Here is a 230686-nt window from a genome sequence, read left to right as displayed (position 1 = left end):
GTTAATTTACGTTACCTTGGGAAAACAGCGAATGATCTCGCAACGATCGATTCCGTCTTTAAAGACAAACGTATCGTCCTGACCGGGAAATTAAGTCATTTCACACGTGAAGAAGCCAAAGCGAAGATCGAAAACTTGGGTGGCACGATTGTCGGAAGTGTCTCGAAAAAAACGGATTTCGTCATTGCAGGCGAAGAAGCCGGCAGCAAACTAACAAAAGCCACTACCTTAGGAATTACGGTTTGGACAGAAGGCGAAATGGTCGCGGCTTTAGAAACGGAGGGGCAAGGATGAGGATAAATCTCCAGAAGTGTCTGTTCGCGATGGGTGTTTGCTTGTTGGCAGGTTGCGGTAATATTGAAAAAGAAATCAAACCTGTTCGCGAGGAACAACTCGCGAATCAAACGATGACCACTGGGCGAATTGATTATTCCGTCTACCAAAGTGTCTTGCAAGATGGAACGTATCAAACGAGTCCCATCCGTGGCTTAACAGCGAGCGGCTTACAAAATGGCTACAATCAAAAAAACTTTGAGCGAGGCTTATTACGATTATCCCATCAAGCTTTTTCAGCGGAAGATTATTATTTTAAAGAAGGACAGGCACTTGATGAAGCAACGGTAAAAGCTTGGTTAGGTCGAGAGTCCGAAGACAATCCGTTAGGGTTAAACGCCGCTGATTCGAATACGCCGTTAGTCTTCCAACAACTTTTAGCGTATGACTTCATAAAAGCCGATGGCAACACACTTGGTGGCGTGAGTTTAGGATTTGCGTTTAATCGTTCGTTTACGCAAGACGGCACGACAATCGACATTTCGCGTGAAGCAATGATGAAACAAGTCCATCGCTCCGTCAGTGCTGTGCTAACCAGAATGCGTAAAATCGCAGGGTATGAAAACATTCCGATTCAAGTCAATATCTTTGAACAAGCACCTGCTAGCCAATTGACGGGCGGACAATTTATTTATACGGCAATCAGTGAAGCCGGCGGACAATCAATCGATGAGTACGAAGAAGTCACAGAAAGTGTGCTCTTGCTTCCAGTATTCGATAGCGTGCAAAATCTTGCGACGGATAAAGGCATTAATCAAAGCTTCTTAACGTTTAAAAAAGCGGTGCAAAAGGCGTTTCCAGATTTAGTCGGTGTGACAGGTTTTGTTTATTTTGTAGAGGAAGAAGTCGTCGATCTCACGATTAAAATTGATTCGAAATATTTTGGTCAATCAGAAATAGCGAGTTTTACGCAATTTATTGGGAAACAAGTCGAAGTCATGTTTGCAGAAATTCCAGGTAATGTGAGTGTCGAAGTCAGTGCCGTTCATGTACCGCAAGCAGTGATTACGCGCCCAGCAGGCAGTGAACAAGTGACTTCCCACATCTTTGAATAGTATCTTTGAATCCGTTAAGCGGTGAAAGACGCCCAATTAGGAGTCAAACAATACTGGTGTGATTGATCAAAGCACTCACCAGTATTGTTTTTCCCGCGTATAGACATGTGATATCGATGGATGAAAAGGCGTTTTTAAAAGGCGAGGTTCTCGACGAAAAAGACGTAATCTTGAAAAGTTCTGTAAAGTAAATGAAAAAATACGGATAATCATTTCAAGATGAAGGATAAAATGATACAATATAGCGAAAAGAAAATGCAAATGTGCATGGAATGATAAGAGGGGGATAATATTGGCAATTAGTGCAGAAGAAGTAAAACATGTCGCTAACCTATCAAAATTGTCTTTTAACGAAGACGAGTTACAAGATTTTACGGTCCAATTAGGAAAAATCATTGATATGGTAGAAACGTTAGCTGAAGTAGATACAACAGATGTGGCATTCACCTCAAACGTGACGGATTTAATCAACGTCATGCGTGAAGATGTAGTCGCACCAGGCTGGGATCGAGATGAATTAATGAAAAACGTCCCTGAATCAGAAGATGGTTTCATTAAAGTACCGGCAATTATGGATGATGGGGAGGCCGGAGCCTAATGACAAAATTGTATGATAAAAGTTTAGTGGAGTTGCATGATTTACTTGTCTCAAAAGAAATCACAGCAACTGATTTAACGCGGGCAACATTTGACCGCATTAAAGAAACAGAACCAACTGTCGATGCGTTTATTACGTTAAATGAAGCAAAAGCGCTCGATTTAGCAAAAGCACTTGACCTAAAAGGCATTTCTGAAAGCAATGTTTTAGCAGGTATCCCAATTGGGATTAAAGATAATATTGTCACCAAAGATTTATTGACAACCGCTGCTTCAAAAATGTTGTATAATTTTACACCAATCTATGATGCAACGGTTATGGACAAAGTCTATCAAGCAGACATGATTCCTGTTGGGAAACTAAACATGGATGAATTTGCGATGGGTGGAAGTTCTGAAACATCTTATTTCAAATTAACGAAAAATGCATGGGATCAAACGAAAGTACCAGGTGGTTCTTCAGGTGGTTCGGCCGCAGCTGTTGCCGCAGGTCAAATTCCGCTTTCACTTGGAACGGATACGGGTGGTTCGATTCGTCAACCGGCAGCCTTTAATGGTATCGTCGGCATGAAACCGACATACGGCCGTGTGTCACGTTATGGATTAATTGCCTTTTCATCTTCTTTAGATCAAATTGGACCGTTAACACGTAGCGTACAAGATAACGCATTTGCGTTAAATGCAATCAGTGGTTATGACGAAAAAGACGGAACTTCTGCGGGACGTTCCGTACCAGATTTCACGGCGAAATTAACCGGCGAAATGAAAGGCATGCGCATTGCGTTACCTAAAGAGTACTTAGGCGAAGGGATTCAACCTGAAATTAAAGAAGCGATCTTAAAAGCAGCGGAAACATTCCGTCAACTAGGGGCAACGGTTGAAGAAGTTAGCTTGCCACATTCAAAATATGGCGTAGCCGTTTACTATATTATTGCTTCATCTGAAGCAAGTACGAATTTACAACGATTTGATGGCATTCGTTTTGGCTATCGTTCAGAAGATGTGCAAACACTCGAAGATGTTTATATCAAATCACGAAGCGAAGGCTTTGGAACAGAAGTAAAACGTCGCATCATGCTTGGTAGCTTCTCATTAAGTTCAGGATTTTACGATGCGTACTTTAAAAAAGCCGGTCAAGTTCGGACGTTGATTAAACAAGATTTCGATCAAGTCTTCCAAGATTTTGATTTAATTATTGGTCCGTCAGCACCTAACGTCGCTTACGGAATTGGCGAAAACATTAATGATCCACTCGCGATGTACTTAAGTGATTTATTAACGATTCCAGTCAACTTAGCAGGCTTACCAGGAATGTCGATTCCTGCTGGTTTTTCAGAAGGCTTACCGATTGGCTTACAAATTATCGGAAAACATTTTGATGAACAAACGATGTATCAAGCGGCTTATGCCTTTGAGCAAGCGACTGATTTTCATACGAAAAAACCAGTGATTTTAGGAGGAGGTAAATAATGAACTTCGAAACAGTCATTGGGCTAGAAGTCCACGTGGAATTAAAAACAAATTCGAAAATTTTCTCACCAGCTCCGGCACATTTCGGCGCAGAACCAAATAGCAACACCCACGTAATCGATTGGGGTCACCCAGGAGTGTTACCGGTTGTGAATAAACAAGCGGTCGAATATGGGATGAAAGCAGCGTTAGCTTTAAATTGTGAGATCACCAAAGACATGTACTTTGATCGTAAAAACTACTTTTACCCAGATAATCCAAAAGCATACCAAATTTCACAAGATGAAAAACCAATTGGTAAAAATGGTTGGGTTGAAATCGAAGTCAACGGGAAAAAGAAAATCATCCGGATTGAACGCGTCCACTTAGAAGAAGATGCTGGGAAAAACTTACACGGCAAAGATGGCTATTCGCATGTTGACCTGAACCGTCAAGGCACGCCATTAATTGAAATCGTCTCAGAAGCCGATATGCGTTCACCAGAAGAAGCGTATGCTTTCTTAGAAACTTTACGCGCGATTATCCAATTTACCGGTGTTTCGGATGTCAAAATGGAAGAAGGATCGATGCGCTGTGATGCGAACATTTCCTTACGTCCTTATGGCCAAGAAGAATTTGGGACAAAAGCCGAGATTAAAAACTTAAACTCTTTAAACTTTGTGCGTCGCGGTTTAATTTTTGAAGAAAAACGCCAAGCGAAGATTTTATTATCAGGTGGCCAAATTCAACAAGAAACGCGCCGTTTTGAAGAAGCAACCAATAGCACGAGCTTAATGCGTGTCAAAGAAGGCTCTGCCGATTATCGTTTCTTCCCAGAACCAGATATTCCGCGTTTTGATATTAGTGACGAATGGATCGAAACGGTCCGTCAAAGCTTACCAGAAATGCCACAAGCCCGTCGCACTCGTTACATTGAAGAATTAGGACTGCCTGAATATGACGCAATGGTCTTAACGTTAACACGTGAGATGTCTGATTTCTTCGAAGCAACTATCAAAGCGGGCAGTGACGTCAAACAAGCGTCGAACTGGTTAATGGGTGAAGTTTCTGCTTATTTAAACAGTGAAAAATTAGAATTACATGAAACAAAATTGACACCTGAAAATTTATCAGGCATGATTAGTTTAATTGAAGATGGCACCATCAGTTCAAAAATCGCGAAAAAAGTCTTCCGTGAGTTAATTATGAACGGTGGCGATGCGAAGACTGTTGTGAAAGAAAAAGGACTCATTCAACTTTCTGATCCAAGTCAATTACTACCAATCATTAATGACATTTTAAATCAAAATCAACAATCGATTGATGATTTCAAAAATGGAAAAGACCGTGCTGTTGGGTTCTTAGTTGGTCAAATTATGAAAGCGACGAAAGGGCAAGCAAACCCAGGAGTGGTCAATAAATTATTACAAGAAGAATTAGCAAAACGCTAAGAGGTGTAACATGAAAAAAGCGCGTGTCATTTATAATCCGGTAGCAGGCAAAGAATTGATGAAGAAAAATTTGGCGGATATTCTTGATGTGTTAGAACAAGCAGGTTTTGAAGCCAGTGCCTTTGCCACCACCCCAGAAGAAAATTCGGCGAAAAACGAAGCACGACGCGTCGCAGAAGCCGGCTATGACTTAGTCGTCGCAGCCGGTGGCGATGGGACGATTAACGAGGTGGTCAACGGCATCGCTCCTTTAGAGAAACGACCGAAAATGGCGATTATCCCGGGAGGCACGACCAATGACTACGCTCGCGCCTTAAAAATCCCCCGTGATAATGTCCGCGAGGCAGCCAAAGTCGTTTTGAAAAATCAAACCATTAAAATGGACATCGGAAAAGCAGCCGATTCTTACTTTATTAATATCGCTGCGGGTGGCCATTTAACGGAACTGACCTATGAAGTACCGACTGAACTAAAAAGTATTTTTGGTTATCTTGCGTATTTAGCAAAAGGTGCGGAACTGTTGCCGCGGATTAAACCGATTCCGATGCATCTGAAATATGATGACGGGGTCTATGACGGAAATGCGTCCATGTTTTTCTTAGGATTAACCAATTCAGTCGGCGGCTTTGAGCAAATTGTTCCCGACGCCAAGTTAGACGATGGTAAGTTTTCCTTAATTATTGTCAAAACCGCCAATGTTTTTGAAATCTTGCATTTGGTTGGATTGCTCATTAATGGCGGCAAACATGTCAACGATCGACGAATTATTTATACGAAGACATCCAAATTAGAAGTGAACTTACCGGATCCAAACAAACGACTCATGATCAATTTAGATGGTGAGTATGGTGGCGATGCTCCGATGACGTTCGAAAATTTCCATAATCATATTGAGTTTTATGGCGATCTTGATGCCATTCCGAATCAAGCGGTTATCGGTAACGCTTATGAAGAAGTCAGTAAAGAGTTTCTTGAAGAAGTGGAACGACTCCAAGAATCTGAATTTGAGTCACCTATAGAAGAATAACAAGAAAGGAAATATGAAAGAGATACTTTTGTTTTCTCTCGTATTTCCTTTCTTGTTGCCATTTAACGAAAAGTTTTCTAAAATAGAAGTAGTAACGCGCGAAAAGCGAATAAGGAGAAAAAAATGAATCCCATTAATTTAAAGAAAAACCAAGAACTAGAGGTCGAAATTATCGACTTGTCCCACGAAGGATTAGGCGTGGCTAAAGTTGAGAACTATCCGTTGTTCATTGAAAATGCCTTGCCAGGTGAACGAGTAAAAATCAAAGTCATCAAAGTCGGTAACCGTTTTGGCTACGCTCGTGTTATTGAAATGCTTGAAACGAGCCCTGATCGTCAAGCCGTTGCGAATGAAGATTTACTTCGCACGGGTATCGCTCCACTTAGTCACTTAGCGTATGATAAACAATTAGCCTTTAAACAAGAACAAGTCGAAAAAGTCATGGCAAAAATTGCCAAAATGCCAAATGTCGAAGTTCGTCCAACTGTTGGCATGGAAAATCCAATTGCCTACCGCAACAAAGCCCAAATTCCTGTTCGCAAACTTCAAGGAACATTGGTTACCGGTTTTTATCGTAAAAATAGCCATGAAATTCTACCGATTGAAGACTTTTATATTCAAGACCCAGCCATCGACGAAGCAATTATTAAAGTCCGTGGCATTTTAGAACGTTTTAATATCACCGCCTACAATGAAGAATTCAATGAAGGTTTCTTGCGCCACATTATCATTCGTCGCGGTCATTATACGCATCAAATGATGGTGGTCCTTGTGACTCGTCGCGCTAAATTCTTTAAAGGACAAGAAATTGCCGCAATCATTAAAGAAGAAATCCCAGAAGTCGTTTCTGTGATGCAAAACATTAATGAAGAAAAAACCAATGTCATTTTAGGTGAAAAAGAAAAAGTCTTATTTGGACAAGACTACATTGAAGATCAATTATTAGGCAATACGTACCGCATTTCTTCAAAATCTTTCTACCAAGTTAACACTGTTCAAGCCGAAGAACTATACAAAAAAGCCTTTGAATTAGCCGAATTAAAACCAACGGATGTTGTAATCGATGCCTATGCAGGAATCGGTACGATTGGCTTAAGCATTGCAAAAGACGTCCGTCACGTTTACGGGATGGAAGTTGTCGAAGAAGCCGTAGCCGATGCGAACAAAAATGCCGAAATCAACGGCATCGAAAATGCTACTTATTTAGTAGGAAAAGCCGAAAAAACAATGAAACAATGGGAAAAAGCCGAAATCGCCGCTGATGTTGTCTTCGTCGATCCGCCACGTAAAGGCTTGGAAGCATCCTTCATTGAAGCAACATGCGAGATGAAACCTAAGAAAGTCATCTACATCTCATGTAACCCAGCAACAATGGCCCGTGACCTCGTGTTATTCAACGAAAAAGGCTACAAAGCGAAAGTTGTCCAACCCGTTGACCTATTCCCACAAACGCACCATGTGGAAGCAGTATGTCTGTTAACAAGAAAATAAATGTAGTTGCCCTTGGAAATGGCGTATTTACGGTGTTTTCAGGGGTTTCTTTATTTTTGATGGCGGGTAAAGTTATAGATTTTGGGTGTGCTTTAAGGGAATATGGTTTAGATTCTGAATTGAGCTCACCCATGGTAATGCAGTTTTGCTTTAAGGGTTCAACCGTTTAGCAAAACTATGAGATGTTTTGGTACCGCAAAGGTTGGTCAAAGGAGCTGAATTTAATCAGCTGGCATGACAGGGAACCTAAATATGACATCAGAGATTGGGACCTGAACATGAGAAGATGGGCAAAGGTGTAACCTTAAGCGTAGAAGAACTTAAAAAGCTTAGGGAGATACTGAATGAAATGGAACTTTAGAGTTGGAGGAATGGGAAAAAACTCTTTTAGGGATGTCGTAAAAGCTCTATTTTATTATGAAATATACAAGGACCTATCATTTTATATAGAAGAGAACCCTTACAAGCTAGACTGTAGATGCTCTGAGTCTAATGATTAAGCATAGCAGATGAGATTGATGAACTGCGAAATAAGCGACAGCTCCTTTTAGTAGAAGATGCCTCCCTCAGTGGCGAGAACGAGCGAATCAATGAGCTGATTGAATTTATCCGCAAGAACAAATTCCGTACCTTAGAGTACGATGATAAGCTTGTAAGGAAGATAATCCAGAGCGTTACAGTCTATGAAGAACACTTCGTCATATCCTTTAAATCTGGCATCGAATTGGAAGTATGAGACTCATTCCATAATTTTTATATTGAACATATCATCTTGTTGTGTTATTCTATAAATTGGTATAAACAAAGATGTAGGAGGAACCGAAACTATGACAGCCTCAATGCGTTTAAGATAAGCTGGCAATAAAAAAAGCAGAATCTATCCCCGATGATAGGCTTTTTTGTTGTGCTTATTTATACGATATTGAGCATTCATTAGTTACGGTGAGGATATTGGTTATTTAACTATACCTTTATTTAACTATGTCTTTAATATGAATGTTTCCAAATTGTATGTATGCAGACCAAAAGCCACATTGTGGGGTTTGGCCTGCATTTTTTATTGCCTAGAATGCTATTCAAAATAGAAATTCAAGCAAAATAATATGCAGGAGATAATATAAATGGAAAAATACAACAATTGGAAACGAAAATTTTATGCAATATGGGCAGGGCAAGCAGTATCATTAATCACTAGTGCCATCCTGCAAATGGCGATTATTTTTTACCTTACAGAAAAAACAGGATCTGCGATGGTCTTGTCTATGGCTTCATTAGTAGGTTTTTTACCCTATGCGATTTTGGGGCCTGCCATTGGTGTGCTAGTGGATCGTCATGATAGGAAGAAGATAATGATTGGTGCCGATTTAATTATCGCAGCAGCTGGTGCAGTGCTTGCTATTGTTGCATTCTATATGGAGCTACCTGTCTGGATGGTTATGATAGTATTGTTTATCCGTAGCATTGGAACAGCTTTTCATACCCCAGCGCTCAATGCGGTTACACCACTTTTAGTACCAGAAGAACAGCTAACGAAATGCGCAGGCTATAGTCAGTCTTTGCAGTCTATAAGCTATATTGTTAGTCCGGCAGTTGCAGCACTCTTATACTCCGTTTGGGATTTAAATGCTATTATTGCCATCGACGTATTGGGTGCTGTGATTGCATCTATTACGGTAGCAATTGTACGTATACCTAAGCTGGGTAATCAAGTGCAAAGTTTGGAACCAAATTTCATAAGAGAAATGAAAGAAGGAATTGTCGTTCTGAGACAAAACAAAGGATTGTTTGCCTTATTACTCTTAGGAACACTATATACTTTTGTTTATATGCCAATTAATGCACTATTTCCTTTAATAAGCATGGAATACTTTAATGGAACACCTGTGCATATTTCTATTACGGAAATTTCCTTTGCATTTGGAATGCTAGCAGGAGGCTTATTGTTAGGAAGATTAGGGAGCTTCGAAAAGCGTGTATTACTAATAACTAGTTCATTTTTTATAATGGGGGCCAGTTTAGCCGTTTCGGGAATACTTCCTCCAAATGGATTTGTAATATTTGTAGTTTGCTGTGCAATAATGGGGCTTTCGGTGCCATTTTATAGCGGTGTGCAAACAGCTCTTTTTCAGGAGAAAATTAAGCCTGAATATTTAGGACGTGTATTTTCTTTGACCGGAAGTATCATGTCACTTGCTATGCCAATTGGGTTAATTCTTTCTGGATTCTTTGCTGATAAAATCGGTGTAAATCATTGGTTTTTACTATCAGGTATTTTAATTATTGGCATTGCTATAGTTTGCCCAATGATAACTGAGGTTAGAAAATTAGATTTAAAATAAACAATATTGGAGGGATATTTATGTATCTTATTTTCATGTAATTCTTCCTGCTAAAATCGCAGGGTTTTCCCTGCGTACAAGCAAATGAAAGCATGCGATTATAGACAGGAGGAAATGTTATGGAATTAATATTAAAAGCAAAAGACATTCGTGTGGAATTCAAAGGACGCGATGTTTTAGATATAAATGAATTAGAAGTATATGATTATGACCGTATTGGTTTAGTAGGAGCAAATGGTGCAGGAAAAAGCACTTTACTCAAGGTACTTTTAGGAGAATTAATTCCCCCAGGATGTAAAATGAATCGTCTGGGTGAACTTGCCTATATTCCCCAGTTGGACGAAGTAACTCTGCAGGAGGAAAAAGATTTTGCACTTGTAGGCAAGCTAGGTGTTGAGCAATTAAATATACAGACCATGAGCGGTGGTGAAGAAACAAGGCTTAAAATAGCACAGGCCTTATCGGCACAGGTTCATGGTATTTTAGCGGATGAACCTACGAGCCATTTAGACCGTGAAGGAATTGATTTTCTAATAGGACAGCTAAAATATTTTACAGGTGCACTGTTAGTTATTAGCCATGACCGCTATTTTCTTGATGAAATAGTAGATAAAATATGGGAACTGAAAGATGGCAAAATCACTGAGTATTGGGGAAACTATTCTGATTATCTTCGTCAGAAAGAGGAAGAACGTAAGAGCCAAGCTGCAGAATACGAACAATTTATTGCGGAACGTGCCCGATTGGAAAGGGCTGCGGAGGAAAAGCGAAAACAGGCTCGTAAAATAGAACAGAAGGCAAAAGGTGCTTCAAAGAAAAAAAGTACTGAAGGCGGAGGGCGTTTAGCTCATCAAAAATCAATAGGAAGTAAGGAAAAAAAGATGCATAATGCCGCTAAATCCCTAGAGCACAGGATTGCGGCCTTAGGAAAAGTAGAAGCTCCGGAAGACATTCGCAGAATTCGTTTCAGGCAAAGTAAAGCATTGGAGCTCCATAATCCATACCCTATAGTCGGTGCGGAAATTAATAAAATATTTGGGGATAAGGCACTGTTTGAAAATGCATCTTTTCAAATTCCGCTAGGAGCAAAAGTAGCGATAACTGGAGGTAATGGAACAGGAAAAACAACCTTAATCCAAATGATCTTAAATCATGAAGATGGAATTACTATTTCACCTAAGGCCAAAATAGGATACTTTGCACAAAATGGTTACAAGTACAACAGTAATCAAAAAGTCTTGGAATTTATGCAGGAGGATTGTGATTACAATGTTTCAGAAATTCGTTCTGTGTTAGCATCAATGGGAATTAAACAAAACGACATAGGAAAAAGCTTGGCTGTTTTAAGCGGTGGTGAAATTATGAAATTATTGTTAGCTAAAATGCTTATGGGTAGATATAACATCCTACTAATGGATGAACCCAGCAACTTCCTTGACATACCAAGCTTAGAGGCTTTGGAAATATTAATGAAGGAGTATTCTGGAACTATAGTGTTTATCACCCATGACAAACGGCTACTCGATAATGTGGCTGATGTGGTTTATGAAATTAGTGATAAGAAAATAAATCTGAAACATTAAATTTAAGGTAGTCGCTGGTCAATATAGTCTATTCTGGCTGGCGACTCCATTGTTAAAGAGTATAAAGACTTTTTCTAATAATGTCGTAACGTTATTTGTTGAGAAAGAGATTGGAGGGTTATTATTGTTTATACGAGTTGTTCCGTACGACCCCTTTTGGGAAGTAGAGTATGAAAATGAATCACAGAAGATAAGTAACATATTGAAGGATATATTGGTGGAGATTTACCATATTGGCAGTACAGCAGTTAAGGGGTTACATGCTAAACCAATCATAGATATAATGCCCGTAGTGACAAATATTAGTTTGGTTGATAAGCATAACGAAGAATTTGTAGCCAGTGGGTATGAGTGTATGGGTGAGTTTGGTATTAAAGGGCGGAGATATTTCCGTAAAGGTGGCGATAACAGGACACACCAAATTCATATATTTGAGCAAAACAGTCACAAAAATATTACTAGGCACATAGCAGTAAGGAACTTTCTGCGTACACATCCTGACATCGCTTTAGAGTATGGTAAATTAAAGATGAAACTGGCTAATCGGTTCCCGGAGGATATTGAAGGCTACTGCGCTGGTAAGGATGCATTTGTAAAGCAACTAGAAAAGGATGCTTTGCTGTGGTATCAAAATAATAAATCATATAAAACACAATAAAATATATAAAAATATGAGAGTGAGTTATATCCTATGTTAGGATCAGATAAGAAAAAATTATACCCAAATAAAAATATCAAAACGGTTTTTTCTATAAGTAACCTATCGAAAAACCCAATGTAGAGATTGGTGAATACACTTACTATAGTGATGATGAAAAAGTCTCCTGAGGAATTTTACAATAATATAGAGCACCACTATGAATTTCTTGGAGATAAGCTAATCATCGGTAAATTTTGCGCTATTGCAGAGGGTGTTAGGTTTATCATGAATGGAGCAACTCATAGGATGTATGAAATTACAACCTATCCCCTTTAATATCTCTACCGGTGGATGGGAAAAAGTAACCCCTGCAATAGAACAACTTCCTTTTCAGGGTGACACAGTGATTGGCAATGATGTGTGGATAGGTCAAAATGTAATCATAATGCCGGGTGTTAAAAATGGAGAAGGTGCAATTATTACTGCTAACTCAACAGTAGTCCTTGTTAGAATCTTTTTTCTTTAACAGCAATAGAGAATTTCGATATCTTCCCACATACGCAAGCCCGCAGTGGATATGTTCCCTCAAAGAGAATTCAGTAAAAAAGGAAAATGGAAATTGTCCTTTGACAGCTATCCACTCATCTCAAAACATGTTGAGACGGTAGTCTTGATGTCAAGGAAGAAGTAGGGAAGGGTTATAAAAGGCTTGATATATAAGGCATCAATGTTCTTACTGTTATTTGTGGGATAAAATCATAAAATGCTTATAAGTGAAAACAGAATATAAAAAAATTAAAAGGAGGATAATTAAATGGCTTCAGTTACACAGAGGATTAAGCAAATTAAGCAACCTAGAGGTGGGTACATCAATCCTAATATGTTTACAATTGTTAAGATGGATTCCCTTAATAATTTGAATGATACAGAAAATATACATGCTAGTCTAATTGGTCTTGCTGTTGATTATTTAACAAGATTTATGAATGGAACAAAAGTTGAAGATTCTTTCAGAATATCTTTAATGGGTGCAAATATCATAAATCAACTATCAAACGCAAATAATCTTTTAAACACGATTAAAGGTTTAGATGATAATTCAATTATTAGTGCATGTAAATTAGTTGGTTATGATGTTTGTTATAGAGCAGGCGTTATGGGTTATAGACCAGTAGAAGAAATACTTCCAGATAAGTCAACAATTGAGAATATTAAAATTATGGTGGAAAGAAGTTTAAGTTTTATAGAACTATTTGGTCCAATAATTTTGGATGGTTTTACATTTGAAGATGGATACACAAACACGATTAATACTGGAGATGGTGATTTCTTAACAACCGAGACATTGTGGGATTTTAAAGTTTCAAAAAGTAAACCGACTAAAGATCATACCTTGCAACTTTTAATTTACAGTATTATGGGCAAAAAATCGATTCATAAAGAATTTGAAAATATTAAAAAACTAGGAATTTATAATCCAAGACTTAATATAGTATATACTTTAGATATGAAACTGATTAATAAGGATTTAATTGAGACTATATCTTCTGAAGTTATTGGCTATTAGTGTTGATATGTTCCCGCATACGAAAACCCTCAGTGGATATCTTCCCTCATAGAGAATTCAGTAAAAAAGGAAAATGGAAATTCCCCTTTGACAGCTATCCCCTCATCTCAAAACATGTGGAAGCAGTATGTCTGTTAACAAGAAAATAATCATTGTTCGTCCTGACGAGTTGTTAGACTCGACAAGGATAAACATCATTTTTAGAACCGGTAGCCGATTTTTGGCTAGCGGTTTTTTGGGCTCTTTGGCAAATAGTGGTGATTGAATCTCGCGCTATCCTATGGAAAACCGCCTTGTGTGAGGGGCTGCGAGACCGCTTCGATCCTAGAATTGCTGAAGCACGAATCTAGCGTCACTCACATTTCATCTTTTGACGTAGCTGAGACAAGGTGTTTTTCTTCGATCCGCTAGTGGTTAATCTCTTTTTGGTGCAAATATGGTTTAGAATTTCTTTGCATGGCTTAAGGGAGTGGAGAATCGGATATTAGTAGGATTTACATCCACAGATAAAAATAGGCTTGATTTTAACAGCGAAACTAAAATACCCTACTTAAATGAAGTGATAGATTAGATGTTGGGTTGTTAGGAGATGCTTAAAAATCCTATGCAATCAATAGTTTTTAGTGTTTGTTGACTTGATCCCTAAATCGCCTGAGTACTAAACGTTGAGTGTGTCTGCTTACTGTCACTAGCCAGTAAGTGAGACTGTAGTTAATCTCATTTTCCCCAGTATTATGTTGAAAATAGCCATGAAGCGATTATTTCTAAAGAGTTATTTTTGCAGGCTCAAGAAGAAATTTATCGGAGAAGCAATATCTACACAGGAGAAGGCAAGAACAAAAGAATTTATAGTAGCAAGTACGCTTTAAGTGCCATCACCTTCTGTGGATATTGTGGCGATATTTATAGGAGAACCTATTGGAATATTCATGGCAGAAAAGAATTTGTCTGGCGATGCGTGACTAGAATCGAGCAGGGTCCTGAAGTTTGTAAGAACCGAACCGTAAAAGAAGATGAACTCTATGGTGCGGTAATGACCGCAATTAATAAGCTACTTGCTGGTGGCAACAATATGATAAAGACACTGGAAGAAAATATTCATGCTGTGATTGGAGAAACCACAGAATACCAAATTTCAGAGATTAATACCTTACTAGATGAAAAACAAAAAGAACTTATCAAGCTGGCTAATAAGGGTCAAGATTATGAACATCTAGCAGATGAGATTGATGAGCTGAGAGACAAGCGACAGACCCTTTTAGTAGAAGATGCCTCCCTCAGTGGCGAGAACGAGCGCATCAATGAGTTGATTGAATTTATCCGCAAGAACAAATTCCGCACCTTAGAATATGATGATAAGCTTGTAAGGAAGATAATCCAGAACGTTAAGGTCTATGAAGACCACTTCGTCATAGCCTTCAAACCAGGTATCGAAATGGAAATATGAAAACCAGAAGTAAATAGCCCATGACTCTGAAGTAGAGTTGTGGGTTTTCTTTTAATTGCTGATTATAAAAATATTTTAATGACTATTGCATTTATCAACCAAATGGTTTATGTTATTCTTAGCATAAACTTGGAGGTGCTGTATGACTACGGCAGAAATGATTAAAGAACTGTGTGAGCAAATGAATATAAGTGTTTCCGAACTTGCTAGACGTATTGGCCAGACTCCACAGAATTTCAATAAAAAATTACAACGAGAAACAGTAACCTTGGATGAGTTGAAGGCCATTGCTGATGTGATAGGTGTCAAGTTTGTGCAGGCATTTATTTTACCAGATGGAGATGAAATAAAAATATCTAACGAATAAAGGAGGCACTCTAATATGATGATTAGTCCGGAAAGTTACTATGAAGAGTATCTCAAAGGAAAAACAAAAGAAGAAATAATGACCGCCATCCGAGGACTTAAGCAAGAAATAGGTCAGCTCAAAAATTCTATGGAAAAACCGTATGATGGAATGAAAACTGTTATGCATCCAAGTGAAGATACCCGCCTTCATTGGAGCCGTAAATATTTGGATAAAGCCAAGCAAACCTATGTTGAGGCTGGCGGAACTTATACTTTATCAAAGTCTGAAGAAAAGGCAGCCGATTTTGATGCGAACATAAATGCTATCTGCAAGATCACCTTTAACATTGGTGGTTACTTTGGCGGTTATAGCACCTAAATTGTGAAGTTATCCGAAGAAATGAAAGCATATACAAAGTTATGGGAAGATGAAGAACCACTTGTATTGTTGGATGATAATAAAGAGCCCTTTATAAAGGATACTTTCATTGGGGCACTTAAGGAACTTCATATCGGTGAGTGGCGAAGACATTATACAACTAAACGCTTCGGATACATGGTAATTGATGGAACACAGTGGGAGTTGGAATTTGAATATAGTAATGGCCATAAGCCAGTAAGATTTGATGGCGATAACTCTTACCCTTATAACTTTGATAAGTTCCAGAGACTATTTGGCATTGATGTTACTGAGGAGGATTAGGATGAGTAAATTCGATATTTTGACAAAATACATACCTATGATTCAGACAGACAGTTTTGGAGAATGGGTTATTGATAAAGAAAACGATGGAACACCAGAACATCCAATACAGATGCCTTGTGTGCGGTATTCCGAAATGGTGAGCAACTTTATTGACGATGTTTATACCTTTGAAGAAAGCAATAAAGATATGGAGCTTACCCGCTATGGGGATATTCTCAAAGAAAATGGTCTTGAATGGGGAACCGACTCTATGAAAGATGCTGACGTTTCAAGCTTAAATGCACAGTGTGTGCTTGCGCTTCTTATGGGTGCAGTAAGAGCTGAGCGTTTCTGTGATGGTGCATTACTAGATTTCTTTAAAAGTGGCTACATATTGAAGTGGCTTGAAAGATTACAAAACATAGAGTAAGGAGGCATCTGAATATGAATGAGTTACAATCTCTTTCTCAGATATTCCAAAATAAATTATTTAGAATTCCGGATTATCAGAGAGGTTACGCTTGGCAGGATTCACAGCTGCGTGATTTTTGGGAAGATTTGATTAACCTTCAATCTGATAGAAATCATTACACTGGCTTGTTATCGATGAAGGTTCTGAGCAAGGATGAAGCAAAAAAACTTGATACAGATGATAAGTGGCTTTTGGATAGTGGTTTCAGACCATATCATATTGTCGACGGACAGCAGCGTCTTACAACATTTGTTATCCTGCTGAATGAAATAGTGGAGTTTATTGCTTCTCTTCCTGAGAACGAAAGCAAACCGGATGAAAATATATATCTTGGATATGAGAATCTGAAAGATATAAAGGCAAAGTATATCTGCAGAAAAAGACCGCCAGAGGGATTTATTATTACATATCTCTTCGGATATGAGAATGACAATCCTAGCGCTGAATATCTCAAGCATAAAATATTCGGCGAGAAGTTTGGTGGAACGTTAAAAGAAACCTATTATACAAAGAACCTGCTTTATGCAAAGCGATTCTTCAATAAAGAAATTACCGCTTTTTATGAAAAAGGTGGTATGGACGGTATTGCTGAACTGTATAGAAAACTTACACTTCGATTCATGTTCAACATTCATGAAATTGAAGACGACTACGATGTCTTTGTTGCCTTCGAAACAATGAATAATAGAGGTAAGCGTTTAACAAATCTGGAGTTACTAAAGAACAGATTGATTTACCTTACTACATTGTATGACCGTTCTATTTTGGACGAAATTAATGAAGCAGCACTGCGTGAGAAAATAAATAAAGCCTGGAAAGAGGTTTATTATCAGCTTGGTAGAAATGAAAATACTCCGCTGTCTGATGATGAGTTTTTGAGAGCGCATTGGATTATGTACTTCTCATATTCTCGTAAAAAAGGCGATGATTACATTAAGTTCCTGCTGCGCAAATTCTCCCATAAATCCATTTTTATGAATTTTGCTGAGAACGAAACGCCTGTGGAGGATGACACAATCCCTGTTGTAGTTGATGATGAGGATACAGATGATCCATCTGACGTTCAGGAAAATGAAGCAGTAGAAATGGCGCCAGGTTTCCTTGCACCAAAGGAAATCGCAGACTACGTAAATAGCCTTAATGAAACGGCAGAATACTGGTATTACACGTATTATCCAGAAGAGTGCAATACAATCTCAAAAGAAGAAAAAGTATGGATTGGTAGACTTAACCGTATAGGTATTGGCTATTTTAGACCGCTAGTAGCAGTGTCATTGATTCCTAGTGTCGGCGCTACAGCGGAAGAACGAATCAATTTTTATAAAGCTGTGGAAAGATTTATTTTTATTGATTTTCGTATGGCTATGTACCAGTCCAGTTATCAGAGCAGTGAATTTTACCGTAATGCGCGTAAGGTTTATAACAACGAAATGAAACTAACAGAAGTGGCAGCACTTCTGAATGAAAATGCAGATGCCGATGCGCCAAGTGCTATTCAGGTGTTTGTAACAAAAATGAATAAGCGCTTTATTTCAAACGATGGCTTCTATAGCTGGAGAGATTTGAAATACTTCTTATATGAATATGAGTATTCACTCGTATCTCAATATAAAATCGAAAAACTGCAATGGGCTGACTTAACGAAGGTTGTAAAGGACCAGGTTACAGTGGAACACATCCTTCCTCAGACGCCAACAAAGGCTTATTGGAAAAATCAGTTCAGACAGTTTACTGCAGAAGAAATAAAAACACTTTCTGCGACACTTGGTAATATGCTGCCTCTTTCCCAGAGCATCAATTCCAGATTACAAAATGATAGCTTTGAAGAAAAGAAAAATCGTGGGTATTATAACGGTTCTCATTCCGAAATTGAGGTCAGCAAAGAGTCTGATTGGGATGCAAACAAAATATATGAGCGTTCTTCATTTTATGGAAGAACGCTGGAATTTCAAGTTTGCAAGCCAGGAACAGATGGAAGAGCTACTGCATATTTCTTTTGTGAATGATGGCAGAGATATTCCGCCAGAGCTGATCGAAGAAGAATCAAGTGCTGAAGAAATTGTAGTTCCATCTGATATTTCGGATGATGATTTGAAGCTGCAGTTCTGGACAAAGGCGCTTCCTGTTATTGTTGATGCATTCGGTGGTAACAGTACATATTCGAATGTATCTCCATCAACGAGAAGTACATTAGATGGCTTCGTTGGCATTGGTGGCATCAATCTGTATTGTACAATGAGATTAAGAAAGCATACCTTAAGTGCAAATATATGGATTGATGTTAAGAATAGAGAAAAGAACAAGAAAATCTTTGATGTTATGTTTGCAAGAAAAGATAACATCGAAAAAATAGTTCCTTACGCCATTGGGTGGAATCGTGGTGTCAAACGTTCTTCTACAGTAAATGTAGAGATAGAGAATGTTGACTTTAACGATACAGGTAGATGGCCGGAGCTGATTGATTTCTTGGCAACAACATGTGTCGCATTAAAATCGGAATTGATAACTGCGTGTGCAGATGAACTGCATGCAGTCATTGATGGGGATTAAGCGGAATAGTTAGTTCGCGAAAATTACAAGGTATGTAATGAAATCTAATACATATCTAGGAAGGAGAATGATTATGGCAGATATTATAAAAATGCCTAATTCAGAAATGGCACCGTCAGATGAAATAAAAGAAACAGCATTAATTGAAATTGCAGATGGTTTATTATTTGACGCTCGTGCAAATATAGCAGAACAAAAATCACTGAGTGTTCCTATTGCGGAGTTGGCTACGCTTGGTGCCGGTGTATCATCATTAATGCCAGCGCTTAGGACAGTAACACAGACAACAACTATTAATACAACGGGTCTTTATCAATTGGCTAATGCCGCAGTTGGAGATACGTTGAAGGTTGCTAGTAACGGTAATTTCTGGGGTGCATTCAAAACAGCAGATGGTGCATCGAAGTTTGCACAGCTCCAGTCGGCTGGCCCATTGACCGCAACAACTCAGTCTGTAGCAGCGATAAATCCGGCTACAATGATGATGGCGGTTGCGTTGTTCTCTGTTGAACAGAAGCTTGGTGAAATTGAGAAAATGCAGAAGCAGATAATTTCATTCTTGGAAATTGAAAAAGAATCTGAGATAGAAGCTGACGTTGAAACGCTATCTAACATTATCGCTAAGTATAAGCTAAATTGGGATAATGAGCATTTTGTGGCTAGTAATCATAAACTGGTATTGGATATTCAAAGAACTGCGCGTAAAAATATGAATGGGTACCAGAAAAAAGTTGATGAAGTGCTTAATTCGAAAAAGCCTGTTGTTGTACAAAATCAGGTGAATTCTACACTTAGGGACTTACAGAAAAAATTCAAATACTACAGACTTTCCTTATACACATTCTCAATGGCATCCATGATGGAGATTATGTTGAGTGGTAATTTTAAGGAAGAATATATCACTGGTATTAAAGAAGAAATAGAAAAGCTTTCGTCAGTGTATAGAGATTTATTTGGCCAGTGCTCGCTTTATCTTGAAAAGATAAGCGGAGTATCGGTAGAAGCAAATGTGCTGAAGGGAATCGGAACTGCAAGCAAGGCTGTAGGAAAGTTCATTGGTAGCATTCCACTTGTTAAGAAAGGCCAGGTTGATGAATTCTTACAGGATAGTGGTAAGCATATCAAATCAAATGCAAAAGAAATAGAGATGAGTGCAATTACTGCTTTTGCGGAAATCAGCAATCCTGAAACACGTGTATTTATAGACAGAATGGAAGATATGATACAGATTTATAATCACACAGAAAGAATCTGCTTTGATGATAAGAAGATTTATCTAATTGCAGGCTAGATACACATTAACGATTTTAAAAGCTAACGTTGAAATGTGCTCGATATGTTTTCGTAAACGGACAGGTGGTACAGACGTACTTCCTGTCGTATCGAGCCATACGGAGTGCGTGGTGTTGCTGACAAGGAGTATTTAGATTTTTAGCATAATAATATGAAACAGAAGCAATAAAATGCCAAAGCAGTACATTATCATGGAGGACCAATGAAAAAAGAACTATTTAATGAATTTAAAATAATTTGTGTACATTTAAACAATGTTGGAATTGTGCCAACTTTAATGGGGTCCTTGGGTTTAGAGTTTATTTCAAAAACTTCTTGGGGGCCATCAGATATAGACATTCATGTTCCAGGTGATCCAAGAGGATGGGAGGCTCCTGACCAGCTTAGAATTTATAATTGGGGTACAATATCCAAAGTCATGGAAGACCTAGGCTATGAATTAATAGACCTTCATGAACATGAATTTCAAAAAAATGGCCTTAGTGTAGAGTATGGCAGCATTGATTCCCTATACGACTTTTCTGGAATAAGAGTATCAGACCTAGACCTTATTCAAGTAGAGGGTATAACATTTCGTCTCCCCAACCTAAGGCAGTTTTTAAAAATCTATCAAGTATCTTCAAAGGATTCTTATAGAAATGACAATAATAACAACAAAGATTTTAAGAAAATTGAATTTTTGAAAAAGCATATGTAGTTAAGAGTTAATGTTAGACAAGTATTTTTCCTAACCTTAAGTGGAACTTTTACTTTTAAGTTAACATATATAGCAAGTCATAAGGGATTTAAATAGAAATAAAAAGATAGTAGTGGTAGATAAAAATCATCTTTGGGTAGCAATGGAAAGAAGTCCAATAAAAGATGTTGAAATTAAGGTTCCTTTGAAAGCAGCTTTAACAAATAAAATCAATGATCGAGATGTTTATTTGAATGGAATCGACGCAAGTTACCATTATGAAGGGTATTATGTTTATAAGACCGAAGAGCTATAGGATGAGACTTAAGAATTAAAACTAGTCAATCCACCCTCTCACTCATTAAATTCGGAATATTTTGAACTGTATGAGTGACAGGGATGCTTTATAATATAATTAGTAGTACCAGATACAGAACACAATTCGAAATTGTTTGCATACCTGGTACTGTCTTTAAAACAGAATCGACTATATTGTGCACAGATTGTCGGACAGAAAAACGCACCCTTTGATAATATTGATGATGTAAGGAGGTTGTTCAATGGATTCTTTAAGAAGTATGAATAATGCATTGACATATATTGAAGAGCACTTAACAGAGGAAATTGACTATAGTGAAGTATCTAAAATTGCTTACTGTTCAGAGTATCATTTTAAGCGGATGTTTTCATTTTTAGCAGGCATAAGTTTATCAGAATATATTCGGAGAAGAAGACTGTCGTTGGCTGCAATTGATTTAAAAGATAAGGATTTGAGAATAATTGATGTAGCCGTCAAATATGGCTATAATTCGGCTGATTCGTTTTCCCGTGCTTTTCATTCCCTGCATGGTATTCTCCCTTCAGAAGCAAGAAGTGAGAAAACGCAGTTAAAAGCCTATCCACGAATGACCTTTCAATTATCAATTAAAGGAGGATGCGAAATGAACTATCGTATTGTTGAGAAAGGACCTTTTAAGTTAGTAGGATTTAAGAAGAGAGTTCCAATTATTTTTGAAGGTGTCAATCCAGAGATTGCAAAAATGACTGAACTTTTAACCATGGATGTTATTAATCAATTAAAAGCAATTTCAAATGTAGAACCTACAGGTATTATTAGTGCTTCCACTAATTTTTCAGAAGGTAGAATGGAAGAGAAAGGAGAATTAGATCATTACATCGGGGTAGCAACATCAAGTAATGAAACTGCAGATTTTGATGTATTAAAAATTGATGCTTGTACCTGGGCAGTATTTGAATCGATTGGACCATTCCCAGAGACACTTCAAAATGTATGGGGTAGAATATATTCAGAGTGGTTTCCGTCTTCAAGTTATGAGTTAGTTGAAGGCCCAGAAATTTTGTGGAACGAGAGTCCAGACACTGGAAATCCAAAGTATCGAAGCGAAATCTGGATTCCGGTAAAGAAAAAAGACTATTAATTACATTATTTTTTTCGTAAATGCTACGATTGGTGGATATTTTTCCAAGAACGGGCATGTTCAAATGACATTCATTTTATCAACTCATCACATATAGAAATTCTCAATTTTAAACACTTTCACCAGCATTTCGTGTTTGCAGGAGAAAGAGAAAACTTGAGAAATAAAGTACTGAAAAACCACATTACCGTTTCGATGATAATTGAATTGGGTGTGGGGAGACAATCGAACAAAAAGGCGTTCAAACAAAGTGAACGTCTTTTTGTTTACCCAGCATTGGTACACTCTAAAGAGTGAAAATCCCAAACGTGACTTAATAGTGGCAGGGACAACGTTTAAATCCATTTCATATTAAATGACGCATATAGAAGACAAATACATGTTAAAATAAGGAATAATATCATAAGGAGACAACAAATAAATGACATACGCATTAGAAATAAAAGATTTGAAAAAAGTATATGCGACTGGTGTTGAAGCACTTCGAGGGATTGATTTGGCTGTAGAAGAAGGCGACTTCTACGCTTTACTGGGGCCTAACGGTGCTGGCAAATCAACCACCATTGGCATCATTACATCACTTGTCAACAAGACATCAGGGCAAGTAAAAGTTTTTGATTATGACCTGGATACTGATTTAGAGCGGGCAAAGCAGCAAATCGGTTTGGTACCTCAGGAGTTTAACTTCAACCCCTTTGAGACGGTTCAACAAATTGTAGTTAATCAGGCAGGTTATTACGGTGTTTCACGTAAGGAGGCACTTAAGCGGAGTGAGAAGTATCTCAAGCAATCGAGTTTATGGGAGAAGCGACACGTTCGTGCCCGTATGCTATCAGGTGGAATGAAGCGTCGTTTAATGATCGCTCGAGCGCTGATGCATGAACCGCGATTACTGATCTTAGATGAGCCGACTGCGGGTGTGGACATCGAATTAAGACGTGAAATGTGGGTATTTTTAAAAGAATTGAATAAAAGTGGGACAACGATTATTTTAACCACTCACTACTTAGAAGAAGCTGAAATGCTTTGTCGAAATATTGGGATTATTCAATCGGGTGCATTGATTGAAAATACAAGTATGAAATCACTTCTTTCTAAGTTACAGTATGAAACGTTTATTTTCGACTTGGATGCCTATAACTATAAACCTGAAATCAAGGGCTATAGCTATGAATTTGAGGATGACCTGACGCTGACAGTAGAGGTTGAACGCAATCAAGGAGTCAATGACATCTTTAATCAACTAAGTAATCAAGGGATTAAAGTCTTATCGATGCGGAATAAATCAAACCGCTTAGAAGAACTATTTTTGAAAATCACAGAAGAAAAGCACCAATTGGAGGAAAGAAATGTTTAGTCTTTATTTTACAGCTCTAAAAAGTTTAGCGATCAAGGAAACAAACCGTTACCTGCGTATCTGGGTACAGACCTTGGTACCACCTGTTATCACCACATCATTGTATTTCGTTATTTTTGGAAAAATGATTGGTGGACGCATTGGCGATATGGGTGGATTCTCTTATATGGAGTTTATTGTACCAGGGTTAATCATGATGTCAGCTATCACGAGTTCTTACTCAAATGTTTCTTCATCATTTTTCTCACAAAAATTCCAAAAAAATATTGAGGAATTATTAGTAGCCCCAGTGCCGACGCATGTGATTATTTGGGGATTTGTCCTAGGAGGATTGGGAAGAAGTCTGCTGGTGGGTACACTGGTAACCATTATTTCGTTACTATTTGTTCCATTGAATGTTTTCTCTTGGTTAATTGTTATTCTGACATTATTAATGACGGCTATTCTTTTCTCTCTAGCTGGGCTAATAAATGGCGTTTTTGCACAGTCATATGATGATGTGTCGATTGTACCGACCTTTGTATTACAACCATTAACTTATCTAGGTGGTGTATTTTATGCCATTTCGATGTTACCGCCATTCTGGCAAACCGTATCAAAAGTAAACCCGATTGTTTATATGATTTCTGCTTTCCGTTATGGGTTCTTGGGGACGACTGATGTGCCGATTATGGTTTCGCTTATGATTCTGGTTCTGTTTATTATTATTGTCTATTCGGTGTGTTACTATCTGATTAATACAGGAAAAGGGATAAGAAGTTAGAGAGGTGGGAGAGCCAATGGCACTATTATTCTTCAGAGATATTGATGCAAACAATGAGGCCGCTGTTAATCCATAAGTTTAAAAAACGGCTAAGAAGGATTTATTGAAACGGTGGCTGAATGTTTAGAGGAAGCTGCACGCTATCCAGAATGGCACCCAGTAGCTATCTATCACGAAGAAGAATTAATTGGATTTGCTATGTATGGGTCTTTTGTCGTCAATAAGGATACTTGGATTGACCGCATTATGATCGATAAAAACGATCAAGGAAAAGGTTTTGGAAAACAAGCGATGAAGCAGCTCATTGAGATTGTCTCAAAAGAATACGACGTTAAAACCATCTATTTAAGTATTATTGAAGAGAATAAAGTGGCTCATCAGTTATACAAGAGTATCGGCTTTGAGTTTATCAATGAACGAGATCCGAATGGCGAGTTGATTTTTCAATATCAGTTTGATGAGAAGGGGGTATAACAATGAATGCAAAAGAAAAAATGAAGGCACTAATAAAAGATAAAAAATCTGGCAACAAAGTGAAACATCATACTGTCGCAAAGAATGACGGAAAATTCATGCGCAAAGCACCGATACTACATAAGTAAATCAGATTATTCACACCCTGAAACGAGTATTTAATACTGTTTTCAGGGTTTTATTGACTCTAAAGAAAGTGAGTGATACATTAAAAGTGTAAAAAAATTTAAAATGACTGACTAAATTTGCGGTTTGAGTCATTTTGTACAAGTGACCTATAATCGAGAGGAGAAATGCTTGATGTTAAGAAAGGTAAAAGTAGAAAATGGTTTTATTCAAGGATTGCCAGCAGCTGATCCCCGTATAACAGCTTTTAAAGGGATTCCGTTTGCAGCACCGCCTGTAGGCGAGAATCGTTGGCGGGCACCACAAGCTGCAGCCGATTGGGAAGGTACGCTGAAAGCATTTGAGTTTGCACCGATATCTATGCAAGCAAGGCCGGGCGTCAACCCGGATGATTTTTATTCGCGTGAATGGCACGTAGATCCAAACGTGCCGATGGATGAAGACAATCTATACTTGAACGTGTGGACACCTGCTAGTCATACCGATGAAAAGCTACCGGTTTATGTGTGGATTTTCGGTGGTGGGTTCCAGTATGGTTATACATCAGAAATGGAATTTGATGGCGAGCGCTTAGCACGTCGCGGCGCGATTGTGGTTACGGTCAACTATCGCTTGAACGTGTTTGGTTTCTTAGGCCATCCGGAAATCACGGCAGAAGCACCGGATGCACCAACCAACTTTGGTCTACTGGACCAACAAGCAGGAATTGAATGGGTTAAACGTAACATCGCTGCATTTGGTGGAGATCCCGATAACATTACGGTCGGCGGTCAATCGGCTGGTGGCGCGAGCGTGATGCACCAATTAACCGCACCGCAAAATGAAGGACTATTCCATAAGGCTGTTGTTTTGAGTGGTGTTTTTGCAAACGTATACAAAAGTGGCGGAATACCAGGAAGTGGTCGAACATTAGCCGAAGTCGAAGAGGCGGGCGTGCAGTTCTTTGAGTTCATGGGGGTGTCTTCATTGGAAGAGGCACGGGCGCTAGACGGAGAATTCGTCCGCGAAAAACTATTGGAATATCAAGCTTTCTGGGGGCCTGTCGTAGACAAAAAATTTGTCATGGGAAATGCCTTCGAACTGTTTATGGAAAACAAACGTTTGATGGTTCCTGTTCTGTTGGGGCAGACGTCATCTGAGTTCTTCGGAGTTCCGGAAGTTTCTAGTTTGGATGCATTCAAGGAATTGGCCGACAAACTCTTTGGGGCGGATGCGGATGAGTTTCTGAAGCTATGTAACTTTGAATCAGGAGACTTTGATACAATTAAACAAAATGCATCGATTCCAATGATTGAGTATGCAATCCGTGTTCTGGGTAAGGCAAACGCAGACACCGGCGCTGATATGCCACTCTACTATTACAATTTTGATCCAGAGATACCGGGCTGGGATGATCCCGGTACCTTCCACTCTGCCGATCTGTGGTTCTTCTTTGAGACCTTGGCAAAATGCTGGCGTCCGTTTGTAGGCAAACACTACGATTTGGCGCGGGAGATGAGTAATTATTTAGCCAACTTTATCGCTAGCGGTGACCCGAATGGCAAAGATGTGACAGGTGAAAAAATGCCACAGTGGAATCCCTATACCTTGGATGCACCTTATGGCATGGTGTTTGGCGACAAGTCAGAATTTGTTAAAGAGCAACCGAACGAATTGATGACCTTCTTGGTGAATCAAACCTTCAAGAATAAATAGAAAAACGCGATGGGGCCGGGAAAAAACTCCCGGCCCCTTTCCTATACCCGAATAATGTAGCGTAAATGTGCTCAAAAAGGCAGCCCCGACGTCCACTTCACGAATCATTTTTTCCATTTGAGCGCTTCATTTCCTAAAACTCAAATACCACAGCTTCCGTTACTTCAAACGGTCCTGGTGTCTTCACAGTTCTTTCGTTTTCGAAGAAATCCGTATCAAAGTGATAAGGAGTCCCGTTTGGCTGTTCGAAGTTCATGTCAGCGTGATAAGTTTTGCCTAATACATTTGTCGAGACAGGGACTGTATCGGATCCGTTAACCGACGCAGCATCTGTGACAGCAACCGTCACAGCACCTGTAGATGGATTTGTTGTGATTTCAAATCCACTCTTTTCAAAGACAGTTGCTTGTGGTTCGTGGCTACTACTTGGGAGCGCATCGTTCAGATAGAGATTGCCATCTACTGCTACAGGCAGTACAGCATTTCCAACAAAGAAATCTTTAGCAGCATCTCCGAGGGCTATCAGTTCCTCTTTCGTATATTCCCACAGTTGTTTATCGTTTGCGTTAGGATGTTTGTTATAACCACCTAAGCCGACTGGGTACAGATAACAAATGGAATCATCTGGAACGCCGTCCATGACAGTCTTGCCATTATCTTCTGGGAGTTCGCGCGGTTTAAGCGGCAGGTGTTCAAAGAACGTAATTGGAACAGGTTCTTTATTAGAGTCGTTATCACCTAAGAAAATATTGTTATAATAGCGGTCATCCCCGCTCGAAATATTAGAATAGCCTGCCATCGCTGTTTCATGAGGGAAGTGGTAAGGCGTAATTCGACTAAGTTCGGACTGTACAACGAATCGACCAGCAAACAAGTTATGAACAAAAGCGCCACCTTGTGCCATATTTCTAAAATTCATCGGTGATAAAAAGAGATTATGGTCTACCAGATAAGGTCCGTGACAAACTTCCATGAATAAATCTTCAGACAAATGATCAAACAACACATTGCGGTTGATGCGAGTTCCTTGTGCTTGCCAATCCAACCAAATACCACGATAACAAGTATGGATTTTATTATCACTAATTTGTGTATCTAGGGCAGCGTGCAGCTTAATCCCAGCAACTTCCGCGCCGTGTCTCAAGCGTTTGTGATGGACATTGTAAATATGGTTTTGGTAAATCTCACTGAAGGCACATCCCATATGGCCAACAATGGCGGCTTGTTCGCAATCATGAATGACATTGCCACGAACAATATGACTGCCGACAGAGTCCTTGTGCCAACCAGCATGCAACGCCCGTAAAATAACCTCTTGCTCACGTTGCGTACCACCCTTTTTGTGCTTACCTGCATATTTCACATGCCCCGTGCCGATTTTAGTTCCCAGACTGATGCCGACACTTTTAGATTCAGAGATAATGTTATTTTCAATAATCCAGCCTTTGCTCCAATGTGGCCCAATCAAGCCTTCTTGGTAATCTGTCGGAGGTGCCCATTGGGGGGAAGCTTGGCGTAAAGTGAATCCGCTTACGGTAATGTAGTCAAGACCTGACTTTTCCGGCCAGAAACAATGTGGACGGACGTTAATTTCAACATTTTCCTTGCGAGGGTCTTTACCACCAAAATTTGCCCAAATCTTTGTTGTAGAAGGCCCTGCTTCACAATACCATTTCAACAGTGAGTCTTCTGAATATTTCGCTTCTGGCCACACTTCGGGATTTTCAACTTCTGCCATACTTCCGCATTCATAAAGTGATTTATGATCTAAATAAACATCACCTAAATGAGCTTTCAAGGCGCCATCAAACAACCAGTCACCACTCAACTCCACTTCATAAGGATTACGAACCGTAAAGAGGGCGTTTGGTACTTCTGTACGCCAAACATTTTCTCCCTCAGCTTCCCAGTCGGTGATACGGTCTGCACCAGTAATAATCACTTCACCGTCATCAGCAGACTTATAAGTAATGCGTTGGTCGATAGTTCCACCGTTAGCTGGCTTTACCCATTCACGGTAAATTCCGGCGTGGACAACGACTGTATCCCCGGGCATTGCCACTTCGGCAGCGCGTGAAATCGTTAGAAACGGTTGTTCCACCGTTCCACTTGCTTGATCGTTTCCTTGCATTGACACATGATAGTTCACACAATCACTCCTTATATCAATCTAAACAATTATAAAAGCCCTCACATTTAGGACAATATCTATATTATACAGAAGATAAGTGCTTAAATCACTCCTTTGAACAGCTAAATTTAAACGAAATCTTGTAAGAAAAACTGAATCAAAAAGCCCAGGCAATTAATTTTTGGTAATAGAGTAACGATTGACTTTAATAATGTTAAAAAGTACGCTTAACTTTATTAAAGGAGGCTATGATATGGCAATAAAGGTTGTAGCCGAATGGATGATAAACCTTGAAGATGAAGATATATCATTTATTAAGAAGTTTCTCTTGGCTTCTGGTTCATTAAAAGAAGTTGCAAATCGATATGAAGTTACTTATCCAACTGTAAGACTTAGGCTTGATAAATTAATACAAAAAATCCAAGTAAGCGAAGATACAGCAAACGAGCCCTATGTTGCTTTGATTAAACGCTTAGCTTTAGATGACAAGTTGGACTTTGAAACTGCTAAATTACTGATTTCAGAATATAAAAAAACTAAAGGGGTTAAGTAATATGAGGATAACCGTAGTAATGTTGTTCATTGTGATGGCCTTGTTAATTGGAGCGATTTTTCTTCAAATATTCCTATCTAAAAAGAAGAGTAAGTGGTTTGGACTTATACTGCCAACAATATCATTTATATATTCTTTATTGATGATTTCAAGCATTGTAGTTTTTGATACAATGAGGGGTGGGAAATATTTATGTTAATTGCCTCTACTTCTCTAATTAGTAATATTCCAACTATCTTTTTACTTGGGATTTATTTTGCTTGTCGTGAGAAAATGAAATTTCTTTCTCAGCTTAATAAAATGAATATTCAAGATTTGGAATAATATCTTATTTGGAGAATAAAAACTTGATTATGAGAAAGAATAGGAAAAAATGTACTTACATTTGGTTAAAATTCGTAAAAACGTCAATTCTATCAGCTTGTACCCTATTGAGTGTGTGGTGTAGCTACAAAAAGAAGCTATATAGAAATTCTCAATTTCAAAGATTATCACGAATATTTCGTGTTTAACGGAACTATTAAATTCTTTAAAAAGGTGGTGTTTAGTTTGACTTTACAACAATTAAAGTATGCATTAGAAATAGCAAGTAAAGGCTCTATGAATGAAGCGGCAAAAAGTTTATTCATCTCTCAGCCGAGTTTGTCGAATGCAATTAAGGAATTAGAGCAGGAAATTAAAATCACTATATTCGTTAGAACGAATAGGGGCGTTACTGTTTCTAATGAAGGATCAGAATTTTTGGGTTATGCTAGACAAGTATTGCAGCAGTTTAACATGCTTGAAGAAAAATATATAAGTGAAAAAACAGCTAAGCAACATTTTTCGGTATCAAGTCAACATTATACTTTTGCAGCCAATGCTTTTGTAGAACTTGTAAAAGAATTTGGAGCTTCCGAATATGAATTTACATTTCGTGAATCGAAAACGCATGAAATAATTGAAGATGTAAAGAATTTACGAAGTGAATTAGGGATTATTTATAGACTAGGGGATTATAAGTTCAGCCATCAATGTCTAGCTCCCAAGTCCTGACCTAATGAAAAAAAGATAAATTTGCCCCATTGCGCGCTTCGCTGCTCGCTAACGCATATCATTCGACTAACCCGCTGAAGCGTGAAGTCTCCTGACAATTCAGGGACAAATTTCCTATTTTTTCATAGGCCAAGGCGGACTTGTCCGCTTTTCTTATAATTTGGCAAGTTTTTCTTTAGCAGGATTTTTTGGTTTTTGACGTTTTTCTTGCATTTCCATGGTATCGTTGTAACCCCACATATAAGTCAGTACGAACGATAGAGAGAGAGTTACGACTGTGACGAGAACGGCATACCAAAAGTTGGAAGTGATGCCATTGACCGGATCAATAAATGAAGGAAGACCAATGATTGATCCAATGATACTCCACATATTGATTCGGAATATCCCTGTCATAAATCCACCGACTGCACTGGCAATACTTGCACAGATAAATGGTTTACGAAAGCGTAAATTGATCCCGTAAATAGCGGGTTCGGTAATGCCACAAAATGCTGAGATTGCACCAGCATATCCTAGTTCTTTTAGTTTTGCTTTCTTTGATTTTACTGCTACAGCTAGAGCTGCGCCACCTTGGGCGACAATGGGGACACTTACCATGGCAGAGAGGTAGCTATATCCTAATGTGGCAAAATCATTAACATAAATTGGTATGATTCCCCAATGCAATCCGAAAATTACTAGAATTTGATAAAAGCCATCAATAATCGCACCAAAGATAGGAGCATTCAAGCTTAGTAAGGATTGGAGCCCCACAGCTAAAGCTTGTGAAAGCCAGGTAATGACAGGGCCAGTGAACAAGAAGGTTATTGTGGATACGACCCCGATGACTACAATCGGGATAAATATTGCTTGAATATAAAGAGGTACCCATTTTTTTAACCAAAGCTCTATTTTTTTCACTAGCCAGGCAGCAAGAATCATAGGAAAAATAGAATACGTATAAGCTACAAAGGGAAAATTAAAATCCCCCAGATTTAAAATATCCAAGCCATTGTCTATTTCTGGAGCGATTTTCACCAGGTTTTTGACATTTTTTGTGGTTCCTCCCATTTTTCTAATTCATCGATATGAAAGACAACTTTCATAATAACACCTTCTTTTTAATTCTATCCTACCTTTTTCGAAAGGCTGCTTCAACAAATCCAAGAATGTAAGCTTCTAAATTTTTTGAACCTTCTTTTCTTTTTTTCAATATGTATATATGAGAATCGAACAATAATCTTACTAACAAAAATTAGGTATGGTGAGACTCCTGTGGAAAGATCCTTTTTTATTTCTGCCATGAGTTCATTAAAGGGGTTGCTTCGTAAGCGCCGAATAACAGAGTACCTGTACGCCAAATAGCCCAAATGTTATTCTACATTTGAGCCTTGGCGTATTTTTATGCTTTGCAGTGTTCTTGAACTTTGGGAGACCAAGGCAGATAGTCATCGACGTGTTTTGAAGTAAGTACCGGTAAGTTTGGTAGTGCTTCAAATAAGTACGTGAAATATTTGCTTGGATTGAGGCCGTTTAACTCTGACGTTTTTAAAAGACTGAGAATATTCCCAAGAGCCTCTGCACCTGCGTAGCTTGTCGAGAAAAGATAATTCTTTCTCCCCATGACTAAATCTTTAATCAAGCGCTCGCTTTGATTATTGGTCAGCTCTAATCGTCCATCTTCAAATACGCGCTCCAAATCTTTTCGATATTTCATAAAATATTGGATGGCTTTGTCGAGTTTCGATTTGGGCACGGCAGAAATCTCGCCCACGTAGCGATAAAGCGCGTCCATTCGTGGTTTCAATTCTGCCTTGCGCTGAACGAGTCGCTCCTTTGGAGAAAGAGGCTTCCAGTCTTGTTCGAGTTTAAAACATTTTTTCAACTGATTCAAGACGTATTCTGCAGGATGGATAGTTTCGCAAGCCGTCGTTTGGGGCAAGGCCTCATAAAACTTCCTTCTGACGTGGGCATAACAACGCACCGGAAGAATGTTTTCAAGCGAGTCGTAAGAAAAATAACCATCACAATGAAGATACCCTTTAAAATCGGCTAAGAACGCACGAGAAATCTCGCGACTTCTCGTTTGGGCGTAGTGAAAAATCACAAAGGGCTTTTCGGAGTGTTCAAAATTACTAAATGCCCAGAAATAGTTGGTGGCTTTTTCACTTTCTAACACACGATACGGCGTTTCATCGGCATAACCCACGTCTTGATGAAGAAATTCTTGTTTTAACCGTTCAATTAGTGGGGTTAAATAGTCTTCACTGACACGAATATGCAAGTTGACGATGTTATCCCGAGAAATATCGAGCTGCAGCTGTTGCCAATATTTCTCTTGGCGATAAGCAGGGACTTTTTGTTCAAATTTCAAACGAATCGTTTCGGCAACGAGGCTAGGAGAAGCCAAACTGTTTTGAATCACCGGTTTAGGGACAGGCCCTTTTTTAAAGAAACTTTCGCCCTTTTGTTCGCAGGCTTTACAACAATAACTGTGTTGGATGTGCTGTAAAGTATCAATGCGCGCTTGATGAAATTGGATTTCTTCACGTACTTTTTTTGTCCCAATATCAACCATTTTTGAGCCACATTTCTCTCAATCGAGTGCCTCTTTTGACAACTCATGATGGACTTCTTTCGTCGGGAAGTGCGCGATTTTATTGGCCTTCGTCCCTTTTTTTCTTGGATGCGAACGAACGGTCAAGGTTTCTTCGGTTTCTAGCTCCTCAAAAATTTCAGGTTCCTCAAAAAGCCCCAGGCTTAATTGACCTGACACTTGTTCAGGTAAAGATTCCTTGGATCTCCCATACATTTTATTCGTCAAATAAGCGATTTGTTCACGCAGTAATTTGATTTCTTGTGTTAAGCCGTCGATGATGAGGGATTGTTTTTGATTGGTTTGTATTTGTTCTTGAAGCATTTGAATGAGGGAATCAGTCGTGGATGGCTTTGTTTTAGTCGTCACTGTTTTCTCCTCGCTCTCTTTTTTAATGATTGGATTCATTTTACCAAAAATCAAAAGGAAAAGCAGGAGAAAAGAGTGATAAATCAATGATTAACAAGAAAGTTTTTCGCTTGAAACCTTTAAAAAATTCCCTTTTTACCAGAACGAATGGCTTTCGGTTGATCGATACTGATCCCTTCAAGCAACCAGCGAAGTTGTTGGTGACTGAGTTGACGAATTTCTTCTTTAGTTCGGGGCCAATGAAATTTTCCTTGGTCCAATCGTTTATAAAGGAGCAGATAGCCGTCGTTTTCATAGTACAACATTTTAAAACGATCCAAGCGGCCACCGCAAAAAAGAAAGAGCGCATTCTCATAAGGATCGAATTGATATTGATGTTGGATGATTGCGGCAAGCCCATCAATTCCTTTACGCAAATCGGTTTTCCCACAGACAAGGTAGATCTTAGAAACTTTCGTATAGTCAAGCATCATGAGCGCAGACTTCTTTCAAAAGTGCTTGAACCAGATAGAGACTGGCCCCATTATAAATTTGAATGTTCTGATTTTTAGTTTCGAATTGAATAGCCAGTTTCACAGAGTTATCTGTCTGTTTCGAACTTTCTTTGTCTAATTGAATTTGAACTACTTCTTGAGTATGCATTAAAAAACGCCTCCATTTATACTTGATGTTCTCAGTATAGATGACGGCGTTTTTGATTGGTAGGTACCCTATTATTCGGCGCTTACATTGAATCTCGCGCTATCCTATGGAAAACCGCCTTGTGTGAGGGGCTGCGAGACCGCTTCGATCCTAGAATTGCTGAAGCACGAATCTAGCGTCACTCACATTTCATCTTTTGACGTAGCTGAGACAAGGTGTTTTTCTTCGATCCGCTAGTGGTTAATCTCTTTTTGGTGCAAATATGGTTTAGAATTTCTTTGCATGGCTTAAGGGAGTGGAGAATCGGATATTAGTAGGATTTACATCCACAGATAAAAATAGGCTTGATTTTAACAGCGAAACTAAAATACCCTACTTAAATGAAGTGATAGATTAGATGTTGGGTTGTTAGGAGATGCTTAAAAATCCTATGCAATCAATAGTTTTTAGTGTTTGTTGACTTGATCCCTAAATCGCCTGAGTACTAAACGGTGAGTGTGTCTGCTTACTGTCACTAGCCAGTAAGTGAGACTGTAGTTAATCTCATTTTCCCCAGTATTATGTTGAAAATAGCCATGAAGCAATTATTTCTAAAGAGTTATTTTTGCAGGCTCAAGAAGAAATTTATCGGAGAAGCAATATCTACACAGGAGAAGGCAAGAACAAAAGAATTTATAGTAGCAAGTACGCTTTAAGTGCCATCACCTTCTGTGGAGATTGTGGCGATATTTATAGGAGAACCTATTGGAATATTCATGGCAGAAAAGAATTTGCCTGGCGATGTGTGACTAGAATCGAGCAAGGTCCTGAAGTTTGTAAGAACCGAACCGTAAAAGAAGATGAACTCTATGGTGCTGTAATGACCGCAATTAATAAGCTACTTGCAGGTGGCAACAACATGATAAAGACCCTGGAAGAGAATATTCATGCGGTGATTGGTGAAACGACAGAATACCAAATTTCAGAGATTAATACCCTACTAGATGAAAAACAAAAAGAACTAATCAAGCTGGCCAATAAAGGTCAAGATTATGAATACCTGGCAGATGAGATCGACGAGATGCGAGATAAGCGTCAGACTCTTTTAGTAGAAGATGCCTCCCTCAGTGGCGAGAACGAGCGCATCAATGAGCTGATTGAATTTATCCGCAAGAACAAATTCCGCACTCTAGAATATGATGATAAGCTTGTGAGGAAGATAATTCAGAATGTTACAGTCTATGAAGACCGCTTCATCATATCCTTTAAATCTGGCATTGAAATGGAAATATGATTTAAAAACAGAGCATGGGTTATGTCCATAGGTAACTAAAACCTTTAGGAACTAAACTAATGCTCTGCTTTTAATTAACAATGAATTAAGTTCACATATTTCTCGTTGATAGACAGTTGATATAAAAGTTTATGATGTATTATATACATTTTATTAGTGTGTGAAGTGAAAAAATAATTGACAAATCATTTTTTCGAGATACTATTACGTTAGACGTTATAACGTTACGCGTATTAGTTGAAAAAAGATTATTATCAATTAGACCTTGTATTAATAACAGGAGGTATTATGAGAACATATAAAGATAAAGAAGAGCTAAAATTTGAGATAAATAAAAGTTTTGAAAAGTATATTTCTGAATTTAATAATATCCCAGAATCACTGAAAGACAAAAGCGTTGACGAAGTTGACAGAACACCATCTGAAAACCTTGCTTATCAAGTTGGCTGGACAACATTGCTCCTGCAATGGGAAGCCGATGAGAAAAATGGCTTAACAGTAAAGACACCATCAGATATGTTTAGGTGGAATCAGCTTGGTGAATTATATCAGTGGTTTTCAGATACCTATGCAAATTTATCCTTAGAGGAGTTAAAGGATAGGTTAAACAGAAATGTTATTTCAATCAATAAAATGATTGATGTACTAAGTGATGAAGAATTATTTTTACCTCATATGAGAAAGTGGGCTGATGAAGCTACAAAAACAGCAGTATGGGAAGTATATAAATTTATTCACGTTAATACTGTTGCTCCTTTTGGGACTTTTAGAACCAAGATAAGAAAATGGAAAAAGATAGCACTATGAAACTAAGTTCAGTTACTTGGCAAACTATTCTCATAAGTACAATCTCATAATTAAAGGGAGGTTTATTTCATTAAGAAGAAAAACAAGAATATATGGATTGTGATTATAACAATAAGCATTGCGATATTATTTTCATTAAACTATTTTAAAAAAGACATTTGGGATGAAAATGCTGAACAATTGAGACACTCATTTGATATTATAAGTGGTACAGCTGTCATTGATGACTTATCCCAATGGACATCTTTTGATTGGGATGTGATGTATAGCTTTAGGCCATATGTATCAAAGGAGAGAGTGTATGAGGTTGTTGGATATAAATGGGACAATATAAGTGAAACTGTAAACGAGAATATGAATCAGATAGTATTTCTTAAAGATAATGAGGTTGTATGTTACTTATACGGATACCCTAATAATACTGGATTAGAATTTGACTTTGGTGAATATGAAGGTGATTATATAAAATTTAATTCAAATGATTTGATACCTTTTAATAGCATATTTGATGATAAAAATCAGATTAGACATTTTAATTATATTAAAGAGTAACCACTTGGTATCATTAATAAAGTACGTCATATCAGTAATAAAATTAAAAACCTCAATTTGTTCTTTAAATAAGCCCTTCTTTCGGCAATATTCCGCAAGTTCTACTTGGTTCATTGAGAATGATTCCATCACAATTAAAAATTTATCTTCACTTGACCATTTTTCGACATTTTTTTTCGTTCCGGGTGTAGCATTCCCTTGAATTCTAGCTTTTTTACGCCAAGAATAAAGAGTCGCTTCTGGAATGCCCAAAGTTTGACTTAATTGGCGAATCCCCCTATTTTCGGGTGGCATCATTTTCTTGATGGCTGTCGCTTTCAGTTCGGTAGAGTAACGTTCATTGTTTTTATTTGTCATGGTAATCATCCTCCGTATAGTCTTTATTATAACTTATTATCCTATACGACAACTAGCCTAACATAGGTGTCTTTGCTCCTTTTATGGAAGAGCTTGTTTTCAGAGGTTTGTTTAGCAGTTATTTCTTCAAAGAAAATCAAGAATGGCTAAAATTGATAATCAGTTCAGCTGTCTTTGCTCTTCTTCATGCGATTCATCCAATTGAGTTGCCACTTTACTTCTTGCTGGGCGCAGTCTTCTATTTGGCTTATGCTCGCCGTGGCAATATTGTGGATGCGATTCTTGTTCATATCTTGAACAATAGCTTGATGGTTATCTTCTCAATTATTGGCTACTTATTGATACTGTTTGGTTAGTGATGTTAAAGGAGTTCAGTTATGACAATGATGGAAAAATTAGATAAAAAATACCAATAATTTGAAACAGCTTAGGAGTCTTCTACGTTTGCAATGAAATTCTTGGTCTGGGTAGGAGTAGCTCTGACCTTGATGACACTTGGATCAGTTCTTGTACCAGCGATTTATTCTACAGGGCAAGATTTCGGGGAATTTCTATATTCTGTTTTTGGATGAGGGAGTGGGAAAGACGGGCATTAATAATCGGAAATAATAGAGATGGACCCAAGGAATATGGAGGTTGCAGATGGATTTCAGGTGATTATGTCAGAAATTACAAAGATCACAATCACATCATTAGACGATTTATCTAGGTTAAGTGAATGGTGGCTATATGACGGTGAACCTAGCCATCGAGAATCCTGATTACTATGCAGCAATCTTCCCAATCTGTCAAGCTTATCAATCAGAATGGATTGACGATGACGACTTAGAGAAATTACTGACATCCCAATCTGGTTCGTTCACGCATTGAATGATGTGGTTGTTCAATTCCAACCAACAGCAGGCGACTTATACGATCGATTAGTGGAAGCCGGTCATGAGAATGTTGAATTGACGATCTTTGATAATGTGATAGATACGAGTGGTCAATTCGTTGATGCAGACGGCAATCCCTATGAATATCTAGGCCACTGGTCATGGATCTACCTATATAACGACGAAGTTGCCAATGAAGAAGGCGTGAACTTCTATGAATGGTTGAACGCCCAAGCAAAGAATTAGTACTCTTTCTAGGGAATGGGCCGAGACCATTTCCAATTATGGTGTCAAGCGAAAGGTAAAATGTCCTAAACCTTAGGCTCACATTAATGCAAGCTTTTCCTTCGTAAAAACTTGCATTAATGTGACCGTATTTGGTAAAATGAGTGTTAAGCTGCTCGTTCAGCTTCGTATTCTTCGAGTGTTTTTCCGATGCTGCGAAGATATCTTTTGAAAGACTCTAGTTTCCACGGGTGAGATTGTGGGGGAATATACTGGCGTCTTTCTTTTTTTTGCTCTGGAATCGGGTCAAACTCTGTTGAATAGGCGTCATGTTCTTTCAGTCTCCTTGTTGTGTATATTTTTTCAGCGATATTTACATAGATTTCGCCGTTAAACGCTTCGATAACGAGGGCTTTTGATCCGCGTGTAAAGTACTGATCTTCGCTACCCTCCGTCGGTAAATAGTAGTTATTTTGATACCGAATGTGATGTCCACTATCGATTTTTCTATTTGCGACTCGTGCTAATAATAAATTCATCTCTGATTTCGTAGGTGCCTTCTCATAGATTGATTCCTTCGTCTTATTACCAAACTTCCTATTAAATGATTGAATCCATTTTGTTAAAAAATGATTGGCTTCCTCAATAGATTGGATCCCTGCTAATTCTAAATCTACAGGAAGTCGTGATTGAACCGTGCCGTTTAATCGTTCTACACGGCCTTTCGCTTGTGGAATAGAGGAGGTACGAATGTCAATACCGAGTTGATGGCAGGCAAAACCAAATTGCGTGAAGGTATCTTCCTCAACGACTTTCTTGGTTTTGGATTGATAGTCAAAAACGGTTCGTTTATCGGTTAAAAAAGCTAAAGGAATCCCTCGGTTACGGAGGATCTGATGGAGCACATGATAATAGCCATTGAGCGTTTCTTGCGTGTCGAAATACCCACCAACAATATCCCCAGAAGCGTCATCAATCGCTAAGTGAAGATGGGTGACGTCGTTCCCGAACCAATTGTATGAACTGGCATCCATTTGAATCAGCTCTCCTTGGTATTTTTTCCTAGAGCGGCTAGGATGGATTTTTTCGGGTGAAGCCAGTTGATCTTCGGCTCTTGGAAGCAGTGGATTATCAAGCTTTGTCTTTGCTTTCATTGATTGCGCTTTGATTCGAGCTTTTATTTTTTTTCGTGTCTTTCTTTGTGTTTTAGGTGAGATAATATTCGCTAGGTATAAAATATTTCGAATCGTTGTATCGGTGTAACAGATCGCATAATCCTCCTTTAATATTTCAGTAAAGTGCTTCACATTCGGTTTTATATTAAACTGTTGATAAAGCCCAATGATTTGTTTTTTTACATTCTCTGGTACGGCGTGTATCTGTTTTTTTCCTCTATTGCCGTGTGAAAAAACAGCCTTTCCTCCTTCTTGATATTTTCGAATTAATCGATTGACTTGCCTGATCGAGAGATCTAGTTCAACACAAGCTCTCTTCTTATCTTTTCTTTTTTCTGCGACCGCTTTTATTACGTTATATTTTTTATCTTCATTCATTGTTAGTATTATCCTTTTCATGGTTTGATTTTATCACGAAGGGACATTTTATGCTTCGACTACATTAAGACATTATCATGTTCGAACGATATGGGCCGAGACCATTTCCAATTATGGTTGACTTTTCACTGAGCTTCCAATAAAATATTAATTAATAATAAGAAAAATTAAAAAACGATGAAGAGAAGAGTAGCCAAGATAGCTGATTCAGAGAGCCCGGCTGGTGGAAAAGGGTACAGTGACGGTTGGTGAAGATGAACTCAGAGTATTAGTGAGGTGAAAGCTTCACTAACGGTCGCAACCGATAGCTTGCCAACATTGATCGATGTTTTTGAGGCGCCATAATTATTGGCGTAAAGATGGGTGGTAACACGGTGAATAATCGTCCCTAATTAGTTATGTGTAACTAATTGGGGACGATTTTTTTGTTTTTATTTTTCAATAATGGAAGGAGAAAGAAAGCATGCCAATAAAGCTTGCGCCAGGCTTACCGATCCGTAAGCAATTGAAAGAAGAAGGAATTGTCGCGATAGATGAACACCGGGCACGGAGTCAAGATATCCGGCCATTGAAGATATTGATATTGAACTTAATGCCTAAGAAAGAAAGTACGGAATTACAATTGCTCCGCTTGTTAGGTAACACCCCTCTACAAATCGAGGTGGACTTTGTCTATACCCAAACTTACGAAGCGTCACATACACCGCGGAGTTATTTGAAAGAGTTCTACAAGTCTTATGAACAAATCAAAGACCAGCAATATGATGGCTTAATCATAACTGGGGCGCCGGTTGAACACCTTGCTTATAGAGAAGTGAGTTATATTCAGGAGCTAGACCATATATTAGCATGGTCCAAGCGCAATGTATTTGCCCGGGTCTATATTTGTTGGGGTGCTCAATACGGTCTCTACCACGATTACGGCATTAACAATGTGAAGTTAGACCAGAAATTGTTCGGCATCTTTGATTACCAAGTCCAAGCCCCTAGCCATCCTTTACTAAGAGGCTTCAATGATAGTTACCAAGTTCCTCAATCGCGGCATACGACCATTGATGGCCACAAGATCAAGGCGACTGAAGACTTGGCAATCCTATCCAGTCACCCTATCTATGGGCCGGATATGATTGCCAGTCGGTCGGGACGGGACGTCTACTTGCTAGGCCACTTAGAGTACGACCGGACGACCTTAGAGGATGAATACCAACGTGACTTGGCAGCCAATAAAATAATTCAAGCCCCTGAGAATTATTATCCAGCAGGCGAGCAAGGCGGCAAGCCGGTCTTCAGTTGGCGCAGTTATGCTCATTTATTTTATAACAATTGGTTGAATGAAGTTTACCAAAATACTTACTACGACTTAACAGACTTATTAAGGGAGGAAAATTAAGATGACACACAGTATATTCACACAGTTAGCTCAATTAGGTAACCGCAAGGACCCGGTGACAGGGTCTGTCTCATCACCTATTCACTTATCAACGACCTTTGCCCATCCGGGTCTGGGACAAAGTACTGGTTATGACTACAGCCGGACGAAGAATCCGACGCGGGATATATTAGAAGAAGGCTTGGCTATTTTGGAAGGGGGAGTCCAAGCGATAGTGACCAGCTCAGGTATGAGTGCCTTACAACTTGTCTTTCAGCTGTTCAAGCCAGGGGCAGTGATTTTCGTCTCAAGAGATTTATATGGAGGAAGTTTCCGCTTCTTTGACCATTTGGAAGAATTAGGCTTAGCGTCTTTTGCCTATTTTGATACGGAAGAAGAATTAGCGGACTTAGTGGTAGCTTATGATAAGGTGGATGGAATCTTTATTGAGACGCCGACGAATCCATTGATGCGTGAAGTGGATATTGTGGCTATTGCGAAAGTATCTAAAGAGGCCCAAGCCTTACTAATTGTAGACAATACTTTGCTAACTCCCCTACGCCAGAAGCCTTTGGACCTAGGGGCAGACTTGGTAATTCATTCAGGAACGAAATTCTTAACAGGTCATAATGACATCTTAGCGGGTGTGGTCGTTGCTAAGACAGCCGAATTAGGCGAGAAGTTACTTTGGCTATCGAACACAACGGGTCCGACATTATCACCCTTTGATTGTTGGCTCTTCATAAGAAGTCTGAAGACATTAGCCGTTCGCTTCGACCGCCAAGAAGCAACCGCCCGTGAACTCGTTAATTGGTTAGAAGAAGAAGACCGAATCCAATCGACCTTATACGCCGGTCAAGGGGCCATGATCAGTATTCGCCTAGCCAGTGAAGAGTTTGTGGGGCCTTTCTTAGAAGCGCTCAAGGTCTTTACTTATGCTGAGAGTCTAGGTGGGGTGGAAAGTCTCATTACTTACCCAACGACCCAGACTCATGCGGATATTCCGGAAGACCTTCGCGAATCTTATGGTCTAACACCGGACTTATTACGTCTGTCTATTGGACTAGAAGATCCAAAAGATTTAATTCAAGATATTAAAGCTGCTCTGGACGCTGTGGAAGGGTGATGGATGATGACAATTGAAGAATTTGTAAGGGATTATTATGTAGAGCGGCAAGATAGCCAATCTTTGAAATGGGATTTGCTGGAAGAACGCTTCGGTAACCCAGACCTCTTGCCCTTGTGGGTAGCCGATATGGACTTCAAAGTCAGCCCAGCCATTACCCAAGTTCTAGCTGATCGGGTCCAACATGGTGTCTATGGTTATAGTTACGCGACATCGACGTATTACGAGGCTTTGAGCCAGTGGTTAAGCCGTCATTATAACTTTGAGATTGAGAAAGACTGGCTGCGCTTTTCGACGGGGGTTGTTCAAGCCATCTACCACCTCATTCATGCCTTTACTGCAGAAGATGATGCGATTCTTATCCAGACGCCCGTCTACTATCCTTTTGCCAATGCGATTCGTGATAGTGGGCGCCAGCTCATCAATGTTGACTTGAAGAATGAAAATGGTTATTTCACCATTGACTTTGACCGATTCGAAGAAGCCGTTATTCAACATCAGGTGAAGATGTACTTACATTGTTCGCCTCACAACCCTGTTGGCCGGGTCTGGACTGAAGAAGAATCAGTTCGTCTTCTAGAAATCTGTCGCAAGCACAAAGTCCTAGTAATATCAGATGAAATCCATCAAGACTTTACTTACGGCCACCATCATATACCGACGGCAGTCTTAGAAGGTGGTCGTTACCGAGACCAGACCATTACTTTGAATTCTGCATCCAAAAGCTTTAACATTGCGGGTTTAACTCATTGTCACATTATTATTAGTGAAGCTAGCTTACGCCATCAATATGATGCTTTTGCTAAGACAATCTTTCAGACCGAGCCCAACCTCATGGGGATGTTGGCAACGGAAGCGGCCTTTCAAGCCGGGCAAGCTTGGTTGGATGGCGTTAAGGAAGTGATCTATCACAATTATCGGGAAGTGTTTACGGCCTTTGAACAAAGGGCGCCTGAAGTTATTGTTTCGCCCTTAGAAGGCAGTTACTTAGTCTTCATTGACTTGAGGCAAGTTCTTGATCCTTCTGAAGTGAAAACCTTCATCCAAGACCGATGTGGGTTGGCAGTTGATTATGGAGAGTGGTTCGGTGAGAATTATGTCGGCTTTATCCGCCTGAATTTAGCCACCAAGCCGGACTATATTCAGCAGGCAGTGGACCAGATTATTAGCCATCTTAACTAGACAAATCAATAATAAATAGCCCTAGCACTTTCTTAACAGTAAGTGCCAGGGCTTATTTTCTCATGTATTAAGGAAGTTGAGTCTGACTGGATGGATTCGGTCCAAATAGACCGTATGACAAAATCAACCAACGCTAATTGTATTATAACTTGACTTTTCAATATTCCTATCGCATTACTAGATACCAATCAAAGGATTGAAGGTAATGCAAATGAACAATGAGCAAAAAGAGAAAATTATTGAATTAAGGAAGTTAGGTATAGGATAAGGGGGTAATTGGGAGTTGACAATTACGTTGCGTCATAGGGTAAACTAACAACGGATTAAGTTTTACTAAAGGAGTTTGATGATAAATGGTTGATAATAATACAGTTATGAAATCTGGTAGGTGTATAGAATGTGGAGCCAGAGAGACGCATGGATATTCATGCTATGAGCTATTCGGATTCCCCCTAGTTTGGGAACATAATGATCCCAAACTGTATGAACTGCATTTTTGGCTTGTTTCATGCTATATGATACAACATCCTTCAAATTATACAGAAGAAGGATATAAGCATTTAGTGAATCTATTTATTGATGCTTATGATAATAATTGGGATATAGCATATATTCTTAAAAAGAATCGCGAAATAGTAAAATCAGTAGGTAAAATAACAAACCCCATACCAAACGAAGAAAGAAAGCGAGAACTAAGACTTTGGTCTATGACGATTGAAGATATATATTTAGGTGGAGAGCAAAATGCAATCGAGAATATTAACAAGTGGAAAGAACAAATAAGAAATGATCTCAGGCTCTGAAACAACGGTCCATCACATTTTGATAGAAAGATGAGATGGATAAGTTAGTGGAAAGAGCTTTAGTTAAGGAATAAGGATAGATAAATAGGAAGTAAAGATTAATTATTACTGAAAGGAAGGATAAAATGGAAGAAAAAATTTCAATTAAAAATAAATTTTATGATATTCCTGCCATAGTAAGCAATCCAAATAGTGGTGATAATTTTCCTGCTATTATTTTGTGTCATGGGACAGGTTCTTTTAAGGATGAAGTAGGAAATTTATTTATTAAACTTTCAGAATCCCTAAAAGAAAGAGGAATAGCATCTATACGCTTTGACTTTGCAGGATGTGGTGAAAGTCTGGCAAAACAACAGGATTTAACATTTTACGGAGAAGTTAGCGATACTGAAAAGATATACTCATATCTCCTTGATTGCCATAAGATTGATTCAAAGAGAATCGGGATTTTAGGGTCTAGCCAGGGGGCGCGTGTAATGGCAGAATTTATCGGGAAGTATCCTGAGAAAATTAAAGCTGCAGTGAGCTGGTCCGGAGCTTGCCATAATGGAGCAGGAGTTTTTGAAGGCTGGTTTGAAGAATTTTATGAAGAAGCAGCTAGAAATGGATATGCCCAAATACCAATGTTTTGGCGCGATGATTTGATTTTGTCTAAGAAATGGTTTGATGATATTCGCGATTCAAATCCAATGGACAGTCTATCAAAATACAAAGGAGCAATACTGGCGGTTTCAGGCACAGAGGATGAACTAGTTCCATATATACACGCTAAAGAAATTGCGAGTGCCTGTAATGGAAAAATCAGTGAGAATAGAATCATTGATAATGCAAATCATACTTTCAATATTCTTGAGAAGGATAAAGCATTTGCAGATAAAGTTATAAAAGATACAGCTGATTGGATTGCCATCAATATTTAATATTGGGGGGATAGGAAATGAGTATTTACCCCGGTTACAGTACGATTTGCTATTTTATATAAAGGTTATGTGGTAACGCATGTGGAAGCAGTATGTCTGTTAACAAGAAAATAAACATTGTTCGTCATGACGAGTTGTTAGACTCGACAAGGATAAACATCATTTTCTTTGGCTCTTTAACAACTAGGGTTGGTACATCTTAAACGAATCTTTAGAATTGTGTCACGAGGTCAGGCAGCTAACACTGTCTGGCTTTTTTTATGTGTCTTACTATTGTTTATTTTTTGTATGCTTGATTTCTTTTTCTTCTCAAAGTATTTACCACGATTGATAAAAATTCTGATTTTGAAGTGAATGAAGTTTCTAAAGCCATAAGCGGTTCGTTTTAATACTTTAATATGGTTATTTGTCGGCTCGACAGGGCCATTTGAGTAAGGAAGCTGTAAGGCAAGGAGGATTTCTTTTTGATATTTTCTATACGTCCTAATCGTTGTTTGATAGCTTTCAGGTAGATGCTTGTAGCTTTGTATTAACAGGGACTGAAAGCCTTCAATGGCTTCTTGCTGTTTCTCTTCTTGTTCATGGTACTGCAGGACACTTAAGAAGGATTGATAGATTTCATAGCCTTGTTTGAGTTCCTCATTGTAAGAAAGCAGGCGATCCACGATTTCAGTTTGTGTCAGATGATCTCTAAAAGAAGGGCGCCAATAGCGACCTTGCCAATCTAATTCACTTTGTTTTTTCTGTAATAATTTCCAATATTTCTTAAGATGTTTGTATTCTTTTTTATTGGTAGGGAAGGATTTCATCACTGAAATCCGATGATTCTGAAACGATTTTCCAATTAACTGTACAATATGGAAACGATCGATTAAAACGTTGGCGTTAGGAAACAGTTCTTTCGTTAACGTGATATAAGGCGAATAAAAGTCTGTCACAACGAGTTGAACCTGTGATCGTTTCTCTAAAGAATAGCGTTGAAAATAGGCTTCTAACTTCTTTTTCTGATGATTCTCTATAATATCCACCAGCTTTCCTGTTTTGCCATCCATCAAAATACAACTCATAACGCCTTCCAAAAAAGAACCTGACTTAAATTCGTCAAAGCAGATCACCTTTGGCAAGTCTACTTTTTGAGGCAAAGTTGGTTGATAAAAATCCCGTAAGACTCTTAAAACAGTCATGATAGAAACACACAATTCTTCCGCAATAAAAGAAATTGAAACGGCATCTTCAAGCAAAGAAGCAATTTTAAGTTTGACACGATTCGAGATAAAACAGCTGGGTTTCGCCAACGTTGATTCCGCAACAAATGTTTGATTGCAATTTTTACAATTAAAGCGTTGCTTCTTTAAACGTAAAAAGGTTTTGTATTCAGAAACCTTATTTAACTGAGTATTGACGGTTTTAAAGCCCCATTTAATAACGGATTGATTGTTTTCCACCCCACATTTGAGACAACAATCAGGCGTGTAGGAAAGCGTGGCATGGAAAACATGACAGATTTCTTCTTTAATAAATTCCTTGGTATAAAGATCTTCTTCTTTTTTGCCTTGAAAAACGATAGTAAAGTCTAGAATACTTAGCATGGTTCTGATAAAATGAAGTTCGAGCATCTTGAATTCCCCCTTGGATTTGTTTTAGACGACTTAATTCTAGAGGATTCAAGATGTTTTTTCAATACACAAAAATAGTGCTGGTAAATTTCTACCAACACTAGAAAGTATAGAACCATAAAGTGCCTTGATGATGATGTGTTTGATGCTAAAAAAAGATATGTTCAGATGAGAGAACATCTATACGAACTTCAATCGAAGCAAAAACCAACCGGAGATAGCCTTTTTGATTTGTTTTAGATTGGTATAGTCTATGAGTGCAAAATTAATATACGAAATTGCGATGAAAATCAGCATTACAAAATTGTCTTTTTATTTAATAGGGAGGAACGAAAATGACTAATGAACCTGAAAGATGGTCAAGCCTTGAAGAAATCGCTGAACATCTCGGTGTAAGCAAAGATACAATTCGAAATTGGATAAAAAAAGATGTAATACCATACCGTAGAGTAGGGAAACAGTACAAGTTTAAAATATCTGAAGTTGATGCTTGGGTAGAGAGTGGTAAAAGTGCTGAAATTGAGTGAATAAATGTAAATAGAGAGAACCTGGGGAAAGTATGCAAAAATATTGCTGCCGTTTGTACACACACGGCTCTCAAAAATATGAGCCAAAGGCTGATAACAAAGGAGGATGACAATCAAGGAAAACACCATTGATAAAGCGTTATAAAAGGCAGAAAATCCAATGAAAAAGGAGGTAATCTGACTAATCCACAGCGTTTATCAATAATTATATAGAAAATAATCAAGAAAGGAAAATGTAGATTGGATTTCCCTATGAGTCCATTATACAAGGTTATCACATGAACAGCCATAAAACAATAAATGCCCGTAGGCTTTCTGTTGCCGGGTTTTCATTTCTCTTTGCCAATATTCTGTCGTTTCAGTTTGAGGGGCAGGTGCTGTACAGCCTGCTGGATTTGCGTGGAACAGACGCCGAACGTTACATACTGGCTGCAATTATTGCACATTTTGCGGGGCTTTTTACCTGCGGTCTGTTTGTCAAATCACAGGCGGCCGCCAAAAGCATGATGCTCGGCGGCATGGGCTTATGCTTAGCCGCTTCTGTTCCCTTCTTTTTTGCTCCCTCCTCTCTATGGTTGGGCGGACTGATCGTCAGCGGATACTTTAGCGGCTGCGCGGTGGCGGCATGGGGATTTTTTCTCAGGGCCTTTACTCCCAAGAACGAACGCATTAAATCCTGTGCCGACGTTCTGATTTATTCTAATTTGCTGATGATTGCAGTCAACGTGGTTGCCATGAATCGCTCACCGTTTGTCGGGCTAAGCCTTACTATGCTTTGCCTTGTGATCGGTATAGCCTTCATCTGGATGCTGCCTTTGGAGCAAGAGAATGAGAAGAACCAAACATTTAAAAATAAAACGCATGGCGGCATTAAAAGCCAACTGATATTGCTGTGTCTTTTTGTCTTTATCATCACAATTAATTCTGGACTGATGTATCAGGTAATAAATCCTGCTTTTGAGCATCTGACGGGATTGGTGAGCTGGTATTGGGCCGTGCCTTATATCGTAGCGCTTGTTGTTATGCGGAACTTACCTATTAAAGCAAAGCGTTCCAGAATTTTGTATATTGGAATGGCAATGATTATAGGAGCGTTCATCAGCTTTATGCTGTTAGGGCAAAACACTTCCGACTATCTGATTGTGGATACGCTGATGCTCGGTGCTTGCGGTATTTTCGATCTGTTTTGGTGGAGCATCCTTGGAGAAATGCTGGATTATAGCGACAACCCCACACAAACCTTTGGAATTGGACTTTCTGCCAATGTATTCGGAGTCCTTTTCGGAGGCTTCTTGGGAATGTTTGTAACCTCTATTGGGCTTCCAAGTGCGGAGGTTGCGGTGATTGCCCTTACTGTGGTTTGCGTTACACTGGTTATGCTGCCGTCGCTGAACCATCAGCTTGTTTTACTGCTGAAAAGCCATGCCTACCTTGCCACTTATGACAATATGAGTCAGTCACAGCAAACGGACATTGTTCGTCAAATTAAAACTCTTGACCCACTGACAGTCCGGGAGCAGGAGGTATTGCAGCTCATCCTTTCCGGCAAATCCAACCGTGAGATTGCCGGGGCTTTGTTTATCAGTGAGAGTACTGTAAAAACACATGTAAGGAACATTTTTTCAAAATATGATGTCGGTAGTCGGGCAGAACTCATCAGCACCCTGCTGAAAAATCAAAAGGTTGAATGATACATAAGATCATATAAATACAGGGTTTAACTAGCCTCTCATACTAAAGTATGAGAGGCTTTTTTCTGCAAATTCATCCTTTTGAACGATGCTTTTTAAAGACTTTTTCCTTAAAATCTATATTAGAGGAGGGTTGGTGCAAATGAAATTAATCCGCAAACGACGTAATAGATATGCTTTATCGTTGGCAGCCAGTATTTGTTTGGCGGTGTGGCTCGGTGTAACTTCTATGTTAGAAGTGGTTTTCGCCTTTGGAGCTATCAGCCTTATCTCTCTCTTGTTATTGGTGAGGCAGAGCCGTCTGCTCTATGACGCAACACTCATTTGGGATAATCGCATCCTTGCGGTGCCATCTGCTCTCATCTCCATGGCAGGCTGCCAAATGAAAAAAGACACTGAGGAAACTGTAGTATCTACCTTTGGTATCCTCATCGGCAGTGAAATTTACCGGTGGGGTCTCGATGGGGTACATGGCGTGCGGCTGCACACCGCCCATATTGATCAGGAACGGATGTACCTGACCTTTGGCGACGCGGCCCAGACCATGCGGGTAGAGTTGATGCACGGTATGCTTAATAAACAGACGGTTGAGGAGGCCGCACAAAAGCTGTGGCACGAAACAGGCGTGCATGCAGAAATCAGTGATTGGTAATGAAAGGGAGGAATCTGACATGAAAAAGATAGTATCCATTCTACTCGTGGCGGCGGCGATGCTTTTGACCGGTCTTGCCGGATGCGGCGGTGGTGGCAGTAAAAGCGACGCGGCGACACTTTCACCAGAGACCACCGGCACCAAACTGGAAAATGGCGTCAGTGTGGAACTGGGCGGTTATGTGCTGGACAGGGAAGAAGAATTGACCGTCACTAAGGAACCCGTGGAAGAAAACAAAGATGAAGGGTATAAAATAGAAGCCTATGACTTTAAGCTGGGTGATATGACCGAGCTTTCGGACTTCATCACCCTCCGTATCCCCTATGATACCGCATACTGCGAAGATGGGCAGGATCCTTCAAAATGCGTGGGCGCAAAGTACAAAAACGAAACTACTGGCGAATGGGAGGATATCTTGTTCGAGGTTGACGTAACCACGAATGAGCTTATCATCTACACCGACCACCTCTCCATCTTTGGCGCGTTCCATGTCAAAAACGAGGGTCAACGCAGCGCCAAAATCACCAATATTTATACGGACTTTACCGGCATCGACCAACAGCAGGCGATGGAAACGCTCCGCGAATACGTGGCGGGCGGTGGTGCGGACGGAGAGGAAGCGGCAGGTCTCGCAGCGCAGCTTCTCACGGGCTATAACGGATTTTTGGGCGGCGTAGCCGGAGCAGCCGGTGAAACGGGCTTCGCTACTGACCTCACAGGTACGATTCTGAACATGGCGTCCCTCGGCAGCCCTACCTTTGACACCGCACTGGCTGATTCCGCCTACAAAAAGCTGAACAAGCTGGGAAAGGTAGCGGCGGCGGTGAAGATCGGCTCGGTAATGCTGAATACGGAAAAGACAGATGCGGATACCCTTGGCTTGTATAAGGACACGGCGATGCTGGCGCTTTCCTATGCCGAATCCGCCGCGTGGGGGCTTGCCGCCAGCGGACTGTTCATTTTTGACTACACCATAAGCAACCTGTTTGAGCAAGGCTTGGCCATGAAGATGGATAAGATCAATGAGGTCTATGCCTTTTTCAACGACGAATATGTCAGTAAAGACAGGCAGGGCTTTGAATGGACGGCCCGCAGTCTGAAAGATTGGCGGCAGGTGCTGATCGGCATAGCCGAAGCCAATCCCAACGAAGCCGATGCCAAGGCTGCCGTCGAAGAGGAGATCGAACGCTATGCTCGCGTATTCTGGACGCTGACCAGTGGGGATATGGATGTTGTCGTTTCGGAAATGGAGAAGAGTAGCAAAGGCTCCGCCACCATTCCCAACGCCACCGAGGCGGAGATCAAAGCCTTGATAGGCGGTTACAAGGCGCAGCTTTATGAACGCCTCTACCCGGTAACGCAGTCCGTCAGCACATATATGCAGCGCAAGGCCGAGGCTGCGTATCTGGATGCACTGAATGAGGTCAAAGAATTTTTTAATCAAAACATCACTTTCAATATTGTGGAAGATATTCCCGATGGCGAGAAGTCGAAATATGAAGGCTATGCCCTGCGCTTCGCTCCTCTTTCTGAAAATGCCGTAAAGGAGAACTGGAGCGGTAAGCTGGGGGACGGTGGTGGAGGCTCTACAAAGTTTACCCTGCTGGGCTATATACAGGCCGGTTTACCCAAAGAACTGCAACTGTTCAAACCCGGTGACGACCCCGAAAGCGACGAGCCGGAGATGAGCTTAAGCTTCAAGCTCTCCGCCCCGGTGACAGAGGTGAAACTTGGTGGGCTGCCGTTGGAGGAGCTTTTGGGTACTTATTCTGCGACATTTACATTTGAAGATGAGAGCGATACCTATAACTTTACCTTCATGTATTATGAAGGGCAATTGGTATTTAAGCCAGAAAGTGATGATTTTGGCACCGCTTTTTTGCTTGTACCGGGGCCGTATGAGTATGATCCGGACACCGCAACGGCGACTTCTGAAGCGGAAAATGAGTATTGGTCTCTGTCTGCTCATGTTAGATTTATTTACGAGGAAGGCACGGTTCGTTTTTCAAGCGATAATACTTTGGAAGATATTGAAGAAGGGAGAACAGTAACAACCTACGGAGAGGGCATTAAAACTGATTAGGGCAATACTTGCCCATCCATAGCAAAGCGAATCAAGGAGGGCTGATGAAATTGAAGAAAGGATTGATTGCCGTGCTGATCACGGCCAATGTGATTATGCTGGTCGTCGGCATACTCACAATACCGCCCAATCTACGGTCAGCAGACAGAAAAGAACCTCCGGCGCCGGGGACGGAGCAAACAACACCCGTCACACCATCGCCGAAGGAAGAAGCGCCGCCCACGCCCACGGAGAGCGGAGATATTCCCGTGCCGGAGGAAACTGACACGAGCTTATCCACGGAGGAACACCCCGATTTGGAAGACTTCCTCTGGTACACGGAGGATGTGGCTTATGACGGGGTTCCGTCCGATGCGAATATCATAGACAGCATCGACCTGTTGACCGGGAGCTGGAAAGCGTTGATTGTTTACGATCCCAACAACGAATACGATGCGGGCGCGATGGAGTTTCTCAACATCGCTCTTGCTGGTACTGCGGAGAGTCTGAGCCTCACGCTCGACTGGTATCAGATTTTTTGGGCCAACGAGGGAGAGAGCTTCGACGAATCGGACATGGAGGACAGCGTATTTCTTGGCAAGTGGGAAAACGGCGGCCTGTGGGCGTCCGGCGCGGGAACCATACATCTGGCGCAGTTCTACGAGCTTAATGGAAAGCAATACGCTGTCGGTACGATGGATACGCCAGACGGGACACCGGCACTGATGGCGCTGGTACGACCATAAGGAGGTGTAATTATGGAAAAATTTTGTACTAATTGTGGAAAAGAGCTTCATACCGGCGCTCGCTTCTGCGCCAAATGCAGCGCGCCGGTTCTTGATGGGTCCGTGAGTCCTGTTCCCGAAGAACAGCCGAAACCTGTGCCGCAGCCACAATTTATAACCGAGGCACAACCTCAAAAACCAATCCCGCCCGTTGCGACACCAAAAAGAAAAAGTGCCGCAGCACCGAAAAGAAACGGCGGGCGTAATGCGCTGTGTATTATATTGTCCGTCTTGCTCGTCATACAGACCACTGCGGTCGCGCTCTACGGCTGGCCGGGATTTATGGTGGGCGGTTGGTCGGGAAAAAGTCGAGACAGCGTCAGCGTGTTCCTACCCGCAGTAGCTGATGAGCGAGAAGCTTTGGAGCAGGCGGGTGCGATGGCAACACGGCTTTATATTATTGCTCGCCTTAAGACTGACGCTCTGACTGAATATGACCACGAAAGGGGCAGCATCGACGAGCTGAAGGTCATGACCGCCGAAGCGCTGGAGGCATGGAGACTGTGCGACTTGGCCAATACGAAGGCGGCAGAGCTGACAGATTATGCCGAAGGCTTTCACAATACGGAACAGACGCCCAAGGCAACGATGAGCAATACTGCCGCGAGGTCGGTGTCGGGAGGCTTGCTCATCACAACAGCCTACGCCGCCGAGGAAAATGCCGCTGTAAAATGGGCAAAAGACTTGACGGAGAAATACGACTCCTACCCCGCTGGGCAAAAGGTCAGACAACTGGCTGAAAATCTCGGCACAGATGCGAAAAAGGCCTATGCCCAGCTGCAAATGGCTCAGAACATCTTGACGGGAGAGGCATATTCAGCCGAGGGCGACACCATGCAAAACTTTGAAAACGCTGCTATGGCTACAAAAACAGTTTGCAAAACAGGCCTTTACATAGGAGGCGTGGTGGCGGGCGGCGGGGTTGCCAACGGTATTCTGGAGGCTGGCGGCATGGTCATAAGCGGAGTGGACACTATTGTTGATATAGCCTCCACCGGCAGCACAATCATCTTCGGCGAGAACAGCAGAGTAACAATGGCAGCAAATGATTTTAAGGATGTTATGGGCCCCATATCCGCCGTATCCGGCGGGGTCAATATCCTAACCGGCGGAATTAAATTTTCGGGTGAAGTGGCGGACAAAGTAGGAAACATCGATAAACTCTCCTACATCGGCGAGAGCCTGCACGATTTTGTGCGCGACGGCAAAATAATGGGCGGGCTTATCACCGTCGGTGAGAACGGAGAGACCAAGACTTCGATGACCGAGATAAGCACCGAGGGCAAGACTCCAGCGGAAATAGAAAAAGAGCTGGAGCAAACCGGTCTGTCCCTGCCGGATGGAGAGGATAAAACCTCTGCGGAGCTGGCGGAGGAGATGGAAGAGAAATACTACTATACTGAGGATGAGATAAACGAAATAGTTGAGTATCTGCGAGAACTGCTTTATGAAATGTTCCTAAATCCTGAGCAGGAATCGCCCGAAGCCATGCCGGAATCCCCGGAGCAGGTGGATGTACAGTGGTTCAACGGTCATTGGAACAGGCTCTATTCTGACGGCACGGACAGCGGCAATGAAAATTTTGATCTAAGCATCGAGATCATCGACAGCTTGAATTGTAATTATCGATTCAATTACGGCGGCAGTGCGACTACGCCTTATCGTTCAACGTCCTATGTTTTTGACGCGAAGTCGGGACAATTGACCTTATTAGATACATTCGACGCGGGAGATGTAGTCCTGACCAGGTACGGAAAAGACGATGGCGACTATGGAAGAGAATATCTGCGCGCACTCCGGTCTGATTTTGTACGGGTAGATTGAAAAAGGGGAAAATACTATGGCAAAGAAGAAAACAAGCAAAAACATCCCCCTGCCCATCCTCATCCTGATTTACGCCGTGCTGCTGTTTGCCATGTATTCAAGTCTCTCTACGCTGGCACTGGCGATATGGGGCGACAGCGTAATGGGTACGGTGGACAGCTATCACAACCGCTTGGATGATAGTGCCGCAGATGTCAACCGCTCCCGGACCATTTCCAAGGGCTATTGGTTTCTGGTAAACGGCAAGGAATACCGGGGCTATGTGATATATAGCAGCGACGAGGCATGGCCGAGCTTGGACGAGGGCGAAACGCGCTCCGAGCGAATCCGCTACCTTAGTGTATTACCTTATGTGAATAAGCCAGCCATGCTGTCCGAATTTAGCGAGATGGGCGAAGGAGGAATTATTTACCTCATTCTTACCCCTATCGGTTGTCTGCTTTTGCTGCTGCTTGTCATACGCACAGCCAGAGGCGGGAAAAAGAAGAAATCAGCGGCGAGGAAACCCGCCGCGCCTCAAATATTCGAAGTAAGGAGTGATACGTATATGTTTTGTCCCAATTGTGGAAACAAGATTACGAAGGGTATGGCTTTCTGTTCAAGCTGCGGCACAAAAATACAAACAAATGTCCCCGGCGAGTGTACGGCCTGCGGCGCAACGCTTCCGGAGGGAGCCGAATTTTGTATTGGCTGCGGAAAGGCGGTGAATTCGGCAACGTCGGAGCCGATGGAACCACACCATGTAGCAACTCCCGCGCCCCCACAGAGCGGCGCGGGGCTGGTGGGTTTCTCCGACAGGTGTCATTCGCCGGAGATACTGGCCGCTGCGGAGAAAAACAAAAAATTCTCCATAGGCTGTATGTGGATATTGGTTTTCGTGCCGCTCATCGGCTTTCCCGTCGCAGGTCTGCTGATGGACGACTTCCCCTTTGGAGAAGCTCTTGTTATCGGCGTTGGCATTGCTCTTATCATGCTGGTCGTTAATTTACTGGCGCTGCAAAGGACCAAGAAGCCTATGTGGGAGGGCATCGTCACCAACAAATTCAGCAAAGAGAAGTACGAGCATAAAGACGATGCGTCAAAAACTTATACGGAATATACCACGATCATTAACACCGATGCGGGCAAGAAAAAAACCATCGTGGAAAAGGACAGCGGGCGGCATATGTACGATTATCTCTCGGTTGGCGACAGGGTGCGGTTTCATCCCAAATTCGGTACATACGAGAAGTACGATAAATCCAAAGACCGCATCATCTATTGCAATGTCTGCTCCATGATGAACCCCATACAAAATGACCGCTGCAAGCGGTGTAATAACCTATTATTTAAATAAGGAGGATTTTATAATGGAGAGATTTGACACGCTGCTGGAGGCTGCGGAGTTTTCGGCAACACGCTGCACAAGCTGGAGCTTTGCCACTTCCAATGATAGATACAATGTAAAAGGCTTGCTGGTGCTTGCCGAAATAAGCGATAGTGAAGACCCCATCGATGAGGACAGCTTTTATGTGGTATCGCCTGCCGGAGCTATCGGCTTATGTAACGACGGCGAGGACATTGACTGGCTGTTTCTGTCTGACGCTGCGCCGAATGAGGATCTGCCGCTGACATACCAAGCTGAGCCGCAGATAAAGTTCTGCTCGAAATGTGGCTCCCGCGCTGTTCTCGGTGCTCGATTTTGCGGTCAGTGTGGAACAGCGCTATGAAAATAAAAGGCTAATTTGGCTGTGGTTTTAGTTTTCCGTAATCAGTGTGCGTTGCTTTTTGAAATTGAATACTTCCGCGACTATTGCTTGTTCATGAATGATTCCATGAGTACAAATATCTCAAAGGTAGTCATTGACTGAAGTATATGGAAGTTGTGTAACATACATCGGTAACCTCTAAAACGAGGGGTGTGCAAAAGAGGTGCAAATTTTAACGATTTGATTTGACCGGTGCATTTTATCAATAGTTAGTTCCTTTGCCACCGGAGATGACAGGAATTAAACCCCATGTATCGTCTTGTTCCCTCGAACAGAACACCCCCATAAAAACCACTATTGAACTGTTCCCGAGAACGGACAAAACGAAAAATATATACCAGACATCAACCTGGTGCTCTCATTCCATGTGGAGACTATAATGGTACTATGTCCTCAAAATACGTAGAAATCCTTAGTTTCAAGCTGTTTGAGCCACATGTGTCATTTAGCTCAAAAGGGGATAAAATACGAAATAAAGTAGTTATTGATCATTATGAGGTTTCTGTTCTAATTGAACTAGAGTGCGGGGACATGTTGAATAACCTACTAGAATAAAAGTTAATATTATTTCTGAGGAGAACGTTCTTTATGACGTTCTTCTTTTTTATAACAAACTTTAAAAATTTTATTTGAACAGTTACGTTTTTTATGCAATAGAAAGGGCTGAATTTGATGAGTATTTTTCAATTTACAGAAGAGTATAATCAACGACAACCACCAGATAAAAAAAGTGAGAGAGCTATCCAACGGTTTAGAAAAAATAAAGGATATGAATCAATCCCAAGAGAACTTGCTCAAAATGAAACGTTGAGTTACGAAGCAAGAGGCTTATTAATTAGCATCGTTTCATATCCTGAATCGTTTAAACTTTATAAAAGTGAATTATATAAACGATCCATCAAAAATAGTCGTAGAAAAATAGACAAGTGTTGGCAAGAATTAATTGATGAAGGTTATGTACTCCAATTCAGAAAACGAGATGGGAAAAGTTTTATCTTTTCCTATCTTTTTAGTATGGAACCATTTTTGGTAGAAGATATTATTCATCTGTTTGAAGAAGCTCATGAATACAACTTTCGTTATTATCATAAGCTGATTCGTAAATATGAAGGCCAAACAATGGAAAATTTCAGATTGATTTTACCTAACTATTTAACTGAAGAAGAGGAGGATACACTGCTTGAATGGCTAAAAAGTCACGATGAAATCAATATGGAAAGTTCGAATGCTCAAAATGAACATCCCAAAAAATGGGATGAAATCAATGATTTTTCTAATGCTCAAAATGAGCAGCTCAAAATGGACTGCTCAAAACGTGCAGATAATAAATTAATTAATATATGCACAAACTTCAGATTTAGGTTTTTCTTCAGTTGGGGGCTCATCATTTGATGAAGACAAGTTTCGCTCGCTAATACGGATGAAAGGCAATGCTTTTAGCACAAAAGCTGATAAAATTATTGCTGAAGCAAAAAAAGCAGGTGTATCTCCGGTCATCTTTGCAGCGATTATGATTCATGAAAGTGCTTGGGGAACAAGTCAAGCTATTCGAGAACATAATAATCCTAGTGGACAAATGTCTAGCTCAGGTATCATTCACTACAATTCTTTAGATGAAGGTATCGAGGCAACAGGTCGTACGCTTCAAAATTTAATTGTAAAAAGAAAGTTACAGACCGTTGAGCAGCTAGGCAGTGTTTATTGTCCAGTAGGTGCAGCCAATGATCCGCTTGGATTAAATAAGTATTGGGTTCCAGCAATCAAAGACTTTATGGTTGCACTTGGTGGAGAAAAGGATATGTCCCTTGTATGGGCTTCTACTAGTGGAAAGGGAAAAGGCAACAAATCATTAGAATTTGCGTATACCTTACACGAAAATGGTGTTCAGCATTCGCAAGGCTTAAATCAACACGGGCGATTTCCATATCATGATTGTTCCTCTTTTGTGACGTGGGCAATGAAACAAGCTGGAATCAATGTTAGCATAGGTAGTACGGAGTATTTATATAGTTTGGAAGGAACCATTCTTCAACCTATCTCTCGTGCTGAAATTAGGGCAGGAGATATTTTTGTTTGGGGAACAAAAGGAAGTTCTTCAGGAAATTTTGGTCATACTGGATTTTTTACTGATAAGGGTGGTAAGCATATTCTACACGCTACACCTGCAACAGGTCGTGGGTTTGGTCAAGATGGAGATGTGGTAGAAACACCATTTGAAGGTTATTTTGGAGATACGAATTTGGCACCAGTTTATTTTTATCGAATTACTGGGTAACAGGTGGCATTGGTAAGGAAATCCGCTGTAAATTATTCGTAAAATATAGTACAATATTTACAGGAGGATGATGATTATGATGAACATTAAGCCTATTTCTGATTTGCGTAACTACAACCAAGTTTTGAAAGAAGTCACCAACGACCAACCAGTATTCTTAACGAAAAACGGAAGAGGGAAGTATGCTGTGATTGATATTGAAGATTATGATCGATTAAAAGCGAGTTTAGAAATTTTGGAACAATTGAAAAAAGCTGAAACAAGTGGAACTATTGATTTGGCAACTGCTAGAGAAAGATTTCATGTATGAAGTACCATGTAAAATTATCGAACGAGTTGTTAGATGATTTAAGCCAACTGTCTGATTATTTAGTAAGTGAGTTTTCAGAAGTTGTATCACAGAATATTTTAGCTTCGCTATTTGATACTTTTGAATCTTTAGGTGAATTCCCATATAAAGGCAAAGATGCAGCAACGTTGATGTTTACTTTCAATGGGTATAGATATCTACCATTGAAACAAAATGTTGTGTTTTATACAGTTGATGAAGGGAATCAAACAGTTACGTTATTACGATTGTATTCTGTTACAGAGGATCCTATGCAAAAATTTAAAAGATATTTAGAATAAATGATCCATTATTCGGAATTTTTCTCTGACTCCTTTGAGCCAGAAATCGTGTTTAACTTACAAGAGAAGAGTGTTGATAGTATTCCTGATGCGGCCATAACACAGGAAAGCTTTAAGATTGTTGTTGAAACAAAAATGTCTGACTGGTTTTATTCTGAACAACTTATGAGACATTTGAATTCCTTTGGTGATGAGAAGTATAAGGTAATGATTACTCTAGCCCATGAGTTAATGGCAGAAGATAAAAAGAATATTTTTGAACAACAATTAAAGGAATATAACTCTGCGCAAAGTAAACCAGTAATTCATATCAATACAACATTTGAAGGTATAGTAAATGCAATACAGGAAGTAATTGATGATAGGGATTACGAAATGCAGGAGGTTTTGGATGATTATCTGAATTACTGCTATAACGATGGCCTCATTGCTGTTTCAGATTCATGGAAATTTATGAGGATGCAATTGGCAGGAACAACACTAGATTTTAATGTAAGTCAGGATATTTACTATGATAATGCTGAGCGTGGTTTTCGCGCACACGATTATTTGAGCTTGTATAAAAATAAAAGCGTACGTGCGGTTGGCAAGATTAGTGCTCGTATCACGGCTGTAGATACTGATAATGGTATGCAATATGAAGTAGAGTTTGGCGAATTGACCGAGGAAAGAAAACAGAAAATTGCAGATGCAATTATTGATGGTGTTCAACATGGATATGATATAAAAAGTAGTAAGCATAGATACTTCTTTGTTGAAAAATTCCATGAGACTGATTTCAAGAAAATCACACCGAGGGCTCCTATGGGAACGAGGGTATTTGATTTAACGCAAATCCTTGAAACTGAGCAATTACCTGAAACTGAGGATATCGCTGAACTACTTAAGACTAAGACATGGAGTTAATTGTGGGAGGTTAACATTATATGGAATACATATTAATTGGAATCTGTATCGTAGTTATTGCTAGCGTCTTCCTAGCGATATTCATGAAAAAGAGAGCAGATAATAAAAAAATAGAAAATCCCACGATTGTTTCGGGCATTTCACCGTTTGGTGCCCCCATTAATAAGGCAGATAAACCAGATGGACTTGCAATCCAAATGGAGATGCTTCCAGTTGGATCTATAATTGATGAGAGTAGATTAGTTGAAATTAAAAGCAGTAAAGTTCTGGCACATGTAAACAATCTTGTCCCAGAATTAGCACAGGTAGGAAATACTGCTAATAATGCGATTCAAGCATTACAAGCAAATAGTGAGGTTTTATATAGAGCTATAATTCCAGCAGGTGCAAAACTCACTAACTCGAATGCAATGGAAAATGCTGTTCGAGGTATATATCATGGTGCAGACGGTATTAAAGGTCATGCAAATTTAGTAGCAATTGAGGCTCAAAAAGGAACGGCCGTTGTAGCAAATACCGCAGCTACGGCTATGGGAGTAGCATCGATGGTTGTTGGCCAGTATTACATGACACAAATTAATGCTGAGCTTGGCTTAATAAGCGAAAGCATATCTAAGGTTTCAGATTTTCAGGACAATGAGTACCGTAGTAGAGTATTTTCACTTATAGCCCATGTTAAAACGATAGCAGACTTTCAAGTTGAAATCCTTGAAAACAATGAGTTGAGACTTAGTAAAATTTCTCAGCTTGATAGCCTTGAAGAAGAGTGTACCCAACTTTTAGGACAGGCTAACCTGACACTTGCTGGATATGCGAAAAAGAAAGATATTGATTACAAGACTTATGAAAGAGAATTAAATGAGGCTCAGAATTGGTATTTGTATCAAAAGTCTTTGCTAGATGTGATGTATAAGATTTCCGACCTAAGGTATACACTGCATCTTGGTGCTGTTTCTCGGGAGCAGTGTGTGGCTCTGCTTCCTGTATTCAGACGGCAGGTTATTGATACACAAACAAGGCTCACTAACTGGCATCAAGATGCCGCAAAAAGGTTGAACATTGATATAGATGAAACTCGCCGCAAGAGAGATGGATTTGACAGAGTAATTCACTTCTTTCCAGGCTTAATAAGAAATGAGTTGAATTTTCGTACAATTGATAAGAGCGTAGCAAATATAATTGATGAACAAAGCTATAGTAATGGAAGTAGTTTTAAATACGAACAAACAGAATTATATCTTAAAGATGTGCAGTTAATTGCGAAGGATGGAAAAGTATATTATTTACCAGAAAGCAAAATGGATTAACCACCTTCTAAAATCTTCATTTGTTTGTATAAATCAAACAGTAAAAGAGTTGATATCTTCCCACATATGAAAGACCATAGTGGATATGTTCCCTCAAAGAGAATTGTATTCATGTTACTAATTTTTGACAGCTATGAATTCATCTCAAAACATGTGGAAGCAGTGTGTCTGTTAACAAGAAAATAAACATTGTTCGTCATGACGAGTTGTTAGACTCGACAAGGATAAACATCATTTTTAGAACCGCTAGCCGATTTTTGGCTAGCGGTTTTTCATTGTGTATGAATGGAAGAGTTCGATTTCTTGAAGTGAGTAAGGAATGCTTTGAATGGTCCTTTTTACAAGCTGCGCATCTTTTTTATTTCCGCAAGAATGGCCAATAATTTCACGATTGAATAAATCAATCATCAAACAAATAGAAGCCCAATTTGACCCGACCCGAACATAAGTTAAATCCGTGACAACCGCTGACAATGCTTTTGTTTGAGTAAACTTTCGATCTAAGTGATTCGCAATTTTCTTTTGATTGCTTTGGCACGAATGTACGCGATATTTGGGCTTCGTGTAACTGGATTTCAATCCTCGTCTTTTCATGATGCGACGAATTTTTCGACGACTCAAAATGAGATTTTTCTTATCAAGGCGTTCCTTGATTCTGCGTGAACCATAAGCTCGTCTATTTTGCTGAAAAACTTCTTCCACCGCTTCTTCTAATATAGTAGTAAAAATTATTAAAACATTTAAAAAGACTAAACTTGATATAGATCAATTTAATTTCTTTCAATCTATAGTATTATATAATCAAGATAAAGAAAAAATAAAACAAGAAAGAAGGAAAAAAATATGTCAAGACAATTAAATTTTAATCAAGTAAAGGAAACTCATTTAAAAACATTAGCACAATATGTTCCAGTTGTAGCAAAAGTTCATGGAGGAAATCATCCAGAATTCTACCAGGTTCGTAAAGTATATGATGAACTTGCAAAGAAAGCAAAAGATGCGGGAGTAGAAAAGCCGGACTTAAAAGAGGAGTTTGTAAAATTACGTGAAATCACAGATAATTATACAGTTCCAGGTGATGTATGCGAAAGTTATGAAGCAGTATATAACATGTTAGCAGAATTAGATAAAGCATATGAAGCATAAAAGAAAATAAACAAAGAAATGAAAAGATATAAATAATCTAATAGGGAGGAGTATGAATATACAAAAATTTATATTAGGAAGAAAAAACCATATTACAATAGTAAGTGCAATTTTAATAATAATTGCATTTGTCAGTAAATTAGGCTTCGAAAACGAACAAATAGCCATATGGGCATTAGTAATTGCTTCAATTTTGGGAGTTTCACCTATTGCGATTCAAGCGTATCAAGCATTAAAAGTCAAAGTAGTTAGTATTGATGTTTTAGTTACCATTGCAGTTATCGGAGCCTTTATAGTTAGAAACTACGAAGAATCAGCAATTGTTACATTTTTATTTCTATTTGGAGCTTATCTAGAACAAAGGACACTTAATAAAACACGTTCTGCAATTAAAGAATTAACTCAAATGGCACCAGAAAGTGCCTTTAAAAAAGTGGAAAATGGTGAGTTTGAAGAAGTAGAAATAGATGAAGTTGATGTAGGAGATATTTTGCTTGTTAAAACGGGTGCAAAAATCCCAGTTGACGGTACAGTGTTAACAGGAGAAGGGCATATTAATGAAGCAAGTATTACAGGAGAAGCGGTTCCTGTAAGTAAAAAGAAAGATTCGGGGGTATATGCCGGAACAATTTTAGAAAATGGAACTATTCAAATCACTGCTGATCGTGTAGGTGAGGATACTACTTTTGGTAAAATCATTGAGTTGGTTGAAGAAGCACAGGATTCAAAATCAGAAGCAGAACGTTTCATTGATAGATTTTCTAAATACTACACACCAGCTGTTTTAGTTCTCTCTTTTATTGTATGGATATTTTCAAGGGATATTGAACTTGCAATTACAATGTTAGTTTTAGGATGTCCAGGAGCATTGGTAATCGGTGTACCGGTTTCAAACGTCGCGGGGATTGGCAATGGGGCACGTCATGGAGTCCTTCTAAAAGGTAGCGAGGTTATTAGTGACTTTAGCAGACTAGATACCATGGTATTTGACAAAACAGGTACATTAACAATAGGAAATCCCAAAGTAGCTGATAAAGAAATTTATGCAGATAATGTATATGAAGTATTAGGGTATCTAGCAAGTGTTGAAAAGGAATCAGATCATCCATTAGCAAAAGCAGTTGTAGAATATATTGGAGATATAAAATTATATACAGTTGAAAAAACAGATGTTGTAAAAGGTGGAGGAATTGTAGCTCATGTAGAAGGTCATAAAGTTGCAGTCGGTAATGTGGCACTAATGGAGCAAGAAAATATTCTTTTAAGTGAAAAAGCTCGTGCAGATATTGCCAGATTTGAGAAAAATGGGAATTCACTTGTTTTAACATCAGTTGATGGGGAATTAAAAGCATTGATGGGTATTCGTGATCAAATTCGCCCGGGTGTAAAAGATGATCTTAAAAAGTTGAAAAAACTTGGTGTTAAAAATCTAGTAGTTCTTTCTGGTGATAACCAAGGAACAGTTGATTTAGTAGCACGTGAACTAGGACTTACAGAAGCTCATGGACATATGTTGCCAGAAGATAAAGCAACATATATTAAAGAGTTACAAGAAAAAGGTCAAATTGTGGCATTTGTTGGAGATGGAGTAAATGATAGTCCTTCACTAGCTCTAGCACAAATTGGAATTGCTATGGGAAATGGAACAGATGTAGCAATCGAAACTTCAGATGTTGTTTTAATGAATTCAGATTTCAGCCGCTTGCCACATGCATTAGGTTTAACAAAAGCAACCGCTAATAACATGCTTCAAAATATTATTATTGCAGTAGGGGTTGTATTAGTCCTTCTTGCCAGCGTATTCTTTAGTGAATGGATGAACATGTCAATCGGTATGTTAGTACATGAAGCAAGTATATTAGTAGTGATTTTAAATGGTATGAGACTTCTTCGCTATAAATTAAGAAAATAAAAATAAATAAAATTCTGGATGTAAATCAATTTATTATAGATAATAATACAATTAACATAAACTAAAGGAGAGATGAAAAATGCAAAAAGCAACAATTCAATTAGAAACATTAACATGTCCATCATGTATGCAAAAAATAGAAAATGGAGTTAAATCATTAGATGGAGTAGACAAAAAAAGCATAAAGGTGCTATTTAATTCAAGTAAAGTAAGAGTGGAATATGATGATGAAAAAGTATCTATAAAAGATATTGAAAATGCCATCGATAAATTAGGATATGAAGTTATAAAATCTCAAGTAAAAGCTTTATGAAATAAGAGGGAATAAGTTCGGTTTTAATGATATCAGATGCTGGTTAATGTCATCTACGGCAAAGGACACAGTTACCAAGTTATAATGTCGTTGATATCTTCCCACACACGAAAGCCCACAGTGGATATGTTCTCACAAAGAGAATTTCTGATAAAAATATTTTGGTTACTAGTATTTGACAGCTATAACTTCCGCTCAAGCCACGTGAAAGCAGTGTGTCTGTTAACAAGAAAATAAACATTGTTCGTCATGACGAGTTGTTAGACTCGACAAGGATAAACATCATTTTTAGAACCGCTAGCCGATTTTTGGCTAGCGGTTTTTCACTGTGTATGAAATGTAGGACTTCTGTTTACTACGAAAAAATTTGTTATATGAGGAGATTACGATTGTAGGGAAATAGCCAGATTAAGAAATCAGATGTTTAACCAAAATCGTCCAAAAAATTGCTGATGACTATCGGAATATTTCACCATATATAGTCTGAATTGGAATGAAAAGGGAAAAACGATAGCTAGAAGAGATTGGATTTTTTAGAAATGTACAGTAATGGTGAGTATCCACAAAATTTCATCTTCTTAATTATTTAACATTTAAATTGACGCGTCGTTTAACGGGGAAAGATGATTCTTTGACGACGACAGAAAAGAAGAATTTCAGTAGCGTCCAAGGAATCCGGAATCGTTAGTCATATTAATTTAAAAAACGGCGTAATTTTACAGTAAATAGAGTATAATTTAATCAAAGAAAGTATTTGACTGGTATATGAATTATGGTATTAGTGAAATCTGTTAATAATGATTTTTATAATAAATCTAAAAATTAGAGGAAAGAGGAATATATGGATAAGAATACTATTTATTTTGCTGGTGGATGTTTATGGGGCGTGCAAGCATTTATTAAAACATTACCCGGCGTAGTAGAGACTGAAGCAGGAAGAGCTAATGGTGAAACTTATTCTTTAAATAGTCATTATGACGGCTATGCAGAATGTGTCAAAACAACCTTCGACAAAAGTGTTGTTTCAGTTACACAACTAGTAGAACTTTTTTTGAAATTATTGACCCGTATAGTATTAATCGACAAGGTAACGATGTTGGACTAAAATATAGAACCGGTATTTATAGTGAAAATGCGAATCATATTGAAGCTGTGATAGATTATATAGCTAGACGAAATGATAGCGAAAAAATCGTTGTTGAAGTTAAACCACTTACTAATTATGTAAAAAGTGCCGATGAACATCAAGATAGGTTAAGTAAATATCCAAATGATTACTGCCATATTCCTAAAGAATTACTAACAAGGTATCGTAAATAACTAGGATATATTCCCACAAACTGAAAATAATAAAAATACTAATCGACATACTCTCACGAACGTATAATCGAAAAATAGTTAAAAACCCTGGGATTTTCCCCCTCAAAAGGGGTTATAACAGTAACCAAGGCCCTGGCAGCCAAGTGAAAGCAGTATATCAGTTAACAAGAAAATAACAACCATTCGTCCTATCTGGTTGATAGACTTGAAATGTATAAAAATCATTTTTAGAATCGGTAGCCGATTTTTGGCTAGCAGTTTTTTGTTGTGTATTAAAATGTAGCTTGATGTGTTCTGCTCCCCGGACGGGAAATGTTACTTTGACAGAAGTAACGAAATGGCGCAGTAAGGGATCGATAATAAAATTGTCGAGAAAAAATCAGACATTTTGAATAATCAATACTAAAAATTGCTGGTAATAAACTGAATATTTTACCAAAAAAAAGTCTAAGATGGAATGAAAATCAAAAAACGGCAGCTAGAAAAGATTGGATTATAATTTTAGAAATATACAATAATGGTGAGTATATCCAGTTTTTCCTTCTTAAATATAATATTATTATAGTAGCCATCTTGTTTGTCAATCAAATGGCATATAATAATCTCAGCGGTAAACTCGGAGATGTTGTATGATTACAATAGAAATAATTAAAGAACGGTGCGAGCGCCAATGAATATAAATGTTTTATATCTTGCCATACGGATCTGATAAACTCCATAGAATTTCAATAAGAAATTGAAATGGTAACTTTGAAAGAGTTGAAAAATATTGCTAATGTGTTAAATTTCAAGGATGATCAAGTATTTTTTTTACCCGATGGAAATAAAATACAGAATGGGAATATGTTGAGAAATTTTAATGAAATTAAATTTAGGTTTAGGAGGTATAGCGCAATGAGCCAGGCAATAGAAACAGCCGAATTAATTCTTGAAATGGATGTCATTGAGGATGAATCCACCTTTGCATCTTCCATTGAAATTGCATTAACAGCTGCAGAAAATGAAATGCAGAGTTTTAAAGAGACAATCAATTCGATTCAGATTCTTAGACCTAACTGTGACAAATTGGATTATGCATTGGCGGCAAGTTCAGGAGTCCTTTGTGGCATTATGGACATTTTTTTAGTCGGAAAACCTGGAGAATCAATGGTCGGTGATGTTACAGATAAGTGGATTGGAAATCGAACTGCAGATTTTGCTAGACTCTGTGGATGGGATGATAAAGGAGATACATCATCAGCAATCCGCTTTCTTGAGAAGAAATTTAAAATATTATATGATCAACGTGGAGCAGGTGATGCTGGCAGTATCGTATATGATTTAAATCCTACAAATCATCATTTCAAATCACTTGGACATAATCCGACTTTGCTTGGTTTGTTCATTTCGATAGTAGATCAGTTTACAAATCAATCGCACTTTATTTCTGGAGGAGAATTGATATCTTTACAAAATGCTGATGGGAAATTTGAACTTCAAGGTAATAGTGTTCCAGCAAAATTATTTTCAGGGTTTGTTAATTGGTTTGGACATTTAATTTCCGATGTATCTGGATCGTCTGGCAGTAAATACCGAGGTATGGGAATACCGTCACCGTTTTGGGCATGGACGAATGATATTATAGCAATAAAGAGAAAATTGAATGTTCCTGTTTCACAGTTTGACCACACAATCAATGAGCTAGCTCTGAGCATCTACAAACAAGGATACGATATCCGCTTCCAAGCAACTCAGGCCATTCCAGTCTTTATCAATGAGACCATTGTCAGATTGTTATATACCACAAGACGATTGGTGAAATATTACAAAAAAACAGAGAAAGAAGAACGTTCGGCATCCGCTATGTGGCAAGCGTGTGAGCCGTTTTCAGAGCCTACCGTAAAAAGAATGCTCACCGTAGCTCATGGTACTTTTTGTATGATGGATCTTGGCGATACAACCATAAAATCATTTAGAACCAGAGGAGGCAACTTCAATATAACTGAATTCTCCCTTCGCCTTAATATAGTGGGGATAGGTCGTTTCACAATTTCGCTGTATGGCGAAACAAAGCAGGTTTTTGTAATAAGAAAAGCGGAATCGGAAGCTCAGTTTGCTAGAAAAGAAATAATCATCGTGGAAAACTATCTGAATGGACTTTCACTATTATCAGAGCTATATGATGATAAGGAACTTGTAAATTTTGTTGATGACTTTAAGAAAAGTGATATGTATGTTCAGGCATTCCAGAAATCTGTTCAGCTAGCAGAACTTAGAAAGGTACCAGATAATAATATACTCAAGACAAAATCCGATATAGATTCATTTTTTGGAGGTAATAGAAGATGACCAAGAAAAAATCGAGGTTAATATTTGCCCAAAAGCAGGCAGAATCGGCTATCAAAAAAACAAATGAAAAAATAAATGAACTGGGCACACACACAAGCCATCTTTATGATGAATTGAACACCATACAAAAACTATTTGACGATATTAGAAATGTTCCTAGTGAGAAGCGGTTAGAGTATGAAAAGCTGAAAAAAATTCGTCTGAACTGGATACAGCAAGCAGAAAAGATTGAATCAGATTATAAAAATACTGTAGCAAAAAATGCTAGGAAAGGCGCTGCTGGTGTAAGCGCTGGAGTCGCAGTAGCAGCTCTTGGGCCTACCGCTGCAATGGGAATTGCGACAACGTTCGGTGTTGCCTCAACAGGAACAGCTATCTCTACACTGAGTGGTGCAGCAGCTACCAACGCGGCACTAGCTTGGTTGGGCGGAGGAGCGATTGCTGCTAGCGGTGGAGGAATGGTTGCCGGAAATGCATTGCTGGTTCTAACCGGACCAGTTGGTTGGTCGATCGCTGGAGTTGCACTTGTCAGTAGCGGGTTTGTGCTATGGAAAGGAAAAAGCGACAAGCAACGTCTTGAGGATGTTTTCACCCTCATCAGCAAACGGGATGTTAAATCAAACGAACTTGCTATTGTAGAAATAAATGAGCGTATAAGCCGCATTAAAGATGAAACTAAACAACTAAATAGTGCAATTAATAGAATAAGGACATTTGGTCTAGACTACAATTTAATGACGGAGGCGAAGCATTATGAATTAGGTTCTTTTGTGAATCTGATGAATTCCTCTACGCAATTGTTGGTTAACCAGATAACAGGATTACAACCAAAATATGATAAAGACGATCTGAAGGAATACTTTACATTCAGCAAAAGAAAGATTGCTGATAAGCAGAAACCTTTGATTATTTCGCTTTCTAACCTCTTACATAAGATAAGCCTTGATGAAAAAGATAAGATACTATTATGGAAGTCTTTCAAAAAAAACAAGGATTTCTTGTCTTCAATAGGAATTTCCAAGAAAGATTTTGACTTGCTTATTTTTGAAACAGTAATCGATGCTCTTGAGTATAAGTATTGCAACGAAAATCTATCAAGTTGATATATCTAAGAGAACTCAGTAAAAATGGAAAATGAAAAACAACAATTTGATGGCTATATTCCCTCGTCCCCAAATACGTGAAAGCAGTGTGTCTGTTAACAAGAACATAACGATTATTTTTCCTGTCGGGTTGATGGACTCGATAGGTATAAAAAATCATTTTTAGAATCGGTAGCCGATTTTTGGCTAGCGTTTTTTTGTTGTGTACAGAAATGCAAGATGATGTATTCTATTCACCAATGGAAAAAATCGCTTTGTCAGAAGTAACGAGATAACTTTATAATGAATTCACTGAGAAATGAGAGGAACAAATTTTTTTAAGAATAGAAAAGTGTAAGATTGAGTTGATTGTTTCATTGAAAAAAAAGAAAACATTTACATCTAATATTGACCGAGACAATAAAGTGAAGTACAATATATATTAGATAGTATATATTGTACTTCACTAGGAGGTGAGAACTTGATAGGATTAGAATATATTTTAAATCTCTATAACCTTCAACATATAGAACTTGCAGAAAGACTGGGCATTAAAAAACAAAATATTAACATGTGGGTCAAAGGACGACAGAATATTCCAAAGAAATATTTACCAGTTTTAGAAGAACTTTTTGGGATTGATCAGACCTACTTTGGACGAGAACTTAGTGAAATAGAGCAGTTGGAAATTCAGAAAGAAAAATTGAAAAGAGATTTGAATCCTGTCATCAAGAAGTATGAACAACAGTTTTCTTCCGGAGAGATCAATGATCTTGTTGAAGTTCCCATCTACGATCAAGAAGAGATGAATGCCATCGAACGTGAGATCGAAAAGGCTAAACTAGTATCAAAGTTTAAGACGGCAATGGATATTGTAGATAATAATCCATACTTGGAAACGTACAAACTTATCGTGGAACTACTTGAAAAAGTACAACAAGAATCCGTTCTGCACAAAACGGTTGAAGCATTGGCTCACTATTACGAAGTTTTACCTGATTGGGTAAACAGCGAACCCGAACAAGCAGGCTTCGAAAGTGAAATGTTTGAAGTCTTTGATGATCATAACTATTAACCATTTGGAGGAATATAAATGACTGAAAACACAGGAAACATTGGCTTTTAAGAAGATCGAGATGAATACGAAGCAGAGAATATCATCTGGGTTCCTAAAGAAGCGAATAGTTTGCCAGCGTTGAAGGAAAAGCTGGTGGAGAATTTTGGCCATCTACTATCATAATTAAGACTGTAGTTGAGATGATTAAACCATGGCGAGAGGAGGCAATTATTTGTTTGTAGGAGACACTATGACTAATTCAATTGAAGAAAATAAACATAGAAATATCGATTCAATTAGCTCGACCGATATTCTTGAAAATACAATACGTGAACAAATGCCTGGTATATTGGATATTTTGTTAATTGATCGAACGACATCAACTTCTAAGAAGAAAAAAAATATTATATGGGCAAACGAAAATTATGTGAAGTTCGGCTCAAAATCTTATGCGGCAACTGCTCAGATGTTACCTGAATTAGTAACAGGACAAATGGGAAATATCATTAAACCGCGTGCTCTCAAATCTAAAGAGATGCAAAAAGAACGAACCAAATCAAAAGCAGAGGTATTCACACCTATCTGGGTTGTGAAGAAACAAAATGATGAGATTGAAAAAGATTATATAAACGATGATTTGGAGACGTATGTCAAGCGGACTTGGTTAGAGATTACAGCTGGTGAAGCACCCTATATGGCGACTCGCTATGATATGGAAACCGGTGAATTAGTGCCACTTACTAAACGGGTTGGCTTTGTCGATAGGAAACTTAAACGTATCAATGCAGAAGTTGACGATAAAGCAGAATGGCAACGTTTAGTGGTTGAAGCGTATAAATCAAGTTATGGTTTTGAGTGGAGTGGTGACTCACTTTTACTTGCTAGAGAAAACCTTCTTTACACATACCGAGATTATTATTTTCAAAAATGGCTTGAAGAACCAACTTATGGCTTGTTTGCAGATATAGCGGAAATCATCAGTTACAATCTTTTTCAGATGGATGGTTTGAAGTATATCATCCCATTAACGGAAAAACGCGAAAAGATTCTTGAAGTACAAATGTCGCTTTTTGATTATGAAGAGCCAGAGGAACAATGGAGGATAAAGCCAGGAAAACGCGTGAAAATCATGAACTGGAAAACGAATAAAATGGAATTCTTTGATAAAGGAGTTAGGTAGATATGAGTGATAATACGGTTATCAAAACGACTAAAATCATTTATCCGCAAATTTATGCTTACACATTGCCAACTATCCAAGACTATAATGGGTGGGTGAAAATCGGCTATACTGAACGTAAAAATGTTGATGTACGTATTAAGGAGCAAACAAAAACGGCGGCTATTAGCTTAGCTTATGATAAGTTGTGGTCTGAACCAGCAAAGTTCATTACTTCTGATGATTGGTTTAAGGACAAACAACTGCATACTTATTTGCGTAGGTACAAAAATGTTGAACAGCGCCCTAATACTGAGTGGTTTTTCTATAATGGGACACCAGAAAAATCTCATGCTGATTTTGCTGATTTTCGTAATAATGAGAGAAATCAGGTAAAGGAAGAATTACAGTATACTTTGCGAAACGAGCAAGAAGATGCTGTTAATATGACTCTCGATTATGCAAAAAGTCATCGAGGTGGTGAATTCTTGTGGAATGCTAAACCAAGATTTGGTAAAACCCTCACAACGTATGATTTTGCAAGAAAAATTGATGCGTACAAAGTTTTAATTGTAACTAACCGACCGGCTATTGCAAATTCCTGGTTTGATGATTTTGAAAAATTCATTGCATGGCAAACGGACTATGCATTTGTTTCTACTAGCGATTCATTGAAAGAACGTTCAGTAATGAATCGAGATGAGTTTAATGCACAGATGAAGGATGGCAAGAATAAAATGCTGGCCTTTATTTCGCTTCAAGATTTAAAAGGAGCGATTTCATTTGGCGGAAGCCACGACAAACTGAAATGGGTGAAAGACTTAGAATGGGATTTGCTTGTTATAGATGAATCTCATGAAGGGATTGACACTTTTAAAACTGATATCGCGTTTGAAAATATCAATCGTAATTTCACACTACATTTATCGGGGACGCCATTTAAAGCAGTTGCATCAGGTAAGTTTTCAGATGATCAAATTTATAACTGGACATATGCTGATGAACAAGAGGCAAAAGCAGATTGGCCCATAGAGTCTGAAGAAAATAATCCGTACGAAAAACTACCTCGTTTAAGCTTGTTTTCTTATCAGATGAGCCAAATGATCACTGATGAAGTAAATAAAGGTGCAAAAATTGACGGCGAGAACATTGACTATGCCTTTGATCTAAATGAATTTTTTGAAACCAATGATGCAGGGAAGTTTATCCACGAAGCAGATATAAAGAAATGGTTGGATTCTCTGTCTCATAATGAGAAGTACCCGTTTTCTACAAAAGAACTACGCGCTGAATTAAAACACACATTTTGGTTATTAAATCGCGTAGCTAGCGCGAAGGCTCTTGAGAAATTACTTAAGAATCATCCCGTTTTTGATTGCTACGAAATCATTATTGCTGCAGGTGATGGTAGAACAACTGATGACCAAATCATCAATCAAAAGTCACTAGATCGTGTTAGAGACGCAATTGCAAAAAATGACCGTACTATAACGTTGTCTGTTGGTCAATTAACAACTGGTGTGACTGTTCCAGAGTGGACAGCAGTACTCATGCTATCAAATATGAAATCACCAAGTCTGTATATGCAAGCCGCATTTCGGGCTCAAAATCCATGGGAGTACGAAGTAAATGGTGAAATGCAACAAAAAGAAAATGCCTATGTTTTCGACTTTGCGCCGGAACGTACACTTATTATTTATGATGAGTTTGCAAATAACCTATCGCGTAAGACAACAAACGGTGGTGGGACAACCGATGACCGTAGAGACAATATTAGAACCTTGTTGAATTTTTTCCCAGTCATTGCAGAAGATAATGAAGGGAAAATGGTCGAACTTGATGTGAATCAAGTCCTAACTATTCCAAAGGCAATTAAGGCACAAGAGGTTGTTCGTCGTGGATTCATGTCTAACTTGCTTTTCCAAAACATTTCAGGAATATTCGCGTCAGCTGGAGCGCGTGAAATCCTTGAACAATTATATCCTGTTGATCAAGGTAAAACTGTACCACGTAAGACGGACGATCCGATTGATACCAAAGATGTAAAAGTTGATGATAATGGAGAAGTAACTGTTGAACAAGATATTATAGTAGCGACAACAGAAGCTCATTTTGGTGAAAAAGTCTATGCAGATATCAAACAGACCGTTGAAAATGCAGCAGATGACGCTACTAACAATTTATCAAATGTGGTTGCAACTAGTTTCAAACAAAGCACACAAGATGCTGTGAAAGAACTGGCAAGAGAGAACGGTTTAACGACTAAAGCAGCAGAACAAGTTGTGCAACAAAGTGCTAATGTAATCGCACGCGAGGTTGAAACTGTTCAAAGGCAAGCTGAAATCAAACATAATGAAGCTGAAGTGGAATACAAGTCAGTGATTGCTGAATCGCATAATGACCCAATCAAGGTGGTAGAAGCAAAAGTAACTTACGAAGCTAAGAAACAAGAAATCGAAGAAACCTTCAAGAAAGAAGTTGTTGCGACTGTTGAAACTAAGTCTAAGGAATTGATGCAAAAAGCAACTGAAACAGTACTTCAAAAAGCGGAAGAGAAGAAGAAAAATACAGTTGAAGATGATGTACGTGCGCGCTTGCGTGGTTTTTCTCGTACAATTCCATCATTCTTGATGGCTTATGGTGAGCCTACAACAACACTTGCTAACTTTGACACGACCATCACGGATTCAGTTTTCAAAGAAGTGACCGGCATCACCTTAGATCAATTCCGTACTTTGCGTGATACGTATAATTTCTTTGATTCAATTGTATTTGATGAGTCATGTCAAGAGTTTTTGCGTAAACGTCAAGAGTTGGCTAACTACTTTGATGAAAGTCAAGAAAATGATATTTTCGACTACATCCCACCGCAACAGACCAACCAAATCTTTACACCAAAAAGAGTAGTAAAGATGATGGTGGATAAGTTGCAGGAAGAAAGTCCGGAAGATTTCAGGAACCCAGATAAGACATTTGTTGATTTATACATCAAATCAGGTTTATATTTAACAGAAATCGTGAAACGTTTGTATGTAGGCTTAGAAGATCAAATTCCTGATAAAGATTCTCGTTTGAAGCACATTCTTGAAAACCAAGTCTATGGATTTGCACCAAGTGAAATCATTTATAGCATCGCAAGAAATTTCATCTTTGGATTCGATGAAAATGCGAAGAATATTGATGATTCCCATGTAGTATATCTTGATACAACGCCTTTTGCTCTTGGTGAAGGTGATTTTGAATCTAAATGTGATGAATTGTTTGGAGGTAATAACAAATGAAATTTGACTATGTTGTAGGTAACCCACCCTATCAAGAATTATCGACAGTGAATAATAAACAAGATGCTATATACAATCATTTTTATGATCTAGCAGAATCCATTTCAGACAAATATTGTCTAATTTCTCCCGCACGATTTTTGTTTAACGCAGGTTTAACCCCTAAGGTATGGAATCAAAAGATGTTAAATGATAAGCATCTGAAAGTGGAGTATTACAATCAAAAATCAAATGAAGTATTTCCTAATACAGATATCAAAGGTGGTGTCGTGGTAATTTATAGAAATAGCGATAAAGAATTTGATGCAATAAAAAACTTTGTGCCAGACGAAACTCTCCGTAAAATTTCTCAAAGATTCAATTCGGTATCTGAAAATAATTTGCCGAAAATAATGTATGGTGGCCGTTCTGATTTGAAATTTAATAATGTATTTTTGTCGGACTATCCTGAATCACCACAAAAACGATTAGAACAAATTCAAAGAAAACATCCAGAGGTTTTAAAGTTAGGAACAAATGAAGAATATGAGTTGAAATCGTCTACATTTGATTCCCTTGATTACGTTTTTGAGGATAAAAAACCTGAAAAACCAGAACAATTTTGGGAAATTTTAGGGTTATATAATAACAAAAGAACATTGCGATGGATTAAAAAAATATATATGGATCCAAGATATCCAGAAAAGAATAATCTTGAAAAGTGGAAAGTGTTTGTTCCAAAGGCGAATGGAAGTGGCATCTTTGGTGAGTCATTGAGTACGCCTGTTATTGGCGGACCATACTCATCCGCAACTCCGACTTTTATCAGTATAGGGGCCTTTAATACTGAAGAAGAGGCACAAAATTTGTTGAAGTATATTAAAACTAAGTTGGTAAGGGCACTATTGAGTATCCTAAAAATTACACAAGATAATCCGCCGTTAAAATGGGCTTATATTCCAATTCAGAATTTCACGGCGAATTCTGATATTGATTGGACAAAATCAATTCCAGAAATCGACCAACAGCTATACAAAAAATATGGCCTGGACCAAAATGAAATTAACTTTATTGAGAGTAAAGTGAAAGCGATGGATTAGGATATGTTGGAGGTGTAGATATGTAAAGTATCAAAGGGAAAAAAGCTGTTAGGATTGAACTGGTTACCTTTTCAGAATTGAATATGACTTAGAATGACATTGAAGAAATATTAAGAAACAGTATGGATATGATTTGCGATGAAGAAGAGTCTACGCTTATTGTCGGTAGACAAGTCAGAAATGAAAAGAACGGAAGAAGTGACTTGACCGCGGTCGATAACAACGGAAATATTGTATTCATTGAAAAGTTGATGCTAGTATAAAACTTGAGACAACTTTTGTGAGAGTGTAAAATACACTAAGAAGAAAGGTTGTTGTCGTATGTCTAAATGATATACAGATAAGTTCAAACAAAATATTCTTGAGCTCCACCAAAAAGGAATTAAAACGGTTAGAGAACTATCTAACGAATACGGCGTCGGTTATTCTACGATTCACAAATGGATACTAGCAACCACACCACATCCGATTTCCAAAATGACGCCAGAACAGTCAAATGCTGATTTGAAGCGGATTAAAGAGTTGGAAGAAGAAGTAGAAATATTAAAAAAAGAGTTGGGGCTGTTCGCGCGGAAATAAGCTCCCTCTATGAATTTATCCGTGATCAAAGCACTTTTAAAAATCACAGTATTGCCATACACTGTCGAGTTTTAAAAGTGAATCGTGCGTCCTATTATCGATGGCTATCTCCAATAAAAAGTAAACGTTCAATGGAAAATGAAAATCTAGAAGAAAGAATTTCAACAATTTATTTCGATGAAGGTGAATGTGCCTACGTGCTTGGTGTCAAGTTTGTGCAGGCTTTTATTTTACCTGACGGTGATGAAATTAAGACGGATAACGAGTGAAGGAGGAAAACTATGGTTTCTGGAGAATTAAAGCTAATTATTGATGAATTAAATACACAGGGTAAAATGGTTTTTCATGAGGCGACTACAGAAGAAAAAATCACAACCTTTGAAAAAAAAAATAATGTCGTTCTTCCATCCAAATACAAAGAATGGCTGCTTCTTTCCGATGGTGGTGAGTTCTTTTTGCCAGCAGGTATTCAATTATATGGAATAGAACACAAGCCAGTGATTAATGTAAATGATAAATCACGACCAAACGATGACTATATCGTTATTGGGGCTTTAGCATCAGGTGACCCAATCATCTGCGCAAAGGATATTGAAGAAATAGCTATATACAATCAAGAATCTGGAAGGATAGAAGACGATGAAATTTATGATGATTTTATAGCTTTTCTTAAACATCTGCATGATTTGCTTGGCATAGGTGGTTGATTATATGTCGAGAAGAACAGTAGAATCTAACAAGGCGATACATGTAGCTTGGAATAAGGAACTGGAACTTGTCCAAGAAGGAAAAGGAACAAGAGAATGGACATCCCAACAACAGAAAGATATTCTTGATAAAGGTAAAGCCTATGATGAGAATGGCAAAGCTTTTCAAGGACAGCATATGAAAAGTGTGGAAAAATATCCAGAATATCAAGGAGACCCTGGAAATATTCAGTTCCTAACAAGAGCAGAACATTTAGAGGCCCACGATGGGGATTGGAGAAATCCGACTAATTGGTATTTTAATACTGTTACAAAAGAAAAAACTGACTTTGGGTATGGAGAATTTATCCAATGTGAAATAATACAATTAGCCGATCCTGTATACAAAACACAAATTAAACCAGAAATCGACAAAGGATTTAATCAAGAGTCTGTAAGTGGAGTTCAGAAAAAGGCAGAGTCAAATAAAAAATATGAATCTCTACACGAGACCGTACCTCCCAATAACAAAGAAGACATAACGAAACAGGGATTTGTACCGAAATTGAAGAGCGGCCTCAAAACCATAAGTAAAACAATTATAGAATTCCAAGATAAATATCCGAACGCAATGAAAGCAATAAAGGGCGTTGGATTATTTGTGGTTGTAGCTGCTGTCAAAGAATCATCAAGGAGCGGGTCGTCAAATACAGAATACGGATGGTCAGACGGTAACCGCGCTGAGCATGAAAATTCATATGAGGATTACCCTGCAGATCAGCACACTACAGAATCCTCAGAGCGTTCTTCTCCGGATGAACATATAGTGAGGGGACATGGGCAACGTTATCATTATAAAGATGGTAGTGTTAAATGGAAAGATAAGAATCCATACCCACGTGGAGGAAATATTGAAGAATAACAAAAGCTCCTCCCTGCCATCATAGTTGATATAATAATGGATATGTTCTCTCAAAGACAATAATGTTCAAGTGACTAATTTTTGACAGCTATCCACTCATCTGAAAACACGTAGAAGTAGTGTGTCTGTTAACAAGAAAATAATGATCATCGACATATCAGATTGATGGACTCGAGATGTATAAAAATAGGGCTGGTAAATTTCTACCAACACTAGAAAGTATAGAACCTAAAAAAACAAGTATTCTGGAATGAGTCAACTCATTTTTGAATACTTGTTTTTTTAAAGAGCGTTTTGAATCAACTTCACTCGATTGTTATTCCATATATTTTCCTTTAATACTCAATATATAAAAATGATTCACTGATAACCAAGAAATATAAATCTATTCTATGTTAAAATATTAACAATAAGATTTAGAGGGAGCCGTTATATGAATAAAACGGATTTTTTTAAAGTGTATGAAGAACATCATGCAAAGCTAAATGAAAAACAGAAGCAAGCGGTAGATACTGTTAAGGGACCGGTCATGGTCGTTGCTGGTCCTGGAACTGGAAAGACTCAAATTCTTTCTCATCGTGTAGCAAATATTTTAACCAACTATGATGCAAAACCAGAAGAGATTGTTTGTTTGACATTTTTATAAACTGTCCGAAGAGTTTCTATTTTGACGACGTATTACAACTTACCACTGTAGCGACTCTGGTAGGCAGTAAGAAAGAACATGCGACTAAAGAAAAAACGAATCATACTCCTACAGGTGCAGTGTATGGTACTGTGATTCATGAAACGATGTATAAGATTTATCGAGATAGTCTTGATTTTGAAGGTGCTTTGAAAATTTTTGATGAAAGACTAAAGTTACATGAAACTGAAATTATTGATACATTACCAGTAGAAGATTTAAAGAAATACGGCTATCGTTTACTTAAAAACCTTTTTACAAATTATATTCCTGACAGCATTAAAGTAGATGATATTAATCTCGAAAAAGAAATCTATGTCAAGTTAGAAGGGAAGTATCCTATCAAGGGGATTATTGATAAACTAGAGTTTGATGGTGATGTAATCCGTGTCGTAGACTACAAGACGGGTTCTACCCAGCGCGGTGTTGAAGCGCTCCAGTTTGGTGGGGATTACTGGCGTCAAGCTGCGTTTTATAATCTTTTAGTAAATGCATCCTCAGAAATCGGTACAACCAATAAGAAAGTTGAGACTCAGTATATTTTCCTAGATGATGAGAATTCTGATACTGGCTATTCTATGCATACTATTGCTATAACGGAGGAAGATATCCAGGTTGTTAAAAATCAAATTTATGATGCTTATCACCAAATGAAAGCTGCGGACTTCACTCAAGGATGTCAAAAAGACGATTGTGATTTCTGTCGTCTAGGACACTTTGTTGATTTTGAAGCTTTGAAACATGACGTTGAGAGCAATTTGAAAAGATAATTTGATACTCAAGTAGCGTTAATAATATTGAAAATGGAAGAAATAATTAGATGTTATATCGCTAAATGAGGTTTAACAGATTAAACATAAAGGATTAATATTAAATGGTAAAAATGAAAAGGTTGAACCTTTCAATAGCGACTGATGAAGAGATGCAGAAATTGATTTTAGAGGAAACTGTTGAAGAAATGAAACAAGCGTATACTGAAATGCTTGAAGGCTGTCAAGTTCATCCATTTCAGCGTATGTGGTATGCAGTGTGATTCATGAAGTTAGCAGATGGAAGTGACGAAATAATTGGTGGTTTGTGCTTTAAGGGCATCACAAACGATGGAGTTGTTGAGATAGGATATGGTATTCAGCCACTATATGAGGGGAAAGGATACACTACAGAAGCAGTTAATGCATTAGTTCATTGGGCAGTCTCACAACCAAGTGTTACCCGAGTTGAAGCAGAAACAGAACCAGAGAATATCGCCTCACAAAAAGTAATAGCAAATGTAGGGTTTGTCTCTAATGGCGAAATAGGGCAAGAAGGACCGCGTTTTACTTGTGAGGTTGGATAAAATCCGGATGTAGAATACAGTATTTGAGTGAACTCTTCGCAGTACAAATAAATTACACAAGTTTATTAAAATAGGTTGTTTGTCAAATCTCCTATAGTAGATATAGAACACTAAACTATAATGAAGATGATACGACGTGTGTGTTACCATAAATAATAAGATGAATGAACGATACTCTACGTAACTGAAAGCGACATTCCTAAAAAATAGGTTATTACCTATAAAGTATGGGAATTCGCCAGTTAAGATCAACACTGGGTATTCCAAAAGTTACTTTTTATTCTTGACGTAAAAAAGCTTGAATTCTAGGGAACAACATACTTGGCAAGTAAAATGATCAACTAACGATAAATTTGTAATTGTGATGAGTTCATTTTCAATGAATCAAGTAGAACTTGAAACTGAACTAAAAGAAGAGATAAAATGCTACAATTAGAGAAAGAGCGACGGCATCACAATGGTTTTTCCTCCGTTTTGGAATTTCTATCAATAAGGAACACCGAGGGATGCTGTATAGGTGAAAGCAGTAGAGGAATGGATTGTTTATGGATGGCATCTATTTGAAAAATGAGTTGTACACGTTAATCAACAACGATACGAGTATTTTTGAATTTATACAATCAGGTTCTTTAGATGGCATTTGGTATTGGGATATAGAAAATCCTGAAATGGAATGGATGAGCCCTAAATTTTGGGAAACACTTGGTTATAATCCCGAGGAGAAAAAGCATTTGGCAAGGGAATGGCAAGATCTTATTTTTCAGGAAGACTTGAATTTAGCCATAGCGAATTTCGAAAAACATTGTGCGGACCCTCATCATCCATATGATCAAATTGTACGATACAAACATAAAAATGGTTCTACGATTTGGATCAGATGTAGAGGCTTAGCAATAAGAGATACAAATGGAAAAGTTATACGCATGTTGGGAGCGCACACGGATATTACAGATTTAAAAGAAACAGAAAAAAACTTTCAAGATTAACGAAAGAATATGAAAAGGTATTTAATGGGATGCACGATTCGATGTTTCTAATAAAAGTCCTAGATAATGGCGAATTCCGCTATGTTCGAAATAATCTTGCGGATCAAAATAAGACCGGTATTCTTCTTGAACAAATAATGGATAAATCTCCGCAAGAACTACTTGGCAAAGAGATGGGAGAGATTGTTTCTGAAAACTATCAACAATTTGTGTTGGCTAGGAAAAGTGTTATTTATGAAGAAGAATTAACCCTACCTAGTGCAACACGTATTTGGTTAACGACTTTAACACCTATTCTCAAAAATGATAACGTCACTCATATTGTAGGTTCAGCAACAGATATTACGGAGCGGAAACAATTAAAAATAGAATTGAAAAAGCAAGCGAACTACGATCAGTTAACGGGACTTCCGAATAGAAGACTATTTTTCAAACGATTAGAGAGCCTGATTGTTGAAAGTAGCAGAAATCATAAGCCATTTGCACTTCTTTTTCTTGATTTAGATGGCTTTAAAGATATCAATGATAAGTATGGTCATGAAGCAGGTGATGAGGTTTTAGTCACTGTCAGCCAAAGAATCCAGCAATCGATTCGACAATCAGATACAGCTGCAAGAATGGGTGGCGAAGAATATTCAGTCCTTCTTAGAGATATTGAAGATAAGAAATTGATCCACAATATAGTCCAACAAATCCATAAGACATTACAAGAAGTGATGCCTATAGGGGAGCATGAATGCTACATTAATTCTTCGATTGGGATTGCAATCTACCCTGATAATGGTACGAATAGTGAAACATTATTAAGACATGCAGATTCTAGAATGTATGAAATAAAGCGAAATGGTAAAGGACGTTTTGAATTTTTTGAAGATGGGAAAAGATAGCGTGTGTCGTATCAATAGTGAAAGCGTGATTTTTGTACCGATTAATAAGCTATAAACAGCAATAGATATAGTGAATGACTATCAATTCTAAAAAATCGTTCGGAGGGTGATTTTGTGGCAATTAAATACAATCAGTGTCCTAGGTGCAGCTCGTTAAATGTCATCAAAATATTCTATGGGTTGCCCACTCCCAATGTGTTATTGATGGTTGAGGAAGGGAAAAGAATGCTTGGCGGTGGTTACATCAGGGATTCAGACCCGGAATACTACTGCAAAGATTGCGAAACTAAATGGAATAGACAGACAGCTATTGATAAAGCCTATGATGGGATAATCGGAGTGACAGCATACGTGGGTGGTTATTTTGACGGCTATTACGAGGTGGAGATAGACTTTGAAAGCCGGAAGCTCAGATGGAGTCCTTCATTTGCTAGTGATGAAGAGTATTATGAAAAGATAATCCGACAGAAGACGCTTGATAATTTCATTGCTGAATTGAAAAGAATGAATGTATTAGATTGGAAGTCTAGGTATATCGAACCTGACGTTTGTGATGGGACTCAGTGGGGGTTAGAAATCAGAAGAAACGGTCAGAACATTCAAAAGTCTGGTAGTAATAAATTTCCAGACGAATGGCATGACTTTTGTCGGTTAATCAAAAAAGTATCAGGGAAGGATTTTAGTTAGTGAGCATCATTTGATGGAGTGATCATTCAATTAGTTCAGGTTGTTCGTTAAATATAAAAAAGCTTTTGGGACACCGGATATTGCTAAAGCGTTAGGCATTCCTTGTGTTAGCATCCCACCTATTCCCATAACGTATCCCATTGAGGAATTTCCGAACTTGGCGATTCATTCACACAAGAACTTTGGGAAAACATTGAACAAGTTGACTTACATGTTAATGGGTAAAGCTGAAAGTGCGAGCATCAAAGAAGTAAATGATTTTCGAGAAAAAACTTTAGGGCTACCGAAGAGAAAAAGTGGCGTCTATGCCTTTGAAATTGATGGCAAAGAAATACCGATTATTTATCCGGTGAGTAAGGCGTTATTTCCTGAAGTGAAAAGTTGGGAAAATAAAGTATCATTACCTGGTTTTTTTTATTTGAAGAACGAAGGTGAAGCGCTAGAAGCACGAGTAGCAGCCTTTATTCAGGCCGGACCCGCACCCGTTGTTTTGACTTTTAGCAGCATGCCTGTTAAGTCACCTGCTAGATTCCAAGCAATCGTAACGGAAGCTTTACGTGAAACAGGAGATCGTGCGATTATCGTGATTGGGAATAGCGGCCTCTCATTTGAATCAAAGGAAGACCAACTCATCCTCCAAGCAGTGCCGCATCATTTGTTATTTCCATTGGCAAAAGGCATCATTCATCATGGGGGTGTCGGGACAATGGCGGCAGCATTAAAGAGTGGCCGACCACAACTAATCATTCCGTTTGCGGTTGATCAGCCATTTTGGGCCCATCGACTGGCTCGTTTAGGCTACGCGTTAGAACTACTTACTGAAAAGCAACTGACAAAAGAAAGACTTGTGCAGCGCTTAAACGAATTTAATAATCCAAAAGTCAAACAACAAGCACAGGCTATCCGTCAGATTATTGCAAAAGAACAGGGTGTGGATGATGCTATCACATTGATTGAAAAAATGGTGCGCGAGTCGCAATTAGTGAACCAAAAGGGGTGAACCAATTTGATAAAAAAAGAATTTTTTTCTCCCGCGCCGTGGCAAATGAGCGGAAAAGGGTATATTTTCCTCTATCCCTTAACAAAAGAATTTGTCATGACCCAAGGGATGGTACCCGATTTTTTAAAGGGGCGGTATACTGGCGGCTTTGGCAGTATGATGCTCGTGAACTACGCTGATTCCAATGTCGGTCCCTATAGTGAACTTCTTTTTATCCCAGGAAAATTTGATTACAAAGGGAAAAAATGGCAAACGATTAGTAAAATCTATGTTTCGTCTGAGGCAAGTATTGTAAATGGTCGTAAAAATTGGGGTATTCCTAAAGAGCGGGCGACGTTTGAGTTTAAGCGACTCAATGAACGGGAGGAACGGATTATTGTGATGGCAGGAGAGACACGAATCTTGGACGTCGTACTTCGCTCTGGCGTAATACCATTTCCCGTTAGTACGAAGTTCCTCCCATTTCATCTCGTCCAACGTGAAAAGGAAAAAGAGTTCTATACAAGTTTTTCAGGAAAAGGGGCAGGCCGCTTGGCAAAAGTGAAAAAATTAAGCGTTGATTCTGATTTTTTCCCAGATGTCTCTTTTAAAAAACCGTTGGCAGTCGTACATGTCGATCCTTTTATGCTAACCTTTCCTGTTCCAAGGATTGAAAAGTTGGATGATTGTGGGCCAAATACTAGGAGGCATTCTTAGTACGTAGTCAATAATGCGTGTTACAGACTAAAAGAGAGTATTTATGATGCTAATCAAATTCGTCGGACACAATCGGATTCGTTCTCGTATTCAACCTACAAAATTGGTATACTAAATAAAGAAAATTGGTTGTTAGGAGAGAGCGAATGGCTAGAAGTGAAGCAGCAGTATTTACGAATATGTGTATGGTTTATAATGAGCAAGGTCAAATTCTCGTACAAGATCGAAAAAACCAAGATTGGCCAGGAATCACGTTTCCTGGCGGGCATGTTGAAAAAGGAGAATCGTTCGTCTCCTCTGTGATCCGCGAAGTCAAAGAGGAGACGGGTTTGACGATTCAATCTCCTCAACTGTGTGGCGTTAAACAATTCCAAGACAAACAAGGTGCTCGTTATGTGGTCATGTTGTATAAAACGAATCATTTTAGTGGGACATTACAATCTTCTGCAGAAGGAGAGGTTTACTGGATTAATCGGCATGAATTATTGCAATTGCCTTTAGCCGACGATTTTGCAGAAATGATTGCCGTTTTTGAAAAAGAAGACTTAAGTGAATGTTTTTATGAACAAACAAATGACGCGAGCTGGCAATTGAAACTCTTTTAAGTCAGATAAAAAGCGACTTGTCCTATAACAAATATCAATGAAGAATAAATTACGAAACATCTACTCATTTTTATGGAGTAGGTGTTTATTTTTTTGAAATTTAGATAAGTACCTTAGTTTTTTCCTATTGAAAGTTCATTTTATTTTTGTTAAACTTGTATCACCAACGGATACAAGTTTGGTGAATAATCATTCAACTACAGAGTCAGCAATGAATTTGTTGTTGATTAAGTAAGAAAGGAAATAGGATGGATATAAAATTTGCGGTGGCACTCCATATTTTAGTGATGATTTCAGAAAGTGACGAACGTTTGAATTCTCAAGCGTTAGCAACTAGTGTAGGTACAAATGCCAGCTATATCAGAAAAATTATTGGTTATTTAAAGAAAAAAGAAATTGTTACTGCTCATCAAGGTAAAAGTGGTTATCAGTTAAATCAAAGGCCAGAAGATATCAGTTTATTAGATATTTACTATGCGACTCAGGAAGTGGAACGCGTAGAACTTTTTCAAATTCATCAAAATAGTAATGAGCAATGTCCCGTTGGTCAGCATATCGAAGGTGCATTATCACCAGTTTTTTTAGAAGTTGAAATTCATCTAACAACTGTATTAGCGAGTCAAACATTACAAAATGTGATAGATCGTTTGTATGAAGAAGCTAATAAAAGGAAATCAAAATAATCATGAGGAGAATGAATCATGAAAATTGCACAACTCAAAAAGTACAATAAAGATTCTATTCGATTGAATTTAGCAGAGGCGCCGATTCCAGAGGTTACAGAAAATGATGTTTTATTAAAGGTGGTAGGTGCAGGCGTGAATCCACTCGATAACATGATTTCGCGTGGTGAGGTGAAACTCATTACACCGTATAAACTTCCTCTTATCGCTGGAAATGAAGTTGTTGGGATTGTTGAACGTGTGGGAAGCCAAGTGCATAAATTTAAAAAAGGAGATCGTGTTTTTGCCCGTCTTTCTTTGAATCGCATTGGCGCTTTTGCCGAATATGTTTCTGTTGATAGTGCAGCACTCGCACAAGTCCCATCCTACTTGTCTAACATTGAAGCTGCGGCAGTTCCCTTAACTGCGTTGACGATCATTCAATCGCTAGAACTGATGGGTGCGAAAAGTGGGGAAACACTTTTCATTTCAGGTGGTAAGGGCGGTGTTGGTGCGATGGCCATCCCGATTGCAAAAGCAAGAGGTCTAACCGTGATTACCAATGGTAGTATTTCGAATAAAGAGCGCGTTCTAGAACTAGGCGCTGATCGATTTATTGACTACAAAACGGAAGACTATTCCGAAATATTGAGCCAAGTGGATAACGTTCTTGACACGCTTGGGGGTTCTGAGACCGAGAAACAAATGAGGATTCTTAAAAAAGGGGGTCGACTTGTTTCGCTTCGTCGGATGCCAAACGGTACTTTTGCAAAAAGAATGAATCTGCCAAAATGGAAACAGCTTCTATTTGGACTTGCTGGACGTAAATTTGATCAATTGGCTGATAAATACGGTGTCACTTATGACTTTATTTTTGTAGAATCGAATGGTCGGCAACTCCAAGAGGTTGCAGATTTATTGTCAGAACTTCAAATCAAACCATCAATTGATTCCATCAATTCCTTTGAACAAATCAATGAAGCATTAGACAAGGTTGCCAATGGTCGTTCACGAGGGAAAACGGTCATCACTTTTGAAGAGCTATGAACATGACATACATAAAAACGACGAATCAAATGATTGCGATTGAAGGAAAGAATATTGCTTTCCGTGAAATAGGAAAAGGTCATTCAAAATTACCATTGGTGATGCTTGTGCATTTGGCAGCAACTATGGATAATTGGGCCAAGACGGTTGGAACTATTTAAATCCTATTGGAACGTGTGGAAATATGGCGCAAGCAGGAGCTGTTTTAGCAGTATCTATGAAAACAATTTCTCCTAAAATGAAACAAATTGCTTTTCCATCTGCTTTTTCTGCATCATTAGGGATTACCGAGCCTGCAGTGTTTGGTGTCACGTTACGTTTAGTAAAACCATTCATTATGGCGATGATAGGTGGGGGGATTGGCGGATTTTTAGCATCAATTCTTGACCTTAGAGCAACTGGGATGGCATTAACCGGTATTCCTGGGGCATTGCTTTATTTAAATGAGCAATTACCATTATATATTTTGGTTAATCTTGTTTCATTTAGTATTGCTTTTATTCTTACTTGGTTTTTTGGATACAAAAAAGAACAAACGCTTTAATGGTTGAAACCAAACGTTTGAGTAGTTTCGACAATCGTATTTAAATAGCAAAAAAAATCCAACCAAAGATGGCTGGATTTTTTTGTAAAGTGTGACGAATCTATCTCCTCATTCAGGATGGGAGAGTGCGTAGTATGATTTTATTTCTGCTGGTAAATCTTGCGGAATAACGGTCGCAAATCGCTCTTCATGCCCATCTCGTAAGGCTTGTTCATAGTACCACTGTTTAAATTTAATCATCGCCAACGCTTGCTCTAAGCGATCTATTTCGGTTTTGACGGCTATTTCTTGCTGGTCAAATAGAGCTTTGCGTTGTGGGTAGGTTTGGCTTCCTAGTTTGCACCATTCCATAAAGCGTTTGATATCTTTAATTTCCATTCCGGATTTTTTTAAGCATTCAATCACTCGTAACGCCTCGATTTCTGGCTCGCCAAAATGACGAATTCCGGCTTTTCGCTGCAGGTCTGGAAAGAGTCCTTCTTTATCGTAATAACGTAGGGTTGATATTGGCAGATTAAATAATTCTGCGATTTGTCCAATTGTTTTCATCAGTTCACCTCAAAATATTTTTAGAAACAAAAGGCTTTACCTAAAGTCAGGTTTAGGTATTAGAATGGTATCATAGTAAAACAAACGCGTCAATACAACAAAGAATTCTGTTTTTGCTTAAGTGGCGCCAAATATTATGGAAAAATAGAAGGGAAAGAAAACGATGTTAGGGAATTTTAGTTATTCAAATCCAACAAAATTATATTTTGGAGAAGAGTCGTTGTCCTTTTTGAACGAAGAACTTCCGAAGTATGGAGATAAGGTCTTACTTGTTTATGGCGGCGGTTCAATTAAACAAACCGGATTATATGACGAAATCATGCAAATTTTAGCAGAAAATGGCAAGCAAGTATTCGAAGATGCCGGAGTGATGCCGAATCCGACAGTCGAAAAGTTAACGGAAGGTTGTCAGATTGCGAAAGATAATGATGTCGATTTTATTTTGGCTGTAGGCGGGGGCTCTGTGTGTGATTATGCTAAAGCAGTATCAGCTTCAGCTTTCTGTGAAGAAGATCCTTGGGAGAAGTATTTTATTCGGAAAGAAGCGGTTGATAATCCGATTATTCCGCTGGGCTGTGTGTTAACGATGGTTGGAACAGGTTCAGAAATGAATGGCGGTTCTGTCATTACGAATACGACAACGACTCAAAAAATTGGCCGCGTATTCGGAGAGGATGTCTTTCCGAAATTCTCGATTTTGAATCCAGTCTTAACGTACACGGTACCAAAACAGCAAATGGTGGCAGGTTTCTTTGATATTATGTCACATATCTTGGAGCAATATTTTAGTAATGAAGATGATAATACTTCAGATTATATTATGGAAGGGTTATTAAAATCGTTGATTCACAGTTCAAAAATCGCACTTGAAAATCCAACTGATTATGAAGCGCGTAGTAACATCATGTGGACGGCGACTTGGGCCCTCAATACATTAGTCGCAAAAGGAAAATCAACTGACTGGATGGTTCATATGATTGGACAATCAATCGGGGCCTATACCGATGCTACTCACGGGATGACGTTATCGGCGATTTCGCTACCATATTATCGCTTAATTTTGCCAGCAGGACTCGCAAAATTCAAACGTTACGCGATCAATGTCTGGGGGGTTAATCCGGAAGGCAAGACGGATGAACAAGTTGCGCTTGAAGGGTTATCCGAAATGGAGCATTATATGAGAACGCTTGGTTTAGTCTTAAATATTAAGGAACTAGCTGCTACACCAGACATGTTAGAAGGAATTGTAGCGGGTTCATTTATCACAAAGGGTGGCTACAAAGTCTTAACCAAAGAGGACATTATGAGCGTTTTAATTGAAAGTATGAATCAATAAGAGGTGAAAATAATGGAACTTGATCAATTCTTGCATCATTTAAATGAAGGGGAGTCGGTTGAGGCGGGTTCTGCGGAACATCAAATGATGTTACAACTATCACAAGAAGCCTTAAAATTGACGATGGCATTAAATAATACGTATCATACTCCTGAAGAAATTCGAGTCATCATCGCACAACTAACCGCAAAACCAGTCGATGAGACATTCAACCTATTTCCACCTTTTTATACCGATTGCGGCAAAAATCTTCATATCGGGAAAAATGTTTTCATTAATTCAGGTTGTCGTTTTCAAGATCAAGGCGGTATCACAATTGGTGATGGGACATTGATTGGTCATCAAGTTGTTCTTGCAACGTTGAATCACGAATTGAACCCACAAACACGTGGGACGATCCATCCACTGCCGATTTCGATTGGTAAAAATGTCTGGATTGGTGCCAATGCGACTGTTTTACCAGGCGTTCGAATTGGTGATGGTGCGATTATTGCAGCTGGAGCAGTCGTCAGCAAAGACGTCGAAGAAAATACCATTGTCGGTGGTGTTCCTGCGAAGGTTATGAAGACAATTGAAGTTGAATAGACAATCAGATAAAATTCTCAACAAACTTAAAAAACAAGCTAGATTCCAATTTCCAGAGGATCTAGCTTGTTTTTTTATAGGCATTTTCTCTCGATTAGGTGATATCATTTGCCAAACAATAAACCTGTTGATAAAAGCACGTCTGATTAAGAGTCTCATTTGGGAAAAACTGTGCACTAAAATCAACGAGGGGGCTTGAATCGTTAGCACCTCCTTTTTGAATCCAACGTGTTCAGATTTCTATCATGAAATCTTCATTTTTTGACACTTTTACTTGTGATTTCGGAAGATAAAAGGCATGATAGCTAATGGGTGTTTGAAAGGAAGAATCAAGCTCAAGAAGGAGAGGAAACAAATGATAGTCACAGAAACGATAAAATACTATTTTATTGCTTATTTGCTGGTCACGGTATTTGCGTCACTGCATTTTTTATTCAACTGGAAAGTGCGAAAACAACAAGCTTTTGATCCAACGATGGGACTACGCGCACTTCGAGAAAACGCCACGACATTTGAGGCTTTTAAGACAACAAAGCCTTTTCATCCATTATATAACCTCATTATTTTTCCACTTGTCGGTGTGATGATGATGAATCAGTGGGTGATGATCCCAACGCTAACGCAAGCGATGGGAATTGGAGGATTATGGATCCTTTATAGTGTCTTATTTGATCTTATTTGTTGGGTTATCATTCCGCATCCGTGGCGTTTAAGTTTAAAGGGGTTATTTATTACGTATCAACCTTGGATTTCCTTCGCGTATCTCGCGATTGCCATAAGTCCGATGATTAGTATTTTGTACTTCTTTTTATTTTCGTAAAAGGATAACGAATCACAAGTAATTCCAGTCGCGTTTTTATGGTTGATTGGAAGAAAAAACGAGCAAGAGGAACGAACGATCTATGATTGATTCTCCAAGCGCTTTGTAAAAAATAGATTGAATAGTAGGAGAGTATGATAGATATGAAAGAAACAAAAGTAAAAGTGATCGTCGCTGATCCCTCTGCGTTAGGATTATTTGGACTGGCAATGGTCACACTAGTTGCGTCCTCACAAAAATTAGGATTCACATCTGATGTCTCGTTGGTATTACCATGGGCAATCTTTTTAGGAGCGTCTGCGCAATTAATGGCGGCGACCTATGATTTTAAACACAATAACACTTTCGGTGCGACAGCTTTTGCCGCATATGGCTTTTTTTGGTTTGCTATGGGCTTTACGTGGTTAATTCAAAAAGGACTATTTGGTGCAGCGTTAGCATCTAGTGTCGATCCCAAACAACTTGGCGTGGCATTTTTAGGTTATTTTATCTTCACATTATTTATGACAATTGGTGCCATGGAAACACATAAGGTCTTATTTACGATATTTGTATTAATTGATTTCTTATTCTTAGGATTAGCCGCTTCTTCATTTGGCATTATGACACATGCGAGTCATCAAATGGCAGCATACGCAGAATTAGCGATTGCCATTGTGTCTTTTTATGGATGCGGTGCAGCTGTCTTGAATACCCATTTTGGGAAAACATTCCTACCAGTAGGAAAACCATTTGGTATTTTTAAATAATCATCAATTAAGATTGGACTTTTAGAAGGCTTCTTGTTCTAAAAGTCCTTTTTTAACGTCTTTTTGGAAGGCATGCAAAACGAAATAATCATTTATTATCATTCTTATCAGAAAAATGGGTTGAAAAAGTGCGAAATTCTATGATTCATGCTAAGATTTAAATCAAAAAGGAGGCGTTTTTTTGACAAGAAAAGCATATACAGGAGAGATTGTCTCGTCATCTGGTCCGTATTCGCATGCAATTGATAGTGGCGATATGATTTATTTTTCAGGTCAAACGGCGTATAACGGCATAGACTACCAAGGGGAGAAATACGATATCAAAACCCAAGCAGTGAAATGTTTTGAGCATTTACAATCGGTGATGCAAAAGGCCGGTGTGGGGCTTGATCAAGTGGTAAAAGTGAATGTCTATTTAACAAGTATGGCCCATTTTGATGAGATGAATGCTGTTTACAAACAAATGTTTACAGAACCTTATCCTGCTAGAACATGTGTTGCTGTCCTAGCATTACCGTTAGAAGCAGATATTGAAATTGAATGTATTGTAAAAAAATAATCGTGAACAAAGATCGCTACGATGCGACTCCCAATGCAACACCGTTTTGGGTAGGTTAACAAATGTGTCGTAGTGATTTTGTTATTGCTTTTGATAGGCCACAACAAAATGTTTGAGGCACTTGTCTCGGTGATGGCCAAGCTTAAAGGAGGAATTCGCTTGTTTCGAAAACGATTTTTAATGCTATCGCTACTCTTTTGTGGTGTCATCAGCTTCTTTTGGTTGACGGATCAAACGTTCATTCAAATTGATGTGAAACAAGAAGAGGCGCAAGAAAAAGAGCGTCTTCTACAAATGGATGAACCCCATTTTTGGATTATTTCAGATAATCATTTTTTTCCGGATACTTTTATTGAAGATAGTGCTGCGTTTCGTGCATTTGAAGCGACCGCACTAGGCAATGACCTTCGCTATACGGAAACCATTTTAACCGCATTCGTTCAAAAAGCGTTAGTCGAAAAACCGACGGGGATTATTTTTACCGGGGATGTGACACTAAACGGTGAAAAAGCAGGACTGGACCGGATGGTTGAACTATTGGAACCTTTGCAAGAAGCTGGTATTTTAATCTTGGCGATTCCCGGGAATCATGATATTTATAATGGCTGGGCGCGGGAATTTAAAAATGGGGATAAAATTACGACCCATCAAATTAGTCCGCAAGATTTTCAGCGAGGATTTTCCGACGGCTATCGTCTTAGTCAGGCGACAGATAAGCATTCTTTGAGTTATTCTTTAGATGCCGGTGCGTATCGCTTATTTTTACTGGATAGTAATATTTATGCGGATCGTTTTTCGAAAAAAGAACCGGTCAGTCACGGACGTTTATCAGAAGAAACATTGGCTTGGTTAGAAGCGGGGTTAGCGGATGCAAAAGAAAAGGGGAAGACCCCTATCCTTTTTTTACATCATAATCTGTTGGCCCATCATGAACAGATGACGGACGGTTTTGTTTTGAATAATGCACCAGACGTTCTATCTTTAGTAAACCAGTATGAGGTGCCACTCGCATTAAGTGGTCACACGCATTTGCAAAACATTTTGCAACAAGTAGATCCGTCCAATTTTTATGAAATTAGTTCGGGATCGTTTAGTGCGGTAGGAACGTCGATTGGCCATTTGACATTGCAGGAAAATACCATCATTTACGAAAATGAGTCGTTTGACCCTCTTCCTTATTTAGATACCCAACATCTTGCGAATCCGGATTTAAAAAATTATTCGGCGTACGTCAGGTTGAAAGCTCAGGAATTGGGAGAAGAGATGGCGCGCGAATTATTCCGTTCCTATGCGATTGATGCGGATACACAGCTAATGAAAGAAGTCGGGGAGGCGTATGTTTTTTACTTTATGGGAGGCAGTCAGCTCACTCCACTTCAAAAAGAAGCGCGACTCGCCCGGTTGCAAGAATCTTTACCTCGTAAAGCTGATTCTTCATTGCTCGAAAGCTATCGACAGTTGTTAGATGCGGCTAACTGGGAAGCCCATCACCATTTAGTTATTCAACCCTAGAACTTGTGTAAAAGAACGGTCAAAAAAACGCTCTTGATAACGAGCGTTTTTTTGACCGTTAAGAGCAAGTATAATAGTCGTGATGCAATTGTTGAATTTTTTGGGCGAGCGCAGGTACTGGACCTTCAACATGTGCGTCTAGTAGAACGTCTTCAATTGCGAGCGGTTTTACCGGGCCTGGGGCGATATTCATTGCGGTAAGCCACTGGGTTAACTGTTTGGATGAACTGGCGTAAACAATCCTTCCGAGACCGACCCAACCATGGGCTGCTGCGCACATCGGACAATGTTCACCAGAGGTATATACGGTCGCTTGTTTGCGTTCGTCGGGAGATAAATGCTCGGCTGCCCAACGTGCAATCGCAAATTCTGGATGTTGGGTGTGATCGCCTGAAGCGATTTGATTATGCCCTTCGTATAAGACGTTACCTTCCGCAGAAACTAGGACTGAGCCAAAAGGGGCATCCCCTTTTGTGAGAGCCATTTCGGCTAATGTGACACATCGCTCTAAATACTTGAAATCATCATTTGTAATCATCAAATGCTTCCTCCTTATGATTCTTCTTTGTGCATTGATTATACCGTTAAAAGTAGAAAGAAGCGAAGAACATCATTTAATTAAACAATAATAATCTAACGTTCAAAGAAAGGCGTGAACTAAATGGAAAAAGAAAACAAAAGTAAAAAAAGATCATTTAAAAAAATTGGGTTATGGATACTCGCGATAAGTGTCATTATAGTGGGGGGAAGTTATCTCTTCATCCAAACGCTCACATACGGCGCAACTCCACAAGCGCAACAAGTTAGCCAAGAGGCACAAACAGAGAAAAATGTAACATTTTACGATAGTGGAAATCCTGAGGCGGTGGGGATTATTTTTTATCCAGGCGCTTTTGTGAAGCCTGAAAGTTATAGTCTATGGGCTCAACAAATCGCGGATGCCGGTCACGACGTTTACGTCATGCACTTTCCACTGAATTTGGCAGTCCTTGGCGGCAATCGCGCGAGTGAAGTTCAGGAGCAACGTCCCGAACAATCTTTTGTGTTAGCCGGACATTCACTCGGTGGTGTAATGGCAAGTCGTTACGCCGTAGCAAATCCAGAAAAGATTGTTGGGATGATTTTTATGGCAAGTTATCCGGATGAAAAAGGGGCGTTAAGTGAGCTTGATATCCCAGTCTTATCGATTACAGGGTCAAAAGATGGCGTGTTAAATCAAGAAGCATACGAGTCAGGCAAACAATACTTACCAGCTGAAACAACGTATGAAGTAATCGAAGGCGGTAATCATGCAGGCTTTGGCAGTTATGGCGCACAAAAAGGTGATGACGAAGCAACCATTCCAAATGAAAATCAACAAGAAATCATCAGTCAGCTTGTCCTTGAATGGCTGGCGCAGTTTTAAAACGCAACCCTTTGAGTTTTGAATGATGGGAAGACAATTCCGCACAGAAGTTTTGCTTCTTATGATGATTCTGAGTATAATAATGAAGAATGTTTTTAGTAGATTGATAGGAAATGGAGATTACAAAGAATCATGACGAATTTTTGGGCAGAATTACCAAAACCCTTTTTTATTTTAGCGCCAATGGAAGATGTGACGGATGTTGTTTTTCGACATGTCGTGAAGGAAGCGGGGGCACCAGATGTCTTCTTTACCGAGTTTGCCAATTCAGATAGCTTTTGCCATCCTGAAGGAAAAGATAGTTTACGGGGACGTTTGACGTTTACGGAAGATGAACAACCGATTGTGGGGCATATTTGGGGTGATAATCCGACCTTTTTCCGTGAGATGAGTATCGGGTTAGCACAATTAGGCTTTAAGGGTGTCGATATTAACATGGGATGTCCAGTACCAAATGTGGCAGGACGGGGTAAAGGGAGTGGCCTCATTTTACGTCCGGAGGTAGCAGCTGAATTAATCGCTGCGGCGAAAGCAGGCGGTCTACCTGTCAGTGTTAAAACTCGGATTGGTTACACAGAAATGGCAGAGATGGAAGCATGGATTACTCATCTTCTAAAACAAGACATTGCGAACTTATCGATTCATTTACGGACCCGTAAAGAAATGAGTAAAGTTCCTGCTCATTGGGATATGATTCCGCAAATTATGGCTCTGCGAGATCAAATTGCACCGCAGACGCTCATTACGATTAATGGTGATATTCCGGATCGTCAAACTGGCTTGGAACTCGCTGAAAAGTATGGCGTAGATGGGATCATGATTGGCCGAGGAATCTTTAAGAATCCATTTGCCTTTGAAAAAGAACCAAGAGAGCATACGAGTGAAGAATTATTAGGCTTACTTCGTTTGCAACTGGATTTACAAGACCAATACAGTGAAATGATTCCTCGCTCAATTGTTGGCTTGCATCGCTTTTTCAAAATCTATGTTAAAGGATTTTCCGGTGCGAGTGATTTACGAGTGAAATTAATGCAGACAAAGTCGACAGATGAAGTCCGCGCGATTCTAGGAGCATTTGAAGCAGAAAATAAAAGTGGCGCGTGAGCGTTCCAAAATGAGGGATTCTAAATGGACGGAACAAAAAGAAGTGATATTACCATCGGGGCGAAGGTATTCGTCGTGCAAAAACAAGATCAACGAACAGGGAAATTAACCGAAGGCGTTGTTAAACGTATTTTAACGAATTCACCTCAACATCCACATGGCATTAAAGTAATGTTAGAAAGTGGGATTGTTGGTCGTGTGAAAAAAGGCCTAGCATAAGAATACATGTTGACGTTCATGAGCGACTCACCAAAGAAACCTTCGATAACGACTGTTTCTTTGGTCTTTTTTGTGTCCGTTCTCTCTGGAATTCGAGTATCAGCGGATAAACTATTCCAGTTTTTAAGAAGTCTTTTAATCGTTTTTTTGAGATTTCACCTGTTTTTATCAGCAATTCATAGCAAATAGCTCCGGAATTCGAATGATAGAAAGGGACTTGCGATTTTGTTTCGGATTCTAAGCTTTTATGATTGACAGCTTTTCTAACTTAGGATAAAGTAACTAATACTTGTATTAGAAATTTTCTAATTTTTTTGCAAGAATTAAAAAACAATTTTTCTTCATAGGATTTCAAGGGATTTTAATATCTTAATTGTGGTCATATGAAGTCAAGAGAGAACAATTATTTCGCCTTAGGGTGTGACATGATCAGTGTCAGTAGATGTTCTCCTATATAGGAGGTGGGGCAAAAAATGAGTAATCAAGATGTAGACGAAGGTTGTTGTTGTTGCTTTTTGCTTCAACAGATAGAGGTTTCTGACACAACCGTTTGACAATGATTGAGAACGCTAAGGGTTTAAAGAAAAAGGGGGAAATAATAAAATGATTCATAAGAAAAAATGGTTTATTGGCAGTTTAGTGTTTGCAGGGCTTTTACTGAGTGCGTGTGCTGGTGGAAGTACTGATAATACAGGGGAAAGCCAAGCAACGAATAACGCGGCTAATCAAGATACGTTTACATATGCTATCAGCGGTGATCCTTCTGCGACAAATCCGATTAATACGAGTGATCGTTGGGGGTTAACCGTTAACAATATGATTTATTCACCACTTGTCGCCATTGAAACAGATGGAACAGAAAAAAATATTTTAGCTGAATCGGTTGAAGCAGCAGAAGACGGCTTGTCGATTACCGTTAAGTTACGAGAAGACGTTAAATGGTCTGACGGCGAAGCATTCACAGCCGATGATGTCATCTTCACTTATGAGCAAAAAGTGAAAAAAGAAAATGGGAATGCCGATCAATTATGGATTCAAGATGAGCCTGTAGCGTTTGAAAAAGTCGATGACTACACTGTCAAATTCATCTTACCTTCACCAAGTGCAGCCGCATTACATAATATCGTGACTGAAACATTTATTATTCCGGAACATGTCTTTAAAGATGTGGAAGATTTCTCAGTCAACGAATTGCCTGTAGCAGCTGTTGGAACAGGTCCTTATAAATTAAAAGAGTACAAACGTGGGGAGTATTTAACGTTTGAAGCGAATGAATTTTATTTTGGTGGCGAAGCTGGCATTCAAAATGTGACATTACGCATTATCACAAGTTCAGACACGGCTAAAGTAGCCTTACAAAAAGGCGAAGTTGATGCAGCAGTCGTTTTACCTTCTGATATTGATGACTTAGATACCGATACGATTACGGTCTATCCTTATTCTGAAAACCGTGTTGGGTACATGGGACTTAACACGCAATCCGAGGCGCTAAAAGACGAGAAAGTTCGTCAAGCAGTCTTGTTTGCATTAAATAAAGAGGAGCTAAATCAAGCAGCGTATTTAGATGCCAAATATTACGAGCAACCGTATTCGTTTTTACCGCCAAATAATCCTTACGTAAGTGAAGATGTTGAAAAATACGAAACAAATATCGAAAAATCAAAAGAGTTGTTACAAGAAGCTGGCGTAACGGACTTGAAATTAAACTTGGCTTTCTCAGCAACCGATCCTGCACAAACAGTTCAAGCAACCTTAATTCAACAACAATTGCAAAAAGCAGGAATTAATGTCACGTTAGAAGGTGGCGATGGTACCGCGATTTTTACTGAATTGAAAAAAGAAGGCTCAACGAAATATAACCTTTTCTTAGGTGGTTATATTATGGGAAATGACCCTGATCTTTATGGTGCCTTATTTAGAACAAATGGCAGTGCGAATTATTTCCAAACAAATAATCCGGTAACCGATGAGTTATTTGATGCAGCGGCACTCGAATTAGATGCTGAAAAACGTCAAGCATTATATGATGAGTTACAAGCTGAAGTTGCGAAAGATGCGAGATTCTATCCAATCGTCGACAACAAAAAAATCTTAGCAGTGAATAACCGGATCTCTGATGTTGAAGCAGCAACATTAATTCCAATTTATACTTTTGAAGATATGTCAAAATTGTCCATTAAGTAATGATTCGTGTGAGAGCTGTGACGTTATCGTTGTCACAGCCTCTTTTTTCGTTATAGGGACGAAGAAAAAGGGAGGTCAAACAAGTGTTACGATATATAGTTAAACGAGTGCTTCAAGCAATTCCATTGTTATTTATTATTTCTTTTCTAGTATTTTCTCTCATTCAACTGGCACCTTATGATGTGATTGATTCGGTTACCACACCGAATATGTCACAACAACAAATTGATTTACTAAGGGAGCGGTATGGCTTAAATGAGCCGTTTTTAGTCCAATATTTTGTTTGGATTAAAAATATTTTCCAAGGCGATTTAGGGTATTCTCTTGTTTCACAAAAAAGTATTGCGCAAGAATTAGCGGTTCGGATTCCAAATACCATCCGTCTTGTGTTGCCCGCGTATTTAACGGCGCTCTTTTTAGCGATTGTTCTCGGTTTAGTTGCTGCAGCGAATAAAGGAAAATGGGCGGATCGCTTGATTGACGGGATCGCTTCTTTAGGGATTGCGATTCCAACGTTTTGGTTTGCGATGATTCTGATTTACTTCTTTGGCTACCGATTAAATTGGTTTTCAATTATTGGAATGCATACCGTTGGAAAAGAAGGACAATTTGGCGATTACCTGAATCATTTTGTCTTACCGTATACGACGCTAACGGTTGCGTTCTTTCCAGAATTGACGCGCTACATTCGTGCTTCTGCGACCCAACAAGTATCAGAAGACTACGTAATGGTGCAGCGAGCTTTTCACGCTACAAAATGGCAGATTTTTAGTCGCCACATTAGCCGGAACGTTTTAATTCCGGTCGTGACGCAAATTGGGATGGCCTTGCCGATGTTGGTGACGGGTGCCATTATAACCGAAACGATATTTGCTTGGCCAGGTGTGGGACCTTATTTAATGGGGGCTACGAAAAGTCTGGATTATCCGATTATCATGGCAGTGATGCTGCTTTCAGCGACGCTGGTTATTTTAGGGAACCTATTATCGGATATCTTGTATTCGATTGTCGATCCAAGAATTCGTCAGGAGGGTCGTGCCTAATGAGTAAAATCAAAAAAATTGGACAAGTTATTTTTTCATCACCTGTTTATACCTTTTCGGTGATCTTTTTGATTGTGTTAATTATCTTATCACTCTCAGCACCATTATTACCTTTAGATCCAAATGCGACCGATGTGAGTAACATGTCTCAACCACCGAGTTTAGCGCATTGGTTTGGTACCGATGAAGTAGGACGTGATTATTTTATCCGCGTGTTGTATGGGGGTCGTGTCTCTTTATTAGTAGGGGTGTTGGCCATGTTAACCGCGACAACGATCGGCACTTTAGTTGGGTTAACAGCAGGCTATTTCGGGGGGCTAATTGATAGTATTTTAATGCGTCTACTCGATGTCTTATCTGCGATTCCTTGGCTCGTGTTGGTGATTGTATTAAGCGTATTTTTAAAACCAGGATTAACAACGATTATTATTATTATCGGCTGTTTCTCATGGATGGGAATTGCGCGCTTAATTCGAGGCGAAACATTAGCAGCAAAAGAAAGAGATTATGTGATTTATGCCAAATTTATCGGTATTCCTCCTTTTAAAATTATTGTAAGACATATTTTACCGTCCGTTTTACCAACCTTAATTGTAGCAGCTTCAGCAAGTATTTCAGGTGCAATCATGACGGAATCAGCGCTAAGTTTTCTAGGAATGGGGATTCAACAACCGATGGCGTCGTGGGGGAGTTTATTACAAAATGCTCAAAGTAGTTTACAACGAGCACCTTATATGGCTATTTTACCGGGATTATTCGTTGTTTTCACCGTGTATTCGTTTAACAATTTGGGGGATTTGATTAAATCCATCTTACAAAGGGAGGTCTAGCGATGGAAACCAATATTTTAGAAATTGATGGCTTACAAGCCTCATTTTATGATAAAAAAAGTCAAAAAATGCTCCTCAAAGACATCCACTTAAGTGTTCCCCGAGGAAAAGTGGTCGGTGTTGTTGGTGAATCTGGTAGTGGGAAAAGTATGACGATGAAAAGCATCATGAATATTTTACCCGATAATGTTGAAGCCTCTTTTGAACAGTTTGTCTTTGATGGGAAATCGGCTTCCAAGGAAGAAGTCTTACCGATTGCGATGATTTTCCAAGATCCGATGACCTCACTTAATCCGCTACGGACAATTGGCTATCACCTGGTTGAAGTGATTCGTCGTAACCAAAAAGTCTCGAAAAAAGAAGCCGAAGTATTAGCCATTGCCGAATTAGAAAAAGTCGGAATTCCTTTAATGAAAGAGCGAATGAGACAATATCCGCATGAACTTTCTGGTGGGATGCGGCAACGCGTGATGATTGCGATGGCATTACTAGCGCAACCGAAACTCTTAATCGCAGATGAGCCGACGACTGCTTTAGATGTCACTATTCAAGCTCAAATTTTAGCGTTAATTAAACAGCTCCAACAAAGTGAAGCCCTCTCTGTCATTTTAGTAACCCATGATCTAGGGGTGGTAGCAGGGATGTGTGATGAGATTAAAGTCATGTATCAAGGCAGAGTAGTCGAAGAAGGCACGACCGAAGAAATTTTCTATCAACCGCAACATGCCTACACGAAAAAATTGCTACAAGCGGCTCATTTAGGCGATAAAGATGCGCAGCTAAGTGCGGTCGATGCACCTGTTTTGTTACCTGAACAATTAAAGAAAGTCGTCTTTTCAGATACGCATGCGATTTGGATAGGGGAGGAGGATTAGCGGTGAGTGAATTAATTCGCGTAGAACATGCAAGCAAAGTTTTTACGTCAAAAAATTGGCAAGGAAACGTGACTGAAGTTCAAGCGGTCGATGATGTTTCTTTAACCATTCAAAAAGGCGAGACGCTAGGTTTAGTCGGAGAATCAGGTAGTGGGAAAACAACATTCGGTCGCAGTATTTTGAATTTAGAATCGTTAACTTCCGGTCGTATTTTTTATGAAGGACAGGAGTTATCGGAATTGCCTAAGAATCAACAACAGGCGATTTACCAACAAATGCAAATCATTTTTCAAGATCCTTATTCAGCATTGAATCCACGGTTAACAGCGTTAGAATTAGTCATGGAGCCGTTAATGAACGAATCAAAAGCAGAGGCCCGCAAAAAAGCGGAGGAAATTCTTGCTGTTGTCGGGATTACAGGAGAGGCGATTCATAAAATTCCGCGGCATTTTAGTGGCGGTCAACGCCAACGGATCGGAATTGCCCGGGCTGTCGTCAATCGTCCATCCTTTATTTTATGTGATGAACCAACTTCTGCCTTAGATGTGTCGATTCAAGCCCAAATTATTCAACTTTTATTGTCATTACAAAAAGAATTTGGGTTATCGTATTTATTCATTTCCCACGATTTATCGGTGATTCGTCATATTTCAGATCGAATTGCGGTGATGTATCAAGGGAAATTAGTGGAACTCGCTCCAACGGATGAATTATTTGAGAATCCTCAGCATTCATATACGAAGAAGTTACTCGCAGCTGCGCCGATTGCGGATCCTAAAAAGGCACGCGAAGCAATGACAAAATCAGTGATTCAAGAATCGATTCATTTAGCCAGCGAGGCTGAATGGCGCGAAATCGCGCCGAACCATTTTGTTCGACTCGATAAATAAGCGATTTAAGCAGTCCACCCTAAATTACAGATGAAACCATCTGTGACTCAGGGTGGTTTTTTATTCATTCATAGGATTTAGTCATTTCTTTGACGGAGATTAACGTCTATCCGAGCCTATAATTATTGTACGAAAGGATACGCGAAGTGGTAAAATGAGTTGTCTAGCGGAAGTAACTTTCTAGAAATCGATCGGTCGTATCAAGGAAAAGATTGTGATGCAAAATGGCAATTAGAAAGAAGGTAGGAAAAGATGGGATTAGGATCTAAGGTACAAGTTATTATCGATCGCCCCTTAGGGAGTGTGCACCCTAAACATGCTTCTTTGTATTATCCCGTTAACTATGGGTACATTCCAGGGATTATCGCACCGGACGGGGACGAGCAAGATGCGTATATTGTAGGCGTGGACAAACCACTGACGACCTTTACAGGAATTGTCATCGCGATTATCACTCGTTTTGATGATGTCGAAGAAAAATGGGTCGTTGCACCAGAGAACTGTTCCTTTACCCGTGAAATGATTAGGGAGCAAGTTTATTTTCAAGAACAATATTTTGATACACAGATTCAAATGGCCAATGATGACATTGAGTAAACCGAAAATGCAATCAATGTATTCTTGCGAAAAAATACCGAAAAATATAGCATCCATCAGAGAATAAACTATCTCTGATGGATGCTAAACTTATCCAACCATTTTCATTTGTACGTATACTAACTGCAGAAGAATGAGACCCACTGCAATACTTCCGACAAGTTCACTATTTGCTACGCCAACTAGTCCCCAAATGAGCAACCAAAGTGCAGATAGTGCATAAGTCAGACCGACTGATGTTGCCAATTTCTCTTGATCAGCAACGCGTTTTTGATTATAACCTGCGAGTAACCAAGTGGCTTTTTTGATGCCAACGAGATAGGCAAAAATCGCGAGTACAACGCCGAAAATCATCAATTCTTGATTCATAAATGCTTCCCTCCTAAAAATAATCAATGATTGTTGGAATGACATAAAAAGGAATCAACAAAGTGAACATTAAATAGATCATGATCCCGTTTATCGAAATATCAACGGTTAAGATTCCTTGTTCATTTAATAGTAAAATCAATAGAAGAAGACTATTGAAGCCGTACATTGTTCTCAAACGCCATGTTGTCGTATTTCGCTGGACGCGTTCGTCGAAAACAAGGGTTTCTTTTTCTTGTTGACTCCGAGAATATTTCGCAATCACCATCAGTACAACTAAAAAAACGAACCCTGCAACGATGATTCCTGATGGTTTCGTGATCAGCAACAATAGTGAAAAAAGGAATGCTGGGACATAAGTTAACATCTTTATCATTTTTCTTCCTCCATCCAAAAAAGTTGATCAATCGTTGTTTGTAAGCTTTTTGCAATCAGTAAACAGACTTTAATCGTCGGATTATACTTTTGTGCTTCAATGAGATGCATCGTTTGGCGCGTTACACCGACTTCTTGAGCAAGTTCACCTTGCGTATGCTGACCAAGAGTAATCCGTCGAAGTTTGACGTCATTTCGAATCGTAATTTCCTTCACGGATAACTTCCTCCTCTAAGAAACGATTTTATAGATATTGTAACATATACTATTAAAATGTAAAATATAAATTACATAATTGATAAAAAAAACGGAAGCTATGACAAAAATCTGCTCTTTCGAAAAACTTCACGACACTCGATCAATTAAAAGAGATCATTGGTTGAATATATCGTCAGTTTCTCAGAGCCAAACGACTTTGGTCACGGCTTCCGTGTCTCGTGAAGTTGTTACGCTGCATGATAAGCGCCGATTTCGCCGCGATAAACAATCTTCATTTGGGATAATTGCAAATAATCATGTGGTCGAATCAAGGTTTCTGGTTTTTCAAAAAGAGAAAGACCTGAACGATTCAATACTTCCGTTACAAATTGGGAACAAAAGTATTTGTTTTTTCGTTTAATTGGCATACCGAGTTCACAATAAATCAGACCGATTAAACTATAACTGTATTGATTACTCGTAGCAGTGAAAAGAGACAGTTCTTTTTGAATTTGAAACCATTGTTGACTTGTGACTGAAATTTTCATGACAAGAATTCTGGTCTTCCCATAGTGTTTATAAAACCCACTACTTTTACTCTCGTGAACAAATCCAGCAGAAAACATGTGCCAATAGGTTTTACGGCCAAAAGAATAAATTCTTTCCAGATTTTCATCCAATGAAAGAGAGCAATGATTATAGCTAACACCTAATTTTTTTTGAATCACTTTTCCTAAAACAGTGTCTGTACTCGAAAGTACAATATAAATATCTTTATTCGCTGCGTTAAACAATCGGGTTCCTCCTGAGTGCTCTTGTTGCTCGATGATTTCGTTATTCAAAATAATAAAAGAAAACAAGCACGCTTCTCATTATAGGCTAGTATCATAGGAAAAGGAATGCTAATATTTGAAATAAGAAGAAACTTCGAAGAATAGAAAAAATGACGGCCTTCTCATTGATTGTTAAAAAATCGATTGAGCAGTCGTACCGTCAGAAAAAGAGGGAATCCATGCGAACGGAAAACGAAATGATGAACCTGATTTTACAGCTAGCAAAAGATGATGACCGAATCCGCTGTGTTTATTTAACGGGTTCTAGAGCCAACCCCAATGTAGAAAAAGATAACTATCAAGATTTCGATGTGGTATTTGTTGTAACGGAAACGGCTTCTTTTTTACAGGAGGACTCCTGGCGTGCATCACTGGGAGAAATCGCGATGATGCAAGAGCCACTATCATCCTATTTGGGTTGGGGAGAAGGGAATGACCCAAATGAGTGCTATACTTGGTTGATGCTATTTAAGGATGGTCAACGAATCGATTTGCAACTACATTCACTGCAAGTGGCTAAAAGGAATTTTTTAGCAGAATCGTTAACGGTGACGTTATTAGATAAAGATGCCTTTTTGCCAATTAATGAAGCCCCTTCTGATCACCATTACTGGATTGCAAAACCAAGTCAAGCCGAATTTTTAGCTTGTTGTAACGAATTTTGGTGGTGTTTATCAAATGTGGGGAAAGGACTTGTTCGTCAGCAACTCCCTTACGCCTTGCGGATGTACCATGAAACGAGTCACGCAGAACTGGATAAGATGATTGAGTGGGCAATTGGGCTTACTTATGATTATCAAATTAATACAGGATTATGGGGAAAATATTTTAGAGACTATTTGTCCGAAAAAGACTATAATCATTACTTAAAGACGTATGCGAGTGGGGACGTTTCTCATATTTGGACCGCTGTATGGATGGCAGTTGAAATGTTTCAAGAAAAAGCAAGAGACGTGGCGCATGCTTTTGATTATCCGTATCATCAAGAGGAAGAAACGGCGATGATTTATTATTTAAAAGGCTTAAAAGCCACGACTCAATTCACAGAAAGTCAGAAATCAGGAAGAGGGATGAACGATGAATAACCGCAATGAGCAACGTTTGTATCAGATGAGTGTCGGTAAGGTCTATCCACTGTATCTTGCGAAAGTTACAAAAAAGGGGCGTACGAAAGAAGAAGTCGATGACATCATTCAATGGTTGACGGGTTATTCATCCGAGGAACTCGCACAAGTTGTGCAACAAGAAGTGAGCTTTGAACAGTTTTTTAAAAATGCTCCTAAGATGAATGAGGCAAGACGATTGATTACGGGTGTGATTTGTGGGATCCGTGTTGAGGAAATTGAAGATCCGATTATTCAAGAAGTTCGCTATTTAGATAAATTGATTGATGAGTTAGCCAAAGGAAAGAAAATAGAAAAAATCAAACGTCCACTCATAAAAATGGAGGAATGAGTGGATGAAAAAATATAATTTACTCTTAATTTATCATCATTCAGAAGAAAAAATAATCATGTGCCACCGAGTCAAAGAACCTTATTTAGGATTAATCAACTTACCAGGTGGGAAAATTGAAGAAGGAGAATCTGGGATTGAGGCGGCTTATCGTGAGTTGCAAGAAGAAACCAATATCACATCTGCAGACGTAACGTTACATCGATTGATGCGCTTTGACTATTGTTTACAAGACTGTCTGTTAGAAGTTTACGTTGGGAAACTCAAACATGAAGTGACATTAGTTGAAGAAGTCCATCCGCTTTTTTGGTCGGATTTGTCTCATGATTTCTTTGATTACACGATCTATGCTGGAGAAGGGAACATTGGGCATCTTCTTTTTCAAGCTGATTTAGTGAAAGAAAGCTTATTTTTAGAATAACGAAACAGCGTAAAATAAGGAGAGACCCTGTTCTTATTCATCGTTAAACCATTAGAATGAGGAGTAGTACGATGAAAATTCGACAAGAAAGACCAAATGATTACCGCGCCGTCTATCAATTAGTTCAATCGGCTTTTGAAACAGCCGATTTTGCCGATGGGAATGAACAAGAGATTATCGAGAAATTGCGAGCCAGTGAAGCCTTTATTCCGGAATTATCCTTAGTTGCCGAAATAAAAGATGAAATTGTTGGCCATATTCTCTTTACAGAAGGTCACGTTGGCGAAACGACGGTCCTTGTCTTAGCGCCACTATCTGTTTTACCTATCCATCAAAAATGTGGCGTAGGGCGTGCGTTAATCGCAGAAGGGCATCGCAGAGCGAAAGAATTAGGCTATTCTTTCAGTCTCGTTTTAGGAAGCGAAAATTATTATCCGAAATTTGGCTATCTTCCAGCGGCTGATTTTGGCGTCACCGTACCGGAAGGAATTCCTTCGATGAACTTTATGGCTTGTCCGTTAACGACGATCATCCCTCAGTTGGATGGTTCATTACGGTATGCCAGCGAATTTGGGGTAGCAGAGTAATCAGTCCTTCAAAAATGGACAAAAGGCATCTTGAGCAATCGCTGCTGAAGATGCCTTTTGTCATGAATTATAAGTATTTATTCGTAAAATCATCCAAGGATAGGGCATGTGAGAAATAGAATCCTTGTAGACAATCTGAACCAAGCTCTCGGGCGTAGGTTAGTTCAACCTCAGATTCAATCCCTTCAAAGCAAGTTAATAACCCTAACTCTTTTGCGAGTTGGAGGATATGTTTTAAGACAATTTCTTTTTTCGGTTCTTCTTTAATCCCCATAATAAATGTTGCATCTACTTTTAAGATATCAAAAGCTGCTTCGGTTAGTAAATTAAAATCCGAATATCCCGAGCCAAAGTCATCTAAGGCAAGTCGAAAACCCATTGATTTTAGTTCTGAAAGAATATTGAGTGCATTACTAGAACGGTTGAGCGAAATGTGTTCCGTAATTTCGAAGACAATTTGATGAGGATTAAGCGCTTTTGTGGCCACAAGATTTTTGATGTCTGATAAGAACAAATCATTTGTCAACTGGACGGCATCAAGATTAATGGTAATCGGGATGTGATCAAACAGACGATCTTCCACCACTTTATCTAAAATCCAGGTCGTTAATTTATGAATATGGCCATACTCTTTTGCGCCTTTAATAATGACAAGCGGGGAAACGGCACCTAATTCCTCATCGCGCCAACGAAGTAAAGCTTCGGCGGCTTCTAGATTTCCATTTTGATCCATGATCGGTTGATAAAGGACTTTAATCTGATTGTCTTCAAAGGCGGATTGCAGTTTTTCAATGGTTTGCAGCGTGAGAGTATAGTCATTGCTCATTTCTTCTGAATAATAAGTGATACGCGTAGAATCACGTTGGTTTAAACAAATTTCAGCGCTTAAAAGTAAATCCGTTAATTCGAGTACTTGTGTAGGATAAAAAACGACTCCCATTTCAATGGTTAAAAAGATTTTTTTTGAGTCGATTGATAAGGGCGTTAATAATGTTTGATAAAGTTCTTCGATTAATTCTTTGAAGGATGCTTCATTTTTACATTTAGAACAAAATACAGCAAATACATCTCTTGATAAACGATATAAATAGTATCCGCTTGGCAAGGCTTTTTTGATTCGTCTAATCATCGTATTTGTGACTTCATCCATGATTTTTCTGGAATAATGAACGGTGATTTCAGATAAATTTTGACAACGAATTAAAGCGAGTCCTTTGACATCGGAGTCGCGTTTGCGCGCCATTTGGTTAATATCAAAAGCGAACTGATTAAAATTGGGGAGAAACGTTTTCGTATCATAATACGTTAAGGAATGATCGCTAAAGTCACGATAATTCACGCTGTCGGTATCAAAAAATAAAATACCATACGTTGGGGCATAAGGAGGATTCTCAAAGCGTGTTACTTTTATCCAACTACGTTTAGCATTATTTTCATTGTCGATATAAGATAAACGGCCGTTCCAGTGATTATTCAACCGGACTTCATCGATAATGGCTTGTTTGTCTCCTTCGTTTAACCGGAAAGGAATGACATCAGAGATTGAATGACCAATTAATTCTGATTGATTTTTCCCTAGTTTGTATTCAATCGTTTTATTTGTGAAAAGAATCGTTTCATTCCGGTCAACAAATATCACCGACACAGGTGCTGATTGCATAAAGGTAAGATATTGCGCCATGATTTCAGGGGGAAGTTCTAGGCGGCGTAAATTATCAATCGTTTTTGTATAATCATTGGAATTATTCAAAAATTGGATAAAGGAGGGCGTAACTGGATTTGTTCGATTTGACTCTGTCTTCATATTCTAGAAACCTCCAAATGAATTATTCTATTACGTTATTTTTATATATTGTACCATCTTATGAAATCGTACGCATTAAAAGAGTGAAAAATGAGAAATTTTTTTCAATTGATGAGAATATCCAATAAAGACTATGGGATTTTTTTCAATTATGGTATGATAATAACGGTTTTTAATGAATTTTTATACATAAATCAGCGAGAGGAATGAATAAACTGTGTCACTAAAAAAATATATTATCTCTTTTCTAACGGCCTTCTTCTTTTTCAGTAGCCTTATTCCGTTGAATGTTGTTAATGCAGCGACTGAGGATCCTTATTATGAGGCAATTATAGAAAGAGGAACGCTAATTGTCGGTTTATCGCCGGATTATGCGCCTTATGAATTTTATGCAGAAGTGGATGGTCAACAAACGATTGTGGGCTTTGATGTTTCTGTTGCTGAGAAGATTGCCGACCATTTAGGCGTCGAATTAAAAATCGAGCCGATGGGATTTGATGCATTACTTGGCGCTATGAGCACTGGGAAAATTGATATGATTATCTCAGGGATGTCACCGACACCCGAGCGTTTGAAAGAAGTGAGTTTTTCCAAGTCCTATATGACGATTGAACAAAAATTACTTGTTCGTAAGGAAGATCAAGCGGATTTAACGACAATTGCTGACTTTGATGGACGAACAGTCGCAGTGCAAAAGCAATCAACGCAAGAAGAACTGGCGTTTAGTGAGCTATCAAATGCCTCCATTATTTCGTTGCAAAAAATTCCAGATGTCATTTTGAATTTAAAAAATAAAAAAGTGGATGGTGCTATCTTAGAAGGTCCCGTTGCACAGGGGTACGTCGATCGCCATGAAGATATTGTTTATTCTGATGTTGCTTTTCAAGATGCGAACAAAGACGTGGCAGTTGCCTTTTCAAAAAATGCGCCTGTTTTAGAAGAAAGAGTGAATGAGGCGATTACAGAAATATTAGATAACAATTTATTGGTTGAATATCAAGCGCAAGCCAATGAGTGGTTATTAGAAGATAACCAAGGGTTCTTTCGGAAATATTATTCTTACTACCTTTCAGGTGCAAGCTATACGATTTTCCTTGCGTTTATTGGTGTCTTTTTCGGAACGCTTGTCGGTGGATTACTCGCTTGGATGAAATTAGGTTCGAGCAAACTGATTCGCTTATTCGCCACGATTTATATTGAATATATTCGCGGGACGCCTTTACTGGTCCAAATCTTCATTGTTTATTTTGGAACAGGGATTTTAGGCTTGGATATCTCCCGGCTTGCGGCTGGCTGTATCGCCCTTTCGTTAAATAGTGGGGCATACGTCGCAGAAATTATTCGTGCTGGGATTAACGGGGTTAACCGTGGTCAGTTAGAAGCCGCTCGTTCGTTAGGGATGAATCAAGTGCAAGCGATGCGTCATATTATTTTACCGCAAGCAGTGAAAAATATTTTACCAGCTTTAGGAAATGAATTTGTGACAGTTATTAAAGAGTCATCAGTCGTGTCCATTATTGGTGTATCTGAACTCATTTTCCAAGCTGGAAATGTTCAAGGTGCGAGCTTTAAGCCATTCTTACCGTACCTTGTCGTTTCATTCATTTATTTTGCTTTAACCTTTACGCTATCTAGAGTACTTGGCGTTGCTGAAAGGAGAATGAACGCACATGATTAAAATCCGTCAGTTACACAAATCATTTGATCAAACACCCGTCTTAAAAGGCATTGATTTAACTGTTGAAAAAGGCGAAGTGGTCGTCATTATTGGACCTTCTGGGAGTGGGAAAAGTACTTTTTTACGGTGTTTGAATCTACTTGAAACACCTACTGAAGGCACGATTGAATTTGAAGGGACTAACATTTTAGCAAAAGATCATAATATAGACGAATTACGCCAAAAAATGGGAATGGTTTTTCAAAGTTTTAATTTATTTCCTCATAAAAGTGTCTTAGAAAATTTAACAATTAGTCCCATAAAGGTTAAAAAAATGGACGAACAATTGGCAAAAGACAAAGCGTTGGCTCTTTTGGAACAAGTAGGTTTAAAAGAAAAAAGTAGCAGCTATCCTTCCAGTTTATCTGGTGGGCAACAACAAAGGGTTGCGATTGCGCGAGCACTGGCCATGGATCCTGACGTGTTACTCTTTGACGAACCGACATCGGCTTTAGATCCTGAAATGGTCGGGGAAGTGTTAGCGGTTATGCAAAATTTAGCAGAAAATGGCATGACAATGGTCGTTGTCACGCATGAAATGGGCTTTGCTAGAGAAGTGGCGAGCCGTGTGATTTTTATGGATGAGGGCGTGATTCAAGAAGAAGGAACGCCGGCAGAAATATTTGGTTCTCCGAAAAATCCGAGAACACAAAATTTCTTAAATAAAGTGTTGTAAAGGGAACACCTCTTCTTAGTTGATTGATTAGGAAGAGGTGTTTTTGTGGATAGTCACTCAAGAAAAGAGAATATCAGTAAAAACCAATGAGGCTCTTTCATTTTTCTGAAAGATCCTCTTTTCTTTCGCAATATAATTAGTAAATGATTTGAAAAAAATGAGAAAACCCCTATTTTTACGATTAGAATGTGCTATACTAATCAAAAAAGAAGGGGTGGTTTGATGAGAGGCATTTTAACAGTCATTGGGAAAGATAAAGTGGGGATTATCGCGGGTGTGAGTCAGACGTTAGCATCATTAAATATTAATATTGTTGATGTGACACAAACGATTATGCAAGAATATTTTACAATGATGATGGTACTGGAACTAAATCCAGCTTTAGATTTTGAGCAAATACGCGCGCAACTAACGCAAGCTGGTGAAGAATTGGGTGTCAAAATTAGCATTCAAAATGAAGAAATTTTTGATGCAATGCACAAATTATAATCGGAGGTTATCAGATGGAAGTTAATCATATACTGGAAACCATTCGTATGGTGGAAGAAGAACATTTAGATATACGAACAATTACAATGGGGATTTCACTCCTTGATTGTATGGATAGCAACATTGAAGCTGTCTGCGAAAAGATGTATCAAAAAATTACGACGAAAGCAAAAGAGTTAGTCGCAGTTGGCGAAGCGATTGAATTGGAATATGGGATTCCGATTATTAATAAGCGAATTTCCGTTACGCCGATAGCGATTGTGGCTTCAGCCGTGACCAATACGACCACAACAGACTGTATTCAATTAGCCAAAGCGCTTGATCGCGCAGCGGAAACGGTAGGGGTTAACTTTATCGGAGGATATAGTGCATTAGTCGAAAAAGGCTATCAAGGTGCGGATCGAGTATTAATTGAATCTATCCCTGAAGCATTAGCACAAACGCAATTTGTTTGTTCATCTGTGAATATTGGATCAACAAAAGCGGGAATTAATATGGACGCCGTTAAATTGATGGGCGAAACCGTTAAAGCAACAGCTGAAGCTTCAGAGATGGGGTGTGCCAAATTAGTCGTCTTTGCGAATGCGGTGGAAGACAATCCATTTATGGCGGGGGCTTTTCATGGCGTCGGTGAAGGTGACTGTGTGATCAATGTTGGCGTGAGTGGACCTGGAGTTGTCAAACGCGCCTTAGAAAAAGTCCGTGGCGAAAGTTTTGACGTTGTGGCAGAAACGGTCAAAACAACTGCGTTTAAAATTACTCGCATGGGTCAACTCGTGGGTCGCGTCGCTTCCGAACGATTAGGTGTTCCTTTTGGCATTGTCGATTTATCGTTGGCTCCTACGCCAGCTGTGGGTGATAGTGTGGCTTTTATCTTAGAAGAAATGGGTCTTGAATCAGTTGGGACGCATGGTACTACGGCGGCTTTAGCACTTTTAAACGATGCTGTTAAAAAAGGCGGCGTCATGGCATGTAATCATGTTGGGGGCTTATCGGGTGCATTTATTCCCGTCTCAGAAGATGCAGGAATGATTCAAGCGGTCCAAAATGGGTTTTTAAATTTAGAAAAATTAGAAGCGATGACAGCCATCTGTTCGGTCGGGTTGGATATGATTGCGATCCCTGGTGAAACGAGTGCAGAAACGATTGCGGCGATGATTGCCGATGAAGCCGCGATTGGTGTGATTAACCATAAAACGACTGCGGTGCGCATTATTCCGGCAAAAGATAGTAAAGTCGGTGATATGATTGAGTTCGGCGGATTACTCGGAACGGCACCGGTTATGAAAGTAAATGCTGCGAAATCATTTGACTTCATTCAACGTGGCGGACGTATTCCAGCACCGATTCATTCCTTTAAAAATTAAAAAGGTTCTTATTTTTTCGATTAATCGTTAAAATTTGTCAAATTAAGTTAGAATAAAATGCTTCTTGTACATAGCTCAAAAATATTTCGATTGGTGTTCTGTAATTCAATGATTTTCTTGGAATATGATTACGTTGATTGCTGATACTGGAAATAAATGTCTGATTCACTTCTCTAAAATCCATTGATTTCGGCAGTCCATTACGACGCAGAATCCCGTTAGAATTCTCGTTTAATGGGCGTTGAGAAGGTGTTCCAGGGTCCGCAAAATATATATCAATATCATGTTGGTTACTAATGGCTTTACAGTTAGAAAATTCTTTTCCACAGTCAAACGTAATAGATTTAAAGAAGTTTTTAGGGAAGCGAGAAAACCATTGATTAAGGGCAGTTTCAATATCTAATGCCTTACGGCCGTTGGGTTTAATCGTGATAATGACTTTAGATAATCTTTCAACTAAAGTAATGACGGCACTTTTATGATGAATGCCAACGATCGTAACACCTTCAAGGTGACCAAACTCAGAATTGAAATCAGGATAATTATCAGGTCGATCATGGATTGAGCGCTGATATTGTTGTTTTCCCCGTTTTTCCTGATGGCCATTGGGTTTTCTTTTACCTTTCATAGGTAGTGTGTCAATATCAAATATTCCTTTAGAAAATAAACGATAAAGTGTTCTCATACCGCATGAAATAGGCCTTTCTTGTCGCCCGATAATGACGTCAGCCGTCCAACCAAGAGTGACTTTCTCTTTAATGTAATCTACTTCATGAGCAGGTAATTGAATGACTTTTCTACCACATTTTTTCTTATTTTCTTTATACTGGTGCCAATAATCAAGAGCAGTCTTGCCTTGCTTGAACTTATTGACTACATTATAAATAGTTTGTATAGCACGTCCCATTCGGTTAGCGATTTCAACCGGTTTATTATGTTGAAGATAATATGATTCTATCATTGTCAGTTCGTCTATGGTAAGATGTTTGTAGGTCATTTATGGTTACATCCTTTGTTTTCTTTCGTCGGAAATACAATTTGAGTGTAACATAAATGCCTTTTTATTTTTCTAACTTAATTTTACAATTCGCGTATAATATAATCAATTAAGTACATAAAATTTTTGTGAATGTAATTTTTATGAAGTTTAAATTCTAGTTAAAAAATCGACAAATAGTATGTTTTTGAAATAAAGGAGAAATTTTATGAAACAAATGTTAGATGTTACGAGGCGTGAAATAAAATATCGTATTTCCTTAGAAACTGCATTACTTGCACAACAATATTTATCGCAAATATTACCCCAAGATAGTCACAATGGCATAGACGGCTATCTTGTACGATCTCTTTATTTTGATAGTTTATATCACGATGACTTAGAAGAAAAATTAGAAGGAATTGAAGAACGGCAAAAAATTCGTCTACGTATTTACTCTCCGCAAGATCAATTGGTAAAATTAGAAGTAAAAGAAAAAAATGGGGACTGGCAGCAAAAGCGTTCTTTAACAATTACAAAAAAAGAAGCGATTCGATTAATTGCGTGTGATTATACGGTTCTACAAGAAATTAATCATTCACTGGCACAAAATCTATATTATAAGATGACAACTGAACTATATAGGCCTCAAGTAATTGTTCAATATAATCGTTATGCTTTTATGATGGATGTAAACGATACACGAGTGACTTTTGATCAAAAATTAGTAGCTAGTGAAAGTAGTTTTGATTTATTTGGCGAATCGGATACTTTTTATCCTGTAGGTTTTCCAGATGATGTGACACTAGAAATAAAATATAATCATTTTTTATTGTCACATATACGTGAACTATTGGATAGTATTGATAAATCTTCACAATCATATAGTAAGTATGTAATGTCGCGTTTTATTAGTCACACAACTGAATAAATTAATGTAAGGGAGAACAATTATGAGAGATGTTTTGTTAGAATTATTAAAATCAAATCAAGGAGCATTGACTATTCAGGATATTATATTGAATTTTTTTATTGCAGGAATTTTAGGATTAGTTATTTATTTATCTTACCGAATTTCACATGCAGGTGGAATGTATAGTGCGAAATTTAATGTGTCTTTAGTTATGTTGACACTGATTACAACTTTAGTCATGAATGTAATTGGAAATAATATCGCGTTATCTTTAGGTATGGTCGGAGCGTTATCGATTGTTCGTTTTAGAACAGCAATTAAGGATTCTCGAGACACTGCATATATTTTCTGGGCAGTTGCTGTAGGAATTTGTTGTGGTGTACAAGAATATGTCATTGTGTCGATTGGTTCAGGAGTGATTTTTTTATTTTTAATTTTATTTGGAGCAGTTAAAAGCAATGAACGTTACTTATTAATTTTACGTGGTGATAGTAGTTCTGAAAATTTAGTTGAACAGGAAATGGAGCAGTTATTTTTAGGAAGAGTTCGTTATCGTGTGAAAAATATCAGTAATGATTCATTGGAATATATTTATGAATTATCAGAAAAACAATTACAAAATGCGGATAAGAAAGTATCTTCTACATCTGCATATTTAAGTAATATTACTGGTATTAAGACTGTAAGTATTGTTAGCCAAAATGATGAAATGAGTCGATAGGTTGTGAAGGGATGAAATATAATCGTAAAAACACAATGATTACTATTGTAGTATTACTTGTAATAGTTATTTTTGTTTCATTACTCACTCAAATACCTCAATCTAAAAAAATGAATAGTATATATGAACAACCATTGGAAGAAGCGCCTTTAAAAAAAAATCCGATGCAAGGAGTTAATAAGAAGTGGGAAGTAGACGAAAGTTTTTCAACTAATCTTCCTATTATTGTCATTGATACAGGAAATGAAAAACCACCAATCAGCATGAAGCAAGAAAAAGATGGTGTTTTTGTACCTATTCCTGGAGTAACGCCTTATCGATCAGGAACAGTTAAAATTATTAATACAGGAAAAGAAAATCATATTACAGATAGAGCTGAAGTAGAGAGTTTAATTCAAATAAAACGTCGAGGAAATAGCTCGATGCTTTATGAAAAAGCGCAATATCTAATCAAATTAGTAACTGAATCAGGTCAAGAACGTTACCTAGATTTTTTTGGAATGGGTTCAGATCAAGAATGGATACTCAATGGATCATTGATGGATAAAAGTATGATGCGTAATTATTTAGCATTACGTCTAACGGATAAAATTATGCCTTATACACCTGAATCTGTTTATACAGAAGTAATTTATCACGAAGATGGGCGCTATTACTATGAAGGAGTACATCTGTTAATGGAAAATGTGCGTCAGGGAAACGATAGAGTAGCTATTGAACCAGCTAAAAATGCTGATTCATTTCCTTCCTATATTGCTAGAAGAGATCGTATTGCTGAAGATGAAGTTATTTTGGATACATGGGCAACTAGAAAAAAATTAAGTTCTAATTATTTAGGTCTGATTTATCCAAGTAAGAAAAATGTGACGCAAAAAGAAATTGATTTTGTAACAGAAGATTTAAGTAAAATTGAGCAGGTTATTTATTCAAATGATCCAGATGTTTTTGCCACTTATTCACGTTATATTGATGTCGCTTCTTTTGTTGATTATTTCTTAGTTAACGAGTTCTTTGCAAGTTATGATTCTGGATTAAATTCGACCTATATGTATAAAGACAAAGGTCAAAAACTAAAAATGGGCCCGGTCTGGGATTTTGACGGAACGATGGATAATTATCTTGATGAACCATTAGAGTACAAAGTAACAGCCTTTCAAACAAGTCCGTGGTTTGATCGCTTAATTAAGGATAAGCACTTTATTAAACTTCTACAAAAACGTTATGCTGAATTACGAAGAGGCGCTTTTTCAGATAAAAATGTTTTGAATACTGTGGATATGATTACAGCCCATTTAGGTGATGCTATTGATAGAGAATGGACACGTTGGGGGCATATATATACGACTGAAAATAAATTGAGTTTAGACAATTTTGGTGAGAACGATGAATTCGTACGAAATGCCATAGAATATCGTGTGGAAATGTATCGTTTAAAAACAGCTATTTTAAAACATGCGACCTCTATAGGACCGTATTTAAATATATTAGGAAAAGATACAAAAATGGATACAGGAATAACGTATTATATGCCATTACTATTATTAGTTGCTGTCCTTGGTTTTGCTTTACCAGCATTTAAAGCATCAAGGAAATAGGAGGACTGAAACATGCGTTTTGAAACGATTTCTTTTATCACGCTCTTTTTACCGTTAACATTAGTAATATATTATAGCGTAGCTCGCTTTTTGAAAATTCAAAATGGATTGCTACTTTTAGCTAGTTTATTATTTTATTATGTAGGAACAACCAATTTTTTTGCTAGTGTTATTTTAGTTAGTTGTATTATTTGGAATTGGCTAGGAGGCCTTTTTTTAGAAAGACAAATGAAGAAAAATAAATATGTAAGAAGTGCGTTGTATATCGGAATAGGCGGTAATCTGTTCATTCTTGTAAGTTGTCGTGTTCTTAATCAATGGTCAGAAATTACGAATCAATTATTTAATCATTGGATGTTACCTTTAGGCATTTCATGGGTAGTTTTACAAGGGATAGGTTATTTTATGGAAGTGTTTCTTAAGGAGACAACGGCGGAAAAGAATATTTTTATGATTGCGCTGTATATAGCATTTTTTCCAAAAATAGCCTATGGGCCATTAATTGATTTTTCAATAATGAAAAATCAATTTCTAATGCGCAACTATGAGATGAGTATATTTGTAGAAGGGATTCATCGATTTGTTATTGGTTTGTCCAAAAAAGTATTGATAGCCGATCAATTTGCCTATTTTTTAAACTATGCGTTTGTGCAATCCTCTCTTGATAATACCGTCATACAATCCTCAGTCACAATGGCGTGGTTAGCATTGTTTGTAAATGGCATCTATTATTACTTCCTTTTATCTGGATACGCGGATATGGCTATCGGACTGGCGAAAATGTTTGGTTTTTCTTTACCAGAAAACTTTGATAATCCATTTATTGCGACTTCTTTGACAGATTTTTGGAAACGTTGGAATATCACCTTAATTCGTTGGTTTAGAAAATATTTTTTCAGTTTAGTTAATCTGAAGAAAAATCGTGATCAAGTTATCATTAATTTATTTGTTATTTGGTTATTAATTGGTTTATGGTATGGTTTTGGGTGGCAATTTATTTTATGGGGAGCATTTAACTTTGTTATTTTAATAGTAGAGTATTTCTTTTATTTTTCTGAGAATAACTCTTACATTATTTTACGAAGAGTTTATACAACGTTGACAGTATTTTTTGGTTTTATTTTTTTGAGAAGTCAATCACTCTATCACACTGGTCAATTTTTTAGTGATTTATTTGGTTTAAATAATAATGGATTTTACGATGATCGAGTTATGGCATTTATTAGAGAATTATGGATACCTATTATTTTATCTTGTTACATCATGTTTATTCATCCTCTGGTTAAAGAAAAAATAAAGATTACATCAGTAGGATTGCTAAAATTAGGTAATACGATAGGCATTCTATTACTTTATATTCTGTGCTTATTGTTCATATTGCTAGGATTTCAAGCTAATCAAATATTTGCTTAAAGAGAGGAGATAATCAGTTATCATGAAGAAACAAAATATGTTAAATCTCTTGCTAATCATTATCTTCTCCAGCTTTACATCAATAGTAGGAATAATAGAGCTACAGGCATCCTTTGATAAGTTAAGAGAGACACCACAAATACTTTCAACTACTTCACAACAGGAGATTGAAAAAATTTTGATTGATCAACTGCCTTACAAAAGACAATTGCGTGACGTGTATTCTTTATTGTTACGAGCTCAAGGAAAATCGGAAGCACGTGATTTTTATATAACGAAAACAGAAGACGGCTATCTTCAACAAGCAAATTACTTTGCAGAAAGTAATCCTAATATAAAAAAATATGCAAAACAATTGGAAAAGATGACGAAAAATTTGAATGACACTACTTTTCTTTATGTAGGAAGCTCCGGAAAGTATATACATGGAGTAAGTAAAATAAGACCTGGTTATCCTACAAATGATGTTGCTTTACAAAAATTAGATGAATTATTTTTAGAATTATCTTATAGACAAATCAATACACTTGATTTACGTAAAATAGTTCCTGAAGAACGAGACACCTATCAGGAATATTATTATAAAACACATAGTATTTGGACAGATATTGCTGCTTTTCAAGCAACGATTCAAATTATGGATGAACTACAAAAGAGGAACTCAATATTTAATTATGATAAAAAATATGCCTTATCCTCTAACTACCGCAAGGATGTTTATTCTAAAAAAATGGTAGGTGATCAATTACGTTCTACTGGAATTTTTTTTACAACTGTGGATGATTTAGAATTATTTGTACCCAACTTTCCTGTTAATCTGACCTATAAAGACGTATCAAAAAATGTAACTCGTCAAGGAGATTACTATCAATCTGTTATTAATCCTGTAGAATATGCAAGAAAGGATACCACATATTTCAATGCTTCAAATATCTATTTTGGATCTGAATTAAGGCATTTAAAGTTAATAAACAATCAAATAGAGACGGGCGGAAAAATAATCTTATTAACAGATAATTATTTTTTATCCATTGCTAAATATTTAGTTTTAATGAATAAAGAAGTTGAAGTTATAGTGACTGAAAATGAAACATCCAAAACAATTGAGAAATTAATAGAAAATGAAGCATTTGATGCGGTAGTAGTAGCAACACAAAGTACATCTATCCAAGATTCCTTTTATAATTTTTATAAGTAAATGGAGGTGAGAGTGATTAAAAATGAATTTTTAGAAAGAAGTGTTATCATCTTTCGTTTTATAATTTTTATTGCTGTATTGGCAGGAGGTTTTTTTCTAATGCACCATTATAATACAGCGAAAGACAATGAACGACCACTAGATGTCTATTTTCTTTCCACAATTAATGATGCAAATGCTACTTTGCTGACACAAGGGGCAAATACTATTTTAATTGATACAGGAGAAAAACAAGACTATCAAGCATTAAAAAAATTATTAAAAGACGAACAAATCAAAACGATTGATTACTTAATTTTAACGCATCCAGATAAAGATCATGTTGGTGGTATGTTAAATATCTTACAAGATTTTTCTGTTGTTCATGTAATTATGCCTTATTATGGTAAAGAGCACGAAAATTTGGAAAAAATAACTAACGAACTGACAGCTTTGGAAGTGTCTGTAACCTATCCTTCGAGGACGCGTAACTTTGCTTTAGGATCTATAAAATTGACAGTATATCCGCCTTTAGAGAGACATTACAAAAAAGATAATAATTACTCGCTTGCTACTTTAGTTACACATCAACAAACAAATATGCTATTTGTCGGTGATAGTGAATCAAAAAGATTGCAAGAGTTGATGAAAGTTAATTGGCCTACCATAGATTTATATCTAGTTGCACATCATGGGCGTGCTAATTTATCATCAGAATCTTTTATAGAGCAAATTAAACCAAAAATAGCTGTAACTACAGCCTCTAGCAATGACTTAGAAGTACAAAATGCACTAAAAGAGCTAGCATCAACTATTTATTTTACAAACAAACAAACGTTGCATTTCCAAAGTAATGGAGAGAAAATTGAAAGGAAATGAGCATATGAAGTCTATACCTAAAGAAAAAAGTGAATTATATTCTTCGATTTACCCTAAAGAGTCAAAGATTAAAATTTATCGTAATCAATTATGGGTATTACTCACTGTTATCTTAAATATCATTTATTTGTATTGGCGGATTCGCTACACGTTACCTTTGGAGTTTGGTGTGGTATCTATTATCATGGGCGTGTCTTTAGTTATTGTAGAATTTTTAGGAGCATTGGAATCGATGGTTCATTATTACAATATGTATAAGATAGAAAGCCCACAAGTTCCAGATGTGCCGTTAGAATTGTTTCCAGATGTAGATATTTTTATTGCTACGTATACAGAACCAATGGATTTACTTTATAAAACGATTAATGGTTGTAAACACTTAGAATATCCTGATAGAACAAAAATTCACATTTATTTATGTGATGATGGTCATCGACCTGAAGCCAAAAAGTTAGCTGAATCTATGGGGATCCAGTACTTAGATCGTTCTGACAATAAAGGTGCAAAGGCTGGAAACTTGAACCATGCGATGAGTAAAAGTAACTCCCCGTTAATTTTAACAATGGATGCAGATATGATTCCACGCCGAATATTATTAATGCGCTTGGTTCCCTATTTTGTAGATGCCTGGATTAAAAATGAAGGAAAAGAAGAAAAGGATCAAATCAAAATGGGGTTTGTTCAATCGCCACAAACATTTTATAACCCAGATCTATTCCAATATTTCTTGTTTTCTGAAAACCGTATTCCAAATGAACAAGATTATTTCTATAAAGATGTACAAGTATCACGTAACAGATCAAACAGTGTTATCTATGGCGGTTCCAATACTTTACTCAGTCGTGAAGCTTTGAATGATATTGGCGGTTTTTATGAAAAAGCTATTACGGAAGATTTTGCTACAGGAATGTTACTCCAAAAGAAAAAATATCGTTGTTATGCTATGAATGAAGAGTTAGCCAGTGGGTTATCACCAACAGATTTTCCAAGTTTGATTCAACAACGGATTCGTTGGGCACGTGGATGTATTCAAACAGGACGCAAAATGCATATTTTTTTGACAAAAAGTTTCTCTTTAGCTCAAAAAGCAAACTATTGGGCGTCAATTTGGTATTGGTATGCGCCAATAAAACGATTAATTTATATTATGTCTCCTATTATGTTTGCAACATTTGGTTATATGGTTATTAAAACCGATTTATTGCAAATTTTAATTTTCTGGTTACCTATGTATATCTCAAGTACAGTTACGTTACGAATGATGAGTCGCAATATTAGAACAACGAAGTGGACAAATATTTATGAGACAGCGATGTTTCCATTTTTGTTATTCCCCGTTATAGAGGAATTTTTAGGTTTTTCGTTGAAAAAATTTAAAGTAACAAGAAAAGATGGTGTGAATACAGAACAACAGAATAACTTATTGTATGTACTCCCCTTTTTATTGTTTATTATTTTATCTGTGATTGGAATTGCGAATATTATCTTTATGATTTTAAGAAGTGGTACTATTGGTCCAATCGTAGTTTTATTTTGGCTCTTAATCAATATATTTAACTTAGTTATGGCAACCTTTTTTGTTTTAGGTAGAAAATTTCATCGTAAAAGTGAACGTGTGGCTATTTCAGAAGCAGTCGTTTTAAAACCAATTCATGAGGAAGAAATTCACTGCCGTACATTGGATATTTCAGAAGGTGGTGTTTCATTATTTATGGAAACTCCCATCTTTATTGATCATAAAAAATTGATAAAGTTAACTATCACAACCGATTATTATCAGGCTGAAGTAGAAGGGAAAATTGTTCATATTGATGAATTTAGAGGTGGATGGAAATACGCTTTTCAAATTGTTGATTATCTAGATAGTAAAGCCGATTATATGCAAATGCTTTATGATAGAGTGCATACCCTACCAAAAAATTTACAATCATCGCATAGTACATTTGATGATTTACGCTTAAATATTGTACGTCGCATGCAACCAGTTGTTTATTTTAGTCGTAAATCTGCTCGTATTGACATGAATGAACAACTTCCTTTAGTTTCAGGGGGATTTGTTACCATTATTAATTTTAATTTCGAATATCTTGTGACAGACTCTGTAAATGTAGATGATGAAATTGAATGTGTCGTATCTGATGGCGTGAACTTTAAATGTAAATACATTAAACAGTTAAATAATAAAAATAAATTATACCAAATTGTAAATATTGATGAACTAACAAGTGATTCAAAGAAACGCCAATTAGTTACACAATGGGCTCAAAAAGCACATATAAGTAAACAAGTGGATGAGAAACAACAAGTCAATAAGACTAGTTTATTAGTTAATGATATATTAGGTGGCGCAGATGAAGATAATCATACTAAATAAACAAATCTATTTTTACTTGTATCTAGGCTTGTTAATTCTAGGAGGGTGTAATTTGCAGTTAAAGAGTGAAGAAATACGTTTCTCAGAAAAATTGCAAGCAGGTTGGAATTTAGGGAATAGTTTAGATACACACAACCTGAATTTTCAAACAGATAGCCCAACTGATTACGAGACGTATTGGAAAAACCCTCCAACAACTCCTGAAATAATTCAAGATATTCGCAAAGCAGGATTTCAAACAATTCGTATTCCTGTGACTTGGCAAGAGCATGTCGATGATAATTTTATGATTGATCAAGAGTGGTTAAATCGGGTCACTGAGATTATTGATATGAGTTTAGATGAAGGATTTTATGTGATTTTAAACGCACACCATGATGACTGGTACACACCCGATGAAGCGCATTTAACATCAGCAATCAAAAAAGTGAAACTATTATGGACGCAACTTGGCAATCATTTTGCAGAATATGACACACATCTTTTATTTGAGAGCATGAATGAACCTCGTTTAATTGGAACAGGAGATGAGTGGGGAACTGGTCCTTATGAGTCGCAAAAAATTGTTAATCAATTAAATGAAGTCTTTGTGGAAACTATTCGCCAACTGGATGGCTACAATAGGGAACGTTATTTATTATTACCTACCTATGCCGCACGTTTTGAAACAGCAGCTTTAAATGCATTTGAGTTACCTTCAGGAAAACATTTAATGGTTTCAATTCATTCTTATATACCAGACTATTTTACGCAGACAGATCAAAAAGGAACAACGTTTGACCCTGAAAATTCTAAAGATACGAAATTAATCGATACATTTTTTTCAGATATTAACCAACTATTTATTAATAAAGGTATCCCTGTTGTAATAACGGAGTTTGGAGCGAGTCATAAAAATAATTTAGATGATAGACTGGCCTGGACGCAATATTTCGTAGAGAAAAGTCGGACATTAGATGTTCCCTACATTTGGTGGGATCCAGGTGGCGATAACCCCAAACACCCAGATTTTAGTTTATACGACCGTTATTATCAAAAATGGTTATTTCCTGAACTTGTCGATAGTTTAGTCAATTAAGACACTAGAAGGTGTTATTTTAGTGTCTTAATTGTAAGCGCAAAATGAAACGGTATCTAGCTATGACAAATAACCCTTGCTATAATGTCTTTATATTATAGTGAGGGTTATTTACAATTTTCTTGAACTTCTGTGCTCCATGGCAATAACCCTTGAAGTAACTCAGGGTATTCTTTAAATGGTGTGTCGGGCAGTTCTTCAAATAAGTAGTTAAGATACTTATACGGATCTAATCCATTTAGTTTTGCAGTTTGGATTAAACTATAAACAACGCCACTCGCTGTTGCACCTTTGGTACTGGTAGAAAAATTCCAAGCTTTACGACCAACTACGAATGGACGGATACTGCGCTCAGCTAAATTATTCGAGAGTTGACATTCCCCATCTTCAAGGTAGTTCATTAAGTAAACCTTTTGATTTTTTGCATATTGCAATGCTTTTCCAAGAGTGGAATTCTTTAATGCATTTGTATGCTCTACCCAATTCCAAAATTGATTTAAGATTGGCGTTGCTTTTTCTTTCCGTAGATGGAGTCTCTCCTTTGGAGAAAGATAAGCGATCGTTCGCTCAATCTCAAAAAGTTCATCACAAAAGTCTTTTCCAATCTCAGACTGAGATTTAGTTTTCGTGCTGTTTTTTGGAATGCCGTCATTAAATTTTCTGCGTAGGTGAGCCCAGCAGCCGACACGTGTAACATCCGTGACTTTATTATAGCCCTCATATCCATCACAGTGCATAAAACCATGATAGCCTTCTAAAAACTTACGCGCATTTTCTCCAGCTCGAGTAGGTTTATATTGGTAAAGTGCTATTTGCTCAGAGGCATCTTTGCTACTTTGGTAAAGCCACATATAAGACTTTGAGGTAGCCGGTTTATTTGGCTCATTTAAAACCTGCATCGTCGTTTCATCTACATGAATCACTCGTGATTGCAGTAATTGCTTATGTAAGACGTCATATATAGGCTTTAACCATAGATTAGAGGCTGTGATGACCCAGTTTGCCATAGTAGCACGACTAAGTTCGATTCCATAATTTTCCCATTCTTTTTCTTGCCGATAGAAAGGGATACTCAATTCAAATTTTTGATGCATTAACCAGGCGACTGAACTTGCAGAAGCTAAGCTTCTAGGGATAACAGGCACAGGTGTTGGGGCTTTTACAATAGCGTCTGCACCATCTTTCTTACAAGTTGGACATTCATAAGTATAGCGCATAATTTTTCTCACCTTCAGGTGAGCAGGAATAAATTCAACTTCTTGTCGCACTTCTTCTTTTCCAATGATTTTTAATTCTGTATTGCACCACTCATAATGGCATTCTTCTTCATGTAACAGACAATTAACGTTGATGACTGGAAGATCTTTTATCATCTTTTCTTTTTGTCCAATCGTCCGTCTCTTCGCCTTAAGATCTCCTAAGTGACTGATTTCAGGTGCTTTTTTGTCTTGATCGACCTCTGCCTCATTAAATATATTTAAATCTTCGTCCGTAAATAAACTCAGCTGGTTTTCAACAGGTGGGATTATGTTAGATTTCTCACTAGAACGACCAAATAACTTTTGAGTAAGCAACTGCACTTGTTCCGTTAATACTACTAACTGTTCGGTTAATTGTCTGTTTTGTTCATTTGCTAACTCTAGTTTTTTGATCAAGGTTTGTTCTAGTTCAGTCATTTTCCACACCTGCCTTTCCTTCCAATTATCACTTTTATTATACCATGAAACGCATGAAAAACAGCTAGAACCGTTGGTTTGACAACGTTGTCAGTGCTAAACTAAATTGAACAGTTTTCGATGAATAAGATTGAACACTTTCGCCAAAGAATATCTCCAATCCTGTATACTTATAAAGGTATCTTAGGTTATTGGAGGACGAAAGGTGACGAAGAAATTAATGTTATATTTGGAAATTCAACAGATGAAGGAGCGGGACTTTTCCATTCAACAAATCGCCAAGCAGTTGAAGGTATCCCGCACAACGGTTTATAACTACATGGAGAAGACACCGGAAGAAGCTTTCGAATGGGTCAATTCTTTAGGTTCGAGGAAGAAGAAATTGGACCCATACAAGGATTGGATTGTTGCTTGGCTTCAAGAGTATCCGCATCTGAATGCGTCTCAAATACAGGATTGGCTGCTTGAGAAATTCCCCGACTTCACCGTTGGTGAAAGTACGATGCGGTTATATGTGAATCAAATACGCGAAGAATATCAGATAGCTAAAACTAAAGTTGTGAGGCAATACGAGGCGGTCGAAGAACAACCGATGGGAAAACAGGTGCAAGTCGATTGGGGCGAAACGCGTCAAAAGACACAGGATCAAAGAGAAATCAAATTATACTGCATTTGTTTCTTACTTTCCCATTCACGCTACCGCTATGTGGAATGGCAAAACCGCCCCTTTACGACTCGTGATGCCATTCGAAGCCATGAGAATGCCTTTGAATTCTTTGGTGGCATGCCGGAAGAAATCGTTTATGATCAGGACCACCTCATCACTGTGAGTGAGCACGCTGGAGACATGATCCTGACCGCTGAATTTCAAGCGTACAAACAGCAACGGAAGTTCAGAGTCCATTTATGCCGCAAAGCCGACCTCGAATCCAAAGGAAAAGTGGAGAGTACGGTAAAGTATGTGAAACGAAATTTCGCCGATAGCCGGATTTATACGACAATCGAGAACTGGAATGAGCGCTGTTTAGCCTGGTTGGAAAGAACGGGCAACCGAAGGGTTCATGGAACAACAAAAAAGAGACCGGTAGAAGTGTTTCTCCTCGAAAAGCAACACTTAAAACCAGTCTCTAAACTACTCTCAACCGAGAGTATCACCGGTTCAAGTATAACAAGAACGGTAAACAAGGACAATACGGTTTTTTATAAATCAAACCTTTATTCCGTGCCACTAGGCACTTACAGACCGAAAGGCCTGAATACAGTGGCTATTGAAATCAAGGAAGATACGAACGATCAAAAACGGCTTATTATCAGAAAACAGCCCGATGGGGAAATTCTGGCGAACCATCCTCTGGAAACTTCAACAGGCAAACTAATCAAAAATAAAAATCATGGGCGCGATCGTTCGAAGGGCATTCAAAGCTATAAGGAAACCGTTGCGCAGCAGTTCAAAGATTTGGAGCTTGCCTCACGATACATTGATATCTTGATGGAGAAGTATCCGCGCTATAAAAGAGACCAACTGGCCGTTCTACAGAAAGCGGCCCTCGAATACCCCACTGTCATTGATGAGGCCCTACAGAAGTGTATGTCTGAACATCTGATGAGTGCGAATGACTTTACGGATGTGGCTAAATACTTGGCTGCCCCTCGGAAAGAGACGCCGCCTGTTCCACCCGTACAAGCAGTCCGATCGGATTGCGCTGATATCAACGTGGAGACGCATCCGATGAGTACCTATACGGAAATTCTGGGAGGTGCCGCCTCATGAATGATAGCATAGACGCGCTGCAAATCCAGTTCAGACAGCTGCGCTTGGTGGAAACTGCGAGTGAGTTGCCTGAGCTTTTCCGTAAAGCCGAACAGGCCTCCTGGACCTACCGAGAACTGGTGCAGGAGATTGTGTGCTTCGAATTAAGGAAGCGCGAGGAAAAAAGTGTTCAGAAACGATTGAAATGGGCTAAGTTCCCGTACCACAAAACACTGACGGAATTCGACTTATCAGATCAGACTTCTCTGAGCAAACGGCAGCTTACCCAGCTCCAAGAGCTTACTTGGCTTGAGCAGCAGTATAATCTCATCTTTTTGGGTCCGAGCGGTGTGGGGAAAACGCACTTATCCATTGCCTTAGGCATGGAGGCCATCCAGAAGGGGTTTCAGGTGACGTTCGTGACAATGGGAAAACTACTCTCCCTTATGAAAACTGAAGAATTCACGCGAAAAGCGCAGGTCCAGCTCAATCGGATCCGAGTGTCTGATTTAGTGATCATTGATGATTTGATGTATATGGCAATGGATCAAAGGGAAGCCACCCTGTTTTTTCATTTGATCAATCATCTATATGAACGGAGTTCAATCATCTTGACCTCCAATAAGAGCCCCGACCAATGGGGAGAATTATTGGGCGATGAGGGCGTCGCAATGGCTATCCTAGACCGTATTCTGCATCGAGCGGAGGTCGTTCACATGAATGAAGCCAGCTACCGTATGAAGCATCGCCAGAGCATGTTTGTGAGCGAAAGTGTTCAAAATTAATTGGCGTTAACTGTTCAATTCTACTTGACGCTGACAAATGTTTTTAGCTGTTTTTTAAATTAATTAAAATACCCCGTTTTTACTTTTTTTATCGCTTTTGGTTGATCTATTTTCATTCCTTCAAAAAGCCATCTCAGTTCTTGTTGGGTAATCGTTCGGACTTCTTCTTTGGTTCGGGGCCATTGGATGACGCCATTTTCAAGACGCTTGTAAAGCAAGATAAAGCCATCACCTTCCCAATAAAGAGCTTTATATTTATTTCGACTTCCACCACAAAATAAAAAGAGGCTGTTTTCAAAAACGTCCATATTATAATGATCTTGTATAATGGACGCGAGTCCGTCAATCGATTTACGCATGTCTATTTTTCCGCAAATAATATAAATTTGTTTGACTCCAGAATAATCGATTAACATATCATTCTAGTTCCTTAAGAAGGGTATAAAGAATGTATTTATCGATGCCATTATAGATATAAAGATCTCGACTGCCAGCGACATCTTTAATTCGACAGGCTAATTTGAGTTCCTGTGGCGTTTTATTAACGGATTCTTTAATATTTGAATCCGTTTGGTGCAATGAAATAGCTACGATATCTTGTTTTTTATTCATCATCATTCCTCCAACTTGTTTACTATAGAGTAAGTATAGAATGAAAGTGAGGTCTGTTAAAGATACCGTTTCATTTTGCGCTTACAAAGATTCTTAGTAAATAGGCTAAGAATCTTTTTTTGGTTGAAATAAAACCAATTTTTTTTCGTATGTTTCTACTGAAAGGAGTGATTCGATGAAATTTCAAAAGTTCAATCAATTATTGCGTTACATCATCATGAGCGGGCTTGTTTTGATACTTGTGATTAGTGGTTTTTTTCTTTATACCACAAACAAAGAAGAAGATGTGCTTTGGGAGATTGCGCCGAGTACTTCTGACGAAGATATCTCCGTTGAAGTCAGTGAAAGTACGACAACAACGGAGATTTTAGTTGATATTAAAGGAGCCATTCAACAACCGGGAGTCTATCATTTGCCTAGCGACGCGCGCTTGCATGAGCTAATCTTTGCGGCAGGTGGCTTTACGAAAGAAGCAGAAGAAAGGCAATTGAATCTTGCGGAAAAACTAAGTGATCAACAAATGATTTATGTCCCAAGTAAAGAAGAAGTTGACTTTTCAGTGGAACTTCCTCAGCTGAATCAAGAAGGCAATGCCGAAACGGGCTTGATAAATCTCAATACAGCAACGCTTTTGCAACTTCAAGAATTACCTGGAATCGGACCGGCAAAAGCACAAGCAATTATTACGTACCGCGAAGAAAATGGCTTATTCAAAACGGTGGAAGATTTGCTGAATATTTCTGGCTTTGGCGAAAAAACACTTGAGAAGTTAAGAGCAATGATTACGTTATAAACACAACACCGTATGATGCAAAAATTGGTTCTTTGAAAATAACATAAAACGTTGTAGCAAAATATTGAAGACAGCGATACACAAACGATTGGGGATGTGGTACATTATTACCAATCGATGAAAGCGTAAAAGGAGTGTCTGAATGGTTGATTACAATGATGATTTAACAAATAAACGTACGCGTATCCCTTGGGATCAGTATTTTATGGCTCAAGCAGTATTGCTGTCTTTAAGAAGCACTTGTACGAGGCTAGAAGTCGGAGCTACGTTAGTCAAAGATAAACGGATTATTGCTGGCGGATACAACGGCTCAGTTAGTGGGGATGATCACTGTATTGATAGTGGCTGTTACGTTGTCGAAGGGCACTGTATCCGCACGATTCATGCGGAAATGAATGCCTTGCTCCAATGTGCGAAACTTGGGGTTTCAACAGAAGGTGCCGAGATTTATGTCACGCATTTTCCTTGTTTACCTTGTACAAAAGCGATTTTACAAGCTGGAATCAAAAAAATTCATTACCTCAATAATTATCGGAATAACGAATATGCCCAAAATTTGATTCAGCAAGTTGGCGTCCAAGTCCACCAAGTCACGCTCGAGTCTACTTATTTTTCAAAACTATCTTTTCAATCAAATGATGAGCATGCTCATGGATAGATCATGGCGTAACCAACTCGTATTTCCGATGTTGATTGCTAGCTCTTTGCTCTATAGTTTTCTATTAAAAAAGATGATTTTACTTCTGATTGCGATGTATCTCATCCTTCACATTTGCTACAAAAAGCAAGTAACACTTTTGTTACTCAGTCTTTTTGTAGCTTTTTTATTTCTCCTTCGTATCGGAATCAAGCCAGCTACTCTTCCCCCAATAGAACAAGAACTGACGATTACTGTTCGAATTTATCCCGATACCATTCAAGTAAAAGAGTCTTTCGTCACAATGGAAGGCAAAACAGCTCAAGGAGAAGTTTTCTTACAGTATCCGTTAAAAAATGCACAAGAAAGCGATCATTGGCAGTCTCGCAAGGATCAGAATGTAACCATTCGAGCAACGGGTGTCTTTAAGCAAGCGGATCCTGCTAGAAATCTTCATGGATTTGATCGTCAGTGGTATGAGTGGACGGAAAATAAAGTCGGTACTTTTCGAATCACGACTATTTTACAGACGACACCCAATTCACGCTGGCACTTTGGTCGCGCTATGCGAGCAAGGGCAATTGACTGGGTAGAAACCGAATATTCACCGAAAATTGCAACGTATATTAAAGCACTGCTGCTAGGCTATCGGGATAATCAATTTCGAGAAATTCGCGAAGTTTATAATAGTAGCGGAATTTTACATTTGTTTAGTATTTCAGGAATGCACATGAGTCTTTTTCTAGGTTGGTGTTTGACCTTATTTCGCTACAGTCGTTTAACCTTTGAAGAATTTTCGATCCCCTTTTTAGTCGTCACGCTTCTATTAGTCTTCCTATTCGGTCAGGGAATTAGCATTTTACGAGCGACATTGATGTATCTCGTAAATATTCTCTGTAAAGAAAGGCAATGGCATTTCTCAGCACTTGATCGTTTTTCTTTCGTTATTTGTCTCTTATTATTAATTGAACCAAAATCATTTGTTCAAACCTCAGGCGTCTTATCCATCCTCTTATCCTTTATCATCTTGATGAGTAGTGACAATCGGAAGAATCCTTTTATCTCGAGTATGGAAATCAGTTTGTTAGCAAGCCCCATTTTGATGTTTTACTTTTATGAAATCCCATTGTTAGCCGGCATTCTAACGGCACTAATCACGCCTCTTTTTTCTTTTATGTTACTTCCTGGTTTGTTATTTTCGTCGTTATGGCACGTTCTTGGATTACCGAGTAGCTTGATTGATTCGTGGATGACCTCTTTTCTAAAGTTACTAGAAACAATCATTCAATTCAGTCACTCGTTTCTCGTAACGACCGGAAAACCTGCCCTGTGGTTTGGCATCGTGATTTTTTTAGTTGTTTTAGCGTGTGCCACAGCAACTCTAAAACATCGGATATTATTTTTCGTTTTGATGATGATCTTTATTTTACTGCCAAGCTTTCCATTGAAAACAGCAGTCAGTTTTGTCGATGTCGGTCAAGGAGATAGCATTGTCTTTCAAAGTTTTGGCAATCAAAAAGTTTACGTCGTTGATACGGGTGGAAAAGTCAATTTTTATGCAAATGATTCGGATAAGGTAACTAAAAATGCCGAATACACCTTGATTCCATTTTTGAAGGGAGAGGGGATTCGGCAAATTGATGGGTTATTTTTGACACATGGAGATTTTGATCATATGGGAGACGTTGAGGAAATATTGCGGGAATTTTCCGTTGAGACTCTTTATGTTGCAGAAGGAATGTTACATCATCAGAATATGGTAAACTTAGACTCGGAATTATTCAAGCGAACAGCAGTTGTTGAATTGCGTCAAGGTGATCGCGTCGGAGTCCACCCAACCTTTGAAGTATTAGCACCTTTTGAAAGAGGAACTGGTGAAAATAAAGATTCTCTCGTTTTAGCAACCGTTATCAAAGAGGTACGATTTTTATTAATGGGTGATTTGGAGGAAGAAGGCGAAAGGCGACTGATTAATGAGTATCCAAATCTTCATACGGATATCTTAAAACTAGGACACCACGGCAGTCGCACGTCTAGCTCAGAAGGGTTTTTACAGCATGTACAACCGAAACACGGAATTATTTCGTGTGGAGTCAACAATCAATTTAAACATCCTCACGCAGAAGTTCTCGACCATTTAGAGACGCAAAAAATAAAAGTGTTACGGACTGATGAACAAGGAATGATCCGCTATGAATGGTCCATGTTCTCGTCTCATCCGCAAATCACAACCGCTATTCAATCAACGGAATAAATGGAGGTGAATGTACAAAGTATTTATTAAAATACTACGTTCTATAAACGAGAGAATTCAAAAAGGAGCTATGACAATAGTCACAACTCCATTAAAATTTTTTAGATGCGGATGGATTGGCTAGAATGAGCCGCTTTCCATAATATAATGCCGCCTAAAACGAGGTGTATGCTTCCTAAAAGGATTAATTCAACTGTTGCTAAATAGGTTTCACCTAATATCATGATAGATAGAATGCCACTCACAATCAAAAATGATCCCATGAGTAGCGTTAGGCGTGCAACAATTGACCGTGATTGAAAGAGGCCGATACCTGCTACGAATAAATGACTCAGACCCAAGAGAAGAATAGCGAATCCAGGTAAAACCCAACTCGTAAAAGGGAGTTTAGTGAGCCACTCTCTAGGATATTCGCCCAAACGACCTTGTATAACTTGTGCCCCAACGTAAATAAAAAGAAGTGCTAAGAAAAAATGATACCCACTGATGAATAAATTCTGTTTTTTCATACTCCATCCCTCCTAGGATAGTCATTCGATTTTTATTGATTAACGCCATCTTAACATATCACAAACCGAAAGCGCTTCTTTTCGAAAAGACTTAAACGAAACTTTAAAACGCGGTGAAGCATTTCTCATCGAAAGAGAATAAGAACTAGTTAAATTTGATACTTCATGTTAGGATAATGAAGGAAGAATGGCAAAATAGATAGGAAGGATCGCTGAGAAATGAATGTACAAGAAGCGCTTCAACAAATCCAACAAAAAAAACTAGCCAATTTGTATCTCGTTCTTGGGACAGAGCAGTTTTTGCAACAACAAGTGCGAGAAGCCTTTATAAAACGGTTAGCGATTGAAGAAAATGATTTAAACTTTGCCCAGTTTGATTTAAGTGAAATTCCAGTAAGTGATTTGTTAGGGGAAGTAGAATCGAGTCCTTTTTTTGGAGACCATCGTTTAGTTTTTGCAGAAAATCCCTTTTTCTTAACGGGAGAAAAACCAAAAAATGCACCTGAAAATGATTTAGATGCGTTGATCCGGTATTTAGAGAATCCTTTGGAAACAACCATCCTTGTTTTTTGGCTCAATCATGAAAAAATGGATGAGCGTAAGAAAATTACGAAACGCTTGAAAAAATCTGCGGTAGTCATCGATGTTCAACCAATGAAAGAAAACGAGGTCCGTCGCTACTTACAACAAACGATCACCAATGATGGTCTGACGTTTAGTCGGGATGCGTTTGACTTATTTTTCTTCTTAACGGACGCATCTTTATCAAAAGCAATGAAAGAACTAGAAAAAATTCGTTTGTTTGCAAATCAAGGACAAACAATCACTCGGGAAATCGTCGAATCCCTTGTTCCACGCTCGCTAGAACAAAACGTCTTTGATTTAACGAGTAAAGTTTTAGAAGGAAAAGCGCAAGAGGCGTTATTACTGTATGAAGAATTACGCGTGCAAGGGGAGGAAACGATTAAAATCAATGCCATTTTAATCAGCCAAATCCGGCTACTGTTGCAAGTACGGATTCTGCAAAATGTGGGGTATCAACAAGGAGCAATTGGCGAAACGATTAAAATTCATCCTTACCGAATTAAATTAGCGATGCAACAAGCTCGTAAATTTGAAGTCGGACAATTAGTCAAACTCTATGATGAGCTAATTGAGAATGATTATAAAATCAAAACGGGACAAATGGATAAAGAACTCATTTTTCAGTTGTTTGTCTTAAAAACATGTCGACCTTTACAAAAATCATCATAAAATAAAAAAGACAACCGTCAATTCAATGAATCGAGGGTTGTCTTTTTATTATTTAGCGATTTTTTTACTTAAACGAGATTTGTCGCGGTTCGCTTTGTTTTTGTGAATTAGACCTTTTGTTTCAGCCATGTCAATTGCTTTAGTAGCAGCTTGATATAACTCAGTCACGTTTTCATCACCAGCTTCAGCAGCTTGGTCAAATTTCTTAATCGCCGTACGCATCGCGCTTAATTGAGATGAATTTAACGCATTAGCAGCTTCGCTTGTGCGAGCACGTTTGATTGCAGATTCGATGTTTGGCATTTATTTCACCTCCGATAAAAAAGTTATTATACGAATAACGTATAAATCAACACTAGTCATTATACCTAATGAAAACAAGCTTTGCAATAGATGTTGTAAAGAATTTTTACTTAACACGAAAAAAATAAGACGATACACCTTATGACAAAGCGTCTATAAGTTCATTTCAAATACAAAAGTTAGAAGTATTGTATTTTGGCCGATTAGATTCTACTATATTAAAAACGCCAGTCATGTCTGAGTGGTTATTGTGGAATGAATAGTTATCTAATTCTTTAAGGAATAGACTTTCTATATGTATCAGTTCATTTAATTCTTTGGTTTAAGAAGTCATTTTTATGAGCATTTTTTCATATTCAGTTTCTAAAATTTGATCAATTACTGTTGTTTTTAACGAAAAATGGCTTTTTTTTGAAGGAATCATGTTCTGATACAATAAAATAACTGAAATCACTTCCAAAAGATTCCCTGAATATGCTATGATGAGTAAGAAAAAAAGCAACATAGAATAATAGAGAATTATGGTGGTGTAAAAGTTGAATATTGCTTTAATAGTAACAATTACTTTAGTAATGGGCGTTATTTTCGTTAACGGCTGGACCGATGCCCCGAATGCCATCGCAACGGCAGTGTCGACGCGTGTCTTACGACCAAATGTCGCAATCGGGATTGCGGTTGTTATGAACTTTTTGGGTGCTCTTGTGATGACGTTCTTTAATGCGCAAGTGGCAGAAACAATTAGTAATATTGTTTCGTTTGATTCCCAAGGAGTTGAGGCGGCTCAAATCGCGCTTGCAGCAGCACTTTTTTCAATTGTCATTTGGGCAGTGGCTGCCTGGTATTTTGGCATTCCAACGAGTGAATCGCATGCGCTAATTGCTGGGTTAACCGGTGCAGCAATGGCTCTTGGTGGGTTAGGTGCTGTGAATATGGCTGAATGGAAAAAAGTTCTAATCGGTCTTGTTGTTTCAACGATTTTAGGATTCGGTGGCGGCTTCGTCATTACGAAAGTGCTCGTTTGGATTTTCAAAGATGTACCAAGGCGTGCGGCAAATAAATTTTTCCATTTTGGTCAAGCAGGAGCTGCGGCTGCGAATGCCTTCTTACATGGCGCGCAAGATGGTCAAAAATTTATGGGGGTCTTCATGCTCGCATTGTTTTATAATAACTTAGCGGAAAAAACAGGGAATGGTTTTGTCATTCCACTCTGGGTAATGGTCTTATCTTCCGTTACAATGGGCTTAGGTACTTCAGTAGGAGGTATGCGGATTATTAAGTCTGTTGGAATGGATATGGTAAAATTAGAAACTTATCAAGGATTTTCAGCTGATTTAGCAGCGGCGATTTGTTTATTTGCAGCCTCTGTTTTAGGTATTCCTGTTTCAACGACGCACACAAAAACGACTGCTATCATGGGAGTTGGTGCATCAAGACGCCTTTCGAGTGTCGATTGGCAATTAGTAAAAGAAATGCTTTTCGCTTGGGTGATGACTTTCCCAGGTTGTGGTTTGATAGCATACGGTATGGCAAAATTATTTATTGCGATTTTTTAAGGAGATAGAGACGATGATGGCAAGAAAAAAACAATATAATTATTTTAATACAATGGAATTATTATCTGAAAATGCGCACTTGGCGGCTGAGCATCTTGAAACGATATTTGAGAATTATAACCCTGAAGAGTTAATCGAAAATTCAGAAGTAATTCATCAATTAGAAAAAAAGAACGATTTACTCGTGGATGAACTAACAAATCAACTGTATGATGCCTTTATTACGCCAATCGATCGGGAAGATATTTTAATTATTTCAGAATGTCTAGACGATATTATTGACGGCATTAATAGTATGACTTACTTACTTGAAAACCTTGTGGTAACAACGATTAGACCAGAAACACAAACTTTTAGTGCTTTTGTCAGTCGTGCGGCTAAAGGGGTTCACTTAGCAATGATCGAGTTTCCAAAATTCAAAAATTCTAAAAAATTAAAGCAGTTAATTTTAGAAGTCAATGAAATTGAGTCTGAAGGCGATTTGCTTTATAGTCGCTTGAAAAAGCAACTATTTAGTGAAGAAAAAGACTTACTTGAAATCATTAAATGGAAAGAAATTTATGACTGCTTTGAATCAATCATTAATGACACGGAACGCGTAGTTGATATTATTGATGGTATGATCATTAAAAATACATAAAAAAAGAGAGCTGTCGGCGTAAATTGTCGACAGCTCTTTTATTTTTTATAGACTAATGACCCAGTAACCGATAAGGATAACACCTAGGATAATGCGATACCAACCAAAGACAGAGAAGTCGTTTTTCTTAATGTAGTTCATTAAGAATTTGATTGCTAAGATCGATACTACAAATGAAACGATGGTTCCAGTTAATAAGATCATGGTTGAGTTAAAATCAAAATGATTGCCGCTCGCTAAGAATTTAACGATTTTTAACAAACTTGCGCCAAACATCGTTGGAATGCCTAAAAAGAATGAGAACTCAGCGGATACGAAACGAGAACCCCCAATTAAAATCCCACCTAAAATTGTCGCACCTGAACGTGAAGTTCCTGGAATCAAGGCGAGAACTTGGAAGAATCCAACCATTAGTGCAAATTGATACGTAATTTGTGAGAGCTCCGTTACTTTTGGAATGCGCGTTTTGTTGTAGCGTTCTACTAAAATAAAGGCAACCCCATAAACAATTAACATGATGGCTACTGGTAAGAAGTGATGAAAGTTCTCATCCAACCAATCATCTAAAGGTAAACCAATAATGGCAGAAGGAATAATCGCGACAATGACTTTGAACCATAAGCTCCAGGTTTGTTTACTTTCATCTTTGGTTTTCGACAAGGAAAAAGGATTTAACTTGTTGAAATATAACACGACCACAGCCATAATGGCTCCGAGTTGAATCACCACGTTAAACATCGTCATAAATTCTTCTGTGGCATTTAATTTAATAAATTCATCGGCTAAAATCAGATGTCCCGTACTACTAATGGGCAACCATTCGGTAATTCCCTCAATAATTCCTAATAATATTGCTTTAAAAAAATCTGCTATTGCCATTTCTTCAATCCTTTCTATTCATCAATACACACAAAAATAAGTATACCGTTTCTTTTATAGAATACCAAGCAGTTTAATAAAAAAATAAGCTAAAGAATCTTAGCTTATTTCGTCTTATTATAAAGGTTTATTTTCACCTTTTAGAATATAACTCGTATCGGCAACTTCATGAATCGTAAAACGACCATTTTCATATTCTAAGCGTGTAACGGATCCGTTATCGATATCGACACGGACGTTATTTTCTTCATTAATTAAGTGAAGTAATAACGCGATAGTCAAACCATGAGAAACAACGAGCACTTTTCCGCCGCCATTTTTTTCGGCTCGATGTGCAATATCTTCAAAACCTTCACGAATTCGTGATGATAGTTCCTCGTAAGTTTCTGCCCAATTAGCAGTATCTGCTGTATAAATGGCGTTACAAATTTCTTCAAAGCTCGTTTTTTTGGCAATCATTTCATCATAAGAAGGTAAATCTAAGACACGTGGAATGACGCCCCACATCTCAGCGTCATAGCCACCTTCTAATGAACCAAAACACCATTCGCGAATTCGGCGATCGGTATGGTAAGGAATGCTTGCCCCATTTGGGTGTTCACTGAGAATAATCCGTGTCGTTTCAATTGCTCGTCCACTATCACTTGAATAGGCAGCGATAAAATCGGTTTCTTGCAATCCTAGTCCTAGTGAATGAATTTTCTGTGCGCCAATGGCTGTTAGTGGGGTATCGCACCAACCTTGAACGCGTTGAACCGTATTGAACATTGTTTTTCCATGTCTGACAACATAAATTTCTGTTTTTGTCATTTATTTCACTCCTTGTACTTATTTTTTTAAGGAAGACCGACTCTTTTTTAGCGGTTAAAAAAAGGATTTGTTTGTTTTTCCCAGCCAATTGTCGTCGGTTCACCGTGACCAGGATAGACGACTGTCTCATCAGGTAACACAAAGAGTTGGGTTTGAATACTTGTTAAGAGTTGCTCTAAGTTCCCTGTGTGTAAATCCGTGCGCCCAATACTCCCTTTGAATAGGGCATCGCCACTGACGACAAATGTATCGAAAATAAAACTGACGCTACCATGGGAATGGCCTGGTGTCGGTACCACTTTAAAGTGAATAGAACCTAGCTCATACGTCGTCATTTCGAATTCGTGTTCTGCGGGTTGGACAATCAATCCCCCAAGTTCAGGATGACGACTTGATAAATTTAAGACTGGATCAGATAGCCAAGCATTTTCCAGTGGACTGACATAAACTGGGATTTGGTAAACATTTCGCAATTCATCAACTGCACCGATGTGATCATAATGGGTATGAGTCAGCAAGATCGCAAGCGGTTTTGCCTGAATGGCTTCAATTTGTCTTTGGATAAGTGATGCATCGGCACCAGGATCAATGATTAATAATTCGCCTACAACGTTCCAAACAAGATAACAATTTTCTTGAATCGGACCAGTCGGTATTTGTTTAATATTCATATGAATAGCCTCCTGTAAAAGTTTTCTTATTTCAGTATAACCTAGTTAGACGTCGTTGACAAAGTTAGTTTTTTCGAAAAAAGTGTGACAAAAAGAGGAGAAAACACGTTGATAATAGTAGAGAGGAGGGAGAACAATGGAAATCAGCCAAGGAATCCAACTGATGCAGGAACAAAAAATTATTTATCTATTATCGTTACTATCAGTGGCGATGATTATTGATTTCATAAGCGGTGTTTATGCTGCCAAGCTGCATAAAGAAATCACTTCTAAACGTGGAATCAATGGTATCATTCGGAAAGTAGCAAGCATGATTTTACTCGTCTTTTTTTTACCAGTTTCATTGATTATTCCAGGTCAAACAGGAATCGCCTTATTATCGGTGTTGTATTTAGGCTATTTATTTATGGAAATTCAATCAATCTTAGAGAATTATCAAAAAATAGGGATTGATACACACTATTTACAAAAAATACTTACTAAATTAAAAGAGACAGTAGATCTGGATGAAAAAGACGATTAAAAGATCTTTTATCGCGCTACCTCAATAGTTACTCTTCGGGTATAATTAGGAGGTAAAGAAGGTGAAACAATGTATCGAGGGAAAATCTCTGTTCGAAATTTAGTAGAATTCGTTTTACGTCAAGGTAGTATTGATCAACGACGAACGAGTAGTCACACCGCACAAGAAGGCGCACGTCTTCATCGCAAGCTCCAAAAAGAGGCAGGAGAAGATTATCAAGCAGAAGTTTTTTTAAAGACGCAATATGAAATAGAAAATGAGAAGATTCAAATAGAAGGACGGGCAGACGGCATCTTTTTATCCGATAATTGTTGGACAATAGATGAAATTAAAACATCTGCTGTTGATTTTGATGCGTTAGAGCCTGGGCAAAAAGAATTGTTTTTTGCCCAAGGAATGGTCTATGCTTACCTGTATGCTACGCAAGAAAATCTCGATCAGATGAGCGTTCAATTAACATACTTTCAAACAACCGAAGAACAAATCACAAAAGAAGTTCGATCGTTTTCGATTGCCGAATTAAATCGTTTTTTAAAAGACTTAATGAAAGAATACCAACGGTGGCTTGTTTTTCAAGATGACTGGCGGCGTGTTCGCAATACGTCACTTGTTCAGCTCACGTTTCCCTACGAACAGTTCCGTAAAGGACAACGGGAATTGGCAATAGTCGCTTATAAAACGTTAAAGAATCAAAAAAACTTGTTTGCCGAAGCGCCGACGGGGACAGGCAAAACGATTTCGACGTTGTTTCCGGCATTAAAAACGTTAGGTGAGGATTCTGGTGACCGCATCTTTTATTTAACAGCTAAGACGATTACGCGTTCAGTGGCCGAAGATGCGTTAGTTGCTTTAACGAAACAAGGAGCACAGGTAAAAAGTGTCACGTTAACAGCAAAGGATAAAATTTGCTTTTTAGATGAACGTCGCTGTAATCCTGACGACTGTCCATTTGCGAACGGCTATTACGATCGGATCAATGTCGCGCTGTGGGATCTTTTACACCACGAATCGCTGATGACTAGAGAAGTCATCGAAAAATATGGACGCAAACATCAAGTCTGTCCGTTTGAATTATCCTTAGATGTCAGTTTGTTTTGTGATTTAATTATTGCCGATTATAATTACTTATTTGATCCGATTGTATACTTACGCCGATTCTTTGAAGAAGAAAGTGGCGATTCGTATTTTTTAGTGGATGAAGCACATAATTTAGTTTCACGTTCACGGGAGATGTATTCAGCAAGTATTTCTGATCAAACGTTTGTTCAATTGCAGGGATTATTACCGAAACAAAAAAGGAAAATACAAAAGATTCTTGCTAAAATCATCTCTGAATTCGATCTTTTAAAAAACTTTAGCGAAAAAGAAGGTTGGATCTTTAAGCATCAGCAAGCACCTGCGGAGACGTTAACCAATCTGATCTTCCAACTCAGCGAGTGGTTACAAGAATATTTAGCAGAGCAGCTGGAGGACGCAAATAAAGAACAAATGTTGCAATCTTATTTTGAATGCCTGCGCTTTTTAAAAATTAGTGAATTTTATGATGACTCCTATGAAACGACAATTGAAATTGGTCGTTATGAGATCACCATTAAACAATTTTGTATTGATCCGTCTGCGTTTTTGCAAGAGACCTTGCAAAAAGGGAAAAGTAGTCTTCTGTTTTCCGCTAGCTTGAGTCCCATCGATTATTATCAACAGCGCTTAGGCGGTGGAGAAGAATCACTCGCTTATCGCGTCGGGAGTCCTTTTCCACCAGAAAATCAAGGTGTTTTTGTTGCAAATTATATCCAAACGACCTATCAAAAAAGAGCCGATAGTCTTCCTCAGCTCATTGAAGCGATTCAGCTGATGGTCATGAGTAAAAAGGGAAACTATTTTGTCTTTTTTTCTTCTTATCACTATTTAGATCTCGTTTATGAAGCTTTTAAAGAGCAAAATCCGACGATTCGAACCATCGTGCAAGATACAAAAATGAGCGAAGTCGAACGAGAGGCTTTTTTAGCGACATTTGTGGAAAATCCAGTTGAAACATTAGTTGGTTTTTGCGTATTAGGAGGGATTTTTTCAGAAGGGATTGATTTAAAAGGGGACCGTTTAATCGGGGTAGCCATCGTCGGCGTGGGGTTGCCACAAGTCAATCATGAGCAAGAAATGATTAAGGAATACTTTGCTGTAAAAAATCAACAAGGGTTTGAGTATGCGTATCAGCTACCAGGGATGAACAAAGTCTTACAAGCCAGCGGTCGAGTGATTCGCGATATGACGGATCAAGGAATTGTGTTACTGCTTGATACGAGATTTAATACGTCTCGCTACCGCAAATTATTTCCGGAACACTGGCGACATGCACGGATTTGTTATCAACCGCAACAATTACAAGGTTCAATCGAGGAATTTTGGCAAAAAAAGAAGGATGAGTCGTAACTCGTCCTTCTTTTTTTAACGATAATTGGTAAATTGCAGTTCAATTGGCAAATCTAAGTTTCGTAATAATTGGATTACTGCTTGCAAATCATCACGATTTTTCCCAGTAACTCGAATTTGATCTTCTTGAATTTGGGCTTTTACTTTTAGTTTCGAGTTTTTAATGGCTGTTGTGATTTTCTTACTGTTTTCACGGTCGATTCCACTGATAAGATCAGCCGTTTGGCGCGCCTTTGAACCAAGTGCGTGTTGTGTTTCGCCGAATTGAATATTTTTTGTAGGAACACCTCGTTTTGCTAGTTTCGCAAACAAGACGTCTTTGATTTGTTCTAATTTAAAGTCATCATCACCTAAGACAATTAACTTTTGATTCTCCAGTTTAATATCGACGGTCGAACCTTTAAAATCAAAACGATTCGTTAATTCTTTAACCGTCATTTGAACGCTATTTTTGACTTCTTCCATGTTCATTTCGGAGACGACATCAAATGATGGATCTTTTGCCATAGAAACACTCCTTCCAATTTTTAGTCTACAATCTTTTTAAAGAGATGTTGCTTGTTACTATGTCTTTATTATAGCGAAATATTTCGCTGTTGTCTCTTTCTTTTGCCAGAAGAAACTGCTATTCTTTAGACGATAGATTTTTACGGAGAGGAAGCAGAGTAAATCATGGAGAAGAGGCAACATATAGAATTATTAAAAAAGATGGGCACAATCTTTTTTACAGGAGTGACTGGTGCAATTGGAATGAATTTCTTTTTAACACCTGCCAATATCTTGTCGGCAGGAATGAATGGCTTGTCACAGATAACCGTTGAACTGGCACAGTCGCAGTTGAATCTGTCTCTTAGTATGGGGGCACTCATTTTTCTTTATAATATCCCTATTTTTATTTTAGGATTTATTAAATTAGGTAAAGATGCGATGATTTTTAGCTTTATGAATGTTTTCGTTTCATCGCTAATGATTATCATTCTTCCCGAGGGCCAATTTACGGATAATATTTTATTAAATGCTATTGTCGGTGGTGTCTTAATTGGAACAGGGGTCGGGCTTTCTTTAAAAATGGGCTTTACAACAGGCGGTATGGACGTTCTTTCACTCATTTTTTCCAAAATGACTGGAAAAACGGTCGGCAGTTACATGATGGCGTTGAATGGGTTAATTGTGCTAATGGCAGCGACTGTTTTTTCCGTGGAAAGTGCGTTATATACCGTCATCTCGATTTATACGATGAGTCGTGTCATTGATACGATTCATACGAATCATCAAAAAATCACCGCGCTTATCATTACCACAAAACCAGCGGAAGTGGGGGAAAGTATCTCTAAGCGTCTGTATCGCGGGATGACTGTTTTACCTTCTGTTGGTGCGTATTCGGGATTACCAAGTAGTACGATTATGATTGTCGTGACACGCTATGAACTTTACGATTTAGAGCAAGCAGCGATCGAAGCCGATGAGAAGGTCTTTATTAATGTTTTACCGACGCATTCTGTTACCGGTCATTTTGCAAGCGACGATGAACAAAGAAGTTTTAAAGTCAAATCAAGGATGACGTTGTAATATAACTAGTCACTCTTTCGAAAATAAAAATAACCCCCAAAAACCCTCGTGAAGAGTGTCGTTTTGGGGGTTATAGTGATTAACGAATTCCTAAAGCAATTCTCGCATAACGACTCATCCGGTCTGTTGTCCATGCGGGATACCATACGAGTTTGACTTCAACATTTTTGACTTCTTCAACGTCTGCTAAAGCGTCGTGAATGTTGTCGGTGATGACGTCCGCTAAGGGGCAGCCCATCGTGGTGAGGGTCATTTTGACAATGGCTTCACCCGTTTCTCCCGTAAAATCGACTTCATATATTAAACCTAAATTGACAATATCAATACCTAATTCAGGGTCAATGACTGTTTCTAATGCAGTAGTGATACGATCTTTGATTTCTTGAACTTCTTGTTCTGTGTACGTTTCACTCACAGGAAATCCTCCTTTTTAATAGTTTCTAGTTCACATCATACTATTTTTTTAGATGTTTGTAAAATAAGCAAGACAATGATAAGATGCCATTGGATAAAAAATATGGAGTCGGCGGTCCCCTGGGTCAAGTATCCTCGAATGTTGGCCCTATAAACTCCTAAAGCAAGCAGAGACTGCTAGTTAAATGAAAAACTTGATTGTAAAAGGTGGGAAATAAAAAAGTGAAACAAATGATTGGGAAAATAGGCTTATTACTTGTGGCAATAATTTGGGGGACAGGGTTTGTCTGGACGGCCATTGCGTTGGAACATTTTGGACCATATGAAATTATTGCCATTCGAATGACCATTGCCTTTATTGCGCTATTGTTGATGAACATCCATCGCTTAAACGAACTAACGCGAGTGAATTTGCTTAGGGGAAGCTTTGTTGGACTGTTATTATATTTAGGGTTTATTTTTCAAACGATTGGATTAAGCTATACGACGCCGTCAAATAATGCTTTTTTGACGGCAGTAAACATTGTGTTTGTGCCATTTATTAGTTTAATTCTCTTAAGACGAACGATTTCTTTTCAATCGATTTGGGGCGCACTCGTAACGTTTGTTGGGATTGGCTTTATTTCCTTGCAATCGGGCTTATCCAATATGAATCGCGGGGATGTTTTTTCGCTTATTTGTGCGGTCTTTTTTGCGTTACAAATTGTAGCAACCGACATCTTTACCAAAAAAATGCCTACTTGGCAGCTGTTGCTCTCTCAGATAGGCAGTGCGAGTCTCTTAGCGTGGATAGGCGTGTTCACTTCTGGTGAAACAAATCTCGTTGATGGTTCGGTTCCCTTAAACGGACAAACCCTTTTTCCATTAGTGTATTTGGGACTTGTCGGAACATTATTTGCTTATTACATCCAAACGTATTCGCAAAAAACGACATCAAGCACGGAGACGGCCGTCATTCTTTCGACAGAGGCTTTTTTCGGAATGATTGGCTCGGTTCTTGTGTTACATGAGGTCGTGACGTTCCCGATGATTATCGGAGGAATCTTGATTTTTTGCGGGATTCTAATTGTCGAAATTGATTTTTTACAGTTCAGACAGGTACGAGAAAAAATAGCTAGCGGATTTAAGCATAAAAAAGAAAACAATCATCCGAGTACTTAATCATACTTAAAGGGAGCGAATGAGATAAGATGGAATTTAAATTAGCGACAAGTTTTGATGGAAAAGCAATCCTTCAATTAATGCAAGAAGGGATTGCGTATTTAAAGGCCCAAGGTTCGCCACAATGGCAAGATGGTTTTGGACCAGATGAAGCGAAAGTGATGCACGATATTTCACAGAAGCATTGTTACATTCTTGTCAATGAACATCAGCAAATTGTTGGGACTGCTGCTTTAATACCGGGCGTTGATCCAGCATATACCGCAATCTCGGAAGGGCAATGGGAAGGCGATGCACCTTATCTTTCGATTCACCGAGTGGCAGTCAATTCGCAGTTTCGCGGTTACGGGTATGCTCATTTGTTATTGGAGCGTAGTCTGTTAGAAGCGCAGCATCTGGGCTATCATGATGTTCGAATCGATACGCATCGACTTAATACACCTATGCAAAAAGCGATTACGAAAGCAGGATTTCAGTATCGTGGAGTGGTTCATTTCCCAATATTAAACGGCGAACGGCTCGCTTATCAAAAAATAAACACACAATAATACTTAGTGGAAGTATTATTGTGTGTTTATTTTGTATTTAACTATTGTAAACGTTTACTTATCTTTTTGTAGAGCGGTTTACTTGTGTTATAATGAGATTACGATTAAAAAAGGAGTGGGTTTTAATGAAGCTTAGCAAACATCTCAGGCAGTCCCTCGTAAAAATCACCATCGCACTCTTGCTATTTGCTCAAGTCACTCCTATTTTTTCAGATACGATTGAGGGACTCGTTTCAAACAAAGAAGAGACTGGTGAGCCCGGTCAAACACCCGCTGTCTCCACGACTTCTCAAGCGCAAGAAGAAACCATTAGCTCTTCTTTAGAAACGGTAATTAGCCCTTCAGAAACCATTGAAGACAATCCAGTGGAAGCGCCTGAGAGTGCTGAATTGCCACCTGCGCTTAGCGAAAGTCAAGAGGCTTCCAATCAGCCGACAAGTGACTCAAACACAGAAATAACAGAAGAATCGACGACTGTGTCATCAGATACGACTGTGAGTCCTTCTAGCGAGTCTTCTGATAGTCAACAGACACAAGAATCAAGTACGGATTCAACCGTGTTGAGTACAGAAACAGAACTAACAGAGAGTTCTTCTACCACTCAAACGCAAGAAACCAGTCAAAGTACGCAAGAGAATACCTCTGAGCAATCGACCAATCGTACAGAAGAGACTTCAGACATTTCTTCCACACAAGAAAGCAGCGAAGAAGAGACTGTCAATCCGAATAGTTCTGTGGAAGAATCGAAGCCTGTAATCGATAAGGAAGAATTGGTTCCTGAAAAACCAACGACTGCTCCTGTAAAACGTCCGAATCAGTCAACTACAAATACAGTAACGCCAACTATTTCTGAACAAATTTTTCCAACACTCAGCCAACCGTTCGATCTACCGCTGAGTCCCCAATCGTTTGTGGCATCGGATTTAAATGGTTTTGTTTTACCCTTACTAAGCACTTACACAGATCAACGGGAAGCGGCGATTGTTGTGACGGCTTTAAGTTATTTGAACCAACCTTACAAAAAGGGTGGAAAAGGGCCGGAACATTTTGATAATTTGAACTATTCTCGTTATGTTTATCAACAAATTTTTTCGCTGGATATCCCTGAAGAGCAGACGAAATTCCTTCAAATTGGGACAAAAGTTACCCTTGACGAGACAAGACCAGGTGATTTAGTCGTCTGGGAAAAAGAAAATAAAGTCGGAATTTACCTTGGCCAAAATAAAATCATCATGGCAGATGATTCGTTACTGAACGACTCATTCCGGAGAACGAATGAGTCTGAGGAAATTCCAGGTGTTCGCATCTTTACGTTACGTGATGAGCAGGAGTTAGGTGATGAGGATGAAGACCAAGATCTACTAACGCGTTATGATTTTTTACGAGCACCCGATTATGGTCTTGCCAAAAAAGAGGAATGGCAATTATCCACATACGGCTTGCAGCAAGTCAGAGACTATCCTGTTTCGTTTGCGTTTCAAGAAAATGATGTTACCAACGCGTTTATTGACTCGATTGGTGAATTGGCAAGAGAGATGGCCTTGAAATACGACGTCTTTGCTTCGGTCATGATTGCCCAAGCAATTTTAGAAAGTGGTGCGGGGACGAGTGGGTTATCGCGTGCACCTTATTATAATTTATTTGGCATTAAGGGAAGCAATAGCGGAGCCTCTATTACGTTGCCAACTGCAGAAGATAATGGCCAAGGGCAGCTTTATACGATCAATGCCGCTTTTCGAGTGTACCCAAGTTATCGAGAGTCGCTTGAAGATTATGTTGAATTAATTCAAACCGGAATTAGTGGAAATCAAACTTTTTATCAAAAATCTTGGCGTTCCACGGCAAAAAACTATTTAACCGCTACACAAAATCTGATGGGCAAATATGCAACGGATACTTTTTATGCGAATAAATTAAATTCACTCATTGCAACCTATCAACTCACGCGTTTTGATGAACCGAAAGTTTCAGTCAGTCATGCGATGATGACACTCTCTGAAATCCCACTGGAATATCGGCAAGACATTCGCTTTCCGATGTATAACGGCCTAAACTATAATACAAGCGGATCGTACGAAGCCGATCAATGTACATGGTATGTCTTCAACCGAGTCGCGCAATTGGGTGGTCGAGTGGGTGACTATATGGGCAATGGAGCAGATTGGCACACCAACGGACAACTATTAGGCTATCAAACATCGTCCGTTCCTAAAGTAGGCTATGTCATTAGTTTTAAACAAGGAGTGGCGGGGTATCATCCCCTTTATGGTCATGTGGCATTTGTCGAAGCAGTAGGAGATGAAGGGGTGTTAATTTCTGAAGGTGATGCTTCGTATGTCAATTATCGGATCATCCCAAATGAAATTGCGCTTTCTAGCGGAGTGGGCTACGTCGCACCTAAGTAATGGTTTGCTTGCTTATTCGTGAAAAACATTCCTTGTCCTTCGTTTACAGCTAAAAAGAGTATTGTATCTTTTACACACAATTGATAAAATATAGTGGTAGAGGATGGTGCAAAAAATGAAAAAACGTATGAGAAAAAAGAAAGCATATAAACAATATATTCACGATATTTTTACTGGATATGAACAAATGCTAAGTAATCCGGACTTAAATGAATTACGATTTACGTATTTGAAAGAAGAAACGGTGTTAAAACGCGATGAAGAAAATCAAATTCGTTTTCGGACGTACGATCTAGATTAATTTAAAAAGTGATTGGTTGTTGAGTCGAAGCACAACCAATCACTTTTTTTTCGAAAAAATGATACACTATAAGAGTAAGAGTATTGTAACGAGGAGGAGTGGCAATGGATAACGAACAACAAGTGTTTTCAGAGCAGCAATCCGCAAGTTCCTTTAAAGAAATTAAAGAAGTAGCATCCAAAAATATCCATTCATTATTAGAAGATTTGCATGATTTTGAAGTGGCGATTCGCGAAGAAAAAATTCAAGAGATTTACCGGATTTATAATGGACGACTCCATCAAGAACTTAAAAAAACATCGAATCAACACAATGAAATTGATACGTTACTTTCGCAAAAATTACACGAAAGTCTTATGACAACCTATCCATTTATGCGGCAAGTGAAAAAAGTCAGTCCGACAGTGTATCATTACCAAATTGATCAGTATTACCACGAGCGGCCAACCATTTTTATGGATGCGAGTGTGCCCGCACTGTTTGTATTACCTGAAATAAAAGAAGAGTGGACGAAACCTTTAAAAACGATCGAAGAGGAACTGCAATCGCTAGAAGAGCAGATGGATAGCATTGAAGCGAAAAAGATTAATGCCAGAGTAGCAGTAAAAGAAATTGATGATAAATTACTCCTGTTGAAAAACGAACGATTGGCCATTGAACAAAATAAAGGATTTTTTAACCGTGGGAAAATTGAAGAAGATTTAGAGGCAATTCAAAAAAAACAAGATGCTTTACATCAAGAAAAAGAGACGTGGATACCCTATCTCAATAGTCCTTCAGAAACGAATGAAGAAAAAGAACACTTAGTCAAAATGTACGAAGAGAAACGTTTAAAACGAGCCATCATTATCAAAGAATTACGCTTAATTAAGCAGCATTTTGGTTCTTATGAAGTGTTAGAACAACAGTTAAGTGATTTTTTGATAAATTATTTAAATGGGGAGGAGTAGCGTATGAGCGAGATACCCGAAAATAAGACGATTAATACTTTTGAAGACCAGTATCAAATCAAGAAAACAAGTTATCAAAAAGAAATCGTGCAATGGATTAAAGAGGCAGAAGAAGAATTAGCTGATTTATATTTGAGAAAGGCGTTATTAGAAGCTGATTTTGAGACACTTTTACAGCAGTATCGCCAATTAATTCTTCCACAACAACCTTTTTCTACCATTGCCAAAACGAATTTATTGGAGTATTTGTCCTATTATCTATTGGAGCCGTTTCATTCAATTGGAATGCAGCAAACGGATCACTATAATACTTGGGAAACCAATCATTTTTACGTGGCGTATCAGTTAAATGAAGCCAATCATTTAGTCTTACATTTTCAACTGAAAGTCATCGATGAACGCTTTTTTATGGAATATATTCCGTTAATAACGCTCGACATGGATAAGATGGAAGTCACGATTGCTGAAAAAGAAGTGCATACGCTCATTTCTCTTTGGTATTCAGATAAATACTTGTCTCGCACGCAGTTATCGTTATTTAATCAAGATTTAAATCGTTTATTTGTGCATTTGAAAGCGTTAGGGTTTGATGTATTACCGAGTTTGCTCGATAATACCCAAGCGTTATCGTTACAGTTAATAAGCGATTTCTCTGCATCAGCCGCTATTTTAGATCAAATTTTTATTACGACCATGGAATCTGAAGAGTATGATTTTGATAAAATCGGCACGCAGCAATACCAAGTGACGTTAACGCAGGGACAAACCATGAAAATTGACATCCACGAAAATCAAACCGTGCTATTCATTGATTCGAATCTAAGAAAACGTTCGATCTTAGATTTTGTCACGAGTTATCCGTTTTTAGTCCCTTTGTTTGTGCAGGTTCGGAAATAGTGATGGATGAATTAGAGGAAATGATTGCTTTTTGGGATGATTTTGCCGATGATTATGATAGCATCCAAGAAGAATCGGCTACGACTTTACTTGATGATTTGAACACTTTCGTAAAGAAGCAACCGCTCTTTCCGGTTTCTTCTTTTTTAGATTTAGCTGGAGGGACTGGGAAATATATCGAAGTATTTTTACCGCTAGTAGAGCGTTATACTTTGGTTGATTTTTCGCCTAGGATGCTTGACATCGCGCGAAAAAAAGCGCCGCACTCAAACGTAACGTTTATCGAACAAACACAAGCGAGCTTTTTGGCACAAACGCGCGATTGTTCCTTTGATGTTGTCTTTTCCGCGATGAATCCTGCTTTAGATACACCAAAACAATTGCTAGAATTGCTGCGGATTGCGAAAAAAGCGGTCTATCTTTTGCGCTTAGTTGCCGATGAGGATGTGCTATTCTCGCCATTAGAAGAAAAGCCATTCAATCTGATGCACCAGTACAAAAAATGGTTAGACGGTATGCCTTTTCAAGTAGTGGAGTTTGTCTATCCACTAGAAGAAACAATCGAAAAGTCGTTCTTTTATGAGTATTTTTCAGAAGAAATCCCTTATACAACGTTAGAAAAGATTGCAGCTACCTATTTTAAAACCGATTCAACTTTTTTAAACCCACGTCAAGTAATCTTTGAACTATTAATAATCCCCGTATCACAAGAGGAGGTGGCGCGATGAGGCTTACGCAATTATTGTCGAAAAATCAGCAAGTTCAATATTTAGTGTTTGAATATTTTCTCCACCACACCCAAGAGATTGCCTTAAAAGAACTTGCTCAAGAAATTCATGTCTCTCTTCCAACGTTACAAAAAGAATTAGTGAGTTTGGAAGAAGAGCTCAAGGCGTACGCTCCAAATGCCCGTTTAGAAAAAAATGCCAATGACGATTATGCCTTGATTTTGCCTAGCGATTTCTCGGTCAAAGGGTTTTTGAACCATTACTTGCAACAAGGACTGGATTATCAATTATTGGCTTCGATTTTTAAACAAAAAAATATCTCGATCACGAAAATGATGATTGAATTTCAAATTAGTGAAGCTTCTATTTTTAGAAGATTTAAGGCAATTAATCAGGTTTTGACAGAGTTTGATATTCAAATTAAGAACAAAAAAATTATTGGCGATGAAAATCAAATCCGCTTTTTCTTTTTTCATTTTTTCTGGCATAGCCAAACCCTTGAAAGTCTAAAAAAAAGGCTCGATCCTTCAATGAGTCAGCATTTAATTCATATTCTAGAAGACCATTTTCAACGGAAATTCTCTGTAACGGAGTATTGGAAATTAGTTTTATGGTTTGAAATTATGTCCCGACGTTTTGATTACCGCGAAGAACACCGGAAAGATTTTAGTCAGGTTTTTTTAACGGAATTTAATGAAGATGAGATGTTTAAACAATTAAAAAATATTCTTGCTCGTTATTTAAGTCGTTTTGCTTATCAATCGTTTGATAGCGAGGCTATTTACCTGTATCTATTCCTACTGTCAGAAGGCATGTATTTGCCTGAAGAGAGCGATACCCATTCGCCTCTTTTGTTAACGATTTTTGAAACGAATCGAAAAGTGGCCAAGGTCATTATCGAAGACAACGAAATGGTGGCGCACTTGTCACCGTTAGCCCAACGATTTTTATATTCGCTACATAGTCGGGTCGTATTTTATTATGGGGGCTTTGATGAGGATTTCCCATTATTTCAATCATTGTTATCTGATTGTGCCCCTGAAAAGCTTGATCACTGTATGACGATTGTGGAAAATCAGCTTGCTCGTCATTTGACCACTACGCAGTGGCGCAATCTTGATGGCAGTTATGGTTTTTTACTCGAAAAATATCAACAAAAAATCGAACGAACGAAACACATTGGGGTAGCCATTGAAGTTTCGCTACAAGCTAATAGTTATCTAGATTTTTTGCAAAAAGAACTAGGAATCTTACCCACGATAGACATCGAGCGGGCGGTCAAAGAACGACCGTATCAATTATTATTAGTGGACGAATTTACAGACGTCGCAGACTATCAGTGGGAAGCGTATTGCATTGTGACGCAATTACCGACGACTTTTGAAATTGAACGAATACAACAGGCACTGAATCAATCATTGCCTCAATAAAAAGGGAGGAGCTTTCATGCGCGTTTTAATTATTGGTGGTTCTCACGGAGGGATTGCGACTGCTAGACATTTAAAGAAAATTAATCCTTCCGTAGAAGTCATTATTATCGAACAATCCAATGTCTTAGGATACATTGGCAGTAGTTTAAATTTATATTTGGAAAAATACGTTCCTACCCTTGAAGTTTGTCGCACGACGAGCCCAAGTCAGTTATTGACAGAAGGAATTAACGTCATGATTCACTCGAAAGTGACCGCCGTTTGTCCTGAAAGCAAGTCAATTACGGTGACGATGCAAGATGGCGAAACGAAAATTGAAGACACTATTTCTTATGACTTTTTGGTATTAGCGATGGGTTCGAGCCAGTATCAAACGTCTTTTTCAGAAGAAATGGAAGACCAGGTGACGAATTATAAGAGTTTATCCCAAGCAAAAAAAGCGGCGGTAACTTTAGAAGCGAGCCAGAAAGTCATTATTATTGGCGCGGGATTAATCGGCTTTGAGTTGGCTGAAACACTAAGCCAAATGAATAAAGAAGTTATTTTACTGGACCGTATGAATCGAGGATTGTTTCGCTATTTTGATGATGAAATTACGTCTATCTTATTGCGTGATTTACCAGCCAATGTGCAGTTAAAATTAAATCGTAATGTCCAGTCGGTAGAAATTGATGAAAATAATCATTTTAAAGGTGTTCAGTTGACCCACGATGACCTGATTGAAGGTGATGCGCTCATCTATGCAATCAATCCACGACCGAATATTGAATTAGTCGCAGATATTGTATCGGTTAATGCCGATGGAACAATTGAAACGAATGAATACATGCAAACCTCCGATCCCTTTATTTATGCGGTGGGTGATCTCGTTTCTGTTTATTTCAGTCAGTCAAATACCCCTAGTTATATCCCATTAGTGACCAATGCTTATCGAACGGGGATCATTGCGGCGACGAATATTTTGTTAGATGTCAAGATTCCTTTTCCGGTAGTTCAACGGACGATTGCTAGTGAGCTTTTCGCCTATTATTTAGCGAGTACGGGTATTAATGAAGATGAAGCGCCCTACTACGGCTTGTCCGTCCAATCTGTTTCTAAAACGTACGAAAAATCTGCTTTGTTTAGTCTAGAAACGGACTTTGAAATCACGATAAAGTTCGTCTTTGATCAACACTCCAAACAATTATTAGGTGGTCAGATTATTTCCAATTACGAAAAATCGCTTGAATTAATCAATACGTTATCTGGCCTAATCACGAAACAAACGACACTGGATGAAATGCTAACGATGGATTTTTATTTTAATCCAAAATTTTCGAATCCATTACATTTCTTTAATGACTTAGCGTTAGAGGGTATTTTAAAAGTAAATCGTCGATAAAAAAGGAGAAAAGTCTATTTTTCTCCTTTTTTTTGCGCGATATGGCTTTTTCTACAAAAAAATCATTGATATTTTATCAGATATAGCATAGAATACACGAGAGAATGAGAATCATTCTCAATGAGTGTGAGAGGAGTATCCAATGAAGAAAAGCTATCTCTTCCTTTTATTATTGATATTAACCATTATTTCTTTGTTTGTGGGCGTGCACGGCGTTTCTATTACGGGCTTACTTGAAGGCGACGAGATTGAGCGGATGTTATTTATCAAGACACGTTTTCCACGGACAATTAGCTTAATTCTAGCGGGTGGGATGTTAAGTGTTGGAGGAAAAATTATGCAACACTTAATGCAAAACAAATTCGTTTCGGAAGGGACGATTGGCATGATGGACAGTGCACGATTAGGGATTTTAATCGTTATGATTTTCTTGCCTAATAGTTCCGTTTTAACGCGCTCCTTGGCGGCTTTTGTTTTTGCTTATGTCGGGGTTCTCTTATTCTTAAGTCTAAGTAAAGTCTTGCCTAAAGGAGATCCGATGATTTTACCGCTAACAGGCGTTATGTTTGGGAATATTATTGGCGCGATTGCGACGTTTTTAGCGTATCAATTCCAAGTCGTCCAAAATGTTTCTTCCTGGTTACAAGGAAATTTTGCGACAGTCATGGAGGGGAGTTACGAATTAATCTATGTGACGATTCCTGTCTTTATTTTATTATATTTCTTAGGTTATCAAATCACGATTGCAGGTTTAGGGTCAGAACTTTCCACTAACCTAGGACTAAACCACCAACGATTGCAATGGATTGTTTTCGCTTTGGTCGCGTTAGGGAGTAGTTCGGTCTTATTAATGGTTGGCGCGATTCCTTTTCTAGGCGTGGTGGTTCCCAATTTAGTCTCACTGTTTTACGGCGATCATTTTAAAAACACGATGGGACTGACTGCGATTTTTGGCGCGATTTTCTTATTAGTTTGTGATATTATTGCTCGAGTTTTAATTGCGCCTTATGAAATCCCAGTCAGTGTCGTAGTCGGTGTCATTGGCGGCGCGCTCTTTTTATTCTTATTAATGAGGAGGAAACAAGCATGAAAATATCCTCTTATTGGCTTAAAATTATCGGTTTACTCGTCTTGTGTGCACTATTTAGTACGCTCTATTTAACATACAACACGTACGGGAATTTTGCCTTTGCCTTTGCGCTTCGTGGAAAAAAAATTCTCGCCTTCATCCTTGTTGCCTTGGCGACGTCAGTCAGTACCATCTCGTTTCAAACATTGACCCGTAATCAATTTTTGACGCCAGGCATTTTAGGATTAGATAATTTTTATATTTTGATTCAAACATTGCTCTTTTTCTTCATTGGTGGCGTGACCATGCTCTCGCAAGAATCGATTTGGATGTTTTTAGCAAACATTCTTCTAATGAGTTTGTTCAGCGTCCTATTCTTACTTTATTTCATGGAAAAAGCTACCGGGAATTTGTTCTTACTTCTAATGGTAGGGATGGTCGCTGGAACGCTATTTTCAAGTTTAAGCACGTTTTTACAAGTATTGATGGATCCAAATGAATATGATTTACTTCAAGGTCGACTGTTTGCCAGTTTTGGGAACGTCAATCACCAGCATTTACTTGTTTCTGCTGTGATTATTTTGCTGGCTACTTTTCATCTTTGGCGGGTAGCACCTGAGTTGAACATCTTATTACTCGGAATCGATCCAGCAAAGAATCTCGGAATTAATATTCACCTTTTTCAAAAGAAGACGTTGTTTAGTATTGTGATTTTGACAGGGACTGCGACAGCCTTAGTCGGTCCGACAATCTTCTTAGGTTTTATAGTCGCAACGATTAGTTATCGTTTATTTTATACGTATCGACACCAACAATTGTTTTTAGGAAGTTTTTTAATTGGTGTTTTACTCTTGATTAGCGGTCAATTCTTAGTTGAACAAGTGTTTCAATGGAAAACGACAATTAGTGTCGTGATTCAATTTAGTGGCGGTATTTTCTTTGTTGGAAAAATTATCGCAGAGAGGAAGCAAACATGATTAGAGCCGGGAATATTTCGAAAAATTATGGCGAAAAGAAAATTTTAGAAGCGATTGATATTGAGTTGCCAAAAGAAAAATTAATTGCATTTATTGGGCCAAATGGTGCTGGAAAAAGTACATTTTTATCTCTAATTAGCGGATTGCAAGCTCAAAGTACGGGTGATATTTATTTAGACCAACAAGAAATCCGGAATTGGAAATCAAAAGAATTAGCCCAAAAATTAGCGATTTTAAAGCAAAGTAATGGCATTCAGTTGAATATCTCTGTTTATGATTTGATTTCGTTTGGACGTTTTCCGTATAATCGCGGAAAATTGACCGCAGAAGATCACCACATCATTGAAACGGCGATTGCCCAAATGGAACTGGCTGACTTAAAAGAGTCCTCAATTCATGCCTTATCCGGCGGCCAATTGCAACGAGTCTATATCGCGATGATTCTTGCGCAAGACACGGATTATATCTTACTGGATGAACCACTTAATAACCTTGATTTAAATCATGCCAATCAAATGATGCACTTGCTTAAGAAACTCGTTGAAGAACACCATAAAACGGTCGTGATCGTGTTACATGATATCAATTTTGCGGCTGGTTTTGCAGATTATATTGTGGCGATGAAAGACGGGAAAATTTTCGCTAAAGGCTCAACAAATGAAATTATTCAGCCCGAAGTACTCAATCAGCTGTACGGTATGAATGTCAAAATCTGTGAAATTGAAGGAAAACGATTCTGTATGTATTTCCATTAACCTTAAAAATAAGTAATAGAATAATTGGAGGAATAATAATGAAAAAAATCGTATTAAAAGGCTTCTTATTACTAACATTTACAGCTCTTTTAGCTGCATGTTCGACAAATGAGACAACAACAGAAAGTGGTCAATCACAAGAATCATCGCAAGCAGTCAAAACAGAGTTAGAAATTACCGATAGCAATGGCCCATTGACGGTTCCATATCAACCCAAAAAAGTAGTGGTATTTGATTTTAGTACCTTAGATACGCTGCGTGTTTTAGGCGTAAGTGATACGGTTGTGGCGACACCGGTGGATAGCTTACCTGATTACTTAGATACCTTTGATGCGTTGGAATCAGCAGGCGGCATTAAAGAACCTGATTTAGAAAAAATTAATCAATTACAACCTGACTTAATTATTATCTCCGGTCGTCAACAAGACTTCCAAGCAGATTTAGAAAAGATTGCGCCAACGATGTTTTTAAATGTTGATACGACAAACACGTGGGAATCAATTCAACACAACGTGACGACGATTGGAGAAATTTTTGGGAAAGAAAAAGAAGCCCAAGAAGAACTCGCAAACTTAGCAACAATGATTGACGAGACAAAAGAAAAAGCAGAAGCAAGTAACTTAAAAGCTTTAACATTGTTAATTAATGAAGGTAGTCTATCTGCTTATGGTGCAGGTTCACGCTTCTCGATTTTACACGATACTTTTGGCTTTGCGCAAGCGGACGAAAACATTGAAGCTTCAACTCATGGACAAAGTGTTTCATATGAATATGTTTTAAAAAATAATCCTGATTTGATTTTTGTCATTGATCGCACAAAAGCCATTGGTGGCGATACTTCGCAAAATTCGTTAGTTGAGAATGAACTCGTGCAACAAACAACAGCTGGTGAGAATGACCAAGTCGTGTCATTAGATCCCCAAGTCTGGTATTTAGCAGGATCAGGAATTGAATCGTTAAAATTAATGATTGAAGATGTCAATCAAGCATTTAAATAACCAAAAGACGAGGTGAGTCGGCTATTTTAGCGACTCCCTTTTTTAGATTCCACAGGTCCTGTATCATTAGTTGGAAAATCAATTGATCTTATAATTGAGAATAGCACCGTCTAATTGAGAATGAAAATCAATTAGACGGTGTTCTTGTGTTTTTATATATTAATAATATTTTCTTAAGCTTATTGGTTGAATTATCAATTATATTTAGGTATAGTTTTAATTAGAGATATTACTCTCAAATAATTATTCTAATTGGAGGATTTATATTATGTCATTAATCGGAAAAGAAATGGTTGAGTTTCAAGCGAATGCGTATCATAAAGGTGAGTTTATCGAAGTCTCATCAGAAGATTTCAAAGGAAAGTGGAATATTGTTTGTTTTTATCCTGCTGACTTCACTTTTGTCTGTCCAACAGAATTAGAAGATTTACAAGATCAATATGCAACCTTACAAGATTTGGGTGTCGAAGTTTATTCTGTGTCAACGGATACTCACTTTACTCATAAAGCATGGCACGACAATTCAGACGCAATTGGCAAAATTGAATATATCATGATTGGCGATCCTTCTCATATCATTTCTCAGGGATTTGATGTTTTAGGTGAAGATGGCTTAGCACAACGTGGAACATTTATAATTGACCCAGATGGCATTGTGCAAGCAATGGAAATCAATGCGGATGGTATCGGCCGTGATGCAAGTACATTAATCGATAAAATCCGTGCAGCGCAATACGTTCGCACACATCCAGGTGAAGTTTGCCCTGCAAAATGGAAAGAAGGCGCAGAAACGCTAAAACCAAGTTTAGATTTAGTAGGTAAAATTTAATCACAGGAGGTGTTTTTTTCGATGGCTTTAGATAAAGAAATCAAAGAGCAATTAGCGCAATATTTAGCGTTATTAGAATCAGAGGTCGTTTTTCAAGCAAGTCTTGCTTCTGACGACAATTCAATCAAAGTGAAAGAATTTTTGGAAGAGATTGTCGCGATGTCACCTATGATTTCCCTAGAAGAACTTTCATTAAGTCGGACGCCAAGTTTTAAAATTGCGAAAAAAGGACAAACAAGTGGTGTCGAATTCGCCGGTCTTCCGTTAGGCCATGAATTCACGTCATTTATCTTGGCTTTACTTCAAGTGAGTGGTCGTGCGCCTAAAGTGGATGATACGGTCATTCAACAAATTAAAGCTATTGACCAACCACTTTCCTTTGAAACGTATGTTAGTTTAACCTGTCATAACTGTCCAGATGTGGTCCAAGCGTTAAATATTATGGCAGTTGTGAATCCGCTGATTTCTCATGTCATGATTGAAGGCGGCATGTTCCAAGAAGAAGTCGAAGCGAAAAAAATTATGGCCGTTCCAACGGTTCTTTTAGACGGGGAAGAATTTGCAAGTGGTCGTTTAACCATTGAACAATTACTTGAAATGATTACCGGACCTGCGAGTGCCGACGAGTTTAAAGACAAAGGCGTCTTTGATGTTTTAGTTGTTGGTGGCGGACCAGCCGGTAACAGTGCTGCAATCTATGCCGCTCGTAAAGGAATTAAAACAGGGATGGTCGTGGATACTTACGGTGGCCAAGTGATGGATACTGTTGGAATCGAAAATATGATTGGGACTTCTTACACGGAAGGACCAAAGCTAATGGCACAAATCGAAGCGCACGCGAAAGATTATTCCATTGATATCATGAAAAATCAACGAGCGAAAGCAATTCGTAAAGCGGAACTCATTGAAGTAGAATTAGAAAATGGGGCTATTTTAAAAACAAAAACAGCCATTCTTTCTGTAGGTGCGAACTGGCGTAATGTCAATGTACCGGGAGAAGAAGAATTCCGTACAAAAGGTGTCACCAATTGTCCGCATTGCGATGGACCATTGTTTACTGGGAAAGATGTGGCCGTTATCGGTGGCGGTAATTCCGGTATCGAAGCAGCATTAGACCTTGCTGGCTTAGCAAAACATGTCTATGTCTTAGAATTCTTACCTGAATTACGAGCAGACCAAGTCTTGCAAGATCGGGCAAATGCTTTAGAAAATATTACGATCATTAAAAATGCAGCAACGACTGAAATTACTGGAACGGATGAAGTCAATGGGATTTCATATACCGATCGTGAAACGAATGAGGATCACCACATCGCGTTACAAGGTGTTTTTGTGCAAATTGGATTAGTGCCAAATACCGCTTGGTTGAAAGATTCAATCGTCGAATTAAATCCACGTGGCGAAATCACCGTTGATCACCACGGCATGACCAATGTAGAAGGCATCTTTGCGGCAGGAGACTGTACGGATAGTGCGTACAAACAAATTATCATCTCGATGGGATCAGGTGCAACGGCAGCATTAGGCGCATTTGATTACTTAATTCGTCAGTAATCGATAAGATAAAAAACAAGTTCATCTTTGTGGTGGACTTGTTTTTTTGATTGATTGAATCTTAGGAGTGTAAGCCATTTAATCACTTTGATTCGATGACGTTCATTACTTAAGGTTTCGAGGAATCTTTAAAAAGAACGTTTGTTAGAATTGACTTTCCTATGGATTCTTTGGTATATTAGCTGAGTAGAACAAAACTAAAATAATAAAATGGTTGGGCTAATAGCTTCAAGGATCATATTCTTCAAGGGGTGAGAAGAATGTATTTGAAGTGGCTTTTGAACTTTTAGAGCATACTTCTGTATTTGGAAGTATGCTCTTTTTTTTTATTTAGAAAGGGGGATATACATTTTGAAAGAAGCTTTAGAAAGAATCCGTTTAGCGGAAGAACAAAATAAAGAAGCTGAACGTGCGATGATTGACGAATTAGATCACTATCAAATCGAAAAACAACAAGCGTTACAAGCGATTCAAACGCAACAAAAAAACCAACGGAAAGAAATCATTCAACAGCTTGAACGCGAATTGTTAGAAAAAGAAAATGACCTGCAAAACCGTCTTTTAGCAGAAGCGACAGAAAGTCAAATGAAAGACGAAGCACGCTATCAGCAACAAAAGGATCAAATGATTGCGCAAATTATAAATGAAATGAGGGAGAATTATGGCTGTTAATCGCTTAACCAAGATGACTCTCTTAGCAGAAAATCGTCACCACGATTCACTCTTAAAAAGTTTACAACGATTTCAAAGTGTTGAAATCGAAGATATTTTTGAGAACCAAGAGAATCAGGAATGGTTAGAAGCTTATTTCCCAGCATTAGAAGAAGTCGATCAAACGAAAGAACAACTATATGTTCAATGGTTGCATCAGATTGAAAAAAGTATTGTTTTTATTCGCGACAATGGATCTGTCAAACAAAAAATTAAAGATCTACCGCGCAAAAGCTATACACTGAATGAATTAGAAGCCCGTTTTAATGAAGAAGCCTTAGTCAGTTTGTTAAACCAAGTCGCTCAGCTACAAAAAAGTTGGGATGAAAACACGAAGAAACTGACTTACTGGCAACAGGCAGAAGATTGGGCGAATCAGTGGCTACAATACGATGTTTCTCCAACTGAGCAACTGGACTCTGCAGAAGCAGTACAAGCAAAAGTGGCTGCGGAATCATGGGAAAGTGTTGAAACGTACTTAACGCAGCAAAAAGACGTTTATTACGAGCTAAATTATAGTTCTGAAAAAGAAATCAAATTTAGTTTTGTCGCCTTAAATGAACGCTCCGCGACAGTGCAAGCTGAATTAATTACTTTTGGTGTCAGCATTGAACAAAACCCTTATGACGAAAGTCCCGCTACGTTATTACCAAAGGCGAAAAAAGCTCTGAAAGAATGTGTCGAAACGTCTAAGGCACTCACAAGCGAAATTGGGTATTTAAAGGGTCAAGTTTCGATTCTACAATTGAACGAAGAAGTATTACTGGCGCGTTTAGCAAGAGAACGAGCGAAAGAACATTTGGTCTTAGCTAAATACTTAGTCGTGATACGTGCGTGGGTCAATGAAGAAGATCAAGAACTATTGATGAATCAACTACAAGCAGAACATGATCAGGCCTTGTTCTTTTCATTTGAATCACCGACAAAAGAACAAATCATGGAAAATAAAGTCCCAACCAAATTAAGAAATAATCGTTTTGTTTCGCCGTTTGAAATTCTGACAGGGATGTATTCTGTTCCTAAGTATGAAGAAATTGACCCAACACCATGGATGGCACCTTTTTATCTCGTCTTCTTTGGAATGATGGTCGCTGATTTAGGCTATGGTTTCTTAACGTTTATCGGTACGACACTTGCTTTAAAATATCTCATCTTACCGAGAGGAACTGAAAAATTTGTCCGTCTATTTCAAATCTTATCTATTTCGATTATGATTTGGGGCGGAATTTACGGAAGTTTGTTCGGTGTTTCCTTACCGTTCCAATTACTCGTGCCAACGGAAGATTTTATGACAATTTTCGTATTATCGCTCGTTTTCGGTGGGATCCAAATTTATACTGGATTATTCTTAGCAGCCAAAGAACATATCAAGAAAAAAGATTATCTCAGTGCTGTTAGTAAAGGGTTCTCTTGGCAAGGGATTCTGACCGGGATCTTTATTGCTGCAGCGGGTAGCTTATTCTTAGACTCACCTCTACTCACAACTATTGGTACCTATTTAGCACTCTTTTGTGCCTTTTTGGTTCTATTGATTCCGATGATTCAAAGCAAATCAAAAGTAGGTGGGTTCTTTAGTGGATTGTATGAGTTATATGGAGTTACTGGTTATATTGGCGACTTTGTCAGTTATAGTCGTTTAATGGCTCTAGGAATCTCAGGCGGGAGTATCGCAATGGCATTTAACATGCTTGTTGCAACGATGCCAACTGCCGCGCGATATTCTGTCGGAATTTTATTATTAGTGGCGTTACATGCGTTAAACATTTTCCTATCAATGTTAGGCGCTTATGTCCATGCGGCAAGGTTACAGTATGTTGAGTTTTTCGGGAAATTTTATGAAGGTGGCGGACGGCCTTTTCAAACGTTCAAAACAGCAGAAAAATATATCAATGTCGATGAAAAAAATGGAGGAAATCAATCATGATCAATTATATTTTAGAAAATAACGCCGGTGTATTATTTGCCATTTTAGCAATGGGAACAGCAACAATCTTTGCAGGAATCGGTTCTGCCATTGGGGTAGGGAAAGCCGGAGAAGCAGCGGCTGCTTTAATGACAAACCAACCTGAAAAATTTGGTCAGTCTTTAATCTTACAATTACTCCCTGCAACACAAGGATTATATGGTTTTGCGATTGCGGCGATGATCTTTACTAGCATCTCACCTGATATGGATATTGTCACTGGCTTATCTTATCTAGGCGCTTCTTTACCGGTAGCATTCACTGGTTTATCTTCTGCGATTCCTCAAGGGAAAGTAGCGGCTGCTGGTATTCAAATTTTAGCGAAAAAACCAGAGCATTTCTTTAAAGGTGTAATGTACGCGGTAATGGTAGAGATGTATGCTATTTTAGGTTTCGTTATTTCATTCTTACTCTTAGGTAGTATCTAATCAACCTTAAAGGAGGAATATCAGATGGATGCAATCGATGTGATTATCGAAAAAATAAACGAACAAGGAAATACTGAACGAAATGACTATAAGAACAATCGTTTAGCGGAAATTGAAACAAATTATCTCGTGGAAGAACGAAAAATCAATAAAGAACATGAACTTCAATTAGCGAGACAAACTGAACAAGTCCATAAACAAGCCCAGCAACGAATCAATCGATTGACCGTCGAAGCACGACAAGATGCATTAAAGAAAAAACAAAGCTATCTAGAACGTTTGTTCGATGAAGTTGCCGTTGTAATGTCTGAATGGTCAATAGAAGAAACACAAGCCTTTGCCTTTGGCGTGTTAAAAACGTTGCAATTAAAACAAGCAACATTCATCCCTGGTGGTTTAATGGATTCATCTATCTTTACGACCGAGTGGATCACAGAAACAGCAAAAAAATTAGACATGTCATTGACGCTTGCACCAACAAGTAAAACCCTTGAATATGGTTTTTTGGTCGAACATGAAGGCGTTCAATATAACTTTTTCTATCGCGACTTATTATTAGAAGAGCGAAAAAATAAAGGACGCGAATTTATGCAAGTGTTATTTTCATAAGGAGGAGCCGATATGAACAATAGCTATCATACAGTCAATCCCATTATTCGGATTAAAGAAAATGAACTGCTGTCAAAGGATACCTTTGAACAACTCATTCAAGCGCCGAATTTTGAAAAAGTGGCTGAAATTTTAGCGCCAACGGTCTACGGTAAATATTTAGGAGAAAATTTTCAATACGATTTTGAAAAATCACTAAATCAAGAGCTCGTCCAAACGTATGGGGAATTGATTGAAATCATTCCAAACCCCTCATTAATTTGGTTGTATACGATGCGCTATACGATTCATAATTTAAAAGTATTAACGAAAGCCGATAAAATTAAAGAAAATTACGATTACCTTTTTATTCCGGATGGTTTTTTTACCATCGATGAGTTAAAAGCCGCGATTGAAACAGGAGAATCGAGCACTCTGCCTGTATCAGTTGTCAAAAGTATTCAAGAAGTGCGCGACTATTTTGAAGAGTCTCGCATTTTACAAGGAATCGATGTCATTTATGACCGCTTTTATCTTAGCGAGCAATATCACTTAGCGAAGTCATTAAAAGATGAAGCGATTTTGCAAGCGATAGTAGCGACGATTGATTTGAAGAATATTATGACGACAGCTCGATGTCTGTTACAAAAGCGTTCGTATGCCTTTATGTCGGCAGTGATTTCGGAGTATGGGAGTATCGATAAAGAGCTGCTGTTAGATTTTTCAACTCGACCGCTTTCAGAATTAATCGAGTTTCTATTACAAAGTGACTATCGTGATTTAATTGGCCCAGCCTTGAGTAGTGAGGAAATTGATTTTTCACGCTTAAGTGTATTAACAGATAATTATTTAACGACGATTTTACAAGTGGCCCAAACGCAAGCATTCGGTCCCTTACCGCTATTAGCTTTTTTAAATGCAAAAGATATCGAGGTCACGAACTTACGGCTAATTATTGTTGGCAAGCGCAGTGGCTTTACGAAAGAAGCGATGTATGAAAGGATGCGGACACTTTATGACTTATAAAATTGGCGTCATTGGTGATAAAGAATCCATTATGCCATTTAAATTATTTGGTTTCAGTGTTTTCTACGGTATCAGTGAGACCGTCATCAGTGAGAGTTTAGATCAGATGATCGAAGAAGGCTATGGCGTTATTTATATTACAGAAGCATGTGCCAAACAAGTTTCACAAAAACTAGAAAAAACAAGAACGTTAGTGACCCCAGCAATCGTCTTAATTCCTGATCATGATGGATCGTTAGGCATTGGTTTGAGTGCGGTCCAAAAAAACGTTGAAAAAGCAGTAGGACAAAATATCTTATAAAGGAGCAGAACAAATGGAAATTGGGACAATTGTAAAAGTTTCAGGTCCATTAGTCATGGCTGAAAATATGGGACATGCGAGTATTCAAGATATTTGTTATGTCGGAGATTTAGGTGTGATTGGTGAAATTATTGAGATGCGCGGTGACGTCGCATCGATTCAAGTATATGAAGAAACTTCTGGTATCGGACCAGGTGAACCGGTTAAATCGACTGGAGAAGCACTTTCCGTCGAACTTGCTCCAGGATTACTCGCACAGATGTTTGATGGGATACAACGACCACTCGATGTCTTTGCCCAACAAACACAAAGTCATTTTTTAACAAGAGGGGTGCAATTGCCAGCACTTGATCATGAGAAAAAATGGGACTTCCAGCCTATGGCGCAAGTAGGCGATGTAGTGGAGACTGGGGATATTTTAGGAACGGTTCAAGAAACAAAAGTAATTACGCATAAAGTGATGGTTCCTCCTGGCGTTAAAGGAGTTATTCAAGAAATTTATGCGGGTGCCTTTACGATTGACGAAACGATTACGTTGATTCAAACCGATAAAGAAATCCAGCCCGTTGCAATGTTACAAAAATGGCCTGTTCGCCGTGCGCGACCAGTGCGCGAAAAACGCAATCCAGATGCCCCGATGATCACTGGACAACGTGTCATTGATACGTTCTTCCCTGTGACTAAAGGCGGCGCTGCGGCAGTACCAGGACCCTTTGGTGCAGGTAAAACCGTCGTGCAACATCAAATTGCGAAATGGTCAGATGTTGATTTAGTTGTTTATGTTGGTTGTGGCGAACGCGGAAATGAAATGACGGACGTAATGAACGAGTTCCCAGAATTAATTGACCCGAACACGGGAGAATCATTAATGGAAAGAACGGTATTGATTGCCAATACGTCAAATATGCCCGTAGCAGCGCGTGAAGCCTCGATTTATACGGGTATTACGATTGCTGAATACTTCCGCGATATGGGATACTCGGTAGCAATCATGGCCGATTCGACGTCACGTTGGGCAGAAGCATTACGTGAAATGTCAGGTCGTTTAGAAGAAATGCCGGGCGATGAAGGGTATCCAGCCTATTTAGGTAGTCGCTTAGCCGAATATTATGAGCGTGCCGGACGTGTTGTTACACTAGGGAAAGACCGACGCGAAGGAAGTATTACAGCGATTAGTGCGGTTTCACCATCAGGGGGAGACATTTCAGAACCGGTGACTCAAAATACGTTACGAGTTGTAAAAGTCTTTTGGGGGCTTGATTCGATTTTAGCGCAACAACGTCATTTCCCATCCATCGACTGGCTGCAAAGTTATTCGCTCTATCTTTCAGAAGTAGGGGAGTATCTCGATCAACAATTGCAAGTCGATTGGTCTGGTCTCGTCACTGAAGCGATGCGGATATTACAAAAAGAATCTGAACTAAATGAAATTGTCCGTTTAGTTGGGGTTGATTCCTTATCGGGTCGCGACCAATTAACGCTTGAAACCTCTAAACAATTACGAGAAGATTATTTACAACAAAATGCGTTTGATGATGTCGATACGTTTACTTCTCGTGAAAAGCAATATCAAATGCTAAAAACAATTGTGTTGTTCCACGAAGAAGGTCAAAAAGCCCTTGAATTAGGTGCGTATTTACCTGAAATTATGGCTGGAACAGTGCAATTAAGAGATCGAATCGCTCGAATGAAATACGTTCCAGAAGATGCGATTGAATCGATTATAGCATTAGAAAAAGAAATCAAAGAAACGATGAGAACTATTTTACAAAAAGGAGGAATGTAACTTGATTAAAGAATATAAAACAATTGGTGAAGTCGTCGGTCCATTAATGGCAGTCGATCGCGTAGCTGGTGTCAAGTATGAAGAATTAATTGAAGTACGCCTCCAAAACGGTGAAATCCGCCAAGGTCAGGTTTTAGAAGTACAAGAAGACAAAGCCTTAGTGCAAATTTTCGAAGGAACTTCAGGGATTAATTTACGTGATTCAGCCGTGCGTTTTTTAGGACATCCTTTAGAACTAGGCGTATCAGAAGATATGGTGGGTCGCGTATTTGATGGCCTTGGTCGTCCAAGAGATGGTGGCGCAGATATTATTCCTGAAAAAATGATGGATATCAACGGAGAAGTAATCAATCCGATTTCTCGTGATTACCCCGATGAGTTCATTCAAACTGGTATTTCTTCCATTGATCATTTAAATACACTCGTTCGTGGCCAAAAATTACCCGTATTTTCAGGTTCTGGCTTACCTCATAAAGAATTAGCCGCTCAAATCGCGCGCCAAGCAACGGTATTAAATCAAAATGACGATTTTGCGGTCGTTTTTGCAGGAATTGGGATTACGTTTGAAGAAGCAGAATACTTTATGGAAAATTTCCGTCAAACGGGAGCGATTGATCGTTCCGTCGTCTTCATGAATCTAGCGAATGACCCTGCAATTGAGCGGATTGCAACACCGAAAATGGCCCTAACAGCAGCCGAATACTTAGCATACGAAAAAGGCATGCATGTTCTAGTCATTATGACGGATATGACGAACTACTGTGAAGCGTTACGTGAAATCTCTGCGGCTCGCCGTGAAGTTCCTGGTCGTCGTGGGTACCCAGGTTATCTTTATACAAACTTAGCAACCCTCTATGAACGTGCAGGGCGCATTCATGGTCTTAAAGGATCCGTTACGCAGATTCCGATTTTAACGATGCCAGAAGATGATAAAACCCATCCAATCCCTGACTTAACCGGTTATATTACTGAAGGACAAATTATCTTATCTCGTGATCTTTATAAAAAAGGAATCGAGCCACCGATTGATGTTCTACCATCGCTTTCTCGTTTGAAAGATAAAGGAACAGGCGAAGGAAAGACACGGATTGATCACGCACCAACAATGAACCAGTTATTTTCTGCTTATGCGCAAGGTAAACAAGCAAAAGAACTTGCGGTAGTCTTGGGTGAATCGGCTCTTTCTGAGACCGATCGCATTTATGCAAAATTTGCTGAACGTTTCGAAGAAGAGTACGTCAATCAAGGATATCAAACGAACCGTTCCATTATTGAAACGCTCGACTTAGGCTGGGAGCTATTGAACATGCTACCTCGAACTGAGTTAAAACGAATCAAAGATGAAATGATTGACGAATATCTGCCAGAAAAGAGGTAGAAACATATGGCAATTAAAAATGTGAATCCCACAAGAATGGAACTCGCCCGATTATCAAAACAATTGGGAACAGCAAAAAGAGGGCATAAGCTTTTAAAAGATAAGCAAGATGAACTCATGCGACAATTTATCTTGTTGATTCGTGAAAATAATGTCCTTCGAAAACAAGTTGAAAAAGAAATGACCCACGCTATGAAAGCTTTTCGTTTAGCGAATGCGACATTGAACGAAAATTTCATTGAAGAATTATTTATTTTACCTGCTACCGAAGTGTCCCTTGATATTTCAGAAAAGAATATCATGAGTGTAGTTGTACCAGTGATGAACTTTGATTATAATGAGACGTACACCGATACACCTTTAGAGTATGGCTTTTTAAATTCAAATGTTCCACTGGATTTATCCATTGAACGCTTTACAAGTGTTTTACCTCAATTACTCAAATTAACGGAAGTTGAAAAAACATGTCAGTTAATGGCCGAGGAAATTGAAAAAACAAGACGACGAGTGAATGCTTTGGAATATATGACGATTCCTGAACTGGAAGAAACGATTTATTTCATCAAAATGAAACTCGAAGAAAACGAGCGGGCAAGTGTAACACGAATGATTAAAGTCAAAAATATGGGTAAATAACATATAGTGAGGCTAATCTTAAGATGAGTAAAATAAAAGAAAAGAACATTACCGCTCCGCAATTAATTACTTATGGTTTTGCAACCATTATTTTGGTAGGGGCAACACTATTGTCTCTACCAATTTCTTCTCAAACTGGCGAAGCAACAAACTTTTTAGATGCCTTATTTACTGCCACTTCAGCGACTTGTGTCACTGGATTAACCACTTTAACGACGGCTACTCATTGGAGTACTTTTGGCCATCTCGTGATTTTGACGATGATTGAACTTGGAGCATTAGGATTTATGTCCTTACCTGTACTTTTTTATTTAGTCACACGTAAAAAAGTTGGATTAGGCATGCGTATACTGCTTCAACAATCACTAAACTCTGATCGACGTACGGGTGAGGTGAGCTTAATGATTTATATCTTAAAAAATGCGCTCTTAATTCAACTAGCTGGTTTTTTATTATTAGCTATCGATTTTATTCCCCGATTCGGTTGGAAAAAGGGAACATGGTTTAGTCTATTTCATGCAGTATCCGCCTTTGGAAATGCCGGTTTTGACTTGTTTGGTGATAGTTTAGTCGGTTTTCAACAAAATCCTTGGGTTCTTTCCATTATTAGTGGTTTAATTATTTCTGGCGGTTTAGGCTTCCTCGTTTGGTCGGATGTTCTTTCTTATAAAAGTGTTCGACGAATTAGTTTACATAGCAAAATTGCCTTAATTGTCACTGCAACTCTTTTAATTTTTGGTACTCTGGGCTTTATGTTGACAGAAGGAAACGCTGCAAGCCTAGCAGAAGGGAACGTCATTCATCGATTTTTTAATACGATATTCATGTCGGTTACTCCTCGAACAGCTGGCTTTTTCTCTGTCGATTATGCATCAATGACGCATGCCGGTCTTTTGTTGACCATCATTTTAATGTTTATTGGTGGGACCTCAGGATCGACAGCTGGAGGATTTAAGACCACTACGTTTGGGATTTTGATCATTAAATTGGTGTGTATCTTTAAAGGAAAAGAGCATACGGAATTTAGGGGACGTACTATCAAAGAATCAACGGTATCAAGAGCGTTAGTCTTGTTCTTTTTACTCTTAACAATCGTCATCGTTAGTACAATGATCTTATCTATTACAGAAGTTGTTCCGGACGTTAATGAATTAGGATTAGAATATATCGTATTTGAAGTGGTTTCTGCTTTAGGTACAGTCGGTCTAACAATGGGCTTAACTCCGCAATTAACCGAAGTCGGTAAAATCATTATCTTATTACTTATGTTCATTGGTCGAGTTGGCATTATGACCGTCGTGTTCTCACTTGTGACACGCGGGCTTAACAAGAAACAGACCTTTAAATACCCAGAAGAATCCGTTATTATCGGGTAGTAAGACTGTGTAAGTTAAAACACGCTAAAAGTAGTTTATTAGACTACTTTTAGCGTGTTTTTATCTTTTAGCAATAAAGAAATGTCCAATTTTGAATTAAAAACTATGACTAGATAATAAATAGCATTTTGCTATTGCTATAATGAAGGTATTATAAATGTTGAGGTGCTAAAATGATTGAATTTGATAATTTAGAAGAATATTTAAAATGCGGCTTAGATTTTACCGATTTTTTTGAAAGAGAGATTTTTGATTATTTATTAAAGCGTGATGGAAAATTATTTTACAATCCAGCAACTCGAATGATGTGTTATATCCATTTAACACCTATTTACTACGTAGAACAGAATTATGTGGGAAATCGAACATATTTATAGTGAAAAGAGAGGTAAGAGGGGAAAATCAGCCAAAAAAACGAAGATCATTAACGTCAATTATTTAAAATATTTTTTAGTTTACATAATATACACTTAACAAATAGTTGCTATTTATTGATGGGTATATTATGCAACTAAAAAAATACTAATTAGAGGTTACTTCGGTAACTTCTTTTTTTTTTGCATTGTAGGGTGGAAAGTCGAAAAATTCATGCAAACTAATGCCTAACCCGTTACAAATTTTTTCAATTGTTTTTAAGGTTGGGCTTTTTTGGTCATTAATTATATTGTTTAAGGTTGACTGTGTTAGGTTTGACCTTTTCGCCAATTCATTGATGGATATATTTTGATCGTCTGTTAAATTTTTAATTCTTTCTGCTATTAAATTGTAATTGTACATTGTAAAAACTCCTTTCTTTTATACATGAATTATAACATTTTTATTTAACTCTTTATGGTTGACAAGATTCTCGTTTTAAGGTATTCTTAATTTGTTAAGTTAACTATAAAGAGTTAAAAGAAAGGGGAATAAAAATGTTAGTAAGTAATGGAGATTTTATTTTTTTAGAAAAAGAAGACAAAGTAAGTAAGAACGGAATGCCTTTTTCTTTAGTACATTTTGCAGATGAAAAGAATTATCAGAAGTTGGAATATTTCGCTGACGCAAATATTAAAATATCAGCTGGTCAAGGTGCTAAATGTAAATTCACTTTAAAACCTGAAAAACGTGGGTATAGAACTGAACATTCTTGTATTGCAATAGTAGCGGTGTAGGCCATGGAAGAAGAAATCTTACTAGAGCTTAAAACGTTAAATGAGCGACTAGCTAAAGATTTTGAGTTAAGGAGCGAGCAACTCAAAATAGAGCAAGCACGCTTTGAAAACGAACTGGAACTACAATCAATTGCAGAAGCTGAAAAGGTTGAGCAGGAAGCACAACTAGAATTAGATCGTGCGAAAAGTGAACAAAGAGCATTGCAAATTGAACAATACATCGAAAAAGTACAATCTGACGAAGAACTTGAAAAACAAGAGTTGTCTCGTCAAGAAATGATACAAGCGATCAATGAAATTGACAATACAGATACACTTACTCAAATTAATGAAAAACTGACTGAATTAATTGAAGTTAATCAAAAGACTGAAATTGATGAAATTCAAGGGGAATTAAATTACTTTAATGGTCGTGCTATCATGCTTACTTTATTGTTTTTTATCCCTTTGTATCTCACCATTAGATGGCTGAATAGTTTCTTTAATTCTGCATCAGCTTTTTAATATAAAATTTAAAAATGAAAAGAGGTGTTTTTATATGTTAGGAGCGGGATTATTTACTACTGAAATGTTTACACCAATTGTCACTGCAGTAACGGAGATTGTGCCTATCGCTATTGGTGCAGGTGTTGGAATCTTTTCGGTAACTTGGGTTGCTAAAAAAGGATTCGGACTTGTTAAATCAATGATGAACAAGGGTTAATAGCTATTTTAGATATTTTTGTGAATTGTCGGAAGGCAGGCGTAATTGCCTGTCTTTTTTATTTAAATCGAAAGGAGATTATAAAAATGAACTATAAAAAATGGGCTAAAAGATTGGGTATAGTTTTTTTAGTATTGGTTTTGCTGGGTCTTATGATTACGTTTATGCCGTTGATGGATCTAGCGACATATTACCTAGTCAATCTAGCGATATTGATGATTCAAATAGCGGTAGCGTTAGTAGTACTCAAGATAGCTTTACAGTTGATTCTGTGGGCGTTTGGGCGCAAGGTGATACAAGTGCCGTTGTTGATTCAGAAAATCAATCACAAGTTAATGGCCAAGATTTAATAAGTGGTTCTGCATCTGGAGAATATGAACTTATACCTTTCGTTCAATTCGATGAACTACAAGGTGAACAAGCTTATGCTACACAAGAAATAATTCCTTTTGGTTCGCCTAGGTATGCAAATACTGCTTATCCTGAACCTGTAACGGATCCTACAAGTTCTACTGCTACAATTGGTTCTTATTTTTTTAATTGGAATGTATGGACGTTTAATCCTGTATTAAGTGCTCAACAAAACGTACAAAATCAAGCTAAAAATATTGATTTGATTTTAAGACAATCAAAAAATAGTTTTTCTGCCTTGGTTTCAAATCAAGCTAGTATGGCTAGTGAGCTTAATAGTCATTTGTCTTGGATTAATACGCTTTGGGATTGGGAAACAACTGGAAGAGCTAGAGTTAATAATCTTTGGACTTGGTCTAGTGGTGTTGATAAAAAAAATGCAACTCAAGATACTAGTATATCGTCAAATACTTCTAGTATTAGTCAATTGTGGACTGCTAATCAAGATAGATATAACGATATAAGTAATATTTGGGGCGTTAATGCAACACAAGATACAACTATAACTAGTAATTTTACACAAGCCACAAAATGGAATACTGAACGATATAACGACATAAAAAATATTTGGGGCGTTAATGCAACACAAGACACAACGATAACTAGTAATTTTACGCAAGCCACAAAGTGGAATACTGAACGATATAACGATATAAAAAATATTTGGGGTGTTAATGAAACACAAGATACAACAATATCAAATCTGCGTAAAGATGCGACACAGTGGAATTCTGAACGAGCTACTCAAATAGAAACTATTTGGGGTGTTAATGCAACACAAGACACAACGATAACTAGTAATTTTACGCAAGCCACAAAGTGGAATACTGAACGATATAACGATATAAAAAATATTTGGGGTGTTAATGAAACACAAGATACAACAATATCAAATCTGCGTAAAGATGCGACACAGTGGAATTCTGAACGAGCTACTCAAATAGAAACTATTTGGGGTGTTAATGAAACACAAGATACAACAATATCAAATTTGCGTAAAGATGCGACACAGTGGAATACAGACCGATACAACGAAATTCGAGGCGTGAACTCTGATTCTGAAAGTCGTGATACTGCTTTATCTAATCGTTTGGACGAAATCGAATCTTTTGATTTTGGTAGCATTATCGACTTAACAATTTTAGTTACCGCTATTAATGCAGTAGGTAGCAAAGTACAAAAATTAGTTGATACATTTGACGTTACTACGATTAAATCAGGTACGTTTACATTCTTTCTTCAAGCGAACATTAAAACGCAAACAGATGCGATTACGCAAGCTTTAGCAATGGTTGATGAATCTATAAACGATAATTTTGTAAACTACTTTAGTGATTCTAAAAATGGGCAATTTTGGACGGCTTATAAAGAATTTAGTGATTTTCAAATGGCTGTTTTTTTCGGTGTGTTTTTTGAAAGTTTACAAGAAGAATGGGAATCAAACTGGCTTACGGTTTTAGATGTTTGGAATACTACGAATAGTTTTCTAGCAACGATTGCTGGGTGGTTAGATCAGATTCAATTGGGAGTTGCTGATAGTAAAGAAATTTTGGCTATCATTACTAACTGGCTCAAACTTATTTATGAAAAACCTATTGCAAGTGTTAACGTGCCGAGTTTTGATTTTGATCGTCTCGAGCGTATTCTTAAAAAATTAGAATTTGGCGAAGTCGTTAATGAAGCAGGTACAAACATTTGGGATTTTTTAACAGGCTTAGTTGATACGTTAGGCGATCTTATTGAAACGCAACTAAAAGAATTTACAAAAGTTTTATCTGAAATATTAGATTTTTTAGATGGTTTAATTGATAAAATGATCGGTTTAATAGTTCCTCAAAATCTAGATTTTATGCGTCAAGGTTTTGATGATGTCAATCTTAAATTTAAAGCGAAATTTGGTAATTTTTTAAATATATCAGCAAGTATTACACAAATGTTCCAGCCAATAGAGAAAGATTTTATTAGTGAATTAAGTTTTGATTTTATGGGTGTTCCATTTGTGCCAGATATAGCTATTTTAGCTACATTTGTGCCTAAATTTAGAAATGTTGTTGCTTTGCTGATGTGGTTTAACGTTGGTTGGTGGGCATTCAGACGATTCACAGGAACGGGGGATGTAGTCAATGATAATTGAGTTATTATTTTCTCTAATTTTTGGGCTAGTCGATATGATTTTATCGCTAGTTCCAACTGTTGACTTAAACTTTCAAATGCCAGACACAACTTTTTTTAGGGAAATGCTTGGGCTGGCTGATTACTTTTTTCCTGTCGGGACAATGATCGCTTGTATTGCGTTAATAATTGCAGTACAAAACATAGCTTTCATTTTAAAAATAGTGAATTACATTTGGAATAAAATTCCATTTATCTAGTATAAAAAATTATATTGTGGGGAAGGTTTGCGACTCGCAAACAGACCCACAAATAATTTTTATGGAGACAAAAGAAAGGATATTAAAATGGGTAAAAGAATTTTATTAATGAAATATATTTTGAAGGATTTAAAACACGCTAGGGCGTTACGTAAGCAGGGCATAAAGCCGTTTAATGACTTTGGTTTGACGTTGTTTACAGGTCGGCAGGGTGCAGGGAAAACCATGTCTATGGTCTATGAAGCGGAAGTTTTAAGACAAAAATATCCCAATTTATATATTTGTTCGAACTTTGGCTATATCCATGAAAACGAGTCGTTGAAAAGTTTAACGGATATTACTAACGCTGTTTTAAGAGCGAATGAATTGGGGTGTGTTGGTACGCTTATTTTATGGGACGAGATTCAAAATGATTTTGATAGTTTTAGCAAAGTTTCACGTGATGTGTTGCGAGTGGTTACTCAACAACGAAAACAATCCATAAAAATATTAGGTACGTCTCAAGTTTTTACACGAGTTTCTAAAGCTTTGCGAGAACAGACTTTTGAGGTTGTCATGTGTCGCACGATCTTCAAGCGTTGGACGGTTGGCAGATTCTACGATGCGGACGAATTTAATCATAATATTGATAAACCAGAAGAAAAAAGAAAAATGTATCCACTTAAAAAGGTGAGTTTTGTTCAAACTGATGAAATTCGTGATCTTTATGACTCCTACGCTGTTATTAGAACGCTACAAGAACAAGCGATTGAAGAAAAGAAAAACCCAAACAAAAATATTTATGTTGTTAATCAATAGCAGAAAATAGAGTTTTGTGTCAAGTATAAATGTCTGACCGTAGGGAATTTATGCCTTGATACAAGTAAGTAGAAACACTTTAATTTTTCCTTTTGTCAGCAATGACGAAAGGGAATGCCCAACGGCGAGTGTAATCCCTCAAGCTTGAGGGCTGGGGAGCTGACTATTAAAAAATTTTGGGATTGCCTTTTTTAAAAGGCAAGGTCTTAGGAAGGTTGATAATTATGTTTGAAATGACTGTTAAAAAAGTTAATGTTTCAAAAATTGGCGATCGAATAAGCCAAACAATTATTTTAGAAAAAGATAAAGAAGAATATTTGCTAGTTGTGAATAAAAAAATAGATTTATCACCGTTTAAAAAAGGGGATAAAGTTCTGGTTACGTTTGAAATCTCTCGAAAAGGTTCGTTAAATTCGCCTTATTTTTATATCAAAGAAATTGAAAAAAATGTTATTTTAATCAAAGAGCGTGAAGCCTATGCCTGAATCAAAAACGCAAAAGGCCCCGTTTACTAACAGGGGGCCTAAGAATACATTACCAAACTCTTTAACCTCTTGTGTAGACTGGTTTTCATGCACTTTTTTGTCTTGCAAAAACTGGCAAGAAATTGCAGGAGTTTTTTTCATTGATTTAGATAAGTTTGAAGTTTCTGATGGTGGTTTTAATGGTTATAAAAAGAAGGCAGTTTATGAGCATATTCAGATTTTTTATGATGGTACTCCACAAATGGGCGTTTTCATTAATTTAAGCGGTCAAGGGTGCCGTCAAATGGAAGAAATACTTGAATTTCTTTCGATGGATTGGAAAGATTTTTTCGGGTACGTTCGAGGTTTTCACATCAATATCACTCGTTTAGATATTGCGATAGATGATTTCAAAGGTATATTTAAAATTAAACAATTGGAAAGTGCTTTGCGTCGTGGTTGTGTCATTTCTAAGTTTCGCAAGGCTCGGAATTTTGAAACGATTGAAATTGAGACAGGCAAAACAGAAGGACAAACTTTATATTTTGGGAAAAAAGATGTTGTCATTCGTTTTTATGATAAATACCAAGAACGATTAGCCAAAAATAAAATTTTTAATGATGATATTACTTTTTGGAATCGTACAGAATTACAATTACGGGGTGATCGTGCGAAAAGTGCCATTGATATTATTGTCGATAATAATCATGATCTCGGGGAATTTGTGAAAGGTGTTTTAAATCGTTATATTGCTTTTAAAGTAAAGGGTACTGATAGCAATAAATCACGCTGGAACAATGCCCGCTGGTGGAATAAATTTCTCGGTGACGTGGAGAAAATAAGTTTATCAATGCAAGCACCCGATAAATCGGTACTAAGGACGAAGAATTGGATTGATACGCAAGTCGTTGGTAGTTTTGCTATGTTGTATGAGTCGCTTGGAAATGATCCGTTAACGATTGATTATATGCTTAAAATTGGACGTGATAAAATGTCAGATAGACAAAAGCAAATGTCAAAAGAATTTCAACTTGATTTAAGAAAGAGAATTGCTCTGAAAGAACAAATGCGTGAAGAATTAGACTATTTCGATGAAGAATATCAGCGTGAGTTTATAGACGTAATTTGATATAATATAAATGACAATTTAGACAAATATTTAAAAAAGAAAATTGTACAAATTTTTGAAAGAGTTGATAAAGTTGAATCAAGGTCCAACTGCTACAGGTACAATAATAGAAAGTGTAATATCTCATGAACTGATTCAATTTCTAGAATTAGTCAATATTTTTTTATTTTTGATTGCGTTGATAGGTTTATTTTATTATTCGAATAAAATTTACCTTGTAAGTGACAAGTATAAACAATTTAAAATAATAAAGACTATATTTGTAATAATATTCCTTTTACAGTTGTTTTTATTACTTTTTTAATTCAAAAGAGAGGTAACGGGCTAAAAAAGACCAAAAAAAATAAGCTCGTTGGCTTTAATTGTTTTTAAATTTATTGGTTTACATAATATACATTATAAGAAGTTGTATTTGAGATTTTAAGATGAACAAGAACCAATGATACTCTCGATCAAGGTCCCTTCTGTAACTAAAATCAGATCATTTTTCTCATTTTTTTCCTTTATTCGACTGTTTGCTATCAAAAACAAGAAAAAGTCACAAAATGAATTGTGACTTGGATGATTTGGTTTCATTCGGGATTGATTCGTTAAAAAATGTATTCGATGATCTGATCAATCTTTTTAATTTCGACTTCAGATAATTTTTCAACAAATTCAATGTTTCTTGTTTTGAAATCTAAGGATTTTAATTGCGCAATCACAACTTGACCATTAATTTTATTTTCTTTAGGTAATGTGAACTGAATCCGATTATTATTTACGGTTGATGTGATTGGACAAATGACAGCAAAAAAAGTTGCACGATTAAAGTCATAGCGCGAAACAACAACACCAGGACGTCGTTTTTGAATTTCTTTGCCGGCCGATGGATCAAAATCAATCCACACAATGTCGCCTTTTTCAGGGATATAGTGTTTATTTATCATAGCTTAAAGAACCTCGTTACCGACGGCCGGCATTTCTTCCCAAACGTCTTCTTGATAATAGGCTCCGTTTTCAACGTGCGCAAAAGGATCCTCTAATTTAGGAATTAACGTTATCGTATCATCTTCACCATAAACAACGATGTACTCTTTGTCTGGTTCTTGTTTGACACCGTTAAAAATGGGTAATGTTACGACAATTGAATTGCCATTTTTTCTAGATCGTGTTGTAAGCATTCTTAATCACTCCTTTATACCTTAAGTATACTGAGTATATCCGATACAGTCAAATGGATTGAAATACTTTATAAAATCATTAACACTCTTTAAGCACTTCATATTGAAAGCCGAAATAGTGATACTGTTGTTTTTGATACATCTCACGCGGTGTATCTTCACCGTCAGCAACTAAAATAATCATTTTATCTGGGTAGTGATCCATTGCAAAACGTTGCAGATGACTCCCTACCCCCTTTTTTTGGTAGGATTCACTAACTGATAATTCATCAATTTCAACCGTATCTTTTGACAGAATAAGATCAACGTAACCAACCGCTTGTCCTTCATAAAAGGCCAATAATTGCTGCACATTGGGTTCATCAACTATTTTTTTGATTAAATTAGCTTTTTGATCCGCAAATTCACGCCCAAATGCTAAATCATTTTGATATTTTAACTGTTGAAGAATGGCTAATGTCTCTTTCGTAACGGTTTGAATCGAAATAGCTGGATTTATCTCTATCAAAGGAAATGACTGCGGCTTGATACCGTAGAGTTCTAAAAACCCTTGTGAATAGCCATTTTCTTTTAAATAATTCTGGATTTCCTCCGTCGGTTGTTGATTTTCTGGAAAATAAAATTTTAAATGATTTTGACCATGCTTCAGATGATATTCACGTAAGTAGCCTTCTACTTCTTTAAACGTTTCAACTGTCGGCATTCTTTTGAATTCGATAAAGTTACTATCATAGCGCATCAGCATTTCTGGATAATGAATTTGTCGATAACACGCATTTTCGACAATTACATGTCCTCGTGTAAAAATATTTTGAAAAGTAATTTTTTTCATATTAAGTATCCTTTCTGAGAAAAAGTAAATTGCTTGTTATTTAAGAATTGTCGTCGTATTGAGATTTTGAAGTAAACACCTCTTCTCTTCTCTGCTCTTCTTCCTCTGTCAACAAAAGTAAAAGCAGATACTATTCACACTCAAAACAGTAAGTGTAACTTCTGATTCTCAAACTGAATCAGTTGGTGTTGGTGATCAAACTTGCCAATAAACACATCTGGCATGGTTAATGTTTGAAATTGGTCATAACCAAACTGGCCTTTTGTGAGTTCATAAAATAAGACAGAAAAAGCTGTTCCATGACCGCAAATAATGCAATCTCCCGCCGTACTGGATAAGATTTCGTTGAAAGTTGGCACAATTCGGCTCTTCACATCATTTAACGACTCACCCTCAGCAAGCTTATAGTCAAAATCCTCCCATTGTTGCTTAGCATAGGCATCAAAATCTGCTACCCAGTGTCCTACTCGGCGCTCAGTTAGCCCATCTCGCAAGTTAATCGATTGCTTTAAGGCGTTAGCGGTCGGTTTGACTGTGTCAATTGTTCTTTGAAACGGACTTGCAAAAATGTGCTGGATTTCTTGATTCAGAAAATATGGGACTAACTTTTCAGCAAGTACCTTCCCTTTCTTTGATAACGGGGCCATTTCATGTTTGACTGTTGTGTCTCGGATTGAATGGCGTAAAAAATAGACGATTGTCATGATTAATTCCTTCCTTTGTCTTAGTATTGTGGATTGTCACTTTATAAATTGTCCCACAATTACGTTTCCTGACACGGGACAAATTTCCAGCACTATCTGCTTGGTAACGTAATTTAACGGTACTGTTAAATTTTCTTTCTTCAGAACCTCGTTTTATCTCCCGGACAATAGTTGATCGGTGTCGGCCTAATATCCGGGCAATCTCTGATGGTGACAACTTCTCATCTAAGTAGGACTCAATTTTCCCACGCTCTTCTCGAGTTAGATGTGTATAATTCATTGAAAGTCTCCCCTTTCTCATCAGGATACGAAGTAACTTACTGAAGATTTGACAATGAGCTTCACAGATCATTACAGATCATTACAGATCATCCGAACGAGAAAGCCCATTCCTTTAGGGTGGAAAAATAATCAAAGACCTGAACTCCGACTTCATTAGCGGAAATTCAGGTCTTTGGTTTCTTCAGTTATAATCTAATTTCTTAATAGCTTTAAATTGAGAACAAAGCGATGGGATAATATGAAACAACAAATCATAATTTTATCCAATGAGGGGTGTCTTTAGCCAATTCTAAGTCATGGGTGACATAAATGACTGCTTTCCCGGTTTGGTTTAATTTTTTCAATAGCTCAAAGACAAGATCTCGATTCTTTTGATCTAAATTACCTGTCGGTTCATCAGCAAATACGTATTCGGATTCTTTGAGATACAAACGTGCAATCGCTACTCGCTGTTGTTCGCCACCGGATAATTGATACACTTTTTTCGTTAAAATCTCTTTATCTAAATTAACAAACTGTAACGCTTCTTCCATCAATGCCTGCTTGTTTTTACTCTTTTGATAAAATAGAGCAATTCCTAAATTGTTTGCAACGGTCTCGTTATCAATCAATGCATAGTTCTGAAAGAGATACCCGAATTCGTGGCGCTGCATCAGCATGGTTTCTTTTTGGCTGCGCTGTTTTTTCCCGTCGATAGCGACATCACCTGAATCAGGTGTTTCCAGAAGACCCAGTATATTTAAAATGGTGGTTTTTCCTGATCCTGATTCTCCCGTGATGGCGATGAAATCACCTTTATGAATCGTTAAGGTGAAATTGGAAATAATGGTTTTATCCTTGTATTTCTTTGTTATATTAATAGCCTCAATCAGCTTAATCTCCTCCTTTTATTATCGTTGCAAACGAAGTCCTTCTTAGCCTTTGATCAATAAAAAATAAAAGTGTCAAATCAAATACCAATAAAAGCAATCCGATACCCAATACAGATGTCCCTAAAAACACCGCCGATATGCCAGCGATACTGATTGAACTCAGAATAAAGAACAGCAAGAAACGATCGTGTCTTCGAATGAACGAGTAGCCATATATCGATTTAATAAAAATAATTTTTTTGTTTTTTTCAAAATACTGTGCCATTAACCCGTAAAGCACCGTTACACTAGAGATAGCTAGTAAAATGATTAAAAAGATGGATGTTTTAATTTGATTTTGAAGCTGTGTAATCATTTTCCCTTGTTGATTAAAAACAGAAACAGTACTGCGAATAACGTGTGAAAGATTGTATTTTGCTAAGAAGCTAGAGAGATCACCGTAAGCATCAATGTTACTTGTTTGGAAGAAGAAAGAGCCAGACATCGTTTCGCTAAGTCTGCTTGGATGGACACTGCCAGTATAGATCATTGCGATAGGGTCTAGAATTTTATTACCTTCTGTCACTCTAACCTTGTCATTGAAGGTGAAATAGTGTTGGTTGTCTTTCACATAGATGATGTTGACGGATAGTTCTGTCATTTCCCTCGTATTTTCGGTCAAGCCAAGCTCGTTATTGTAAATGTTTTCGATGTCGATTTTTGAAAAATAAAAATCTTCTAGATACAATTGCAAAATCTCGTCCTCGTGCATCGATAATTTTTCGGGAACTAAAATATTAAGGACATCTGAGTCCCAGTTAATTTGCTCTTGAACCGCAATGCCATTACTTGCGATGATCGGATTCAAATCTAGAAAGTTAGGGCTAATTGTCACACTGTATCCATGCGGTGATAACGCTAGTGATGGCGCCGTTTCCATATCTACATATGGCCGGGCTCCTAAATCCATATAATAGATATTTCTAGAATCCATAATAAAAGCATTCTTTTCCTTTGCCAAACTTTCATAGAGTGCCACTTGATCTGTTGCGATTTCTAAGTCAATCGCTAAATCATTTGACTGGCCGACAGAGTAAACCTGCGTGTAATGAGTGTTCCTGGCTAACTCCCAATCGGAAAGTGCAGCCAATCGATCATTTAACTCTCCGATATTAGCGATAGCTAAGCCACTAAAAACGAAAATCGTGACGGAAAAAGTGAATTTCGTTAAATATTGAATCGATTGCAGCAGGACATGGGGAGTTCTTCCTTTTAAAATCTGCGTGGTTTTCATAAATGATAAGTAAATACTCATAAATAGCTGAAAAACAACGACGTAAAAAATAGAGAGAATGAGAAAAACTCCGACAAAGGCAATGGAAATCAAAGGAAAGAGTGAGCTGTAACCACTTAAAAATGCATATAATATCGTTAGAATATACGAGACGATAAATGATTGCCCGAGTAATTTCAATAAATCAATTGTGGCTTTTTTTAGGACAAAAAATTTACTATGCCCATGAATTAAAAAGACTGCGCTAGCTTTAAGTTGTCTCACCGCATAGCTAATAAAGGCGGTAATGACACAAATAAACAGCAATAACGAGATGACAATAAATTCAATCATTTGCCGCTCAGTTATGCGATTCAAGAGAGTCGGTTGGTTATTGATAGACAGGAGTTCAACATAATGGATATTTTGTTCTAATAAGTAAACGAAAGGTTCAATAATGGACTTATCCGAGCTATGCACAAAGAAAATACCATCTAGTGAAACATTGGCTGCATTTTCAATGTGGCTGACAGCAAGATTAAAACCAGGAGCAATACTTTTGAATGTCCCGACCTGTGCCGCTTCTCCGGTATTGTTGACACTGATAAATTCATTTTCGCCAACTAAAGGCAAGCGCCCTTTCGTTAGTTTGATTCTCCCAGCTAAGGATAAATCCGATGTGTAGATAATGACATTGTTATCATCTATAAAGACTTCTTTAGACACTGTCAGATGTTGTTTTTCTGCTTGATCCAGGAAGAATTGATATTCTTCATTGGTCTTAAAAACAAGAGACAAAGAAGTGGTGTCAGCATTTAGTGATGTCGTTGCATAACTGTTTATAAATAATAAACCATAGAGTGATAAAACAAACATCTGTATTGAGATTAAAAATAGAATTGACTTTCTCATTGATTGCTCCTTTATAAAAATAATAGCAAGATAAGCGCCGTCCAATACATGACTTTGGGCACTGGGCGGCGATTGAAAAGATGAGCTTATTTTAATGTTTAAAGACTTACGGGTTTCCTAAACTCCAATAAGCGGAATTAGATCCTGAAGTCGTTCTCTTAATTGTTGCATAACTGTTAAACCCAGGATTTTTCCAACCGCCAGTCGCCTCTACTCCTTTGCCATCCCTAACAATTGCTCGGCCTTTTGCTTTACCAGCCCCTGTAGATTCGCCTGTCACGCTATACCAAACAGAACCAAAACCTAAGTCACTTGTATTTCCGTAGGTCCAAGTTCCTTTGAGGTTACCAGACTTGATTGCTTCTCTAGAAGAAGGAAGTTCCAGTTCGCCTTGAATTTGAGTGTGGACAATAGTCGTTGCTTCATCAACAACAACGGAACCGCTAATTTCTGATGCAGTTGCTGATGCTGGTGCAGATAGTCCAAAAGATAATATTGCGATTGTTGCTTTAGATAGTACTAATTTATTAATCATCTCTTTCAATCCAATTAATATATTTTTTGTTCAAACTTTATTATAACTTATAGTATTTTTTTTACAAGCGACTTTAAATATTATTTCACAAGCATGAAAAGAGGCTTTTTTTAGTGTCTTCATATTAATAATTTGGGTTGAAAGAATGGTATCTGACAATTAGACACTAACTATTGTATCAAGTGGACCAATCTTTTGTTTCTTCAGTAATCAGTGAAAGGGTGCTTCGTTGTTTATGTTAAACTAAATAATTGACGGCCAAGGTGATTGCAACCTTTTCTCTCTTTTCATCATTAATAGAATTATAGTGTAGCATAAGTTCTATAAAAAAAAGCAACTTTCCTAGCTAGAAAAGTTGCTTTTTTTGACTCTTAAACAGCCCACTTTCGTTCTAAACGCTTTGCTACTACTGATAAGGAATAACAAATAATAAAGTATAAAAATGTCATTGCGACAAACATTGGTAAGACAGCTGAAGGATCTTGTGCGTAGATAATTTTCGCATGATGCGTTAACTCTGGCAATGAAATAATAACAGCCAGTGACGTATCACGAATCAAAGAGATAAATTGGCTGACAATTGGTGGCAACATCAATTTAATACTTTGCGGGAAAACGATGTAATACAGCGTTGAAAAATACGTCATCCCCGTCGAACGACCAGCTTCCATTTGCCCTTGTGGAACCGCTAAGAGACCTGCACGAATAATTTCGGCCAACATGGCGGATTCGAAAATCGTCATGGCTGCTACAGCGGACCAAAAAATTGAGAGTTGAATCCCAATTTGCGGTAAGGCGAAATAGGTAAAGAAGATAATGAGTAATAACGGTAAATTACGAATAATATCAACCACCGCTCCAACGATGAGCGAGAGGTACGGTACTTTCATAAATCGAATAACACCCAGTATTCCTCCAATGATAAAACTTAGGATAATTGAAACAACGGCAACTTGCAAAGTAACGAGTAAGCCGTCTAATAAAAAGCGGATATTAATCCACGAAAATGCTGATAAAAAGTCCATCTTACTCCTCCTTAATTGCTAAGTGCTAATTTCGTTTCAATATATTTCATTAAGTACGAAATCGGTAAGGTAATACACAGGTAAATTAAACCGATTAACGTATAGGTTTCAATCGTTTGAAAGGTGGTGCTTGCAATTAAATCACCTTGATACATCAAGTCAACACCCGTCACGATCGCTAAAACGGATGAGTTCTTCACTAAGTTGATAAATTGATTCCCTAAAGGTGGTAAGACAATCTTAAATGCTTGTGGCAACACGATATACCACATCGTTTGTAGATAGCCTAATCCTGTAGAGCGCCCCGCTTCCATTTGGCCTTTGGGAATTCCCATAATTCCAGCACGAACGGTATCTGCCACGAAAGCAGACGTGTATAACGTCAATCCTAATGTCCCAGCGCTAAACCCATCAAATTTAAAACCATAAATGGGTGCCACGACAAAGAAAAACATTACAATAATTAGTAAAGGCACGTTTCTAAAAAATTCAACATAGATTGTCGCAAGTCTGTTAGTGATTTTTATCGGTGATACTTGAAAAATAGCCATGAGCGTTCCTATGAATAGACTCCCAATTAAAGCAATGAGACTGACTAATAAGGTGGTTCTCAAGCCAATTAAAATTAAATCAATGTTATCTGTTAATAATTGCCACATACTTATCTGCCCTCCTTATTCATTGACATTCGGAAACCATTTATCATAAATAGCTTGATACGTTCCATTTTCTTTAATTGTTGTAAGGGCCTCATTTACAGCGGCCAAAAAAGGTTCCTGCCCTTTATTAATGGCAATTCCATACGGCTCATCCGTAAAAATCTCACCTGCTAATTGATAATTTGGATTTTCTTCTACCATTCCAAGTAAAATTGCACTATCAGTAGTCATAGCGTCGCCTTGCCCTGATTGCAGCGCGGTGAAGGCTTCTGCATAGTTTTCCAGTTCAAGAATTTTAGCTTCTGGTGCAAATTTTCGAATGTTAATCGCCGAAGTTGATCCTTTTACCGCTAGAACGGTTGTTGTTTCATCTAAATCCTCAACACCTTTAATAGGACTCCCTTTTTTAACTAATAACGATTGTCCGGCGTCAAAATACACATCCGAGAAATCGACTTGCTTCAGACGTTCTTCACTAATCGTCATCGTCGCAATAATCGCATCAATGTTTCCGTTTTTAATTAAAGGAATACGAGTCTTGGACGTCACTTCCACAAACAGCGCTTCTCCTTCTGGCCCTAAAATTTCTTCTGTAATCGCTAAAGCAATATCGATATCAAAACCTTCAACTTTCCGTGTTTCGATGTTCGTTAAGCCGAATAAACGAGTATCATTTTTGACGCCCCAGAAAATTTTAGGTGTTTCTTCGATTCTCGTTAAAATATCAACTTTTGCTAAACTACTTTGGCCACAACCGAATAAGGTAATCAAAAGGATCGAAAATAGGAATAGTAAAGACATTTTTTTATTTTTTTTCAAATGAAATTCCCCCTCTTATTGTGTAATAATCTTGCTTAAGAACTGCTGCGCACGTATTTCTTGAGGGTTTTCATAGAACATTTCTGTTTCAGCATCTTCTAAAATTTCACCTTCAGCCATGAATATAACACGATTGGCTACTTCCCGTGCAAAGCCCATCTCATGTGTCACAACAACCATTGTCATGCCTTCTTCTTTCGCTAAATTCTTCATAACTTCAAGCACTTCACCGACCATTTCTGGATCAAGTGCGGAAGTTGGTTCGTCAAAAAGCATCACGTCTGGTTCCATTGCTAAGCTACGTGCAATCGCAATCCGTTGTTGTTGTCCGCCAGATAATTGAGAAGGATAGGCATCTTTTTTATCTAACATCCCCACTTTTTCAAGTAATTCTTCCGCTTTTGCTTCCGCTTCGGCTTTACTCTTTTTCAATACCTTCATTGGAGCAAGAGTAATATTATCCAAAACTGTCCGATGTGGATATAAATTAAAGTGTTGGAAAACCATTCCTAAGTTTTTACGAACGTGATTTAAATTCGTATCTTTGCTTGCTAAATCAATGTTATTAATGAGTAAATGGCCCGTTGTAATTTCTTCTAGTGCATTAATACACCGTAGCATCGTACTCTTACCAGATCCAGAAGGACCGATGACGACAACAACTTCACCTTTCGTGATTTTCAAATTAATATTCTTTAATGCATGAAAATCGCCATAGTACTTTTCTACATTTTTAAACTCAATCATACTGTTACCTCCTTGAAATTCGCAATAAAAAAAAAGACTTTCCGCCTTTTTAAAATTCTATAATAATAGAATTATAGACTATTTTAATATGTTTTGTAAAGTTTATTAGATTTTAATGATTCTTTTCAGAAAACAAGACCTTCCAAAGTGCTTGTCAATATCGTTTTTTTTAGATAATCCTACAAAGAAAACGGAGACATCCTCAGATTTACTTCATCTTTCTAACTAAAAAATCATTTTCGGGAAATATAAAAAGAAGAACCGAGGCTCTTCTTTTTACAGTGCTTAATATTCAAGCGAAATCGCTAATCCGATTGCTTTCTCACCTAAATGAGTACCAATAACTGGACCGAAATGACCAATTTCGACAGTCGCATTGGGATATTTTTCTTGTAATTTTTGTTTTTCTTCTTGGGCCACTGCCAAACTGTTTGCATGAATCACATAAAGTTTCACGGGTTGATTTATTTCTCTCATGCGTTGCCCAATCACGTCTTCTGCGCGGGCAAAAGCTTTTTTACTCGAACGGATTTTTTCGAATAGCATAATTTTCCCATCGTCAAAAGTGAGAACGGGTTTAATTTTTAGTAAACCCGCCACAAGTGCCGCCCCATTTGTTAATCGGCCACCCCTAACGAGATTATTAAGATCTTCTACGATCATGTATGCATTCGTATTCTCACGGATTTGATCGAGTTGATCGAGCATTTCTTCCAGTGTACATCCTTTTGCATTCATTTTTAAAATTGTTTCGACCATATTCCCCATCGGCATACTGGTAATCTTTGAGTCATAAGGAATAATGTTGACACCTGATACACTATCTTTGATGCTATTTAAATTCGCAACAAAACCAGAAATACCACTCGATAAATGAATACTGATGATGGTATCGTATCCTTTTTTACCAATTTCTTCGTATAACATTAGGGCTTCCCCTAATGCTGGCTGTGAAGTGGTAGGAAATTCTTGACTATTTTTTAATAAATCATAGTATTGATCGGCTTCAATATCAATGCCCTCATTATAAAGTTTCCCATCTAAAATAACGGGGATGGGAATTACAAATAAATTGGGATTCTTTAAAGCATCTTCTGATAAGAAGGCCGTACTATCAGTAACTACTGCTAATTTCATTTTCAATCCTCGTTTCAGAAAAATTCAAACGTCCTTTACAATATAGCATAAGTTGTCTCATTTTAGTAACCTTTTTATCATTAATTGCCTAAGAATTTCATGATAGCTTGCCGATTCATCTCAGAATCAACGAATAACACGCTTCCAGCTTCATACGTTTCCCCGTATTCCCAAGATTGATCGACCGGAACAGTCAAACGCTCCACATCTGAGGCACCTTTTAGAATCGTAAAACTGTTTTTCAAAAGGAAAGTAGCCGGGAGATTCGTTGTGGTAAATCCAAGTGTTTTTCCTGTCGCATAGGGTAAACGAAACCAGTTCATTGGATTTTTTAGTTGCGAAAAAATCGCCGTCATGACTTGTTGTTGGCGTCTAACACGTCCAAAATCACCTTCTTCATCCATCCGAAAACGAGCATACTGTAACAACGTATGGCCATCCATCTTTTGTCTTCCTTGGCTAATCGGTACATCTAAATAAGTACTCATATCTTTTTCAGCATCAATTTCTACGCCACCTGGGAAAAGAGCATCGATGACTTTGGCAAACGATTGGAAATCGACGACTGCATAATATTTCGTTTCAAGGCCGAAATTTTCAGCTAATGTTTGGCGTAATAAATCGGCACCTCCAAAAGCATAAGCTGCATTAATCTTATTGTCGCCGTATCCTGGAATGGTAACATACGTATCGCGCATGAAAGAAATTAGTTTTGGTTTTTTCGAAGAGCCATCGACTTGCAAGACCATGATGGTATCTGAACGAGACGTTTCTCCTTCACGACTATCATTTCCGATTAATAGAATATTCTTTGTTCCATTTTCCGCGACAAAACCATTGAAATTTTCGCTTGATGTCGTTGTACCAGCAGCCTTAGCGGCAGTCTGACCCAAAATAAAACTGACAACTGAAAATCCTAAAACTAAGAATAAGAGCAAAAAAAGGAGGCGTAAAAAGCGGTTTTTCTTTCTCTTTTTTCGTTTCATTTTCTTAGGTTTTTTGACATTTTTGAATGCTGCTTCTTCAGCGCCATCGCCCCACTTCATGGAAGAGGGTTCTTCGTATTCATGGGACATCATGGGGTCAACAGATACAGGATTTTCCGCTACCAAGACCTCTTCTGTAAAGTGGTCATCGGCTGTTTCTTCTGTTTTATGAATTGTTCTTCGCGCAAAAGGACTTTTTTTCGTTTGATTACTCTCTTCATGAATATATTTATAACGTTCCATTCTGCTCATTAGGCATTCCTCGCACTTCTAAAAGTTTTCGTTGTTCCTAGCATACAGCACTATTATCGGAAAAGGAATGTTTCAGTTAAAAATATTAATGATTTGTTAAAAAAATAACGATCAGATTAAGGTGACCATTATAACTCTTCTTCAAGAACGGTTTTTAAAGGATAAAGGCCTAAATAATTCACACTACCGCCGATCGTTTCGACCGCTTCGATTGCTTCTAAAATTAAGGCCTCATTATCGTCATACAATAGGTCTAATACAAAAAAATATTCCCCTAAACTTGTTTTAAGGGGGCGAGACTCAATTTTTGATAAGTCGATGGCTCGTTTTGCAAAACATTCAAGAATTTTATGTAAAGAGCCGGCTTGGTTATTGGCTAACGTAATGAACAATGTAGCTTTCTTCAAATGCCCTAATGCCAATGGTAACAATTGATTTTTCCGGCTAATAATCCAAAAACGTGTTTGATTAAATAAATTATCTTGAATATCCGCAGACAAAATGTTCAATCCATATTCAGTCGCTGCTTTTTTAGAAGCAATCGCAGCTAGGCCTAAATCTGGATGCTGTGCTATAAATTCAGCAGCATACGTCGTGGAAGAAACGGCTTCGATTGGCACAGTTGGATAGTGCTCGTATAAAAACTGCTGCGATTGTGCCAGTGCTTGTGGATGCGATAAAATCTTCTCAATTTGGGTCGTTTGGTTCGCAACGAGTAACTGTTGCTTAATCGGCAAGACGATTTCACCTAAGACAACCAAATCCCCTAAATGAAATAAACGATCAATACTGTCATTGACCGATCCTTCTAGCGAGTTTTCAATCGGAATGACCCCATAAGTGATTTCCTCTTGATAGACACTATGAATACACGCAGCAATTGTTTGATACGACGTTAATTGATTTTCGGGAAAACAACTTTTAGCTGCCTGATGGGTAAACGAGTTTTTAGGACCTAAATAACCAACTTTCACTTAAACACCTACTTTTAAGATAATTTCATTTGTGAGCTCTTCAATACTTTTTCCACGATTCGTAACAATCAATGTGCTGGCTTTTTGATATAGCGGCAAGCGATCAGTGTAGATTTGTTGAAAGGCTTCGGGCGTATGCGTTAAAAATAGCGGTCGGATATTGTTCGCATCGCTTTTGATTCTCTCAACGAGCGTATCAATATCAACGTCTAAAAAAACAACATTCGCAAACGTTGCTAACAACGCTTGCGATTCTTGACTGAGAACAATCCCTCCACCTGTTGAAATCACGGCCGATTGGTCTTTGATTGTACTTAAAACTTCCTTTTCTTGCTGACGAAAAAAGGATTCGCCTTTTTCGTCAAAAATCTGTGGGATGCTTAAATTGACTGTTTTTTCAATCAATTGATCGGTATCAAGAAAAGGGATTTGTAGTTTTTGTGCTAAGGACTTGCCAATCGCTGTTTTGCCTGCACCCATAAATCCGATTAAGACAATTTGTGTCATAATACATCTCCCTTGCTCTTTTTTCTTAAACGCGAACATTCGTTCTGTTTATTATGAATGATTCCTTAGTTTGACAACATCTTCAAAAAATGTTGGATACGAAATCGCGATCGCTTCAGGATTTTCTAACACAACTTCTTCATCCGTCAAAAGAGCCGCTATTTGTAACATCATCCCCATCCGATGGTCACCATAACTTGTTACCGAACCACCATGTAACGGGGTCGGACCGTGAATAATCAAGCCGTCTTTAGTCGCCTCGATGTTTGCGCCTAATTTTTGCAATTCGCGACAAGTCGCATCAATACGATTTGTTTCTTTTACTTTTAATTCTTCTGCATCTTTAATAATGGTCGTGCCATGGGCTTGCGTTGCTAAGAGTGCAATCACCGGGATTTCATCAATGAGCGTTGGAATAATCGCCCCTTCAATCGTTATCCCATGCAGTTCAGACGTTTGAACAAGCAGATCAGCCGCGTCGTTAATCGGATCGATATTTTGCATGGTCACTTTTGCGCCCATTTCTTCTAAAACCGTTAGAATTCCTGTTCTTGTCGGATTGATTCCCACATTCGTTAACAAAATTTCACTGTTTGGAACAGTCGCACCTGCTACTAAGAAAAAGGCTGCCGAAGAAATATCGCCTGGAACAGTCACGTCTTGCCCGATTAGTTCTTGTGGTCCCGTTACTTGAATCGTTTTATCATTTACGTTGATTTCGCCACCAAATTGACGAATCATTTCTTCTGTATGATTGCGAGAAGGTTCTTTTTCAATGACGGTTGTCATCCCCTCTGTTTGCAGTGCAGCAAATAAAATTGCGGATTTGACTTGAGCACTCGCCACAGGCATTTCATACGTGATTGGTTTTAGTGTTGCAGAACCTTGTACTGTAATGGGAGGGAATTGCGTTTGATTGTCGCCAAAAATAGTAGCACCCATCTCTCTTAATGGTAACATCACGCGATTCATGGGACGTGCGTTTAACGAGTCATCGCCCGTTAAAATCGTTTCAAAAGGACATGTATTTAGCATACCCATCATTAAACGAATGGTCGTACCTGAGTTGCCGACATCTAAGGGCTTGCGTGGTGCTTTAAGTGCTTCAAGGCCTTTTCCGTGAACAGTAATAACTTCCCCGTCATCCTCAATGTCAACACCCAATGCTTGAAAGGCATGTAGCGTACTGAAACAATCTTCCCCACGAAGGAAGTTTTTAATCGTTGTTTTCCCTTTGGCGATTGAGCCAAACATGATACTTCGATGTGAAATCGATTTATCAGCTGGAATTTGGATGGTACCGTTTAGTGCACTTGCTGTGAATAATTTCATGAATAGCCTCCTATTTGATCCAACAATGATAGGGTGTGTTTTCTTTGATAAGTTGTTGCCCAATCTGTTGATCCGCTTCATTTTTAAAACTTAATTGTAAAACGCCAAAAATTTCTTCGCGTGTTTCTAAAATGCGTAGATTGATAAGCGATAATGCCGCCATCCCCAGTAATGACGTAATTTCACCAATAATTCCTGGAGAATCAGGGATATCGATAAAGACATCATAAAAAGCAGGAATGGTTCCTTTTTGATGGATTGGCAATTGTTCTCTTGTCTCGCGTGCTCGTTCAAAGAAGTCAAAAATAGCTTCACCTTGCGCTTCTTCCAACCACTGATAGATATCATCCATTTCGGTCTGCCATTGCCGGATTAACGACATCAAGATAGGGCGGTTACTTAATAAAATATCCGTCCACATTTTAGGATCTGATGACGCAATGCGCGTAATATCGCGAAATCCACCGGCTGCCAACTGTTTTGATCGTGGATGGCTTTCGTTTAGCTGTTGGGCTTGATTCACCAGTAATGCGGCAACAACGTGCGGAAAATGGCTTAAGCTACCCGTAATTTGATCATGCTCTTGAGCTGTCATCGTTAAAAATTTGGCACGTGTCCCAACGAGTAACACTTCCAGTTCACTGACGCGTTCTTGAAGCCGTGGGTTATCGCCAGGAGTCAAGATGTAGTAAGCTTTTTCAAATAAATTACGGTCTCTTGCTTGAATGCCTGATTTATGTGAACCGGCCATCGGATGACCACCAATAAAATCATACGGTTGATCTTTGGCAAACGTCATAATTTCCATCTTAGTGCTACCAACATCGGTGACTAGCACATTTTGCTGCAAGGAAAGTTGACTCAACTGTTCTAAATAAAGCAAAGAGGTTTTGACAGGAACAGCTAACAAAATAATCTCCGCACAGGCGGCATTGTCTTCAAATGTTGGTAAGATGATATCAACCACCTGATTGTCTAAAGCCGTTTGTTTGGTTTGTTCGTGCAAATCCCACCCGTAGAGAATCGTTTGAGGATGGGAAGCTTTGATACAGCTTGCCAGCGAGGAGCCAATAAGCCCTAAACCGACAATTAATACTGATTGTGTCATTTGGTCCTCCTCTTTCTTCACTTGTTTCGTCCTATTAGTAGTTTTTTAAGTAATCGCGGTATTGTGTCATGCTTTGTTTTAATTCAACAAAGTGATCACTAGAGAATTTTTCGAGAATTTCATTTGCAATCACGGTTGCGACAACACTTTCTGCCACCACACATGCTGCAGGAACAGCCGTACTATCAGAACGTTCGATACTTGCTTTGTAGACTTCTTTTGTACTAATATCCACACTTTGTAATGGTTTATAAAGCGTTGGGATTGGTTTCATTACACCACGGACAACTAACACTTCGCCATTGGTCATGCCGCCTTCAAACCCACCTAAATTATTGCTTCGACGGGTGTACCCAGTGGTCTCGTCCCATAAAATTTCATCCATAATTTGTGAGCCTGGTAAAACACCGGCTTCAAAACCAACACCAAATTCAACGCCTTTAAACGCATTGATGCTGACCATCGCTTGGGCTAATTTCCCATCTAATTTCTTATCCCATTGAACATAGCTGCCTAAGCCCGCTGGAACACCACCAACTAGCACTTCTACCACACCACCGATTGTGTCACCTTTGCGTTTTGTTTGGTCAATCAATGCCTTGATTTCTTCTTCCACCGTTGGATCTAAGACACGCACGGGTGAGGCTTCTGCTTGTTCATGAATTTCTCTGACCGTCAAGCCGTCTGGAACCGTCGCTTTAATCCCACCAAGCATCGTCACATGACCGGCGACATCAATGTCTAATTCAGATAAGAGTTTTTTTGCGACCGCACCGACCGCTACACGCATGGTCGTTTCGCGAGCCGAAGAACGCTCTAAGACATTCCGCAAATCACGATGATTGTATTTCATCCCACCAACTAAATCGGCATGTCCTGGACGAGGACGGACTACTTGGCGCAGTGCGCGATCTTTTTCTTCAACGTCTTCAATACTCATAACCTTTGTCCAGTTTTTCCAGTCTTTATTTTCAACAACCAACGTAATCGGTGAGCCTAGTGTTTTTCCATGACGAATACCAGAAGTAATTCTAACTTGGTCTTTTTCAATTAACATCCGTCCACCGCGGCCATAACCGGTTTGACGACGAGCCAACTCTTGATTAATATCTTCCGCTGTCAGTGGTAAACCAGCGGGTACTCCTTCAATAATTGTCGTTAGTTCTGGTCCGTGTGATTCTCCTGCTGTAATATAACGCATTTTATTTCCCCCTTTTAAATTAACCGATATAATGGCGCATTTCTTCGATTGGAATCGCCACAATTTTGGCTTGTCCAATTTCTTCTAACAAAATAATCTTGATTTGATTACCTCGCGCTTTTTTATCATGCGTGATGGCTTGATAAATGCGAGTGGCATCCAGCGTTTCATAGTCAATCGGTAAATGGAACTTTTCTAACATGTCACTTATTTCTTTCGTCACGCCTTTTGGAGTTAAACCAGTTTCTTCCGCGTGACGCGTCATCATGACCATGCCGAGTGCCACCGCTTCGCCATGACTAACCACGCCGTAACCAGCGGTATTTTCAATTCCGTGTCCGATTGTGTGACCAAAATTCAGTAAGAGACGACTCCCGTTATCAAACTCATCTTCTTCGACGACCACTTTTTTGACATGAAGCGCTAAAGGAATAATCTCTTCGGCTTTGTCGCGTAGGTCAAACTCATCTGTGAGATTGGCTAATTTCGCCCATAATTCTTTGTCGGCAATCGCACCCGCTTTAATAATTTCGGCGATGCCTTCTCGTAGTCGGCGATTATCTAACGTATGTAACACCTCAGGATCAATTAACACGCCATCTGGTTGCGAGAATGTTCCAACCAAGTTCTTAGCGCTTTTAGTATTAACGGCCGTTTTACCACCAATACTTGAATCGACTTGTGCGAGTAAGGTCGTTGGAATTTGTAAAAAATGTAAGCCACGCATATAAGTGGAAGCCACGAAACCAACTAAATCTCCAATGACACCACCGCCAAGTGCCAAGATACCATCGCTTCTGGTAAATCCAGCTTCTGCTAATTGTTCGTATAATTTCCCTGCTTGTTCCAATGATTTACTCGCTTCACCAGCGGGAACCACAAATAAATGAGTGGGGAATCCTGCCGCAATCAGTTGTTGCTGAGCAGTTTCTGCGTAAAGGGGCGCAACATTGCTATCGGTAATGATCGCGATACGTTGCGGTTGCCAAACGGAGGTTACCCAAGAAGCGAGTTCTTTCAATGCGCCTTTTTGAATTAAAATATCATATGAATGATTCGTTAGTTGAATTTGCATCGGGGCGATCGTCCTTTCGTCTTATTTTTGGATAGCTTTAATTTCTTCCATCGCTTTTACTAAAACATTGACTTCTTTCATCATATTCAAGTAGTTCTTCTCGTTTAGAGATTGTGGCCCATCTGACCAAGCATTTGCTGGATCTGGATGAATTTCAACGATCATTCCATCTGCACCTGCTGCCACACCCGCGCGCGCCATTGGTGTAACGAGATCCCATACACCTGTTCCATGACTTGGATCCACGATAATTGGGAAATGACTTAATTTTTTGATAATTGGCACCGCACTTAAATCAAATGTATTACGTGTCGCTGTTTCATATGTCCGAATCCCACGTTCGATGAAAATGACTGGGCTTTTCTCTGCAAAGGCAACGTATTCTGCTGCATTTAACCATTCATCAATCGTGCCTGAAATCCCTCGTTTTAACCCAACCGGTTTGCCGGTTTTTCCAACCGTTGCAAGTAATTTGAAGTTTTGCATGTTTCGTGCGCCAATTTGAATAATATCGGAGTACTCAGCGACAACATCCACATGCGCTTCGTCCATTAATTCTGTGATGACTTTTAAGCCAAATTCATCCGCAGCTTGGCGCATGATTTTTAAGCCTTCTTCTTCTAGTCCTTGGAAAGCGTAGGGTGACGTTCTTGGCTTGAACGCGCCACCTCGTAAAATCTTCGCCCCACCAGCTTTTGCCATGCGAGCCGATTCGCGAATTTGGTCTAGTCCTTCAACGGAACAAGGACCCGCCATTGTCACAAAACTACCATCCCCAATTTTGACACCATCCACATCAACGATGGTATCATCGGGATGAAATTCACGTGACGTTAACTTGTATGTGTTACTAATTCTAACGGTTTTATCGACACCTTCGTAACTACGAAAAGCAATGTCTTGAATCGAGCGGGTATCGCCCAATAGTCCAATCACGACTTGTTCGCTTCCGGTATTCAATTGAAAATCTAAGCCACTTTCTTTAATTCTTTTGACAACTGTTTCAATTTGTTGGTTTGTTGCACCTGGTTTCATAATCACGATCATATTCTTTTTCCTACTTTCTGAGTTTTAATTAAGTTATTTTTGAATGTCATTCATAATTTGAGCGGGCATTTCTTGCTTTGTCCAAAGTTCAAACGCAGCAGCTCCTTGATGAAAGAGCATCCCTAAGCCATTGGCCGTTACAGCACCCGTCTCCTTGGCTTTTTTTAAGAGTGGTGTTTGCGCAGGGTGATAAATGATATCATATACCGCTAATTCTTTTCTGAGCCATTGTGGGTCGATGAACGGAATCTCATGCTCTAAATCACCCATCCCAACATTTGTGGCATTAACTAATAGACAACTTGATTGACAGGCGTCTTTGATGAGTCGCTGTTGACTTGCTTCAATCATCACGATTTCGCACGGGAGGTTCTGACGCATATTTTGAGCTTTAGCAGTCATTTTCTCAAAATTATTCCCTAGGCGACTGATGACGTTGATTTTTTTTACTCCGTCTAACGCTGCTTGACAAATAATTGCGGTCGAAGCCCCGCCAGCACCTAGAACCGTGATCTCTTTTCCTAGCACATCGACCTTGATTTCTGAGAGACTCCTCATAAACCCAATACCATCTGTGTTGTGACCAATTAAGCGACCTTCGTCATTGACAATGGTGTTGACGGCTCCGATTAGTTGCGCCGATTCCGACAACCCATCAAGATAAGAAATGACGTGTTGTTTATGCGGCATTGAGATATTAACCCCCAATAAGTGAAGACTCCGAATCGCTTGGACACTTGTTTCAAGATGCTCGGGTAAAACATCAAAGGCTAGATAGCGAGCATCGATTTGGCACATCGCAAAAGCTAAATTATGCATCTTAGGAGAAATGCTATGCTTTGCTGGATGACCAAAAAAGCCTGCTAACCTTGTGTTTCCGCTGATTTCAAACGATGTTTCCATGACATTCCTCCTTTTTCTTTCAATAAAAAAAGATGTTCCTGTAAATGGTTAGTCTACAGTGAACATCTTATTATTCCTCCAAAAAAGCTAGAAAAATATAAAAAGCCACCGTAGATGTTTCATGATCTACAGGGGCTTGGTTTCCATTACAAATTCCATTAGCCATCTATAGATACAAACGCGTTGTTTGTACCCATAACGTGATGAATACAAACCTATCTAAAATAGCTAAAGTAGTAATTATTCGATTGTATTTGTGTGTTTTTCATCATCGTTATTCGCTCCTAATTGACTAAGATGAACTTAGTATATGATTTTGATGAGAAAATGTCAAGATTATTTTCATTATTTTTTAAAAAATGATTTCATCAAAAAAAGAAAGTAAATCTGGTAAGGTCAGTGCTTCTTTTTCCGCTTGATTTAAATCTTTTACAATTTCCCCTTTTTGCAGCAAAATTAACCGATTCCCATATTTTAATGCATCTTCCATTCGATGGGTGATCATTAAACATGTCAGTTTTTGTTCTAGTATACGCTGATTAGTAATTTCCATTAATTGCTTCGCTGTCTTTGGATCAAGCGCGGCAGTATGTTCATCTAGTAACAGTAGATCTGGCGTTTTCATCGTCGCCATTAATAAACTCAAGGCTTGTCTTTGTCCACCCGATAAATTTCCAGTAGGGGTATCTAAGTGATTTTCTAAGCCATTTCCAACGACACGACACAACTCATAGAAAGCGTCTTTTTGTTGCTTTAATTGGCGTAAGCGAAAACCTCTTTTTTCGCCACGTGATTGCGCGAGTAATAAATTTTCCGCTACCGTCATTCGTGGTGCGGTCCCCATTTTGGGATCTTGAAACACACGAGCGATGTGACGAGCCCGATTTTCCTCGGAAAAGTTCGTGATATCATGCCCATTCATGATTAGTTGTCCACTAGTCAGGGCGACATTTCCTGAAATACTATTAAACAAAGTACTTTTTCCAGCACCATTGCCACCTAGAATTGTGATAAAGTCGCCGGGCTGAACCGTTAAATTGACCTTGTTTAATAACACTTTTTGTTCTTTTGGCCCATTCTGAATGGTTTTTACGGCATTCTTCATTTCTAAAACTGCCATTTGTTTACGCCTCCTTTTCCAGACCGGTTTTTAGTCGTAATGTTGTTTTGATTTGTGGAATTAACAAACAGATCGCTAGAATAATTGCAGAAAACAGTTTTAAGTATGTCGTATCAAAGCCGAGTCGAATGACCAGTAAGATGAGTAATTGGTAAATAATACTTCCGACGACAATAGCAATTAAACGCTCTAAGAACGTCAATTCTCCGTATAGCACTTCGCCTATAATAATCGATGCAAGACCAATCACAATGACTCCTACGCCTTTGTTGACGTCCGCATAGCCATCGCTTTGGGCAATTAATGAACCACTGAGCGCAATGACACCATTTGATAAGACGAGTCCGACAATTTTCATCCGATCCGTTGCAATGCCTAAAGACCGTGCCATCGTTTCATTATCTCCTGTCGCAATATACGCTTGTCCAAATTCTGTATTAAAGAAAAAATAGAGTCCACTAATAATGATGCCTGAAGCGATGAGACCAAGAAAAATTCGATCGAAATTTTGCGAAATCCCGATATCTTGAAAGAAATCAAGTAATTTCGGTTGGTTTAATAAAGATAAATTCGGTCGTTTCATGACATAGAGCATGACGGCATTCAATGAAGACATGACTAAGATCCCCGCCAATATCACAGGAATTTTGCCTTTTGTGTAAAGCAGCCCGGTCACTAGTCCGGCTAGCATCCCCGCAAAAACAGCCAAAATCGTTGCTACGATGGGATGAATACCGGCCACAATTGCCGCAACACAGACCGCACCTCCCAGTGGGAATGACCCTTCTGCTGTCATATCAGGGAAATTTAAAATCCGGTAAGTCATAAAGATTCCTAATCCTAGAATCCCCCATATTAACCCTTGTCCAATTGATGAAAAAATCATTCTTCTTCGCCTCCAATTAACGTTGCTGTTTCTTTTAATGCTGCCGGAATTTCAATTCCGAGTAAAGCTGCTTGTGTTTCATTAATGATTAAATCCCCTTCATCAAAAGTATAGACAGGAGTCGTTGCCGTTTCTTTTTCCCCTTTTAAAATACTTGCTGCCATCAGTCCTGTTTGATACCCAATTTGAAATTGATTGATCCCAACCGTTGCTAATCCACCTTCTTGGACCATTGTATCAACGGAAGGAATAATCGGTGTTTTTGTTTTGTTCGCCTCAGTCACTACCGCAGGCATCGCATTTGCGATTGTATTATCTAATGGAATATAAATAAAATCAACCTGACTGGCCATGACTTGAACGATTTGGCGAATTTCCGTCGCGGAAGGCACGGCAAATGTTTCCACTGAGAGTCCTAATCCTTCGGCCGCTTGCTTGGCTTCTTCCACTTGATAAATCGAATTGTCCTCCCCAGAAGAATACAATATACCGACAGTCTTTGCCTGAGGTAGTAATTTTTTGGCAACCGTTAATTGTTCCAAGACAGGCGCTTTATCGGAAACACCGGTCAAATTCCCATCAGGATTTTCCATATCTGCAATTAATCCTGCACCAACGGGATCCGTTACCGCACCCAAAATGACCGGGATTTCTGTTGTTTCATTGGCTAATGCTTGAACCGCCGGCGTTGCGATGCCAATCAAGACCTGTGATCCTTGATTTATTAATTGTTGACTCATTGTGGTTAACTTACTTTGATCCGCTTGACCATTTTGAAAGAGTAATGTTAAATTCTCCCCTTCGATTAAACCGCGTTCTTGTAATCCTTCTTTCACCCCTCTTGTAATCTCATCTAGAGCAGGATGGCTGACAAATTGTAATAACCCAACCGTATATTGAACTGCTTCATTTGGATTCGTTGCTGGTTTTTGTGCGCGTTGTTCATAGAAAAACCCAATTGTTATACTTAAGAATAATGCTACTACGGTGAAAATCAACCCTTTGTTTTTCATCTTAGTTCCCCTTTTCCGTCTATGATTTAAAAATAAAAAAGCAACAGTCGTATCTTTGTACGGCTGTTGCTAAAACAACAAAAAACCGCATAGTCTTTCGTCTATGCGGGAAAATAATCTTTACGATACCGACATAGATACACTGTTTAGAAAAGTACTCTAAAAAGTTGTATCTATGGAGAATGAGTCCATCAATACAACTTATCTACGCCAATTTTGCCATGATAACGGAATATTTTTGCTAGATATTGCTGGCATGATGTGTCCTCCTTCTGTCCTTTGTTTGTAATTGAAGATAGATTACCGCAGTCAGCGGCTTATGTCAATCTTTTTTATTCTTTATTTTCTTCTTCCGTTGTTTCAAGTACTTTCATATTCCACATCGGCAAGCGATTAAGCTCTGGAATGATGTTTTTTTCAGGTGTGTCAATCGACTGATAGGTAAAGCGATTTTTTTCAATACCACCTTCAAAAAAGATAAATGTGGCCTCCTCAACGTTTAGTTGATATTTTTCGCTCATACGCCCTGCTTGATAGACAAGTGGATAAAAATAAATCGAGCGGTTTAATTCACTGTCTTGTTTTTCGAAAATGCGCAAGATTTCCTGGAAATCTGGATTGGAGGGTTTGACAAATAATACCGAAATAGCATCGGTTTTTTTGATTTTTTCCGATTCTTGATCATAAGGTAGAGGAACAAGTTTGTCAGATAAAATTTGCGGATAAATGAGTGCTTCGATTTGGTTTTGTCTAATAGCGGTGCGACTATACGAAACCAAGAAAAAAAGGATTCCTATCACGACACTGCTAATGATCAGACTAATGGCTTTTTTTTTCGGATTGTCTCGAACAATTTGCTTGAGTGTCTCCAACCAATTATTGAATACCTTCATAAACTAACAACCTCTCACATGATTAATAAACTAATAGTAACAATCCGCTCCCCAATCGTCAAGATGGATGACCGGACTGAACCGTTGCTAGTCATATTCGATAGAATTTGTTATAATTAAGCCGGCTATTCAGAGTGAATTCGCAAAGGAGTGAAAAAATGAAGCAACAAATGATGCATCTAGTACTACCACTTTTTGAAACGATTGTCTTCCTTTTGTATATCTTATGTATTTTAGTCTTAATGTGGGGAATCGTCTTAGCGATTAAAGATTTTTTCCAAACCGAATTGCGGCATCCAACTCGTGTTGATTCCAGCTACAATATTACAGGTATCCGTAGTTTTTTAGGGAGTTATATTTTACTAAGTTTAGAAATTTTAATTGCAGCAGATATTGTAGAATCGATTATTAATCCATCGATCCAAGATTTAATTATTTTAGCGTCGATGGTCGTTATCCGTACCGTGATGGCTTATTTCCTACATAAAGAAATGATGGATGCGAAAAAAGAACAAGAAGAATTAAAAAAATGAAAAATGCGAGGATTCCATGGGAATTAGAAGTAGCGGTTTAGCATTTCTACTTCCCATTTTTTATGAAACCTCGAAAATAAGGAGGGTTATGAATGTCTTTTGATGGTGTATTTACGCACGTAATGATTCAAGAATTACGCGAGAAGTTAACGGGTGGACGAATTAGTAAAATTCACCAACCCTATCCCAATGAACTCGTTTTAGTGATTCGTTCTTTAGGGAAAAACCATAAATTATTGTTATCTGCTCATCCCAGTTATGCACGAATCCACTTAACAAATATGACGTATCAAAATCCTGACACGCCGCCAAACTTTGTGATGATGCTTCGTAAACATTTAGATGGTGCCTTGCTCCAAGAGATTGAACAAGTTGAAAATGATCGAATCATTCACTTTTCTTTTAGTCACCGGAATGAATTAGGTGACTTAGAAGATTTAGTGCTTGTCGTGGAGTTAATGGGTCGCCATAGTACCATTTTATTATTAAATCGTGAGAGCGGAAAAATTCTCGATTCGGTTAAACATATTGGGAGTTCGCAAAACTCCTATCGCTCGATTTTACCAGGCGCCATGTACACCGATCCCCCAAAACCCAATGGCTTAAATCCTTTTCAAATTACGGATAAACAAGCCTTCGAACAACTGTCGTTACTGACAACACTCACTCCAAGTACGATTCAACAATCGTTTCAAGGTTTTGGCCGCGATACCGCGATAGAATTGGCGAGTCGCTTAAATGCGAATCCTAATGAAAAATTACCCGTTTGGCAAGCGTTTTTAAAAGCGTTCGAACAAATTCAACCCACTATGCTTCAAACGGAAAAAAAGGAATATTTTATTCCCTTTCTCTATCCGTCTCTTGTGGACGACACTACAACAGTCTCGCACTTTAACTCATTAAGTGAACTGCTGGATGCTTTTTATCACGAAAAAGCTGAACGTGATCGTGTTAAACAGCAAGGTGGACAACTCATTAAGAAAATTACGAATGAGATTAAACGCAATGAAGGAAAACGGGGCAAACGCGAAGCAACGCTCATCGAAGCGGAAAAAGCAGAGTTGCTCCGGCAAAAAGGAGAACTGCTCACGACTTTTTTACATGAAGTCCCACGTGGAGAAAAGCTCGTCAAATTGCCAAATTACTATGAAGAAGACCGTTTAATGGAAATCCAACTCGATCCGGCATTGACTCCTAATCAAAATGCGCAAAAATATTTCCAACGGTATCAAAAATTACGCAATGCCGTCAAAGTTGTCGGCGAACAATTAAAGGAAACCCAAGCAGAAATCGATTATTTGCATAGTGTCCTTTCACAATTAGAAATTGCTGGGCCTATGGATGTCGAGTTGATTAAAGAAGAGTTAATTATGGAAGGTTACCTCAAACGCTCTTCTGTCAAACAAAAAAGAAGCACGCAAAAAGCCAAACCGGCGCTTTTTTATGCTTCTGACGGTACGGAAATTTTAGTAGGAAGAAATAATTTACAAAATGATCAACTGACTTTGAAAACAGCCAATAAGAATGAATTTTGGTTGCATGCAAAAGATATTCCAGGATCGCACGTCATCATTCGTAGTACCGATCCAAGCGAAGAAACGATGATTGAAGCGGCTGAACTAGCTGCTTATTATTCAAAATACCGTCATTCCGCGCAAGTTCCGGTCGATATCGTTCAAGTTCGACACGTCCGAAAACCGCGTGGTGCAAAACCGGGTTACGTCATTTATGATAATCAAAAAACCTTTTTTATCACGCCTGAAGAGGCGCGAGTGGAACAAATGAAAACTCCTCCACAAAAATAGTCATGATCTCTAATAAAAAAGGGCTCTTCCCCAAATAATGAAAGAAATGATAAAAGAAAATGCTTAAGCGATGAGTCTATCATCAAAAAGATAATCTATCCGAAAAAACGTTGAGGAATAATACGAATTTTAGTCCTCAACACTAAAAGTTATACAGCCTAAAAAAGAAAGAGCTGCGACAGATTAGCTGTCATAGCTCTTTCTTTTTTGTGGATTTCAAACAGATTAATGGTTAATTTAACCAGTTCACCGGATCTTTTTTCCAATTTGCGAGTAAGGCTAAATCTTTTTCTTCGATATAGTTAGCTTCTAGCGCACTTTCCAATAAAGTCGTGTAGTTGGTTAAGGTGATTAAAGGCATTTCTGCAGCTTTAAAGTTTTCTAATCCTTTTGGTAATTCATAGGTAAAGATTGCAGCGACACCCACGACATCTGCTCCTTCACGAGTTGCTGCTTCACAAGCTTCTAGTACACTACCGCCGGTTGAAATTAAATCTTCCACAACCACCATTTTTTGCCCTTCTGTAATACGGCCTTCAATTTGATTGCCTTTTCCATGGTCTTTGGCTTTGCTTCTGATATAAACCATCGGTAAATCTAAAATTTCCGCAATCCACGCAGCGTGCGGAATGCCTGCTGTTGCTGTCCCTGCAATGACTTCTACTTCGGGAAATTCTGCTTTAATTTTTTCTGCTAAACCATTCGCAATCGCACGACGAACGGCTGGATAACTCATTGTCATACGATTATCGCAATAGATAGGGCTTTTTAAGCCACTTGCCCACGTAAAAGGATTTTCGGGATTTAAGAAAACTGCCTCAATTTCTAGTAAATCTTTCGCAATTTTTTTTGCTAATGTCATTTAAACTGCTCCATTCCATTCATTTTTGATTGCCAAATAGGTTTCATATGGCTGAGATGCCTGTGTAATCGGTCGTCCTACCACAATCGCGTTTGAGCCGATTTCTTTAGCTAGTGCGGGTGTGACCACCCGCTTTTGATCGCCGACTTCAGCACCACTTGGACGAATCCCGGGCGTGAGACACATAAAGGTATCGGACGTCGCTTGATGGATGTTCTTTGCCTCAAGTGCAGAACAAACCACTCCAGCTAATCCTGCTTTTTCGGTACACTGAGCGTAATGTAACACCGATTCTTCTAGCGTTACCGCAAGCAATTGATCATGTTGCATTTGTTCTTGGGAAGTTGACGTTAGTTGGGTAACGGCAATTAACTGCGGTGTTTTTTCGCCTTTCGGTGTTCCCTTGACTAATCCCGCTTTGGCAGCTTCCATCATTTCGATACCACCGGCTGCGTGAACGTTGGTAATTGCCACGCCTAATTGGGCGATTCGTTCCATCGCGCGACTCACGGTATTTGGAATATCATGTAATTTTAAGTCTAAGAAAATATCGTGCCCTAATTCTTTAAGCCAGCGAACAATTTCTGGTCCTTCTTGATAAAAGATTTCCATTCCGACTTTCACGAAAAGTTTTTCTTCTTTGGGGAACTTTTCTAAAAAGACTTCAATTTCTTTTCTTGAAGGAAAATCTAAGGCAATTATTGGTCGATCAATCATCCGCGACGAGCCTCCCTCACATCTTTAATCAGTTGTTCTAATGATTCAATCCCTAATTCTTTCATGCGACCAGGTAATTGGTCGATTAACTTCGGACAAATATAGGGATCGGTAAAATTAATCGTGCCAATTCCGACTGCACTTGCGCCGGCCATGTACATCTCAAGGACGTCATCGACAGTCATAATGCCACCCATGCCAATAATTGGTAAGTTTGACACACCGGCTACTTGGTGGATCAAGCGAATTGCCACCGGTTTAATTGCTGGTCCGGATAGCCCGCCCGTTTGATTGGCAAGAATCGGTTTGCGCGTTTTTAAATCAATGCGCATTCCCAGTAACGTATTAATCATGGTAAAGCCATCCGCGCCACCGGCTTCAATCGCTTGCGCAATCGGAATAATATCCGTTACATTCGGTGATAATTTCACGTATACCGGTACTTGCGAGACTTTCTTAACGGCTTCTGTCAATTTCCCGGCTACGAGCGGGTCCGTCCCGAAGGTAATCCCACCATGCTTTACGTTCGGACACGAAATATTTAATTCAATCGCTTTGACGTTTGGCGCCTGACTAATTTCACGGCAGACTGTGACATAATCGTCTTGCGTTGATCCTGCAACATTGGCAATAATTGGCAAGTCAGGATGATTGCGACGAAGATCAGGTAAAATCTCTGTCATTACGACTTCAAGACCAGGATTTTGTAGTCCAATCGCATTTAACATGCCGCTTGGCGTTTCAGCCACTCGTGGCGTTGGATTTCCAAATCGAGCTTCCGGTGTTGTTGCTTTGATCATAACAGAACCTAATTGGCTAATATCATAAAATTTGTTAAATTCTTTCCCAAAACCAAAGCATCCACTTGCTGGAATGATTGGGTTTTTAAGGTCTAAACCTGGTAATGAGACAGCTAAAGGATTAACACTCATTATAAAACCACCTTTCCAGCAGGGAAGACAGGACCTTCATCACAGACCTTGACGCTTTTTAACCCTGTTTCATCGTCTCTTAGTTTATTGACGCAAGCATAGCAAGCGCCCATTCCACAAGCCATTCGTGCTTCTAACGAAAGTTGAACATGTTCTACTTTCCCTAAAAATTCGTTTTCCACTGCACGTAACAACCCATTACTACCGCAAGAAAATACAGCATCTGCCGGCGCAGAAGCATGTTCAAATAAATAACCAACATGCCCATGAACCCCGTAGCTACCGTCATCGGTTGCGATGTGCGTTTCGCCAAGTGCCCGAAACTCTTCTTCATAGTATTTCACTTCGTTTGAAGCATACCCTAAGAAATGAATCGGTTTGATGCCATTTGCTACTAGTTGTTTGGATAGCTCATATAAAGGAGGAATCCCAATTCCTCCACCGATAATATAAGCAACATCGCCTGTATTCAACTGAGAGTAAGAAAATCCCTTACCTAAAGGGCCCATCACATTCAATTTCTCGCCTGCCTGCATCTGTGCAAAAGCGGCCGTGCCATCGCCTTCTACACGATAAATAATCCGACAAGTCCCCTCTGCTTTATTGATATGATTAATACTAATCGGGCGACGCAATAACAAATCCGCTCGTGGAACTAACAGATTTAAAAATTGACCGGGTTCATCCATTTGTTGAACCATTTCACCTTTTAGCGTTAGTTCATAGATTCGTGGTGCAAGCATGCGTTGTGATGTAATTTCCATCATCTCTATTTTGTTCATGAGATAATAATCTCCTTTCAACTGACTCTCTTTTTAAATCGCATTGACTGAAAATGCGCGTGATTCCATTACTTTTAAGATCGCATCAGCCGTATCTAGCGACGTAAATAATGGGACTCCGTGCTCGACCGCTTCTCGACGAATAATAAAACCGTCTTTTGAAGCATCTTGTCGATTTTTATCCATTGTGTTTATTACTACTTGAGTACGGCCGTGACGAATCATATCGACAACCGTTTCTTTTTGAATGTCTTCTGTAATTTTGGCGACACTGCGTACGCGTAAGCCATGTTGGGCTAAAAATGAGGCCGTGCCACTCGTTGCAGTTAACGTAAAGCCAATTTCAGAAAAACGTTTTGCCAAGGCAAGTGCCTCTTCTTTCGTTTCATCGGCAATCGTAAATAAAACGGAGCCAAATTCTGGAATGATTAAGCCTGAAGCTTCAAAAGCTTTATAAAGTGCCTTTTCAAGATTATGATCCGTCCCCATCACTTCACCCGTTGACTTCATTTCAGGGCCTAAGTACGTATCGACCTTCAATAGTTTTGTGAAGGAGAAGACCGGCGCTTTAATGTGGACCAAATCAGAAGTCGGATATAAGCCTGTTTGATACCCTAAATCTACTAGTTTTTCACCTAAAATCGCTTTTGTCGCCACTTGTGACATCGGGATACCGGTCACTTTACTTAGAAACGGCACTGTTCGACTTGCACGAGGATTGACTTCAATCACATATACTTGTTCTTCATAAATAACAAATTGAATATTCATCATCCCTATACAGTTTAACCCAAGAGCTAGACGTTTGGTATAGTCTTCGATTGTTTCAATAATTTTTTTTGATAAATTTTGTGGTGGATAAACAGCCATCGAGTCACCGGAGTGAACACCAGCCCGTTCAATATGTTCCATAATTCCAGGGATAAGCACTGTTTCACCATCACAAATCGCATCGACTTCACATTCTTTACCAAGTAAATAACGATCAATTAAAACAGGATGTTCTGGCGAAGCTTTAACAGCAGACTTCATATAATCTTGCAAATCATTTTGATTCTCGACAATTTCCATGCCACGGCCGCCTAGGACATAACTTGGGCGAACTAAGACCGGATACCCAATTTTATCGGCAATTGCCACGGCTTCTGGGATACTAGTTGCCGTATCCCCCATGGGTTGTGGAATACTTAATTCTTGTAGCGCTTTTTCAAATAAATGACGATTTTCTGCACGATCTAAATCCGCAATGGTTGTGCCTAAAATCGTAACACCATTTTGAGCAAGTGGTTCTGCTAAGTTAATAGCAGTTTGACCTCCAAATTGTACGATAACGCCAAGCGGTTGTTCTAAATCAATCACATTTAACACATCTTCTAAGGTCAACGGCTCAAAATACAATTTATCCGAAATGGAAAAGTCTGTCGAGACCGTTTCTGGATTACTATTCATAATAATTGCTTCATAGCCGGCTGCTTGGATCGCTTTAACAGAGTGAACCGTCGCGTAATCAAATTCTACCCCTTGTCCAATCCGGATTGGACCTGAGCCTAAGACTAAAATCGATGGACGCTCACTTTTTTGACTTTCATTTTCAAACTCATAAGTGCTATAAAAATAAGGTGTATTGGATTCAAATTGCGCCGCACACGTATCAACCATTTTATAAACGGGTTGTAAGTTATGACTTAAACGCAAGTCACGGACTTCTTTTTCTGTCATTCCCCATAATTCGGCAATTTTACGATCGGTGAAGCCGTGTTGTTTCGCCATTTTTAACGTTGTCAGATTTTGAGCATTGTCCGTCAATGTCTGCTCTATTTCAACGATATGTAAGATTTTATCTAAGAATAAACGATCAATCTTCGTCATCTCATAGAGGGCATCCAGACTAAATCCACGTCGTAAGGCTTCAACCAAGTAAAACAACCGATCATCTTGGGCTTTGACGACTTTTTCAAGTAATATTTGATCGGTTACTTGACTTAGTTCAGCCATTTCCAAATGGTACGTACCAATCTCTAATGAACGAACCGCTTTTAAGAGGGATTCTTCAATGTTACGTCCCATCGCCATCACTTCACCAGTTGCTTTCATTTGTGTTCCAAGCAAGCGTTCACCACTTTCAAATTTATCAAATGGCCAACGTGGAATCTTAGAAACCACATAATCAATCGTTGGTTCAAATTCGGCAAAAGACGTCCCTGTGACGGGATTAATCATTTCATCAAGCGTCAATCCTACAGCGATTTTTGCGGCTAATTTGGCAATTGGGAACCCTGTTGCTTTACTTGCTAAAGCGGATGAACGAGAAACACGAGGGTTAACTTCAATGACATAGTAGTTAAAACTATCTGTATCTAACGCTAATTGAACGTTACATCCTCCTTCAATACCAAGGGCCCGAATAATCATCAACGATGCGTCGCGAAGCATTTGGTGCTCAACATCCGTTAAGGTTTGACTTGGTGCAAAAACGATCGAATCACCCGTATGAATCCCGACTGGATCAAAATTTTCCATATTGCAAACGACAATCGCATTGTCGGCTGAATCTCGCATCACTTCGTATTCAATTTCTTTATAACCTGCGATGCTGCGTTCAATTAAACATTGCGTTGCAGGGGATAGCTTTAGGCCGTTTTCAGCGATATGACGTAATTCTGCTTCATTATCGCACATCCCGCCTCCCGTTCCGCCCATTGTAAACGCCGGGCGAACGATGATGGGATAGCCAATTTTATTAGCAAAATCAACCGCTTCTTCAACGGTTGTGACAATTACTGATTCTGGAATTGGTTGGTTCAATTCTTCCATTAATTGTTTAAACAAATCGCGATCTTCCGCTTGATCAATGGCAGAAAGCTTTGTGCCAAGTAACTCAATATTTAATTCTTTTAAAATACCCGATTGTGCTAATTCCATCGCCATATTCAAGCCTGTTTGACCACCCAAAGTAGGTAAAAGTGCATCGGGTTGTTCTTTGCGTAAAATTCGCGCAACGAACTCGAACGTAATCGGTTCGATGTAGACTTTATCGGCTACTTCTTTATCCGTCATGATGGTTGCTGGATTGGAATTGACTAATACAACTTCATATCCTTCTTCTCGCAGTGCTAGACAAGCTTGGGTCCCTGCGTAGTCAAACTCTGCTGCTTGCCCAATAATAATAGGACCTGAGCCGATCACCATAATCTTCTTAATATCTGTACGTCTTGGCATTAATTGTGCTCCTTCCATGTATCCATCATTGCGATAAATTCATCAAATACGTATAAGGCATCGTGTGTTCCAGGTGATGCATCCGGCTGAAATTGAACGCTGAAAGCTGGATATTTGTTGTGTTTTAATCCTTCGATTGATTGATCATTGATTTCTAAATAGGTAACGGTTAATTGATCAGGGTCTAGACTAGCTTTTTCGACTGCAAAGCCATGACCTTGCGAACTGAAGTGAACTTTTCCAGTCTCTAATTGACGAACTGGATGATTTCCGTGATGGCCAAATGTCATTTTATATGTATCGGCACCATTGGCTAGCGCAAAAATTTGATGTCCGAGCGCAATGCCAAATAGTGGTACTTTTCCTTGGATTTCTTTCACCATCTCGACCACGGTCGGCAAGCTTTTAGGATTGCCCGGTCCATTTGTCAGCAAGACACCATCTGGACTTAATTCTAAGATTTCTTCTGCTGTCGCATTAAACGGTAAGACCGTTAGATTACATTCTCGTTTGACTAATTCTTGCATCGTACTGTGTTTTAATCCTAAATCAAGAATCACAACATTATGACCTATTCCAGGACAAGGATAAGGTTTAACGGTTGAGACTTGTTCCACTTGGTTCGTTGGAAGCACTGCCGCTTTTAATTGATCATACGCATGATGAAATTCATCACCTGCATCGACAATACTTGCTTTCATCGTGCCTTTTTCGCGAATTTTGCGTGTTAATGCGCGTGTATCAATCCCGGCAATCCCAGGAATCCCTTTACGTGTTAAAAACTCATCAAGTGTCATTTGACTGCGCCAGTTACTTGCGAGGCGTGCATGTTCTTTGACAACAATTCCTTTACAAGTAGGTGAAAGCGACTCAAAGTCATCACGGTTAATGCCACAATTTCCAATCAATGGATAAGTAAATGTGACGATTTGTCCATTTGTACTTTGACTTGTAATTGTTTCTTGATAACCTGTCATCCCAGTGGTAAAGACAATTTCACCAATAACATTACTTGTTCCGCCAAAACCTTCTCCTTCAAAATACGTACCATCTTCTAAAATTAGCCAACGTTTCATCTATTATTTCCCACCTTTTTTTTGCCATGCTATTTTACCATCTACGAGTGTCACTGTTGTATCACCATATAATTTCCACCCAACGAATGGTGTATTAATACTCTTTGATAAAAATTGTTGATCATCGACTACATATTCCGTTTCTAAATCAAAAATTGCAAGATCTGCGGGTCCGCCAATCGTCAGACGCCCAGCATTTAAACCAAAGATTTCTGCTGGTTTAATCGCCATCCAATCAACAACTTGTTCTAAAGTGAAAACACCTGTTTTTACAAAGTGCGTGTAAATCATTTGGAAAGCATATTCGGAGCCCACAATTCCAAATGGTGAATCAACAAAACTTTGATTTTTTTCTTCGTGGCTATGAGGTGCATGGTCCGTTGCAATACAGTCAATCGTGCCATCTAATAAACCTTCAATCAGTGCTTTTTGGTCATCACTCGCCCGGAGCGGTGGATTCATTTTCCAATAACCATTATCTTCTGGAATATCTTCATCCATCAAAACGAGATGGTGTGGGCAAACTTCGCATGTTACGTTGATTCCTGCTTGCTTGGCTTCACGAATAATCCGAACACTTTCTTTACTTGATACGTGGCACACATGATAATGAACACCTGTTTCTTCTGCTAAAAGTAAGTCGCGCGCGATTTGCGAAGATTCTGTCGCACTCATGATTCCAGGTAAGCCTAACTCTTCTGAACGTTTGCCTAAGTGCATCACACCGTCAAACAATAAGGACTCATCCTCGGTATGAGCTACGATTGAACGATTATTTTTAGCCGCAGCTTTCATCGCTAAGTACATCGTCCCCGCTGTTTGAACCCCAACGCCATCGTTGGTAAAAGCAAAGGCTCCAGCTTTTGTTAAACCATCATAATCGACTAATGTTTCACTATGTAAGTTTTCAGTCATTGGCGCATATTGCAAGACTTTGACCACCGCGTCACGATCAATGATTTTTTGGACTTCTTCAAAACGTTCGACAGTATCTGGGACTGGATTTAAGTTCGGCATTGCACAGACCGTTGTGAATCCTCCCCGTGCTGCTGCTTGACTTCCGGTTTCAATCGTTTCTTTATACGTAAAACCAGGCTCTCTAAAATGGACATGGACATCGACTAATCCTGGCGTAATGAATTGACCTTTCGCGTCAATCACTTGTTCAAATGTCTCGGCATTAAATGATTCACCAATTGCGTGAATCTTTCCTTCTTTAATCCAAATATCTACCGTTGTTAATTCGTTATCGTGAGAAACAATTCTCCCATTTTTAATTAATGTATTCATGTCTACTTCCTCCTTATGATCGTCCTGTTAATACTGCTTCTAAAATGGCCATTCGCATATAAACACCGTTAGACATTTGGGTAATAATCCGTGATTGCATCCCTTCAACCAGCGAATCTGCTAGTTCTACATCGCGGTTAACGGGTGCTGGGTGCATAATAATGGCATGTTTTTTAAGACGTTTCGCACGCTCTTCCGTTAACCCATACTCTTGATGATACTCTTCTTTTGAAAAGCTTTTTTCATCGCCATGGCGTTCATGTTGGACACGAAGCATCATCATCACATCGACTTCTTCGACTAATTCATCCAGTGGCAAGTAGTGTCCGTAAACTTCAAATTCATCTTTATACCATTCTTTAGGGCCAGAGAAAAAGACTTTTGCACCTAAGCGTTTTAACATTTGCATATTTGATTTTGCGACACGTGAGTGCGTGATATCGCCTACGATCGCCACTTTTAAGTTCTCAAAGCTACCAAATTCTTCATAGATGGTCATTAAATCAAGTAAACATTGCGTAGGATGTTGACCACTCCCATCACCACCATTGATGATGCCACATTGGATCGTGCGACTTTCGATTAATTCATCGTAGTAATGTTCATCTCCGTGACGAATGACTGCGACATCCACTCCAATCGCTGACATCGTTAAGACCGTGTCATAAAGTGTTTCACCTTTTGTAACGGAGCTTTTTGATTCTTCAAATTCAATCGTTTCAATGCCTAGTTTTCTTTCCGCTACTTCAAAACTTTTATGCGTTCTTGTACTATTTTCGAAAAATAAATTCGTCGCAAAATACTGACTTTTCTCAGGATTCCATTGCGCACCCCGTTTAAATTCTTGTCCTCGATGGATAAGTCCCATCACTTCTTGGTCGGATAAAGCTTCCACCGATAATAAATGTTTTAAACTAATGCGTTCTGATTGAATAATCATGTTGTTTCCTCCTTGATTTACTTTTCTTCGCTACGAGACGTTTCTGGTAAAATAAGATTTAAAAAGATGCCTAAGACTGTCGCTAAAGCCATCGCTGAGAGTGTGAAGGTCCCAATTTCTAATACGAGTCCGCCAATCCCTACGACTAAAATGACGGAAGCGATGATCAAATTTTTCTTGCGATCAAAGTCGATGTTGTTTTCAATTAAAATTTTTAAGCCACTCGCGGCAATGACACCAAAGAGTACAAAACTAATGCCGGAGATAACCGGATTTGGAATGCTCAAAATTAAGGCACTCATTTTCCCGACGAAGCCAAGAGCGACTGCAAAAACTGCTGCCCCACCAATGACAAACACGCTATGTACTCGCGTGATTGCGAGTACGCCAATATTTTCACCATAACTCGTTGTTGGCGGACCACCGATAAGTCCTGCGACAATTTGCGCAGCCCCGTCACCTGCGAGGGTTTTACTTAATCCAGGATTGTCAAAGAAATTACGTTTCGTTAATTTATTCAAAACCATTAAATGACCGATATGTTCTGTCATCGTCACAAAAGCAATGGGAGCCATTGTGACGATAGCGCCTAACTGGAGCGTTGGCGTATATTGCACAAAGGGAATTTCAAAATTCGGTAATGAGAACCAACTTGCATTGGCAATCAGACTTAAATCCACAATTCCAGCCAGTAATGCGACGATATAACCACTCACAATCCCAAGTAAAATCGGAATTAAGCCTAAGAATCCTTTAAACCACATATTGAAAAAGATTGTTAATGCTAAGGTAGCGAGGGCGACAAAGACGTATCGAAAGTCATAGTTGCCAGCTTCATTAAACATCGCGCTGTTCGCCGCATTAGCTGCTAAACCTAACCCGATCACCATGATAACTGGTCCGACTACGATTGGCGGTAACACTTTATCTAACCATGCTGCACCAATTTTTTGAATAATCACCGCTACAATCAGGTAAACTAGTCCCGTTGTCATTGCTCCTTGAGCAATCGCAGGATAACCTTGCGTTTGCATGAGCATTTGCATCGCGGCAATAAAAGCAAAACTACTTCCAAGATACGCTGGGATTTTTCCTTTGGTAGTGGTTAAGTAAACCAATGTTCCAAGGCCAGAACTCACTAAGGCAATCCCAGGATCCAGTCCGACTAAACGAGGAACGAGCACCGTCGCACCAAACATGGTGAATAAATGTTGTAAGCTTAAACCAAGCCATTGAAACGGTTTTGGTCGATCACCGATGTCTAAAACGGCCTCGGTATTTCTAAAAGTGTCTTTCATAAAATCTTTCCTACCCTTCTGTTTTGATGACGATGCGGTCACGTCCATCTAATTCTTGCATTTCCACAATAATTTCTTCTTTCGTTGAAGTTGGAATGTTTTTTCCAACAAAATCAGCGCGAACAGGCAGTTCTCGATGTCCTCGGTCAACAAGGACAGCTAGACCAATTCGTTTTGGCCGACCAAAATCCATAATGGCATCCAGTGCTGCGCGAATAGTGCGTCCGGTAAACAAAACATCATCAATTAAAATAACTTCTTTTCCTTCTAATGAAACTGGGATATTCGAATCATGTAATTCCGCTTCTTCAAGTTCTTGTTTTTTATCATCTCGGTATAACGTAATATCAAGTTCTCCTACCGGGACTTCAATATTTTCTAATTCTTTTAATCGTTGTGCAATCCGTTGTGCAATAAAAATACCGCGTGTTTTAATACCAATTAAAACCACATTCTCGATTCCTTGATGCCGTTCAATGATTTCATATGTTATCCGCGTAATTGCTCGTTTCATCGTTAGCGCATCGACCACTTCTTTTGATTTCATGTTCTTCCTCCTTCATTTTGACAATAAAAAAACTCCTACCCGTTTTAAGGTAGGAGTGACTGTTTTTAGATTTATGGCTACACAAAAAGCCATAGAAATTCCACACGAGATCATCGAGTCTTATTCGCAAATAAGCTCAATCTCTCTTCACTGCCTTCTTAGCCTCACGGGACTACATTAAAGGACACTATTTAATTTTATTAAAGTAACTATACTATTCTTTATCTTAAAAATCAATCTATTTTCTTAAGTTTTGCAAGAGTATTTTCAAATTGTGCGGGAATCGGCACTTCAAAAACGAGTTCTTCACCCGTTTTAGGATGTTTAAAGCCTAGTTTTTTCGCATGTAAATACTGTCCTTGGCCTTCAAGTGTTTTTCGTGGTCCGTAAATGGGATCTCCTGCTAAAGGAAAACCAATATATTGCATATGGACCCGAATTTGGTGCGTTCGCCCCGTTTCCAATTGTAACTCGACTAGCGTAAAGTTCTCAAAACGCTCTAAGACGGTAAAATGTGTAACTGCAGGTTTACCATCCGCGATGACAGCTTGTACTTTACGGTTGGTTTTTGACCGACCAATTGGAGCATTAATCGTTCCTTTGTCGTGTGAAATATTTCCATGCACGAGTGCCACATATTTTCGCAATGTTGTTTTATCTTTTAATTGCTGTGCTAATGATTCATGAGTCGCATTGTTTTTTGCGACCATTAATAAACCGGAAGTGTCCTTATCGATACGGTGAACAATCCCTGGACGAATCACGTCATTAATGCTTGATAAACTTTTTAAATGATACAATAGCGCGTTGACAAGAGTCCCATTGGGATGCCCAGCAGAAGGATGAACGACCATCCCTTGACCTTTATTGACAACTGCTAAATCATCATCTTCATAAATAATTTCTAGTGGCAAATCTTCTGGTAACAAATCGAGTTCTTTCGGTTCTGGAATCGTAATGACCAATGTTTCTCCTGAAACGACTTTACGACTAGCGCGCACCGCTTCTCCTTCGACGGTCACAACCCCGCTTTTTAACCAATGCTGAATTTGCGAACGACTATATTCAGGTAATAACGCGACCAGTACTTTATCTGTCCTCCCTGTCTCATCTTGAATTGTTACGTTAATTTGCTTTTCCATGTTGTTTTCCTTTCAACTTTTCCTCAAAAATTGTATAGATAAAGATACCTACGACACCTATAAATAAAGTGGCATCCGCTACATTAAAAATCGGGAAAGTAATAAATTCTGTTTGAAACATATCGATGACATAACCAAGACGCATTCGATCAATAAAGTTCCCGATTGCCCCCGCAAGGACAAAAGAAAGACCTAGAAGAAATAGCCAATGTTCGTTCCGATATTTAATCAGTAAATAAGTGATTACTGTCACCGCAATCACGGTAATAATAAAGAAGAAAATCATCTGTCCTTCTAAAATACTCCAAGCAGCTCCTCTGTTTTGGATGTACGTTAAGGATAACACCGACGGAATAAAGTCTTGACTTTCACCTAAGGCTAAATTCGTTACAGTCCAATATTTTACCCATTGGTCGATTCCGATTAAAATGACACTAATAAAAAAATAAATCGCTAGCATATTTCCACTCTCTTCTCATATGTTTAGTATATCTCTTGGGCGAATAATCCCTACCAATTGACCATTAGGTCGACCATCTTTGGTAATTAAAATGGCTTCTAACAACCCGTTCTCTTTAAACATTGATTGTGCCACAATCAATGGACAATCTTGTGCGACAAATTCGTAATTACTCGCTTTTCCATCACTTAAAATCAAATCTTTTGCCATTTTCCCCTCTAATTCAACGGATCCTTTAAGACTTTCTTTTGCCAGCCAATAACCGATCGCTCGTAAAGTAATTAAACCCGTAAAGCGTCCTTTGTCGTATAGCGGAAATTGAGAGTAGCGTTTGCGTGCAACGATTTTTAACAGCTCGTTTAAGGGAACCGTTTGTTCAAAACCGGTCACTTTTTTACTAAAGCGCGGGAAAACTTTTTCTGGTTGCATCAAATCCGTCTCAATGGTCAAGATTCGATGAACCAACCATTGATTGGGTTCGGCTATAATAAAATTTTCGCTAATTTGCTCATGAACAATCGCATTTCGTAATTGCGAAATTTGCAGAAGATCGTCTTCATACTGTTTGACGAGTAAGTCTGGCCTACTTGCTAGGCGACGCACCATCTGCGAAAACCCCATATTCCGAGGGTTACCCAGCTCTTCTCTTAGCCATTTTTCAATGCGATTAAAACTTGTCAAAAATATATTTGCTTGCTCTCCCATAGTCATCCCTCACACTTCTGTTAATTTTTCAGGAAATTTTTGTTGCAATAGGTGACTGAACGCTTTTTGGTTTTTTGAAAAAAAATAGCCTTCAAATTTTTTTCCATGGTATTCAAATAGCAAGTGATTTTTTTGCCACTGAATCTGTTCGATTTCTTCGTAGGGAATCGAAACAGGACACCACTGCATCACACTAGAGAGCGTTATCGATGTTTCCGAAAAACGTAGATATCTTTTGCGACTTAAAAGAAGCAATAAAAAAAAGAAAAAAAATGCCAATAAACTTTTCCAATAAACAGTTGACTTTTCTAAAGTTAAAATAAAACCTAGGAAGAAGAATGTAAATGTAGTTGACCAATAAATAATAGCAATGGACAATTCTGGCTGCCAGTAAAATTTTCGCGCCATTCTTTCGCCTCCTGAAGTATAATAGAAATATAATAATAAGTGAGGTGGTCTGTCGGATGATTAAAGCCTATATCGATGCTTCTACTAAAGGAAATCCCGGCCCGAGTGCAGGGGGTATTCTTCTTGTTGGCGAGCAGCTACATATTCAAAAAACTATTCCTTTACCCGATTTAACAAATCACCAAGCAGAATTTGCTACTTTTGTCGCATTGCTTGATGAACTAATTGAACAAAAGCATACAAAAGAAACAATTTTTATTTATACAGATAGTAAGATTTTAGCAGAAACCATTGAAAAGGACTATACTAATAACCTGGATTTTAAAAGTTATTTAAGTGAAATAAAAGCGCGCTTGCCTCTGTTTGATTTGGTCATCATCCAGTGGATTCCTGAAAATCAAAATAAAGGCGCCGATAACTTAGCGCGGCAAGGGTTACAAAAACGGTTAGCATCAAAGAATCGGAGATAATAATCGAGCCACAGACTGTTTTGTTTTTAACCATAGCGACTGTTGAGCAATCATTGCATCCGTCAATTCAATGGATTGTTCCAAATCTTTTTCAAATGTTTCGGCTAATGTTTTTGTCAATTCCTGATTATACACAAAAGCATTCACTTCAAAATTCAAAGCATAACTACGAATATCTTGATTCATGGTTCCAAACGAAGAAATATGGTCATCAATAACCAAGACTTTCGCATGTAAAAATCCTCCCGTATAAATCGAGATTTTTACTCCTTTTTTGTGTAAGTTACTCGCATAATATTGCGTTGCACGATAAATAAAAGGATGATCGGGCATACATGGAATCATAATATTGACTTCAACGCCAGAACGCACAGCAATCAGTAAGGCATCCATCATTGAATCATCTGGAATCAGATATGGCGTTTGAATGAGAATCCGTTTTTTTGCTCCCAAAATCATTTTAATAAAGCCACCTTTTAGTACTTGATCATCACGATTCGGACCATCAGCCACGATTTGCAAACTGATATTCCCGAGTTCTTCTTGCGTTGGGAGAGTAAAGAATTTGGGTTGGTACGTTAAATAATCTTCGGCACACGTCACCGATGCATTCCAATCTCGAATAAAAACTTCTTGCAGACTGAAAGAAGCTGTCCCAATAATTCGCGCATGCGTATCACGCCAATACCCAAACTTCTTTGTCACGTTTAAATATTGATCCCCAACATTAAATCCTCCCGTCCAGCTAATTTTCCCATCAATAATCACTACTTTTCGATGAAGGTGATAATTCAGTCGCGTTTTACGAATAAAGTCGCGGGCTGTAATAAACGGCAAGACTTTTCCAGCCGCTTGAATTAATGGGTTAAAAAAGCGGATAGTTGTCCCGCCGCCAAAAGGATCAAATAATACGCGTACCTCTAACCCTTCTTGGGCTTTTTTTACTAATAATTGCAACAATTGATTACCGATTTGATCATCAAAAATCGCGTAATATTCAAGATGAATCGTTGCTTTCGCTTGCTGGATATCTTGTAGTAATTGCTTGAACTTCTCTTGCCCATCGGTAATAATACGGACTTGATTTCCGCGAGTCACAGGCGCTTCTTGCGAGTAATTAAAGTAGTCTTTTAAAAGTTCTGAGCTACTCGATTGGCTTTCGATTAGAAATTGCTGATTATGACTCTCAATTAATTGATTGATTTCTTCAATTCGTTGCTCACGATGGCTGTTCAAGCGAAAAATGATTTCATCATCTATTTTTCGCCCGGCAAAGAGATAGAGAAAAAAACCAATACCTGGCAAAAAAATTAAAGCTAGTAACCAAGCAAATACACTGGCAATCGATCGCGGGCGCCGAAAGACCGTAATAATTGCTCCAATGGTATTGATAACCAATAATACGAATAACCCTACTACAAACCAATTATTTTCCATGATATCCCTCACAGATGCCCCTGATTTTACAATAAATAATGATGATCAAGGGTCATTTCTATTTTATAAGCTTCTTTGTAAATTGATAATTGTTGGTGAATCGTTTCTTTAATTTCTTGTTCTTTTACTTGGTTACCTTCAGGAACAACTAAATCAAATTGCAAATGATTATTGGGTAAAATTCGAAAATCATGCATCCGAAAATCTTGATTTAATCCCTTTAAGCAGCCTTTGACAATGCGATGGATTTCTAGATACTCAGGATTGTCAATCGGAACAGGATCTAGATGACAGACCAGATGGACACCTAACGTCTTTCTCACGTCTTTTTCAATTAAATCAACGACATCGTGAGCTTTCATCAAATTCCAACGACTATCGACTTCGATATGCACAGAGGCGAAGCGTTGCTGCGGTCCATAATTATGAATTAATAAATCATGGTAGCCAAGAAGCATCGGATAACGACTTAATTGATTTTCAATTTTTTTAATTTCTTTATCGGTCGGTCGTTGGCCCACTAATTCATTCACAAAATCTTTCACCATTGAAAGACCACTATATAAAATATACAAGGCAATCAAAAGACCCATATAGCCATCGATTTTTAACCCCGTCGTGCGTTCTACTAGCACGGATACTAAGACAGCCGTTGTCATGTACACGTCATTAAAACTATCCTGGGCATTGACAATGAGTGTCTGCGATTGGATTTTATGACCAGTAAAGCGGTACATTAATCCTTGATAAATTTTGATTAAAATCGATAAGATTAAAACGAGCAAGATCGCCCGTGAAAATTGAATGGCGCTTGGGGTAATGATTTTTTCAATTGAGTTCATTAAAAATTGAAACCCAACGAAACTAATTAATAATGCGACTGCGAGTCCCGTTAAATATTCAAATCGCTCATGTCCATAAGGATGGTCTTTATCGGCTGGTTTTCCGGCGATTTTAAAGCCGAATAAAACAATCACAGATGAAATGGTATCGGATAAACTATTCATCGCATCTGCCATAATGGATACCGAATTAGCAGAAAAGCCAATGAAGAATTTGCCTAGAAACAATATAAAATTCGTCAATAAGCCAAAAACTCCCGAGAAAAACCCGATTTTCCCTCTAACTTCTTCTTTTTGATATTTTTTTTCAATTCGGCGAATAAAAAAACGAACCATTACATGCCATCCCTTTCCTATCTTCTTTATATTCTAACGTTTCTACGGTTGAGTTTCAAACTTTATTCTCAGTTATTCAAGCATTGAGATGAAAAACTTCAAATTCCAGACAAAGATTGTCTAACGAATTTGAAGTTTTCGACATTCTATTTTATTGTTGATTTAACCAGTTTACTGCTTCTGCTAAGGCATCTGGAATACCAGCTGGATTCTTACCCCCTGCTTGAGCCATATCCGGACGTCCACCGCCGCCACCGCCAACTTTCGGTGCAATAGCTTTAATTAAATCGCCAGCTTTCACGCCTTTAGCGACAGCCGTTTGATTGGATGCTACTAATAAGTTAACTTTATCACCTGAAGCCGTCGCAAGCACTAAAACATCAGATAATTCTTTTTGTTTCCATTGGTCAGCCAACTGACGCAATTGATTCATGTCTTTTACCGCCACTTGTGCCGTGACATACGTGATTCCATTGGCTTCTTTGACGTCTTTAAAGATATCTCCTGCTTGTTGATTGGCTAATTTACTTAATAGTTGTTCATTTTCTTTTTGTAAATCTTTGACTTGTTGTTGTAATTGTTCTACTTTGTTCACGACTTCCTTCAATTGAGAAGATTTCACAATTTGAGCAATTTGGAGTAATTGATTTTCTTCTGCATCGAAAAATTCATAGGCTTTTTGACTCGTTACCGCTTCAATTCTGCGGACTCCTGCACCAATTCCTGATTCAGATGTGATTTTAAATAGCCCAATTGCTTCCGTATTCGTTACGTGATTCCCACCACATAATTCAATCGACCAATCACCAACATTAACAACCCGAACTTTTTTGCCATATTTCTCCCCAAAGAGTGCCATCGCACCCATTTCTTTGGCAGAGTCGATATCTGTTTCGATCGTCACGACCGGAATTGATTCCCAGATTTTTTCTTCGACTAAGCGTTCCATTTTAGCTAGTTCTTCACTTGTCACTTGACCAAAATGCGTGAAATCAAAACGTAAATAATCAGCGGTTACTAATGAACCTGCTTGATTTGCATGTTCCCCTAGCACTTCTTTCAGCGCTTTATGAAGTAAGTGGGTCGCTGTATGATTTTTTAAGACACTATGATGATGCGCTAGATTCACTTGTAAGAGATACGTTTCTCCGACTTTTAAAGGCGTCATCACACGTAATTGGTGTAAATGTTGCCCATTTGGTGCTCGTTTCACATCAATCACTTCAGCCACGAGTTGGTGATCTGCCGTTAAGATGACACCTTTATCCGCCACTTGCCCACCCATTTCTGCATAGAAAGGGGTTTTCGCAAAAATCGCTTGCGCTTCGTCTGTTACGACGCCCTCAACGAGTTGCTCATCTTGAATTAAAACCAATAGTTCTGATGTTTGCGTTAGGGTTTCATAACCGACATATTCGCTGTCAACCGTGATATCCGTTAATAGACTTGATTGGACACCCATCGATTTTTCTTTACTACGTGCTGCACGAGCGCGTTCTCTTTGAGCAGTCATCGCTTGTTCAAAACCAACGTGATCGGCTGTAAAGCCAGCTTCTTCTACGATTTCTTCTGTTAATTCAACTGGGAACCCATAGGTATCATACAATTTGAAGATGATTGAACCCTCTAATTCTGATTGATTGGATTCTTTTAATTCGGTAATTACTTGTTGTAAGATATCCATTCCTTCATTAATCGTTTCATGGAAGCGTTCCTCTTCAGTACGAACAACTTTTTGAATGAACGTTTGGTTTTCTACTACTTCAGGGTAGTAACTTTCCATAATTTGGCCGACAACGGGCACCATTTTATATAAGAACGCTTCTTTAATCCCTAATTTTTGGCCATGCATCACAGCACGACGTAATAAGCGGCGTAATACGTACCCGCGTCCTTCATTAGAAGGCAAGGCGCCGTCCCCAATTGCAAAGGATAAGGCACGAATGTGATCAGCAATTACTTTAAATGACGTATCTGTCAGAGTGTCATCTCCGTATTTAACATGACTTAAGGCTTCAACAGCTTGGATAATCGGCATGAACAAATCCGTTTCAAAGTTAGTTGGTGCATTTTGAATAATCGAAACGACCCGTTCCAACCCCATGCCCGTATCAATGTTTTTATTTGGAAGTGGTTCGTAGGTGTTATCAGGTTTGTGGTTAAATTCAGAAAAGACTAAATTCCAAATTTCTAAATAACGCTCATTTTCGCCACCAGGGAAGTTTTCAGGATCATCTTCTGCCACGTCATTAAAGGCTTCGCCACGATCATAAAAGATTTCCGTACAAGGACCACTTGGACCCACACCAATATCCCAAAAGTTATCTTGTAACTCAATCACGTGGTCTTCTGGCAACCCCACTTCTTCAATCCATAGACGTTTTGCTTCCGTATCTTCAGGATAAACGGTCACAAATAATTTTTCAGGATCAAATGCTAGCCACTGAGGAGACGTTAAAAATTCCCATGCCCAAACAACCGCTTCTTTTTTAAAGTAGTCGCCGATGGAAAAGTTTCCTAACATTTCAAACATCGTATGATGACGCGCCGTTTTCCCAACATTTTCAATATCATTTGTTCGAATGGATTTTTGAGCATTTGTAATGCGCGGATTTTCTGGAACAATGGAACCATCAAAATATTTTTTTAACGTTGCCACACCAGAGTTGATCCATAATAACGTCGGATCATTCACGGGAATTAAAGACGCGCTTGGTTCAATTCGATGCCCTTTTTCTTTAAAAAAATCCAAATACATTTGACGAATTTGTGCACTTGATAATTGCTTCATTTTTTATTTTCCTTCTTTCCTATTCTATTTCTCTTTGAGACACAAAAAAACACCCTGCAAGACAAGGACGTCGATACGCGGTACCACCTTGTTTGCAATGATGTTTCAAATCATTACCTCTTAAACTCGTTAACGCTGAGTGGCGTTGATATTTCTACCAATTCATCCAAGGGAGCCAATTATTCGTTTCTTGTTTTTCTCTCAGCAATGAAAAACTTTCTGTAAAGAAATGGGGAATAAAAGATATCCTTATCTACTTCTTGAATTATAGGGATTATTACGCTCAATGTCAATCAAAAAAACGCGCAGAAATTCTCTCTTTTTTTCAAGTCGCATTCAGCAAAAGATCGTCCTGAAAACCTTTTACTCTGTGAGACTTACTCTTGACGAATAATAATCGCTTTTCGATACGAATACTCTAGAGGCGACAATTCTTTTTCCTTGGCTAAGATTTGACGAGAACGATAATAAGATGCTAAGGGTAAATAATCAAACAATGGAATGCCGGTATCTGTCCACTTTTCTAATTTCAAATAATCCGAATCGGTTAACTCCCATCCCTGTCGTTTGGTCGCAAAACGTAACCCAAACATATTGACTTGGCTCATTTTTCTCGTCACTTGGCGGCCTTGATAATGATTCCCTTGGTCTAATTCGTTACTCCAGCGAAAGAGCCGACGCGTTCCGCCACCATTCACATATTCCCACTCATCTTCCGTTAGTAGATCATAGACTTGGTCATGTACTTGTTGTTTTAAAGTTTGATGGGTGCATGCTTGATGACTGAAAAGACGATACGTATCCGTTTCGAGTTGTAACTGACCGTAATAACAATTTTTTTCAAATAGTTGATTTGGCACTTCAAATGAAAGACACGCTTCTAATGATTCCGGTACACAAAAAAGGGGAGATAATTGATTTTTTATTGGCAAAAAGGACTCCACTTCTCCGGTAAATTCACCTGTCACCAAGTTAAACTCACCTAAATAGGTCGTACCAACAGGCGATGCTTCTTTTTGAACAAGCATCGGTGAAATCGCCACTTTTCTCAAGGGGCTTGTTGATTCGTTCACAAAAACATCCCAATCTTCCGTTGTTTTTAAGTGATAGTTGGTTTTCATTTTTTGATACTCGTTCGTCAACGTATGCGCCTTTTGATCCCAGGTCGTAACTGGTAACCCTTGCGTTCCAAAATTCCAACCCAAAATGGCTTCTTTATTCCCTGGCACCAAAACAAAGCGTTCACCATCGATGGAACATTCGAATGTTTGGCATTTCACACCTGATAACGAAAATTCTTTGTATTCCACATCGGAAACATACTTCAGTGGACTCACAAAATACATTAAAATCTGATTCATCACTTGCATGCGCAATTCATCAGAAAGAATTTTCCAGTTTTTCCACTCTAGCGCTTCAAAAAAATCCATTTTATCCCCTACTTTCACACCGGCTTTTTCTCTAGTATACCATGCTTCTGATTAAAGGAAAAATCCAATTCCAGAAGACAATTTAAGTGTCTTTTGGAATTGGATTACATAATTGTTATCGGATAAATCTGTCAATAAAAAATTATTGATTCGAATTCTTCTTCGCTTTACGGGCTGTTCGAGTCGTTTGACGACCTTCTAGACGTCGTTTGGCTTTGTTGGTTTTATCAATTTCCCATTGAATTTTCTTTTTGTAGCCAGGTTTAATGTTTTTTTGTTTTTTCTTCACTAACCCTTTGATTTTCGGATCCAATTCTTCACGGGATTTTTCACGTTTTTTGCGACGATTACGGTCATATCCGTCGACAATTTCGTTATTCTTAATTTCTTTAGGGACAAAAGGAATTCCTAATTTTTCAATTTCAACGATGATTTCTTCTTGGCCTGGTTTGTACAATGTAATAGCCGTGCCAGCTAAACCATTGCGTCCAGTACGGCCGACGCGGTGAATGAAGAAATCCAATTCTTCCGGCACTTCCGCATTGATAACATGAGAAACACCTTCAATATCAATCCCACGAGCCGCTAAATCAGTCGCCACGACATATTGATATTCTAAGTTTTGAACTTGACGCATAATTCGTTTACGTTCTCTTGGCGTAATATCACCATGAATTTTTGCGACTTTTAAGCCCTTGCCTTTCAAGTATTCCGCAATATCGTCCACACGTGACTTCGTATTGGCAAACACAATCGCTAAATAAGGATGGCCGACGGTTAACAATTGATAAATTAACCGATTCGTATCTTTGCCTTTTGTTGAAATTAACCAGTTATCGATTGTTTCAGAAATAATCGCTTTCGGGCGAATTTCTTCAATAACTGGATTTTCCATGTATTTTTTCAAAAACGGGCGTAGCTTCTCTGGAATCGTTGCAGAAAAGACCAGCATTTGGATTTTACCAGAAAAACAACTAGCAATTTTATCAACTTCATTTAAAAAACCTAAATCAAGCGTCATATCAGCTTCATCAATGACAAACGCAAAAGCCGTATGGATTTTTAAGGCTTGCTCCGTAATTAAGTCTAAAATACGACCCGGAGTTCCAATCACGATATGGGGTTGTTGATTGTTTAAACGGTTGATTTGACGCTGTTTGTCGGTTCCACCAACAAAGTTAGTCACGCGGATTTCGGGATTAGAGAATACCGCGATTTCTTTGGCCACTTGGTAAAGTTGTGTTGCAAGTTCACGACTAGGAGCCGTAATCACAATTTGGACTTGTTCTTTTGTCGCATCAATTTTATCCATTAATGGCAGTAAAAAGGTCAAGGTCTTCCCGCTACCTGTTTGAGATTGACCGACGACACTACGTCCTTGTTGAATTAACGGAATCAGTTTACTTTGGACTTCCGTTGGGGTTTTAAAGTTCTTTTCAGCTAACGCTTGGTAAATAAATGGTTGGAATGCAAAATTTTCAAATGACATTCAAACACCTTCTTTCTTAATAACATCTTTGTGATTATAACATATTCATTTTTGAAAACCTAATGGAACAAAACATCGCAAGAAAAAAGACTAAAGAAAGCGGATTTCTCTAGTCATTTTTACACATTCCATTCGAGATGAAATTGCTCTAAAAATTGCTCCATAAAATCTTTTCGTTCAAAAGCCAATTTGCGTGCATAGTCTGTATGCATTCGCGCAGGCAATAATAATAATTTTTCATGAAAATGATTAATGACCGTACTTCCTCGGCGATACTCCGTCTTTTGACTGTATCCTTTCGGGATAATCGATTCATCATGAATTGGATGCCCTTTACCCCCGCCGTAGTAAGCCGTTCGAAGAATCCCGAGCGCACCGATTGCTTCTAATCGATCGGCATCTTGGACAATTTTCCCGGCTAAACTTAGCGGTTCACAGCTTTGACTCATTTCTTTTGAAAAAGACATATTTTGAATAATATGTAAAATTTCTTCAATGTCCGTCTTTGAGCACTCAAGGGATTGCAATAGCACGTGCACTTCTTTAATCTTAGCCGCAACATCGTCCACGACTTTATCATCAATCACATCATGCAAATAAGCACTTGCGGCCACTACAAAAGAATCGACAGGTAATTGGTCCTCACGAATGATTGTTTCGGCAAGCCGTGCCACACGACTCACGTGTTGAAAATCATGTCCCGTCTTTTCATCGCTAAGTTCCTGTTGCGTAAAGCGTATTATTTTTTCTAAAGCATTACGCTTCATTTGTTTCCACGCGTGGTTGTCTTGGTGGACGTGTTCCCCAGTATTGGAATAAGTCTGTTCTTAAAGCACCGTTATACAATTTGCGTTTCTTCGTCGCTTTCGCTCCGTAGAATTCCTCAAATAATAAATCACTCGTAATAATATATTTGCTCCAAGTGGTTAAAGGTTTAAAGACTTGACCCATCTCACGATAGAGTTGACGTACTTCTTCTTCTTCCCCTAAACGTTCCCCATAAGGCGGATTTGCCACAATGACCCCATATTCCTTATCCGTATGGAAATCTTTCATCGCTTGTTGTTTAAAGACAATCGAATCTCCTAAGCCAATTTCTTCTGCGTTACGACGTGCAATTTCAATAATTTTGCCATTGATATCTGAACCCGTAATATCTAACACAATATCATAATCAGCCGCTTCTTCTGCTTCGTTACGAGCACTCGCAAAGATTTCTGGTTTAAACCAATCCCATTTCTCACAAGCAAACTCACGGTTAAATCCTGGAGCGATATTATGGCCAATCATCGCGGCTTCGATACATAACGTCCCAGAACCACAAACGGGATCATAAAACGGACGATCTTTGCGCCAATTTGTTAACATTACTAAGGCTGCTGCCATATTTTCTTTAAGCGGCGCGCCCCCTTTTTCTAAACGGTAACCACGTTTAAATAAACTCGGCCCCGTCGTATCAAGTGTCACCATCACATGATCTTTTAAAAGTGCCACTTCGAGTTGGAATAACGCGCCCGTTTCTGCTAGAGGAACTGACGCTGGGCGATGATAATACTCACGCAAACGATTAACAATCGCTTTTTTCGTAATCGCTTGGCAATCAGGTGTACTATATAACGTTGATTTGATCGATTTACCTGCTACTGGGAATTGCGCATCAAGTGGCAAAAAATCTTCCCAAGGCAATGCTTTAACACTTTCAAATAACTCATCAAATGTAAAGGCATCAAATTCACCGACGACAATTTTCACTCGATCGGCCGTTCTTAACCACAAGTTTGTTTTCGCGATCGTTTCCATCGTTCCTTTAAAGCGTGCGCGACCATTTTCTACCGTACATTCAATGCCTAAGTCGCGAAGTTCTTTTCCTACTAAGGCTTCTAAGCCACTTGCTGCAGTAGCAACAAGATTAAATTCTTGATTTTCTTTCATTGTTTTTTTCTCCTTTGTGATAAAAAAATCCTTCCAAAATGGAAGGATCCCCCTGATGAATTGTGATTTTCTATAAGCCATGTTTTGTCCAATTATTTTACAGGGAAAAATAATATGGATAATCATCTATCTGCAATAATTGCTTATTGCCTCTTTGTCTCGTTCATTTCCGCTCCAAAAAGTGCCCCTACCATAATGTTTGGGTTGCTCACTCGAGGGGTTTACCGCGTTCCACCGTTTAAATTTCTCTAAACGCTTCGTCACTGTGGCACTTTCAAGGATACTCAAGCATAGCTTTGACACCTTAGCTTTTTTTCCTGCCGTTATTTCCTACGAAATACCCTAGCTTATCGTTTCGCTAGGCACGAACACTACAGACATCTCAGTCTGTGTGAGCATGGACTTTCCTCAGCTTGATCTAGTCAAACCGCGATTATCCGAAAACCACAATATTGTCATCTGTTTCTTATTTCTTCAATCTTAAAACTGACGTGTTTTTTCTAAATCATCATCATCCGAAAAATGAACAGCTGAACGATTAAGAGAGCTGTCAAAACCATTTGTTGGCGTCGGTTGATCTAACTTTTTGCCAAACACTTCTTTTTCAAGATTAGACAAGCGTTTTAGAATATCAAAATTCGTTACCGCTTGGCTCTTTGGTGCTTCTGGCGTTGCTTGAATCCGTGACGAGATCGCTTGACTCTTACTTAATTGAGCGATTTTCGCATTTAAGCGATCATTTTCTTCTTGTAAGGTCAAAATTTCTTTATTGTATGTTTCGTAATCTTTAATAATACCATCTAAAAACTCATCAACTTCAATTGGATCATACCCACGCATTTTTGTTTTAAATTCTTGTTGTAAGATATCTTTTGGAGAATAATTTAAATTTGTCATTCGTACACCTCACGAGTTAAATTCTGATAAAATCAGTCTACTTAACCATTCTACCAAAAAAGGCAGATAAATCAAATAGAATCGCTAAAATATATTGCATTTTCTAAATCATCCATCGTAATTTGTAAAATCTGATACGCGTGGCGCTCTTGAAACTTTCTAGCATCTTTCAGAAAATATTCAGTTTTCCCTTTAAATTCCTCATCATAAATCAGTAAACAAGCAGCGGTCTTTTGTAATAAAAAAGCAGTATGGTTTTTTAATTGCGAGGGATTTTGGTATGGCTGGTGACTTGTTGCATTGACGTAATCCGCTCCATCTTTGACTTTTTCCAGGACGGTTTGGTTTGCTTCTTTCCAATTTTCGCCCCAGCCTTCAAAAGGAAATAGGATTGCTAATTGGATTTCTGGATACTCCTCTTTTAAATCGATGACGACCTCACCTGCCCAAAGTTCAACACCTAAGTTCCCGCCAATCACAATCCACGTGATGCCATCTTCAATTAACGGAATTAATGTCTCTCTTATCACTTTCTTAAGGACTTTAATCTTTGGATCTTTTTCTTGAAAGACTCCTATTTCATAATTGCGATACCCAGTAATTATTAAGGCTTCTTTTGTTTTCATAAACTTCCCTTTTCTTTCTATTTCTCTTTTTGCTATAATGATTGATAGGAGTGTGAATCACATGACAATCAAATATCCAAACGGCTCTCTCCCATTGTATAACGAACGGCAAAAAAAACAAACTAAAGTTGCTAAACAAAAACAATCTTTTGCCAATCGCGGGATGCGTTTTGAAGAAGCCATTAACGAAAGCAATGAGTATTATTTAAATCGCGGATGCGCAGTTATTCACAAAAAACCAACCCCTCTTCAAATCGTTAAAGTGGATTATCCAAAGAGGAGTGCAGCAGTCATCAAAGAAGCATACTTCAAAGAAGC

Annotated in this window: 231 protein-coding genes, 1 other RNA gene, 13 pseudogenes and 2 other annotated features (2 of these 247 only partly in view); of the genes and pseudogenes, 165 read left to right on the top strand and 80 right to left on the bottom strand. The window is 38.4% G+C overall.

Going from position 1 to position 230686, the window contains the following annotated elements; all coding sequences use genetic code 11:
* The 29 genes and pseudogenes from ligA to IGI68_RS11080 all read left to right on the top strand — a co-directional run.
* Positions 1 to 294, top strand: partial view of an NAD-dependent DNA ligase LigA gene (gene ligA, locus IGI68_RS11220; RefSeq protein ID WP_438732903.1) — the 3' end only. It extends 1725 nt beyond the left edge of the window; the window shows 294 of its 2019 coding nt (coding positions 1726-2019); its start codon lies off the left edge, out of view; it ends in the stop codon at positions 292 to 294.
* Positions 291 to 1388 carry a CamS family sex pheromone protein gene (locus IGI68_RS11215; RefSeq protein ID WP_438732901.1) on the top strand — a complete coding sequence of 366 codons (1098 nt, stop codon included), beginning with the start codon at positions 291 to 293 and terminating at the stop codon, positions 1386 to 1388. The genes ligA and IGI68_RS11215 overlap by 4 nt, the downstream gene beginning before the upstream one ends.
* A 292-nt stretch (positions 1389 to 1680) precedes the next feature.
* The gene (gatC, locus tag IGI68_RS11210; protein WP_071875669.1) at positions 1681 to 1986 is read left to right on the top strand and encodes an Asp-tRNA(Asn)/Glu-tRNA(Gln) amidotransferase subunit GatC; all 306 of its coding nucleotides are present in this window, start codon (positions 1681 to 1683) and stop codon (positions 1984 to 1986) included.
* Positions 1986 to 3455 carry an Asp-tRNA(Asn)/Glu-tRNA(Gln) amidotransferase subunit GatA gene (gene gatA / locus IGI68_RS11205; protein WP_071875668.1) on the top strand — a complete coding sequence of 490 codons (1470 nt, stop codon included), beginning with the start codon at positions 1986 to 1988 and terminating at the stop codon, positions 3453 to 3455. Before gatC ends, gatA begins: the two co-directional genes overlap by 1 nt.
* Positions 3455 to 4885 carry an Asp-tRNA(Asn)/Glu-tRNA(Gln) amidotransferase subunit GatB gene (gene gatB, locus IGI68_RS11200; RefSeq protein ID WP_273230592.1) on the top strand — a complete coding sequence of 477 codons (1431 nt, stop codon included), beginning with the start codon at positions 3455 to 3457 and terminating at the stop codon, positions 4883 to 4885. The genes gatA and gatB overlap by 1 nt, the downstream gene beginning before the upstream one ends.
* Positions 4886 to 4895: 10 nt before the next feature.
* Positions 4896 to 5912: a diacylglycerol kinase gene (locus IGI68_RS11195; protein ID WP_071875666.1), complete on the top strand. Its 1017-nt coding sequence runs from the start codon at positions 4896 to 4898 to the stop codon at positions 5910 to 5912.
* A gap of 123 nt (positions 5913 to 6035) precedes the next feature.
* A complete protein-coding gene (gene rlmD, locus IGI68_RS11190) occupies positions 6036 to 7403 on the top strand; it encodes a 23S rRNA (uracil(1939)-C(5))-methyltransferase RlmD (RefSeq protein ID WP_379952675.1) in 1368 nt (455 codons plus the stop codon).
* Between the two features lie 182 nt (positions 7404 to 7585).
* Positions 7586 to 7764 (top strand): annotated as a pseudogene (locus IGI68_RS11185) (YdbC family protein).
* Between the two features lie 288 nt (positions 7765 to 8052).
* Positions 8053 to 8139: pseudogene (locus tag IGI68_RS11180) on the top strand (site-specific recombinase); the annotation flags it as partial.
* Positions 8140 to 8524: 385 nt separating this feature from the next.
* Positions 8525 to 9742 (top strand): macrolide efflux MFS transporter Mef(A), encoded by a 1218-nt coding sequence (mef(A), locus tag IGI68_RS11175; RefSeq protein WP_060470352.1) that lies wholly within the window; start codon positions 8525 to 8527, stop codon positions 9740 to 9742.
* A 119-nt stretch (positions 9743 to 9861) separates the two neighbouring features.
* Positions 9862 to 11325: an ABC-F type ribosomal protection protein Msr(D) gene (gene msr(D) / locus IGI68_RS11170; RefSeq protein WP_193809671.1), complete on the top strand. Its 1464-nt coding sequence runs from the start codon at positions 9862 to 9864 to the stop codon at positions 11323 to 11325.
* A gap of 124 nt (positions 11326 to 11449) precedes the next feature.
* Positions 11450 to 11983 carry a GrpB family protein gene (locus tag IGI68_RS11165; RefSeq protein ID WP_438732896.1) on the top strand — a complete coding sequence of 178 codons (534 nt, stop codon included), beginning with the start codon at positions 11450 to 11452 and terminating at the stop codon, positions 11981 to 11983.
* A gap of 33 nt (positions 11984 to 12016) precedes the next feature.
* A pseudogene (locus IGI68_RS11160) lies at positions 12017 to 12464 on the top strand (CatB-related O-acetyltransferase); the annotation flags it as partial.
* 315 nt (positions 12465 to 12779) lie between these two features.
* On the top strand, positions 12780 to 13532 hold the full coding sequence (locus tag IGI68_RS11155) for a hypothetical protein (protein WP_289230398.1): 753 nt from the start codon (positions 12780 to 12782) through the stop codon (positions 13530 to 13532).
* A 718-nt stretch (positions 13533 to 14250) separates the two neighbouring features.
* Positions 14251 to 14979 (top strand): annotated as a pseudogene (locus IGI68_RS11150) (recombinase zinc beta ribbon domain-containing protein); the annotation flags it as partial.
* Positions 14980 to 15121: 142 nt separating this feature from the next.
* Positions 15122 to 15346 (top strand): helix-turn-helix domain-containing protein, encoded by a 225-nt coding sequence (locus tag IGI68_RS11145; RefSeq protein WP_274505812.1) that lies wholly within the window; start codon positions 15122 to 15124, stop codon positions 15344 to 15346.
* A 15-nt stretch (positions 15347 to 15361) separates the two neighbouring features.
* Positions 15362 to 15706, top strand: a complete 345-nt coding sequence (locus tag IGI68_RS11140; RefSeq protein WP_438732894.1) for a hypothetical protein — start codon at positions 15362 to 15364, stop codon at positions 15704 to 15706.
* A gap of 21 nt (positions 15707 to 15727) precedes the next feature.
* On the top strand, positions 15728 to 16030 hold the full coding sequence (locus IGI68_RS11135; RefSeq protein WP_438732892.1) for a hypothetical protein: 303 nt from the start codon (positions 15728 to 15730) through the stop codon (positions 16028 to 16030).
* Position 16031: 1 nt separating this feature from the next.
* A complete protein-coding gene (locus IGI68_RS11130; RefSeq protein ID WP_129930618.1) occupies positions 16032 to 16442 on the top strand; it encodes a DUF6508 domain-containing protein in 411 nt (136 codons plus the stop codon).
* 14 nt (positions 16443 to 16456) lie between these two features.
* Positions 16457 to 18490: a DUF262 domain-containing protein gene (locus IGI68_RS11125; RefSeq protein WP_438732889.1), complete on the top strand. Its 2034-nt coding sequence runs from the start codon at positions 16457 to 16459 to the stop codon at positions 18488 to 18490.
* Positions 18414 to 19034 carry a DUF4268 domain-containing protein gene (locus IGI68_RS11120; protein ID WP_438732887.1) on the top strand — a complete coding sequence of 207 codons (621 nt, stop codon included), beginning with the start codon at positions 18414 to 18416 and terminating at the stop codon, positions 19032 to 19034. The genes IGI68_RS11125 and IGI68_RS11120 overlap by 77 nt, the downstream gene beginning before the upstream one ends.
* Before the next feature lie 73 nt (positions 19035 to 19107).
* Positions 19108 to 20325 carry a DNA helicase UvrB gene (locus tag IGI68_RS11115; protein WP_438732885.1) on the top strand — a complete coding sequence of 406 codons (1218 nt, stop codon included), beginning with the start codon at positions 19108 to 19110 and terminating at the stop codon, positions 20323 to 20325.
* A gap of 204 nt (positions 20326 to 20529) precedes the next feature.
* Positions 20530 to 21024, top strand: a complete 495-nt coding sequence (locus IGI68_RS11110; RefSeq protein WP_438732883.1) for a phosphoribosylanthranilate isomerase — start codon at positions 20530 to 20532, stop codon at positions 21022 to 21024.
* Between the two features lie 539 nt (positions 21025 to 21563).
* Positions 21564 to 22442, top strand: a complete 879-nt coding sequence (locus IGI68_RS11105) for an AraC family transcriptional regulator (protein ID WP_438732881.1) — start codon at positions 21564 to 21566, stop codon at positions 22440 to 22442.
* A gap of 421 nt (positions 22443 to 22863) precedes the next feature.
* Positions 22864 to 23799 carry an ABC transporter ATP-binding protein gene (locus IGI68_RS11100; protein ID WP_438732879.1) on the top strand — a complete coding sequence of 312 codons (936 nt, stop codon included), beginning with the start codon at positions 22864 to 22866 and terminating at the stop codon, positions 23797 to 23799.
* Positions 23792 to 24562 (top strand): ABC transporter permease, encoded by a 771-nt coding sequence (locus IGI68_RS11095; RefSeq protein ID WP_076765026.1) that lies wholly within the window; start codon positions 23792 to 23794, stop codon positions 24560 to 24562. The genes IGI68_RS11100 and IGI68_RS11095 overlap by 8 nt, the downstream gene beginning before the upstream one ends.
* A gap of 111 nt (positions 24563 to 24673) precedes the next feature.
* Positions 24674 to 25036 carry a GNAT family N-acetyltransferase gene (locus IGI68_RS11090; RefSeq protein ID WP_438732877.1) on the top strand — a complete coding sequence of 121 codons (363 nt, stop codon included), beginning with the start codon at positions 24674 to 24676 and terminating at the stop codon, positions 25034 to 25036.
* 2 nt (positions 25037 to 25038) lie between these two features.
* The gene (locus tag IGI68_RS11085) at positions 25039 to 25164 is read left to right on the top strand and encodes a hypothetical protein (protein ID WP_438732875.1); all 126 of its coding nucleotides are present in this window, start codon (positions 25039 to 25041) and stop codon (positions 25162 to 25164) included.
* 172 nt (positions 25165 to 25336) lie between these two features.
* Complete coding sequence (locus IGI68_RS11080; RefSeq protein WP_126108814.1) at positions 25337 to 26857, top strand: carboxylesterase/lipase family protein; 1521 nt, start codon at positions 25337 to 25339, stop codon at positions 26855 to 26857.
* Between the two features lie 133 nt (positions 26858 to 26990).
* Here the strand turns inward: IGI68_RS11080 and IGI68_RS11075 are convergent, their stop codons facing one another.
* Positions 26991 to 29006 (bottom strand): right-handed parallel beta-helix repeat-containing protein, encoded by a 2016-nt coding sequence (locus IGI68_RS11075; RefSeq protein WP_438732873.1) that lies wholly within the window; start codon positions 29004 to 29006, stop codon positions 26991 to 26993.
* Between the two features lie 235 nt (positions 29007 to 29241).
* Here IGI68_RS11075 and IGI68_RS11070 point away from each other — a divergent pair, with 235 nt between their 5' ends.
* Positions 29242 to 29541 (top strand): DUF2089 family protein, encoded by a 300-nt coding sequence (locus IGI68_RS11070; RefSeq protein WP_438732871.1) that lies wholly within the window; start codon positions 29242 to 29244, stop codon positions 29539 to 29541.
* 549 nt (positions 29542 to 30090) lie between these two features.
* Entirely contained in the window at positions 30091 to 30576 is a 486-nt protein-coding gene (locus tag IGI68_RS11065) for a LysR family transcriptional regulator (protein ID WP_438732869.1), read from the top strand.
* Between the two features lie 153 nt (positions 30577 to 30729).
* Here IGI68_RS11065 and IGI68_RS11060 read toward each other — a convergent pair whose 3' ends face one another.
* From IGI68_RS11060 to IGI68_RS11035, 6 genes and pseudogenes are all read right to left on the bottom strand, one after another.
* Positions 30730 to 31596 carry a PTS transporter subunit EIIC gene (locus tag IGI68_RS11060; RefSeq protein ID WP_438733297.1) on the bottom strand — a complete coding sequence of 289 codons (867 nt, stop codon included), beginning with the start codon at positions 31594 to 31596 and terminating at the stop codon, positions 30730 to 30732.
* Positions 31579 to 31664 (bottom strand): annotated as a pseudogene (locus IGI68_RS11055) (sulfur reduction protein DsrE); the annotation flags it as partial. The pseudogene IGI68_RS11055 and the gene IGI68_RS11060, both read right to left, overlap by 18 nt.
* A gap of 296 nt (positions 31665 to 31960) precedes the next feature.
* Positions 31961 to 33139: pseudogene (tnpC, locus tag IGI68_RS11050) on the bottom strand (IS66 family transposase); the annotation flags it as partial.
* A 15-nt stretch (positions 33140 to 33154) separates the two neighbouring features.
* On the bottom strand, positions 33155 to 33523 hold the full coding sequence (locus IGI68_RS11045; protein ID WP_438732867.1) for a transposase domain-containing protein: 369 nt from the start codon (positions 33521 to 33523) through the stop codon (positions 33155 to 33157).
* Between the two features lie 119 nt (positions 33524 to 33642).
* Positions 33643 to 33996, bottom strand: a complete 354-nt coding sequence (gene tnpB / locus IGI68_RS11040; protein WP_071875441.1) for an IS66 family insertion sequence element accessory protein TnpB — start codon at positions 33994 to 33996, stop codon at positions 33643 to 33645.
* Positions 33986 to 34165, bottom strand: coding sequence for a hypothetical protein (locus IGI68_RS11035; RefSeq protein ID WP_438732864.1), 180 nt, complete (start codon positions 34163 to 34165; stop codon positions 33986 to 33988). The genes tnpB (IGI68_RS11040) and IGI68_RS11035 overlap by 11 nt, the downstream gene beginning before the upstream one ends.
* Before the next feature lie 544 nt (positions 34166 to 34709).
* Between IGI68_RS11035 and IGI68_RS11030 the strand changes: the two are divergent.
* Both IGI68_RS11030 and IGI68_RS11025 read left to right on the top strand, forming a co-directional pair.
* A pseudogene (locus IGI68_RS11030) lies at positions 34710 to 35438 on the top strand (recombinase zinc beta ribbon domain-containing protein); the annotation flags it as partial.
* Between the two features lie 288 nt (positions 35439 to 35726).
* The gene (locus IGI68_RS11025; protein WP_071131225.1) at positions 35727 to 36245 is read left to right on the top strand and encodes a ClbS/DfsB family four-helix bundle protein; all 519 of its coding nucleotides are present in this window, start codon (positions 35727 to 35729) and stop codon (positions 36243 to 36245) included.
* Positions 36246 to 36719: 474 nt separating this feature from the next.
* On the opposite strand, the gene IGI68_RS11020 is transcribed toward IGI68_RS11025, so the two are convergent.
* Positions 36720 to 37154 carry a transposase gene (locus IGI68_RS11020; protein ID WP_438732862.1) on the bottom strand — a complete coding sequence of 145 codons (435 nt, stop codon included), beginning with the start codon at positions 37152 to 37154 and terminating at the stop codon, positions 36720 to 36722.
* Between the two features lie 62 nt (positions 37155 to 37216).
* Between IGI68_RS11020 and IGI68_RS11015 the strand changes: the two genes are divergently transcribed.
* The 3 genes from IGI68_RS11015 (at position 37217) to IGI68_RS11005 (ending at position 38275) form a co-directional block, all read left to right on the top strand.
* Positions 37217 to 37510: a lysostaphin resistance A-like protein gene (locus IGI68_RS11015; RefSeq protein WP_438733295.1), complete on the top strand. Its 294-nt coding sequence runs from the start codon at positions 37217 to 37219 to the stop codon at positions 37508 to 37510.
* 379 nt (positions 37511 to 37889) lie between these two features.
* A complete protein-coding gene (locus IGI68_RS11010) occupies positions 37890 to 38024 on the top strand; it encodes a hypothetical protein (RefSeq protein WP_373763029.1) in 135 nt (44 codons plus the stop codon).
* On the top strand, positions 38021 to 38275 hold the full coding sequence (locus tag IGI68_RS11005) for a hypothetical protein (RefSeq protein WP_071875447.1): 255 nt from the start codon (positions 38021 to 38023) through the stop codon (positions 38273 to 38275). The genes IGI68_RS11010 and IGI68_RS11005 overlap by 4 nt, the downstream gene beginning before the upstream one ends.
* Before the next feature lie 146 nt (positions 38276 to 38421).
* Here the strand turns inward: IGI68_RS11005 and IGI68_RS11000 are convergent, their stop codons facing one another.
* Positions 38422 to 39807, bottom strand: coding sequence for an ISNCY family transposase (locus IGI68_RS11000; protein WP_438730860.1), 1386 nt, complete (start codon positions 39805 to 39807; stop codon positions 38422 to 38424).
* Between the two features lie 168 nt (positions 39808 to 39975).
* Positions 39976 to 40200 (top strand) — a binding site (T-box leader).
* Between the two features lie 70 nt (positions 40201 to 40270).
* On the opposite strand from IGI68_RS11000, the gene IGI68_RS10995 reads away from it, so the two are divergent.
* The 5 genes from IGI68_RS10995 (at position 40271) to IGI68_RS10975 (ending at position 45207) form a co-directional block, all read left to right on the top strand.
* Complete coding sequence (locus IGI68_RS10995; RefSeq protein ID WP_438732859.1) at positions 40271 to 41197, top strand: homoserine O-succinyltransferase; 927 nt, start codon at positions 40271 to 40273, stop codon at positions 41195 to 41197.
* A gap of 1 nt (position 41198) precedes the next feature.
* Entirely contained in the window at positions 41199 to 42302 is a 1104-nt protein-coding gene (locus tag IGI68_RS10990; protein ID WP_438732857.1) for a PLP-dependent transferase, read from the top strand.
* 3 nt (positions 42303 to 42305) lie between these two features.
* Positions 42306 to 43484, top strand: a complete 1179-nt coding sequence (locus IGI68_RS10985; protein WP_373763025.1) for a MalY/PatB family protein — start codon at positions 42306 to 42308, stop codon at positions 43482 to 43484.
* 353 nt (positions 43485 to 43837) lie between these two features.
* Positions 43838 to 44287 carry a DUF5946 family protein gene (locus IGI68_RS10980; RefSeq protein WP_438732855.1) on the top strand — a complete coding sequence of 150 codons (450 nt, stop codon included), beginning with the start codon at positions 43838 to 43840 and terminating at the stop codon, positions 44285 to 44287.
* Between the two features lie 125 nt (positions 44288 to 44412).
* Positions 44413 to 45207, top strand: a complete 795-nt coding sequence (locus tag IGI68_RS10975; RefSeq protein WP_438732853.1) for an alpha/beta hydrolase family protein — start codon at positions 44413 to 44415, stop codon at positions 45205 to 45207.
* A gap of 230 nt (positions 45208 to 45437) precedes the next feature.
* Here the strand turns inward: IGI68_RS10975 and IGI68_RS10970 are convergent, their stop codons facing one another.
* Complete coding sequence (locus IGI68_RS10970) at positions 45438 to 46823, bottom strand: ISL3 family transposase (RefSeq protein ID WP_438732851.1); 1386 nt, start codon at positions 46821 to 46823, stop codon at positions 45438 to 45440.
* 87 nt (positions 46824 to 46910) lie between these two features.
* Between IGI68_RS10970 and IGI68_RS10965 the strand changes: the two genes are divergently transcribed.
* The 15 genes from IGI68_RS10965 to IGI68_RS10895 all read left to right on the top strand — a co-directional run bounded on the left by IGI68_RS10965 (position 46911) and on the right by IGI68_RS10895 (position 61230).
* A complete protein-coding gene (locus IGI68_RS10965) occupies positions 46911 to 47063 on the top strand; it encodes a hypothetical protein (RefSeq protein ID WP_438733293.1) in 153 nt (50 codons plus the stop codon).
* A 95-nt stretch (positions 47064 to 47158) separates the two neighbouring features.
* A complete protein-coding gene (locus IGI68_RS10960; RefSeq protein ID WP_213167770.1) occupies positions 47159 to 47350 on the top strand; it encodes a helix-turn-helix domain-containing protein in 192 nt (63 codons plus the stop codon).
* Between the two features lie 278 nt (positions 47351 to 47628).
* Positions 47629 to 49041, top strand: a complete 1413-nt coding sequence (locus IGI68_RS10955; RefSeq protein ID WP_438732848.1) for a LuxR C-terminal-related transcriptional regulator — start codon at positions 47629 to 47631, stop codon at positions 49039 to 49041.
* 142 nt (positions 49042 to 49183) lie between these two features.
* Entirely contained in the window at positions 49184 to 49693 is a 510-nt protein-coding gene (locus tag IGI68_RS10950) for a hypothetical protein (RefSeq protein ID WP_438732846.1), read from the top strand.
* Between the two features lie 19 nt (positions 49694 to 49712).
* Positions 49713 to 51776, top strand: coding sequence for a hypothetical protein (locus tag IGI68_RS10945; protein WP_438732844.1), 2064 nt, complete (start codon positions 49713 to 49715; stop codon positions 51774 to 51776).
* Between the two features lie 44 nt (positions 51777 to 51820).
* Positions 51821 to 52501, top strand: coding sequence for a hypothetical protein (locus tag IGI68_RS10940; protein ID WP_438732842.1), 681 nt, complete (start codon positions 51821 to 51823; stop codon positions 52499 to 52501).
* Positions 52502 to 52513: 12 nt separating this feature from the next.
* Positions 52514 to 54364 (top strand): zinc-ribbon domain-containing protein, encoded by a 1851-nt coding sequence (locus IGI68_RS10935; protein WP_438732840.1) that lies wholly within the window; start codon positions 52514 to 52516, stop codon positions 54362 to 54364.
* Between the two features lie 16 nt (positions 54365 to 54380).
* On the top strand, positions 54381 to 55700 hold the full coding sequence (locus tag IGI68_RS10930; protein ID WP_438732838.1) for a zinc ribbon domain-containing protein: 1320 nt from the start codon (positions 54381 to 54383) through the stop codon (positions 55698 to 55700).
* Positions 55701 to 55713: 13 nt separating this feature from the next.
* The gene (locus IGI68_RS10925; RefSeq protein ID WP_438732836.1) at positions 55714 to 56073 is read left to right on the top strand and encodes a zinc-ribbon domain-containing protein; all 360 of its coding nucleotides are present in this window, start codon (positions 55714 to 55716) and stop codon (positions 56071 to 56073) included.
* A gap of 711 nt (positions 56074 to 56784) precedes the next feature.
* A complete protein-coding gene (locus IGI68_RS10920) occupies positions 56785 to 57504 on the top strand; it encodes a hypothetical protein (protein ID WP_438732834.1) in 720 nt (239 codons plus the stop codon).
* Positions 57505 to 57532: 28 nt separating this feature from the next.
* Complete coding sequence (locus IGI68_RS10915; RefSeq protein WP_438732832.1) at positions 57533 to 58387, top strand: peptidoglycan amidohydrolase family protein; 855 nt, start codon at positions 57533 to 57535, stop codon at positions 58385 to 58387.
* A 76-nt stretch (positions 58388 to 58463) separates the two neighbouring features.
* Positions 58464 to 58697, top strand: coding sequence for a type II toxin-antitoxin system prevent-host-death family antitoxin (locus IGI68_RS10910; RefSeq protein ID WP_438732830.1), 234 nt, complete (start codon positions 58464 to 58466; stop codon positions 58695 to 58697).
* On the top strand, positions 58694 to 59017 hold the full coding sequence (locus IGI68_RS10905; protein WP_438732828.1) for a type II toxin-antitoxin system RelE/ParE family toxin: 324 nt from the start codon (positions 58694 to 58696) through the stop codon (positions 59015 to 59017). The genes IGI68_RS10910 and IGI68_RS10905 overlap by 4 nt, the downstream gene beginning before the upstream one ends.
* Before the next feature lie 48 nt (positions 59018 to 59065).
* Entirely contained in the window at positions 59066 to 59923 is an 858-nt protein-coding gene (locus tag IGI68_RS10900) for a hypothetical protein (RefSeq protein WP_438732826.1), read from the top strand.
* A gap of 20 nt (positions 59924 to 59943) precedes the next feature.
* Positions 59944 to 61230, top strand: coding sequence for a hypothetical protein (locus IGI68_RS10895; protein ID WP_438732824.1), 1287 nt, complete (start codon positions 59944 to 59946; stop codon positions 61228 to 61230).
* A 261-nt stretch (positions 61231 to 61491) separates the two neighbouring features.
* Here IGI68_RS10895 and IGI68_RS10890 read toward each other — a convergent pair whose 3' ends face one another.
* On the bottom strand, positions 61492 to 61932 hold the full coding sequence (locus IGI68_RS10890) for an IS3 family transposase (RefSeq protein ID WP_438732822.1): 441 nt from the start codon (positions 61930 to 61932) through the stop codon (positions 61492 to 61494).
* Positions 61933 to 62073: 141 nt separating this feature from the next.
* Here IGI68_RS10890 and IGI68_RS10885 point away from each other — a divergent pair, with 141 nt between their 5' ends.
* The 29 genes and pseudogenes from IGI68_RS10885 to IGI68_RS10745 all read left to right on the top strand — a co-directional run bounded on the left by IGI68_RS10885 (position 62074) and on the right by IGI68_RS10745 (position 87229).
* Positions 62074 to 62376 carry a hypothetical protein gene (locus IGI68_RS10885; RefSeq protein ID WP_047001639.1) on the top strand — a complete coding sequence of 101 codons (303 nt, stop codon included), beginning with the start codon at positions 62074 to 62076 and terminating at the stop codon, positions 62374 to 62376.
* A 58-nt stretch (positions 62377 to 62434) separates the two neighbouring features.
* Complete coding sequence (locus IGI68_RS10880; protein ID WP_438733291.1) at positions 62435 to 64288, top strand: heavy metal translocating P-type ATPase; 1854 nt, start codon at positions 62435 to 62437, stop codon at positions 64286 to 64288.
* A 79-nt stretch (positions 64289 to 64367) separates the two neighbouring features.
* Positions 64368 to 64601, top strand: coding sequence for a heavy-metal-associated domain-containing protein (locus IGI68_RS10875; protein WP_047001637.1), 234 nt, complete (start codon positions 64368 to 64370; stop codon positions 64599 to 64601).
* Positions 64602 to 65442: 841 nt separating this feature from the next.
* Positions 65443 to 65921: pseudogene (locus IGI68_RS10870) on the top strand (peptide-methionine (S)-S-oxide reductase).
* A gap of 894 nt (positions 65922 to 66815) precedes the next feature.
* The gene (locus IGI68_RS10865; protein ID WP_438733289.1) at positions 66816 to 68249 is read left to right on the top strand and encodes a hypothetical protein; all 1434 of its coding nucleotides are present in this window, start codon (positions 66816 to 66818) and stop codon (positions 68247 to 68249) included.
* Positions 68246 to 69352, top strand: coding sequence for a hypothetical protein (locus IGI68_RS10860; RefSeq protein ID WP_438732820.1), 1107 nt, complete (start codon positions 68246 to 68248; stop codon positions 69350 to 69352). Before IGI68_RS10865 ends, IGI68_RS10860 begins: the two co-directional genes overlap by 4 nt.
* Before the next feature lie 460 nt (positions 69353 to 69812).
* The gene (locus tag IGI68_RS10855; RefSeq protein ID WP_438732818.1) at positions 69813 to 70406 is read left to right on the top strand and encodes a helix-turn-helix domain-containing protein; all 594 of its coding nucleotides are present in this window, start codon (positions 69813 to 69815) and stop codon (positions 70404 to 70406) included.
* A 232-nt stretch (positions 70407 to 70638) separates the two neighbouring features.
* Positions 70639 to 71568, top strand: a complete 930-nt coding sequence (locus IGI68_RS10850) for a restriction endonuclease (RefSeq protein ID WP_438732816.1) — start codon at positions 70639 to 70641, stop codon at positions 71566 to 71568.
* A 2-nt stretch (positions 71569 to 71570) separates the two neighbouring features.
* The gene (locus tag IGI68_RS10845) at positions 71571 to 74828 is read left to right on the top strand and encodes a DEAD/DEAH box helicase family protein (RefSeq protein ID WP_438732814.1); all 3258 of its coding nucleotides are present in this window, start codon (positions 71571 to 71573) and stop codon (positions 74826 to 74828) included.
* Positions 74825 to 75907 (top strand): Eco57I restriction-modification methylase domain-containing protein, encoded by a 1083-nt coding sequence (locus IGI68_RS10840; RefSeq protein ID WP_438732812.1) that lies wholly within the window; start codon positions 74825 to 74827, stop codon positions 75905 to 75907. Before IGI68_RS10845 ends, IGI68_RS10840 begins: the two co-directional genes overlap by 4 nt.
* Positions 75908 to 76252: 345 nt before the next feature.
* Positions 76253 to 76486: pseudogene (locus IGI68_RS10835) on the top strand (transposase); the annotation flags it as partial.
* 191 nt (positions 76487 to 76677) lie between these two features.
* Positions 76678 to 76755 (top strand): annotated as a pseudogene (locus IGI68_RS10830) (XRE family transcriptional regulator); the annotation flags it as partial.
* A 12-nt stretch (positions 76756 to 76767) separates the two neighbouring features.
* A complete protein-coding gene (locus IGI68_RS10825; RefSeq protein ID WP_438732810.1) occupies positions 76768 to 77193 on the top strand; it encodes an SMI1/KNR4 family protein in 426 nt (141 codons plus the stop codon).
* 4 nt (positions 77194 to 77197) lie between these two features.
* Entirely contained in the window at positions 77198 to 78094 is an 897-nt protein-coding gene (locus IGI68_RS10820) for a hypothetical protein (RefSeq protein WP_438732808.1), read from the top strand.
* A 433-nt stretch (positions 78095 to 78527) separates the two neighbouring features.
* Positions 78528 to 78740, top strand: coding sequence for a UvrD-helicase domain-containing protein (locus IGI68_RS10815; protein WP_438732806.1), 213 nt, complete (start codon positions 78528 to 78530; stop codon positions 78738 to 78740).
* Positions 78722 to 79549 (top strand): RecB family exonuclease, encoded by an 828-nt coding sequence (locus IGI68_RS10810; protein ID WP_438732804.1) that lies wholly within the window; start codon positions 78722 to 78724, stop codon positions 79547 to 79549. Before IGI68_RS10815 ends, IGI68_RS10810 begins: the two co-directional genes overlap by 19 nt.
* A gap of 104 nt (positions 79550 to 79653) precedes the next feature.
* Positions 79654 to 79812 carry a hypothetical protein gene (locus IGI68_RS10805; protein ID WP_438732802.1) on the top strand — a complete coding sequence of 53 codons (159 nt, stop codon included), beginning with the start codon at positions 79654 to 79656 and terminating at the stop codon, positions 79810 to 79812.
* 3 nt (positions 79813 to 79815) lie between these two features.
* Complete coding sequence (locus IGI68_RS10800) at positions 79816 to 80115, top strand: GNAT family N-acetyltransferase (protein WP_438732800.1); 300 nt, start codon at positions 79816 to 79818, stop codon at positions 80113 to 80115.
* Between the two features lie 545 nt (positions 80116 to 80660).
* A complete protein-coding gene (locus IGI68_RS10795; protein WP_438732798.1) occupies positions 80661 to 81101 on the top strand; it encodes a PAS domain-containing protein in 441 nt (146 codons plus the stop codon).
* Between the two features lie 17 nt (positions 81102 to 81118).
* A pseudogene (locus tag IGI68_RS10790) lies at positions 81119 to 81454 on the top strand (PAS domain-containing protein); the annotation flags it as partial.
* A gap of 18 nt (positions 81455 to 81472) precedes the next feature.
* Positions 81473 to 81988 (top strand): diguanylate cyclase domain-containing protein, encoded by a 516-nt coding sequence (locus tag IGI68_RS10785; protein ID WP_438733287.1) that lies wholly within the window; start codon positions 81473 to 81475, stop codon positions 81986 to 81988.
* Positions 81989 to 82102: 114 nt separating this feature from the next.
* A complete protein-coding gene (locus tag IGI68_RS10780; RefSeq protein WP_438732796.1) occupies positions 82103 to 82675 on the top strand; it encodes a hypothetical protein in 573 nt (190 codons plus the stop codon).
* A gap of 40 nt (positions 82676 to 82715) precedes the next feature.
* Positions 82716 to 83675: a glycosyltransferase gene (locus IGI68_RS10775; RefSeq protein ID WP_438732794.1), complete on the top strand. Its 960-nt coding sequence runs from the start codon at positions 82716 to 82718 to the stop codon at positions 83673 to 83675.
* 6 nt (positions 83676 to 83681) lie between these two features.
* Positions 83682 to 84371 (top strand): acetoacetate decarboxylase family protein, encoded by a 690-nt coding sequence (locus IGI68_RS10770; protein ID WP_438732792.1) that lies wholly within the window; start codon positions 83682 to 83684, stop codon positions 84369 to 84371.
* Between the two features lie 146 nt (positions 84372 to 84517).
* Positions 84518 to 84976, top strand: coding sequence for an 8-oxo-dGTP diphosphatase (locus tag IGI68_RS10765; protein WP_438732790.1), 459 nt, complete (start codon positions 84518 to 84520; stop codon positions 84974 to 84976).
* Positions 84977 to 85224: 248 nt separating this feature from the next.
* Positions 85225 to 85659, top strand: a complete 435-nt coding sequence (locus IGI68_RS10760) for an Rrf2 family transcriptional regulator (RefSeq protein ID WP_438732788.1) — start codon at positions 85225 to 85227, stop codon at positions 85657 to 85659.
* An 18-nt stretch (positions 85660 to 85677) separates the two neighbouring features.
* Positions 85678 to 86685 (top strand): NADP-dependent oxidoreductase, encoded by a 1008-nt coding sequence (locus tag IGI68_RS10755; RefSeq protein ID WP_438732786.1) that lies wholly within the window; start codon positions 85678 to 85680, stop codon positions 86683 to 86685.
* Positions 86686 to 86687: 2 nt separating this feature from the next.
* Positions 86688 to 86822, top strand: a pseudogene (locus IGI68_RS10750) (alpha/beta fold hydrolase); the annotation flags it as partial.
* A gap of 47 nt (positions 86823 to 86869) precedes the next feature.
* Complete coding sequence (locus IGI68_RS10745) at positions 86870 to 87229, top strand: hypothetical protein (protein ID WP_438732784.1); 360 nt, start codon at positions 86870 to 86872, stop codon at positions 87227 to 87229.
* Positions 87230 to 87337: 108 nt separating this feature from the next.
* On the opposite strand, the gene IGI68_RS10740 is transcribed toward IGI68_RS10745, so the two are convergent.
* Positions 87338 to 87778 carry a MerR family transcriptional regulator gene (locus IGI68_RS10740; RefSeq protein ID WP_438732782.1) on the bottom strand — a complete coding sequence of 147 codons (441 nt, stop codon included), beginning with the start codon at positions 87776 to 87778 and terminating at the stop codon, positions 87338 to 87340.
* Between the two features lie 163 nt (positions 87779 to 87941).
* On the opposite strand from IGI68_RS10740, the gene IGI68_RS10735 reads away from it, so the two are divergent.
* The 6 genes from IGI68_RS10735 to IGI68_RS10710 all read left to right on the top strand — a co-directional run bounded on the left by IGI68_RS10735 (position 87942) and on the right by IGI68_RS10710 (position 93339).
* Positions 87942 to 89114 (top strand): iron-containing alcohol dehydrogenase, encoded by a 1173-nt coding sequence (locus IGI68_RS10735; protein WP_438732780.1) that lies wholly within the window; start codon positions 87942 to 87944, stop codon positions 89112 to 89114.
* Between the two features lie 12 nt (positions 89115 to 89126).
* On the top strand, positions 89127 to 89699 hold the full coding sequence (locus tag IGI68_RS10730) for a DapH/DapD/GlmU-related protein (RefSeq protein WP_438732778.1): 573 nt from the start codon (positions 89127 to 89129) through the stop codon (positions 89697 to 89699).
* A gap of 355 nt (positions 89700 to 90054) precedes the next feature.
* Complete coding sequence (locus tag IGI68_RS10725; RefSeq protein ID WP_438732777.1) at positions 90055 to 90519, top strand: hypothetical protein; 465 nt, start codon at positions 90055 to 90057, stop codon at positions 90517 to 90519.
* A 143-nt stretch (positions 90520 to 90662) separates the two neighbouring features.
* Positions 90663 to 91268 (top strand): acetate uptake transporter, encoded by a 606-nt coding sequence (locus IGI68_RS10720; RefSeq protein WP_143139443.1) that lies wholly within the window; start codon positions 90663 to 90665, stop codon positions 91266 to 91268.
* 181 nt (positions 91269 to 91449) lie between these two features.
* Positions 91450 to 91827 (top strand): RidA family protein, encoded by a 378-nt coding sequence (locus IGI68_RS10715; RefSeq protein WP_438732774.1) that lies wholly within the window; start codon positions 91450 to 91452, stop codon positions 91825 to 91827.
* A 159-nt stretch (positions 91828 to 91986) separates the two neighbouring features.
* On the top strand, positions 91987 to 93339 hold the full coding sequence (locus IGI68_RS10710) for a metallophosphoesterase family protein (protein ID WP_438732772.1): 1353 nt from the start codon (positions 91987 to 91989) through the stop codon (positions 93337 to 93339).
* A gap of 58 nt (positions 93340 to 93397) precedes the next feature.
* On the opposite strand, the gene IGI68_RS10705 is transcribed toward IGI68_RS10710, so the two are convergent.
* Positions 93398 to 93877 (bottom strand): nucleoside deaminase, encoded by a 480-nt coding sequence (locus IGI68_RS10705; RefSeq protein WP_438732770.1) that lies wholly within the window; start codon positions 93875 to 93877, stop codon positions 93398 to 93400.
* Between the two features lie 123 nt (positions 93878 to 94000).
* On the opposite strand from IGI68_RS10705, the gene IGI68_RS10700 reads away from it, so the two are divergent.
* The 9 genes from IGI68_RS10700 to IGI68_RS10660 all read left to right on the top strand — a co-directional run bounded on the left by IGI68_RS10700 (position 94001) and on the right by IGI68_RS10660 (position 102486).
* Positions 94001 to 94744 (top strand): alpha/beta hydrolase, encoded by a 744-nt coding sequence (locus IGI68_RS10700; protein ID WP_438732768.1) that lies wholly within the window; start codon positions 94001 to 94003, stop codon positions 94742 to 94744.
* Between the two features lie 129 nt (positions 94745 to 94873).
* Entirely contained in the window at positions 94874 to 95848 is a 975-nt protein-coding gene (locus IGI68_RS10695) for a tRNA dihydrouridine synthase (RefSeq protein ID WP_438733285.1), read from the top strand.
* A gap of 24 nt (positions 95849 to 95872) precedes the next feature.
* Positions 95873 to 96067, top strand: coding sequence for a YwbE family protein (locus IGI68_RS10690; RefSeq protein ID WP_273232037.1), 195 nt, complete (start codon positions 95873 to 95875; stop codon positions 96065 to 96067).
* A 603-nt stretch (positions 96068 to 96670) separates the two neighbouring features.
* Complete coding sequence (locus IGI68_RS10685) at positions 96671 to 98251, top strand: ABC transporter substrate-binding protein (protein WP_438732766.1); 1581 nt, start codon at positions 96671 to 96673, stop codon at positions 98249 to 98251.
* Positions 98252 to 98334: 83 nt separating this feature from the next.
* Entirely contained in the window at positions 98335 to 99294 is a 960-nt protein-coding gene (locus IGI68_RS10680; protein ID WP_438732764.1) for an ABC transporter permease, read from the top strand.
* Positions 99294 to 100124: an ABC transporter permease gene (locus IGI68_RS10675; RefSeq protein ID WP_438732762.1), complete on the top strand. Its 831-nt coding sequence runs from the start codon at positions 99294 to 99296 to the stop codon at positions 100122 to 100124. The genes IGI68_RS10680 and IGI68_RS10675 overlap by 1 nt, the downstream gene beginning before the upstream one ends.
* 2 nt (positions 100125 to 100126) lie before the next feature.
* Positions 100127 to 100999 carry an ABC transporter ATP-binding protein gene (locus tag IGI68_RS10670; protein ID WP_438732760.1) on the top strand — a complete coding sequence of 291 codons (873 nt, stop codon included), beginning with the start codon at positions 100127 to 100129 and terminating at the stop codon, positions 100997 to 100999.
* 2 nt (positions 101000 to 101001) lie between these two features.
* Positions 101002 to 101889, top strand: a complete 888-nt coding sequence (locus IGI68_RS10665) for an ATP-binding cassette domain-containing protein (protein WP_438732758.1) — start codon at positions 101002 to 101004, stop codon at positions 101887 to 101889.
* A gap of 252 nt (positions 101890 to 102141) precedes the next feature.
* On the top strand, positions 102142 to 102486 hold the full coding sequence (locus tag IGI68_RS10660) for an inorganic diphosphatase (protein ID WP_438732756.1): 345 nt from the start codon (positions 102142 to 102144) through the stop codon (positions 102484 to 102486).
* A gap of 90 nt (positions 102487 to 102576) precedes the next feature.
* Here IGI68_RS10660 and IGI68_RS10655 read toward each other — a convergent pair whose 3' ends face one another.
* From IGI68_RS10655 to IGI68_RS10640, 4 genes are all read right to left on the bottom strand, one after another.
* Positions 102577 to 102855, bottom strand: a complete 279-nt coding sequence (locus IGI68_RS10655; protein ID WP_273232050.1) for a DUF3784 domain-containing protein — start codon at positions 102853 to 102855, stop codon at positions 102577 to 102579.
* 13 nt (positions 102856 to 102868) lie between these two features.
* Positions 102869 to 103231, bottom strand: coding sequence for a hypothetical protein (locus IGI68_RS10650; RefSeq protein ID WP_438732754.1), 363 nt, complete (start codon positions 103229 to 103231; stop codon positions 102869 to 102871).
* A complete protein-coding gene (locus tag IGI68_RS10645; protein WP_071875483.1) occupies positions 103228 to 103446 on the bottom strand; it encodes a helix-turn-helix transcriptional regulator in 219 nt (72 codons plus the stop codon). Before IGI68_RS10645 ends, IGI68_RS10650 begins: the two co-directional genes overlap by 4 nt.
* A gap of 230 nt (positions 103447 to 103676) precedes the next feature.
* A complete protein-coding gene (locus IGI68_RS10640; protein WP_071875484.1) occupies positions 103677 to 104222 on the bottom strand; it encodes a hypothetical protein in 546 nt (181 codons plus the stop codon).
* 218 nt (positions 104223 to 104440) lie between these two features.
* Here IGI68_RS10640 and IGI68_RS10635 point away from each other — a divergent pair, with 218 nt between their 5' ends.
* From IGI68_RS10635 to IGI68_RS10620, 4 genes are all read left to right on the top strand, one after another.
* Positions 104441 to 105346 (top strand): aminoglycoside 6-adenylyltransferase, encoded by a 906-nt coding sequence (locus IGI68_RS10635; RefSeq protein ID WP_438732752.1) that lies wholly within the window; start codon positions 104441 to 104443, stop codon positions 105344 to 105346.
* Positions 105339 to 105716, top strand: a complete 378-nt coding sequence (locus IGI68_RS10630) for a DUF2200 domain-containing protein (protein ID WP_438732750.1) — start codon at positions 105339 to 105341, stop codon at positions 105714 to 105716. Before IGI68_RS10635 ends, IGI68_RS10630 begins: the two co-directional genes overlap by 8 nt.
* Positions 105717 to 105720: 4 nt before the next feature.
* Positions 105721 to 106137 carry an NUDIX hydrolase gene (locus IGI68_RS10625; RefSeq protein WP_438732748.1) on the top strand — a complete coding sequence of 139 codons (417 nt, stop codon included), beginning with the start codon at positions 105721 to 105723 and terminating at the stop codon, positions 106135 to 106137.
* 71 nt (positions 106138 to 106208) lie between these two features.
* The gene (locus IGI68_RS10620; protein ID WP_438732746.1) at positions 106209 to 106724 is read left to right on the top strand and encodes a GNAT family N-acetyltransferase; all 516 of its coding nucleotides are present in this window, start codon (positions 106209 to 106211) and stop codon (positions 106722 to 106724) included.
* A gap of 67 nt (positions 106725 to 106791) precedes the next feature.
* Here the strand turns inward: IGI68_RS10620 and IGI68_RS10615 are convergent, their stop codons facing one another.
* Positions 106792 to 108528, bottom strand: a complete 1737-nt coding sequence (locus IGI68_RS10615) for an EAL domain-containing protein (protein WP_438732744.1) — start codon at positions 108526 to 108528, stop codon at positions 106792 to 106794.
* 217 nt (positions 108529 to 108745) lie between these two features.
* On the opposite strand from IGI68_RS10615, the gene IGI68_RS10610 reads away from it, so the two are divergent.
* The 4 genes from IGI68_RS10610 to IGI68_RS10595 all read left to right on the top strand — a co-directional run bounded on the left by IGI68_RS10610 (position 108746) and on the right by IGI68_RS10595 (position 112777).
* Positions 108746 to 110206, top strand: a complete 1461-nt coding sequence (locus tag IGI68_RS10610; RefSeq protein WP_438732742.1) for an ABC transporter substrate-binding protein/permease — start codon at positions 108746 to 108748, stop codon at positions 110204 to 110206.
* Complete coding sequence (locus tag IGI68_RS10605; RefSeq protein ID WP_438732740.1) at positions 110199 to 110921, top strand: amino acid ABC transporter ATP-binding protein; 723 nt, start codon at positions 110199 to 110201, stop codon at positions 110919 to 110921. The genes IGI68_RS10610 and IGI68_RS10605 overlap by 8 nt, the downstream gene beginning before the upstream one ends.
* 222 nt (positions 110922 to 111143) lie before the next feature.
* Complete coding sequence (locus IGI68_RS10600; protein WP_071875492.1) at positions 111144 to 111410, top strand: ACT domain-containing protein; 267 nt, start codon at positions 111144 to 111146, stop codon at positions 111408 to 111410.
* Positions 111411 to 111424: 14 nt separating this feature from the next.
* Entirely contained in the window at positions 111425 to 112777 is a 1353-nt protein-coding gene (locus IGI68_RS10595; protein ID WP_438732738.1) for a PFL family protein, read from the top strand.
* A gap of 37 nt (positions 112778 to 112814) precedes the next feature.
* Here the strand turns inward: IGI68_RS10595 and IGI68_RS10590 are convergent, their stop codons facing one another.
* The gene (locus IGI68_RS10590; protein ID WP_438732736.1) at positions 112815 to 113774 is read right to left on the bottom strand and encodes an IS30-like element IS6770 family transposase; all 960 of its coding nucleotides are present in this window, start codon (positions 113772 to 113774) and stop codon (positions 112815 to 112817) included.
* A 208-nt stretch (positions 113775 to 113982) separates the two neighbouring features.
* Here IGI68_RS10590 and IGI68_RS10585 point away from each other — a divergent pair, with 208 nt between their 5' ends.
* From IGI68_RS10585 to IGI68_RS10550, 8 genes are read left to right on the top strand one after another with little or no spacing between them, the layout of a single operon-like run.
* Complete coding sequence (locus tag IGI68_RS10585) at positions 113983 to 114684, top strand: polyphosphate polymerase domain-containing protein (protein ID WP_438732734.1); 702 nt, start codon at positions 113983 to 113985, stop codon at positions 114682 to 114684.
* Between the two features lie 22 nt (positions 114685 to 114706).
* Positions 114707 to 115387, top strand: coding sequence for a DUF4956 domain-containing protein (locus IGI68_RS10580; protein WP_438732732.1), 681 nt, complete (start codon positions 114707 to 114709; stop codon positions 115385 to 115387).
* 11 nt (positions 115388 to 115398) lie between these two features.
* Complete coding sequence (locus IGI68_RS10575; RefSeq protein WP_438732730.1) at positions 115399 to 116982, top strand: CotH kinase family protein; 1584 nt, start codon at positions 115399 to 115401, stop codon at positions 116980 to 116982.
* Between the two features lie 12 nt (positions 116983 to 116994).
* Positions 116995 to 118395 (top strand): MBOAT family O-acyltransferase, encoded by a 1401-nt coding sequence (locus tag IGI68_RS10570; RefSeq protein WP_438732728.1) that lies wholly within the window; start codon positions 116995 to 116997, stop codon positions 118393 to 118395.
* 22 nt (positions 118396 to 118417) lie between these two features.
* Positions 118418 to 119593, top strand: a complete 1176-nt coding sequence (locus tag IGI68_RS10565; RefSeq protein ID WP_438732726.1) for an alginate O-acetyltransferase AlgX-related protein — start codon at positions 118418 to 118420, stop codon at positions 119591 to 119593.
* A gap of 12 nt (positions 119594 to 119605) precedes the next feature.
* Positions 119606 to 120451, top strand: coding sequence for a ComEC/Rec2 family competence protein (locus tag IGI68_RS10560; RefSeq protein WP_438732724.1), 846 nt, complete (start codon positions 119606 to 119608; stop codon positions 120449 to 120451).
* Positions 120438 to 122825, top strand: coding sequence for a glycosyltransferase family 2 protein (locus IGI68_RS10555; protein WP_438732722.1), 2388 nt, complete (start codon positions 120438 to 120440; stop codon positions 122823 to 122825). The genes IGI68_RS10560 and IGI68_RS10555 overlap by 14 nt, the downstream gene beginning before the upstream one ends.
* A 52-nt stretch (positions 122826 to 122877) precedes the next feature.
* Positions 122878 to 123903, top strand: a complete 1026-nt coding sequence (locus IGI68_RS10550) for a glycoside hydrolase family 5 protein (RefSeq protein ID WP_438732720.1) — start codon at positions 122878 to 122880, stop codon at positions 123901 to 123903.
* A gap of 107 nt (positions 123904 to 124010) precedes the next feature.
* Here IGI68_RS10550 and tnpC (IGI68_RS10545) read toward each other — a convergent pair whose 3' ends face one another.
* Complete coding sequence (gene tnpC / locus IGI68_RS10545) at positions 124011 to 125579, bottom strand: IS66 family transposase (RefSeq protein WP_438732718.1); 1569 nt, start codon at positions 125577 to 125579, stop codon at positions 124011 to 124013.
* A gap of 220 nt (positions 125580 to 125799) precedes the next feature.
* Here tnpC (IGI68_RS10545) and istA point away from each other — a divergent pair, with 220 nt between their 5' ends.
* Together istA and istB are read left to right on the top strand one after the other, a co-directional pair.
* Positions 125800 to 127350 (top strand): IS21 family transposase, encoded by a 1551-nt coding sequence (gene istA, locus IGI68_RS10540; protein WP_438733283.1) that lies wholly within the window; start codon positions 125800 to 125802, stop codon positions 127348 to 127350.
* The gene (gene istB / locus IGI68_RS10535; RefSeq protein WP_438732716.1) at positions 127347 to 128114 is read left to right on the top strand and encodes an IS21-like element helper ATPase IstB; all 768 of its coding nucleotides are present in this window, start codon (positions 127347 to 127349) and stop codon (positions 128112 to 128114) included. The genes istA and istB overlap by 4 nt, the downstream gene beginning before the upstream one ends.
* Before the next feature lie 59 nt (positions 128115 to 128173).
* Here istB and tnpB (IGI68_RS10530) read toward each other — a convergent pair whose 3' ends face one another.
* Positions 128174 to 128530: an IS66 family insertion sequence element accessory protein TnpB gene (tnpB, locus tag IGI68_RS10530; protein WP_438732714.1), complete on the bottom strand. Its 357-nt coding sequence runs from the start codon at positions 128528 to 128530 to the stop codon at positions 128174 to 128176.
* A gap of 1 nt (position 128531) precedes the next feature.
* On the bottom strand, positions 128532 to 128726 hold the full coding sequence (locus IGI68_RS10525; protein WP_438732712.1) for a hypothetical protein: 195 nt from the start codon (positions 128724 to 128726) through the stop codon (positions 128532 to 128534).
* Between the two features lie 175 nt (positions 128727 to 128901).
* Here IGI68_RS10525 and IGI68_RS10520 point away from each other — a divergent pair, with 175 nt between their 5' ends.
* From IGI68_RS10520 to IGI68_RS10510, 3 genes are all read left to right on the top strand, one after another.
* Positions 128902 to 129519 (top strand): helix-hairpin-helix domain-containing protein, encoded by a 618-nt coding sequence (locus tag IGI68_RS10520; RefSeq protein ID WP_438732710.1) that lies wholly within the window; start codon positions 128902 to 128904, stop codon positions 129517 to 129519.
* 142 nt (positions 129520 to 129661) lie between these two features.
* Complete coding sequence (locus tag IGI68_RS10515; RefSeq protein WP_438732708.1) at positions 129662 to 130177, top strand: ComE operon protein 2; 516 nt, start codon at positions 129662 to 129664, stop codon at positions 130175 to 130177.
* Positions 130170 to 132410, top strand: coding sequence for a DNA internalization-related competence protein ComEC/Rec2 (locus tag IGI68_RS10510; protein ID WP_438732706.1), 2241 nt, complete (start codon positions 130170 to 130172; stop codon positions 132408 to 132410). The genes IGI68_RS10515 and IGI68_RS10510 overlap by 8 nt, the downstream gene beginning before the upstream one ends.
* Positions 132411 to 132511: 101 nt before the next feature.
* Here the strand turns inward: IGI68_RS10510 and IGI68_RS10505 are convergent, their stop codons facing one another.
* Entirely contained in the window at positions 132512 to 132919 is a 408-nt protein-coding gene (locus tag IGI68_RS10505; RefSeq protein WP_438732704.1) for a hypothetical protein, read from the bottom strand.
* Positions 132920 to 133138: 219 nt separating this feature from the next.
* Here IGI68_RS10505 and holA point away from each other — a divergent pair, with 219 nt between their 5' ends.
* On the top strand, positions 133139 to 134173 hold the full coding sequence (gene holA, locus IGI68_RS10500; RefSeq protein ID WP_438732702.1) for a DNA polymerase III subunit delta: 1035 nt from the start codon (positions 133139 to 133141) through the stop codon (positions 134171 to 134173).
* A gap of 48 nt (positions 134174 to 134221) precedes the next feature.
* Here the strand turns inward: holA and rpsT are convergent, their stop codons facing one another.
* Positions 134222 to 134476, bottom strand: coding sequence for a 30S ribosomal protein S20 (gene rpsT, locus IGI68_RS10495; protein WP_071875498.1), 255 nt, complete (start codon positions 134474 to 134476; stop codon positions 134222 to 134224).
* A gap of 572 nt (positions 134477 to 135048) precedes the next feature.
* Here rpsT and IGI68_RS10490 point away from each other — a divergent pair.
* Together IGI68_RS10490 and IGI68_RS10485 are read left to right on the top strand one after the other, a co-directional pair.
* Entirely contained in the window at positions 135049 to 136029 is a 981-nt protein-coding gene (locus IGI68_RS10490; RefSeq protein WP_438733281.1) for an inorganic phosphate transporter, read from the top strand.
* Positions 136030 to 136045: 16 nt separating this feature from the next.
* A complete protein-coding gene (locus IGI68_RS10485; RefSeq protein WP_071875507.1) occupies positions 136046 to 136669 on the top strand; it encodes a DUF47 domain-containing protein in 624 nt (207 codons plus the stop codon).
* A gap of 45 nt (positions 136670 to 136714) precedes the next feature.
* On the opposite strand, the gene IGI68_RS10480 is transcribed toward IGI68_RS10485, so the two are convergent.
* The 3 genes from IGI68_RS10480 to IGI68_RS10470 all read right to left on the bottom strand — a co-directional run bounded on the left by IGI68_RS10480 (position 136715) and on the right by IGI68_RS10470 (position 139029).
* Positions 136715 to 137548 (bottom strand): undecaprenyl-diphosphate phosphatase, encoded by an 834-nt coding sequence (locus IGI68_RS10480; protein WP_071875664.1) that lies wholly within the window; start codon positions 137546 to 137548, stop codon positions 136715 to 136717.
* A gap of 117 nt (positions 137549 to 137665) precedes the next feature.
* Positions 137666 to 138358: a histidine phosphatase family protein gene (locus IGI68_RS10475; RefSeq protein WP_071875663.1), complete on the bottom strand. Its 693-nt coding sequence runs from the start codon at positions 138356 to 138358 to the stop codon at positions 137666 to 137668.
* A 47-nt stretch (positions 138359 to 138405) separates the two neighbouring features.
* Positions 138406 to 139029, bottom strand: a complete 624-nt coding sequence (locus tag IGI68_RS10470; RefSeq protein ID WP_438732699.1) for an MBL fold metallo-hydrolase — start codon at positions 139027 to 139029, stop codon at positions 138406 to 138408.
* Between the two features lie 136 nt (positions 139030 to 139165).
* Between IGI68_RS10470 and IGI68_RS10465 the strand changes: the two genes are divergently transcribed.
* A complete protein-coding gene (locus IGI68_RS10465; RefSeq protein ID WP_438732697.1) occupies positions 139166 to 139552 on the top strand; it encodes a phage holin family protein in 387 nt (128 codons plus the stop codon).
* 69 nt (positions 139553 to 139621) lie between these two features.
* On the top strand, positions 139622 to 141979 hold the full coding sequence (locus tag IGI68_RS10460) for an ATP-dependent DNA helicase (protein ID WP_438732695.1): 2358 nt from the start codon (positions 139622 to 139624) through the stop codon (positions 141977 to 141979).
* A 15-nt stretch (positions 141980 to 141994) separates the two neighbouring features.
* Here IGI68_RS10460 and IGI68_RS10455 read toward each other — a convergent pair whose 3' ends face one another.
* Positions 141995 to 142486, bottom strand: coding sequence for a YajQ family cyclic di-GMP-binding protein (locus IGI68_RS10455; RefSeq protein WP_273230578.1), 492 nt, complete (start codon positions 142484 to 142486; stop codon positions 141995 to 141997).
* A gap of 165 nt (positions 142487 to 142651) precedes the next feature.
* Between IGI68_RS10455 and IGI68_RS10450 the strand changes: the two genes are divergently transcribed.
* Positions 142652 to 143548: a YitT family protein gene (locus IGI68_RS10450; RefSeq protein ID WP_438732693.1), complete on the top strand. Its 897-nt coding sequence runs from the start codon at positions 142652 to 142654 to the stop codon at positions 143546 to 143548.
* A gap of 79 nt (positions 143549 to 143627) precedes the next feature.
* On the opposite strand, the gene IGI68_RS10445 is transcribed toward IGI68_RS10450, so the two are convergent.
* Entirely contained in the window at positions 143628 to 143963 is a 336-nt protein-coding gene (locus IGI68_RS10445; RefSeq protein ID WP_379952817.1) for a metal-sulfur cluster assembly factor, read from the bottom strand.
* Positions 143964 to 144193: 230 nt separating this feature from the next.
* On the opposite strand from IGI68_RS10445, the gene IGI68_RS10440 reads away from it, so the two are divergent.
* The 26 genes from IGI68_RS10440 to IGI68_RS10315 all read left to right on the top strand — a co-directional run bounded on the left by IGI68_RS10440 (position 144194) and on the right by IGI68_RS10315 (position 170515).
* Positions 144194 to 145123 (top strand): DMT family transporter, encoded by a 930-nt coding sequence (locus IGI68_RS10440; RefSeq protein ID WP_438733278.1) that lies wholly within the window; start codon positions 144194 to 144196, stop codon positions 145121 to 145123.
* 29 nt (positions 145124 to 145152) lie between these two features.
* The gene (locus IGI68_RS10435) at positions 145153 to 145671 is read left to right on the top strand and encodes a GNAT family N-acetyltransferase (protein ID WP_071875653.1); all 519 of its coding nucleotides are present in this window, start codon (positions 145153 to 145155) and stop codon (positions 145669 to 145671) included.
* Positions 145672 to 145796: 125 nt separating this feature from the next.
* Positions 145797 to 148076 (top strand): glucosaminidase domain-containing protein, encoded by a 2280-nt coding sequence (locus tag IGI68_RS10430; protein ID WP_438732690.1) that lies wholly within the window; start codon positions 145797 to 145799, stop codon positions 148074 to 148076.
* A gap of 115 nt (positions 148077 to 148191) precedes the next feature.
* Positions 148192 to 148377: a hypothetical protein gene (locus IGI68_RS10425; protein WP_071875651.1), complete on the top strand. Its 186-nt coding sequence runs from the start codon at positions 148192 to 148194 to the stop codon at positions 148375 to 148377.
* A gap of 104 nt (positions 148378 to 148481) precedes the next feature.
* Positions 148482 to 149327, top strand: coding sequence for a viral A-type inclusion protein (locus tag IGI68_RS10420; protein WP_438732688.1), 846 nt, complete (start codon positions 148482 to 148484; stop codon positions 149325 to 149327).
* A 3-nt stretch (positions 149328 to 149330) separates the two neighbouring features.
* Positions 149331 to 150224: a hypothetical protein gene (locus IGI68_RS10415; RefSeq protein WP_438732686.1), complete on the top strand. Its 894-nt coding sequence runs from the start codon at positions 149331 to 149333 to the stop codon at positions 150222 to 150224.
* A gap of 2 nt (positions 150225 to 150226) precedes the next feature.
* Positions 150227 to 150952 (top strand): class I SAM-dependent methyltransferase, encoded by a 726-nt coding sequence (locus tag IGI68_RS10410; RefSeq protein WP_438732684.1) that lies wholly within the window; start codon positions 150227 to 150229, stop codon positions 150950 to 150952.
* Complete coding sequence (locus tag IGI68_RS10405) at positions 150949 to 152382, top strand: helix-turn-helix domain-containing protein (RefSeq protein ID WP_071875647.1); 1434 nt, start codon at positions 150949 to 150951, stop codon at positions 152380 to 152382. The genes IGI68_RS10410 and IGI68_RS10405 overlap by 4 nt, the downstream gene beginning before the upstream one ends.
* A 16-nt stretch (positions 152383 to 152398) precedes the next feature.
* Complete coding sequence (locus IGI68_RS10400; RefSeq protein ID WP_071875646.1) at positions 152399 to 153763, top strand: FAD-dependent oxidoreductase; 1365 nt, start codon at positions 152399 to 152401, stop codon at positions 153761 to 153763.
* 142 nt (positions 153764 to 153905) lie between these two features.
* Entirely contained in the window at positions 153906 to 154853 is a 948-nt protein-coding gene (locus IGI68_RS10395; protein WP_071875645.1) for an ABC transporter permease, read from the top strand.
* Positions 154850 to 155809, top strand: a complete 960-nt coding sequence (locus IGI68_RS10390; protein WP_071875644.1) for an iron chelate uptake ABC transporter family permease subunit — start codon at positions 154850 to 154852, stop codon at positions 155807 to 155809. The genes IGI68_RS10395 and IGI68_RS10390 overlap by 4 nt, the downstream gene beginning before the upstream one ends.
* A complete protein-coding gene (locus IGI68_RS10385) occupies positions 155806 to 156564 on the top strand; it encodes an iron ABC transporter ATP-binding protein (protein ID WP_071875643.1) in 759 nt (252 codons plus the stop codon). Before IGI68_RS10390 ends, IGI68_RS10385 begins: the two co-directional genes overlap by 4 nt.
* A 38-nt stretch (positions 156565 to 156602) precedes the next feature.
* Positions 156603 to 157562 (top strand): siderophore ABC transporter substrate-binding protein, encoded by a 960-nt coding sequence (locus tag IGI68_RS10380; protein WP_438732680.1) that lies wholly within the window; start codon positions 156603 to 156605, stop codon positions 157560 to 157562.
* 268 nt (positions 157563 to 157830) lie between these two features.
* Complete coding sequence (ahpC, locus tag IGI68_RS10375; protein WP_438732678.1) at positions 157831 to 158391, top strand: alkyl hydroperoxide reductase subunit C; 561 nt, start codon at positions 157831 to 157833, stop codon at positions 158389 to 158391.
* A gap of 21 nt (positions 158392 to 158412) precedes the next feature.
* Complete coding sequence (ahpF, locus tag IGI68_RS10370) at positions 158413 to 159945, top strand: alkyl hydroperoxide reductase subunit F (protein WP_438732676.1); 1533 nt, start codon at positions 158413 to 158415, stop codon at positions 159943 to 159945.
* Positions 159946 to 160157: 212 nt separating this feature from the next.
* Positions 160158 to 160206: a sequence feature (sodium ion sensor (DUF1646 type); this cis-regulatory element may regulate processes involved in with the transportation of sodium ions), on the top strand.
* A gap of 90 nt (positions 160207 to 160296) precedes the next feature.
* The gene (locus IGI68_RS10365) at positions 160297 to 160617 is read left to right on the top strand and encodes a hypothetical protein (RefSeq protein WP_438732674.1); all 321 of its coding nucleotides are present in this window, start codon (positions 160297 to 160299) and stop codon (positions 160615 to 160617) included.
* Positions 160607 to 162580, top strand: coding sequence for a V-type ATP synthase subunit I (locus tag IGI68_RS10360; RefSeq protein WP_438732672.1), 1974 nt, complete (start codon positions 160607 to 160609; stop codon positions 162578 to 162580). Before IGI68_RS10365 ends, IGI68_RS10360 begins: the two co-directional genes overlap by 11 nt.
* Positions 162577 to 163047 carry a V-type ATP synthase subunit K gene (locus IGI68_RS10355; RefSeq protein WP_071875637.1) on the top strand — a complete coding sequence of 157 codons (471 nt, stop codon included), beginning with the start codon at positions 162577 to 162579 and terminating at the stop codon, positions 163045 to 163047. The genes IGI68_RS10360 and IGI68_RS10355 overlap by 4 nt, the downstream gene beginning before the upstream one ends.
* A 24-nt stretch (positions 163048 to 163071) precedes the next feature.
* Positions 163072 to 163656, top strand: a complete 585-nt coding sequence (locus tag IGI68_RS10350) for a hypothetical protein (protein WP_438732670.1) — start codon at positions 163072 to 163074, stop codon at positions 163654 to 163656.
* 12 nt (positions 163657 to 163668) lie between these two features.
* Positions 163669 to 164661, top strand: a complete 993-nt coding sequence (locus IGI68_RS10345; protein ID WP_438732668.1) for a V-type ATPase subunit — start codon at positions 163669 to 163671, stop codon at positions 164659 to 164661.
* The gene (locus IGI68_RS10340) at positions 164651 to 164962 is read left to right on the top strand and encodes a V-type ATP synthase subunit F (RefSeq protein WP_438732666.1); all 312 of its coding nucleotides are present in this window, start codon (positions 164651 to 164653) and stop codon (positions 164960 to 164962) included. The genes IGI68_RS10345 and IGI68_RS10340 overlap by 11 nt, the downstream gene beginning before the upstream one ends.
* A 13-nt stretch (positions 164963 to 164975) precedes the next feature.
* Positions 164976 to 166748, top strand: a complete 1773-nt coding sequence (locus tag IGI68_RS10335; protein WP_438732664.1) for a V-type ATP synthase subunit A — start codon at positions 164976 to 164978, stop codon at positions 166746 to 166748.
* A 1-nt stretch (position 166749) separates the two neighbouring features.
* A complete protein-coding gene (locus IGI68_RS10330) occupies positions 166750 to 168126 on the top strand; it encodes a V-type ATP synthase subunit B (protein ID WP_438732662.1) in 1377 nt (458 codons plus the stop codon).
* Positions 168127 to 168132: 6 nt separating this feature from the next.
* Complete coding sequence (locus IGI68_RS10325; protein ID WP_071875631.1) at positions 168133 to 168762, top strand: V-type ATP synthase subunit D; 630 nt, start codon at positions 168133 to 168135, stop codon at positions 168760 to 168762.
* A 23-nt stretch (positions 168763 to 168785) separates the two neighbouring features.
* Positions 168786 to 170138 (top strand): TrkH family potassium uptake protein, encoded by a 1353-nt coding sequence (locus tag IGI68_RS10320; protein WP_438732660.1) that lies wholly within the window; start codon positions 168786 to 168788, stop codon positions 170136 to 170138.
* A 173-nt stretch (positions 170139 to 170311) separates the two neighbouring features.
* Positions 170312 to 170515, top strand: coding sequence for a hypothetical protein (locus tag IGI68_RS10315; protein ID WP_438732658.1), 204 nt, complete (start codon positions 170312 to 170314; stop codon positions 170513 to 170515).
* Positions 170516 to 170660: 145 nt separating this feature from the next.
* Here IGI68_RS10315 and IGI68_RS10310 read toward each other — a convergent pair whose 3' ends face one another.
* Positions 170661 to 170915, bottom strand: coding sequence for a helix-turn-helix domain-containing protein (locus tag IGI68_RS10310; RefSeq protein ID WP_438732656.1), 255 nt, complete (start codon positions 170913 to 170915; stop codon positions 170661 to 170663).
* Positions 170916 to 171049: 134 nt separating this feature from the next.
* On the opposite strand from IGI68_RS10310, the gene IGI68_RS10305 reads away from it, so the two are divergent.
* From IGI68_RS10305 to IGI68_RS10270, 8 genes are all read left to right on the top strand, one after another.
* Positions 171050 to 171289, top strand: a complete 240-nt coding sequence (locus IGI68_RS10305; RefSeq protein ID WP_438732654.1) for a hypothetical protein — start codon at positions 171050 to 171052, stop codon at positions 171287 to 171289.
* 3 nt (positions 171290 to 171292) lie between these two features.
* Positions 171293 to 171793, top strand: a complete 501-nt coding sequence (locus IGI68_RS10300; protein WP_438732652.1) for a hypothetical protein — start codon at positions 171293 to 171295, stop codon at positions 171791 to 171793.
* A gap of 34 nt (positions 171794 to 171827) precedes the next feature.
* Positions 171828 to 171992, top strand: coding sequence for a hypothetical protein (locus tag IGI68_RS10295; protein WP_438732650.1), 165 nt, complete (start codon positions 171828 to 171830; stop codon positions 171990 to 171992).
* A 271-nt stretch (positions 171993 to 172263) separates the two neighbouring features.
* Positions 172264 to 174537 (top strand): hypothetical protein, encoded by a 2274-nt coding sequence (locus IGI68_RS10290; RefSeq protein WP_438732648.1) that lies wholly within the window; start codon positions 172264 to 172266, stop codon positions 174535 to 174537.
* Positions 174527 to 174775: a hypothetical protein gene (locus IGI68_RS10285; RefSeq protein WP_438732646.1), complete on the top strand. Its 249-nt coding sequence runs from the start codon at positions 174527 to 174529 to the stop codon at positions 174773 to 174775. The genes IGI68_RS10290 and IGI68_RS10285 overlap by 11 nt, the downstream gene beginning before the upstream one ends.
* Before the next feature lie 87 nt (positions 174776 to 174862).
* The gene (locus tag IGI68_RS10280; protein WP_438732644.1) at positions 174863 to 175573 is read left to right on the top strand and encodes an ATPase; all 711 of its coding nucleotides are present in this window, start codon (positions 174863 to 174865) and stop codon (positions 175571 to 175573) included.
* Positions 175574 to 175797: 224 nt separating this feature from the next.
* Positions 175798 to 176058: a hypothetical protein gene (locus IGI68_RS10275; RefSeq protein ID WP_438732642.1), complete on the top strand. Its 261-nt coding sequence runs from the start codon at positions 175798 to 175800 to the stop codon at positions 176056 to 176058.
* Positions 176051 to 177166: a replication initiation factor domain-containing protein gene (locus IGI68_RS10270; RefSeq protein ID WP_438732640.1), complete on the top strand. Its 1116-nt coding sequence runs from the start codon at positions 176051 to 176053 to the stop codon at positions 177164 to 177166. The genes IGI68_RS10275 and IGI68_RS10270 overlap by 8 nt, the downstream gene beginning before the upstream one ends.
* A 590-nt stretch (positions 177167 to 177756) precedes the next feature.
* Here IGI68_RS10270 and IGI68_RS10265 read toward each other — a convergent pair.
* The 26 genes and pseudogenes from IGI68_RS10265 to IGI68_RS10140 all read right to left on the bottom strand — a co-directional run bounded on the left by IGI68_RS10265 (position 177757) and on the right by IGI68_RS10140 (position 201402).
* Positions 177757 to 178095 carry a type II toxin-antitoxin system PemK/MazF family toxin gene (locus tag IGI68_RS10265; protein WP_438732638.1) on the bottom strand — a complete coding sequence of 113 codons (339 nt, stop codon included), beginning with the start codon at positions 178093 to 178095 and terminating at the stop codon, positions 177757 to 177759.
* A 3-nt stretch (positions 178096 to 178098) separates the two neighbouring features.
* Positions 178099 to 178329: a type II toxin-antitoxin system PemI/MazE family antitoxin gene (gene mazE / locus IGI68_RS10260; protein WP_071873843.1), complete on the bottom strand. Its 231-nt coding sequence runs from the start codon at positions 178327 to 178329 to the stop codon at positions 178099 to 178101.
* A gap of 79 nt (positions 178330 to 178408) precedes the next feature.
* Complete coding sequence (locus tag IGI68_RS10255) at positions 178409 to 179161, bottom strand: GNAT family N-acetyltransferase (RefSeq protein WP_438732636.1); 753 nt, start codon at positions 179159 to 179161, stop codon at positions 178409 to 178411.
* Between the two features lie 140 nt (positions 179162 to 179301).
* Complete coding sequence (locus tag IGI68_RS10250; RefSeq protein ID WP_438732634.1) at positions 179302 to 179865, bottom strand: histidine phosphatase family protein; 564 nt, start codon at positions 179863 to 179865, stop codon at positions 179302 to 179304.
* 142 nt (positions 179866 to 180007) lie between these two features.
* Positions 180008 to 180145, bottom strand: a pseudogene (locus tag IGI68_RS10245) (helix-turn-helix domain-containing protein); the annotation flags it as partial.
* Between the two features lie 253 nt (positions 180146 to 180398).
* Positions 180399 to 181001: an ATP-binding cassette domain-containing protein gene (locus IGI68_RS10240; protein ID WP_438733276.1), complete on the bottom strand. Its 603-nt coding sequence runs from the start codon at positions 180999 to 181001 to the stop codon at positions 180399 to 180401.
* A 19-nt stretch (positions 181002 to 181020) separates the two neighbouring features.
* On the bottom strand, positions 181021 to 183183 hold the full coding sequence (locus IGI68_RS10235) for a DUF1430 domain-containing protein (protein WP_438732632.1): 2163 nt from the start codon (positions 183181 to 183183) through the stop codon (positions 181021 to 181023).
* Positions 183184 to 183289: 106 nt separating this feature from the next.
* On the bottom strand, positions 183290 to 183718 hold the full coding sequence (locus IGI68_RS10230; RefSeq protein WP_438732630.1) for a hypothetical protein: 429 nt from the start codon (positions 183716 to 183718) through the stop codon (positions 183290 to 183292).
* A gap of 371 nt (positions 183719 to 184089) precedes the next feature.
* Positions 184090 to 184743 carry an amino acid ABC transporter permease gene (locus IGI68_RS10225; protein ID WP_438732628.1) on the bottom strand — a complete coding sequence of 218 codons (654 nt, stop codon included), beginning with the start codon at positions 184741 to 184743 and terminating at the stop codon, positions 184090 to 184092.
* A gap of 11 nt (positions 184744 to 184754) precedes the next feature.
* Complete coding sequence (locus tag IGI68_RS10220; protein WP_438732626.1) at positions 184755 to 185402, bottom strand: amino acid ABC transporter permease; 648 nt, start codon at positions 185400 to 185402, stop codon at positions 184755 to 184757.
* 15 nt (positions 185403 to 185417) lie between these two features.
* Positions 185418 to 186221, bottom strand: coding sequence for a transporter substrate-binding domain-containing protein (locus tag IGI68_RS10215; RefSeq protein ID WP_438732624.1), 804 nt, complete (start codon positions 186219 to 186221; stop codon positions 185418 to 185420).
* Positions 186222 to 186236: 15 nt separating this feature from the next.
* Positions 186237 to 186968, bottom strand: coding sequence for an amino acid ABC transporter ATP-binding protein (locus IGI68_RS10210; protein ID WP_438732622.1), 732 nt, complete (start codon positions 186966 to 186968; stop codon positions 186237 to 186239).
* Positions 186969 to 187253: 285 nt separating this feature from the next.
* Positions 187254 to 188105: a DegV family protein gene (locus tag IGI68_RS10205; RefSeq protein ID WP_071873837.1), complete on the bottom strand. Its 852-nt coding sequence runs from the start codon at positions 188103 to 188105 to the stop codon at positions 187254 to 187256.
* Positions 188106 to 188185: 80 nt separating this feature from the next.
* Positions 188186 to 189343 (bottom strand): LCP family protein, encoded by a 1158-nt coding sequence (locus IGI68_RS10200; protein WP_071873836.1) that lies wholly within the window; start codon positions 189341 to 189343, stop codon positions 188186 to 188188.
* A 128-nt stretch (positions 189344 to 189471) separates the two neighbouring features.
* Positions 189472 to 190317 carry a prephenate dehydratase gene (pheA, locus tag IGI68_RS10195; protein WP_438732620.1) on the bottom strand — a complete coding sequence of 282 codons (846 nt, stop codon included), beginning with the start codon at positions 190315 to 190317 and terminating at the stop codon, positions 189472 to 189474.
* Positions 190318 to 190824, bottom strand: a complete 507-nt coding sequence (locus tag IGI68_RS10190) for a shikimate kinase (protein ID WP_438732618.1) — start codon at positions 190822 to 190824, stop codon at positions 190318 to 190320.
* 51 nt (positions 190825 to 190875) lie between these two features.
* Positions 190876 to 192156, bottom strand: coding sequence for a 3-phosphoshikimate 1-carboxyvinyltransferase (gene aroA / locus IGI68_RS10185; RefSeq protein WP_438732616.1), 1281 nt, complete (start codon positions 192154 to 192156; stop codon positions 190876 to 190878).
* Positions 192157 to 192166: 10 nt separating this feature from the next.
* Positions 192167 to 193264 (bottom strand): prephenate dehydrogenase, encoded by a 1098-nt coding sequence (locus IGI68_RS10180; protein ID WP_438732614.1) that lies wholly within the window; start codon positions 193262 to 193264, stop codon positions 192167 to 192169.
* Positions 193265 to 193298: 34 nt separating this feature from the next.
* Positions 193299 to 194465, bottom strand: coding sequence for a chorismate synthase (gene aroC / locus IGI68_RS10175; protein WP_071873831.1), 1167 nt, complete (start codon positions 194463 to 194465; stop codon positions 193299 to 193301).
* A gap of 19 nt (positions 194466 to 194484) precedes the next feature.
* The gene (gene aroB, locus IGI68_RS10170) at positions 194485 to 195540 is read right to left on the bottom strand and encodes a 3-dehydroquinate synthase (protein ID WP_438732612.1); all 1056 of its coding nucleotides are present in this window, start codon (positions 195538 to 195540) and stop codon (positions 194485 to 194487) included.
* 21 nt (positions 195541 to 195561) lie between these two features.
* Positions 195562 to 196587 carry a 3-deoxy-7-phosphoheptulonate synthase gene (gene aroF / locus IGI68_RS10165; protein WP_071873829.1) on the bottom strand — a complete coding sequence of 342 codons (1026 nt, stop codon included), beginning with the start codon at positions 196585 to 196587 and terminating at the stop codon, positions 195562 to 195564.
* Between the two features lie 33 nt (positions 196588 to 196620).
* On the bottom strand, positions 196621 to 197490 hold the full coding sequence (aroE, locus tag IGI68_RS10160) for a shikimate dehydrogenase (protein ID WP_071873828.1): 870 nt from the start codon (positions 197488 to 197490) through the stop codon (positions 196621 to 196623).
* 352 nt (positions 197491 to 197842) lie between these two features.
* A complete protein-coding gene (locus IGI68_RS10155) occupies positions 197843 to 198610 on the bottom strand; it encodes an ABC transporter ATP-binding protein (protein ID WP_438732609.1) in 768 nt (255 codons plus the stop codon).
* Positions 198611 to 198614: 4 nt separating this feature from the next.
* Positions 198615 to 199496, bottom strand: coding sequence for an ABC transporter permease (locus IGI68_RS10150; protein ID WP_071873826.1), 882 nt, complete (start codon positions 199494 to 199496; stop codon positions 198615 to 198617).
* Positions 199493 to 200509, bottom strand: a complete 1017-nt coding sequence (gene trpX, locus IGI68_RS10145; protein WP_438732607.1) for a tryptophan ABC transporter substrate-binding protein — start codon at positions 200507 to 200509, stop codon at positions 199493 to 199495. The genes IGI68_RS10150 and trpX overlap by 4 nt, the downstream gene beginning before the upstream one ends.
* A 332-nt stretch (positions 200510 to 200841) precedes the next feature.
* A complete protein-coding gene (locus tag IGI68_RS10140) occupies positions 200842 to 201402 on the bottom strand; it encodes a hypothetical protein (protein ID WP_071873824.1) in 561 nt (186 codons plus the stop codon).
* Positions 201403 to 201560: 158 nt separating this feature from the next.
* On the opposite strand from IGI68_RS10140, the gene IGI68_RS10135 reads away from it, so the two are divergent.
* The gene (locus IGI68_RS10135) at positions 201561 to 201935 is read left to right on the top strand and encodes a DUF1622 domain-containing protein (protein ID WP_438732604.1); all 375 of its coding nucleotides are present in this window, start codon (positions 201561 to 201563) and stop codon (positions 201933 to 201935) included.
* Between the two features lie 92 nt (positions 201936 to 202027).
* Positions 202028 to 203740, top strand: coding sequence for an NFACT RNA binding domain-containing protein (locus tag IGI68_RS10130; protein WP_438732602.1), 1713 nt, complete (start codon positions 202028 to 202030; stop codon positions 203738 to 203740).
* Positions 203741 to 203972: 232 nt separating this feature from the next.
* Here the strand turns inward: IGI68_RS10130 and pyrE are convergent, their stop codons facing one another.
* The 14 genes from pyrE to IGI68_RS10060 all read right to left on the bottom strand — a co-directional run bounded on the left by pyrE (position 203973) and on the right by IGI68_RS10060 (position 218118).
* Complete coding sequence (gene pyrE, locus IGI68_RS10125; protein WP_071873821.1) at positions 203973 to 204602, bottom strand: orotate phosphoribosyltransferase; 630 nt, start codon at positions 204600 to 204602, stop codon at positions 203973 to 203975.
* The gene (gene pyrF / locus IGI68_RS10120) at positions 204603 to 205319 is read right to left on the bottom strand and encodes an orotidine-5'-phosphate decarboxylase (RefSeq protein WP_438732600.1); all 717 of its coding nucleotides are present in this window, start codon (positions 205317 to 205319) and stop codon (positions 204603 to 204605) included.
* Positions 205316 to 206251, bottom strand: coding sequence for a dihydroorotate dehydrogenase (locus IGI68_RS10115; protein WP_438732598.1), 936 nt, complete (start codon positions 206249 to 206251; stop codon positions 205316 to 205318). Before IGI68_RS10115 ends, pyrF begins: the two co-directional genes overlap by 4 nt.
* Positions 206251 to 207033 carry a dihydroorotate dehydrogenase electron transfer subunit gene (locus tag IGI68_RS10110; protein ID WP_438732596.1) on the bottom strand — a complete coding sequence of 261 codons (783 nt, stop codon included), beginning with the start codon at positions 207031 to 207033 and terminating at the stop codon, positions 206251 to 206253. The genes IGI68_RS10115 and IGI68_RS10110 overlap by 1 nt, the downstream gene beginning before the upstream one ends.
* Before the next feature lie 33 nt (positions 207034 to 207066).
* A complete protein-coding gene (gene carB / locus IGI68_RS10105) occupies positions 207067 to 210252 on the bottom strand; it encodes a carbamoyl-phosphate synthase large subunit (protein WP_438732594.1) in 3186 nt (1061 codons plus the stop codon).
* Positions 210252 to 211328 (bottom strand): carbamoyl phosphate synthase small subunit, encoded by a 1077-nt coding sequence (locus IGI68_RS10100; protein ID WP_438732592.1) that lies wholly within the window; start codon positions 211326 to 211328, stop codon positions 210252 to 210254. The genes carB and IGI68_RS10100 overlap by 1 nt, the downstream gene beginning before the upstream one ends.
* Before the next feature lie 3 nt (positions 211329 to 211331).
* Entirely contained in the window at positions 211332 to 212618 is a 1287-nt protein-coding gene (locus IGI68_RS10095; RefSeq protein ID WP_438732590.1) for a dihydroorotase, read from the bottom strand.
* A gap of 13 nt (positions 212619 to 212631) precedes the next feature.
* Positions 212632 to 213558 (bottom strand): aspartate carbamoyltransferase catalytic subunit, encoded by a 927-nt coding sequence (locus IGI68_RS10090; RefSeq protein ID WP_438732588.1) that lies wholly within the window; start codon positions 213556 to 213558, stop codon positions 212632 to 212634.
* 17 nt (positions 213559 to 213575) lie between these two features.
* Positions 213576 to 214856, bottom strand: a complete 1281-nt coding sequence (locus IGI68_RS10085) for a uracil-xanthine permease family protein (protein WP_438732586.1) — start codon at positions 214854 to 214856, stop codon at positions 213576 to 213578.
* A 10-nt stretch (positions 214857 to 214866) separates the two neighbouring features.
* On the bottom strand, positions 214867 to 215403 hold the full coding sequence (gene pyrR, locus IGI68_RS10080) for a bifunctional pyr operon transcriptional regulator/uracil phosphoribosyltransferase PyrR (protein ID WP_071873812.1): 537 nt from the start codon (positions 215401 to 215403) through the stop codon (positions 214867 to 214869).
* Between the two features lie 233 nt (positions 215404 to 215636).
* On the bottom strand, positions 215637 to 216545 hold the full coding sequence (locus IGI68_RS10075) for an RluA family pseudouridine synthase (RefSeq protein ID WP_071873811.1): 909 nt from the start codon (positions 216543 to 216545) through the stop codon (positions 215637 to 215639).
* Positions 216529 to 217005 (bottom strand): signal peptidase II, encoded by a 477-nt coding sequence (gene lspA / locus IGI68_RS10070; RefSeq protein WP_438732583.1) that lies wholly within the window; start codon positions 217003 to 217005, stop codon positions 216529 to 216531. Before lspA ends, IGI68_RS10075 begins: the two co-directional genes overlap by 17 nt.
* Before the next feature lie 15 nt (positions 217006 to 217020).
* On the bottom strand, positions 217021 to 217710 hold the full coding sequence (locus tag IGI68_RS10065; RefSeq protein WP_071873809.1) for a CBS domain-containing protein: 690 nt from the start codon (positions 217708 to 217710) through the stop codon (positions 217021 to 217023).
* A gap of 9 nt (positions 217711 to 217719) precedes the next feature.
* Positions 217720 to 218118, bottom strand: a complete 399-nt coding sequence (locus IGI68_RS10060; RefSeq protein WP_071873808.1) for an EbsA family protein — start codon at positions 218116 to 218118, stop codon at positions 217720 to 217722.
* Positions 218119 to 218174: 56 nt separating this feature from the next.
* Here IGI68_RS10060 and IGI68_RS10055 point away from each other — a divergent pair, with 56 nt between their 5' ends.
* A complete protein-coding gene (locus IGI68_RS10055) occupies positions 218175 to 218588 on the top strand; it encodes a ribonuclease HI family protein (RefSeq protein WP_071873807.1) in 414 nt (137 codons plus the stop codon).
* On the opposite strand, the gene cls is transcribed toward IGI68_RS10055, so the two are convergent.
* The 10 genes from cls to IGI68_RS10005 all read right to left on the bottom strand — a co-directional run bounded on the left by cls (position 218571) and on the right by IGI68_RS10005 (position 230368).
* Entirely contained in the window at positions 218571 to 220025 is a 1455-nt protein-coding gene (cls, locus tag IGI68_RS10050) for a cardiolipin synthase (protein WP_438732580.1), read from the bottom strand. The genes IGI68_RS10055 and cls overlap by 18 nt on opposite strands.
* Before the next feature lie 26 nt (positions 220026 to 220051).
* Positions 220052 to 221203, bottom strand: coding sequence for a cation diffusion facilitator family transporter (locus IGI68_RS10045; protein WP_071873805.1), 1152 nt, complete (start codon positions 221201 to 221203; stop codon positions 220052 to 220054).
* Positions 221204 to 221354: 151 nt separating this feature from the next.
* On the bottom strand, positions 221355 to 223994 hold the full coding sequence (gene alaS, locus IGI68_RS10040; RefSeq protein ID WP_438732578.1) for an alanine--tRNA ligase: 2640 nt from the start codon (positions 223992 to 223994) through the stop codon (positions 221355 to 221357).
* Between the two features lie 377 nt (positions 223995 to 224371).
* Positions 224372 to 225424 (bottom strand): DUF7278 family profilin-like fold-containing protein, encoded by a 1053-nt coding sequence (locus IGI68_RS10035; RefSeq protein ID WP_438732576.1) that lies wholly within the window; start codon positions 225422 to 225424, stop codon positions 224372 to 224374.
* 142 nt (positions 225425 to 225566) lie between these two features.
* Complete coding sequence (locus IGI68_RS10030) at positions 225567 to 226913, bottom strand: DEAD/DEAH box helicase (RefSeq protein ID WP_273231195.1); 1347 nt, start codon at positions 226911 to 226913, stop codon at positions 225567 to 225569.
* Between the two features lie 119 nt (positions 226914 to 227032).
* A complete protein-coding gene (locus IGI68_RS10025; RefSeq protein ID WP_438732574.1) occupies positions 227033 to 227680 on the bottom strand; it encodes an HD domain-containing protein in 648 nt (215 codons plus the stop codon).
* Complete coding sequence (locus IGI68_RS10020) at positions 227670 to 228845, bottom strand: THUMP domain-containing class I SAM-dependent RNA methyltransferase (protein WP_071873875.1); 1176 nt, start codon at positions 228843 to 228845, stop codon at positions 227670 to 227672. The genes IGI68_RS10025 and IGI68_RS10020 overlap by 11 nt, the downstream gene beginning before the upstream one ends.
* A 68-nt stretch (positions 228846 to 228913) precedes the next feature.
* Positions 228914 to 229290: RNase P RNA component class B (rnpB, locus tag IGI68_RS10015), an RNA gene on the bottom strand.
* Between the two features lie 35 nt (positions 229291 to 229325).
* Positions 229326 to 229742: a cell division regulator GpsB gene (gpsB, locus tag IGI68_RS10010; protein WP_071873800.1), complete on the bottom strand. Its 417-nt coding sequence runs from the start codon at positions 229740 to 229742 to the stop codon at positions 229326 to 229328.
* A 71-nt stretch (positions 229743 to 229813) separates the two neighbouring features.
* A complete protein-coding gene (locus IGI68_RS10005) occupies positions 229814 to 230368 on the bottom strand; it encodes a DUF1273 domain-containing protein (protein WP_273231190.1) in 555 nt (184 codons plus the stop codon).
* Positions 230369 to 230429: 61 nt separating this feature from the next.
* Here IGI68_RS10005 and recU point away from each other — a divergent pair, with 61 nt between their 5' ends.
* Positions 230430 to 230686 carry the beginning of a Holliday junction resolvase RecU gene (gene recU / locus IGI68_RS10000; protein WP_273231189.1) on the top strand. Its footprint extends 418 nt past the window's final position, so only the first 257 of its 675 coding nucleotides appear in the window; the start codon lies at positions 230430 to 230432; the stop codon falls past the right edge of the window.

This window comes from Enterococcus sp. DIV1314a (genome assembly GCF_051713805.1).
In the GTDB taxonomy this organism is placed as follows: domain Bacteria; phylum Bacillota; class Bacilli; order Lactobacillales; family Enterococcaceae; genus Enterococcus_I; species Enterococcus_I aquimarinus.
Note: the sequence above shows the minus strand (reverse complement) of the source record. Positions and strands in the feature narration are given on the sequence as shown.

Coding starts and splice junctions, on each gene's coding strand:
- IGI68_RS11215 (WP_438732901.1), top strand. CDS start 291: ATGAGGATAAATCTCCAGAAGTGTCTGTTCGCGATGGGTGTTTGCTTG.
- gatA (WP_071875668.1), top strand. CDS start 1,986: ATGACAAAATTGTATGATAAAAGTTTAGTGGAGTTGCATGATTTACTT.
- gatB (WP_273230592.1), top strand. CDS start 3,455: ATGAACTTCGAAACAGTCATTGGGCTAGAAGTCCACGTGGAATTAAAA.
- IGI68_RS11195 (WP_071875666.1), top strand. CDS start 4,896: ATGAAAAAAGCGCGTGTCATTTATAATCCGGTAGCAGGCAAAGAATTG.
- rlmD (WP_379952675.1), top strand. CDS start 6,036: ATGAATCCCATTAATTTAAAGAAAAACCAAGAACTAGAGGTCGAAATT.
- IGI68_RS11155 (WP_289230398.1), top strand. CDS start 12,780: ATGGCTTCAGTTACACAGAGGATTAAGCAAATTAAGCAACCTAGAGGT.
- IGI68_RS11145 (WP_274505812.1), top strand. CDS start 15,122: ATGACTACGGCAGAAATGATTAAAGAACTGTGTGAGCAAATGAATATA.
- IGI68_RS11140 (WP_438732894.1), top strand. CDS start 15,362: ATGATGATTAGTCCGGAAAGTTACTATGAAGAGTATCTCAAAGGAAAA.
- IGI68_RS11135 (WP_438732892.1), top strand. CDS start 15,728: ATGAAAGCATATACAAAGTTATGGGAAGATGAAGAACCACTTGTATTG.
- IGI68_RS11130 (WP_129930618.1), top strand. CDS start 16,032: ATGAGTAAATTCGATATTTTGACAAAATACATACCTATGATTCAGACA.
- IGI68_RS11125 (WP_438732889.1), top strand. CDS start 16,457: ATGAATGAGTTACAATCTCTTTCTCAGATATTCCAAAATAAATTATTT.
- IGI68_RS11120 (WP_438732887.1), top strand. CDS start 18,414: ATGGAAGAACGCTGGAATTTCAAGTTTGCAAGCCAGGAACAGATGGAA.
- IGI68_RS11115 (WP_438732885.1), top strand. CDS start 19,108: ATGGCAGATATTATAAAAATGCCTAATTCAGAAATGGCACCGTCAGAT.
- IGI68_RS11110 (WP_438732883.1), top strand. CDS start 20,530: ATGAAAAAAGAACTATTTAATGAATTTAAAATAATTTGTGTACATTTA.
- IGI68_RS11105 (WP_438732881.1), top strand. CDS start 21,564: ATGGATTCTTTAAGAAGTATGAATAATGCATTGACATATATTGAAGAG.
- IGI68_RS11100 (WP_438732879.1), top strand. CDS start 22,864: ATGACATACGCATTAGAAATAAAAGATTTGAAAAAAGTATATGCGACT.
- IGI68_RS11095 (WP_076765026.1), top strand. CDS start 23,792: ATGTTTAGTCTTTATTTTACAGCTCTAAAAAGTTTAGCGATCAAGGAA.
- IGI68_RS11085 (WP_438732875.1), top strand. CDS start 25,039: ATGAATGCAAAAGAAAAAATGAAGGCACTAATAAAAGATAAAAAATCT.
- IGI68_RS11080 (WP_126108814.1), top strand. CDS start 25,337: ATGTTAAGAAAGGTAAAAGTAGAAAATGGTTTTATTCAAGGATTGCCA.
- IGI68_RS11070 (WP_438732871.1), top strand. CDS start 29,242: ATGGCAATAAAGGTTGTAGCCGAATGGATGATAAACCTTGAAGATGAA.
- tnpB (WP_071875441.1), bottom strand. CDS start 33,996: ATGATGCTTGACTATACGAAAGTTTCTAAGATCTACCTTGTCTGTGGG.
- IGI68_RS11035 (WP_438732864.1), bottom strand. CDS start 34,165: ATGCATACTCAAGAAGTAGTTCAAATTCAATTAGACAAAGAAAGTTCG.
- IGI68_RS11025 (WP_071131225.1), top strand. CDS start 35,727: ATGAGAACATATAAAGATAAAGAAGAGCTAAAATTTGAGATAAATAAA.
- IGI68_RS11020 (WP_438732862.1), bottom strand. CDS start 37,154: ATGACAAATAAAAACAATGAACGTTACTCTACCGAACTGAAAGCGACA.
- IGI68_RS11000 (WP_438730860.1), bottom strand. CDS start 39,807: ATGAATGAAGATAAAAAATATAACGTAATAAAAGCGGTCGCAGAAAAA.
- IGI68_RS10995 (WP_438732859.1), top strand. CDS start 40,271: ATGCCAATAAAGCTTGCGCCAGGCTTACCGATCCGTAAGCAATTGAAA.
- IGI68_RS10990 (WP_438732857.1), top strand. CDS start 41,199: ATGACACACAGTATATTCACACAGTTAGCTCAATTAGGTAACCGCAAG.
- IGI68_RS10985 (WP_373763025.1), top strand. CDS start 42,306: ATGATGACAATTGAAGAATTTGTAAGGGATTATTATGTAGAGCGGCAA.
- IGI68_RS10980 (WP_438732855.1), top strand. CDS start 43,838: ATGGTTGATAATAATACAGTTATGAAATCTGGTAGGTGTATAGAATGT.
- IGI68_RS10975 (WP_438732853.1), top strand. CDS start 44,413: ATGGAAGAAAAAATTTCAATTAAAAATAAATTTTATGATATTCCTGCC.
- IGI68_RS10970 (WP_438732851.1), bottom strand. CDS start 46,823: ATGCTCGAACTTCATTTTATCAGAACCATGCTAAGTATTCTAGACTTT.
- IGI68_RS10960 (WP_213167770.1), top strand. CDS start 47,159: ATGACTAATGAACCTGAAAGATGGTCAAGCCTTGAAGAAATCGCTGAA.
- IGI68_RS10955 (WP_438732848.1), top strand. CDS start 47,629: ATGAACAGCCATAAAACAATAAATGCCCGTAGGCTTTCTGTTGCCGGG.
- IGI68_RS10950 (WP_438732846.1), top strand. CDS start 49,184: ATGAAATTAATCCGCAAACGACGTAATAGATATGCTTTATCGTTGGCA.
- IGI68_RS10945 (WP_438732844.1), top strand. CDS start 49,713: ATGAAAAAGATAGTATCCATTCTACTCGTGGCGGCGGCGATGCTTTTG.
- IGI68_RS10940 (WP_438732842.1), top strand. CDS start 51,821: ATGAAATTGAAGAAAGGATTGATTGCCGTGCTGATCACGGCCAATGTG.
- IGI68_RS10935 (WP_438732840.1), top strand. CDS start 52,514: ATGGAAAAATTTTGTACTAATTGTGGAAAAGAGCTTCATACCGGCGCT.
- IGI68_RS10930 (WP_438732838.1), top strand. CDS start 54,381: ATGGCAAAGAAGAAAACAAGCAAAAACATCCCCCTGCCCATCCTCATC.
- IGI68_RS10925 (WP_438732836.1), top strand. CDS start 55,714: ATGGAGAGATTTGACACGCTGCTGGAGGCTGCGGAGTTTTCGGCAACA.
- IGI68_RS10920 (WP_438732834.1), top strand. CDS start 56,785: ATGAGTATTTTTCAATTTACAGAAGAGTATAATCAACGACAACCACCA.
- IGI68_RS10915 (WP_438732832.1), top strand. CDS start 57,533: ATGAAAGGCAATGCTTTTAGCACAAAAGCTGATAAAATTATTGCTGAA.
- IGI68_RS10910 (WP_438732830.1), top strand. CDS start 58,464: ATGATGAACATTAAGCCTATTTCTGATTTGCGTAACTACAACCAAGTT.
- IGI68_RS10905 (WP_438732828.1), top strand. CDS start 58,694: ATGAAGTACCATGTAAAATTATCGAACGAGTTGTTAGATGATTTAAGC.
- IGI68_RS10895 (WP_438732824.1), top strand. CDS start 59,944: ATGGAATACATATTAATTGGAATCTGTATCGTAGTTATTGCTAGCGTC.
- IGI68_RS10885 (WP_047001639.1), top strand. CDS start 62,074: ATGTCAAGACAATTAAATTTTAATCAAGTAAAGGAAACTCATTTAAAA.
- IGI68_RS10875 (WP_047001637.1), top strand. CDS start 64,368: ATGCAAAAAGCAACAATTCAATTAGAAACATTAACATGTCCATCATGT.
- IGI68_RS10865 (WP_438733289.1), top strand. CDS start 66,816: ATGAGCCAGGCAATAGAAACAGCCGAATTAATTCTTGAAATGGATGTC.
- IGI68_RS10860 (WP_438732820.1), top strand. CDS start 68,246: ATGACCAAGAAAAAATCGAGGTTAATATTTGCCCAAAAGCAGGCAGAA.
- IGI68_RS10850 (WP_438732816.1), top strand. CDS start 70,639: ATGACTAATTCAATTGAAGAAAATAAACATAGAAATATCGATTCAATT.
- IGI68_RS10845 (WP_438732814.1), top strand. CDS start 71,571: ATGAGTGATAATACGGTTATCAAAACGACTAAAATCATTTATCCGCAA.
- IGI68_RS10840 (WP_438732812.1), top strand. CDS start 74,825: ATGAAATTTGACTATGTTGTAGGTAACCCACCCTATCAAGAATTATCG.
- IGI68_RS10825 (WP_438732810.1), top strand. CDS start 76,768: ATGGTTTCTGGAGAATTAAAGCTAATTATTGATGAATTAAATACACAG.
- IGI68_RS10820 (WP_438732808.1), top strand. CDS start 77,198: ATGTCGAGAAGAACAGTAGAATCTAACAAGGCGATACATGTAGCTTGG.
- IGI68_RS10815 (WP_438732806.1), top strand. CDS start 78,528: ATGAATAAAACGGATTTTTTTAAAGTGTATGAAGAACATCATGCAAAG.
- IGI68_RS10805 (WP_438732802.1), top strand. CDS start 79,654: ATGGTAAAAATGAAAAGGTTGAACCTTTCAATAGCGACTGATGAAGAG.
- IGI68_RS10800 (WP_438732800.1), top strand. CDS start 79,816: ATGAAGTTAGCAGATGGAAGTGACGAAATAATTGGTGGTTTGTGCTTT.
- IGI68_RS10795 (WP_438732798.1), top strand. CDS start 80,661: ATGGATGGCATCTATTTGAAAAATGAGTTGTACACGTTAATCAACAAC.
- IGI68_RS10765 (WP_438732790.1), top strand. CDS start 84,518: ATGGCTAGAAGTGAAGCAGCAGTATTTACGAATATGTGTATGGTTTAT.
- IGI68_RS10760 (WP_438732788.1), top strand. CDS start 85,225: ATGGATATAAAATTTGCGGTGGCACTCCATATTTTAGTGATGATTTCA.
- IGI68_RS10755 (WP_438732786.1), top strand. CDS start 85,678: ATGAAAATTGCACAACTCAAAAAGTACAATAAAGATTCTATTCGATTG.
- IGI68_RS10745 (WP_438732784.1), top strand. CDS start 86,870: ATGGCGCAAGCAGGAGCTGTTTTAGCAGTATCTATGAAAACAATTTCT.
- IGI68_RS10740 (WP_438732782.1), bottom strand. CDS start 87,778: ATGAAAACAATTGGACAAATCGCAGAATTATTTAATCTGCCAATATCA.
- IGI68_RS10735 (WP_438732780.1), top strand. CDS start 87,942: ATGTTAGGGAATTTTAGTTATTCAAATCCAACAAAATTATATTTTGGA.
- IGI68_RS10730 (WP_438732778.1), top strand. CDS start 89,127: ATGGAACTTGATCAATTCTTGCATCATTTAAATGAAGGGGAGTCGGTT.
- IGI68_RS10725 (WP_438732777.1), top strand. CDS start 90,055: ATGATAGTCACAGAAACGATAAAATACTATTTTATTGCTTATTTGCTG.
- IGI68_RS10720 (WP_143139443.1), top strand. CDS start 90,663: ATGAAAGAAACAAAAGTAAAAGTGATCGTCGCTGATCCCTCTGCGTTA.
- IGI68_RS10705 (WP_438732770.1), bottom strand. CDS start 93,877: ATGATTACAAATGATGATTTCAAGTATTTAGAGCGATGTGTCACATTA.
- IGI68_RS10700 (WP_438732768.1), top strand. CDS start 94,001: ATGGAAAAAGAAAACAAAAGTAAAAAAAGATCATTTAAAAAAATTGGG.
- IGI68_RS10690 (WP_273232037.1), top strand. CDS start 95,873: ATGGACGGAACAAAAAGAAGTGATATTACCATCGGGGCGAAGGTATTC.
- IGI68_RS10685 (WP_438732766.1), top strand. CDS start 96,671: ATGATTCATAAGAAAAAATGGTTTATTGGCAGTTTAGTGTTTGCAGGG.
- IGI68_RS10675 (WP_438732762.1), top strand. CDS start 99,294: ATGAGTAAAATCAAAAAAATTGGACAAGTTATTTTTTCATCACCTGTT.
- IGI68_RS10670 (WP_438732760.1), top strand. CDS start 100,127: ATGGAAACCAATATTTTAGAAATTGATGGCTTACAAGCCTCATTTTAT.
- IGI68_RS10660 (WP_438732756.1), top strand. CDS start 102,142: ATGGGATTAGGATCTAAGGTACAAGTTATTATCGATCGCCCCTTAGGG.
- IGI68_RS10655 (WP_273232050.1), bottom strand. CDS start 102,855: ATGAATCAAGAATTGATGATTTTCGGCGTTGTACTCGCGATTTTTGCC.
- IGI68_RS10650 (WP_438732754.1), bottom strand. CDS start 103,231: ATGATAAAGATGTTAACTTATGTCCCAGCATTCCTTTTTTCACTATTG.
- IGI68_RS10635 (WP_438732752.1), top strand. CDS start 104,441: ATGCGAACGGAAAACGAAATGATGAACCTGATTTTACAGCTAGCAAAA.
- IGI68_RS10630 (WP_438732750.1), top strand. CDS start 105,339: ATGAATAACCGCAATGAGCAACGTTTGTATCAGATGAGTGTCGGTAAG.
- IGI68_RS10625 (WP_438732748.1), top strand. CDS start 105,721: ATGAAAAAATATAATTTACTCTTAATTTATCATCATTCAGAAGAAAAA.
- IGI68_RS10620 (WP_438732746.1), top strand. CDS start 106,209: ATGAAAATTCGACAAGAAAGACCAAATGATTACCGCGCCGTCTATCAA.
- IGI68_RS10615 (WP_438732744.1), bottom strand. CDS start 108,528: ATGAAGACAGAGTCAAATCGAACAAATCCAGTTACGCCCTCCTTTATC.
- IGI68_RS10605 (WP_438732740.1), top strand. CDS start 110,199: ATGATTAAAATCCGTCAGTTACACAAATCATTTGATCAAACACCCGTC.
- IGI68_RS10600 (WP_071875492.1), top strand. CDS start 111,144: ATGAGAGGCATTTTAACAGTCATTGGGAAAGATAAAGTGGGGATTATC.
- IGI68_RS10595 (WP_438732738.1), top strand. CDS start 111,425: ATGGAAGTTAATCATATACTGGAAACCATTCGTATGGTGGAAGAAGAA.
- IGI68_RS10590 (WP_438732736.1), bottom strand. CDS start 113,774: ATGACCTACAAACATCTTACCATAGACGAACTGACAATGATAGAATCA.
- IGI68_RS10585 (WP_438732734.1), top strand. CDS start 113,983: ATGAAACAAATGTTAGATGTTACGAGGCGTGAAATAAAATATCGTATT.
- IGI68_RS10580 (WP_438732732.1), top strand. CDS start 114,707: ATGAGAGATGTTTTGTTAGAATTATTAAAATCAAATCAAGGAGCATTG.
- IGI68_RS10575 (WP_438732730.1), top strand. CDS start 115,399: ATGAAATATAATCGTAAAAACACAATGATTACTATTGTAGTATTACTT.
- IGI68_RS10570 (WP_438732728.1), top strand. CDS start 116,995: ATGCGTTTTGAAACGATTTCTTTTATCACGCTCTTTTTACCGTTAACA.
- IGI68_RS10565 (WP_438732726.1), top strand. CDS start 118,418: ATGAAGAAACAAAATATGTTAAATCTCTTGCTAATCATTATCTTCTCC.
- tnpC (WP_438732718.1), bottom strand. CDS start 125,579: ATGACTGAACTAGAACAAACCTTGATCAAAAAACTAGAGTTAGCAAAT.
- istA (WP_438733283.1), top strand. CDS start 125,800: ATGTTATATTTGGAAATTCAACAGATGAAGGAGCGGGACTTTTCCATT.
- istB (WP_438732716.1), top strand. CDS start 127,347: ATGAATGATAGCATAGACGCGCTGCAAATCCAGTTCAGACAGCTGCGC.
- tnpB (WP_438732714.1), bottom strand. CDS start 128,530: ATGTTAATCGATTATTCTGGAGTCAAACAAATTTATATTATTTGCGGA.
- IGI68_RS10525 (WP_438732712.1), bottom strand. CDS start 128,726: ATGAATAAAAAACAAGATATCGTAGCTATTTCATTGCACCAAACGGAT.
- IGI68_RS10520 (WP_438732710.1), top strand. CDS start 128,902: ATGAAATTTCAAAAGTTCAATCAATTATTGCGTTACATCATCATGAGC.
- IGI68_RS10515 (WP_438732708.1), top strand. CDS start 129,662: ATGGTTGATTACAATGATGATTTAACAAATAAACGTACGCGTATCCCT.
- IGI68_RS10510 (WP_438732706.1), top strand. CDS start 130,170: ATGGATAGATCATGGCGTAACCAACTCGTATTTCCGATGTTGATTGCT.
- IGI68_RS10505 (WP_438732704.1), bottom strand. CDS start 132,919: ATGAAAAAACAGAATTTATTCATCAGTGGGTATCATTTTTTCTTAGCA.
- holA (WP_438732702.1), top strand. CDS start 133,139: ATGAATGTACAAGAAGCGCTTCAACAAATCCAACAAAAAAAACTAGCC.
- rpsT (WP_071875498.1), bottom strand. CDS start 134,476: ATGCCAAACATCGAATCTGCAATCAAACGTGCTCGCACAAGCGAAGCT.
- IGI68_RS10490 (WP_438733281.1), top strand. CDS start 135,049: ATGGGCGTTATTTTCGTTAACGGCTGGACCGATGCCCCGAATGCCATC.
- IGI68_RS10485 (WP_071875507.1), top strand. CDS start 136,046: ATGGCAAGAAAAAAACAATATAATTATTTTAATACAATGGAATTATTA.
- IGI68_RS10480 (WP_071875664.1), bottom strand. CDS start 137,548: ATGGCAATAGCAGATTTTTTTAAAGCAATATTATTAGGAATTATTGAG.
- IGI68_RS10475 (WP_071875663.1), bottom strand. CDS start 138,358: ATGACAAAAACAGAAATTTATGTTGTCAGACATGGAAAAACAATGTTC.
- IGI68_RS10470 (WP_438732699.1), bottom strand. CDS start 139,029: ATGAATATTAAACAAATACCGACTGGTCCGATTCAAGAAAATTGTTAT.
- IGI68_RS10465 (WP_438732697.1), top strand. CDS start 139,166: ATGGAAATCAGCCAAGGAATCCAACTGATGCAGGAACAAAAAATTATT.
- IGI68_RS10460 (WP_438732695.1), top strand. CDS start 139,622: ATGTATCGAGGGAAAATCTCTGTTCGAAATTTAGTAGAATTCGTTTTA.
- IGI68_RS10455 (WP_273230578.1), bottom strand. CDS start 142,486: ATGGCAAAAGATCCATCATTTGATGTCGTCTCCGAAATGAACATGGAA.
- IGI68_RS10450 (WP_438732693.1), top strand. CDS start 142,652: ATGGAGAAGAGGCAACATATAGAATTATTAAAAAAGATGGGCACAATC.
- IGI68_RS10440 (WP_438733278.1), top strand. CDS start 144,194: ATGATTGGGAAAATAGGCTTATTACTTGTGGCAATAATTTGGGGGACA.
- IGI68_RS10435 (WP_071875653.1), top strand. CDS start 145,153: ATGGAATTTAAATTAGCGACAAGTTTTGATGGAAAAGCAATCCTTCAA.
- IGI68_RS10430 (WP_438732690.1), top strand. CDS start 145,797: ATGAAGCTTAGCAAACATCTCAGGCAGTCCCTCGTAAAAATCACCATC.
- IGI68_RS10425 (WP_071875651.1), top strand. CDS start 148,192: ATGAAAAAACGTATGAGAAAAAAGAAAGCATATAAACAATATATTCAC.
- IGI68_RS10420 (WP_438732688.1), top strand. CDS start 148,482: ATGGATAACGAACAACAAGTGTTTTCAGAGCAGCAATCCGCAAGTTCC.
- IGI68_RS10415 (WP_438732686.1), top strand. CDS start 149,331: ATGAGCGAGATACCCGAAAATAAGACGATTAATACTTTTGAAGACCAG.
- IGI68_RS10410 (WP_438732684.1), top strand. CDS start 150,227: ATGGATGAATTAGAGGAAATGATTGCTTTTTGGGATGATTTTGCCGAT.
- IGI68_RS10405 (WP_071875647.1), top strand. CDS start 150,949: ATGAGGCTTACGCAATTATTGTCGAAAAATCAGCAAGTTCAATATTTA.
- IGI68_RS10400 (WP_071875646.1), top strand. CDS start 152,399: ATGCGCGTTTTAATTATTGGTGGTTCTCACGGAGGGATTGCGACTGCT.
- IGI68_RS10395 (WP_071875645.1), top strand. CDS start 153,906: ATGAAGAAAAGCTATCTCTTCCTTTTATTATTGATATTAACCATTATT.
- IGI68_RS10390 (WP_071875644.1), top strand. CDS start 154,850: ATGAAAATATCCTCTTATTGGCTTAAAATTATCGGTTTACTCGTCTTG.
- IGI68_RS10385 (WP_071875643.1), top strand. CDS start 155,806: ATGATTAGAGCCGGGAATATTTCGAAAAATTATGGCGAAAAGAAAATT.
- IGI68_RS10380 (WP_438732680.1), top strand. CDS start 156,603: ATGAAAAAAATCGTATTAAAAGGCTTCTTATTACTAACATTTACAGCT.
- ahpC (WP_438732678.1), top strand. CDS start 157,831: ATGTCATTAATCGGAAAAGAAATGGTTGAGTTTCAAGCGAATGCGTAT.
- ahpF (WP_438732676.1), top strand. CDS start 158,413: ATGGCTTTAGATAAAGAAATCAAAGAGCAATTAGCGCAATATTTAGCG.
- IGI68_RS10360 (WP_438732672.1), top strand. CDS start 160,607: ATGGCTGTTAATCGCTTAACCAAGATGACTCTCTTAGCAGAAAATCGT.
- IGI68_RS10355 (WP_071875637.1), top strand. CDS start 162,577: ATGATCAATTATATTTTAGAAAATAACGCCGGTGTATTATTTGCCATT.
- IGI68_RS10350 (WP_438732670.1), top strand. CDS start 163,072: ATGGATGCAATCGATGTGATTATCGAAAAAATAAACGAACAAGGAAAT.
- IGI68_RS10345 (WP_438732668.1), top strand. CDS start 163,669: ATGAACAATAGCTATCATACAGTCAATCCCATTATTCGGATTAAAGAA.
- IGI68_RS10340 (WP_438732666.1), top strand. CDS start 164,651: ATGACTTATAAAATTGGCGTCATTGGTGATAAAGAATCCATTATGCCA.
- IGI68_RS10335 (WP_438732664.1), top strand. CDS start 164,976: ATGGAAATTGGGACAATTGTAAAAGTTTCAGGTCCATTAGTCATGGCT.
- IGI68_RS10325 (WP_071875631.1), top strand. CDS start 168,133: ATGGCAATTAAAAATGTGAATCCCACAAGAATGGAACTCGCCCGATTA.
- IGI68_RS10320 (WP_438732660.1), top strand. CDS start 168,786: ATGAGTAAAATAAAAGAAAAGAACATTACCGCTCCGCAATTAATTACT.
- IGI68_RS10315 (WP_438732658.1), top strand. CDS start 170,312: ATGATTGAATTTGATAATTTAGAAGAATATTTAAAATGCGGCTTAGAT.
- IGI68_RS10310 (WP_438732656.1), bottom strand. CDS start 170,915: ATGTACAATTACAATTTAATAGCAGAAAGAATTAAAAATTTAACAGAC.
- IGI68_RS10305 (WP_438732654.1), top strand. CDS start 171,050: ATGTTAGTAAGTAATGGAGATTTTATTTTTTTAGAAAAAGAAGACAAA.
- IGI68_RS10300 (WP_438732652.1), top strand. CDS start 171,293: ATGGAAGAAGAAATCTTACTAGAGCTTAAAACGTTAAATGAGCGACTA.
- IGI68_RS10295 (WP_438732650.1), top strand. CDS start 171,828: ATGTTAGGAGCGGGATTATTTACTACTGAAATGTTTACACCAATTGTC.
- IGI68_RS10285 (WP_438732646.1), top strand. CDS start 174,527: ATGATAATTGAGTTATTATTTTCTCTAATTTTTGGGCTAGTCGATATG.
- IGI68_RS10280 (WP_438732644.1), top strand. CDS start 174,863: ATGGGTAAAAGAATTTTATTAATGAAATATATTTTGAAGGATTTAAAA.
- IGI68_RS10275 (WP_438732642.1), top strand. CDS start 175,798: ATGTTTGAAATGACTGTTAAAAAAGTTAATGTTTCAAAAATTGGCGAT.
- IGI68_RS10270 (WP_438732640.1), top strand. CDS start 176,051: ATGCCTGAATCAAAAACGCAAAAGGCCCCGTTTACTAACAGGGGGCCT.
- IGI68_RS10265 (WP_438732638.1), bottom strand. CDS start 178,095: ATGATAAATAAACACTATATCCCTGAAAAAGGCGACATTGTGTGGATT.
- mazE (WP_071873843.1), bottom strand. CDS start 178,329: ATGCTTACAACACGATCTAGAAAAAATGGCAATTCAATTGTCGTAACA.
- IGI68_RS10255 (WP_438732636.1), bottom strand. CDS start 179,161: ATGAAAAAAATTACTTTTCAAAATATTTTTACACGAGGACATGTAATT.
- IGI68_RS10250 (WP_438732634.1), bottom strand. CDS start 179,865: ATGACAATCGTCTATTTTTTACGCCATTCAATCCGAGACACAACAGTC.
- IGI68_RS10235 (WP_438732632.1), bottom strand. CDS start 183,183: ATGAGAAAGTCAATTCTATTTTTAATCTCAATACAGATGTTTGTTTTA.
- IGI68_RS10230 (WP_438732630.1), bottom strand. CDS start 183,718: ATGATTAATAAATTAGTACTATCTAAAGCAACAATCGCAATATTATCT.
- IGI68_RS10225 (WP_438732628.1), bottom strand. CDS start 184,743: ATGGACTTTTTATCAGCATTTTCGTGGATTAATATCCGCTTTTTATTA.
- IGI68_RS10220 (WP_438732626.1), bottom strand. CDS start 185,402: ATGTGGCAATTATTAACAGATAACATTGATTTAATTTTAATTGGCTTG.
- IGI68_RS10210 (WP_438732622.1), bottom strand. CDS start 186,968: ATGATTGAGTTTAAAAATGTAGAAAAGTACTATGGCGATTTTCATGCA.
- IGI68_RS10205 (WP_071873837.1), bottom strand. CDS start 188,105: ATGAAATTAGCAGTAGTTACTGATAGTACGGCCTTCTTATCAGAAGAT.
- IGI68_RS10200 (WP_071873836.1), bottom strand. CDS start 189,343: ATGAGCAGAATGGAACGTTATAAATATATTCATGAAGAGAGTAATCAA.
- IGI68_RS10190 (WP_438732618.1), bottom strand. CDS start 190,824: ATGACACAAATTGTCTTAATCGGATTTATGGGTGCAGGCAAAACAGCG.
- aroA (WP_438732616.1), bottom strand. CDS start 192,156: ATGAAATTATTCACAGCAAGTGCACTAAACGGTACCATCCAAATTCCA.
- IGI68_RS10180 (WP_438732614.1), bottom strand. CDS start 193,264: ATGACACAATCAGTATTAATTGTCGGTTTAGGGCTTATTGGCTCCTCG.
- aroC (WP_071873831.1), bottom strand. CDS start 194,465: ATGCGTTATATTACAGCAGGAGAATCACACGGACCAGAACTAACGACA.
- aroB (WP_438732612.1), bottom strand. CDS start 195,540: ATGCAAATTCAACTAACGAATCATTCATATGATATTTTAATTCAAAAA.
- aroF (WP_071873829.1), bottom strand. CDS start 196,587: ATGATCGTGATTATGAAACCAGGTGCAACAAACCAACAAATTGAAACA.
- aroE (WP_071873828.1), bottom strand. CDS start 197,490: ATGGAAACATCGTTTGAAATCAGCGGAAACACAAGGTTAGCAGGCTTT.
- IGI68_RS10155 (WP_438732609.1), bottom strand. CDS start 198,610: ATGGCAGTTTTAGAAATGAAGAATGCCGTAAAAACCATTCAGAATGGG.
- IGI68_RS10150 (WP_071873826.1), bottom strand. CDS start 199,496: ATGATTTTTTCATCAATTGGACAAGGGTTAATATGGGGGATTCTAGGA.
- trpX (WP_438732607.1), bottom strand. CDS start 200,509: ATGAAAAACAAAGGGTTGATTTTCACCGTAGTAGCATTATTCTTAAGT.
- IGI68_RS10140 (WP_071873824.1), bottom strand. CDS start 201,402: ATGAAGGTATTCAATAATTGGTTGGAGACACTCAAGCAAATTGTTCGA.
- IGI68_RS10135 (WP_438732604.1), top strand. CDS start 201,561: ATGAAGCAACAAATGATGCATCTAGTACTACCACTTTTTGAAACGATT.
- IGI68_RS10130 (WP_438732602.1), top strand. CDS start 202,028: ATGTCTTTTGATGGTGTATTTACGCACGTAATGATTCAAGAATTACGC.
- pyrE (WP_071873821.1), bottom strand. CDS start 204,602: ATGACATTAGCAAAAAAAATTGCGAAAGATTTACTAGAAATTGAGGCA.
- pyrF (WP_438732600.1), bottom strand. CDS start 205,319: ATGATTGATCGACCAATAATTGCCTTAGATTTTCCTTCAAGAAAAGAA.
- IGI68_RS10115 (WP_438732598.1), bottom strand. CDS start 206,251: ATGAGTGTTAATCCTTTAGCTGTCTCATTACCAGGTTTAGACCTTAAA.
- IGI68_RS10110 (WP_438732596.1), bottom strand. CDS start 207,033: ATGAACAAAATAGAGATGATGGAAATTACATCACAACGCATGCTTGCA.
- carB (WP_438732594.1), bottom strand. CDS start 210,252: ATGCCAAGACGTACAGATATTAAGAAGATTATGGTGATCGGCTCAGGT.
- IGI68_RS10100 (WP_438732592.1), bottom strand. CDS start 211,328: ATGAAACGTTGGCTAATTTTAGAAGATGGTACGTATTTTGAAGGAGAA.
- IGI68_RS10095 (WP_438732590.1), bottom strand. CDS start 212,618: ATGAATACATTAATTAAAAATGGGAGAATTGTTTCTCACGATAACGAA.
- IGI68_RS10090 (WP_438732588.1), bottom strand. CDS start 213,558: ATGATTATTCAATCAGAACGCATTAGTTTAAAACATTTATTATCGGTG.
- IGI68_RS10085 (WP_438732586.1), bottom strand. CDS start 214,856: ATGAAAGACACTTTTAGAAATACCGAGGCCGTTTTAGACATCGGTGAT.
- pyrR (WP_071873812.1), bottom strand. CDS start 215,403: ATGAAATCAAAAGAAGTGGTCGATGCGCTAACGATGAAACGAGCAATT.
- IGI68_RS10075 (WP_071873811.1), bottom strand. CDS start 216,545: ATGGAAAAGCAAATTAACGTAACAATTCAAGATGAGACAGGGAGGACA.
- lspA (WP_438732583.1), bottom strand. CDS start 217,005: ATGCTAGCGATTTATTTTTTTATTAGTGTCATTTTAATCGGAATCGAC.
- IGI68_RS10065 (WP_071873809.1), bottom strand. CDS start 217,710: ATGGGAGAGCAAGCAAATATATTTTTGACAAGTTTTAATCGCATTGAA.
- IGI68_RS10060 (WP_071873808.1), bottom strand. CDS start 218,118: ATGGCGCGAAAATTTTACTGGCAGCCAGAATTGTCCATTGCTATTATT.
- IGI68_RS10055 (WP_071873807.1), top strand. CDS start 218,175: ATGATTAAAGCCTATATCGATGCTTCTACTAAAGGAAATCCCGGCCCG.
- cls (WP_438732580.1), bottom strand. CDS start 220,025: ATGGAAAATAATTGGTTTGTAGTAGGGTTATTCGTATTATTGGTTATC.
- IGI68_RS10045 (WP_071873805.1), bottom strand. CDS start 221,203: ATGGTTCGTTTTTTTATTCGCCGAATTGAAAAAAAATATCAAAAAGAA.
- alaS (WP_438732578.1), bottom strand. CDS start 223,994: ATGAAGCAATTATCAAGTGCACAAATTCGTCAAATGTATTTGGATTTT.
- IGI68_RS10035 (WP_438732576.1), bottom strand. CDS start 225,424: ATGGATTTTTTTGAAGCGCTAGAGTGGAAAAACTGGAAAATTCTTTCT.
- IGI68_RS10030 (WP_273231195.1), bottom strand. CDS start 226,913: ATGTCATTTGAAAATTTTGCATTCCAACCATTTATTTACCAAGCGTTA.
- IGI68_RS10025 (WP_438732574.1), bottom strand. CDS start 227,680: ATGAAGCGTAATGCTTTAGAAAAAATAATACGCTTTACGCAACAGGAA.
- IGI68_RS10020 (WP_071873875.1), bottom strand. CDS start 228,845: ATGAAAGAAAATCAAGAATTTAATCTTGTTGCTACTGCAGCAAGTGGC.
- gpsB (WP_071873800.1), bottom strand. CDS start 229,742: ATGACAAATTTAAATTATTCTCCAAAAGATATCTTACAACAAGAATTT.
- IGI68_RS10005 (WP_273231190.1), bottom strand. CDS start 230,368: ATGAAAACAAAAGAAGCCTTAATAATTACTGGGTATCGCAATTATGAA.